The organism is Roseimicrobium gellanilyticum (genome assembly GCF_003315205.1).
Lineage (GTDB): Bacteria > Verrucomicrobiota > Verrucomicrobiia > Verrucomicrobiales > Verrucomicrobiaceae > Roseimicrobium > Roseimicrobium gellanilyticum.
In genome coordinates this window covers 288,358-465,514 of the sequence record NZ_QNRR01000005.1, presented here as the reverse complement: position 1 = coordinate 465,514, position 177,157 = coordinate 288,358, and the positions used below count along the sequence as shown (strand labels likewise).

Here is a 177,157-nt window from a genome sequence, read left to right as displayed (position 1 = left end):
TGCTGGCTCACATTCCCCACCGCATCATGCTGCCACTGGAAGGTGGCAATCAAGGTCTGGTTGGGATTGAACAGATGCCTTGCGGTGAGCTTGCCCACGGCATCATAGTGGTTGTCCTGCTGCTGCCCATTGCCCAGGGTCAAGGCGATGGCACGCCCTGCGAGGTCATAATGCCACGTCGTGGTGCGTCCACCCTCCACCAGCGTGGCGATGCGGTTGAGCGCATCATAGGTCCGTGTCTCGCTTCGGCCTGTGCTGTAGGTGGTGCCAGTCCGATTACCCGCGGCATCATAAGTATAGGTGTGTGTCTTGCCCCGCGAGGTTTCGCTGAGCACCTTGCCAGCGAGGTCATAGGTGTAACTCACATCGGCCGCCGCATGCCCCGTCTCCGTGACGCTCAGCAACTGCCCGGCATCATCATACGCATACGCGCGATCCGGCCCGGTGACGAAGTCCACCGTGAGCAGGCGGTTGAGGTTGTCATACGTGTAGCTGGTGGTGCCTGCGGCATCCGTACGCGTGAGCTTCTGCAACGCGTTGTACGTGTAGGTGGTCTCGTCTCCATTGGCATAGTGCTCCTCCGTCACCCGGTTCTGCAGGTCATAGTCGAACGTGGTCACGTTGCCCTTGCCGTCCTTGACCATGGTGCGGTTGCCGGACAGGTCGTAGTCAAACTCCGTGAGGACGCCTTCGGCATCTGTGGTCAGGGAGAGTCGGCCAAGGCTGTCGTACTCATTGGTGGTCACCTTGCCATTGGCATCGGTGACGGTGAGCACATTCCCGCTCGCATCGTACGTGGTGAGCGTTTCCTGGTGGAGGGCGTTCTTCACCTTCACCACGCGGCTCGCCTGGTCATAGGTGTTGAGGGTCACATGCCCCAGGGGATCCGTCACCGAGAGCGGCTTGCCCGCGGCATCGTACGTGGTGGTGGTGATGGGCCGTTCACTCTGTCCGGTCTCACCATTCACCACCGCTGGCGCCTTCACCTCGATGGGCCGGTTGCGCGAGTCGTAGCTGCTCTCCGTGATATGACCACGGGCGTCCGTGACCTTGATGGCGTTCCCTGCGGCATCGTATTCCGAGTGCACCGTCTGCCCCAGAGGATTGGTCACGGAGATGGCACGGCCTGCGGAGTCATACTCCGTCTCGGTGATGCGCCCCAGTCCGTCCTTCACCCACCAGGGTTTGCCAAGCTGCGTGTACTTCGTCTCCACCTCCGTGCCATCCGGAAGATCCACCCGGATGGCCTGGCCGAGGGCGTCATACGTGGTCGTGGTACTGCGCCCGAGGGCGTCTGTCACTTCGACGGGACGACCCACCGCGTCGTACTCCGTGGTGGTGGTGCCACCATCGCTCACGGTCGTGCTCACGGCACGGTACATGTCGTCATACTGCACCGTGGTCACCACCCCGCGCGGGCCGGTGCTCTTGGTGGGCTTGAACCCGCTGACGTCAAACACCGAGCTGCCGCTGTTGCTCCCGTACTCAAACGTGGTGTGCAGCGGTCCTGTCTGGGTGGACGTGCGCCGGCCCAGCGCATCGTATCCGTGCGTGGTATTGGGCCGATTGGGTGTCGTTTCCACCACGGGCAGATTCATCCCGTTGTAGGAGGTGGTCAGCACGATATCGTCCGCATCCGTCATCTCGACGGTGCTCTTCACCCGCCGGTTCAGCGCGTCGTATTGATGCGTGGTGCGAGCCCCCAGTTCATTGATCTCCTGGGTGAGATTGCCGTGCAGGTCATAGACCAGATGCTTGCGCGAAGCGTCTGGATGGGTCACCCGGCGCAGACGGTACCGCGCGTCATAGGTGAACTCGGTGCAGTTCCCGCGCGGGTCGACCACGAACCGTTTGTTCCCCGCGTAGTCGTGGTAGTACTTTGTGGTGCCTCCGCCGATGACCTTTTCCTCATGCACGCGGCCGACGCTGTCCGGGGTGTATTGGACGGTGTAGCTGGGCATGTTCCCACTGGACTGCACGATCTTGCGCGTCAGGAAGCCCCTGAACTTGGAGTCCTCGTACTTGAACTCCGTACGCCGCACCGTGCCTCCACTGCCAATGATGCGCTCTTCCGTACGCAACCCTGTGCCTGCCTGGATGGTGTATTCCGTGCGGGTGCCGGCTTCATCCGTGACCGAAGCCATGACACGCGTGAGAGGATCGTAGGTGAAGGTCTTCACCCCGTTCATGGCATTGGTCTCACTCGCCGGATCGTCGAACCAATCGTAAGAAAAGTCCGTCGAGTTTCCATTGCGATCCGTGGCCTGCACCAGGGACATGGCATGCTCCACATCGAACTCGTACGTCTCCGTGCCACCTCCACGGCTCACCTCCATCTTCTGGAAGCTCACCGTCAGATGGCGGCTGAAGGGATCATCAATGTTGTCGATGTCTGGCACCAGCGGCACGAACACATCCAGATCGCTGAATGTGTAAGACGTGCTCCCTCCTGGACCATTCACGTTGGTGCTGGCCTCGGCTACCACGCCTTCCAAGGACGGGCTTTCCACATGCAGGGTGCGAATGCCATCCACCTGGGTGTTGCTCCCATCAGGAAGTTGCACATTGGTCACATAACGGGGAAGGCCGATCTGATGGCAGAGTTGTGGTCCATCATCTTGAAATTTTGTGTAGGTGACACCGGTATTGAACTGCAGGTTGAAGGTGTATGAACCCCCGTTTTCATCCGTGATCTTGTTCACGGCGATGTGTCTTACAGGCGTGGGGTCTTCATCAGGAGGCGGTTCATTCGGATCCAGCTCCGTCTCCGCGCTGTAGGCGTATTTCACTGTTGCCCCACCCCGTTTGACCTCCGTAAGTACGGGGGCGCCATCCACCATCTCGTAGTTGTAGCTGGCAGTATCACCGCCAGGGCCACGGACCTGCGTCACCACACCACCCTCCTGTCGGATGGAGATATAGTGCCCCTGACGCTGTGGATCCGCGATGGTGTACGGTATCAACGTCTTTGTGGATGGATAGGTGTACACCAGGGAATTGCCCAGTCGGTCTTCCACCTTCCACAACCGGAAGTATTGGTTGGTGATCAGATCGCCCTCTCCCTTCACACGATTCGCGGGGAAGGTTTGAATGAGAGCGCACTTCCGATAGTGACATGTCGTGCCGAATTTCTTGCGATAGGTGAATCCCACGAGCTTGTTGTCAACCATCACAGAGTGCAGGGTGTTCATCCCTGCTTTCGTATCCACACGCTCCTCCTTGGTGTGTATCCAGCCGCCGTCGTTCGCCGGATCTCGCAAGAAGACTTGAGAGGCACCCTGTTCGTCCGTCACGTAAATTTTGAGGCCGTCCTCCAGGCGAACATGCGAAGTGATGTTCGAAGTCCAGCCTGAGCCAAAGGGACGATCTGCGCGCTCGTCCGCCCTGAGACCTGACTTGGCATTCCAGGTGTCCTCAACCACATCGCGTCTGACCATCAGGGGCAACAACGAGCTCTCCATGGAGGCATACACCTCCGTCACGGAATGGCGCAGCTCGCGTGTCAGCGCGTCGATGTACGTTTCCTCCGGCAGCTCCCCGGACTCATCCTGTACCTGCGGCTTGGAGTCCGGCAGCGGCGCACCATTCAAGCCTATCTTTCGATAGCGCGGGCCAGCACCATCAGATGCCGTCAATGTGAAGGGTGGAGAGGAAGAAGGTGGGTCCGGCTCTTCTTCCACTACTCCGGAATACGTGATGACGTACAACTCGTTCTCACTAGGGTCATATTGTCGGGTCTCCCCTTGCGTCCCCCCTTTTGGGATGTGGACCTCCACCGTGCTGGGATATGCGTTGCCGCCAGTGACGGACCTGATCTCCTGAAACTCGAACCTCATCCCCCGGGTGATGGGATTAGAGAACCTCACCCTCACCTTACCCTTTGAGCGAGAAAAATTATTCGGTGGGGTGTATTCCAGGCACTCACAATCGGAGACCCACTCTGACATCTTCACAAATGTACCATCAGGCAGGGGCTGCGTGTAATCGTCTACCTCGGCCCAGTGACCTCCGCAGATACACTGCGAGCTGAAGGAATTTCCTCCACAGCCGCAGCCGGGTTCAGGCTCCTCGGGAGCAGGGTAATGCCAAAATGATGCTGACTCCGACCGCACCGTGTGTACGGGACTGGCCTGCCCTTCTTCATCGATGGTTTGAATGTCGTATTCAACTATCGGTGGGTTGGGAGGTGGCGCCCCATCCTCAGTGGAGAACCCACCTAGCGACTTGTCCAGGGGTGTGCCAGCGGGTAGCATTTGCGCCATCTTGGCCGCAGATGGGCTGGGGCCCGCTCCTCCGGGATTGGGTGGCAAAACCTCGCCTGGGTCCGGTTGCTCCACTGGGTACGAGTTGGAATCCAGGGGATCCGTGCCAGCCAGGACCTCCTCCCTATCAGTGTATTCATCCGAATCCGAGTCGGCTGCCCGCGGATCGGTGCCGACAAGATACTCTTCCAGATTGGTGAGTTGGTCCTCATCGGCGTCCCAGTCGGTTGGCTCATAGCGTGCGCCGAATATCGAGCTGGGCGTCGGTGGCGTCATCCCGGGCTGCCAATCCGCCGGGGGCTGGGCATTCCAGCGATCCCGCAGGCCCAAGTGGTGCTTGTACTCCCACACATCCGACAGGCCATCACCATCGAAGTCATCTGCGGCCACTCTTGTCGGGATGTTATTGGCAAGGTCCGATGTATCCAAGAGGAAGGCGTCCAGTCCGTCCGGAATACCGTTGCCATGTTCTTGGGACAGTGGGTCGCTTGGATCCGCTGGCGTGCCGCGTTCATCATAACTCGACTTCCAATTTGAAACATTGAGCGTACCCGCAATACGCCAGCCCCCGCGGCGACTGCCAGGGTTTGGCAACAGACCGATCTCATCAACGACGACCGTACGCCAGAAGAGGTAAGCCAGATTGGTATCCGAGATGCCTGGATTCGTGCCGAGTTCGATCTCTTCAAAGTTCATCACCCCGTCGTTGTCGGGATCCTGCACGGCATCGGCGAATACGGCCTTGTTGAGGATGCCGGGATGAATCAGGCTCCAATAGTCCTCGCGAACATCCGTGATGCCGTCTCCGTCAAGATCGTAGGTCACCAGGTTGGCTACCAGACTCCAACCGACGTTGTAAGCCTGGGCATTGGTGATGCCGTCCCCATCCAGGTCGCCTTGGGCGTCTCCGGGAGTGGTCTTGTCCAAGCCATACCCAAGGATGGTGTACCAGTCCTCCACGTTATCAGGCAGGGTATCCCCATCCGTATCGGCACTCGGCACATGATAGAAGTCCGGGTACAACTGATTGGGATCAGTCTTCTCCAACAGCGGATTGGTGGAGTAGACGTAGACCTCCTCATAGTCCGAGAGGTAGTCGTTGTCGGTATCGACGTCGTACGGATCCGTGCCAAAGCCCGAAGCGCTGCCGAAGCCCACCTCTTGCAGATCCGTCAGGCCGTCCGCGTCGGAGTCACTGTTATTCCATGGATCATTGGGATAGGGATCGATGGAATCTGTCATGCCATCCATGTCGGTATCCGGGTCGGACCAGGTGCCGTTGTACGGATCTGTCGGCCAGGCATCATACCAGTTCTGCGTGCCGTCGTTATCAGCATCCCAGAGGGCTTCCGCGTACCATGGCTGGTTGTTGTAATAGCTGTAGTTCGAAGAGTCGTTTGGCGCGGGGTCGCTGGCATCATCGAGACCATCTCCATCAGCATCCGTGCTCGATGGCGGCTCAGGATAGGGAGTGCTGTCCGCCCAATTCAACGTGAAGTCGCCATCAGCATCCCCGTTCACATCTGCGTACCAGCTGACGCCATTCGTGGCACTGTAGTTGGTGCTGTCGTAGGGATAGGGATCGTATGAGTCGGCAAACCCGTCACTGTCTGCATCCGGAGTTCCGAATGGTTCGTTGTCCTGCCAGTTGGGAGTTCCATCACCATCAGCATCGCCCAGCACGTTTTCATACCATGTCGTACCATTGACACTGCTGTAGTTGGTGCTGTCGTTGGGGAAGGGATCCACGCTGTCTACAAATCCGTCACTATCCGCATCCTGCGTTTGGGGACCGTAGGGCTCGGGATCTACGTGGTTGAGAATACCATCACTGTCAGCATCCCCGCTGAAGTCTACATGCCAGGCAATGCCGTTAACACTGCTGTAGTTCGTGCTGTCATTCGGGTAGGGATCCTGGCCATCCTGAATACCGTCCCCATCCGAGTCTCCGGTGGTAGTTGGCATATTGGTGGAATAGGGATCGCTATCCTGCCAGTTGGGAGTTCCATCTCCGTCAGCATCTCCAAAAACATCGCCATACCAGTAGTAACTGTTGACGCTGCTATAGTTGGACGAGTCTGACGGAAATGGATCGGACGAGTTCATGATCCCGTCTCCATCAGAATCGGTGGTGGACGGATTTGAGGGATCCGTGGGATCAGCATCGACGGGATTCTTGATTCCGTCTCCGTCGTAGTCGGAATAGCTTGCGTAGGGAAGTTCAGGAAGCTGACCGCCAGGATAGGTCACCCCGCTGAAGTTGTACCACTCGTCGTAGTCACTGACGAAGTCACTGTCACTGTCCCAATTGGTGAGGGACACCCCCAAGCTCGGCTTTACCAAATGCAGCTCGTCACCGTCGTTGAGACCATCGCGATCCGTGTCGTAGCTATAGGGATCTGAACCTTCGGCAGCTTCCTCGTCATTGGTGGCGCCGTCGCCATCCACATCGGTGTTCTGCGAATTCATATCCGCCAGCGCGGTCATCTGGTTGCTGGTGGGATCCGTCCATGTGTCGTTCTGGCTGTCTGAATCCGTGTCCGACCAACTTGCGCGGGAAGGCAGCGGCCCCAGAAGCATCAGTCCGGCCGTAAATACCTGTAGCCAGCCGATCCAAGGGCGGCGGTAGCGGGCCAGAAGGGGTTGAGAACGAAGGCGGGCGGGAGCTTGCGTCGAGGCCATGATTTTCTCCGGGCAAATACAGAGCAGAGAAAATCAGAAGGTCCTTAGCAGATCGAGGTTTTTCTAAGAAATTCACCCGGTGACGGTAAAGAAATAAGCGACCGCACCAAGCGAGTCTCTTATAGAGACCCGTCCTCCATCTTAAAATACCCAATGCGAAATCCGCCTAACTCGGTCGCGCCGAGGTCGTTGGCGTTTGAGGACTCGTCACCGGTGCCTTGGGTACGGGTGCCACTGGAAGTGGGGCTGCCGCCGGTCCTGCGGGAGAGGGTGTGGGCGGCGAGGCCGATGGACCTGTCGGAGGCACTTGGGCAGGCCCGGGTACTGGGCCGACCGCTGGGTTGACGCCTGGACCAACCGGTTGGGGTCCAGGCGGTTGCAGGCTTGGTGTCCCCCCTGGTGCCATGGTGCCGGGCTGAGCAGGAGTACGAGCTTGTGCACCCGGCAGGCCGGGGACTGGGCGGGTGGGATAAGCGGCATTCGGCGGCCCTTGTGAGGGGCGATTTACCGCGTTGTTAAAGTTCCGGGGAGGCGTGGTGGGAGGCCTCGTCACGGGGGGAGTGGACCTTGTCGCCACATTTGCCCCGGCACTGCCCCCGCCGCCGCAACCGCATCCGGAGCCTTCACCCTTCGCCCCTGCGACACGGCTGTCTCCTCCGCCGCAGCCACACGCCGCACTTGCAAGCTCGCTCTTCCCGTGTGCCGGACCATGGGGGTTCAACTCATGAACCACCCCACCTGTCACCACCGCGCCGAGGAGCAAGCCATGGAACACCAGGACCGAAGGCGCCACCAAGGCTCCCAACGTGGCCGGGACGTCACGAACCCCCAACTCGCGAGCCGAGACCACCGCCACGGCCGCCTTGCCGGAGCCGCTGGATTTTCCGTCACCGCTCTTCTCCAAGAGCCCATCCCAAGCAGCCTGATATTGCCGCTGACGAACCAGGAGGCAGGCATTCCAAATCGCAAGCAGAACCAGAGGCACCAGGGCCAGGAACCACGGAATGCTCGCCACATGGCCAATCAGCATCAGCGAGCCCAGCGCCAGAATCGCACTCCAAAGCATGACGCGGCGGCGATCCTCTGAAACACTCACGAGCTGGTGGCGGAGCAACTCGACCCATTGGGGTGCACCGGGGGAGGAATACGGGGAATTAGCGTCGGGCATAAGAGAGATTGATCAAGTCCGTGTCATGATGCAATCCTATTTTCTCCATGTGCAAGATGTGCCCGTCGTGCCATCATGCTCATGAGCTGACCCCGGCATGCACTTCCCCCGGCATCGCGCATCATCCCCACTGGCAGCAGCACGTGGCTCTGCCCTGTTGATTGTACTTTGGGTGGTGGCGCTGCTTTCCTTCATGGTGGTGACCGCACTGATGGTGGTACGGCAGGATGTGGAGACGGCGTGGTCGCGGGAATCCGTCCAGCGGGCGCGGCAACTCGCGGAGATGGGGATTGCCGTGGCGGCACACCCTGGGGTGAAACCCTCTGACCCCCTGTTGCGGGCACGGGTCTCCGCTCAGGAGAGCTACGAGACTCACATCTCCACGGAGGAGTCACGATTGCACATCAATTCCCTGCTGACGGAGGAACGCCGGGCGCTGCTGGAGCGGGTCTTTGTGGGCTGGGGCCTTCCGGAGTCCGATGCGGAGACGCTGGTGGATCGCATGATGGATTGGGCGGACGAGGATGATTTCCAGCGTTTGAAGGGTGCAGAGGGAAGCCACTACCGGGATATGGGCATCCCGGGCCGCCCCTACAACCGCAAGCTGCGCACGGTGGAGGAGATGGCGCTGGTCTCAGGGATGGAGCAGCTCACGCTCGCTCGACCGGACTGGCAGGATTGGGTGACCTTCCATGGGAGCGGACAGCTTGATCTCAATGAGGCGCCAGCCGAATTGATTGCCGTTTTCACGGGAGCCTCGCTCTCCCGGGCACAAACGCTGGTGGCGCAGCGCTCGGGTTCCGACGGCATCGCCCACACGGTGGATGATTTGCCACTGACCTCCGTGGAGGAGGCGCTCACGATGCTGGGTGTCGGGGCGGAGGCGGAGGCGCTCACTCCTCTCCTCACTGTAAAGGGCAGCACGACGCGCATTGAAAGCACCGGGCGCATAGGTGACTATGCGCGCACTGTCGTGGTGGTGCTGCGCAAGAGCGGGGGCCGTCCGCAAATATTGGAGTGGAAAGAAATGGTGACCGACCAGCCATCTGAATGAGGACTTACGCGTGACGAAGTTGACACTTTTAGTGTAGGCTGCTGTAGAGGAATCCGGTAATATAGGAAGTTTTCTTCCGAAGGCATGGTTTCCCCCAAATCGCAATGCATCCGGTTACCCGGTGAGGAAAATCGCGAGCTCTGGCTCGGCGATTCCGCAGGCGCGTGGAAGCGGGCCGAGACAGATGATGGCCGCGCGGGAGGCCTGTGGGCCATCGAGTGTATTGCCCTGGACAGTGCACCTTTCTGGAGTCTTTCATCGAAATCCGCCGGCGTGAGCCTGGAAGAGACGGCTGCGCTGCACTGGGAAGCGCTCGGTCTGACGGAGGAAGCGTGGGGGCGGACGTGGGCCTGCTGGCAGGTGGATGACGAGCAGCATCAGGCGCTCGCAGGGACAGCAGCGCTGGTGCCCGGAGACGACGGCACACCGTGGAGGGCGTGCATGCCTGAGGCGTTTGACGTGAGCGCGCGTCTTTTCGAATTACCGGCATCTGAGATGGCCGTATGGAAGGAACTGGGCCGGTATGTGGTGGCATTCCAGCGGGGCCAGGGAGTAGTGCATTTCTCCGTGTTGCAGAGCCGCGAGTTGAATGCGGACGCGGCCTGGGAGATTCGGGACCTGGCGTTGTCGCTCGAGGTACGTGGGTTCATTCACCAGCTTCACGGTTGCCGCGTATGGACGCAGGCGGGAGATGCCTTCACCAGCACACTGAAGGAAGCACTCGGAGTGCGTGTGCGCACCGAGGCGAAGCCCGCCCCCCAACTCCCCAAAGTACATGCGGATCTGCTGCCTCCGGAAGCAGGCAGGCTCCGCGAAGAGCGCACGCGTCGCAAACGCATGGCGGGTTGGATTGCTCTGGCATGCCTAGCCTATGTGTTGTTCTTCGGTGGATGGACGGGGCTACTCTTTTTCCGTGAACACCGGCTGCAAAAGGCGGGCGATCTCCAGGCGAAGCTCACCCCCGAAGTGGATGCCGTGAGAGAGGCGCAGAATCGCTGGTACGCATTGGAACCAGCGACGAATCGTGATCGGTACCCGGTGGAAATCTTTTATCAGATTGTATCCATGATTCCGGATGAAGGCATCCGGCTCACAGATTTCACCATGGACGAGGAGAAGGTGGCCATGACCGGACAAGCGCGCTCGGTGGGTCTCGCCATCAAGTTCAAGGATGACCTGCTGGCCAATCCGGCGCTGAAGCACTATGCGTGGAGCTTTCCCCAGCCGAGCGCGGGTGAAGATGGCCGCGCCAACTTCAACACGCAGGGTCTGCTGCAGGGAGGTAGCACGCCATGAAGGCCAGCGAACGCCGTCTCCTGATAGTCTTTCTGGTGCTGGCCGCCATCATGGGCGGGGCAGTTCTGAGCCAGCGCCTCCTGAAGTGGGATCATCAACTCGACCGCATGGCGCGTGATCTGGAACTGGCCAAGATGGAGTCGGATGTCTTGATTGCCCAGGCCCCTTATTGGAAGGCGAGCAATGAGTGGATCCGGCAGGCGCAGCCCGTGGCCGCCAGCGGCTTCGATGCCGACAAGTTTTTATACGACAACATGGAGCACGCGGCCCGTGGCGCGGGCTTTGACATTCAGAAGACCCAGATGGAAGTGGCGGCGCAAACCCCCTACTACCGTCAGCATGGCGTGACGCTCACAGTCAAAGGAGAGTTGAAGCCGATCCTGGAGTGGATCCATGCCACGCTGGTCCCAAAGGAGTTCTACCTGGTGCCTCGCCTCAAGATCACACCGGACAAGGGCGAGTCGCAGGATGTGATTGCGACGGTGACATTCCTGCGGAGGTATTCTCCCGACTTCGCCAGTGCCGCGAATGCCACTTCATCACCCTCGCCGGCATCCGTTCCCCCATCCGTGCCAGCCCCTGAGGTGGGCAATCCATGACCCGGCCTTACCACGCCACACTTACGCTGCTGGGACTCACCGCTCTGATCATTTTCAGCGGCAGTGCTTCCGCCCAGGAGACATTCATTGCCCCGGAGCAGCACACGGCGGATCGCTATGAGGGCGTCTGGAGGAAAAACCCCTTCATCCTGAAAACGGCTCCCGTAGTGGAGGAGAAGAAATCCTTCGCCAGGGATCTGGTGCTTGAGAATGCCTTCCAGGTGCAGGGCGTGACGACGGTGGTCATTGCCAATGCCAAGACGAAGGAAAGCTTCCGCATCAAGACTTCCGAAGCAGCGTCCAATGGCATGAAGATCCGGAGTGTGATGCTCAAGGATGCTAAAAAAGACAGCTATGTGGAGATCGAGCTGCACGGTGAGTCTGCCGTGCTGCGCTACGATGAGAACCACCGGAAGCACTTGATCGCCAGCAAAACCGCACGCGGAAATCGCGGTGTCGGAGAAGCAGGCGGCCCCTTGAACCCCAACGGCCAGCCAGTGCCGAATGCCAATGGCGAACCCATGCTCGATGCTGGTCCGGGGGCCGTATCCAAGCCAGCGCAAAGGGCAGGCGGAGCCGCACCCACCATTCGCCCACCTCTGCCACAGCGTGTGGGTCCAGACGCCGCGCCCGGAAGTTCCGAGCCAGCCAGTATCCGCCCCCCAGGACCGCCCGGACCACGCATGTTGCCCATGCCATCCCGAGGTACTCCGACCAAGACCTCTCGAAGATTCTTCACTGCACCGGTGCCCGCTCCACCACCGGACGCCGCTCCGGCGCCTGCGCCCTAGCCTCCAATCCGGCGCCATCATCCCGACAGCATCCACATCTCGTCTCATGCGTCTTCGTTTTTGCCTTTCCATCCCTGTGCTGTTGCTCGCTCTGGGTGCTGTCCTTCAAGCCCAGCAGCCCGCACCTCCCGCGCCCACACCACGCAATATTGTGAGGCCCCCAGTGCCCGGCCCCGGTCAGGCGGGGTCCGCGGCAGCGACTCCCGCAGCGGGAGCCGAAGACGGCATCCGTCTGCAGATGCCCGCGGCGCAGATGACGGACGTGATCGAGCTCTACCAGCAGCTCACGAAGAAGCGCGTCATCCGTGACCCCAAGCTCGAAGACGTGACGGTCACCATCGAGACCAGCGGTACTCTCACCCGTGAAGAAGCCATCGAGTTCGTGGAGAAGTCCCTGCTGCTCGCCGGCTACTCCTTTGTGCCCAGCGGCGGGAATATGGTGAAGCTCCTTGCTGCTGAGTCCGGCAAGATGCCCTCCTCGGAAGGTGTGCCCATCTTCCTGCGTGCGGACGAGCTCCCCAAGACCGATCAGGTGGTGAGCTTTGTCCTGCAGCTCAAACATCTGGATGCGGAAGAGGCCTCACAGGCGTTTTCACAAATCATCCCGCTGCACCCGTATGGCAGCATCGGTGTCGTGCCGAACAGCCGCAGCCTCGTCATCACGGAGAACTCGAATACCATTCTCGCATACGTCGAACTCGCCAAGCAGGTCGACCTTCCTCCCAGCGAGACGAAACACAAGACCATCCTCCTCGAACGCGCTGATGTGTTTGAAGTCGCAGATCAGCTCATCCTTCTGATGGGATTGGATCAAAGCAACGCCGGAAGCGGCGGTTCCAGATATGGCAAGGGTGGTACAAGCCGGCCACCAACAACCAGACCAGGAACCCCGCCGATCAATCCAGCAGCACCGGGAGGAACGCCGCAGCAGAACGCCGCAAGAAATGCCGCCCAAGCGAGCGTGGTGGCAAACGTGGGTTCCAACGGCGCCGAGAGTGAGGCGTCGCAGCCAAAGATTACCCCCATCGCACGGACAAACAGCCTGCTGGTAATCGCACGCCCCGTAGACATCGAGTACATGGAAAGCCTTATCAAGGAGCTGGATGCCGAATCTCCCACCAGCCGCATGGTGTCCCGTCGGTTGAACTACATCGATCTCACCACCTTCGTGGATATCGCAAGCAAGGCCCTGTTGCGGAATTCCCCCGACGCTGCCGGCGCGTCTTCCCTGGACGGTACCGGTGGCAACTCACGCGCCAACACCAACACAGGCAACAACGGATTTGACTCCTCCAACTCCATGGGCGGCTTCGGATCACGCGGCATGGGCGGCGGGCTGGGGGGCACTGGCGGCGGCCTCTACGGCGGCGGCGGCGGTGGTGGTAGCAGCTTCGGTGGGAGCTTAAGCGGCGGCGGTGGCGGCGGATTTGGCGGCGGCTCCACGCTGCAAGTCACGGAAAAGGCGGAGAGCATCCTGATTGGGCGCACGCTGGTGATTGTGGATCCGGCCAGCTCGAAGTTCTACGCCAGCGGCCCTCCTGATGAACTCCGCACACTCATGGAACTGGCGGACCAACTCGACGTGCGCCCCAAGCAAATCCTGCTGTCAGTCATTATCGGCGAGTTCTCTCTGGGAAATGAATTCAACTTTGGCCTCGACTGGATTCAGACCCTGCAATCCGTGGGGGAAGACAGCCTGGTGGGTGGCGTGCTGAAGACCCAGGGCACCGCCTTCGCTGACCTCGGTGAACTTGGAAACGCCACCGACTTCCTTCCCGCCCTCGATGGCCTCACGGTCTACGGACAAATCGGGAAGCACCTCAATGTCTTCCTCCACACGCTGGAATCGACCAATCGCTTCCACGTGATGCAAAAGCCCACCGTCACCACCTTGAACCACAAGCCGGCGAAAATCTACATCGGGCAGCAGGTCGCCATCCCCGGCCAGACTTATGCCACGGGAGACAATACCGCGGATAACGTAGGCATCTACTCCACCACACAGTACATCCCCGTGCGTCTGGAGCTCGATATCGTGCCGCACATTTTCAACGACAAGGAGATTATGCTCGAATTCAAGCAGACGAACAACGACATTTCCGGCTTCACCACCATCAGTGGCAACCAGGTGCCGAACATTTCCGAGCAGGGCATGATGAACACACTCATCGTCCCGGACCGCACCACCGTCATGCTGGGCGGCCTCATTACGGAACGCGACCGCAATGACAAGAAGGGCCTGCCCTTCCTCATCAAGGTACCGGTGCTGAAGCATCTCTTCGGCAACACCAGCAAAACGAAGGACCGCCGTGAGCTCATGATCTTCGTGCAGCCCCGCATCATGGCGGACGGTCAGAGCCACATCCAGGAACAGGCTGACTGGAACAAGAACAACGAAAGCTGGGACCGCAACAAGCGTTTCGCCGACCCGCAGGATGACACGCCTCTGAACGCCATCCCCCTTCGCGACGCCGACCCCAACAGCCCCCTGCTGCCGATGCCGGAGTGGAAGAACAACGATGTGCCTCCCGCCGAACCGGGACCGAAAGTGATTCTCAAGCAAAAGGGCACCTCATCTTCCAAGGCCACACTGGTCGAGGACAAGCCCACCGCGGCAGCTCCCTCTGCCAAGACCAAGCACGAAAAGAACAAGGCCGCGCTGAAGAGCAAGTAAACAGATATCGGGCAAGTTCGTCATCGTCCGCTTCCCCCACATCCGAATTGCTGCCTATGGCGATTCCTCCGGGATGAGGCCACTCACCGGCGTTATAACTGCCGGAGAGTTGCGCCCCAATCAAAATAACCCCATGAGACCGCACGTGACCATCGCGACCGTCCTGGCATGCAACGTGGCAGCCGTTGTGTTGCTCCTCGGTTCGAGCTCGTCAGGCGCGGAACCCAACAGCAAGAGTCCATACCTTCCCCTCGAAGGCGAAAGGCCGGCACGCCCCCAGTATAAAGATCAAATTGATCGTTTCAGAGGCCAGCTCCGGGAAGACTTCTTTGCCGCGATGACTGCGGAGAACCTCAACATCGCAAAGCTCCGGTGGCAGGTATTCCTGGCAGTCCACAAGCCGGGCGATGACCCTGCCGAAGGCTATGAAGATGCACCACACATTCGTCTGGTGCGTGCAGCGCTGTACGAGGCAGTGAGGATCGACTACCACCTCGGTGACGAAACCGCAGGCGATGCTCTGTTGAGAAACATCAAACGGGAGGATGGATTTTTCGACGCTCTCTACACTGGAGGAGCCGAAAAGGAGGTCAGCCCTCCTGCTCGTGAGTCTACCGAACCTACGACTTCTGACTCCGGACGTGCCCAAAAGGAATACCAGCCCCTTGATGGCCTCGTTCATCTGGCCAGAAACTACAACGGACCCCATGCGGTGGAGTTTGTAGCCGCCACTGAGTCAAAGAATCTGGAACAAGCGCGCGCACGGTGGGAGGCTTTCCTGAAAGCACGACCAAGGTCACAGGCCGCATCAGATCCGTCACAGGCCATCTATGTCAGGCAGGCCCAATATGAACTGGTGCGCACCTACTACCTGCTGAACCTCCTGGAAAAAGGCGATGCCCTGCTCAAGAAGCTCAAGCACGAGGATGAGTTGTTTCATGATCTCTATCCACAAGGCGCACCTGAGTCTGAATGACACCTCATACCACGATGAGTTAAAAGCGGGTCTTTGAGCGCGAACTTACCCAACGCGTTGCGGCAGGCCCAAGGAACGGGAACGAGGCGTTCCCGTCACCGGTCACCATGCTTGGTGATGTTGCGTGCCGAGCAGTCCCTGTATGCCAAAAGATTACTTCGGCAGATACACGTCATGGACCCTTTCACCCACGGGAACGAGGCGTTCCCACTCCTTGAGCCTGTGCCATGTCCACGTTCCAAAGATACTCCTACCGCATGAACCGTTTCAAGTAATCCGACGCCTTCTATCTATGGACGCGGTTTTACCTTTCTTTGGTATGAGAGCTCGGGAGATGAGCCTTACACTCGGCTACTTCCCCTCCCCTTGCCCCGTCGTCATGACCGAAGACGGCTTCGCCTCACCGCCATGCAGCCTCAACAACCGCTGGCACTCGCCCAGAAGGTAGCCGGCCTGTGAGTATGGGTCATGGCTGATATCACTCCATAATACACCGCCATCTCCATCCAGCAGGAAGGTGCCATGCAGTGGCTTCTGCAGAAACTCATCATAGCACTTCCATGCCTTGAAGGCAGCCATCGGTTCGTCTGAGAGAATGAGATAGGGCAGGTCCGGGTTCAGCTCCGGTCCGGGACCGAGACTCTCCTCCAGCTTCGCCACACTATCCGTGCCGATGGCCACGATGGGAATCCCGGCCTGCTCATACGCACCCACCAGCGGTCGGAACTTCTGCAACTGCTCAATGCAATGGGCGCAGCCCTGGCCCAGGAAGAAGATGACCAGCACGGGACGACCTTTGAATTCCTTGAGCGCATGCGTCACACCGCTCTTATCCGGCAGGGAGAACTCTGGCTGCGCGGGCCGGAAGTTCCTGTAGGACCAGACACTTCTGCTGTACACCGTCGCCGGTGCAAGCGCCGGAGAGAATGTCACGAGCGCATCCACGGCAGCCGGGCCACTTCTCAACGACGTAGCGATGCGCGATAGAGGTTGCGACGCTGGATGCTCCTTCAACGCCTCGTCCACCAGGGCCTGTGCAGCGGAGGACGCACCTGCCTTGCTCATCCACGGAGCCAGTATGAATCCGGGCACATGGGCGATATCCTTCATGAACGGTGAGATGCGACCCTGCACGAGACCGTAGAAGGCCTCTGCACCGCGCACGTAACCGGATGCCAGGTTGGAATGGCGGGTGAGGTATGGAGTGCGGGCAATCTCATCTGCCGCCTTGCCGAGTTCCACTTTGGCATGCTGCGCTTCCTTCCCACGACCGAGCGCAGCGTTCGCGAGTACGGCCCAGTAGTACTGATGTACCCGCACCAGCAGGCCATCCTCCTTGCGTGTGCCAGTTATGGCAGCATGTGTTTCATCTGCCAGAGATTCCCATCCGCCCGTGGCCATCCACAGTTGGGCACGCAGTTGAAGCGCGCCCAAGTAGCCACTCTCGGGCTCATCGTCCACGGCCTCCAGTCCCGTGAAGCCCGGCTTGCGGGGCGCGCCGACGAGAGTCAACGCATTATCCATGGCACGCGAGGACTGACCACCATGAAAAAAACACCACGCCAGCGCCTTGGCATACTGTAGCGCGGCATGCTCCCTCTCGGACGATGGGACCGACGATGATGCCTGCGTGGGGTTCTGCACCTTCGCGAGCGCGACCTCCAGGCACGCTGCCGCTTCGTGGTAGTTCCCCAACGCAAGCGCAGGCTCCGCCGCGAGACGCCAGGCGGATGCTGCGCCATCCATTTCCTGAAGGGCCTTCGTGTGCAGCGCTGCCTTGGCCGGGTCAAACTTCAACCACAGCAGTACGGGATAGAACAGCAGAGCTTCCCCACCCTCTTCGTCGGTCCATTTCGCATAGGTCCCGGCAACCTCTGCTGCGTCAGCAAGCTGTATCCTGGCGATATTCGCACGAACGATACGATAACGTAACGCAAAGGTCTCCGCGCAGCGGTTGTCTCCCTGCTTCTGCAGGGCGCCGCTCAAGGTCGCCAGCCGTTCCAGCAGGTCTGCGGAACGCGCCGTCTGGAAGAAGATGTCATAGGCCGCAATCCACCCATCCTCTCGCGACGTGCGAGCTTGTGCGGCCTTTGCCTTGTCCAGGAAATACAGCGCACGCGAAGGCAGCTTCTCATTCGCCATGGCGAGGCCCAGCCATGCGCTCGCACACTGGGGATCCAGCCGGGTCGCGTCACGGAACCAGCACTCCGCCTCTCCATCGGCAAACGCATGAAGGGCACGCACCCCTGCTGCAATCCTAAGCTCCACCTCCGCCTTCTCTACGGATGAAGACACCGTGACAGGCAGGTTCAGCGCAGCAGGCAACGGCTTTGCATCCTCACGTTGTGGATAGGCAAATGGCCCGCGCCGGAAGGCCGCCTCGTCATTCGGCGGCTTTTGAAACTCCTGCTCACGCTGCCACGCCAGCGCGGAGAGACACTGCACCGCCTCCGGCTTTGCCTCCGCCATGACTGCCCCCAAGGAGAGCAGCCATGCCAGCGAGCAAGACGCGAGCACGCGAAAATCCATGCCGCAGTCTACTCGAGTGTAAGGTCGTCCGGGGTAAAAAGTTCACGATCCGGGCCTGCAGAGCGCACTTCCATCTGCTTTGAGCTGATGGCATGAAACCAGTAGGGCGTGCCCCAGTCATCCACGAGCTGGCCATCACGAATAGCGGCGCAGGTCTTGGGCAGCAGGGCGGTGTGCTTTTCATTCACGCCCAAGAGCGCGGTGACAACATCCTCATTCAGCCCCGGTGGATTGCCTCCAAATCCCTGCCGGTAAGTGTACAGCAACTGGCCGACTCCCTGGATGCGCTCCTCCGGAGTGAGACCTGCTTTGGCGACCAGGTCGGAAAGTTCATTCGCTGCCCCGTGCAACTCAATCGGCACCGAGGGGGCCGGGGGCGGCGGCAGCTGGGTACCTTTGCTGTCGGCGGTGGCATCGCCTCGATTTTTACCACCCGCATCCTTCGCGGGATCCGGAAAAAATATCCAGATGGCTCCCAACACTGCCACGAGCGCCACGACAACGATAACAACCTTTGACCTTGAAGAGTTCGCTCCCGCCATAACCACACTTGTATGAAGATAAAGTTATTCCCGACGTGCTGTCACCGCCAAATACGGTGACAGCACATCGGCGCATCCATTCTACTCATCAGGCATTCATGAAGTCCATGTTACCCGAAATGATATTGGGAATCGTAACAAAACGCGGAAGGTTCGGGAAGATGTCATCCAGAGCCGAATCGCTCACGCCAAGCCAGCGGGCCAGGACAGCGGCATACTGGTCCACCGAAGTGCTGGGAATCCAGAGACCGCGGTTGGCCGTGGTGGCATCGATGGTATTCGGGTCGCCGCTGTTGCCCAGCTTCAGTACAGGGAACTTGCCGTAGACACGAGCACCCTTGACGGAACCGCCCATGATCAGGGTGTGGCCACCCCAAGCGTGGTCGGAGCCCGCCGTGGCATCCGTCTTGTTCGCGGTGAAGGTACGCGTGAAGTCGGACGCAGTGAAGGATGTCACATTGTCCCACTGGTTGCCCACTTCCGGTCCCTTGATCGCATCCGCAAATCCCTTCAATGTGCAGTTGAGGTAGTTCATCAATCCGGTGTGACCCGCCGTATTGCTGCCTGCCGGGATCTGGGCGATGTGGGTGTCGTAGCCGCCGTGCTGGACGAAGAAGATCTGGCGGGTATTCCCCAGAGCTGCCCGTCCCGCAATCAACCGCGCCACCAGCTTCATCTGGTTGGTGAAGTCATTGTTCACGTTCAACCCTGTGCCGGTAAAGGCGTTATTGAAGTAGGTGTCGAGGGTCGTGGTGCCGGCGGTGGTGCCCACGGTGCCCTGGAGCGCCGTGCCCACCATGCCTTCTGTCAGGCGGGCATTCATGGCGACGCCGTTGTAGGCATTCTCCATGAGGCTCGCATGGGACATGTTGAGAATGTTCTCGAATGCCTGCAGACGGCGCCCGGCTTCCGCCGTTTTGTAGTTGGCCGCCTGGAACAGGATGTTCGGGTCATTCACCGCGCTGGTGTAGTTCGTCCCGTAACCGGCGAGGCTGACAAGGCCGCCGCTGGTCATCACATAGGGAGCGACCACCCCCGTGGGGCTCACCTGGAAGCTGTTCACCCCGGAGATCGAGATGGACATGGAGGCATTCCCACTGCTGGGATTGTGCAAGGGATCGAGCAGGTCCGCGATGCGACCACCCCATCCACTGGTGAAGGGACGATCAGGAATCGAGCTCTGCCACTGCACCTGCTGGTCTGAGTGCGAATAGAGCTGCGGCGGCTTCGGTGCGGTGGGGTAGTTCGCACGGGTCACGCCGGGATAAGTCAGCGTGCCCACATTTGCCACGAACGCCGCATCACCTTCGTCGAAGATGGTCTTGATGTGGTTGAACTTGGGATGCACCCCGAGCGTGCCCAGATAACCGCCGAGTGGATCACACTCGGCAATATTCGTGGCATTGAGCTGAAGCGCGTTCAGCGAGGCAGTGGCATTGTTTACGGGAATGGTCAACATACCACGTCCGGCTTCATAGTCCGTACGGGCCGTCCCGCTGAAGGGAAGGAGCATGTTGTTGGAGTCATTGCCCCCGTTCAGGAATACGCAGACCAGCGCCCGGTATCCCGAGGGCGGAGCCTGCGCATTGAGCGCACCCTGCATGAGCTTCAGGTGCGCGATGGTATTCACCATGCTGGTGATGCCCATGGCGGCACAGCCGGTCTGTACCATGAACTGGCGGCGGCTGGGCTCGTTCTTGCGACGAAAGATTAGGTTCATACAATGAAGAGGTAAGAGGTGCGGAACGTTACTTATTTAAGGATGAGGGCCTGCGGAGTAATCGTCACGAGGTAGAGGGCGTTCCGGCACCGGGTTCGCGCGTCATTGGTGAAGTTTGTCGCATCCGTTGTGTGACGGTTGTTGGCGGCGATGAGGTTCAACCCATCGATGATGGACTGCCTCGGATTCGCCGTGGCCGAAGCACCGAACTTCGCCTTCAGATATCCCGCGGACATCAGCAGGTCGCACTGATCCACGATGGCCTTCACCGCTTCCGCGTGAGCCGTCTGTTTCTGGGTGGTGCCAGGGGTGGCCGGCACGGGACTCGGCGCGTACTGGGCCGTCAGCACTGTGGTATACGTATTCGTGTACAACGCAATCAGCTCATCCCACTTGGGCACCAGGTTGTCGAGCTGGTTGTTGTGGTTGTTCGGCTGGTCCGTAGCTGGGGCAGGCGAAGCGTCAAACGTCGTGGAATCGAAGTACCCCTTGTCCACACCGTACTGCGGGATCGAGAGCTGTGCTCCCGCACCTGTCTGGTAGTTCGCGAGGTTGAAGTAGTCATCCAATCCGCGACCTGCTTTCACCGTCGGTGGATACGAAGTGAAGATGGTGTTGTAGTGGGCATTGATCACGTTCACGACATTCGACTCCGTCGCCACTTGCAGCTCCGGCGCCTTCAAACCGGCTGTGGCCAGCGGACCCGGCACGACATAGTCTGGCAGGAACCAGTTGAACACGCTCGGTGGACGCTGCGGCGACTGGGTGATGGCACCCTGCGTATCTGCCCAGCGGAAGCGGACGGAGTTGGCGGGGAACTTGTTGTATTCCGTCGTCTCGTAGGCCGTCGTCGTGGGCGCCTGCATGGTGGTGAAGGTGATGGGCATCGTCGTGAGATTCACCAGTGGTGAACCCGTATAGCACTTCAGCGCACGGTGCATGGCAGCGAAGTGAAGGATGGGCTCCTTCGGCTTGCCTGCGGCGACGGTGTTGTCCGCAATGGAGAGACTGCGGGCTTCATAGTCGAGCAGGATGGTCTTGATGACCTCACCCAGATTGCCCTTGGTGGACTGGTACTTCTCAGCCACGCGATAGAGGTACGCGGAGCTGGGGTTCGACGTGGTGAAACGCTGAATCAGCAGGCGCGCGATGAACACCGGCGTATTCGGATGCCCGTTGTACGTGCCCGAGGCGGGATTACCCGCGATGGCGTTCAGCGCATCGATCACATCCGCATTGCCTTCCGATTCAGGAGTGGCGTTGTTCGTGCGGGCCGGGATGCTTGTCTGGCCTGCCTTGCCGTTGAACAGCACCTTCGCATTGAAGTCATGGTAGGTGTCGAACATCTTCATGCGGTTCATCCACTGTCCCTGCCAGAAGCGGACACCATTGCCTTCGAAGAAGTTGGTGTTGTCCTCCAGCGTGGTGCCGATGCGTTGCGTGGATGCCGTGGGATAAGTCGGAGCATTCGCCACGCTTTGATGACGCTTGCCGAAGCTCATGCCGGTGAACACGCGGGCCAGCTCGGTGATGTCACCCTGGTCGTAGGTGGGAACCGGGAGACCATTGTTGCCCAGCTTCAGCGCGCCGTTCAGGTGCCGCTGCACCAGGCCGATGGAGAAGAGCTGCATGATTTCACGCGCATAGTTCTCATCCGGGCTGATGGTGCCGGTGGCCTTCTGATTCTTCAGGTGGCTCAGGTAGATCCCCATGACGGGGCTGTAGGTGACTTCCTCCAGAATCGTGCGGTAGTTGCCGAAGGCATTTGCCGCCAGCATATCCCAGTAGTTGGCCAGACCATAGTGATAGGCCTGCACCGTGCCATCGTTTTCGGACACCACCACGATTTCACTCAGGGCAAGAGCCATGCGCTGGCGGAGCTGGTCCTTGCTCTGCATCACGAGCGTCCACCACTCACGGCGGCGGTTGTTCTGGAACGGGTAGTTGTTCTGGTGGATGGTGCTCGAGGTCCAGGTACGGGAGGTGGTGTTCCATCCGAACGAGGCGCCACCGAACTGCGGGTCATTGCCGGCATTGATGGGCTTGTTGTTGCGGAGAATGAACTCCTCCATGTCCGCGGCCTGCACCAGCTTTTGCAGCGAAGGCGAGGGGGTCTGCGCGAGGTCCATCTGCTTGTTGATCCAGGCGGTGTAGCCAGCGATGGCATTGTTGCCATTGGCCGTGATAAGGGCCTTTACTTCCTGGATGCTCTCTGGAGTGGCTCCGTAGGTGGCCTGCGTGAGGAAGCGCACGATATCACGATCCAAGTCACTTCCTGCAAGTGTAGGCCACTCGGCGCTGCCGTAAGCTGGAGGAGCCGGAGGAGCCGGAGGCGGATTGATGGAACCATCACTCAGGGTGTAGTTGCCGCGAATTTCTCCGCTGCCGTAGTTGGCACTATGCACGTTGATATATACAAAACCTCCAAAGAGAGCGTTGAGGGCAGCCTGATCCGTCGCCCAGGAAGCGATCGTCTCCGCCTGCACGTCATAGAGATGTCCGGTCACCTGCCCGAGGGGAAGGCTTTCCACAATAGGTCCACTGGCTTGAGGGTCCGTCGCAGGAGCGGCATGCAAGTGTGAGGCGCTCTGGGCAGAGGTCAGGTTGCTGAAGGTGGAATTCACTTCGCCCACCGTATTGTCCCCATTCAGGAGCAGCGTAGCCAGGCCGGTTGCCGTGGTGATGGCGCCACCTTCACGTCCGAGATAGGCAACGAAGAGCTTGCGATTCGCATCCACGTTCGTGGCATCACGAATATTCACGCCCTGGGTGGATCCCACAGGGACCGTCACGCTGCCATTGACGCGGCGGAGGGTGAGACGGAGCATTTCCGGCACTTCAGGCACATTGGGCGTTTCCACCACCGGTGCGATCTGCACATCGAAGGTGGTTGCGCCGCTCGGCACCGTGAATGAGCTCGCGGAAAGGGCCGCGCCGGCGCCATCCTTTAGGGTGTAGTCGGTGGATGCGGCGGAGCCCTTCGTGGCCACTGTGTTTCCTGAAGTCGTGAGGCTCAACGTCAGCGGCATGGTGCCAAAGGTGCGTGTAATGCGAATGCGACCATTGGTGTTTTCCTTCTCATAGGCGCTCGAGGTGATCACCGCGGTGGTGAAGGACATCAAGCTGCGAAGGACATCCGCATCGCTGGCTGCACCACCGGAGGCATTGGCCGGAGAATTGGCGAGCGCCGGATTTGTTCCCATCAGGCCTTCTGCCCAATCGGAAACCCCGTCACCATCCGTGTCCTTGTCCGAGACACTGAAGCGATAGTGCTTGGTGCCCGTTCCAGACGCCACCGTCACCGTCTGGACAGCGCCGTTGCCAGTGATGGCCGTGCCCTCATTGGTCCATGTAGGGCCATTGGGCGCCGCGCTGCTCTGCAGTTGGTACGATTTTCCGGTCTGCGTTTTGATCGACACCTGGACGTTCGTGCCCGAGATCACCGTGTTGGTGATTTCCGGACAATCGAGTGAATTGCGCAGGTCTGTACCAGCAACGGATTCCGCCTGGTTGGTGTATCCATCGCCATCATAATCGCTGGCCAGAGGGAAACTTGACACGGTGACGGAATGACGATGCTGCCATACATCATCGTATCCATCGTTGTTGTAATCCGTGCTTGCTTGCACAGAGGAAACGGCCAGTCCGAAGGCCGATGTAACACCCAGTAGAGTGAGGAGTGAGGAGCGAGTCATGACGCTTTTTGTTTTTGCTTTAATGCTTCAACAGGCGGCGGAGCCAATTCCCGCCGAGGCTGCCAATTTCGCAAAAAAAGGTCAATCCTATTTTGCTAAATCCTTATTAAATGATAATCAAATTTTTTAGTCTCGACATAGGTTCGCATAATCCGGTAGTGTTTCCGGCAGCTTATTCTAACCTTATGAATAAACTGCACCTCCTCGCCGCTGCTGCCCTGATCTGCGCAACCACCACCGCTACTGGGCAAGTACCTGCCAACACCAATTCCAAGCTGGCAGGCTTTCATACCGTCACCGCACGCGCATGGTCCACTTCTCTTGTAGGGGTGAATTTTGTACGCCCGATGTTAGCATCAGGGAAGATCGATGCGGAGGCCGTGAGATCATTGACGGATAACAATGTCGATTTTCTCGTGGCCCTCGCCGGACAGAGCAACCTTTGGGTGGAAATCACCAGTGGAACCAACAGAGGCGTGGCAAGTCCCGTCACTGCGGTTGCGCAACGTGTGCTCACCACTGAAGAAGATCTCTCTGCACTCTCTGCAGTAGGAGATACCTACGTGGTGCGTGCTGCGCATACGCCTGCAACACTCTTCGGCACCACCAACCAGGCAGGCCTCCGCCCCAGTCCTACTGAGAGTTGGACCGGCAATGCAGACCTTGTCTACATCCCTGATGGCGCTGGCGGTTACAAGTATGTGTACTACTCCACCAGCGTGGCAGGATGGCGCGAAGTGAACAGCGGCACCACCAGCGCGGCCAGCCTTCCTGTATACCATGTCGATGGCATCTGGATTCAGCGGAATCACTTCACCAATCTGGACGTGAAGTTCTCCGGCAGCATCAGGTCTGCTCCGACCTTCTTCTTCGCAGCGACTGGGGTGAACGCCGATGTGAATACCAATTATGCAGCCGGGTCCACCCTCACCAATAGCGGCCTGCATAGCTATGTGCTGCATGGCTCAGAGACCACGGGCGACATCCTCTGGTTCCCCAACAGCACCGGCGGATGGGATCAATACTACTACACAGATACCGTAGGTTCCTTCACTGCAGGCTGGAAGAAAGTCGGCTCCGGCAACACCGACATGGGAGCTACTGTCTTCCCCACGGCCTTCTCTTTGGAGAGGAAGGGTGCCGCAGGCACATTGAAAATCACTCCTTCAACGATCTACAACGGTCTGTAATCTGATAAGATTTTTCGAGCCCTTCCTCACTCCACCTGTATATCTTGCTCGAAATTGCGGGACATGGATCGATCCATGTCCCGCTTCTTTTATTGTAACTGCCATACTCTGGCAACCCATCTGATGGTTGCGTGTCGATAAGCCATACACCACCAAGCGTGCGCTATGCATGCTTGTCTAATATCGATATCGACAGCATGCATCGATATGATGCCCCATTTATTTCGATGGGAATATTTTTGCACAAAAGGATATTATCGAACCCGATCACCTATCTGGGGATCAAATCCCAGTAGACCATAAGGCGCTTGATTCAGAAGACGCAGCACCAACCATTCGAACGCCAATCTCAAACCCAGTCCACCGCCAAACCACTGGACCCGTCCGCACAGGCGACAAAGAGCCTTCGCAATATCTCCTCCTTTTGAGGAGCGATCCAGTCGTCGGATCCGAATGATGACCTGCCGATCAGAAATCCTGTCATCGTTTGCCGCCAGTGTGTCCTAGATCGCGTGAAACCTCACAGCACTTCCTCTTGCTTATCCGCTTTGCTCCCGTCATCGATTGGCTAAGCTCCTAACTGCGGGTTTTCAGACGCGCCAAAGCCCCCCACGCCTTTCCATCTCCCCCATGAATGCGGAATCCACTTCCCCCGACACAGCCGTCACCTCCACACCGGACACGGTGCCAGTCACAACCTTGCAGCCCCTGACTTACCAGGAGGTGCGCGTGCTCGGCTGCCTGGTGGAAAAGGAGATGACCACTCCTGAGTACTATCCGCTCACGCTGAATGCGCTCGTCGCAGCATGCAACCAGACCACCAATCGCGAGCCCGTGCTGAAGCTCGACGAAGATACGGTGCGGGAGGCGCTGGAGGGTTTGAAGTCACGCGGCTATGCCCTGCAGGTGACGCTGGCTGGAGCCCGTGTGCAGAAGTACAAGCACAACCTGGAGCACAAGCTGCCCCGGCTGGAGAAGCCCACCCTGGCCCTGCTCTGCGTGCTGCTGCTGCGCGGCCCGCAGACCGCAGGCGAGCTGCGCCAGCGCACGGAGCGCATGTTTGCCTTCGCCGACATTCCCGCAGCCGAGTCGGCCATACGCGAACTGATGACCTATCCCGAGACGCCCCTCGTGGAGAGCATCCCTGCTGGCGGCGGGCGCAAGACCATCACCTATGTGCATCTCCTCGGCGGTCCGGTGGAGATGTCCGGCGTCGCCAGCAGCAGCGCCGGCGAGGCTGCCGTGCAGGCGAATACCGACATCGCGTGGCGCGAGCGGCTGGAAAGTGAAATCGCCATGCTGCGGGATGAAGTGGCCGAGCTGAGGCGACGCCTCGGTTCCCTGGAACTGCGCGAGGCCGGTGGTTCGTTCAGCGACATCGGCAGTGGTGGAAGTACTCCGAGAAGCGCGACGCTCGGCGGCGAGGAAGTCACGGGTGGCGGGTTCATTCCGTGAAGGTGAGAATGAAGTGAGAAGCTTGCCTCGCACTCACCACTCGCACGGCATGTGCAGAGCGCTTCGCTCGCAGGGAGTATCTGTGTCAGGTGGGCAAGTGTGGGTGCGGAGCCTCTTCTTCTCCCGCTCTTGCTCGCACACTTGGAAAGCCACGCGAACGCATCCTCGCGTCATCACTTCGATGACCCTGCATGACGGCACCAGGCTAGTGCCGCTCCTTGGTCCATAGCGCCGTTCACACGCGGCACTTTGCGAATTGCCCCCCCTACTCCGCCGCCAGGTCCTCCACCTTCACGGAGAACGTTCCCACTTCCATCGCGTCGTACATCTTCTCCAGTCGACGCGTGATAAGCTCCCGTTTCACCGAGCCCACTTCATTGAAGCCTGACTGGAACTCCAGTTGCACCGTGGGTGGCAGGGAGGCCTTCTGCTGGTAGTTCCCCTGGCATGCCACCAGCACGGTGTACTTCCCGGGGAGAGGGCGGCGAATGGTGAAGACCTCGGGTCCGTAACCACGGGACATCCGGGCGCTCATGCAGCCGCCCGTGTTCGTGCGGGTCACACCAACAAAACACACTTCTCCTGCCGGGTCGATGACCCAGAAGTTCACATCCACATTGTCCGTGTCCCACGAGAGCACCACTCGCAGGGCCACGGGTACAGGAGTGAGCAAGGTCTCATCCACTCCCAACGCCTTGAGGTCAGGCATCTGTTCCTTGGGAATGTGCTGGACCAAATCATTGAGCTCATGCAGTGCGGTGAGCTGGATGCCATAGAAACGCTGATCCCAGGGCCGCGTGACCACCTCCCAGAGAAGACGCACCGCACGCGAGAAATCCGGCTTCTGCAACTGTGCGAGGCACAGCGCCAGATCGCGGCGGCTCTGCGGCTCCTCGCCACGGATGCGCAGCACCTCCTCATACACCAACGCTGCCAGGTCGTGGCGACCATGCTGCTTCAGATGAAAGGCGAGCGTACGCAGCAGGGTGGCATTCTCCAGATCCAGCTCGGCGAGGTTGGAAAGGACGCGCAGGGCCAGTGTCGCGTCCTTCTTCTCCGTGAAGAAATACCCGGCGCAGTCGGTGAAGAAAGCGGGGCTGGTGGCATATTCGTTCCGCAGGGAGAGATACTCCTGCACCGGCTCGTCCGACTTCCGCAGTCTGGTAAGATAGGGTGTATCAGGCTCCCATGGCTTCACCTCCAGTCCTTCCGCCTCGACGTTCTTGTCACGGGCTCCTGTCGCTGCACGCGAGGCCGGTGCTTCAACCGGCATGGACGAATCCATGGCGAGTGAGCCATTCACCGTCATAGTTCCGGTGAACACGCCATTCATGTCGCCGAGGGAACCGGCAAAACCATTGCTCCCACCGATGCCTACTCCACGGCCAAAGCCGCCACCGCCGCCAAATCCAAAGCCGCCACCCGCCGCAGACACGCCACCGGGACCCGCCAGATTCATCCGCTGCTGACGCAGCGCACGCACCGCCCGCAGCACCTTTGCCGCGTCCTGGAGCCAGGCAGCACGAGAGTCATCTTCCTTGCTGGCTTCCTGCCACTGCTCTGCGAGCACGCCCGCACGATGCGCCAGGGCCGCTGCCGCCACAGCATCCTCCGCTTTCAACATCGGTCCGGGAAGTCCCTGCGCACTCCCCGCGGCCAGTGCCTCATACAGCGCAGCCTCGTGCTCGGCAGCCCCTTTGATCACGGACTCCAGCCAGGGATGCCGCTTCTCGTGCCATGTCTTGAACTCCTGCCACTGGTGCACCACATAGCCGGTCGATACCGTCATATCCCTCTCCCGGCCGTAGTAAGGATGGCTCTTCAGAAAGGCAAGGTACTTCGCGCGCAGGTCCGGCTCCACGGGCTCCAAACGATGGCGTGCATAGTCCTCGATACGCTCCAGCACGATGAGCGAGGTACCCGGAGTCACGATGCGATGTTCCTTCCCCAGCGCCGTGATCCCAGACTCGTGACGCTTCGCATCGACAGAGAGCTCCGCGAGCCTGCACTGCGCCCACGCCCGACGCACAAAGGCCCCGCTTGCAGGGTCCAAAGCCTCCTCGGGTTCCAGCGTGAGCCGATGTTTCACCGCAGCGTCGCTGGTCCGCCCCAAGCTGAGCTCCACGACGCTCCTGCCCTGCACCTTTCCCGCAATCACCAGAGCCCCATCCTCCAGCTCCTGTCGGGGAATGGCGACTTCATCCACCTTGCCCGAAATCACCTGCCACTGGAGAAGTCTGACAGGTGGGATACGCATGGATGCCACAGCGGCGTCCACCTCCAGGCGCATGAGGTTCAACACCTGTCCGCCCGTCTTGCGCGCCAGACGTTGGAGATTCGCCGCGTCTGCCTGCTTCGCAGCGTGAATGGCAAAGAGTGGTGGCGCGCTGCCATCGGGTCGCGTCACCACCGGCTCGTCCGCGCTGAAAGTGGAGAAGCCATCGGACATCAACACGACGGCATCCGCCTCCGGCACCACACGAATGTCCACGGCTCCGAGTGATGTGCCTCCATCCAAAGCCGCAGACTCCATCGCTTCGCGCACCGCCGCCGTCTCACCATCCTTGATGTCATAGGCGATTGGCTTCTCCGCCTCATTGCGGAAGATCACCAGATCCACCTTCACCGTACCCAGACGTTTCAGCCAGGCATCCAGCATCTCCAACTCGCGGGCACGCAGGCGCCTTGCGGCACTACCCGAGGCATCATAGAAAATGGCCACACGCTTTGGCGTGAAGACTGGCGGAGGCGCATCGAGCGGGATGGGAGGCTCCACACGCGCGTGGAAATATTGCTGGGAGGGTTTCGCCTTGTCCTCCACCAGGAAGATTTGCGTGCGGTCATCCCGCTTCGGTACATGGAACTCCAGCGGCCGCCACATTTCCACGCCCACCTTCGTGAACTCCGCCACCTGGCTCTGGTTGTTCCGCTGTCTCTTGAACTCCAGCGGCTCGCACGCATTGCCCCTGGTGAAGGGAACACCGGGAGCGCGCACCACCTCCACATGTGTACGATACGTTTTCAGCTTCCCCGGGATGAACATGGGCAGGGCATAGCGAAACGTATCACCGTCGGCCTTGAGTTCCTGCTCAAAGGTCACGGACACCCGCTTGGTCTTCTCTGCAAAGATGGGATACACGCGTGTGCGAAAGACATTCCCACGTGTGAGCTCCGCCAGTCCCGGGTCGATGCCGCGCCGCACAATCTCCTCGAAAATCGCCCGCCCTCGTTGCTTCTCCACAATCACCGCCTGGCGCATCTTGCCCTCCACCTCCAAGGCATAGCCGGACACGGTCTGTCCTTCATCGAGTGGAAAAACAAACTCACCCTCCATCACGCGTGAGTTTGGGTTGTAGAAGGTGAGCTCCACCGTGGTGGTGGCCAGATGGCCGCGCACTTTGATGTCCACCGCGGCAGCCTGCAGCTCCATCGGCTGGTATTGGTTCACCTCGCGATTGATCCAGAGGCCCGGCGCCCGGCTCGCAGCAAAGCTGCCGGGTGCGGGTGTCTGGGCAGTGCCGCTGGCTGCCAGCAGGAGGAGAGAGGTGGTGGCAAAAAGGAGCGCTTTCATCGGTACGAAAGGGGCAGGCGGGTGACAGACCACAGGAATGGACCTTCTCCCGGCAACACGTCCGGCTGGCGAAAACATTGGAAAATCGCCACAAAGCCCCCAGCGCGCTCAGTTCATGAGGCTCAGCCTCTTGCCGGGACTGCGTCGCCACCGCGCAACGGTCGCGGGCTTGACCACACCCCCCGGCTGTGGTTGGCTTGTACCATGAAGACCGTGCTCATGCTCACGCTGGCACTTTCCGCGATGCTGCTCTCCAGCGCACAGGCCGCTCCGGAAGAGGAGACGGGCAAACCTTTCCAGCTCACCACCCTCTCTGGGGACAAGTACAAGAACTGCCGCATCCTGAAAGTCACGCCTGAGGCCATGACCGTGATGCACGACGCGGGCGTCTCGAAAATCAGCTTCGAGAATCTCAGCGACGAATGGCGCACCAGGTTCCGCTATGACGCCTCGAAGGCAGAAGAATTTGCCAAGGCCGAGGAACAACGCGTGAAGGAAGCTGCTGAGAAGCGCGAGCTCGCCCTGAAAAAACAGCAGCTCCGTGAAGAGGAGAAAATGGATATCCTCATGGCGCGTGAGCGTCAGCGCCTCGCTGCGGAGAAGGCTGCGGCAGAACTCGGCCCACCTCTCGCACCAGCACCACTCCCCGGTGATGCCACGCCACAACTCGGCACGGCTTCTTCCGAGCCCATGGAGGAGATTGTGCCGTCTCTGTCTCCCATCACCCAGGTATACACACCCGGCGCCGGGACCTACCGGCAGTATGGGCGTGATCGTTACAGCTACCTGTATTCCGGATTCTACGGTTATGGCTATCCCTACATCCCCATCTATGGTGGCGGAGGTTCGGGATACTGCCCCCCACATCACCACCATCACTCCGGCTCCTCCTATGTGCAGCCGATCATCCGTGGTTCATTCTCGGTGGGTGGGAATACGGTGATTCGGGTGAACCGGTAAAAGCGGAGTGCGGATAGCGAAGTCGGTGAAGTTTTGAGGCGAGACCTCATTGCCTGGAAGTTTTTCCTCATCGAGACGTTCTCACGCAGTATGTCCGCGGAACGTTTCCTCCTCGCGTTTTTCATTTTTGCTGCAGCCTTCGCTCCCGCGTCTGCCGCTCAGGACAAACCCAACTTCGTCATCATCCTCGCGGATGACCTGGGCTATGGCGATGTCGGCTTCCAGGGAGGCAAGGCGAAGACACCGCACCTGGACAAGCTCGCCGCCGAAGGCATCCGCCTCGCTGCGCACTACGTGCATCCCATGTGCAGTCCCACGCGCGCGGCGCTGCTCACGGGACAATATGCCAGCCGCTTCGGCGTGACGGGCGCGCAGAATGAACAGGCCTTCCCCTTCGGCACGCCCACGATGGCGAGTCTGCTTTCCAACGGGGGATACGACACCGCGCTCATCGGCAAGTGGCACCTCGGCTCCGGCCTCGATACACCGCCGGACAAGTTTGGCTTCGGCTACAGTTACGGCCTGCTCGCCGGCGGCGCCACGCCGGACACGCATGAATACAAGATGGGACCGCATCAACGCACGTGGCATCGCAACGGCACTCTGCTGGATGAAGAGGGCCACATCACCGACCTCATCACGAAGGATGCCGTGAAATGGATTGGTGAGCGCGCGGATAAACCTTTCTTCCTCTACGTCCCCTATACCGCCGTGCATGTTCCCATCAATGAACCCGAGCGGTGGCTGAAGATGAATGAGCACATTGAGGGCCCGGCACAGCGTCTCCATGCCGCGGATGTCTCCCACCTAGATGATGGCGTGGCCCAAATCCTCGCGGCGCTGGAGAAGAAGGATCTGCGCAAGAACACCGTCGTGCTCTTCCTCAGCGACAACGGCGCACACGATGATGTGGACAACAAGCAGGACAAGTATCCCGGCATCGACACCCGCCCGCACCTCACCATCCGTGGCAGCAACACTCCCTTCCGCGGGTGGAAAGGCGGCCTCTATGACGGCGGCATCCGCACTCCGGCCATTGCTCACTGGCCGGGACATTGGGAAGCGGGAGTGCAGGACGCACCGGTCAGCGTCACCTGCTGGTTCACCACGCTCTGCTCCCTCGGTGGAGTCGAGCTGCCCCGCGCCGCCACGGGCGATGGCGCGCACCTCAATCCCATGCTGGCGAATCACGCCAAGAACGGCCCTCTTGAACCGATGCCCATCTACTCCGCCAGTCCAGGCTACCGCGCACGCATGGTACGGCTTGGAGATTGGAAGCTGATTGTCACCAAGGGGGGCGGTGCCAAGGACAAGAAAGGCGACAGGAAGGAACTCTACAATCTCAAAGCTGACCCTGGCGAGTCACGCAACGTGATCGCCGAACATCCGGAGCAAACAGCGATGTTGGAAGAGATGCTGGCAAAGTTCGCAGCACACGACATGGTGGTGGAGCGTGACAAGGGTGGGAAGGCGGGAGACTAGAGACAATGCTCGTAGCGCAGAGGACGTTTGGTTATTTCCCCTGACGAAACTTCCAATCCCTAACGATAGCGACAGCATTTTCTCTGTACTTCTGCACACCGCTTGCATAATCATGCCGGGAATATGGAAGACGAGAGCGTCAAACTGACGGAGCGATCAGCGCTGGAGATTGCAGAGCGCTCGCTGGTATTGGTGGCGATAGTGGCCCATACCCAGCAACAGACATGGGTCGCAGACTGGACACGTCGGTTCGGCATTCACGACTCCTTTTCGGATGCCGAGCGAGGTTTCTTCAGCGACTCCACGCCAGACCAGCAAGCCATCGTGAACTTCAGCTGGAGAGCCGAAGCACTGGTGTCGTTGATTTGGTCACTGGGTGGGCTGGAGCAGATGCCACTTCTGTCTGAGCAATGTTGGATTCTCGACACCGACTTCATCGCTGCGGCAATGAAGGATCCGAACGAATTCCGTCTGTGCGCCGAGAAGCGGCCCTCAGAGGAGATTCAGGCGATGGAGGGATTTCTGTACCACCAGCACTGGAGGGTACGAGACAGGCAGCTTGGACTCAATGTTGGGGCCGGCAGGCCACTTGATCCGGGTGAACTTCCGGTCGACGCTTTGAATCCATCGGTCGTCTACGAACGGCGATATGGGCTCAGTTGGGTGGCAGGCTGGGGAGATGATTGGGATGACGTTCCCACTGACACCTGAGTGCACGGCAAGTCGTTAAACATCATCATGCACACACACCATGTTCAACCTGTTCAAGGCCGCGACTTTTGAGGACAACCATCTTGGCTTGCTGACGCGGTCACGCGGCCATTGGAAAGGGAGCGTCACGCTAGATCAGCATGGCAAGATTGAGTTGAGCCTTGCTGGCGGGCGTCAATCACCGGATTCACTGTGCCTGGCCCAGGCCCATGAATTAGCTGCGCAATATGATTCTCTGCTTCCCCAGATTCAGGCGAGTTTGTTTGAGCACTACGAACCCTACCGGGATGCTGATTCGGCGGGAGAACTACCTGAAGATTCTGAACCCTTTCCAAAAATTGATCGTGCTGAGGACGTCTGGCCTCACGTGTTTGCCGAGCGGGTCTGCATTGAGCTGATTCAAGGCTCGCCGCAAGCTGGCCCCTCCATCGAGATAGCCTATCGTGTGACTTGGGATGAGGAGCACACCGTCGGAGCCCGAATTCAAAACGGTAAGCTCTGGGAACTGTGCGGCAGCGTTGTGTAACGCCCGGCTACGATCTGCAACGAACAGCACCAGACCAGCACCCGTCACCCATCCCCCATGAGCAAAGACAATCCATCTGTCCACGACAAAGCCATCGCGATCTTTCGCGAGTTGGTGGGCAATCGAGCCGAACAGTTTTCGGTCCCTATCCCCGATGCCCAGCAAGCAGCGCAGGCAGCTCTTGCTGGCGACTTCAACGACAAGACCGCGCTCGACATCGCATTCCACATGACGGACTGGAACTCCGATGCCGCGTTTGTCACGGCGCTCTTGCTCTATCCAGAACGCTTCACTCCAGAAGAGATTCGCGAAGGCATCGGAGACTTTCTCGTTCATGCTCCCAACCACCTTGCCGCTGCTGCCAGGCAATACGGCTACCCGGTTCAAGACACGTTTGGAGTCGGAGCCCTCGACGGGTGGCGTGAAGACGATGAGTCCGAGGATACTTAACTAGACCACCCCACATCACTGAGCATGCAAGGCCTTCAGATTCACGACACACGAGAGGACTGTCACGTCCTTGCCGTGGACCTTCGTGACCTTCTCGACCTGTTCGGAGAGCGGGCGATCCAGTCCCAGTGGCTTGCGTCCGAGGTTTGGGCGACCGGGGAGGAAGGAATCGGGTTGGAAGGATTGGCGGATGGCCAGACGTTGATCCCTGGCGAACATCTCAGCCATTTGGCGCACCGTCTTGTTCAAGTCATTGACGGCGAGTTTTCGGCTTTCGAACAAAGCGTTGACTCACCTTGGATTATTATCCGAGCCGTCGACAGCTCATTTTATGAGGTGTTCTCGACCGAACCCCAAGTCTTGGCTCGGGTACGTTCATCGTTCCAGAGAGTCTCAGATTGTGACTTCGTGAGCGAGTGAATCAGAGAGGGCGTTCGAATTAGGAATCCGAACCTCCTCCGTGCCTTCGCGTCTCTGCGTCTCCGTGTTGAATCCCTCGACTCACCATCCACCACACGACCCTACTTCGTCAGCGCGCACGCCTTGTAGATTTCCTCCAGCGTGGTCTGGAGATTGTACTTGTATTCCCAGTCGGGGTAGTGGCTCTGGAACTTGGACACGTCGCTCACGTACCAGATGTGGTCGCCGATGCGGTTGTCATCCAGAAGGTTCCAATCGAGCTTTTTGCCGCTGATGTCCTCGCACATCTTGATGGCCTCCAGCATGGAACAGTTCGAGTGGCGGGAGCCGCCCATGTTGTACACCTCGCCGGGACGGGGGTTGTTCATGAACTTCACAAAGGCATCCACAAGGTCATGGCTGTGGATGTTGTCCCGCACCTGCTTGCCCTTGTAGCCGTAGATGTTGTAGGGGCGGCCGGTGACGGTGCACTTCATGAGGTAGGCCAGGAAGCCGTGGAGCTCGGCACCCGCATGCGCCGGTCCTGTGAGGCAGCCGCCGCGGAAGACACCGGTCTTCATGCCGAAGTACTTCCCGTACTCCTGCACCATGATGTCCGCCGCCACCTTGTTCGCGCCGAAGATGGAGTGCTTGCTGCCGTCGATGCTCATCGACTCATCGATGCCCTTCGCAAAATAGGGGTGGGACTCATCCACCTCCCACCGGGTCTCTTTTTCCACCAGTGGCAGGCGGTTCGGCGTGTCGCCGTACACCTTGTTCGTGCTGGTGAAGATGAAGACCGCCTCGGGGCAGTACTTCCGGGTGGCCTCCAGCAGGTACATGGTACCCTGGGCATTCACCGCGAAGTCCGTGAGTGGCTCCTTCGCCGCCCAATCGTGTGAGGGCTGGGCCGCCGTATGGACTACAGCGCCTATGGCGAATCCGAACTTTTTGAAAAGGAACTCCACCGCATCCCAATCGCGAATGTCCGCAGGCTCGTCGTGATACACCTGCAGTTGTTTGCGCAGAAGCTGGCGGGTCCCCTTGGTAGAGGCTTCCTCCCCAAAGAAATAGGCGCGCATGTCATTGTCGACCCCGACGATGGCATAGCCTTCCGCGTGCAGCCGTCTGCACGTTTCCGAGCCGATTAGGCCCCCTGAACCGGTTACCAGGGCAATCTTCATGAGCCGCGAAGCTACGATTTGAGATTGACGCCGCAAAGAAAATTCTACATGGCTGAACTTCTTTTCTGATGCCCGAATCCCTCAACCCAAAGCCGGTGCAACTGCTCAGCGTGGTCATTCCGGCTCGTGATGAGGAGGGAAGTGTGGCCCACACGGTGGAGGAGCTTCACCAGACCCTGTCCGCCCGTCAGATTTCCCACGAAATTGTCGTGGTGAATGACGGCAGTCAGGACGGCACTTGGGGGCTGCTACAGGAACTCAGCCAGCGCATCCCCACCCTCCGGCCGGTGAACAACACCGGCCCCAATGGCTTCGGACGCGCCATCATTTGCGGGCTAAATCACATGCTGGGCGATGCCGTGGTGATCATGATGGCCGACTGCTCGGACAGCCCTGCGGAGGTGGTGCAGTACTGGGACCTGCTAAATCAGGGCCACGAGTGCGTCTTCGGCAGCCGTTTCATCAAGGGCGGCGGCGTCCATGACTACCCCACGCACAAGCTCATCCTGAATCGTATCGCCAATTGGGGCATCAAGGTGCTCTTCCGCATCCCCCTGAACGATACTACCAATGCCTTCAAGGCCTACCGCGCCGAGGTCATCGAGGGTTGCCGTCCCTTCATTGCTCCGCATTTCAATCTCACGGTGGAGATTCCGCTGAAGGCCATCGTCCGCGGCTATACCTGGACCACCATGCCCATCACGTGGCGAAATCGTCGCGCGGGCGTCCCAAAACTGAAAATCAAGGAGATGGGCAGCCGCTATCTCTTCATTATTCTCTATGTCTGGCTGGAGAAGTTCTTCAGCCGGGGAGACTATCGGCGGCAGATTCAGCCCACATCGAAAGAAAAGAGCCCCTAGCCGCCTGCGTTTTTTCCAGCCCTCGTGTCCCCGCGCATGAAATCCGCCCTCCTACGCCTCTCCTTTGCCCTCGTCTTGTTTGGAACGACCGCAACCGCAACCTCGCAAACCACTCCGCCCACCCGCGCCTTTGAGTTCAAGGACGGGGACCGTGTCGTGATCCTCGGCGGCACCATCGTGGAACGCGAGCAGCACTACGGCTTTCTGGAGACGGCCCTGACCCTCGCCGTGGGGCAAAAGCAAATCTCCGTGCGGAACCTGGGCTGGAGCGGGGACACTGTCTTCGGCCACGCCCGCTCCTATTTCGGCCCTCCCACGGAAGGTCTGGAGCGCCTCGGCAAGCATCTGGAAACGCTGAAGCCCACGGTCCTCATCGCCTGCTACGGTGCGGATCTGCCGTTTGAGGGACTCATCAAGATGCCGGAATTCATCTCGGGCTACCGCAACCTGCTGGAACTTGTGCGCTCGAAGAACCCGCATGTGCGCGTCATCGTGGTCGCACCTCCTCCGCTTGAAAATCTGGGCTCTCCCCTCCCCGACCAGACCGAGGCCAACGCCAAGCTGGAAGACGTGCGCAACGCACTGAAGGAATTCGCCGGCAAGCAGGGTGCCTTTTTTGTGGATGGATTCGAGCTGATGGGCGGCGCGAAGAAGGAACGCCCGGAGCACCCCATCACGGAGAACGGCATCCACTACGCCGAGGCTGGCTACCAGCAGTGGGCCGCGAAGATGATCGAGGGTCTCGGCCTGCCGAAGCAGGACCCCGCCGGCCCCGCCGCAACCCAGCTCCGGAGGGACGTGATCAAGAAGGACTCGCTATTCTTCAACCGCTGGCGTCCCGCGAACGAGACCTACCTCTATGGATTCCGCAAGCACGAGCAAGGTCAGAACGCCGCCGAAGTGGAGCAGTTCGACGCGCTCGTGGCAGCGGAGGACAAGAAAATTCAGGAACAGAAGCTCAAGATCCTCCAGGCCCTGCCGCAGCTCCCGTGAGCCTAGCCGTGTAGGAAGGTTCAAAAGCCTCAGCTTCAGCGCACTCCATGGGACTTCCCATATTCACTTCGACTTCGCCCGGATGGCGGCGTCTGGTGCGCCATCCCATCTTCCCCCTCATGGTGCTGGTGCTCATCACCCAGCTCACGCGGGACCAGTTCCCCTTTTCCCACTATCCCATGTACTCCATGCCCACTTCGCGCCCGCTGAAGTGGCAGTACCTGGCAGACGGCGAGGGCCAGCCTCTGGCTCATGTGTACCACACTGGCATCAGCCCCTCCCAGGTGGGGAAGATGTTCGGCGCGTACAAGCATGACTTCGCCACGGAAGAAGAGGCCGGGCTGGAGGTGCTGAAGTACCTCCGCCAGAAGAACGCGCAGCGTCCCAAGCGGCCCCTGCCTGAGCGCATCCGGTTGATTGAAACCAAGATTGGTTTCGGCGATGGCCACTTCATCGAAACGAACACAGTGGTCGCAGAGCATGTGCAACCACCACGGAAGGAAAAGCGCTGAGGCATGGACATCGACGTGACCAAACCCAGCACCCAAGCGCCCACCCGCCTCCAGCGGTGGAAGGCGGGCTTTGTGTCCTGGGCGAAGGCTGGCTTCCTGCCGGAGCCCATCAGCCGCTGGGAATGGTTCATCATGCGTCTGCTCTTCGGGGCCATGCTCGTGTGGATATTCACGGACTGGCACCCCTTCCGCCACGTGGCGCAGGACAAGCCGAAAGGCATCGCCAATTTCGTGGACCTCACCTGGCTGCATCACGGAGTCATGGAACCGGGCGAGGAACTCGGCGCCAAAGGCGCGGGCCCGCTCACGTGGATCCCGCGTGCCGGGCTGTTTGAGGAGTTCTTCGTCATCGCCTGTGTGCTCATCGCCGTGTACATCCTTGGCTACGGCATCCGCTTCGTGCTGCCCGTGCTCGCGATCATGCACATGCTCGTGTGGACGTATCACGATTCACAGGGCTACACCTACCACGGGCACCAGATGATCAGCATCATGCTCTTCGGCCAGGCCGCGGTGGCGTGGTGGAAGAGGAAGCTGCCCGATGCCGGGATGCGCGCCCAGCTCTGGTACTACAGCCGCGGCATCATCCTCGCGGGCTACATCACCTCCGTGGTGACGAAGATCATCAACTCCAAGGGCATGTGGCTGTGGAACTCACAGTACCTCAGCGTGGAGATCATCAAGACCCACCGCCTCTCCTATTACAAGGACCTGGAAGTGGAGTTCGCCGGTGATCCCGCCTCCGCCACGCTCCTGCTGCACCATCCCTATCTGGCGATGCTGCTCTTTGACGTGGGCTTCTTCATTGAACTCTTCGCCTGGGTGGGACTGCGCGATCGGAAGTGGTCCTGCTTCATGGGCATCTCCATCATCATCCTGCACCTCTCCATCGCCTGGCTGATGAGATTGTCTTTTACGAACCATCAGATCCTCTGTTTGATATTCCTGGTGAATGTCCCGTGGCTCATCGCGCTGGCGATGTCACGCGCACGCGGTCCGCGTCTCTCCCTGCAAAAGACGCTGCCCTGATCCCAGCTTCCGTTTCTCCCTTTCCTATGCGACCTGCTCACTCCTTCACAACCCTCTCCGCGGCCCTCACGCTCCTGATGGGTACGGTGACCTCTGCGACCGCTTCCCAGCCGAAGGGCCTGGCAGACCTGCCGGATCCTTCCGTGGATGCTGAACAGAAAGCCTTCGTGGTGCCAGAGGGTTATGAAATCAACTTGTGGGCCGCCGAGCCCCTGCTGCGCAAGCCGGTGCAGATGAACTGGGACTCGAAGGGCCGCCTTTGGGTGGTGTGCAGTACGACCTATCCCCAAATCAAACCGGGTGAGGAAGCCATCGACCAGGTGGTCATCCTTGAAGACACGGACAACGACGGCAAGGCGGACAAGAGCACGCTCTTCGCCGATGACCTGCACATCCCCACCGCCGTGCTTCCTGCAAACGGTGGCTGCTATGTGGCGAACTCGACGGAGATTCTTTTCCTCAGGGACACGGATGGCGATGGCAAGGCAGATCAGCGCCAGGTGGTGCTGAGCGGTTTCGGCACGGAGGATACCCACCACCTCGTACACACCTTGCGCCATGGTCCGGATGGGCAAATTCATTTCAACCAGAGCATTTACATCCACAGCCACATCGAAACGCCATGGGGCGTACGCCGGCTCATGGGTGGCGGCATCTGGGAATACCAGCCCGAGACACAGCGCCTGGAGATCATCGCGAAGGGTCTCATCAACCCTTGGGGCCATGAGTTCGACCGCTGGGGTCAGAGCTTTGCCACGGACGGTGCCGGCAGCGAAGGCATCAACTTCATCTACCCTGGTGCCGTCTTCAAGACTTCGCCCGGTGCGAAGCGTGTGCTGGATGGTCTGAATCCCGGCCAGCCGAAGCAATGCGGCTTGGAAATCGTCGAGGACCCGCACTTCCCGGACGACTGGCAGGACACCCTCATCACTTGCGACTTCCGCGGCAATCGCATCAACCGCTTCAAGCTTTCCGAAAGCGGCAGCAGCTACGTGAGCAAGCAATTGCCCGACGTGCTGGCGAGCACGCATCGTGGCTTCCGCCCCATCGATGCACGCACGGGCTCCGATGGCGCACTCTACATCGCGGACTGGTTCAATCCCATCATCCAGCACGGTGAAGTGGACTTCCGCGACCCCCGTCGCGACCGCGTGAATGGCCGCATCTGGCGTCTCACCGCCAAGGGCCGTCCGCTTACGGAGAAGGTGGACTTTTCGAAGATGACGCTCGAAGAGCTGGTGAAGCAACTCGAAAGCCCGCGCCGCTGGAACCGTCAGTTCGCCACGCTGGAAATGCGTGAGCGCATGCCCCAAGAAGCCATCGCCCTGCTGAACAAAATCAGGGAAGAAGCCCTGCCTGCCGACCTCGCGACGGTGCCTCCGCAGCAAGGCGAGACGCTCCTGCACCTGGCTTGGGCACGGGAAGCACTCAACGTGCACTCGGCGAAGTGGACCCGCCTCCTGCTCACCTCTCCCGACCCTCGTGTCCGTGCCGCAGGCCTGCGCATTCTCTCTCATCACCTCGATAAAGTGCCGGATGCCCTGAAGCTGCTGGAAAATGCTGTGGCGGATGAAAGCGCGCAGGTGCGCCTGTGGGCCGTCGCCTGCCTGCGCCTCATGTCCAAGCCCGAAGCCTTCGCCGTGGCCCTTCGCGCACTCGACAAGCAGACACCGGTGGACAACAACATCGACTTCCTCCTGGAACTCACCGCACGCGAGCAGGCGGATATCTGGTTGCCCGTCTTTCTCGCTGGGAAACTGAAGCTCGACGAAAATCCCAAGCACCTCGTCTATGCGCTGAAGTCCACCGGCAAACCAGAGGCTCTGGAACCGCTGCTCACCGCCTACCTCGCGAACAAGCTTGCTCCGGAAGATGCGGAAACCGTGCTGGCCATGGTGGGTGACTTCGGCTCACCAAAACAGCTCGGGGCCATCCTCACCGTGGCTCTGGAACGTTTGGGCCAGAATGCGCCAGTGTCTCCCCTCCTCGCCTCCCTGCAGCGAGCGGCCCAACGGGGCGGCATTCCCGAGGGAGCCGCGTTTGAGCAGACGAAGAAGCTGCTCGACTCCGCGAATCCCGGCTTCCGCGCGCAAGGCGCCCAGCTCGCCGGCCTGTGGAAGCAGGAACCTGCGCGCGAACTGCTCACGCAATGGGCCCAGAGCGCCGAGGCGGACATGGCTGTCCGCGTGGCTTCCGTACGCGGTCTGGTGTCCCTGGGTGGCGAAGCCTCCCGTACCCTGCTCGACAAGCTTTCCCAGGATCCCTCCGGTGAAGTGCGAGCCCAGCTCGGCATCATCCCACTCTCGGATCTCACGCCCTCCCTCGCAGCCAAGCGTGCCGTGGAGTTCCTCGGTACGGTGAAGTCCCCCGAGGATGCGAAGCCTGTACTGGAAGCCTTCCTCCGGAACAAGAAGCTCCCCGCGGTGCTGGCGAAGGAACTCGAAGGCAAGACCATTCCTGAAGCCGCTGCCATCGAAGGCATCCGCCTCGCAAGCAGCAAGGGCCTGGCCTCACTCATCGAAGACTCCCTGCGCAAAGCGGGCCAGATCAAGCAGATGGACAAACCGCTCACTCCTGAGGAGATGACTGCCATGGTGGCCAAGGTGCAGAAGCTCGGCGATGCCGCGCGTGGTGAGAAAGTGTACCGCCGTCAGCAGCTTCTGTGCATCTCCTGCCACGCCATCGGCGGCAGCGGTGGTGTGATTGGACCTGATATGGTGAGCATCGGCGCCAGCGCGCAGGTGGATTACCTCATCGAATCCATCCTCAACCCCACGGCAAAAATCAAGGAAGGCTACCACATGACCATGGTCACCACCAAAGACGGCCGCGTGGTGGCGGGTGGTGTGGCTCAGGACGGCAGCGATGAACTGGTCATCCGCGACGCCGCAAACCAGATGCACAAAGTCGCCAAGGCGGACATCGCGCAGAAGACCATCAGCCCCGTGTCCATGATGCCCCCCGGTCTCACCGCGAGCCTGCGCGAAGATGAGTTCCTGGATCTCGTGCGCTTCCTCAGTGAGCTGGGCCGGGAAGGTCCCTACAAGACTCCCGCCAACCCCTACATCCGCACCTGGCGCACCATGGGCGTGATGGAGCAGGCGGACGTGGACCACGTGCGTCACGTGGGCCTCTTCGCCCTCAACGACCGCGCCTACAAGTACCCGTGGGAGTTCAAGACCAGCCTCGTGAGCGGCGACCTGCCCCTGGCCGAGATGCCCGTGCCCGTGAAGATGTATCCCTGGTTCCCCCGCATCGCCCAGGCGGATCTGGAAATGCCCGCCGCCGGTCAGGTAAAGCTGAAGCTCACCGCCACCAAGGGCATCGTAGTGACCGTCGGTGAGAAGGTGATTCAAGAAGTGACGGAAGAGCTCCCGCTCGAACTGCCTGCGGGCAAGAGCACCGTGACCTTCATTCTCACTCGAGAGGCCGGCGAACTCCCCGGCTTCAAGGTGGAAATTGTGGATGGCCCGGCGAAGGTGGTGACGACTCCCTGAGCCACCTCACAAGCAATAAAAAAGATCACGCGGGCATCCGCGTGATCTTTGGAGTGGCTGCGCTTGCTGCGCGGACCAACGCATGGTTTACCGCGGAATCGGCGGTGGCGCGGAAGATGGAACTGGTGGCGGCGTCCCGTAGCGCTCATGCGAGGGTGCCTGCAGAACGGCCAGCACCTCGTTGGTCACGTCCTGGCCTCCACTGAGATTGGTCCAAAGGCTGCCAATAGAGTAGATGGGCCCCCATGGGAGGCCCCACCAACCGCAGAACAAGGTCAGAAGAGTGTACCTCGCCCCTTTCCCCATCCTGCCTTCACTTCCCTTGATGAAGTAGATATCGCTGCCCTTGTTGAAGGTCATGACGATGACCGAGAAGGTGTACTTGAACATCACAAACCGGCCTCCCCGGTCCAGCTCGTGCGCCAGCTCCTGGCCCGTCATGTTTTCTATACCGATGATTTGCATGGGTTATTTTCGAAAGCGCTCATTGCAGCGGGATTGATCCCTTATTGCAAGTCCAAAGCGCTCCCTATTTCAGCATCACCTCACGGATCGCTGCCTTCATCGCGTCTTCCGAACCCGTTGGCACCCAAGCCCAATCGCGCAAATTGCCATCCCTCTCCTGCCAGGCGCGTTCGATGGGAATGTATCCCGGTCCGCACTCGCCGTAACCCATGACCATGACGAAGCTGTCCGGACGCAGTTCTTGCGCATAGAGCTGGAACTCCACATACGACTCGGCTGGCAGCAACAGCAATTGTGCCGCTCCGCCGAAGTCCAGCATCGGCAAATCAATCTGATGCCCGGCCTTCACGCGTTCATACCACGCGAGCCCCATCGCCGCCTCCGCACGAGCGAAAGGTCCCGGGTCATTCGAAATGCGGTGCCGCAACGCCTCCTCCGTGAAGCCAATGCTGTTCCGCGCACCAAGGGCGATTTTCGCCGCTTTGAAACCCACTTGCTCAAGGGGTAGTTTCTTTGTCTGCTTCCACGCCTCCTGCATCGCAGCATGGATCTTACCTGCCAGCACATCACGATTTGCTGGCGCACCATCGTTCCATTTCCCCGCGGTGACATTGCCCGAGCAACCTGAGGCATACATCTGGTGCACCGTGGGATGCTCCTGCTGCATGCGCTCCCGCGCGAGGCCCACGAAGTCGATGGAGATCTCGCCCCCCCCATAGTAGCTCATGGGATGCACGGCATAGCTGTGCAAGGCGCACACGGGTGTCTCCCCATCCCAAAAACTCAAGGTGCGCAGCCACGGATCAATCGTGCCTGCGTCCGCATCGCGTGCCACTGGATTCGTATTGCGGCTCATGCGGTTGTAGAGCACCTGCCCTTCCGGCGTGATGTAGCGTCGATTACTCGCCACCTCCTTCACCTCCGCGCGTCCAATGCCGAAGTGGGTGACACGCTTCTTCCCGGCGAGCGCCTCCTTCACCGCGACACGCACCCGCTGGATGCAAATGCGATTGAAGTCCGGCCAGCACACGCTGGCGAGCTGGATACGAGCCTTCGGGTCCGGCGCTGCAAGGTTCTTCCACGCGCCTGTCTTTTGTGCTTCATGCAATAGATGCTCAGCCTCCGGATCCATGACTGGCGCATCATGCACATGCGTGCTGGTGATGAGCACTCGCTCTGGAACTGTGCCGCACTCCTCTGCCAATCCCTTGCGCCAATCTTCGAACGCGGAGCCGCGAATCTCACACCAGTCAAAGCATACCACCACAAAGGGTCTCCCGGCACCGGTAAGCACGAACCCTTTCGCGAGGAGTGGTTGGATGACCTTGCCCGCTGGTGCAATGCCACCACCCATGCAGGGATGTCCCACAGGGATGGTCACATCCACCGTGAAGGTGGCGAGCTCGAAAGGGGCTGCGTGCGTGAACCGCGAAGGCAGCAGCATGAGAAGCAAGAGGGCGAAGGCAAGAAAGCAGCGCGGCAGCATGCCTCCTTATACGGAGTGAGATGGAGGAGTTTGCTCGGAGGCGGCGCACGGATCGGAGGTTGGGCTTTCCAGCCCGACAGTGAGCGTTAGGGCTTCTGCCCTGACAGCTACCGAAACCAACCACACATCACCTCTACAGCCTTGTTCCGCATATCCATCCGTCGGACTAGAAAGTCCAACGTCCGCTGTCGGGCTGGAAAGCCCAACCTCCATTCCCAAAAAGAAACGAGGGCAACCGCCTGCCCTCGTTTTTTGCTTTGCTCGAAGCTGCGCACCCGCTCACACACTACATCTTCGTCTTGCAGTGATGACTGTTGTGGAAGCAGTGCCTGTTGAAGTACCAGGGATCCGAGAAGGTGCTGCTGCTGGTGTTCGAGACATAGCGTCTTCCGGTGCTCGGCTGGTTTGCACAACTGATGAGGGTGGCCGCAGAGGCCAGGAGGATGAGACGTGCAATAGGACGCACGAGATGTGTTTTCATAGCGACGAGTCTGACGCGAACGCACCAGGGACGTTCAAGAGGAGGTGAGTGCTCCACACTTCGCAGACCCAGCAACAACGGCTCTGTGATTCACTCACAAGCACTTCCAAACAATCGACAAAATTTCATCCTCGTGCCGTCACATTCCAGCGCCATTTACAAAGCGAGGATGACATGCAAGCGGAGCCCAACAACCATGCTATGGGCATCGCAATGATATCAGATCAACCCCGTCACACACGGGATGCAACGCAACATGAATCACTGGCCCAACGCATGCCCATAGCGATTGCGCGTTCATGATTTGGACTGCTGGAGCTTGCTCCAGCAATCCAAATCGCATCCGCACCCAGTCCCACATAAATAAAAAAACGGAGGCAACCGCCTGCCTCCGCTCTTTGTGCACACTGTCGCAGGCAACACGCTACGACATCAGATCTTCACCGATGGCTGATGCCTGTGCTTGTGCAGACGCCACGGATCCACGACATCTTGAGCCGCACGACGACTGCCGGGGGTGGGTTGATTCATACAACTCATCAACCCCGCAGTGGAGACGACCAGCAGGAGGAGACGCGCGACCGGGCGGACGAATGTTGTTTTCATAGCACCCGGTCTGACCCGGATGCTTTCTCCATGTTCATGCTGCCACCAGCAGGCAACTTTTCCTGCGCGGTCACTCCAGCCCAGCTTCCGCCAGGCGATCATTCACCTCGGCAGTCTGCAGCTTGCCTACCATCTCATCGAGCCGGCCTTCCACGAACTGGTCCAGATTGTACAAGGTGAACTCAATCCGATGGTCCGTGATGCGGTTCTGCGGGTAGTTGTAAGTGCGGATCTTCTCCTCACGACCGCCGCTGCCAATGAGGGCGCGGCGATGGGCGGAGTATTTCGCGGCCTCCTCCTGCTGCTTCTTCTCCAAGAGACGGGAGCGCAAGATGGTGAGGGCCTTTTCCTTGTTCTTGAGCTGGCTGCGACCGTCCTGGCAGCGCACAATCACCCCCGTGGGGATGTGCAGGACCTGCACGGCGGAGTCGGTGGTATTCACGCCCTGGCCACCGTTGCCGCTCGCACGACAGACTTCGATGCGGACTTCGTCCGGTTTGAGCTGCACATCAACGTCCTCAGCCTCAGGCAGCACTGCGACCGTGGCGGCGGAGGTGTGGATGCGGCCCTGGGCCTCCGTGGCGGGCACGCGCTGCACGCGGTGGACGCCGCTCTCGTACTTCAGCGAGCTGAAGACATCGTCCCCGCTGACCTTGAACACGACTTCCTTGTACCCGCCCACACCGGCGGGGCTGGCTTCGAGGGGCTCGGTCTTCCAGCCGCGCTCTTCCGCGTAGCGGGAGTACATGCGGAAGAGGTCGCCCGCGAAAAGCGCCGCCTCGTCCCCACCGGTACCGGCGCGGATTTCCATGATGACATCGCGACCCTCCAGCGGGTCCGGGGGCAGGATGAAACGCTGCACGGCCGCCTCCAGCTCTAGGATGCGGGCCTGCAGGCCGGGCAGTTCCTCCTCGGCCATGGCGGCCAGCTCGGCATCGCCGGACTTCATGAGGTCGGTGTTGTCCGCTATCTGCTGGAGCACCCGCTGGTACTCGTCCCAAGACTTGGTGAGCGTCTCCAGGCCACGGTGTTCACGGAGGAGTTCGCCCGCCTTGCGATTGTCGTCATAAAAGTCCAACTGGCCCATGAGAGCTTCAATCTCAGCGAGTCGTGCTTTTTTCTTATCGATGATGGAGGAGTAGTCCATGGAGCAGGGAGGACAGGAAAATCAGGCGTGGGAACACTTACAGTATGGCACAAAGAAAGAACGGTGTCGCGCCGGAGGCACGAGCACCGTTCTGCTGGAAATCAAAGATGAAGGAGCTAGGCCGTGACTTCGGCGGGAGCGGCAGCGGCTCCGACCTTGGGCTTGGTACGGCGGGTAGCGCTGGTGGAACCGTAGCGCTGGGCGAACTTGTCCACGCGACCAGCGGTGTCGACGAAGCGCTGTTCACCCGTGAAATAGGGGTGGCAGGCGGCGCAAATACCAATCTTCAGGTTCTTGACCGTGGAAAGGGTGTTGTAGACCTTCCCGCAAGTGCAGGTGATGGTCGTTTCAAACGTAGTGGGATGAGCTTCCTTCTTCATAACGGCAACTGAGGGGTCGAATGTTATTGGGCATTCGGGTGCCCACCCCCGGAGGGAGGCAAGCAAAGGGCAGAGACGGTAAGCGACCCCGCCCGGGGATCAAGGTAAATTTCGAGTGTGGAGGGCCGGTGGATGCAGGGGGGACGGTTCCAATGCAACTTGCACTCACTCTGCTTTGAGGAAAAAAGTGGAACCGTATGCAGCCAAACAGCAAGCTTCTAAGAGCGGCAAGGTGGGTCTTTGGCTTTTCGATCGCGCTTGGCGTTGGATTCCTCGCACGCTCGGCGCCTTTCACTCCCCTGGCGTTGCTGGCACATTTGGTAGTGGCGTGCCTGCTCGTCCCTACTTCGCTGGCCGCGGCGTGTGTCGTTGCCATTTCTCTCTTCCGGCTCTTCAAACCAGGCGCGAAAGGGCCAGTCGTGGCGGCAGTTCTCCTGTGCCTTCCCTTGCCCTCCCTGTGGATCAAAAGCTGGAGAGGTGAGGCAGGGTTGGCGAAGTGGGACCAGTGGTTTTTGCTCGTCTATGAGGTCAGTCCTCTTCTGCTGGACTACCACAAACAGCACCCCGTAAAGTTCAAATATGTCACGGATTCGGGAAGTGAAGAAGTGCTGGTGGAGGGATTTGTCGGATACGCGAAGGCACGCATCCCAACGCTTCCGGTGAAAAACATCAGTGGTGTAGACCGGATCGTGGATTCTTGGGGAAAACCGATCCGCTATGTGATGTCCCGGGGAGACGACGAAATGATAACCGTGGGAGACTACAGTGAACGGATCACGTTTGGGGGCGGAGGAGATGCGTCGATTTGGGAGAATCCACACGGACTTGGCATCGCCCAGCAAGAGCCCCAAGAGCGCATCTATGCAGGTGAAAAGCGCTCCACCATTGTGGTCAGAATGAGCTCCAGGTTCTCGCAGCGATACCAAGAAGACCATCCCAACGAACGTCCCTAGAACTGCGTCATCGTCGGAGAAGATCATCGCGCTGATTGAGGCGACGACGATTGTGCATCAGCGCGCTGAATCGGAACCAATCACTCATGACCAGCCCACCTGAGGGATTCCAAATCATCGAGTACAAGCCCCGGGAGCTCCTTGTGCTGGAATACCGTTCCACGGGAATGGGCTGCATGCTTGTGTTCCTTTCCGTGCTCATTCTGGGCTTGGGTGGCGGCTTCCTGATTGCGTTTGTCGCTGCTCCCGACCAGCTGACGCAAATGTTTACAAGTACGTGGTGGGCCGCGTTGGCCGGAGTCGGCGGCGCGCTCTCCCTCATACACTTTTCCTTCTTCGTCATCTCGCACCTGTTTGGGTCCACCCGCATGACGGCAACCCGAGACGCTCTCGTGATCACCAAATCGCTCTGCTCTATTACCCGGTCCAAGCAGGTGTCCCGACTATCAATGGAATCGCTGGAGCAGGTCAAGGATGGCGGTGAAGGAGAAGATTCGTTCCCCTCCTGGGGCCTTGTATTGAAGACCCGATCCAATCATGTACTTCTGGAGAGGCAGCCCATTGCGCAGAGTGATTGGCTGGGGCTAATTCTTGCAGATTGGTTCGGGATTCCCTACAGGGCGGCCACGATACGGAAATAGGCCCTGCGCGACGGGGTTCTTTTGTGCGATTCATCACAACATTGTCCGTGCGAAGAGTGTCAAATTCATGAACCCATCGAGGCGCGGAAGCCCCGTGCCATGAGATCTTTACACGCACCGGAGGAAGGAACCATGTCACACCCAGGCATCGAAGGCTGGTTCCCGGAGTGCATCATCTGCGGCATGGGAAATCTCCATGGTGTCGTGTGCCTGGATCCCACGTGTCATGAGTTCATCTACGAGTCCGCGCATGATGCGCCGGCGTCTTCCTCGACCCAGGCGCATCATTCCCACGGGCACTTCTGGAAGACCTGTGCTGCCTGCCAGAAGGACATCCGTGCAGACGCCGGATCGTGGGGCACGTATGCCATCTGCACAGAGTGTTTCGCCAGCTATTTCGCTGCACGACGACTACCGCCAGCTTCCCCATCCGAAGTGACCCAGCATCTGAGCCATGGGTGGCTCCGCTTGTCCGAGTCGCACGAGCCGATCGTGAAGGCGTCGGATGACCGGTGAACTTGCTTACGCGCATGGATTCACCGGAAGAAACGAGGGAGTGAATGCAGAACAACGATTGCACTCCCCATGCTTCCAACTCACGCTGAACTCATGCCCGTGAAACCTTTCCCTTTCTCCGTGATAGCTGCGGCCTGCCTCTGCCTCATGCTGGCAGGATGCTCGCGCACCCCATCCGGCTATGACGGTATGGTGAAGCGCCACGGCGGCAGCCATCCAGACACCATCGCGGATCCCCGGGTCGATGCCGAACACGCCGTGAAATGGGTCCAGGACTGGCAGAAGTCCCTCACATTCTTCACCTCCGAGCTCGACTCCACCGACCCTGCGCACGTGAAGACCGGCATCTGGAGTCTTGGGATCCTGGCGGGAGCCGTGGAGCTGTCTGCCAAGGCGGACAAGGCGCAGTTCGAGAAGACATTCCCTCGCGAGAAACTGAAACAGATCCACGCTGCTCATCCCGAATACGACGAGTGGTACACAGGGCTGCGCCACAGCAGGTTTGCCGCGGAGTTTCCTTCCCCGAAGGTCACGCCTGCGCCCTGAGAAACCCCATCCGAAATCATATCCCTGGTTTCTCCGTTGCTCCGCCTGCGTCTCGGTCCGAAGGAGGGACTGAGGTACTGGTGTATCTGCCCACGTTTCCTGCACGAAAGTGATGTGCAGTGGTGGGTTTATCACCGGGGCGCAATACCCTATCATGGCCATGCGTTAAGTCGGCTGGAGTCCGAGTCACCACTGCCGCCGCCATGTCCCGTCTCCTTTCCCTCCGTCTGGCCGCCCTGTCCTCAGGGATGACCTGGGTCGCTGCCGCCAATGCTGCCGCGCCTGTACCGGACTTTGACAAAGATGTGCGTCCCATCCTCGCGGAGAGCTGCCTGGAGTGCCACAGTCTGGACAAGGCGAAGGGGGGACTGTCGCTGGTGTCGCTGCAGGATGCCGTGAAGGTCTTGAAGAGCGGCGTGCCTGCGTTGGTCCCCGGCAAGCCAGAAGAAAGCGAACTCATCAAGCGCGTGGCCTCCACGCATGAGGATGAGATCATGCCGCCCAAAGAAAAGAAACACCTGACGGCGAAGCAGATTGAGACGCTGAGGCAGTGGATTGCGAGTGGCGCGGAGTGGCCGGCGCATTGGGCGTATCGGCCGGTGGCGGGAAGTGAAAAGTCAGAAGTGAAAAGTCAAAAGGGTGGGGAGAGCCCGATTGATGGTTTTGTGTGGGAGAAGCTGGCGGAAGTGAAGATTGCGCCATCGCCTGAGGCTGACAGGACCACGCTGATTCGGCGCGTGTGGTATGATCTACTGGGCCTGCCACCCACGCCCGAGGAGGTGGATGCGTTTGTGAAGGACTCGGCGCCGAATGCTTATGAGAAGATGGTGGATGCGGCGCTGGCATCACAGCATTTCGGTGAGCGGTGGGGCCGTCACTGGCTGGACATGGCGCGGTATGCGGACAGCGATGGCTATGAGAAAGACCGTCCGCGTCCCGATGCGTGGCGCTATCGTGATTGGGTGATTCGCGCGGTGAATGAGGACATGCCGTTTGATGAGTTCACCATTGAGCAACTCGCGGGTGATTTGCTGCCAGATGCAACACAGGAGCAGATGGTGGCCACCGCGTTCCATCGCCAGACGCTGACGAATACGGAAGGCGGCACGGACCAGGAGCAATTCCGCGTGGAGGCCACCTTCGATCGCACCGAGACCACCGGCACCGTATGGATGGGCCTCTCCGTGGGCTGCGCTCGATGCCACACGCACAAGTACGATCAGATCACGCAGAAGGAGTATTTCCAGATCTACGCCTTCTACAACAATGGCGACGAAGTAAGCCGCCAGGTACCCACGTCACCTACGGAATGGGCCGCCTACGTGCAAAAGAATGGCGGCGAGGTGAAGAAGCTCGTGCCGCTGCAGAAGGATTTGGACGAGGCCAAGGCCGCGCTACCGGTGAAGCTTCCCGAATGGGAAAAGGATGTGCAGGCGCGGCTGACGAAAGCGCGCGAGGCCAAGCCCACGCAGAACTTCACCCCGCTCGAAGTCGCCAAGATCTCCAGCAAGTCCGGCAGTACCTTCAAGACGCTTCCGGATGGCTCACAACTCGCGAGTGGCAAGCAGGCGAAGGTAGATGCGTACACGATTGAACTCGCGCCTTCCGCAAAGCCCATCACCGCACTGCAAATTGAAGTGCTGCCCGATGAATCGCTTCCCAAGAATGGTCCGGGACGCGCCACAGGTGGCAACTTCGTACTCAGCGAAGTGAAAGCGACTACCGGACAACTTCCCGTGCTGCTGCACTCCGCGAAGGCGGACGTCGAACAGAAGGGGTTCAAGGCGGTGGATGCCATCGATGACAAACCGGACACGGGCTGGGCCATCTCCGGATTTGTGGGCAAGCGTCATGTGCTCACCCTGCAACTCGCCACGCCGCTTCCCGCTGGCAGCCCGCTCCGTCTGCAGTTCGACCAGAACTATGGCAAGAGTGAGCACAACCTCGGCCGCTTCCGCATTCTCGCAGCAGCGGAAGAGACCGAAGCCTCCATCGCTCCGCCGGAGGTGGTGAAGATTCTCAACGAAGAACCCAAGCGCCGCAATCCCGTCGTCATCAAGGCTCTCTATGAATGGATGGCAAAACTCGATGTGGATGTGATGGTGGCGTCCACCGCACTGGATACGGCGCAATCAAAGCTTCCCAAGGCTCCGCTCATGGACGTGCGTGTGATCGCGCAACGCAATCGCGACGTGCGCACCACGAAGGTCCTGCACCGCGGTGACTTCCTGAGCCCAGCGGAAGAAGTGAAGCCAGCCGCCCTGGCGGTACTGCCGCCCATCAAGACGCGCAGTGCAGAAGCCGACCGCCTCGACTTCGCGCGCTGGCTGGTGAGCAGGGAGAATCCGCTCACCGCACGCGTGACGGTGAATCACGTCTGGGCGCGCCTCTTTGGGGAAGGCATCGTGCGCACGGTGAATGACTTCGGAGTTCGTGGCGAGCAACCCACGCATCCCGCGATGCTGGACTGGCTTGCCGCCACCTTCATGGACGAGGATGGCTGGAGCCGGAAGAAATTCATCAAGCGCATCATGATGTCTGCCACCTACAAGCAAAGCAGCGCGCACCGCACGGACCTGCTTGAGGTCGATCCACAAAACAAACTCCTCGCCCGGCAGAATCGCATGCGGGTGGAAGGTGAAGTCGTGCGTGACCTCTATCTCGCCTCCTCCGGGTTGCTGAGCCGGAAGGTCGGCGGACCGAGTGTCTATCCGCCCATGCCGCCGGACATCGCAGCACTCAGCTACGCGAACAACTTCAAGTGGGCCACCAGCACCGGTGAAGATCGCAACCGGCGTGGCATGTACACCTTCTTCAAACGTACCGCGCCGCATCCGGACCTGATGACCTTCGATTGCCCCGACGCGAACACCACCAATGTGAAGCGAACGGTGAGCAACACGCCCCTGCAAGCGCTCACCACGCTCAACGCCGAATCTTACGCCGAAGCCGCCAAGGCCCTCGGAAAACGTGTACTCGAAGACAAGACTCTCGCCAACGACGACGAACGCCTCACCCGTTCCTTCCGCCTCTGCGTATCACGCGCACCGACGGAGAAGGAAATCAAGTCCCTGCGCGCACTGCTCTATGACTCCCGCACCTGGTACGCCGGTCACGCAGATGAAGCCAAAGCGCTCACCAAAGGCTATGAGAGCAAGGGCATCGCTACCGACGAGCTTGCCGCCTGGACTGCCACCGCGCGCATCGTGCTGAACCTGGATGAGTTTGTAACGAGGGAGTAGCACGCAACCCATTTTGCCCCACCATCATGCACCCCATCTCCGCACTTGAGCAGTTCACGCGTCGTGACTTTCTCACGACCACGGCGAATGGCATTGGCATGATGGCGCTGGGTTCCATCCTGACGCAGGAAGGACTCATGACACCAGCCTCGGCAGCGGCGATGCCGATGGATCCGCTGGCACCGCGGAAGCCGCACTTCCCGGCCAAGGCGAAGAACTGCATCTGCATCTTCATGGAGGGCGCGCCCTCGCAGATGGACCTCTTCGATCCGAAGCCGAAGCTCAATGAACTGAACGGCCAGGCCCTGCCGGAGAGCATGACGAAGAATGTGCGCTTCGCCTTCATCAAGAAGGAAACCGCGCGCATCATGGGCAGCCCGCGCACTTTTACGAAGCACGGACAGTGCGGCATGGACTTCAGCGATCTGCTGCCGCATCTCGCCACCTGCGCGGACGACCTGCTGATGGTGCGGTCCATGCACACGGACCAGTTCAACCACCATCCGGGACAGCTTCTCTTGCATACGGGCCGCGCCACCTTCGGACTGCCGACGATGGGTTCGTGGCTGAACTATGGGCTTGGCAGCGAATCGCGAAACCTTCCGGGCTACGTGGTTCTCAGCGCGGGTCGCGGCACGAGCGGCGGCGCGTCTTTGTGGCAGAGTGGATTCCTGCCCAGCTCGTATGCGGGCGTGCTTTTCCGAAATCAGGGTGAGCCAGTGCTGAATCTGAAAAACCCCGAGGGCCTGCCCACCGCGCTGCAACGTCGTGGACTGGACACGCTCGCTGAGCTCAACCAGCAGCGCTTCGACCAGATGCGCGACCCGGAAATCTCCAGCCGCATCAGTGCCTATGAGCTCGCGTTCCGCATGCAAAGCGCGGCTCCGGAGTTGATCGATCTCAGCACGGAGTCCGACAAGACGCTGGAGATGTATGGTGTGAATCGCGAAGACCTGAAGGTCAAAGCGGATCGCGCCGGCGGTCCGGGGCAATACAAGTCCTATGCGACCAACTGCCTCCTCGCCCGCCGTCTCGTGGAGCGCGGCGTGCGCTTCGTGAGCATCATGCACGCGAGTTGGGATCACCACAGCAACCTGAACAACGAACTCGCCTTCAACGCGGGCATGGCAGATCAACCCATTGCCGCGCTCATCAAGGATCTGAAGGATCGCGGCATGCTGGAGGACACCATGGTCATCTGGTGCAGTGAATTCGGCCGCACGCCATTGGGTGAGAACCGTGGTGGCAATCCGAATGTCACGGGACGTGACCACCATCCCTTTGCATTCACCATCCTCATGGCCGGTGGCGGCATCAAGGGTGGCCAGGTGTACGGTGAGACGGATGAAATTGGCTGGGGCATCACCAAGGACCCGGTGCACATGAATGACTTCCATGCGACCATGCTGCATCTCTTCGGCCTGGACCACTTGAAGCTCACACACCGGTTCCAGGGTCGGGACTTCCGCCTCACGGATGTGGGTGGAAAGGTTATTCCTGCGTGGATCGCGTAGCCGATGCGGCGGTGGGAGGATGCGTGTGTTCGGCTGCGAGGTGCCCGACACAGGGACGTGAATACCACTACGACGCTTTGGTCAGATCCACGCCCACGATCTTGTCCAGCGCCGTGTAGTCAATAGCGCGGAGGCGGCTTTGTTTCACGCCGAGTCTTGGAACACAGTCCAGCAGTGCCTGGGTATAGCGATGCTGCGGATTCCCCAGCACCTCCTCCGTAGGACCACTCTCCACGATCTGGCCGCGGAACATCACGGCGACCTTGTCCGCGATGCCGCGGATGATGGCGAAGTTGTGCGTGATGAGGATGATGCTCATGCCCAAGCTGGCCTTGAGGCTCACCAGCAGGTCGATGATCTGTTTCTGAATGGTGACGTCGAGCGCGGTCGTGGGCTCGTCGGCGATGAGAAGCTTGGGCTGGCAGCAAAGCGCCATGGCAATCATCACACGCTGCTGCATGCCACCGCTGAGTTCGTGCGGATAGGCCCGCAGGCGCTTCTCCGGTTCCACGATGCCCACTTGATAAAGCCACTTCACGATTTCCTCGTCGCGGTTCTTCACCTCAGGACGATGCAACTCCAGAGCTTCCGCCATCTGCGTACGCACGGTGAGCACGGGATTGAGCGAGGTGCTGGGCTCCTGGAAGACATAGGCCACATCCTTGCCGCGCATCTTGCGCAGCTCCTTGCCGCCGAGTTTCAAGACATCACGGCCCGCGACCGAGAACTCCGCCGCCTCAATCTTCGCAGGAGGTTCCGGCAGCAATCGCGCAAAGGAAAGCGCGGTCACGCTCTTACCGCTGCCGCTCTCGCCCACTATGGCCATGCTCTCACCGGGCTGGAGATCGAGGTCGATGCCCTTCACTGCTTCAAATGGCTCCGCGCCATGACGGCGGAAGGAGATCCTCAGATCGCGGATGTGAATCAGGGACTGGGATGCAGCGGTCGGGTTCATCGCGGATCAGCAGGTTGGATGTCCTTCGGAGGCAGATCAGCCCGGAAGGCGCGGCTGAGCAGTTGGAGACTGAGGCACCACAGCGCCACCATGAGGGCGGGCACCATGACACCTCTTGGATCATCGAAAACCTCCTCCGAGGCAAGGCGCATCTGAGCGCCCCACCAGAGATTCGTCCCCTCCCCGGCGCCGGCGACGAACCAGTGGATGATGGACATCCAGAGCAGAAGTGCGGACATCATGCGGAACGCCCAATTCCCCAGCGATGGGAGCAGGAAGCGGAGCAGGTGATGCTTCAATATCCCGGGAATATTCTCCCCGAGCATGCGCGAAGCCTCCACCATGCGGCGTGTGGAGAGTTCGCGAGCCTGTTCACGCAACAGAGCCATGCCTCCCAGGGAGAGCGCCATGCCAGCACCGATGGCAGCCATGGGCACATCCAGCCACGCCAGGGCGCCAAAAAGCAAAGCCGGAAGCAGTACCGCCTCGTTCACGCCTGGCGAAACCAGGCCGAAATTCCACTTCGGCCTGATGCGGTCCCATCCCTGCCAGAGCGGCATGCTGACAAGCACCACTACGACGGCGACCCCCATGACCTGGGCCACAAACAGAATCTCCCGCCACCACACGCGCTGTGCGTTCCCGATCGCCTCCCCCTGCATCCAATAAGGCAGGACAAGAAGCGCGAGCAGCAGCACCGCTCCACCAATGGCGCAAATCAGCGCACGACCTTCCCCTTCCGGATAGGCTGGCAGCACACGCGCAGCCGGAGAGCGACGCTCGACCATGCCGAGGAGCGAGAACCACAGCAGCAACATCCAGCCACCCAGATACAGTGCGGCAGGGAGGGCCTTCGTGTACTCGTGCGTCAGGAGCATTTGGCCGGAGAATCCGCCGAGGCCATCGAAGCCAAAGATGTGCTCCACCGGCACGCTGAAGCCGACCAGGAGCGGCAGAGTGGCGCGACCCTGACGCGCCATATCCAGAATGAGCGAGGGAAGAAAATGGCGGTGCAGGATGGTTCCCATGCCAAGTCCGCGTGCCCGGAGATGACAATATTCTTCACCTGCCATCAGCATTTCCAGCCGATGTGCCAGCGCGGAGAGCATCATGGCGCAGGCTGGCAAAGCGAGCACGACCACCGGGAGCATCCATGCCCACACCTCGCGCCCGACACGGAGCATCGCGGAGTCCATTCCCTCAGGTGGCACATACGGGAAAAGGGTCTCCACCGGAATACCCCAGCGCTGGATGAGCACGACAAGAATTCCCAACGCCCACGCCATGGGAGGTACACTTCCGAGGAAGCGACCGGCCCATACCATCACTTTCAGTCCTCCCTTGCCTGTGAAAGCGGTCAGCAAAGTAAGCGCCAGCGCGGTGCTCCAGCCAAAGAGGACCGCGACGGAGATGCAGCAGAAGGTGGCCGTGGCCCGTCCCAGCAGAATGTGCAGATACCCCGGCCCGCCCGACTCGAGCGGCATGAATCCCAGCAGGAGAGGGAACACATCGCCAAAGGAGCCATTCTGCAGCAGGAGAAGAAACAAGGCCGCGACCGCCGTGAGCAGCCACGCGCGCAGGGGGAGAGAGGGAGGATGGAGCCCGGGACGTCGCATGTGATTATTTCTCCCCCGCGCCTCCCGTAGCCGTCCCTGCACCGTGCACCGCCGGTGTCCCCAGCAGACGACGAAGTCCCGCTGACTTATCACCACCCGTGGCCACACTGCGCCGGATGGCCATGACATTCGCCCCCGAGAAGAGCGGCAGGAAGGGGTGCAGGGCCAGCAAACGATCCTCCACCTGCTTCGCCAGCACGGGCACGCGCTCCAGATCGGTCTCGAGGCGCAGCGCATCCAGCAGATTATCGAGCGGCGCATCGGCAATGCCGGAATAGTTCAGCCCGTGAGGTGCCTGTGAGCTGTGCCAGAAGGGCGACTGGTCCCACGTGACCTCATAGTCCAGGCCGAGCAGCACGGCATCGAACCGGTGCTGCGGAAGTCGATCGCGCAGCATCTCATCCCAGGACACCGCGGTGATCACCACCTCAATGCCGTATTCACCCCACGCCTGCGCCAGGCGACGCGCCAATGCCATACGCTCGGCGTTGCCGGAGACAGTCATCAACTCAATGCGGAAGACCTCGCCACCCTTCACGAGGCGCCCCTGCAAATCCTGCGACCACCCCAATCCCGCCAGTGTCTGGCTGGCGCGGTACGGATCCGCAGGCTTCACCGGACGCTCGGAGGAGAACCAGAGATCAGGGCGGAAGATGCCTTCATGAATGCTGCCTTCACCACGCAGCAGATCCTTCAGGAGCAACTCGCGGTCGACAATTTCTCCCAATGCCTGCCGGACCTCCCATTGATCGAGCGGGGCACGGCGGCAGTTCCACAACACCAGGAGCCGGTTGCGCGGAGGGGTGGTCTGGATGCGCAATTGGGAATCTCCTGCGAGCGTGGCAGCACTGGCCGAGGCGGGCCAGAAGACATCCACGGCATTCATGGCAAAGCCGGTACGGATGTTTCCCGGGGATCGGCCAAAGACGAACTGCAGGCGGCTGCGGGAATCCTCCGGCACGGCTTGCAGGCGGCTGAGCTGAATACTGCCCTTCCCCTGCGCCGCGAGCTTGTACAAACCGGTGCCGGGGGGGGGATCGGTTTCGAACGGATGTCCTGTTTCAAACTCCCGTGCGTACTTCCGTATCCAGCCCCCAGGGAGCACCGGCAGATCCACCAGCGCCACGGGGAACGGGCCATAGGTTTCGCGGAACCCGAGACGCAACGCATCGGGCTGCGTGGAGTCCAGGGTGTGAATACGCTGGAAGACATCGCGACCCGCCACCGGCCAGGGTTGCTCGGCGATCAAGCGCAGGGTACGCGCGACATCGCTCGACGTGACCGGCGTGCCATCATGAAACGTCGCACCCTCGCGCATCTGGAGTTCCAGGACGGGACGGGCCAGATAAGGTTGCTTGCCCACCAGTCGCACTTTGGCTCCGAGCGCCGGGCGGTTCTGGTAATAATTGCTGAGTTCCTCAAACAGCCGCAACGCCTCACCGCTGACCTTCACTTCATATGCGTTGGTTCCATCAAACCACACGTCCTTGACTTGATCGCGCTCGACCGCGCTCTGCATGAAAAAGTTGTGGTGCGACTCCGCAGGCTCCTGCAGTTCCACCCGCACCGTCTCCACCGGCAGCGGGCCAAATCCCGCAACCGCATCCATGACGCGCGCACCGGCACGTGGATCCGGCTCAGCGAAAATCAGGCGCAATTCATTGCCCACGGCATCCACTACTCCCAGACGCAGGCGGGAGCCCTGGGCAGCGTCCGCCTTGCGCAATGCCTCCGCCGCCTGCTGCGCGAACTTTTCCTGGGCGAACCAGAAGGACACGGTCTGGGACCACGACCAGCTCTCGATCAGTCCGCTCGTGATACGCCCCTGTTCATCCATCTTGAGCAGCGGCTCATGCAGCAGCGCATGCATCTCACGCCCCGCCTCACCGGATGGAAGATAGGGATTCAAGGAAGGCTGCTCTGCATCGCTGGAGGCCACGACAATCTCCGCCTTGCCCTTGATGGCACGGGAGGCCCTCGCCTGCACCGCCGACCATACGGTCAGCAGCACGAGCGCCAGCGGGAGGGCATAAATGATCCACCGGTTCCAGGGCATGAGGGGTTCCTTGTTTGTCAGAACCTTAGAGAGCGTGACTGCCTGTGACAAGTCTCTCCACGGAATGATGGCAGTCCGTGATTGATTCGTCGCAAATCCACCGACTACTATGGACTACTTCCACCCTGCCTCCTCCCATGCCCTCCCGCCGCACCGCCCTCCGCTGGTTCGCCGCAAGCTCCGGTCTTGCCGCGCTCTCCACCCCCAAGTCCGCTCCGGCAGAGACCATGGTGAAGAATGGGAAAATCAAGCAAAGCATTGTTCACTGGTGCTTCGCCCGGGGCGCCAAGTGGAAAATTGAAGACACCATCAAGGCAGCGAAGGAACTCGGCTGCGTATCGGTGGAGGGTGTGGGGCCCACGGACTGGGACAAGCTGAAGGCTGCTGACCTCAAGTGTGCCTATGTCGGTGCCCACGGGTTTGTGAAAGGCATGAACAATCCCGCTTTCTGGGACGCGAACTTCAAGGCCATCCAGGAACGCATCGACAAGTGTGCGGAATATGGCAATCCGAACGTGCTGAGTTTCACCGGCTTCGCGGACACCACCAATGAAGGTGGCAGTGTCATCAGCCGCGAGCAGGGGAAGAAGAACTGCATCGAAGCCTACAAGAAGATTATCGGCGAGGCGGAGAAGAAGAACGTAGTCCTGCTGCTGGAGCACCTGAACACGCGCGATTCCGCCGAAATGAAGGGCCACCCCGGCTATCAGGGGGATGATGTGGACTATTGCGCGGAAATCGTGCGCGAAGTCGGCTCACCCAACATGAAACTGCTCTTCGACATCTACCACGTGCAAATCATGCACGGCGACGTAACCCGCCGCCTCGAGCAGTGCAAGGACGTCATCGGCCACATCCATACCGCAGGCAATCCTGGGCGCTGTGAGATTGGCAAGGACCAAGAAATCAACTACCCACCGCTCATGAAGAAGATTCTCGAGATTGGCTACACTGGCTACGTGGGCCACGAATTCATCCCGACGATTGACCCGATGGTGGGTCTGCGCGAGGCCGTGGGGCTGTGTGATGTGGCGTGACTTCATTGCCCTGAAAAGCGCCAAAACTTCCTGATTCCTTTTCCCAACCACCTCCGTAGTTTCTGCTCCATGCACACCGTGAAAGCACCGTTCCTGACCCTGGCCGCCTCACTGGCGTTCCTCACTGCCGCCGCCGCTGAAGCGCCCAAAATCCAGCTCACACCCGCCTTTGAAAAGGTGGCGATGACCGTCGAGCGGCCCATCAGCGTGGTGATCCCTCCGGACGGCTCGAACCGCCTTTTCCTGGTGCAGCAGCGCGGCAAAATCCTTGTGCTTCCCAAGGATGAATCCAGCGGGGATGCGAAGGTGTTCCTCGATTTCACCGACCGCAAGATGGAGGCGAATGAACAGGCGAAGTTCGAAGAGGGCCTCCTCGGCCTCGCTTTCGCTCCTGACTTTGCCAAATCCGGCAAATTCTACGTGTGCTACTCCCAGCAGGACCTCAAGCGCAGCGTGTACAGCGAGTTCACGGTGAGCAAGGACGACCCAAACAAGGCGGACATCAAGTCGGAGCGCATCCTCCTGGAGGTGCCGCAGCCCTTCTGGAATCACAACTCGGGCAATCTGCTCTTCGGCCCAGATGGTTACCTTTACCTCGCTCTCGGAGACGGTGGCAAGCGCGATGACGTGACCCGCACCGCCCAGAATCTTTTCATGCTGAATGGCAAGGTCCTGCGCATTGACCCCAGCAAGCCCAGCGGCAGCCGCGGCTACACCGTGCCACAGGACAATCCTTTCGTGGGCAAGGATGGCATGCGCGACGAAATCTGGGCCTACGGTCTGCGCAACCCGTGGGGCATCGCCTTCGACGAAGACGGCACCTTCTGGCTGGCGGACGTGGGCCAGGACGTCTGGGAAGAAATCGACCTCATCGAAAAAGGTGGCAACTATGGCTGGAGCTTCCGTGAAGGCGCTCGCCCCTTCCCGCTGCGCACGGATGCGCCGCCCACCGGCTTCACCTACATTGAGCCCATTCACGAATATCCGCACTCGGATGGCATCAGCATCACTGGCGGCTTTGTGTATCGTGGCGAGAAAGTGCCTGCACTGAAAGGCGCCTACATCTACGGCGACTGGGGCTTTGGGCGCATCTGGGCACTGAAGTATGACAAGAAGGCCAAGAAGGTCATCAGCAATGATCTCATCTATGAAGCCGCCCGTGACACGAAGGGCAAGGGCCTCATGAAGCCCAATGCCTTCTGCGAAGACCAGAACAAGGAGATTCTGGTGCTCGACTGGGGTGGCAAGATCCTGCGCGTGGAAGCGGCGAAGTAAGTTGATCCACATTCCTGGTGGTCCGCACAGTCCCCTGTGCGGTCAGGAGGCTGCCATGCCTCTGACCATCAAGTCGCCGCAAAACGATCAACAGAGCCATCGAACTCAGGGGCATGCCGTGCAACCGCACAGGGGACTGTGCGGACCACCACGTCAGTCGCCCTCTTCATTCTCCTCCCTCACGGCAGCAGCAGAAGCCGCAGGTGGTGGCACACTCGCCAGCGGACGAATGAGATTCGCAGGCAGTGGTCGCACTCGCTCGTAGATGCCATCTGCGAGTTCCGCGCTGGTTTCGTATCCGCGACGGAACATCTCCATCTTGGCATCGAGATTGTCGATGTAGTGCAACGCGATGGCCTCGGGCGTCTTCGGTAGCACGGGAGAGCCAAACTGCATCTCTCCATGATGCGAGCCAATCAGGTGCAGCAGATGCAGACGCACCAGTTCGCTGGGAGGCTCCAGCAAGGTCCACGAAGCAGCCTCGGGAGAATCCATCACCGTGCGCCACAGCTTGTTCACCACTTCCAGCCCCATGGCGATGTGGCCGATCATCTCACCTGTAAGCGTATGCGGCATGGTGAAACCGTCCTCGGCATAGTTGTTCTCCCAGAGCTTGCCGCAATCATGGAAGAGCACACCGGCAACGAGGAGGTCACGATTCAGCGCAGGATACGCCACACAGATTTGCACGGCGGTGCGCATCATCTGCGCCATGTGCTCCACCAGGCCGCCGCGCCGTGCGTGGTGATAGTCACGCGCTGCCGCCGCGCGCTGAAAGCGCACTCCATGCTGTTGCAAGAAGAGGCCACACAGCATGCGCAGGCGCGGATCCGCGAGCTGTGAGGTGAGATTCGTGATGGTCTCGTAGTCCAGCTTCTGCCGGTCGCGCGTCTCCTCATCCCCCGCAAGCAGTGCCTGGATTTCATCATCCTTGAGCGGGCGCAGCGAAGCATTGCGCGGCTCAAGGCCGAACTTTCCATCCGCCCAGTGCGCGGCGAGCTCGATCCACCCGCCGCGTTTGCAGGTGGCCACTTCAAGGTATGCAGGGCTGCTGTCGAACACCCGCCACACCAGCGACTCGGTACCGTCGTTGAGCTTCAGCTCGTAGTAGGGCTTGCCGTTTGAAGCTTCGCGCACGGACAGATTCTCAATCTGAACACGGATGCACCACGGCTCCGGGGTGGCACTGGCCACGCCCTTGAGCTGACGGAGGGTGAGCCATTCAAAATCGTTGGAGGACGCGGGCATGGAATTGGGAGCACTTACAGAGTGCGGACTTTGCCGGGGATGGCAAGGGCGTGTTGCAGCGTCCGGAGACCGCCTCAATGGCTCTCCAACCACGCTTTCACCTGTGCCAGAGCACGGCCGCGGTGGCTGAGGCCATTCTTCACCTCGGACGGCAGGACTCCAAAGCTCTGATCGTGTCCTTCCGGCACAAACAGCGAATCATAGCCGAAGCCGCCCTCGCCTTCCTCCTCCAGCAGAAGCGTGCCTTCTACGGCGCCGTTGAAGATGCCCAACTCCCTGCCTCCTTGGGCCAGCACCATGCAGCACCGGAATCGTCCTTTGTACGGGGGGCCTTCTCCTTCCACGATTTTGTCGCGAAGGGCGAGCTTCAGCTTGGTGCGGTTGTCTGCATCGGTCGCGCCGACGCCGGCATAGCGGGCGGAAATGACACCCGGCGCGCCACCGAGCGCATCCACTTCCAAGCCAGAGTCGTCAGAGAGCACCAGCAGTTCCGGCTGCGCCTCGCTGAGGTGCAGCGCCTTGATCCGGGCATTGGCTTCAAAAGTATCGCCTGTCTCTTCCGCCGGGACGATTTCGGGATAGGAAGTGAGATCTCTAACGGTCCACCCCTCGCCCAGCATGGCGCGGATTTCTTCAGTCTTGTGACGATTGCCGGTGGAGATGAGGAGCTGCTTCACGCCGCACCTTTAGCAGGCGGCCAAAGGAAAGGAAAGCAGCGCATGCATCCGCTCGCGATGTTCCGAAAGCGGCAGTGATGGGATGCGTGTTTCTCGGGCTTGGCGCGCCATTCACGGTGGCCTGCCTGCCACCCCTGGTCTCCAGTCCGCGTCCATGGGTGTGGGCCTACAGCCGGGTGCTCATCTGCATCGGCTTCACGGGCTGCACCCTGCCGTTCTTCATCCCCCTCTTAATTTTCTGGCTGAAACCCGAGGTAAAGGCGTATTACGGGAAAGAGTAACGATCCCTCTGGACAATCCCACACCCCGCACTTCATTTCACCCATGTCCCACTCCGGCCCCTTTCCCCAACTTCCCCAGATGAACCGCACCCCGAGCAACTTCATCATCCCCACGGTGATCGAGAGCGAAGGCCGCATGGAGCGCGCCTACGACATCTATTCCCGCCTTCTGAAGGACCGCATCATTTTCATCGGCACGCCGATCGATGACCAGGTGGCGAACATTGTCATTGCCCAGCTTCTCTTCCTGCAAATGCAGGACCCGAAGAAGGACATCAACCTGTACATCAATTCCCCTGGCGGCTCTGTGACTGCGGGCCTCGCAATCTATGACACGATGCAGTTCGTCACGTGTGACGTGAATACCTACTGCATGGGCATCGCCGCCAGCATGGGCGCGGTGCTCCTCACCGCCGGCACCAAGGGCAAGCGCTACGCCCTGCCGAACTCCCACGTGATGATTCACCAGGTGAGCGGTGGCGCCCAGGGCACCGCCAGCGATGTGGAACGCACGGTCGAGTTCATGTACCGCCTCAAGAAGCGTCTCAATCAGATCCTCTCCAAGCACACTGGCAAACCGGTGGAGCAGGTGGATCGTGATGCTGACCGCGACAACTACATGACCGGCGAGGAAGCTGCCGCCTACGGCCTCGTGGACAAGGTGCTCGACAACAAGAAGGACTTCACCCCCGCCTCCCTGGAGCTGGTGAAGGAAAATCCGCCCACGGCCTGACGCCCGCAGGAATCCCTTCCGAAAAATCTGAAAAGGCAGGATGTGAATGCATCCTGCCTTTTTCGTGAACGGAGGGTCCGCTTCCAGAATCACACAAACGCGGGCTTGCAGGCCCAGACATTGCCACGGAAAGTACCTGCCCCACCGACCTCACCTTTCACCTCCCACTCATGGCAGACACTTCCAACGATCTCTGGCGCGGTCTCAGCAGCATTGCCCGCACCGCCCTGAAAACGCGCGACTATTCCGACGCCTCACTGGGTGCGCGTCTACAGCAAACCGGACGCGTGGAAGCGAAGGAACTCGTGGGTGGCATTCCTCCGGAAGTGGGCATTCCCGGGGTGGAGGTTTTTCATCGCAGGGTCTTCCATCAACGCTACCGCGGCTACTTCAGCGAGTTCGCCCGTGAGGGGCAGGGCCGTGTGGGCGACATCGAGATGTGGCCGAAACAGTGGGCCACGGCCAAGATGTACGCCGGCACGAGCAAGGGCTTCCATATTCACCCTCCTTACATTCCGGAAGGCACCACACCGGAGGCATGGTTTCAAAGGCTCTTCGTGCAGGACCCGCTGAACTACTCCCTGCGCCCCTATGACAAGGAGCAGTGGGACGTGATGTTCTTCATCCAGGGCATCTGCGAGATGTTCCTCATTGATGAACGCGCCGGCATGCCTCGCAAGAAGATGCGCTTCATCATCGAAGGCGACGACCTGCGCGGTGAGAACAACGTGGGCGTGGTCATCCCCGCCGGCGTGGCGCATGCCATCCGCAGTGCCAGTTCCCAGGATCTCATCATGGTGTATGGCACCAGCACGACCTTCGTCGAGGCGAACGAGGGCCGCATCGAACACGGCATCGAGACCCCAGAAACGCCCCCGGATTGGGAGAAGTTCTGGAACCTCGCCTGACCATCAACCCCTGCAAAAAACGGCAAAGGCGGTTCGGCACGACATATGCTGTTTCCGTCACCGCCATGTCCCATCGCTCCCTTTTTCTCATGACCTCCCAGCTCGAAACCCCTGCGAGCAATGCGTTGGAACGAAGCTACGAGCGCGACGTTGTCGAGCGTGTGTGGCAAGGCGCCCAGATCATCCCCGGCAACGATCCCGCCGTGTGGCGAAAGGACGAGCGTGGCGCCTGGATTCACCGCATGGCCTACCGCAACCGGAACACCGAGTTCGGCTGGGAGATTGCCGACAGCGCCTACACCTTGCGCTCCTTCGGCATGGCCGCCCTGCGCCCCATGCAGTGGCAGAATTACATGGACTTCCTCGTCGCCTCCCGCAGCAGTGTGGTGACAGCGGACGGGCTGAGGAATGCACGGAGGCTGATCTAGCCAGGCTCCCCCACCAAGCACTCATCAACAGATCCAAACGCACGTGCTTGGAGCATGCTCGTGCTTGGTTGAGCAAGCATCGTCCAGAAGTCGATTGTGACACATTGAATAACTTGCCCGGTCGCAAAGGAGCTGAAATAGCCTAACGACAAAAGCATGCGTCGACTGATCGCGATGGCAATTGTAGCCTGGGTTGTTCCACTGGGCATGGTCCTGCTCCCGTGGATACTCGGTCCTGATCTATCCAAGCCCAAGTCTGAGTTTCCCTCTACGTCATTCATTCCTGTCGAGGTGAAGGCCATCGGCAAGAATGGTTCGAAGGGGAGCGACCATTTCGAACTCTGGCTGACAAGTCCGGATCACAACACCTACTTTCTGCGGGATCCCGAGCCCGAACCCATCGCAAAACTCCGGGACTTGGTCCCCGAGGGCAAGGAGCTGAACATTGTCTATTGGAACACGGTCGAGGGAAATGTTCTCATGGAAATTGCCGAGGCCAGTTCTCCAGCACACACTCTTTTGTCCTTTGACGAGAGAGTAGCGGAATATGCCTCCCGACACCGCATGGTCTATCTGACGTCAGGAATCTGGTTCATCGTCGGAACTGCGATATTTGTGTTTCTGTGGAAAACCCGCACGACGCGATTGGATACCGCTTCGTAGTGAAGGCACAGCCTGTTGGGCGAGGAAGCTCCCTATGACCGCGATCGACTGCTGCCCACAGCGAAATACGATTGATCAAGGGGAATGCCACCGTCCGGGGACCACAAGGCGCGGCATTGTCCTGTTGTCGGCTGATGTTAACGTCGGAGCATGAGCACCACCCGTATCAGCCGCCGTGTGCACGCTTCCCGCGAGCGCGTGTATCGCGCCTTTCTCGATCCGCGTGATGTCGCTATCTGGAAAGTCCCCACGGGCATGACTTGCGAGGTCCACACCTCCGAGCCGCAGGAAGGCGGAGCCATCCGCATCTCACTCACCTATGAGGAGTCTGCGACTGCCGGCAAGACGAATGCACACACGGACACGTACCATGGCCGGTTTGTGAAGCTGATCCCAAACGAAGAGATTGTTGAAGTGGTCGAGTTCGAGACGCCGGATCCCACCATGCAAGGAGAGATGACTCTCACCACTACCTTCCGTGAGGTGGATGGAGGAACGGAAGTCATCTCCCTGCACGAGGGCGTACCACCCGGCATCTCCCCGAGTGACAACGAGCTTGGCTGGACCGAGGCGTTCGACAAGCTGGCCGCTTTGGTGGAGGCTGGCCAGGACACCACACCTCCCGGCTGAAGTGGATTCTCTTGTTCGAGGGCGGCAGAGCCATGCATAGTCGTGCATGCAGTCTTTGCCCCTGCCACCGCCGCCCTCCTTCCAAACTCAAGGAACACCCGGAGTCGTAGTGGCATTCAGGGTATTCGTGAGCCTCTACGCCGCGTTCTGCCTTCTCATGGCGGCCTACGGCGTCACGCGGGTCACAGGCTTGGAAGTGAAGTGGGGCCTGACTCCTGCAGACGAAGTCGAACCCATAGGTCCCGGTGACTGGATCGTGCTCGGCATCTTCTGTGTGCTGGCCCTCGCCATGTTCGGGTGCGCTTTCCTCCCTGCCGCTCCATGGAGTTGGGGCGTGGGACTGGCGGCGCTTATCGTGGGCCTGTCCTGTTGCGGTGCGCCATCCATTGTCCTGCTGGTCCTCTGGTGCCAGATGCCAACACGCCTCTATTTTGCCACGCATGGGTGGAGGAACCTTCCTCAACCCATGTCACCACCGCCGGTTCCGCCACCGTATTGAGGCGCTCGACTACTTCAGCACCTTCTCAAAGAAGTCCTTCATCTCCTTCCACGACTTCTCATCGGCATCCGCATTGTAGGCGGATCCTTTCGAGTTGTCGTTTCCAGCGCCCTTCTGGGTGAAGCTGTGGACGGCTCCCGGGTAGGAGACGAACCAGTACTTCACGCTGTGTCCCTTCATCTCCTTTTCAAATGCCTCCACTTCAGCCGGGGGCACCACAGGATCATCCGCCCCGTGCAGCACCAGCACCTGTCCCTTGATGTTCTTCGCGTCATCCGGGGTTGGAGTGTTGAGATTGCCGTGGAAGCTCACCACGCCCTTCAGGCTGGCGCCGCTGCGTGCGGCTTCCAGCGCGCCTGTACCGCCGAAGCAGTAGCCCATCGCAGCCACACGCGTATCATCAGTACGGGGATCCTTGAAAAGTACGTCCAGCGCCGCGCTGATGCGCTCGCGGTAGAGGGCACGATCGCCCTTGTACTTGCCCGCCTCCTTCGCGGCGTCAGGCTTCTGGGGACGCACCCCCTTGCCATAGATGTCAGCCACCAGCACATTGTAGCCGAGCTCCGCCACCATGCGGGCGCGCATCTTTTCGTAGTCACTCACGCCGGTCCACTGGTGGATGATGAGCACAGCGGGGCGCTTGCCCTCCTTCTCCGTGTCATAGGCCTGCCAGCCTTCACACACCACGTCACCGGCCTTGTATTCCACCGGTCCCTCCTTGATTTCCGCTTGGGCTTTCATCATACCAGAAACGGACAGGGCGGCAGTAAGGGCGCACCCGAGGAGGAAGTGGCGAGTTTTCATGGTTCAAAGCTTGCTCAATGGCCTTGTCTTTGACAAGAGACAAGAACGCCCCAGAGGATCGACTCGCACCGCTGCTTTGGACGCATCAAATCTCCGGACATCCCTCCGTCCCTTCATGAAACGCATCCTGGTTCTCTTCGCGCACCCGCGCCTGCGTCGCTCGCGTATCCAGCGGGCGCTGGCGGACTCCGTGCGTGGCGTGGAAGGGGTGACCTTTCACGACCTGTATGAGGCGTATCCGGATTTCCATATCGACGTGGCACATGAGCAGAAGCTGCTCACCGAGCATGACATCATTGTGTGCCAGCATCCCTTCTACTGGTACTCCACGCCCGCCATTCTGAAGCAATGGGAGGACCTGGTGCTGGAACACGGCTGGGCCTATGGGAAAGATGGCACCGCACTGCGCGACAAGTGCTGGATGCACGTGATGAGCACCGGTGGGAGTGCGGAGGCGTACTGCTGCTCGGGGCAAAATCGCTACACCATCCGCCAGCTCCTCGCCCCACTGGAACAAACGGCCATGCTGTGTGGCATGACCTTCCTCCCGCCACTCGTCGTACACAGTTCGTTTCGAGTAGGTGATCTGGAATTGCACAATCATGCGCGACAATATCGGACTCTGCTGGAAAGTCTGCGCGATGGGCGCCTCGATCCCGCGGAGCTGGCCGCGGCAGAATGCCTGAACCTGGAGCTCTAGACCCGCATGCATCTCGAGACCTTCCTCGCCCAGGCATTCATCTACCTGCTTGCCGCCGTGGTTTCTGTGCCCGTGGCCAAACGGCTGGGGATGGGTTCGGTGCTGGGTTACTTGATCGCCGGAGCCTTGATTGGCCCCTTTGTCCTGGGATTCATTGGCAAGGAGGGCCAGGACGTGATGCACTTCGCCGAGTTCGGCGTGGTGATGATGCTCTTCCTCGTGGGGCTGGAGCTTCAGCCCAAGCTGCTGTGGCGTCTGCGTGGTCCGGTGATGGGCATGGGCGGCGCCCAGGTGTTGGGCACGGGCGCGGTCATCGCCCTGGTCGGGTGGCTCATGCAGTATCCCGGAAAACAAGCCATCGCGGCGGGCCTCATCCTGGCGATGTCCTCCACGGCCATCGCGCTGCAGACCCTCGCGGAGAAGGGGCTCATGAAGACCAGCGCCGGCCAAGCGAGCTTCGCCATTCTGCTGTTCCAGGATCTCGCGGTCATTCCGTTGCTCGCGGTACTGCCACTGCTCTCCAGCCATGTGGGCGCAGCGGTTCCGCATGCCGAGCACGGGAGTGGCCACAGCCTCGCGGAGGGGCTCCCAGGCTGGCAGCAGGCGTTGCTCACCTTTGGTGCAGTGGCGTTGATCGTAGGTGGTGGCCGCTACCTCATCCGTCCCATCTTCCGTTACATCGCAAGAACGCAGTTGCGGGAAATGTTCACCGCCACCGCGCTTCTGCTGGTGATGGGTACTGCGCTGCTGATGCAGTCGGTGGGTCTGAGTGCTGCGCTGGGGACGTTCCTCGCGGGTGTGGTGCTGGCAGAGAGTGAATTCCGCCATGAGTTGGAATCGGACCTGGAGCCGTTCAAAGGATTGCTGCTCGGCATCTTCTTCATCGCGGTGGGAGCGAGCATCGACTTTGGACTGGTGGGATCACAGCCGATGGATATCGCGCTTTGGATCGCGGGAATGATTCTGCTGAAGGGAATCGTGCTCTTCGCGGTGGCGCGCTTCAGCGGACTGTGTCTGCCAGAAAGTCTGCTCATGGCGTGCGCGCTCTCGCAAGGTGGCGAGTTCTGCTTTGTGCTCTTTTCCGTGGCACAATCGGGCGGGGCGCTTCCGCCGGAACTCAGCAGCAAGCTCACCGCCGTGGTCGCACTCAGCATGGCAGTCACACCCATCCTGCTTTTGATTTACGAGAAGATGCTGCTCCCTCGCCTGCAAAAGCGCGAGAACGAACGTGAGCCGGATGCCATTCCGGAAAGCGACAATCCGGTGCTCATCGCTGGATATGGCAGGTTCGGCCACATCGTGGGCCGCCTGCTTGCGGTGAATCGCATCAATGCCACCGTGCTCGACCTCGACTCCGAACAGGTGGACTTCCTCCGGCGCATGGGCATGAAACTCTTCTATGGCGATGCCAGCCGCCTGGACCTGCTGCACAGCGCAGGCGCTTCAAGAGCCAAGCTCTTCATCCTCGCCATCGACGACGAAGAAAAGAGTCTCAAGATCATCGAGACCGTGAGACACAACTTCCCGCATCTCACGATCCTGGCACGTGCCTCGGGACGCATCCATGCGTATGAGATGGTGCGGCGAGGGGCACACTACATCTATCGCGAGACCCTGGGCAGCTCGCTGGATCTCGGCAAGGAGGCTCTGCGACTGATGGGAATTCCTGCCCACGAAGCCCATCGTGCCGCAAAGAAGTTCCGTGAGTTCGACGAGCGCTCCATTCGCAATATGGCGGACGTGTGGTTCGAGCATAAGGACGGCGATGCTTATGTGAACGCCGCGCGCGATCAGATTGCGGAAATGGAGAAGCTTTTTGCGGTGGATGCTGAGGTGCGTGAAAGCCCAAGCGATGAGGCTTGGGATACGGAGTCGCTCAGGAATGAAGCGCTGGAGGAGGAAGGCAAGCAGTAGCCACGCACCGGGTGTGAAACGAGCGTCAGCCCGCAGGGAGCGGCACTAGCCTAGTGCCGTCATGTAACGTCATCGACGTGGCGTAAGGGACTGAGCGGTTGTGGACGATTGGAAATCACAGGTCGAAGAAAGAGGCTCCGCACCCAGTTTTTCCCACCACCGGCACTAAGGCTAGTGCCGCTCCCTGCGAATGCCCCGCGCTTCACACCATGTGGCACTTACCTTGTCAAAAACACCCTCAGTTCCTCATTCAGCCGCTCCATCGGCAGGCCTTTCACGTTGGACCATGAGCCCTCCACGCGCTCGATGATCATCGCGCTCTCATCCTGCACTGCGTAGGCGCCAGCCTTGTCGAGCGGCTGGATGCGGGAGTGGTAGTCCCGAATGATCTCCTCCGTGAGCAGCTTGAAGGTTACCTCGCTGATGACGGGGAACGTGCGCTCCTCCGCACCGCCACGGGCCACGATGGCCACACCGGTGCACACCTTGTGCGTGCGACCGCTGAGGCGGCGCAGCATGCCTGCGGCATCCTCCAGATCCGCCGGCTTGCCGATGGGCTTATCATCGAGGTAGACCAACGTGTCCGCGGCGACAATCACGGCATTCGGTCGCTGGCTCGCGACGGCCATGGCCTTGAGCCGGGCGTTCTCGATCGTGAGGGACTCGCAGGTGAGGGATTCATCATGGGCCTCCTCCACCTCAGGCACGAGCACCTCGAAGGTATAGCCCGCTTCCTGCATGAGCTCCGTGCGGCGCGGTGAAGCAGAGGCCAGCACCAGTGGCGCCGTTCCGGGCTTGAGATTGTCGCTGCCGTTTCCTTCGTGCGCCATGCTGCTGTTAGAGCTCATTCATCATGAGAATCTCGTCCGAGCGAATGAGCGCATCCTTGTCATTCAGCGCGCGGAACTTGTAGTAGCCTGTCTTTGAGTTGTACTCCGGCTTGCTCGCCGTCATGAACTCACGCCCATCACGCAGCGTGATCTTGTAGTGGGAGGAACTGCAGCCAGCGCAGGCAAGCATGGCCAGCGCAGTCAGGGCAAGACAAAGGCGGATGATCATAGGGTCATTTCCCGAATCGCTCCCATAAAACTGTTCGCGTGCCCCCGCAACCACGGATAGCGTCACGTCAATGTCATGGGTGTTTTTGAAAGAGTTTGTACGCAATTGGGAGACTACGGGGGCCGTGGCGCCTTCCTCTCTGGCTTTGGCTCGCCGCATCGCGGAAGCAGCCAAAATCCATGAGTCCAAAAGAGTCCTGGAGCTGGGTCCGGGCACCGGAGCCCTGACTGAAGCGGTCGCCGAGGCCCTGCCCAAAGGGAGCGAATACCTGGGTCTCGAGCTCAATGAAATCTTCGTGAAGCAGCTTGGTCAGCGATTCCCCAACCTCCGCTTCGAAGCAGTCCCGGCCCAGGAGTTTGACTTCAATCAATGGCCGGGAGAAGGCGAAACCTTTGATGCCGTGGTGAGTGGACTGCCCTGGACGGCCTTTCCTGAGAGCCTGCAGAAGGCCATTCTCGACCACGTGCTACCCCGCCTGCGCCCGGGTGGCATCTTCGTCACCTTTGCCTACACAGGCTTCCACCTTCTTCCCAAGGGAAGGTGCTTCCGGGATTTGCTCGCCAGCCGCTGCTACAAGCTGACCACCACCACCACCGTGTGGGGGAATCTACCGCCGGCATTCGTATATGTAGCCACCGCAGGTGAAGCGGTGGCTCCAGCGAATTCCAATTCAGGCCGGTGATGAAGGGGCGTCTCCGTCATTGCTCACCAGTTTGGGGAGCACGGAGGCGACTTGGGCCTTCATTTCATTGCCCGGCTTGAAGCGCACCACAGAGCGTGGCGGGATCTGCATCTCTGAACCGGGCTTGTTGGGATTGCGCCCAATTTTAGGCTTGGCCACGCGAACTTCGAACGTGCCGAAGCGACGCAGGGTCACTTCGTTCCCTTTCGAGAGTTCCTCGGTGATGAGATCCAGCACATGCTGAAGCATGTCAAATACCTGATTCTGAGTCAGGCCTGTCCGGTTGCTCAATTCGACAACGAGGTCGCGCTTCGTGATCGTAGCCATGAGATGAGAGGGAGGATGAGGTTGCCGCTAGGGGACTAATTCCCAACCGAAAAATGCACGTTAGTGTAGCAAACAACGCGCCTCGTGTACAAAAAGATCGTCTAAAGTTATCTCTATGTGCTTGAGGATGCGGCAGATACCTCTTGCGCCGTTCTGAAGTGCATTTTTGAGAATTTTGCAAGCCCTTCAACTCCAAGCTTTTGCACAATTTTTACGCCTGTGGCTTTTACGGATGCGGAAACACCCTTGCCGAGAGTAAAGCCGATTTTAGGGCTATTTTGGTCGAGCCATTGCACGAATTTTTCCCGTGCGAAGATGGAAGCAGCCGCCACTGCGGGGTCACTTTCGGCTTTTGTCCGCTGTTCCAAAATAATTCCACGCCCCTTTTCTTGAAGCGCCTGCTGAAGCACGCGGGGATTGGCAAACTGGTCAGACAGAGCACGTGGGCAGTCGGGTACACGTGCCAGCATGTTCTCAATGATCCTGGCATGCCCCCAGGCGAGCAGCTTGTTCAGGTTTCCAAATTTGGCATATAGCTCGTTGTAACGCTCCGGACCGATGACGATCGTCTCGTGAATCACCTGCGCCTGGCGCATGTCCCGCGCGAGTTCGTAGATCTTTGCATCGGAGCCGATGCGCTTGCTATCCACCACGCCCATCTCCCGGAGCGTGCGCGCCATGTCCGCATCTACATAAGCGCCAGCGATGACGAGTGGACCGAAGAAATCACCCTTGCCGCTTTCATCCACCCCGATGTGGGGAGCGAACATGGAGGGATTGTGCACCTCCTCATAGCCCAGTTCCGCCGCGCCCAGCACCTCGGGCTCAAACGTGAATTTAATGAAGTCCTCAATCCCCTTCCCCTGCAGCACGACCTTGGGTCCCTTTTCATACACGGCGACATTCACCTTCGGCCCGGCAGCGGCGTAGAGGGTATAAGGCTTTGCTTCGAACTCCCAGCCTTTCTCCTCCAAGATGGATCGGAGTTTCGCAGCCTGAAGTTCCGTGATGACCTTGGTATAGGTGGTGAGTGCAGGTGCGGGCATGAGGAGGATGGCGCTTGCAAGCTGGAGCCGCTCGTCGGACGTTCACTTGTCCGCTGGAAATCGTCATCTGTCACTTCCCGTCATGCCAAAACAATCGCCGCTACAGCACCCGGAGGCATTCGCCCAAGCCCTGGGTGCATGGTTCGCGGCGAACGCGAAAGACTACCCCTGGCGCCGCACCACGGATCCATACGCCATCCTCGTGTCTGAGATGATGCTGCAACAGACACAGATCCCCACGGTACTGGGCAAGGGCTACTACACCCGGTGGATGGAGCGTTTCCCGGATGTGCGGACGCTGGCCAAGGCGGAGGAGGCAGAGGTACTCCGCACGTGGGAAGGCCTGGGCTACTACCGGCGCGCGCGTTTCCTGCAACAAATGGCGCGGACCGTGATGGAACGGCACGGAGGTGTGTTTCCAAAGACACTGGAGGAGATACATGCTCTGCCGGGCGTGGGCCGCTACACGGCAGGCGCAGTGATGAGTTTCGCCCATGACCAGGCAGCGCCCATTGTGGATGGCAACGTGGCGCGTGTCCTGGCACGCCTTTGCAACGACGCTACACCCGTGGACTCCACCGAGGGCCAAACCAAGCTCTGGGAGCGGGCCGAGTTGCTGGTGAAGGCTTCCCCCAGTGCCCGTACCCACAACAGCGCACTCATGGAACTCGGTCAGACGGTGTGCCGCGTCTCCTCCCCCACCTGCGGGCAGTGCCCGGTGCAGAAGTACTGCCTTGCCGAGGAGCCCACCTCTCTCCCGGTCAAGGGCGCCCGTGCTTCAGCCACGGAAGTGACGGAGCGTGTCTTCTTCCACCGCACGGAAGAGGGGGTGCTGCTGCAGCAGGAGACCGGCGCGAGACGCACCGGCCTGTGGAAGCTGCCCGCCCTGCCGGAGTGCGAGAAGCTGCCCGGGGTACTCCACAAGTCCCGCTACACCATCACCCGCTACCGGGTCACGCTATGGGTGCATGAAGCCCCTGTTGAAAAAAAGCGCCCTGCGTTGGAAGAGAGTGCATCCGTCCGTGTCATTTCGCATGATGATCTGCCGGACCTCCCCATGCCCAGCCCCTACCGCCGTGCCCTGAATGCCCTGCTGGGGGACAACGCATTCCAGCTGGAGGCCTGAACGCCTATCAGGGAACGCAGAAGTCCTTTGAGACAGCGGGCCTTTGTGCTTTGCTATCGCCCCCATGAGCGCCCCCGCCCCTTCCGCCCTGCCAGATGCCCACGGCCACTTTGGCCAGTATGGAGGCATGTTTGTCCCGGAAACCCTCATGGCGGCTCTTACGGAGCTTACCCACGAATACGAGCGCGCCCGGAAGGATCCCGCCTTCCAGGCCGAACTCGACCGCCTTTTGGGCGAGTACGTGGGCCGTCCGACGCCGCTCTACTTTGCCGAGCGTTGGTCCAAGGAACTCGGCGGTGCCAAGATCTACCTGAAGCGCGAAGACCTGCTCCACACGGGCGCGCACAAGATCAACAACGCCCTCGGTCAGGCCCTGCTCGCCATCCGGCTGGGCAAGAAGCGCATCATCGCCGAGACCGGTGCTGGTCAGCACGGCGTGGCCACGGCCACGGTGTGTGCGAAGTTCAATCTCGAGTGCGTCATCTACATGGGCAGTGTGGACATGGAGCGCCAGGCGCTCAATGTCGCCCGCATGCGTTTCCTCGGCGCCAAGGTCGTGCCAGTGACGGCCGGTCAGGCGACGCTCAAGGAAGCGGTGAATGAGGCCATGCGTGACTGGGTGACGAATGTGCGCACCACGCATTACATTCTCGGCAGCGCTCTGGGCTCGCATCCCTTCCCCATGATCGTGCGCGACTTCCACCGTGTCATCGGTGTCGAAGCACGTCGGCAAATCCTGGAGCGTGAACAACGCCTGCCGGATCTGCTCGTGGCCTGCGTCGGTGGTGGCAGCAATAGCATCGGGCTTTTCCATCCGTTCCTGGGTGACAAGGATGTGCGCATGGTCGGCGTGGAAGCCGGTGGCGAAGGCATCAAGCCGGAGAAGCATGCTGCGCGTTTCCAAGGGGGGCGCCTCGGCGTGCTGCAAGGCACAAAGACCTGGCTGCTGGCCAATGAAGATGGCCAGATCCAGCTGACCCACTCTGTGAGTGCCGGCTTGGACTATCCTGCCATCGGACCCGAACATGCCTACCTGCATGACCAGGGCCGCGTGGAATATGCGTATGCCACGGATGACGAGACGCTGGATGCCTTCCAGACTCTTTCCAAGTACGAGGGGATCATCCCTGCGCTCGAAAGCGCGCATGCGATGGCCTACGTGAAGAAGATCGCCCCGACGATGCAAAAGGACGAGATCATCCTCGCCAACCTCAGCGGTCGTGGTGACAAGGACGTGGCCTCCGCTGCGCGCCATGTCTTCGGTGAGAGCATGAACTTCTAGCCTGTTCGTTTCATTCCATGTCTGCCAGCCATCCCATTGCCCAGGACATGCGGAAGCTGAACGCGCTATTGCGCGACAAAGTTTCCCCACATCTAAAAGCGGCGGCGGACAAGGATCTGAGGCTGCTCAACATCGCGTGCGGGCAATGTGATGAGGCAGAGACTCTGGTGAACTTTGCCAGGGCGCAGACCAGTGGCGACGTGAAGTTGATTGGTGCAGACATCCGAATCCGCGAGATCCTGCAGGCACGGGAGAATCACGCCCACCTTCCCGCTGAGTTTCTGCTGGAAGACGCCACCAAGCTCTCCAAGCACAAGGAGCTGGGTGAGAACTTCGACATGGTGCTGCTCCGCCATCAAAACTTCTGGCACGGCCCGGAGCTGTGGAAGCGCATCTTCGAAGAAGGCCTCACCAAGGTGGGCGAGGATGGCCTGCTGGTCATCACGAGCTATTTTGACAAGGAACATCAACTCGCACTGGATGCGCTGCAGAACCTCGGAGCCGAGCTCGTGCTCACGCATCACAATGAAGATTCCCGCAAATTACTGACCCCCGGCAAGTTCGTGGACAAGCACCTTGCGGTGCTGCGTCGACGCCGCTAGGAACAGTCCTTCTCTCTCAATGGCACGCCTTGATGATCTCCTTGCACGATGGCTGCTGCGACGCGCCACCAGCCGGAGCGACGGCGCCAATGGAACTCCCGGACACGCTGCGGCTCCATCCATCGATCTGAAGGCCCTCCAAGCCCATTCGGAACAGCAGATGGAAGTGATGCGGCGCATGAAGGAAACCACAGACAAACGCAACGTCCGGCACAAGGAATTGCGCAAGCGCGTGGTGCAGCTGAAGCGCGAGCTCAAGCAGACGAAGGTACAAGCCCGGCACGACAGGCATGAGGCCTGGAACTGGGAAACGCGCTATCGCCTCATGCGCTCAGACCTCCGCTCGTATGAGGAAGCCGTGCACCGCAGTCTCACCCGCCGTGGATGCATCGTGGCTCCCGTGTTGGAAGACCCCAGCCGCGTGAACCGCTTCCTGAAGCTCAAGGACAGGGTTTGGAAGACAGAGATGCGCCTGGGGGTGCTGCGCCAGCATGACCCCAAGCCTCTGAAGCTGGACTCCATACCGAAGGTCCTGCCTCCCGGACCACCGGAGTCATGGCCCCTCATCAGCATGGTGACGCCCTCTTATCAGCAGGCTGATTTCCTGGAGCGCACCTTGCATAGCATTCTGAGCCAGGATTATCCCCGGCTCGACTACCACGTGTGGGACGGTGGCAGCAAGGACGGCTCCGTGGACATCATCGAGAAGCACGCAGACAAGCTGGCGTCTTGGGGAAGTGAAAAGGACACCGGTCCTGCCAATGCGATCAACAAGGGCTTCACCCGCTCCAAAGGCGAGATCATGGCATGGCTGAACTCGGACGACCTCCTCGCTCCGGGCGCCCTCCACTACGTGGCTCATTATTTTGCCACTCACCCCGAAGTGGACGCCATCTACGGTCATCGTCTCATCATCAATGAACGCGACTGGCAGGTCGGCCGCTGGGTACTGCCGCGCCACAATGGCGAGATGTTACTGTGGGCTGACTACATCCCCCAGGAGACATTGTTCTGGCGCCGCAGCCTCTGGGAGAAGTGCGGTGGCCACCTCGATGAGAGCTTCAAGTTCGCCTTCGACTGGGACTTACTGCTGCGCTTCCAGCGGGCCGGAGCGCGCATCAAGCGTCTCCCCTGGTGCCTGGGGTGCTTCCGCGTTCACGACCTTCAAAAGTCCAGCGCGGAGATTACCACCACCGGCTTTGCCGAGATGGCCAAGCTGCGTATGCGTGAGCTGGGATCGTCGTTCTCCGAGGAGCGCCTGGGCCATCACGTCGTACTCTACCAGGCAAACGCCGCATGGTGCGACCGCCTTCTGCGCTGGGGCATCCGCTGGTAGCGCAGCTTACCGGGGCAGACCCCGCGTCCCTATGCGCGGATGGCCAGTTCATCCAGTGTGACGGATGGGCGCGCGATGACGGTCTCTACCATCGACACGAGTGCCGACACAAACTTACGGACCTCTTCAGGTTCGTACCTGCGCGCATCAAAAACGCAACAGGCCCGGAGGAAGTCCGATCTATCTTCACGGCTGAGGAAGTTGATGGAGAATCCCCACGGTATCGATCCACCAAGGATCGTTGATTGGTGGGTTCGAATGCCTTCGAGACGCAGAATGGGCCACTCCACATGCGTGTGCATGAACAGGGCCTCGATGGGTGGCACAGGCTTCCCACACGCATGCAAGGCGGCACACAAGTGCTCAAACGGCATGTCCTGATGAGCCTGTGCGTCCAGGACCACCTCACGCACGCGCAGGAGAATATTGGAGAATGTAGGATTGTCGGAGAGATTCGTGCGCAGCACCACGAGGTTCGATCTTGGCCCCATGACGCACTCCATCTCGGAATGGCTCTGACTCGCGAAGTACGTCCCCACGAGCATGTCCGTCTGGCGGGTACGGCGGTACAGGAGGACCTTCGCACAGGCCAGAAGGAGCATGAACAACGTGGCTCCATGCTCCTTCGCAAAATGCCTCGCCTGACTCGTAGTGGTACGTTTGAAGAGCATCCAGAGCACGGACTCCTCCGCCGTGGCCTCCCCGGGTGACGTCCTTGGAAAGGGAAGTTCGACCGCAGGCAGTTTCTCGCTGTCGAGGACTTGCGTCCAGTGGTTGAGCAACCTTCTGCGAGCGACGGTGTCCTTGCCCAGCCACTTCTGTTGCCAGACGGCAAAGTCCGCATACTGCAACGTGGGCTCTGGAAGCAATGCCTGCCGGTCTTCCTTATGCGCGGCGTACAGCACCTCCAGCTCGCGAAGCAAAATGCGGCGGACACTGGAGTCGTACGTCAGCGGGTGAAAAATGACGAGGAGAAGGTGCCGTGACTCGCTCCACTGTAGCAGGGTAAAGCGGAGCATCGGTCCCGTGCCATCATCAAGCGTAGCATGGGTGATACCGCTGATGAGCTTCGACAGCTCAGGTGAGCGCCTGGGTGCGCGGCTCAGAGCAAGGACTTCCACCGTCACCGGTTCCGCAGGAGCGATGTTCTGGACCATTCTTCCCTGCTGCCCTTCCAGCCGGGTGCGCAAGATGTCATGCCTCCTCACGACTTCCGTCAGGCTCTGCTCGAGGGCCTTTACATCCAGTGCTCCTTTCAGGCGGAAGCACACCAGCAGATTGGCTGCATCGTCGGGCTTGCGGTGTAGGTAGCCAGACCAGATTCGCTCCTGAAAGGACGACGCCTGAGGAGGCCCTTTTAAGGCAACCTTCGTGATGGGTGTCGTCAGCTCATCAGCACTTCCCAATCCAACCTTCTGCAAGGCGATGCAGAAGTCCTCGAGCACCGGATTCTCAAACAGAACACGCACCTGGAAGGATTTGTGCAGTGCCTTGCGCACTTTCGAAACGGTCGTCATGGCGAGCAGAGAATGACCTCCAAGTTCAAAGAAGTGATCCTGCATACCAACCAGGGGTATCTCCAGCACTTCAGACCAGATGGAGGCCACGATGTCCTCCGTCTCTGTCCTGGGCGCCACCCTTGTCACAGCCTCCTGGGCATCGTCACCAGTCTCCGACTCCTTCGTCATCAGGAGAGCGAGTAACGCTCTGCGATCCACCTTCCCATTTGAATTCAAGGGCAGCGATTCCAATGGCACGAAAACGGATGGAATCATGTAAGCCGGCAGCCTGCTCTCCAGGTACCTTCGGATCTCGCGAATGGACAGTTTCCGGAAGAGCGACAAGAAGGCCGTGAGTCGCTTGTTGCCTGGGCATTCTTCACGCACCAGCACCACGGCATCGCGCACGTCCCCATGACTGCAGAGTGCGGACTCAATCTCTCCGAGTTCGATCCGATGACCACGGATCTTTACCTGATGATCGACGCGGCCAATGAAGTCGATCGTGCCGTCCGGCAACCAGCGCACCACATCTCCCGTCCGATAGAGCCGACCCACACTCCCACTGCCCAACGGGTGCGTGATGAAACGCTCCTCCGTCAATTCTGGCCGGTTCAAATAGCCATGCGCCAGGCCATCTCCGCCCGCATACAACTCGCCAGGCACGCCGGGAGGCACGGGCCGAAGTTGGGAGTCAAGTACGTAGACGGAGGTGTTGGCAATGGGACGTCCGATGGGAATGGAACCCGCGTCCTTGTCCACGGACTCAATGGCAAGACACGTCGTGAACGTGGTGTTTTCCGTGGGGCCGTAGCAATGGATGATGCGGGTACCTGGCAGGCTCTGCAACGCCCGACGCATGGTCTCCACCGGCATGGTCTCCCCACCGGTAAGGAGCTGTCTTACTCCTCCCAGCGCATCACTGTGGAGCTCCGTCAACTGCTGGAACAACGCTGTGGTGACGAACATCGTCGTGACTCGCTGCGCCTGGATGAACCTCGCGAGATCCTCAATGGCGAATCTGCCCGCTGGAAGAATCTCAACGCGTGCACCATTAAGCAGGGCACCCCAAATCTCGAATGTGGAGGCATCGAACGACACCGGAGCCGCCTGCAAGAACACGTCGTCAGCGGAGATGCTTGCGTAGTCGGCATTGATCACCAGGCGCGCAATTCCCCGATGGGGCACCACCACCCCTTTGGGCCGGCCCGTGGATCCTGAGGTGTAGATGACATAAGCAACAGACTCCGCGTCGACAAGACTCTGGAAGCCGTCGCTGCTTTGGAGTTTGATCTCGGGCCAATCCGTGTCCAGCAAGACCACTTTCGCCACAGTGGCAGGTAGACGCGACGCAAGGCGGGAAACCGTCAGCACCAGCGGCGCACCCGTGTCCTCAAGCATGAAGGCAAGTCTCTCTGTGGGATATTCAGGATCCAGAGGCACATAGGCGCCTCCCGCCTTCATCACCCCCAGGAGTGCGGCGAGCAGATCCAGTGAGCGTTCCAGGCAGACAGCCACCATCGTACCCGGTCCCACGCCCAGACGGCGCAGATGACGTCCCAGGCGATTGGCCCGGAGGTTCAGCTTGTAATAGGTGATGGACTCCGCATTGACTGTTGCCGCCACGGCATCCGGCATCCGTTTCGCCTGCAGCTCAAAGAGTTCGTGGACACATTTCTTCGGATAGCGACGCGCGGTCTTGTTCCAGGCCGTGACGACTTGGTGCCTCGTGGCTTTGCTCACCATTTCAATGTCCCCAAGTCGGCCTCCACGAGATGACGCCATGCTGGCAAGCACCTCCTCCAGGCATTTCATCAGTTGGCTGATGGAGTCCGCGCTGAGTGCACGGCGATCATACACCAGATTCAACTCCAGCGAGCCACCACCTCCATAGACATCGAGAGTCAGTGGATAAGACGTCTGGCATCGAAGTCCAAAACGGCGGCGACGCCATGCTCCGCCCCGGCTTCCCAGTACCTTGTCCCAACTGGGTTCCTGGTAGTTGAAAATGCACTCAAGGAGACGCTCGCCACGCGGCACCTCGCTCCATCTCTGCACATGGGAGAGTGGCACATTCTCAAAAGCACCCATCGCCCTCCATTGTCTGCGCAATGACCCAAGCCACGGAATCAGCTCGTTCTCCGGGGAGATGTCCACACGGACCGGGAGGGTATTGACGAAAAGCCCCACCGACGTGGGCGCGGAGGTAACATTGGATTTGCGGCAGGCCCGTACAGCGCCAAACACCACATCGCCCTCCCCATTGCATCTGCCCAGGACCAGCGCCCACGCGCCCTGCAGCACGGTATTGAGCGTCACGTCGGCGCGCGCGGCAAGCCCCGCGAGTCCGCGTGTCACTCGCGCCGGGAGTTCCACGAGGTGGTCGCCCCAGCAATCACCTTCACCACACCCCTGCATGTTCTGAAAAGGAGCCGGGGTCGGTTTGATGAATCCGGAAAGCTGCTGGCGCCACCAGGCTTCCGCCGAAGACCAGTCCTGCTGCCTGTGCCACGCCACATAGTCACCGAAATGTGACGCGGGCGGGAGCACCGGCTCGGTCCCTGCCAGCAGGCTCTCATAGACAGGGTAAAGCTCATCCAGCAGCAGGAGCATGCCGCGCGCGTCGAGAAGCAGGTGATGGATGGTGAGACACCATCTCCACAACTTCCTGCCCATGCGGACCAATGTCATGCGCAGGAGCGGAGCCTCAGTGAGTGACATGCCACTGCGGCGATCCTCCCGGAAGAAAGCTTCGAAACGGGCCGACTGCTCCCTTCCTGAAGAGTCCCTCCAATCCAGCTCGACAAAAGGCATCCGGATGCTCGGCAACACTTCCCGCACTGGCTCATCCACCTCCTCCCAAAGAAACCGGCTTCGCAGGAGATCATGCCTGTTCACCACTACATTCCATGCCTGCTCAAAGATCTTTGGGTCCAGTCGCTCGTGGGCTTCACAGAAAATCTGCAGCAGGTCCAACCCGGGTTCGGCATGCCTCAGATGGTCTGCGAGCATCCCCTTCTGCATGGGGGAGAGCGAGGCGTATGTTGGATCTTCCATTTCGAGCAGCTCACAAAAATGCCGTGGCAGGGCCACAACGTTTTCTCCGCCGCTTCCGCGGCGCCGGGTCTACTGTCATATGTTGACGAATAGACCAACCGCTTCTTAGCGCTTCATTCGCAGGTTTTCGTTTTTTTCCTTGAGCAGCGTGACCTTGTCTTTGAGTTCCGCGATCTTGGCATGTTTCGCACCCAGCTCTGTCTGCAAATTCTCAAGGGCATCGGCCAGTTGACGAATGACAGCCTCCTTTTCGTGAAGCTGCCTCGCCTGGTCCTGAATCATATCTTCTTTCTGGAAGAGTTCCAAGTGCTCCCTGAAACAGAGCTTCACGTGATGTTCCTGTCGACATGCACGAATTTTTTCCACATCAATTCGGGCAGAATGCAGTATCGCTGCGGAGGTGAAGATGAGATTGCCCCACTGCCCATCCACAAAATGCACGGGATCGAGTTCCACAACTTCATGCTCATCGAAGCGGCTCACTGCAATGCAGTGCTCATATCCCATGGCTCTGGCTGCGGCCATCAAGGCATCAGGGAAGGAGCACGACCAATCTGGATACAGTTGTGGAGTCACGTACTCGCACATCAGGACCTCCGCGCGCACCACTCCCATCCCCTGCAGCACTCGCAGGTCATTTCCCTCGGTGTCGATCTTCAAAACTCCAACCTCGGGGGCTATCACGCCCTCCTGTGCCAGACTCTCCAGGGAGCGGCAAATGACCGGCACTCCTTCGTCATGATGGAAGAGTGTCGCCGATGGAGCTGCTTGCAAAGAATGGAAGTAGTCCAGCGGCTGCCCGGCCTCGTCCGTGGCAATGTGCAACCGACCTTCGTGATCCGTGGCATCGATCGCGAAGGGAAATACTTTGGAACGGGTGTGGGACACCAACTCCTCCAGCACGGGCAGGTGGGCTGAAAAGGGCTCAAACAACACGCCGTCAAACCCAAGTTCAAGAAGCTCCCTGGCAAAAGAACCTTTTTCTGCACCCACGTCGATGAAGGTCTTCCGTGTCACCTTTCCAGCGAGGCTCTTCAGCAACATCGCCTCCGTCTCCTGCTGGTACACACCATCGCGCGGAGTATCGACAGCGACCGGACCGGGACTGGCAGTGCCAGCGGCCACAGATACGCTTGAAGGACTGGCGATCTGCTCTTGGTGCACGTGCGCGTTGATTCCATCGCGGTGATAACCCAGTACCTTTTCGCACAACAGCGCCGCCTCCCACACGTCTTTCACGCCGAACTCCGCCGCATCCAGCTGCATGTAGGGACCACCGTACCGTTTCAACTGATGCAGCGGTGCAGGGGGACAGGTCACGAGCGATTTGCCTCCGTACTCCGCGTCAAACCACGCCAGCAGCGCAGCGTCGTCCGCCGTACTCTTCCGCACGACTTCGCGTAACATCTGCCACTCGGTCTCGTCTGCCGAGCGATACTCGCTCATGGCCAATCGCACCAATTGCTGTCGATCCACCTGCATCTCTGTGTCGTTCGGGAACAACGCCGCCTTGGCACAATGGAACGACTCCGCGCTGTACGAACTGAAGATCGGAAGATCAGGTATCCATGCTGGCCAGTCGCGACCCGTTTTTCGGGACTGGTTGAGCGTCGAGAAATCCCGCGCAATGTTGGACTGGTTCTTCAGGTAGAGCACTGCCACTCCGTTGCTGGCGCCTGAAAGCGCACTGATGGATAGGGGCGCATCCACCGTCCAATACTTCCTCACCAGATGAGCCAGGGCAAATCCGCTGTACACATCCGGGCAATCGCTATGAAATACCTTTCCGGTCCGTTTCCGCAAGGCATCAAACAGACTGCGATGCACAACGGACACATACACCGTGGGCAGCTCGGCATAGCTGATCTTGCCATTGACCACGTCCAGCATGACCTGCCGTGAGTCGCGTGAGCGGATGGGATGGTAGTAGCCCACCTGCTTCAAGGGAAGCAGCAAGGTGTTGGGCGCCGCATGCTCCTGCACAGGCAGGTTTGGCCAGTTGTAGCACACGGCATCCCAACGCAGCAGTTTCGTATCCAGCTTTCTCAGGAGTCGATCCAATTCCCTGAGCGAATGCAGCATCAGGCCATCGTCACTGCCCAGCACCAGGATGAACTCCCCCTGCGCCTGCTCCACGGCAAACTCCCAGTTCTCCTGCATGGCCAGCGTTCGATCCGGTCGAACGCGGCGAATCCTCGGAGAATTGATGCCCTCAATCCGTTCCTGCGTGGCAGTGGTGTCGCCGTTGTCCGACACGACAATTTCATAATCTTCAAAGTCCTGTTCAATGCAGGTCTTCAGTGTTGCCTCCAGGGTCACTGCTGCATTGCGAGTGGGAATGACAACACTGAAGCGCGGACGAGTCATGAGTGGTGATATCAATATCGTCTGAGATGTCACTTCTGGTCGATACTTGTGGAGAGCATTCGCACAAACGTGAAGCTGCAAACAGCGGTATCAGCAGCGTGTGCGCAGGCGCTCATTCTTTTCTTTCAGGACTGCGTTCTTGACCTTCAACTCTTCGATCTTGGCTCTGCGTTCATCCAGCCGTCTCTGCTGATCCAGGCAGACTGTCGCCTGATCCTGGATGCGGGCCTCCTTTTCCAGAAGGACCTGGTGATCTCGCAGACAGGCTTTCACATGCTCACGATGCACATAACGCTGGATGTCGTCGATCTCCTTCTGAGCGGAGCGCAGGAGCGCATCGGAAATGAAGATAAGATTACCCCACTGACCGTCCACAAAGTGAACTGGATCGTTTTCCACCACCTCATGCTCGTCGAAGCGGCTCACCGCTATGCAATGTTCATACCCCATCGCTTTGGCTGCATCCATCACTCCCTCAGGAAATGAGCATGACCAGTCGGGATACAATCTGGGGGTCACGTATTCGCACATCAAGACCTCCGCACGCACGGGTCCCATGCCCTGCAATACTCGCAAATCGTTGCCCTCGGTATCGATCTTCAAGATCCCAACGTCTCGCGCAATCGTCCCTTCACGCACCAGGCTCTCCAGAGAACGGCAGGTGACTGGCACTGCCGCGCCGTGAAAAAAGTTCGTCGCGGATGGCGCTGGCTGCAGGGAATGAAAATACTCCAGCGGCTGCCCCGCCTGATCCGTTGCAATATGCAATTGACCTTCGTGATCCGTGGCATCGATCGCCAGAGGCAACACCTTGGAGCGCGTGCCGGACACCAATTTTTCCAGCACGGGCAGGTGCGTTGCAAAGGGCTCAAACAATACGCCGTCAAATCCCAGCTTCAGAAATTCCCTGGCAAAGGAGCCCTTCTCCGCACCTACATCGATGAAGGTTTTTCGTGTCACCTTTCCAGCGAGGATCTTCAGAATCGCAACTTCGGTCTCCTGCTGATACAGACCCTCGCGCGGCGCTCCGGGCACGGCACCATTGTTTGTCTTCGATCTCTCCAGCGCTGTAGCACCGTCTGCCTTCAGGTGTGCATTGATGCCCTCCTGGCGATAGCCCAGCAGTTTTTCGCACAGCAGAGCCGCCTCCCACACGTCCTTCACACCAAACTCCGCGGCATCCAGTTGCATGTACGCACCCCCATAGTGCTTCAGCGGGTACCGATCCGCTGGCGGGCAGGCAGCCAGTGATTTATCCGCGTATTCCGAGTCAAACCACGCCAGCAGCGAGGCGTCATCCACCATGCTCTTTCGCACGGCTCCACGCACCATCTGCCACTCGGTCTCACTCGCTGAGCGATACTCGCGCATGACGCGCTGCGCCAGCTCCCTGCGACACATTGAAAGTTCTGCATCCTCGGGAAACAAGCGCTCCTTGGCACACTGAAACGAGTGCGCGCTGCAGGTGGAAAACAGGGAAAGATCAGGAATCCACTCCTGCCATCCACGTCCGGCCTTTCTCGCATGGTTCAATGCGTTAAAGTCCTCTGCGATCGGAGAGCTGTTCTTCAAGAAGATGGTCGCCACGCCGTTGCTCACACCTGAGAGCCCATTGATGGACAGGGGCGCATCCAGGGAGCAATAACGCTTCACAAGGTGTGCCAGGGCAAATCCGCTGTACACATCCGGGCAGTCACCATGGAAGACCTTGCCGGTCTGCTTTCTCAATTCATCCAGAAGGCTGTGGTGCACGGCTGAGGAGTACACCGTGGGAAGTTCGGCGTAGCTCACCCTTCCATGGGCTGCGTCCAACATCACGGCTCGCGAATCCCTCCAGCGAATGGGATGATAGGAATCCATCTGCTTCAATGGCAGCAGAAGCGCATTCGGTGGGAGCTGCGCCTGGACGGGCACGGTCGGCCAGTGGTAGCATACGGAGTCCCAGCGCAGCAGCTTGGTGTCCAGCATTCTCAAGAGACGGTCCAATTCCCTGAGAGAATGCAGCATGAGACCATCATCGCTGCCCAACACCAGGACGAACTCTCCCTGCGCCTGCTCCACGGCAAACTCCCAGTTCTCCTGCATGGACAGTGTCCTGTCCGGTCGCACGCAGCGAATCCTGGAAGAATTGATACCTGCGAGCAGCTCCTGTGTGGCAGTCGTGGCGCTGTTGTCGGAGACGAGTATCTCGTAGTCCTCGAACTCCTGCTCCAGGCAGGTCCTCAACGTGGCTCCCAGAGTCGCTTCCGCATTGCGCGTGGGAATGACAACACTGAAGCGAGGGCGAGTCATGGGCAGCGTTGCTTTCGTAGAGAACTTGGTAAATCCGAAAGTGCAGGCCCCACTCCTTCGAGGGCATCAGCGGCGAAGCTGACAGGAGCCTACTTGAGGTCGTGTCACCGCCGGTGCCGGCAGACACTTCTGGTAGAACCTTTCCAACAGCGGAATCACCGCATCCCTCGAAAACCGGCTCCGTGCAAACTCACGCCCTCGCACCGCCATGGCTGCGGTTTCGGTGGGCGCGTTCAACAACCGGGCAATGGCATCAGCCATCTGACGAGGCGACATGCCCGGAAGAATCAATGCCGCATCCGCCGCAGCAAGCTCACGGCCGATGTTTGTTTCACCCATCACCAACGGCTTGCCCATGGCGAGGTATTCCGGGACCTTGGCCGGAAGCCGGTGGGCATTGAAATAATCACCATCCCCGGGCTGCACGGCTACGTCTGCCAGGCTCATGATTTCAGGGACCATGCCCCGCTCCACGAACCCCAGTTCATGGCAACGGGAGCCGGGACGGAAATGGAGGCCGTCGTAGTTCGCAGGCAGGACGTGCCCCGTGCGCACGAATGCCAGATCCATGCCCTCCTCAATCAGCAGATCCACCGCCTCATAGAGCTGGCGAATATCCAGAGCGGCAGCAGCGTGATCGTTGCCATTAAAAACGACGACCCGCGTTGTCGGGGCGATGCCGAGCTCCCGGCGAAGGGCGTGACTTTCCCCCCCGTTGGTGAAGAAGCGGAAGTCCATCACGGGAACGATTTCCTGCCTCGGAAGTTCCGAAGGCACAAGCGGCTCCAGGCACCGGTGTACCATGGTAACCCCCTGAGCGGACTTCAAAAAGCCGCGGTAGTGAACCGGGTGGATGAGGCCCTTGGGCCAGGGCTCATCAAGCGTACAGGCCTTTTCCAGCGAGCAGCCCGTGAACCTTTCAAAGATCGCCTCCTCATTGTCCTCCAGATGCACCACCAGCGAGGCATGCCCCCACGCCGCAGCATGCGCGCTGGCAAAGAGCCTCATCGTCTCCCGCGGCGTCCAGACGTGAAGGACATCCGCGGAACGACCATCTGCAAAGGTAAAGCCCGTCTTCAGAGCCGTACGATGGGACGCCATGCGGAAACCACCCACCGACTCAAACTGCCCGTCCGGCACGGACTTTGCCACCGCCACGCAGACGTCGTGACCACGGGCAGCCAGACCACTCGCGAAGCCGACGATGTGATATGCGCTGTTATTGTCAGACTGGCCGTAGTTGGCGAAAAGAATGTTCACAGGAGAGCCTCGGGAGATCCATGGCACGGTCCGGACCAAGTACAAAGCACAAACGTGGATGAGTTGTGAAGAGACGTTCAGAATCGCGCCTGTGGAAGCTGTGGCCGCATATGAATGAAAATTATCTCCGGACCGGGATGGCTTGAATTATGAGCCGAAAATGCTTTGTGTGCGCCGCTCTCTCCTGGGCGCTAATTATGGAACGTGTGGCGGAACCATCGAAATTCTTTACCCGAAAGCTGGCTCTTGATCTGGGCATGGTGCTCCTGCTCCTCGTCTGGTTCGCCCTTCCATTGATCTTCCTACGGCACTCCCCGATTCTGATGGGGTGGCCCTGGATGATTGGCTTCCCCGTGGGAACACTCGCACTGCTGGTTCTTTGGAACCGTATGGCTGGTAAGGAAGAATCGCTCACAGTCGCCGCGCCGGAACCCTGGCACGCCTGGCGCTGGGTTCTCACCATCCTGTTGCTGGCCGGCGTCACCGTAGTCACCTTCTTCATCCCTCTCACGATCCATTTCTGGGGTGGTGGTGATGAGATTCAGATGCTTCGCAGCGAGGTCTGGTCATCCGGGTTTGACAAGGGGTTGAGCCGTCCCCTCAACATGATCTACTACTGGCTCGGACGCCAGCTCACCCCTGACCGGATTGAGGGGCAGCTCATCGTGGCCTCGCTGTTGTGCCTTGCGAACGGTGTCTTCCTGATGGGCGTGGTTCGCGAATTGCTTCCCAAGGACCGCATCCTTCCCGTGGCTGCGGGTGTGATGATGGTTCTGAATCGCGGGGACCTTTCCCGCTTCATGATCATGTGGACCACCAGCCTCTACTGGGGTCCGCTGTGCTTCATCCTGCTGGCCACATGGTTGTTTCTGGTGTCCAGCCGACGCCGCAGCCGAGTGCTGCTCTTTGCCGCATGCTTCTCTCTGGGCGTGGCCCTTCTGGGCACGGAAGGACTCTTCCCACTGGCAGGGGTCCTGTCATTCCTGGTCTACCGTTACTGGCAGGACCGCAGGCATGGATTTCTCTGGTTCTTCGCATGGAATGGCACCGTGGCGCTCTTTGCCAGCCGCTTCGTTCAGTTTCTTCTCTCCAAAGGTGGCGACGTCTACCAGCTGCGTCAGACGAAGGGCAGCCATGGCCACATCGATATCGCCACGGCCATCAAGGTCCACCTGACGGCTTTCCTCGAGTACTTCAACTTGCGGGGTGCCTTGTGGGAGTACTGGCCTGCTGCTGCAGGGGTATCTGTCATGGTCTTGCTGGTCTTGTGGCTGGCGCCCCGGTTGGCGACTGCAGAGCCCACTGGCCCGTCACGGAAGGCACTTTTGTTCGCGGCTTTGGCCGCGGGCGGTGCGATGATTTTCGGTTTCCTCCCGTTTCTGCACATCCCTCATTTGTTCCGCACGCACTTCCTGGCCTCTGCCGGAGAGTCGGTCTGTTTTGCGGCGCTGGTGTGCCTCGCCGGTTCCTTCCTGCCGGTACGCTGGAGAGGTGCCGGAACGAGCCTGCTCATCGCAGGCATCGCAGGCGTCACCAGCATCGCCACCTTCACCTCCCAGCAATACGAGAGGCGCATTTCCAGCATCACCTTCGAAAAGGTGACCTCCGTCTTCGAACAGATCCACTCGCTGTCTCCGCGACTGGAACCCGGCAGTGCCGTGCTGTTCGTCCTTGATGACGGTATCTCCAGCCCTCTGGGCGGCCTCTATCACATGAACCGCGTCAGCGAGCTGGTGCTGGGCGCTCCGTCCTACATTGTGAATGGCAGCTCCACGGAAGTCACTGGCAAGATTGGCCCCAAGGGAATCATTCCCACCCATGAATTCATCGTCTCAGGGGAATATGGATACGAGAACCTCGTGGCCTTCCGCCTTTCCTATGACGGCACCACACGGCTGATCACGGAGCTGCCGCCAGCGCTCATCGCCGAAGCCCCCGATGCCGCGCGTCTGTATCGTCCGCTGAATCTTCTGCATCCCGGTGTCATCAACCCGCTTCCCATCTTCCGCTTACCCAAATGGAGCGACGGCACGCCTGACGTCTTTGATTTCACTCCCGGTGTCTTGCTCGGCGAGAGGTGGGGTGAACGCCGGATCTCCAAAAACGAGAGGCTATCTCGCGAGTTCCAGAACGATGCCACCATCTGGGTGAATCCCGCGGGCCGGACGAGCCTCGACCTCTCGCTCAGTATCAAGCCAGACTCGGACTATGAGAAGCTGGCCATGGACTTCTCCATCCACAATGATCAAGGAGCCGAAGTCGCGAAGATCCGCCTGCCCAAGGAGGGAAGAACACAGGTGAAGCTCCCACTCGATCCCCAACGCCTGCAGAGCTTTCGTTTCCACTTCGCCGCAGTCGAGCCTGGTGCGACTGCCCCCCCGGTGCTCAAGGCCTACCGCGCCGGCACCGTGAAACGGGCCTTCCCCGCACGGAAAAGATCAGACGTTACAGAACCGGGAACAGTGCTGGGTGAAAACTGGCATCCTCTGGAGCGATACGATGGCAAAACCTTCCGGTGGGTGACCAACGATGCGGAAATCAAGCCTGGCATCTGGTCGACATCCGTTGAGACTCTCCGGCTTACCGTGGAGTGTGGACCCGGTGCGGGAGAAGACGGAGCCACCCTGGAGGTGCGCGCCAAGGACGGTGAAGTGCTGGCAAGCACTCACATCCACACCTACGCTGAGCTGCAGCTCAAGCTGTCCCGACCACTGCTGCCGAACGAAGTCTGCCAACTCCATGTGGAAGGCGGTGGACTGCCCTCGCCTCGCGGAGAACCGCGCATCCTCAACTTCCGTGTTTTCACCTGCTCTCTCGAGTGAAGTACTCCAAGCCCCACACACCTTCCGTCCACCTCACAATTCTCAACTGACCATGAACGGTGCTCCAGATTCCAATGACGGACCGGTGCTGACAGTAGTCGTGCCTGTGTATAACGAAGAACAGGCCCTGCCGCTCGCGAGGGAAGAACTGAACAAACTTCTGCAAGGCTTTGGCAGGACGTACGAAGTGCTGGTCACCGACAATGGGAGCACGGATGGAACGGAGAAGATCATGCAGGACATCACCCGGCAGGATCCCCAGTGGAAGTACGTGCGCCTGAGCCGCAACTTTGGCTACCAAAACTCCATCACCGCAGGCATGACGCTGGCCCGTGGCCAGGCGATTGTGGTCATCGACGTGGATCTGCAGGATCCACCCGAGATGATTGCCGACTTCCTGAAGCACTGGGACGAGGGCTACGAGATCGTCTACGGCGTGCGCAGCCGACGCACGGGAGAGCCTGCCTGGCGCATCGCGATCACCATGTGGGCCATGCGCGCCATCCGCTGGCTCTCCGATCATCCCATGCCCGCGCACAGCGGGGACTTTCGGCTCATTTCCCGTCGGGTGCGGGACGCCTTCATCCAGTTGCCTGAATCAAACCGCTACGTACGCGGCATGATCCACTGGCTGGGCTTCAAGCAGCTCGGGATCCCGTATGTGCGGCGTGGCAGGCAGTTCGGCCAGGAAGGCCGGCTTGTCGGTGGCACGGGATTCATCGCCGGCCTCGTGAGCGTAATGGCCAATGCCGTCTTTGGGTTCTCACTCAAGCCGCTGCGCCTCTTCTCCGCCTTTGGCGCGCTCGTGTTGTTGTTCACGCTGGCCCTCGTGCCGGTGCAGATTGTTCTGCTGATGTTCGGCAAACACGCGCCTCCCGGCTTCATGACGCTGCTCTTCCTGCTGCTGCTCAACCTGAGCGTCATCTCGCTGTCGGCCGGCCTGCTGGGAGAGTACCTGGGTCGCACCTACGCGGAAGTGAAACGCCGCCCCTTGTGGCTCGTGGACTACACGCTCAACCTTGCCGAAAACCAGAAGCCCACAGTGACTCCACCCGGCCAGGCTCAGCCCCCTGTTTGAGCATTGAATGTTGTGGCACACCTCTGTTGAACCAACCATGCTTCCATCTGCATGGCTGAAGGTCACGTCACACAGCTCACGCTGATCATCTGCACGCACAATCGCGCCCCGTCCCTCGCAGCGACGCTGGAGGCGATCGCGATGCAGCAGGTCCCGGCGATCGTCCGCTGGGACGTACTGGTGGTCACCAATGCCTGCACGGATGAAACCAACTCCGTCGCTGAACGCTACGCGCAGGATTCGCGCATTCCTTTGCTGCGTGTCGTGGACGAGCCACGGCCCGGAGTCGCCTACGCCCGCTGCACCGGTGTACGCCACAGCAGTGCCACCTGGGTGGCCATGGTGGATGACGACTGTCTCCTGGCTCCGGATTGGGTGCATCAGGCGAGTACTTTCGCGGAATCGCAACCCTATGCCGGCGCCTTTGCAGGGCGGAATGAAATCGTGTGGCCTCCTGATACACCGCTCTGGTGCATGGACCATGCGGACAGCCTGGCACATCAAAACTTCGGCGAGGAGCCCCGCCGCCTCCCCGACCGGGGACGGCCGGCTCCCTGTGGCGCGGGTCTTATCCTGAACCGCTCAGCACTCATGGGCAGCGGCTTCCTCGACCGGGGCCGCCTGGTCGGTCGTGGTCCTCGTGATGTGCACGCGGGAGAGGACTCGGAAATGGTATTCTTCATCCGCAATGCCGGATGGGAGGTCTGGTATACTCCGGATCTCCACCTGCGTCACGTGATCACCAGATCGCGGACCACACTGCACTACCAGTGCAGTCTCCACCACGGCTTCGGCCTGGTGGAGGGATATCTCCGCCTGCTATCCCATCATGAACCGCTCACACCGCGAAACCGGAATCGCAGCCTGTGGTGGGCGGTTGAAGAGATGGTCCGCGTGCTTCTGCTCATGCCCCGGCAGTATTTCTTCGGCAAAGGAACCAGTCCCGCGTGGTTGATCCGCTACCACCACGCGCTCGGATTCATGGAAGGAGCGTTGCGTCTGGCGAAAGGCACAAAGTCGGAACGTAGTTCTGACAATGTCAGTCTTCCCACAAAGGGCTGACTTGGGCATCCGTCATCTGGGGCGACGTGGAAGGCGGGCGCACCGTCGGAACTCCACCTTCGAACACATAAGCAAAGAGCCGCTTCACCCGAGGCTCCAGCATCTCCCAGAGCTCCCGATCAAGATTGTGCTCGGGGTTGCCATAGTCATGTGTGAAGCCCTCGCGGAAGTAGGAAATGGTCAGCATGCTCCTGGGTTGCTCACTCTCATTGACGGTGCCGCGATGCATCAAGCCCGGATCCCGGATGAGCAGGTCCCCGGGAAACAGCTCCACTTTTCGGGAAGGGAAGAGCGTGGCGAACCACTCGAACTCCGGATTCCGTCCGTCCTGCACATCATCATTCACCTCCAGACGGCGCAGCAGCTCATTTCGCCAGAGGTGGCTTCCACCGGGCCACACTTCGAGAGGGCCATTGTGCAACCCGCAAACACCCAGCGGCACATTGACGATAAAAGACTGGGCTTCCCAAGTGTTCCCGCCACCCATTTCCCGATGGGGCGACTGGAGCGTGGTCCCCTTCATGCAAGTGTCACTGGAGACAAACTTGCAGTAGATTCCTTCTCCGAGGAGCTGCTCCAAAATCTGCAGGGCGAAGGGGTTCGCGAGGATCCACTCATTGGCGAAAGCCCCTGTCAGCTTGGGAAAAATGCGCCAGCGGTGATTCCTTTCCCAAAAGACTGCCTTCGTCTGGTGCCCCACCTGCCACCAGCCATCCCCTTCACGGCTGGCCATGCAATCAGCGTGGATCTGGCGAAACCGCTCCGCAGCCTCCTCCGCGATCTGCACCGGCATGCCACCACGCAGAATCACATACCCCCGGGTATGGAGCAGCAGTGTCGCCAGGCGCAGGGTCTCAGGAAAAAGAACGTGCTGGTCACGCTCCGCATCCGTGACGGAAATCTCAAAGAGCTGTCCAGGGGTCTCTGCGTCCATGGAACGTTGATCGGTGGTGACGCGAACATGGTCAAGATGGCAATGTGGCTGCGAATTGCTTGAGAGTTGTCATCACGGCGATCCATGCTGTGTTCCGTCACCCCCATGTCTGCGTCCATGCCAGAGCCCCTCGTCTCCGTCGTGTTCACCACGAGTTTTCCGCGCGGACGGATCCTGGAGTGCATCAAGAGCTGGGGCGAGGGGCAAACGCTGCCGCGGGAACAAATCGAAATCATCATCACGGGAAACGGCAAGGACGCGTTGTTGGAACACCGCGTGAAACAAGAGCTCGGTCCTGCAGACCGGTTCCTGCATCTGGACACAACCAACGAGGCCGCGATGTATGCACACTCGGCAAAACACGCACGCGGCGCCTGGCTGTTCTTCACAGAAGCTCATGTCATCGCCGCTCCGGACACCCTGGAGAGGCTGCTGGCCGATGTGAACGCCCGAAATCTGGACGGCTCCTGCGTGCGCACCCTCCCCTGCGAGGAAACGCAATGGGCCCAGCGCATCGAGGCACGCATGTATGAGGACGACTTCAAGATTCTGAGTGACGAGAACGATTGGCGCAAATTCACCAAACGTGGGTTCCTGTTGCGTCGTTCCGCCTATGAAGCCGTGGGAGGGTTGGATGCCCGATACCACCGCTACTCGGTCATTCCCGTGGGTGCCCGGCTTCGAGATCAAGGTTCACGGCTGGGCCACACACCGCATGCGGTCGTAACGCATTACAATGCCGAAGATCTCGACGAGACTTTCGACTACGCGCGGGAGTATCGCCGTTATGAACAACTTCATCTCAGAGACCATCCCGCTGTGAATGTTGGAGGTGCACTGGTCACCCCTCATTCAGACGCCTCCCTTCGCAAGGCAAGCAGGCGCGCCGCGTGGAAGAGCTTGCGCGATCGGCGTGCAGGGAACCGGACACAAGCCCTGGCCCTGATGCAGAGCATGCTGCCCTCGCCTTCTCCCTTGTGGCGTGCGCGGCTGCGCTACTGGAAGTCCCGGGTGGTTCTCGCGCTTGCAGGAAGCGATGCAGAGGCCCAGTACGCTGCCTTCCAGAGATGCTGGCAGTACTGTGGCGACCTGTCTCTGGAAGAGATGCTTCACGAGGAAACCAACGGCACCGCAAGTCCCACCAGCATATCCGTACCATCGGACGGTGTGTTACGCCTTGGCGATGTGCCGCGCAACACACTCGAAGGTTTCTACGATGTGGAAGAGTGGCGGGGGCAGCGCTTCCGATGGTGCACCGTCGCCGCCTCCGTGCGGCTGGACATTCCCCGTGCAGAGTTCGCAATCTCGCTGCACCTCGGGCAGCTGACACATCCCCAGAAAGACGACGTGCGGCTCTATTGGAATGGCCGTCCCCTCAAACGTCTGCCCAGTAGTACCGGTCACGGGCGTCTGGCATACCGCCTCAAGAAAGGATACTTCAGGGATAACGGCGGCCAGATTCTCTCCATCACCTGCACCCCTGCGCAAAAGCAATCCGACAGCAAGGACTCGCGTGTCCTCGGACTTCCCATCTTTCAAATTGGGTTCACCAAGGTGCCGGAACCGTAATGGCGCAGACCACCATCACCTCCAACACGCTCACGCCGAAAGCGGACGTCCAGCGGGCACACTCTCCAGCACGAGAGGCGGCACCACAGCAATCTTCTTGCGGTTGAAGCCATACTTCTCGAACAACTCGTCCGAGCCAATCAGTCTGCGCACGCCGCGATCCACGAGGTAGATCTTGTCCCCGCCCTCCGCGGACACCAGCACCGCACCATCGCTGAGCGGTGGACCGTTGGGGATGCTGTCCAGCTCGGACTGAAGGTCGATGGTCTTCCAATCAGCGAAGAGCCGATTGAAGATCTGCGGAGTGCCAATGAGACGCTTGAAACCCGTGTCTATCAAGAACACCGCTCCCTGTTCGGGATGTTTCACCCTGCGTCCGTTGAGGTCGTTACGCGGCGCTGCGGCGGTTGAAGTGCTTTCCGGTGGCATCAAACAAGAACGTTGGCGTTGCGACTACTTCAGGGCTGCCAGAATTTTCTGGACGGCAGCCTCGGCAGTGAGCCCGTGCTTCTTACGCAGAGCAGGAACGTTGCCATGCTCGATAAACTCATCCGGCCAGCCAATACGCACCACTGGTGTCTTCAATCCGGCGTCGTTCAGATGCTCAATGACTCCGCAGCCGAAGCCGTTGCGCAGCACGTGATCTTCAAAGGTGCAGATGACTTTGCACTGCTTCGCGAAGCGTTCGAGGACCGCACCATCAAGCGGCTTGATCCAGCGCGGATTGATCAGCGCTGCGGTGATGCCCTGTTTGGCAAGAAGGTCTCGCGTCTCCTCGGCCATCTCAAACATGGAGCCGAGTCCGACGAGGGCCACTTCACCATTCGGTTCCACCACCTCGGCCTTGCCGATCTCCATGAGCACAGGCTTGTCCTTCAACTTGGCACCGGTGCCGGAGCCGCGCGGGTAGCGAATTGCGATGGGGCCCTTGTCGTAGTTCGCCATGGTCCACAGCATGTCCACGAACTCGTCTTCGTCCTTGGGCTGCATGTGCACCAGATTGGGCACGGGACGCAGGTAACCGATGTCAAACAGGCCATGGTGCGTGGGGCCGTCATCACCACTCAGGCCACCACGATCCATGCACAGGCGCACGGGGAGATTCTGGATCGCCATGTCATGGATAATCATGTCATAGGCGCGCTGCATGAAGGTGGAGTAGATCGTAAGGAAGGGCTTCAAGCCCTGCGCCGCCAGACCGCACGCAAAGAGTGCCGCATGCTCCTCGGCGATGCCCACGTCGTAGTAGCGCTCGGGGATCTCCCTCTTGAACACGCTCAATCCCGTGCCGCCTGGCATGGCTCCAGTGATCGCCACGATCTTTTCATCCACCTTCGCAAAGTCCGTGACGTTGCGTGCATAAATCGCGGAGTACGTGGGCGTGCCGGTGGAAGGTGTTTCACCGGTTTCAATGTGGTACTTGCCCAACCCGTGGAACTTGCCGGGGTCTTCCAGCGCAGGTTTGTAGCCACGCCCCTTCTCCGTGATGATGTGGAGAATGACAGGCTCGTTCTGCGTCTTCAGAAACTCAAAAGTCTTGATGAGCAGCGGGATGTCATGGCCATCAATGGGGCCGTAGTAACGGAAGCCGAACTCTTCGAAGATCACCGAGGTCGTCGGGCTGGGCTGGGAGGAGGTGGTGAGGAACAGGCCCTTGGCACTCTCCTCCACCTTGCCAGCCAGGCGGCGGATGGTCTTCCCTCCAATCTTCTCCAGCAGGCCGGCAGCGGTCTGATGAAGTGAAGCGTACGCCGGATGGGTGGCAATGTGATTGAAGTATTTCGCAATGGCACCGACGTTGCGGTCGATGCTCCACTCGTTGTCATTGAGCACCAGGATGAACTTCTTGGTCTGGGCTGCCACGTTGTTGAGTGCCTCGAAGGTCACCCCGCAGGTGAAGGCGGCATCGCCCGCCACGCACACCACATGCTCGTCACTGCCCTTGAGGTCACGCCCCACGGCAAATCCCAGTGCAGCAGACACCGCTGTGCCTGCATGACCGGCACCATAGCAGTCGTGCTCGCTCTCCGAGCGGAGGGCAAAACCGTTGAGGCCTTCATACTGGCGGATGGTGTGAATGCGGTCCCAGCGACCAGTCAGCATCTTGTGCACATAGGCCTGGTGCGCCACGTCCCAGACGAACTTGTCCTCCGGCGTGTTGAACACATGATGCAAGGCGATGCTCAACTCCACCACGCCGAGATTCGGGCCCAAGTGGCCGCCTGTCTCCGCCAGTGTCTTGATGAGGGTCTCGCGAATCTTCTCCGCAAGCTCGGGAAGCTGCTCCTGGGGCAGATTTTTGAGATCAGCGGCGGACTTGATGGCGGGAAGGTCGGGCATTGGAAAGCGTGAGGCGTGCGCTGGGAAAGTGCGTTCTGTCGATGACGGGACTAGAAGAGACGAATGTCTTCGTCCGGGCTGCCATTTCCGGCCGGGGGCTCCGGTGCAGCAGGCTTTTTCCGGACGGAGCGCTTCGCAGAGGATTCTTCTGCGGGAGAGGCTGCTTCAGGCACTTCGAGCGCACTGAAGTCGCTCAAGGTGGCCTTGCCTCGACCCTCAAGATCCGCGGTGATGATTTCCACCCGCTGGCGGGCCGTCTCGATGCGGCTGCGGCAGACGCGGAGAAGCTTCACGCCCCGCTCATAGCTCTGCAGCATCTCCTCCAGTGGGAGGCGTTCGCCCTCAAGGGAGGACACGATGGATTCAAGCGATTCCATCGCATCTTCAAAACTGAGTTCATCTGGCTGGCGTTCTTCGTCGGACATCGGATTGGACCGGGGGAGCCGTCTACCATGCCGCGCACGTCCCCGCCCGCAAGCGGAATGAGGGCGGTCCAGGCATGCCATTTTTCCCAGAGCCCTACAAACCCCAGTCCTCCACCTCCCGGAGGCGGGTCTTCAACCGGTCCGCCGTGGGGGTGGCGCGAAGCTTTGCCTCATCGAGCTCCAGCCGGAAGACATACTGACCGCGCTCCAGCCGGGGCCGGGAGCCAAGGGAACGTACCCAGTCCAGCATCGCGTAGTTGTCCGGCAGGACGTGTCCGAAAAACTCCGTGATGCCCGCTCGTTTTGCCCGGGTCCAGAGGACGGCCATGAGCACGGTGCCTACGCCGGTGTGGTGCGCCTCATCCGCCACGGTCAGGGAAATTTCCGCCCGCCAGGGTTCATCCTCATTCCGCCAGAAAGAGGCGCCTCCGTAGCCGGGCTCATCCGGGGCCTCAGGATGCTGCGCCGCCCAAGTCTCGTGCAAGCCCGGCTTGGGATTCAGGAACCGGTTGAGGACCGAATCTGGAATCTCCTGCTGCGTGTCCCAGAAGCGGTGGTACCGCGACTCCGGTGAGAGCCTGCGAAATGCCTCCCGCACCGCATCCCGATCCGCCGGCGTGAACATCCGCAGCAATACGGACTGGCCATTGGCGAGCTGAGCGAGGGGTTGCATGAGGAGAGTATCCAGTAAGTAGTAAGTGGTAGTTAGTCCTGACAGAAGCCCACCAGACAGTGTCGAGCACGACTCGACCTATCGGAGCATTTCTACTTACCACTTACTGATCACTACTTACGCTCGCTCCACCCCCAGAGAGCCAACGACCGGGTCACAGCTTGATCCCAAACTCGTCCTTGTCCTCCACGCTCTCCACAAAGGCCACGAGAGTCTGGATGACCTGCTCCACGTCCTTGAGGTTCGCCATTTCCACCACGGAGTGCATGTAGCGCAGGGGGAGCGAAATGAGACCACTGGGCACGCCATGCTGCACGCGGAAGATTTCATCCGTGTCCGTGCCGCTGTAGCGGGAAGAGGATTCGTGCTGGATCTTCACCTTCACCTTGTCCGCGGCCTTGAGCAGGCGCTCGACGACCATGGGGTGATTGCAGGTGCCATGCGTGACGCTGGGGCCTTCGCCGAGCTTCACTTCGCCATGTTGGGCACGGTCGATGCTCGGCGTGTCCGTGGCGTGGGTGACGTCCAGGCAGATGGCCACATCGGGCATGAGACGGTGGGTGACCATCTTGGCGCCATGGCCTCCAACTTCCTCCTGCACGGCATTGACGGCAAGCACGGTGCTGCTGACGCGCTTCTTCCGGTCCTTCAGGCGCCGCATCACCTGGGCGATGATGAAGCCGCCGAGGCGGTTGTCGAGCGCACGGCCCACGATGTATTTGTCGCCGATGAACTCAGGCTGGTCGGCATACACGGCCACATGGCCAACACGGAGGCCCAGCGCCGCCACTTCCTTGGGATTCTTGGCACCGACGTCCACGTACAATTCGTGCACCTTCGGCACTTTCTCGTTTTCACGATCACGAATGTGGATGGCCGTGTTTCCGATGATGCCACGCACCACGCCCTTGTCCCCGAGGATGTCCAAGCGGCGACCGCGAGCGGTGGCCACGTCAGAGCCGCCCACCCGGTCGAGACGCAGGAAGCCCTCGCCGTTGATCTGTTTGATCATGAAACCAATCTCATCCGCGTGGGACTCCAGCATGATGCGGCGCGGATTCTTCCCGGAACCTTCCAGGGTGGCCCAAGCATTACCGTAGGCATCGTTTTCCACCTTGTCCGCGAACTGCCGGGTGTAGTCGGCCCACTTCTTCTGGCCGCGCCATTCAAATCCGGTCGGGCTCGGAGTGCTGAGGAGATCGATGAGGAAATTTTTGGCGTTGGGATCAAGCATGGCTGGTAACAGGTGAGATCAAAGGGACTACGCCCCGGAGGGCGGGATTCGTGTGAAATATCATCTCCGTGGCATGACGGCCAGAAAGTTCCTCACGGTGGCGAATTCGCGGCTGTAGCTTTCCTTTCCATCCGCCTGGCGAAACCACAGCCCGGTGGAGCTGCCTCCATCAAAGTTGAGCGCGCGCTCCACCTCCATCTCGGGGAAGAGCGCTGGTGTGGCGAGGATGTCCGAAAGCTCCCGCAGGCTGGCGCGATCACAGATGCCAATGGCCCACTTCCCGGCGCAATCTGTCATGATGAAGGTGCGGGCACGGCGCTTGGTGGCCTCCAGACCGGCCACCGGCTTGCCTCCATTCACGAGGCGCGGCCCGGCCTGTACCAGTTCCGTGATGCCTTTCTGCTCTGTGTACTCATCCCGCCAGAGCAGGGTGGGCCGACCCTTGCGAACTTGGATCACTCCGCCCAGCAGGGACGACTTCTGAAAGCTGCCGACGCGCGTTCCCTTGGAAACGACGAGGCCAAGTGGTCCAAACTCTGGATTGAAGTAACCTGCATTGCATCCGGCGATGAAGTTGTCCGAGCGCATGACGTCACCGAGGGAGCCCGCGCTGGAGCGCTGCGGCTGGTCGATGATGCGAAGGTCACACTTCGTTGCGTCAAAGAACACGAGCTTCAACTCCACGTTCGCAGGGCCACTCACACCACGTCGTACATGCGTGGCGCCACTCGCGAGCACCACGGCCTCCGACTGGCCGGCAAGGCGCCATTGAGCGTGGAGGCTGGGGGTTCCCGTGAGGAGCGCGAGCCAAAGAAAGACGAACAAGGTTCTCATGCGATGGAGCCGGTGGCTCACAATCTGACCCATCGCGTGCCGAGTGCCACACTCCACTGATATTTCCGCGCGTGTTCGCGAATCAGGAAGGGCAGGTCCACCTGCTCGGCGAGTTCGAAGCTGCCCGAGAGGCTTTCCTTCAGCCATTCGAACGTACTTCCTTGAGGCCAGTTTTGTGAAGGTGTGAACTCCTCCAACCAGGTACACGGCGTGGTGAGCAGAAGCTGCCCGCCGGGCTTCACGAGGTCGGGCAGGCGCTGGATGAGTTTCTGCGGCTCAGGAAGGCGACAGAGGAGATTAGCAGCGTGTACCACATCAAAGTTTCCGATGTCCGCGCGAATGTTCATGGCATCTCCCTGCTCGAAAGAGATGCGAGAGGCATCGCCACATTCGGGACGCTTCGCAATGAGTTCGCGGATTTCGCGACCTTCGATGTGCTGCTGGTAGGGGAGTTCGCCTGAGACACGCACTTTCTCGGCCGCATTCACAAAGGACTGGGAGTAGTCGATGCCGATCACGCGCTCACAACCATGAGCGAGCTCGTAACATGAACGGCCCACGGCACAGCCAAGATCAAGCGCAGCAGCACCTTGAGCGGCGATGAGCATGCGATCCTGCAGGAGATTCACACTGCGTTCTGCGAAGCCCAGCGCTTCCACCGGGCCGAAGTCCCACGGCAAAATCTCTGTGGGGCTGCCATAGTGGAAAAGCAGGTATTCGTTCAGCAAGCGCTCGCTCTCGTAAATGTTGCTCATCGAAGGGAGCTTAGGATGGGGTTTGCAGGCACTCAATGTAGAAGGCTTCTCCAGAAGCCTTTCATTGGGGCCCTTCACGAAGAGGACGCCATGGGAAACGCAGACACAAAAGGCTTCTGGAGAAGCCTTCTACATTCTGCGCTCCGCGCAGCATCTCAGCTCTCCAACGCCTTGCGCAGATACTCCGCCGGCTGGAAGTGCTCAATCAGCACGGTGGTCTTGCCATCACGGTGCATGCGCGCCTGCTTGATGTCAAAGTTCGGCGTCTTGTGCGGGGCGAAGAGGATGTCGTCATGCGTCGCATTCTGGCGGCGCTTGAATTGATCGGGCGTGATGTGTCCACCCAGATGGTCATCGCGACCGGTGGCGAGATGGCAGGTGCCAAGCACCTTTTCATCCTGAATGTCAGCGCCGGAGACAGGCAACACCTGCGTGCCAAAGCCCAACTCACCGAGCACACCGGTCATGGGATCATCCTGCAGCTTCCGGTTGTGCTCATCAATGGTCTCCTGCTTTCCTTCAATCAGCTCAGCCTTGATGATTCGGCCGCCGGTGACCGTCAGACGGCCGAGCGTTCCGTCTTCATACTTCAGGGGAAACTGTCCTTCCGCACCCGTGGGCACGAAGTACACTTCACCCGCGGGAAGGTTCGCCACATCTGGAGCATCACCCTGACAGAGGCCGTGGCTCTTCTGCGCTTCCTGACGATTCAGTTCGAGGCGCACAGTCATTTCTTCGTGGCCCTCCACCGTGAAATCGATTTCCACCCAATCCGCCTTCGTCATGGACGCGCGGAGCTTTTCCGCATCGCGGCTCACATCATTGTAGTCCACTGCGAGACCGGTGCTGAGAATCACATCATTCAGACCGTGCAGGGTGGCGCCGCGGAATCCGTACTGCTTCGCAAAAGCCGTGAGAGGAGCGGTGGCGCTAAAGGTAGAAATGCACAGAACGAGGTCATACTTGGAATACACATCCTTCTCAAGGCTCAGTTCATTGCCCTCCATGTCCACACATCGGTCGGGCAGATCCAGATTGCTGCCGCCGGTCTTTTCGTAGGCAAAAATCTCACCGCCCTTGAGCGCGAGTTCCTCCATCACCCCGCCATGAAGACCTTGGTAGAAAGCTTCATGGGCCTTGCGCTGCACCTTGCGCTCCGGGTTGTTCAGAAAGGCCATGCCCTTCGCTTCGGCGAGGTCAGGAAGATCAATCAAGATGCACACACGGCGACCGAAAGTGGGCTCAAAGACCGTCCCCAGGAGACGGGCGAGATCAAACTTCGGAAACTTGCGTCCGGTGGCGGCGGTCTGCACGGTGGTCATGGAGGACATGGTGTGAGCAAATAGGTTTGGTGTAAATGGTTTTACGCCAGACCACACGCACTGGATTTAGAAACTTCCGTTGCGAAATCCCGTCCGCACAATGATTTCTGGCTGTGGTGGTAAGGCCAATCAACCCGTGCTACGCGATTACTTTATTTCCCTCTTTGCTGCTCCACTGCTTTGCGTTTAGTCCTGCCGCTTGTGAGCACCTCCAAATACGTCGTCATCACCGGTTGCACGCGCGGTCTGGGCCGCGCCATGGTCGCAGAGTTTGCCAGGGCAGGTTGGACCGTGGCAGGATGTGGGCGCAGCACGGAAGCCATCAGCGCCCTGCGTTCGGAATTCCCCGCACCACACTTTTTTCAAAGCTCCAATGTCGCGGATGAAGAGGATGTGATGAACTTCTGCGCGGAAGTGCTGCAACGTCACGGGGCACCGGATCTCCTGCTGAACAACGCCGCCCTCATCAATCACAGCAACCCGATCTGGGAAGTATCTGCGAAGGAATTCAGTGAGGTGATCGATGTGAATATCAAGGGCACCGCCTCGATGATGCGTCACCTCATCCAGCCCATGATGAAACGCGGCTCGGGCGTCATTGTAAATTTCTCCTCCGGCTGGGGCCGCAGCACATCTCCTGAAGTCGCACCCTACTGCGCCACGAAGTATGCCGTGGAAGGTCTCAGCCAGGCGGTCGCCCAAGAGACTGGCGGTGACATCGCCGTGGTGGCGCTGAACCCAGGCATCATCGATACCGAGATGCTGCGGAGTTGCTTCGGCGGAGACGCCTCAAGCTACCCCAAGGCCAGTGAGTGGGCCAAAAGAGCCGTGCCTTACCTCATGAAATTGGGAAAACAGGACAACGGGAAGTCGCTCTCAGTGCCCTGAACCTGAAGGCATGGCGACCACCAACCCAGCCGGGCCCGGCTGGCAGTCATTTGGGCCTGTCCGGCGAGTACTGCGTTTTCCTTGACGCCCCCTGCCCCCTGCCCCAAACTGCCCGCCCTTCTAACCCAAACCCACGACCCTCTCATGGCAGCCACTATTTATACGGAAAACGACGCCAGCCTCGAACCCTTGCGCGGTAAGACCTGCGCGGTCATCGGCTTCGGCTCCCAGGGCCACGCCCACGCCCTCAACCTCAAAGAGAGCGGTGTAAATGTCGTGATTGGCCTCTACCCCGCCTCCAAGTCCCGCAAGGTGGCTGAAGAGCGCGGCTTCAAGGTGCTCGACACCGCTGACGCCGTGAAGGAAGCAGACGTGATCATGGTCGCCGTGCCGGACACCGTGATCCCCAAGGTGTACAACGCCGACATCGCCCCCAACCTGACCGAAGGCAAGACCCTCCTGTTCAGCCACGGCTTCGCGGTTCATTTCAAGACCATCACTCCTCCGGACAACGTGAACGTGATCATGGTCGCCCCCAAGGGACCTGGCCACCTCGTGCGCCGTCAGTACACCGAAGGCAAGGGCGTTCCCACGCTCATCGCCATCTATCAGGACAAGAGCGGCAACGCCAAGGACATCGCTCTGGCCTGGGCCAAGGGCATCGGCGGCACCCGTGGTGGTGTGTTCGAGACCTCCTTCAAGGAAGAAACCGAAACCGACCTCTTCGGTGAGCAGGTTGTGCTTTGCGGCGGTACCACCGCCCTGGTAAAGGCTGGCTTCGAAACGCTGGTGGAAGCCGGCTATCAGCCCGAGATGGCCTACTTCGAGTGCTTGCACGAACTGAAGCTCATCGTGGACCTCATGTTCGAAGCCGGCATCGCTGGCATGCGCTTCTCCATCTCCGAGACCGCCGAGTACGGTGACGTCACGGTGGGTCCGAAGATCATCGACGACCACGTGAAGGCCAACATGAAGGCCCAGCTTGAGCGCATCCAGAAGGGTGAGTTCGCCAAGGAGTGGATGGACGAGTTCAACGCCGGCCAGCCCAACTTCGACCGCCTCCGCAAGGAAGGCAAAGAGCATCCGATTGAAGAAGTGGGCGGCCGTCTCCGCAGCCTCATGAGCTGGGTGAAGAAGCGCGAAATCGGCGGCTCCCAGGCGAGCTACGAGTGAGAAGTGTAGCAGGCTTCTCCAGAAGCCTTGCTCTTCATCACAAGACAATCATCAACGCGGACCGGGAAACTGGTCCGCGTTTTTTGTGCCTGGCAGGCAGAATGAAAGGCCTCTGGAGAGGCCTTCTACATTGTTTTGCTTGGCAAAACCAGCACCCGCACAAACACTGGCGGCATGAAGACCCAGCCGCTCATGTCTCTGCTTACTCGTCGTGATTCCCTGCGCTCCATGGCGTTTGCTCTGGGAGGTGCGGCCTTTGGATCGCAAGTGTCTGCTGAGGAAAAGAAACAGCCAGACCCTACTGCCGCGCCCGCCCAGCCGATAAAAGCAGAAAGCCTCGGCGAGAAGCTCGCCATGATCTCCGGTGCGGGCGGAAACATCCTCGCCTTCGGTGGTGAGGATGGCGTGGTAGTGGTCGACAGCGGTCTGGAGAATGCCGCGCTGGGCGTGGCAGCAGAGATTCTCCGTGCCGCAGGCGGCCCCGCCAACATCCTGGTGAATACCCACTGGCACTTCGATCACGTGGGCGGCAATGCGAATCTCTCTAAAGGCGGAGCGCGCATTTTCTCTTCGCTGAACTGCCTCGCACGCGTGTCCAAGGACCAGCGCAATGAGTTTTTCAACAAGGACATGCCGGCGCTGCCGCCGAAAGCGCGTCCCATCGTCGCGATCCAGGATGAAACCCAGATTCACTTCAATGGTGAAGTCATCCGCCTCGTCCCCGTGGCTCCCGCACACACGGATGGCGATGTGCTCGTGCATCTGGAGAAGGCGAACGTGCTGCACCTCGGTGACGTGTTCTTCCACGGTTCCTACCCCTTCATCGACTTCTCCAGCAAGGGATGGCTGGGCGGCGTGGCCGCAGCGGTTCGCACCGCCCTGGAGTACACGGATGAAAAAACCCGCGTCATTCCCGGTCATGGTCCTCTCGCCACGCAGCAAAACTTGAAAGAGTATCTCGCGTTCCTCGAAGCCATGTATGAACGGATGCACAACCTGCAGTCCGATGGACACACGCTGGAGGAGGCCGTCTCCACGCTCCCCAGCAAGGCGTACGATGAAAAGCTGGGCAAGGGCTTCATGACACCAGACATGTTCGCACGCTGTACGTATGAAGGCATCCTGCGACACGAGAAGGCAAGCAAGGAATAGCGCCGTCTTGCACAAGGTGGGTTATTCGATATAAGCGCGTCATGTTATGTCACGCTTATGTTAGCGTGCAAAATGCTGTTTTATCTTCGAATAACTAATAATGAGAGGTGATCGGTTTTAGTCTGGTCATTCAGGGGATGGATTCTGTATATTCCATGTAAATCCCCCAACGAACATGCGCGCCCCTTCCCCCCACGGTTCGCGCCCGGTGCCTGCTAGAGACGAACCAGGTGTTGCCTGTCTCTTGCCATCGGTGGCACGAAATGCTGCCCACACCAGATCCGCTCCACGCCACTCAGGCACGGACCTGGAAGCCCCCGGTCACGACTTGCAGCATATGTCGCTCAGCGTCCGCGCTGAGTCTTTCCCCTAGAGTAGGAGTCCTCCGGCTGGGCGAGCGGCAATAGAGGCCGCACAGGCAGGCGTGATCAGGTGACGCCTGCAATCGAGGAAGCATCCAGCCGATCCCCCATCCGAGTCTGAGAGGCGCGCCGCTGCAGCGGTTGCCGCCATTTGTGCCATGTCTTCCGATACATATCATTGTGTGTTTGCATCATGAAATCTTATTTTATGATACACTTTCACCTAAGAACACGCCTGCATACGCAATCAGGAGTCGCCCTCGTCCTCGTCCTGGGGACCATCGTAGTGGTGTCCATGCTGGTGCTCTCCCTGCTGGCGCTTTCCCGTACCGAGCAGCGGTCTTCCGCCGCATTCTCTGACATGACGGATGCCCGGATCCTTTCTGAGCTTCCGGTGAATCTTGCCATCGCCCAAATCCGCAGGGCCACTGAGCAAAATGGCGTGGAGCGCTCCTGGTCATCCCAACCGGGGATGCTGCGTGTGTTTGGCACGGAGGCAGACGCAACCGTGGGTAACACGGACTATTCCCGCTCCAAAACCATCGCCTTGTACAAGCTGTATTCTGACGAGCAGATGGTAGTGACCAACAAGGGCGCGACTGCCACGAAAGAGGGCATGACCGCCGCCCAGGTGAAGACGGCTCTGGATGCGGATGTGAGCGCCCTCAAGGACTGGCAGAAGGTGCCGGGCATGTATGTGGATGTGAATGAGCCAGCCCCGGTGGTCGTAGCGGGCTCTGACAAGGTGGAAACCGCATTCCCCATCTCTGACCCGCGCGCCACATTCGCCCGCAACGGTGGGAAGGCGGTGGATGGATTCGCCATTGATGAATCGGCCGTGCCGGGGACCAAGATTCCCTCGGATGAGACCGATCGCGAAGCGCGCCTGCCCATGCCGGTGAAATGGCTCTACGTGCTGGCGGATGGCAAGTTGGTCGCGCCAGTCGGCGGAAACGCCGAACAAGGCCTCGAATTCCTGCCTGCAGACAAACCCACCGCGCAGAATCCCATCACCGGCAGGCTGGCGTTTTGGACCGATGACGAGTCCTGCAAGATCAACATCAACACGGCCTCCGAGAGCCGCCCGTGGGACGTGCCGCGATCCTACACCGCCACTGAAAACAACTACGCGGTGAAGCAGCCGGTGCAGAATGAGTTTGCCCGCTATGCAGGACATCCGGCACAGACGTGTCTGAGCCCGGTATTTCAAGCCTTTGGCTCCTCATGGCTGGTCGATCCAGGCGCGAGTGATACTGCCTTGGCCGAGGCACTGGAACCCTACTTCAAAATCAGCCCACGCATCGCATGGGGTGGGAGCAAAGGCGGTACGGAGGCCGCGACCACGGCCATTTCCCTCACAGGAAAGGACGCCCGCCTTTATGCGAATCTGGATGAGCTGGTATTTGATCGGGACCGGAAGCTGCAAGACCCACCGCTGACGCATGCAGATATCGCACTGGGAAGATTCTTCCTCACGGCGCACAGTCGCGCGCCGGAGCTCACGATGTTCAACAAGCCGCGCGTGATGCTCTGGCCCATGTCGCTGAATACCTCCCAGCGGAATGCCATGGACAAGCTGCTCGCATTCCTCGGGACTGCGGGTGGACGACCGTGGTACTTCCATCGCCAGTCCAATTTCAAATCGACGACCGAGCCCGGCTCTTCACAGAACGTGAAAGGCGAACTCGGCGACGGATGCCCGGGCCGCAATACGGACATGTACACCGGCATGCTGCAGCCCTACACGGGCGCGAAGTCGGCCAACCGCACCTATCCCGTTCCCGGATTTGGCAGCACCTTTGAAATCAAGTGGGGCGCAGATCGACGCAACCAGGTGCTCACCGAGATGGTCGACCTTCTGCGCTGGTCCGTGAACAGCTACAGCACGGCCATGGAGCCGAAGTACTACTTCCTCCCCCAGCGCACGGGCAAGTATCTGGGAGAATCCTCCGCTGTACCAGCGGTCTCGACGAATGGTTCCCGGGGATTTGGCCGCTTCCCTACCGTCACTGAAGTCGCCATCGTCTTCGCGGCGTCGGCGACACAAAACAAACCCGACGGCACCAAGGCCACCTCCGAGATGCAGGCCTTTGTCATCGTGGAGCCCTTCTCACCGACCTCCGGACCACCGAGCTGGTCGCCCGATGTGCGGTACAGGATCACCGGACTGCAGGGCTTTCAGGCTGGCTCGGACAATCTCGGCTTTCCCAGCGATGCCACGCTCCATGCCAATGTGGCCGTGGGCTGGGTCGGAGGTGGACACTCCACTCCGTTCAATGGCCTGACACAGCAGTTCAAGCAGGCGAACATCGACAGCGCCACAGGCAACGGAAAATCCGGTGGCCGAACCCTGGTACAAGGTGACCCGGAAAAGGGATTCCCCTTCTACAGCAAGAAGATCAATGTCACCGGGAAGACGGACTTTCAGTTCTCCGGAGGTACCATCACCGTCGAGGTGCAGAATGGACTGGGCGCGGCACAAACGGTGCAAAAGCTGACCCTGACCTTTCCTCCAGTGAAGCTCAAGGTTCCACGATTGACCGATGACAGCTTGAACAAGGGGTTCAATGACATCGCTGGCCGCTTCAATGTGGCACCGGGTGATTTCATGACCTCCATCATCCGCGACGGGGATATCACCCGCAGCGTGGAGATCGGCGTGGACAATGTCATCAAAGGTGACCTGCGCATGGTGTCACTCATGAAGGAAGTGCCGGAGACCTGGTTCACCACCCATCCGCAATATGCGAGTCTCGACGTGGAGCGCCTGCATTTCCTCCGGATGGGGAATCACACCTACGGAGGACAATTTGGTCCACCGGGTTCTGATGCCACCATTGGAAAGAACTACAACAACTCGAGAGCAGACACGCACAAAACCGCCGGCACGCTGGTGAAAGGCGTCACCTATTATCGCGATTGTCCACCCGCAGTGCCTCGTGGTCTCGACGGCGCGATGAATGCGGATGGCAGGCCAGGTGACTTCGACAATGGCACCGGAAAGATCGAAGATGGTCCCTATATCAACAAGGCGGACGAGGGAAACCTGGCCACTGGCGCCAACAGCTACTTCAGCAGGGGCAGCTTCAATGTTGAAACAGGCGCGAGCTACAGTCCGAACCGTCAGATCGCGTCAGCCGTGGCTTTTGGCTCGCTGCCCACGGGCATGTATAAGGCATCTGACACAGCAACGGCGGTCCGACCCTGGCAGACGCTGCTCTTCTGCCCCAATCCGGCCTCGCGCTCCACATCCTCCACCTCAGAACCCAACAAGCTCGATCACGAGGGATTCAAGTCACCCCGGGATCACCTGATCCTCGACCTGTTCTGGATGCCGGTGGTCGAGCCTTATGCGATCAGCGAGGCTTTCTCCACGGCGGGCAAGATCAACATCAACTATGAGATGATGCCCTTCCGCCACATCGAGCGCAGCACGGGACTCTATGGTGCGATGAAGTCCACGATCTTCGCGGCCATCACGCCCAACTCCGCAGGAGGCAAGACCTCCGCCGGATACAACAACGGAAGCGGCAAGAACTACAAGGAAGGCACCATCCATAACAAGGAGCTGCGTTATCTGGTGAACGTGAAGGAAACGCTGAAGGGATTCAAGCGCCGCTTCGGCCAGGGGGATGTATTCCGCTCCGCTTCGGAGATCTGCGAGATCTTCCTGGTGCCCCAACGCATTCCGGGAAAGACGTACAATGATGATGCCAAAGTACCCGGCACCTATGAGGACATCGTGCAGTGGTGGAATGGCAATCTGAACCAGGCTGATGCCTTCGAGATCACCGGGGACAACAGTCGCGAGGCGCCCTATGGCCAGCTCTATCCACGACTGACCACGAAGTCGAACACGTACACCGTGCACTATCGCGTGCAGATGCTGCGCAAGGCGCGCTCCACCGATGCCTCGCGCTGGATCGAGGGCAAGGATAGCGTGCAGTCCGAGTACCGCGGCTCCACCACGCTGGAGCGCTACATGGATCCCAATGACAAGGAACTGGTGAACGTGGGTCAGGGTTACGGCGACTTCCCCAAGACCTGGGACCAGCACTACCGCTTCCGCGTGGTGGAGCGCAAACAATTCGCCCCGTGATCCCCATGAAAAGCATCACCGCTGCATTTCGATCCTCGCGAAGGAACTTCGCCTCAGCATTCACCCTTCCGGAAGTGGCCCTCTCCGTGGGGATTGCCACCATCTGCCTCCTGACGCTCATGGGCATGGTCCCCTTTGGGCTGGACTCGATTCGTCACTCGGCAAACAAGCAGGCCGAGGCGCGCATGGTGCAGACCATCACGTCCTTCTACCAGACCACTCCCTGGGTCACGCAGGACAAGGGCTCAGGGACAACCAAGATCGAACTGAAGGACAAGATGTTCTTCTTCGACCAGACAGGCGCGGAAGTGCCGGGCGCTGATGACACGGACCGCATGTACACTGTCGAAGCGAAAGTAGAGCAAGTGCCTCCTACCATCCAGGGCGACAACTGGGGGAATCCCTACCTGCGCAAACTCCGTCTGCGCTTCACCGACAGACCCAACTATGCCGAAGCGCTGAAGGACAACTCGAAGCAGTTCAGCCAGCGCTCCGTGTGGGTGGCCAACCTCGAGCAGACCGGACCCATGGCGAAACTCTGATCCTCCCACGGTCTCCCTCCCCAGCCCTTCACCACCGCCATCATCATGGACTCTTCCTCCAAACAACGACGGAACAGGTATGGATTCACCATCGTGGAGCTGCTGGTAGCGATCAGCATTCTGGCCTTGATGGTCACGCTGCTGGCAGACGTGCTGGTTCGCACTCAGGATACTGTCAGCAAGGCCAACACCCAGGTCACGGAATTCCAGGAGGCCCGCGCCGCACTGGACTCCATGAGCTACTCGCTGTCCCAGGCTTCGCTCGATGCCTATTGGGCTTTCAAGCGGGATGCGAATGGCAATGCCACCTCCTACGAGCGGTCCTCGGACCACCACTTCATTCTTGCAGCCTCCAAGGATCTCGTGGGCACCAAGGGTGAAGAGCATGGTCAGGCCGTGTTTTTCCAGGCGCCCCTGGGTCATGCAGGCTCGCTGGGCGGAGCTGCCGGAAACGGAGGCGCCACCTCCCAGTATGAGCGCCTTCATGACCTCATGAACTGCTGGGGTTACTACGTGAAGTACGACAGCGACCTGGCCGAGCGGCCGAACTTCATGCAGCAGAATACGAACGTGAATCCCGAACGGAAACGCTTCCGTCTCATGCAGTATGCCCAACCCGCGGAGAAGAGCATCCTCTACAGCACCACGCTGAAGATAAACACCCAGAAGGCCCGGGCAGATGCCATCAAGTGGTTTCAAGACGATCTGACCGAGCATTCACGACCGGTTGCGGAAAACGTGCTCGCCGTGGTGCTGGTGCCATTCTCTGCGAATGTCACCGTGACGAACGCAGGCTCCGGCTACTCCGATACCAAGATCGAGCCGGACTCCAAGTATGGATATGACAGCCGTGACTTGCAGTGGAATGGCGTCAATACCATCAGCCGCTCACGGCAGCATCAACTGCCACCGATGGTGGGAATCACGCTGATCGTGGCCGATGAAAAGGAATACGACCGCTTCGTAAACTTGAACGGGGGCGACGCGGATGCGGCGGCTGAAAAAGTGCGCGGAGTGCTGAAAGGAAAGTTCACCGACTTTGCCAAGAACGCAGACGATCTGAAGGCTGTGGAAGCAGGTCTTGGCGGGCTCAAGCTCCACTACAAGCTGCTCACCACCACGGTTTCCCTGCGTGCCTCCAAGTGGATCACGGAACTCCAATAACCCGAGCCCCACATGCATACCCATCACGTCACGTTTTCTCCTGCCAGCCACCGGCGCAAAGCACATGGATTCACCTTGGTGGAAGTCCTCGTGGTGGTCTCCATCATGGCACTGATGCTCGCCATGGTGGGGCTCACGGTTCCAGGATCCATCGCCTCACAGAAGCTCAGCGGCATGGCAAGACAGGTGGCGAGCGACCTCGACCACGCCACCATGATCGCCCAACGGGACAACAAGCCTGTGGAAGTGCGATTCTACCGATGCTCGGAGGCAGGCATCGGAGGACTCGATGAAGGCAAGGAGTTCCGCGCCTACCAGATCGCCACCATCACGGGGTGGGATGCAGAAGGGAAACCGAAGATAGCCTTCACCCAGGAAGTCCAGCGCCTGCCTGCCGGCATTGTATTCACTCCGAATCCCAATCACACCACCCTGCTGGCGAAGACACCCGTGCAGGCTGGCCCCAACGACGCTGACATCGGGGAATCGTATGAATACATCAGCTACATCATCCGGCCAGATGGCGGGACCACCCTGCCGCGCCCCCAGAAGACCGTGCTCACCTTGGTGCAACAGAAGCATCTGGGCGGCCAGGGAGACCTGCCGCCGGACTTTCGCTCGATCGTGGTGAATCCCTACAACGGTCAAGTTACGCTCTACTGACTTTTGTCTCGGCGCCTCTGGATGCCTCTGTGTGAAACTTTTTGAGCGCCATAGCTTTTGACTCATCGCACGAATGCCGCACCCTGTGACGGCATGCCCAGCTTCGCGTTTTTTGATCTCGACCACACCCTGCTGCCGTTCGACACGCAGACCCTGTTTGCGAATTTCGTGCTGCGCCGCGAACGCTGGCGCACGGGCCTGCTGGCGGGAATCGTTCCCGTGGCCGTGATGCGAGCCGTGGGACTGGCAAAAACAGTGACCACCAAGCGCGCCTTCATGAGCCTCTACGCCGGCATGAAGCGTGAGACACTCCACGCCTACGCGAAGGAGTTCGCCGAGACCGATGTGAAACGGTGGGTCTACCCGGAGCTGCTGGAGATCATGGCGGAGCACCGCCGGGCAGGACGTACTCTCATTCTGAACACGGCCAGCCCGGACTACTATGCGCCTTTGATTGGCCAGGCCCTCGGCTTCGACCACAGCATCGCCACGAAGGTCATCATCCCAGAGAAGGTGAACGTGATGCCCCAAGTGGTGGGCCTGAACAACAAGCGCGAGGCCAAGCTGGTGCACATGAAACAGGCCGTGCCCGCCGTGGCCGCCGCCACCAAGGAGGAACTGGAGGACTCCTGGTCCTACTCAGACAGCTCCGCGGACCTGCCCCTGCTCAAGTTCGCAGGAAACGCCATGCTCATCCATCCCAGTCCTGCGCTGGAGGCCATCGGGAGGGAGCATCGCTGGCAGGTGCTCCGTCCGGCACGGCCCTATGCTGGCCGCTGGGGAAACTGGGGCAGCTCCCTCCGGCAGGCCGTGGGCGTCTACCCAGTGGGTCGACCTCAGCCCGATCACAGTGTGGACGCATAAGCCCAGTCTCAGATCATCATGAATTATTTTCGCCATCCGCCCCTTGCCACGGGCGCTGCTTGGCCTATGGCGTCCCCCGCCCATGCGTGAATCCCCCCCACTCATGCCCCGCTGCTTCTTCGCAGCACTGTCCGGTGTGTTTTATGCACTGGCCTTCCCACCTGTGAAGGGGAGTTGGTTGATTCTCCCGGGCATCATGGGCCTGCTGCTGGCCGTGCGTGGCCTGCGTGGGCGGCAGGCCTTTGTCGTGGGTTTCCTGCATGGCATGGTGGCCTTTGGCCTGGGACTCACCTGGCTGTGGCACATCTTCGGTGCGGGGGCGATCCTCCTGTGGGCGATTCTGGCCCTCTTTCCGGGAGCATTTGCCGTAGCTCAGGGCCGGGCCGTGGGCTTGGGACTGCGTGGGTGGCAGCTGGCGGTCTTCACCATGGTGAACTGGGCCGCGTGGGAATTCATCCGCGCGGAATTGTTCCCGCTACGCTTTCCGTGGATGACGGCCGGGCTCGCCCTCGGCCCCAATGCCCTGCTGCCCCGGGTGGGTGTGTATGGTGCCGGTGCGTGCCTGGTCCTGGGCGCTGCGTTCCTCCTCGGCCGACGCTGGTTCCCAGGACTCACCACGCTGGGAGCGCTGGCAACGCTCACGTTTGTGCAGCGTCCCGTCCCCGTGCCGGACAAGAATGGCCCCCAATCCATCCGGGTCGCTGCCATTCAGGGAGAGGACATTTCGCTTTCCGACTTGATTCAGGCGACACGTGAACTGCCCAAGGAAATCCAGCATGTGGTGTGGCCGGAGCATGCCCTGTCTTACGACGTGCGCGCCCATGCGGCCGAGTGGAAGCTGCTCACCACCTTCTGCAAGGAGGAGGACATCACCCTCACACTGGGCACGCATACCCAGCTCAACAAAGAGGAGGGCTGGTACAACACCGCCCTCACCTTGGACGGCCTGGGCGTGCGCGGGGAACATCACAAGGTGCACCCGGTACACCTCTTCGATGATGGCGTGCCCGGCAAAACCTCCCTGCCGGTGCCGACCCGGAAGGGAAACGTGGGCACGCCCGTCTGCTTTGACTGCGACTTCGCCGATGTGGCCCGTCGCATGACCGCCGCCAGTGCGGAGACCATCATGGTGCCCTCCATGGATGCTGCCCGCTGGGGCACCTGGCAGCACCTGCAGCATGCCGAGCTCTTCCGCATCCGCGCGGCGGAGAACGCACGCTGGATGCTCGTGGCAGCCAGCTCAGGGGTATCCCAGATTATCGACCCGAATGGCCATGTGCATGCCAGCCTGGCCCCCATGCAGCAAGGGGTGCTTACCGGGGTGCTGCAGCGCAGCACCAAGCAGACCTTCTACACCCGCTTTGGCTGGCTGGCGCCGTGGTTCATGCTGGGCGCGGCCGCCGTGTGGTGGATCGCCTTGCTCCTGCCGGGCGCTGCTGCTAAGAAGAGCGGTACATGAGCCAGGAGTTGTTTTCATTGAAGGGCCAGACCGCTGTGGTCATTGGCGGTACCGGAGAATTGTGCGGCGCCATTGCGGAAGGCTACGCCGCCGCTGGCGCGGAAGTGGTGCTGGTAGGCCGGGACGCGACCAAGGCGCAGACCAGGCTGGACCGCATCAAGGACGCCGGTGGCAACGGCTACTTCGTGGCCTGTGATGTGGGCCAGAAGGCTGGACTTGAATCCCTGCTGAACGAAGTCATCGAGCGCAGCGGCAAGGTCGATATCCTGGTAAACGGCGCCGGTGTGAACTCCCCCACCCCCTTCCTCGACATTACGGAGGAGGAGTACGACCGCATCATGAACATCAACACGAAGGCCACCTTCCTGGCCTGCCAGGTGTTTGGCCGTTACTTCGTGGATAACAAGATTGCCGCGAGCATCGTGAATCTCGGTTCCATGTCGGGCCTCATCCCGCTGAGCCGCGTCTTCACCTACTCCATGAGCAAGGGTGCGGTGCACAACCTGAGCCGCAACCTCGCACGCGAGTGGGCTCCTCTGGGCATCCGCGTGAATACCCTCGTGCCCGGCTTCTTCCCCGCCGAGCAGAACAAGAAGGTGCTCGTGCCCGAGCGCGTGGCCAAGATCATGGCCCACACTCCGATGGCCCGCTTCGGCGAAGCCAAGGAACTCGTCGGCGCCGCCCTTCTGCTTGCCGCGAATGGTGCGGGCTCCTTCATCACCGGCCATGAACTGGTCGTGGATGGCGGGTACTCGGCGATGACGATCTAAGACCTCTCGTGCGCGGCCGCACGCCATGATCAAGGAGTTCCAGTTGCTCAATCGTGAAAGGTTTGACGCGTTCTGGAAAGCTGTGCAGAAGGGACGCATCGAAGCCCGGGCTTGGAAGCTCTACCTCACTGCCACCTTGATCCTGGCGGCCGCCCTCTTTGGGTTGTACTGGCTGAAGACATGGTGGCCACTCGATGAACTGGTCATCGCGAGTTACTTTGCGTATGTCATCTGGGTTCGGAACAAGACATTGAGCCGTGAAGAGAAACGCTTTCTGACATGCCCGAACTGCGACCGCGAATTCAAATCATCAGACATCGAAGCCATCGTGACCACCTCCAGATGCCGCAAATGCGGCGCGGACATTCTTGCCTAGAAGACGATGCTCACCTCCGACTTCGACTACCACCTCCCTGAAGAGCTCATTGCGAGCGAACCGCTCGCAGATCGCGCAGCTTCGCGCATGATGGTGGTGCATCGGGAGGAAGGACGCATTGAGCACCGCAGCTTCCGTGATTTGCCGGAGTATCTGCACGAAGGGGACCTCGTGGTGCTCAATGATACACGCGTGGTGCCGGCAAGGTACTTCTCCAATGATGGGTCGAAGGAATTGCTGCGCCTGCAGGCGTTCTCACCGACCAAGTGGCGCTGCATGGTGAAGCCGGGGCGCAAGCTGCGCCTTGGCAATGCGATCACCATCGGCGAGGCCACGGGCACGGTGCTGGAGATTTATGAGAACGGTGACCGCTTGATCGAGTTCGACCGCGTGGTGGATGAGAAGTCCCACGGACATCTCGCGCTACCGCCATACATGCACCGGCAGGATCGCGAGGATGACAAGGAGCGCTACCAGACGGTGTTTGCCCGTGAGGAAGGTTCCATCGCCGCGCCCACGGCGGGGCTGCATTTCACGCCTGACGTACTATCGAAGCTGCCACATGCGTTCGTGACGCTGCATGTGGGCGTCGGCACCTTTCAGCCGGTGAAGGTGGACCGAGTGCAGGACCACGTGATGCACTCGGAGCGGTATTCCCTCAGCGAAGAGACGGTGGCGAAGATTGCGGACGCAAAGCGCGTGCTTGCCGTGGGCACCACGGCCACACGGGTGCTGGAAAGCACCGCTGCGAAGCATGGCAAGGTCGTCGCCGAGAGTGGCGAGACGAACATCTTCATTCACCCGCCGTACCAGTTCCGTGTGGTGGGTGCCTTGCTCACGAATTTCCATCTGCCCAAGTCCACGCTGATGATGCTCGTAAGTGCGTTCGCCGGGCGCGAGCTGATGCTGCGCGCGTATGAAGAGGCGATTCGCGAGCAGTACCGCTTCTACAGCTACGGGGACTGCATGCTGATAGTGTGAAGAACATCGACGGGACCGCTAACAGGCGCTAAGGAACGCTGATAGCCTCGCTTCCATGCTCTTCCCGGCTGCTGGGTTCTCCTATTAGCGTTTGTAAACGTCCACTAGCGGTCCAAAAATTTCCCTTTCCATCATGCCCAACTCCACCCCTGAATCCCGCGACTGGTACGACACGCCTTTGTACTACGACATCATCTTCGACGCGGACACGGAGAAGGAGGCGGACTTTCTGGAGATGATGATGGTGCGTCATGGACAGGTGAAAAAGGCGCGCAGCGGTCCGCTCAGAGTTCTTGAGCCCGCCTGTGGCTCCGGACGATTGGTAGCGGCGCTGGCGAAGCGTGGGCATCAAGTGCACGGCTTCGACTTGAACGAGAACATGCTCGATTACTCGCGAGAGCGTCTTCAGGACACCGACTTTGAGGTGTCGTTGTGGCAGGATCGCCTGGAAGACTTCCGTGTCCCGGGACGCAAGCGCTTCGATCTTGCCCACTGCCTCGTGAGCACCTTCAAATATGTATTGGAAGGCGCAGGCGCCGAGTCCCACCTGCAAAAGGTGGCAGACAGCTTGTACCAAGGTGGGCTCTACGTCCTCGGCGTGCACCTCACCGACTACAACGATGCGAGCCCGCAGCACGAGCAGTGGGAAGGCAAGCGCGACGGCATCAAGGTCACCTGCAACACGCACACCGACCCGCCCAATCGCCGGGCGCGCACGGAGGATCTTCGCACGCAGTTACGCATCACCCGCGAGCGACGCACCTGGACGCAGGAGACGCGCTGGCAGTTCCGCACGTACAACGCAGCGCAGATGAAGAACCTTCTCAAGACCGCGCCCCAGTTCGAACTGGTCGCGTGTCATGACTTCCTCTATGAAGTCGATGAGGAGCGCAAACTGGATGACAGCTACAGCGACATCGTGCTGGTGCTAAGGAAGAAGTAGACGCCGGCAGGAGGGTCCTGGGTGTAGCGGGCTGCATTGGATTCAACACAGAGACGCAGAGGCACAGAGGAAGCTTCGGAGAAAGACAAATGCACCAGCAGCGGAAATACCGGTCCGAGGGCTGGCCACAGTTCAGTTTCTGATGGGCTGCAAATCGATGACTACTCACTCGGAACAATCCCAGTCTCCGAAGTTCCTCTGCGTCTCTGTGTCTCTGCGTTGAACACTCTGCACTCAAACTCACCCACGATCAGCCGGCTCACCACCGTGGCGACGCTCCCCTTGCCGGGCACCCAACAAAAATCACCGCGCACCGGGAGGTTTCCCTCTCCAACGCGCGGTGATGACCAACCGACACTAACTACTGCTTCTGAACGAAACCGGGGTTAGAAACGCATTTCCGCACCGAAAACGAAGTTTACTCCAGGCTCGTTCTGGCCGGAGCCGTGGATGCGGTAGTCTTCATCAAAGACATTCTCCACCGCCATGGTGAGCGTGAGGTTGTCCGTGGCACGCCAGCCGCCACGCACCGTGGCAAGGGTGTAGCTGGGGGTGCCGCCAAGAGGAATGCGTTGTGTGTCGGCCTTGTCGCCCGCGCTGAGGCGATCGGCGCGATCCGTGATCTGCACATTGGCCTCCGCCCACCAGCGGCGGGACGGATTGTCATAGCGCACACCCACCAGCCCGGTGAAGGGAAGAAGGCGGCTGACCGGCTCTTCCACGGACTTCGGTGAAGACGTGGGGAAGCCATCCACCTTGCCATCCTGCCAGGCAACGGTGCCATAGAGGCTCCAGTCTTCGGTGACCCGCCAGTTCAAGGCAAACTCGATGCCCTGCACATAGCCATCACCCGCGTTCTTCTTCTCCACCTCGGCACTACCGTCGATGATGCGCCCCGTGGGAGCACGCACAATCATGTCTGTGATGTCCGTGTAGAAGTAGGCAAGGCTTGCGGACAGCGTCTCCGAATCCCAGCGCACACCGGCTTCGGTGAGGATGTACTCTTCCGGATCGAGGCCGGGCGAGGGCACTTCGAGTTCACCAGAGCGGGCAATGTCAAAGCGAGAGAGGTCGCTCAGGTTCGGTGCACGGAATCCTTGGGAGATGCCAGCGAAGAGTTTCAGCTTCTTTTCATCATCCACGCTGTAGAGGAAGCGGGCGCTACCGCTCACATTGTGCCAGTGGTCGTTGATGGAGATGACGTCTCCTGTGTCTGGATCCTGAGCACGGCCGATGTCAGCATCCGCATAGGTGTAGCGCACGCCGAGGATCATCTTGAAGCGATCCGTGAGATCGACCTCGTCCTGCAGGTACACACCGGCGAGATGGTAGTCGGCATCATCACCCACGGGGCCTTGAATGCCCACGCTATCAAGATCCCCACCTTGATAGGAGCGGCGGTAGGAGTCCACCTGGTCGAGGTAATAGCTTGCGCCATAGCTCAAGAGACCGATGGAAGTTTCACTCTGCAGATTGAGTGCGAAGCCCCACGTGTTCACATCGAAGCCTTCTTCATCATACCGGGAGCCGGTGCGAAGACGGTAGCGGTCTTCACCCTGGAAGTGGTGGGAGAAGGTGAAATCATAACGATCCACAAAGCCGCCAGCGGGATTTCCTTCGAGGCGGATGTAGCTCAGGTAGCGGTCCTGGTCGAAGTAGTGCTGCAGGTCCGTGCCCACGCTGCTGCCTGCGAAAGGCACGGCGTAGATGGTGCGGTGCGTGCGCACCACATCATACTGGTGCATCTGGTTGTGCGCGATGATCAGCTTCGTGTCTGGATCGAGGAAGATCTCCACCTTCGCGTCGATGCCCAGATCATCATAACCAGTGAAGGGCAGCTCGCCAAGGTCAGCGGCCTCGATGTTGCCGAAGCTGCGTCCCGTCACGCCCACGAAGACACCGTACTTCTCCCATTCGCTCACGCTGCCTTCGAGACGACCCGTCCAGGAATCTTCCCCAGTAGCATAGCGCACATAGCCCATGCCAGTCACATAGGGGCCGAGGCCCACGGGCTGGGAAACAGGCTGCACGGTCTTCGCGCCCTTGCCCTGTTTGCCGGACACGGTGACCGGTGCCGTCGGCTGACGATAGGCCGGGCCCTTGGTCAGGGCATTCACGGTACCACCGATGGAATCACTTCCATACAGGACCGAGCCCTGGCCCTTCACGAGTTCCACGCCCGAAAGGCTGAGCGAGTCAATCGTGCTCCAGTACTGGTTGGGACCTTCACGGAAGACCGAATTGTTCAGGCGGACACCATCGATGAGTGCGAGGTTGCGGAAGCCGGTGAAGCCGCGGATGAAGGGCGAACCTTGTCCATTCGCCGTCTGTTGAAACAGGACCCCAGGCGTCTCCTTGAACACTTCAGGGAAGCTGGCGACGTTGAGTTCCTGAATGCGCTTCTCGTCGATCACCGTGACGGAATACGGCACATTGTCCGCGGCTTCTTCCGAAAGCGTGGCCGTGACGATCACGGGCTCCAGAGTTTGCGTGGGCGTGGGAGGTGGGGCTTGGGAGTACAATGACTGCGAGGCGAGCAGGGCCCCGAGCAATGTTGGGAGTGAGGTGGTGAGTTTCATGGGATGAGTGAGCAGTCCATGCATCCCATTGCAGGGTGCATGAGACCGGCAGCCATCTTGCGGAACTCACTTCCGAAGGCCAAAAGTGGAAATGGCGAACGAAAAAAATGAATGATCCCGCGTTGCTGGAAAAGCGCTGCTCGGGGCCCCTTTTAGCCACAGAAAAAGGCCCGCGGAACATTTCTTGTCCACGAGCCTTTGCGGACTCCATGTCCCTCTTAAAGGGTGGGAGAGATATTTCTCCCTTTCTGCGGAGCTTCCGGACAACACACTGCATGCCCGGAAGCTCCTTCTCCGGCCCTCTACGACCGGATCAGAAATGGATGAATTGGTGTATCAGTTGATGATGCCTTACAGACGCGTGCCGCTGGTGGGCTTGTAGTGGCTCTCCTTGGAAGGACCGCCGAAGTCCCAGCCGAAGACCACGTAGGATTCGGTTTCAGGAGATTCGTCCGTGCAGCCGAAGAGGCAGACGAGGTCGAGGTGAGCCTTGTTGGAGAGGCGCCACTGGACTGAAGGTCCGATGTTGAACTTGTTCTCACCGGAGCCGCGGTTGGAGGCTTCGTCCTCGTACACATAGCGCATTTCAAGGCCCGCGGAGAGGATGCGGTCGATGATGGTGTAGCTGATACCTTGGGCGACCACGAACTCGTTGGTGAGTGCCCCGCCGATTTCGCGCTCGTACACAAAGTTCAATCCGTAGTGGAGCCGCGGAGTGATTTCGGTGCCGAGGAGGAGCTTGAGTTCAATGACGTCATCACCGTGGTCGGGGTCGACGAACTTGTATTCACCGTAGAGCGTGGGGTTGAGAGGAATCACGCCCCAGTCAGCAAGGGCCCAGCGAAGTTCCACGGCGAAGTCCTTGAAGTCGGTCTCACCTTCTTCATGCACCCACTCATAGTACAGGTCGAGTTGCATGCGATGGGGCAGGCCGATTTCGAGCTCTTCAATGAAGAGGTGCTTGGACGGGCCGTCATCATAGGTGCGGGCGCGCCACCACTGCTCAAAGGCGACCTCGCCAGGAGCACGCTGGATGTACACGCGTGTCGTGGGGAAACGGCGGGCGGTGGTCCACTCGGGTGCCTTGTAGGGTCCCACGAGGTCATTTTCCGAAACGACAGCAGAGTCGTTTGCATTCACGTAGATAGGCGGGAGATCCTTCTTCGCGGCAGGCTCGGCGTTTTCAGCAAATGCAGTCGGGAGGGTGGAAGCTGCGAGCAGAGCTGCTGGCAGCCAGGTGAGGAGTCGGTTTGTCATTGGTTGGTTGAGGTGAGGCCGCCATCTAACGAAACGGGGCATGCGAACGGAAGCGTGAAGATCCGCAATTGCGGAGAAATTTTCACACGCACACACATATCTTAACCAACTGTTTTTAAACATATTACGCATACACACCGAACAATATCAGGGCAATTATGGATAGATTCCGCCCTTGGCTTTGGCCCGATGAACAAAAAGCATCCATGACTTTCGGCCCACTAACCTGGGGTTGCCCATCTCCCACATCCTTCTGAAACAAAAATCCTCGCATGCAGAGGAGCGCGCTCCACACTTCGCCCTGTGTCACATGCCCGTCTTCCATGGCGCATCGCCCTGCCATTCGCCGCCTTTGTGCTGGTGGGGTCGATTCTCCTTGTGGCACTCACGTGGTGGAGTGTGCGGGAGGATGAGAGCCGGGATTTTGCCGCGCTGGCACGCACGAATGCCGAATTCCTCCGCCGGATGACGCTGCCACCGAGTGAGCGCATGGCGTCCCAACTTGGTGAAGTGCTGAATGTCTCCGTGTACTTCCGGCATCGGGACACTGGCATCCTGACTCCAGCGCCGACGCAGGAGATTCTTCAGCGGGGCTTGTCTCTCGTCCGACTTCCTGCGGATGGTTGGACACACGCCTTTGAAGGATTGGAGGCCGTGGCCATCCCCATCGGTGACCTCCGCGACCTGGTATTCGTCCGGCCTGAGGTACGCCTGCCCGCGATCCTGCAGCATCCCAGGACTCTTGCCATGCTGGGAGTTTTCTGGTTTCTGGCGCTGGCCTTTGGCTGGGCACTGGCTCGTGGACTGGTGTTGCCGCTGCGCCATCTCGCAAAGCAACTCCCGGCCATCGAGACACCCGGCCCCATTTCCCTGCCGGAAGCCTCACGGCAGGACGAAATCGGCGACGTAGCCCGCGCATTCCTCCGCACGCGCGAGGCCCTGCAGAGTGAGCGTGTGCAGCGCGCCCAGGCAGAGAAGCTCGCCGTGCTGGGCCGCATGACCGCAGCGCTCGCGCATGAAATCCAGAACCCCGTGTCTGCCATCAAGATGCATGCGCAACTCTGGCCGGGCGGCGAGGAGGAGGGACGCATCACCGCAAAAACCATCGAGCACGAGGCTGCGCGAATCGAGAGCCTCGTCAGCCAGTGGATGTATCTCAGCAAACCCCAACCACCCACCATGCGCCGCGTGGATCTCGCCACCGTGCTGAGACAGGTCCTCCAGGTACACCAACCGCAACTCGAGCACGCACAGATCCACACCTCGCTGGAAGTCCCGGCGGAGTTCACTGTGCGTGGTGATTCACGCCGTCTCGCCCAGGTATTCAGCAATCTCCTTGTCAATGCCATCCAGGCCATGCCCATGGGTGGAACCCTGAGGGTGGAAGGCATCTCCGATGAGAAGGGCACGACCATTGCCTTCATGGATAGCGGAAAGGGTTTCTCCAAAGAAGCGCTGTCACGATTCTCCGAGTTCTTCTTCACCGAGAAGGAAGGGGGCATGGGCATCGGACTCAGTGTCGCGGCGGAGATTGTGAAGGCGCATCAAGGTGAACTGCGCGTCGAGAACCGCGAGCAAGGCGGAGCCAGTGTGCTGGTGTTGCTGCCTCCGGCGAAACAATGATCTTGCCATTGCCGGTCGTATGCAGGTTTGGTGGGAGTCCGTCATTTCTGTTGTTCCTCCGCCACCATGCATCGCATTCTGATCATCGAAGATGAAGCTTCCGTCGCCTCCGCGCTGGCGATGCTGACGAAGCGTTTGGGTTATGAGCCGGTGACCTGCGCCTCGGGCGCCATGGGCCTGCAAAAGCTGAAGCCCACCTCACCGTCGCTGGTCATTCTGGATATCGGTCTGCCCGACATGAGCGGACTGGACGTGCTGGCGCGCCTGAGGGAGCACAGCAGCACCCTGCCCGTGCTCATCATCACCGCGCATGGCCATTTGCAGAATGCGCTCGATGCCAAAAAGCGCGGCGCCTCCGGCTATCTGGTGAAGCCTCTGGATCTGCGGGAGCTGGAGCAGGTGCTGCGCTCGCTGCTGCGCCCCACCGGTGAGCCGGTCGTAGGAAGTCCTCCGGACGTGACGGACGCCCCCTTCCTCATTGGCAGTGCGCCTGCCATGCAGCCCGCCTTCACCGCCATCGCGCATGCCTGCGCCTCGGATGCACCCGTGCTCATCACGGGACCCACCGGCATTGGCAAATCCCTTGCTGCCAGAGTCATCCACCGGCACAGCTCCCGGCACGCGGCACCCTTTGTGTCGCTTTCCTGCGCCAGTCTGCCAGACACCGTGCTGGAGAGCGAAATCTTCGGGCATGAAGAAGGTGCCTTTCCTGGAGCAGGTGTCCCACGGTCGGGTCATCTGGAGAGGGCGGCGGGGGGCACTCTGTTTCTGGGTGAAATCGTCGAGATGCCGCTGCCCATGCAGGTGAAGCTCTTGCGATTTCTGGAAGAGAAAACCTTCACCCGGATGGGCGGGCATGAGGACATCAAGGTGGATCTGCGCATCATCGCCGCGACCAATCAAGACCTGTCTCTCGCCGTGGCGGAGAAGCGTTTCCGCGAGGACCTGTACTACCGTCTCCGGGTGCTGGAGGTGAAGCTGCCCGCGCTCTGGGAACGCATGAGTGACCTGCCCGCGCTCTGCGGCTGCGTGCTGGCCACCATCGCTCCCGGACGCAAGATCACCCTCGCCGCGGAGGCATTGCAAGTGCTGCAGGGGTATGGCTGGCCGGGCAATATGCGCGAACTCCGCAATGCTCTGGAGCATGCCGTGGCGGTGTGTCCCGGAGACGCCATCCTGCCCAACCATCTCCCCCGTGAAATACGCGATGCCTCCTCTGGCGAGGCCTTTCCGCCCTCTGTCACGCTGGACGCCGCCCTGCACGAATGGCTGGATGCCCGCCTCCGCGAGCCGGGGGTGAACTATGACACCCTCCATGACGAGCTGGAGAGCCGCCTGCTGGCCGCCCTCCTACCCCGCTACCAGCACAAGCCGACAATTCTGGCCCGGGAGCTGCAAATGAACCGCGCGACCCTGCGCAAGAAGCTGCGGGGTACCCACGACCACCTCGAGGACGAGCCAGGTGAAATCGCCCCGGCAGGCAAATTTTTGTGAATCCGGATGACGTTTTGAGACCTAACATGTCCGAGACACATTCGTTTTTGAAATGATGCCCCGCGATCCATCCACCCTGCATGTGCGCTGTGATGACATCCGGTCTGGCGTCGATCCGGAAATTGAAAAAAAGAAATCCGGCCTCCCGGGGAGCGAAATAAAACACAGGCTGCCCCCGTCTTAACAGTTCTACCGGACCCCGGCGGAAAGCCTTCGGGGCCCGGTACGTGCCATAACCATAGACAACACAAACCATACGACATCATGAAGAAACTCATCGCATTCCTTGCTGCTGCTTTCATCGCGATCCCTGCCATGGCTGACAGCGAGTATCCCGATATCAGCATCAATGAGCTGAAGAAGGCCATCGAAGAGAAGAAGGTCGCCGTCATCGATGTGAATGGCAGCTCCTCCTATGCGAAGGGCCACGTGCCGACCGCCATCGACTTCGCCGCTGCGAAGAGCGACCTCGCTTCGAAGCTCCCCTCCGACAAGGGCACCCTCGTGGTCGCCTATTGCGGTGGACCTACCTGCAGCGCTTACAAGAAGGCCGCCAATGCCGCCAAGGAACTGGGCTACACGAATGTGAAGCACCTCTCCGCCGGCATCTCCGGATGGCTCCAGGCCGGTGAGAAGACCGAGAAATAAGCTTCTCTGATTGATTCATGCGAACCGGGCGGCGGGATAAGAACCGCCGCCTGGCTCCTCCGCCAAAGACAAGTTTCCCATTCCCACCTGCCCTCCCCCATGTTCTTCCGCCTCGTTGTCACCGCCCTTTCCGCGCTCTCTCTGGCCGCCTCCCTGCATGCGGCAGATACCGAGAAGGCCTCCTACACAGCCACCGTCTCCGGCGTGACGTGCAGCGCCTGCAAAGCCCACGTCGAAGTCGCGCTGAAAAAGCTGCCGGGCGTGGATGGCGTGACCTTTGAAAAAGGTGACAAGGAAGAAACGGTGAAGGCCAACTTCAAGTCCTCCTCAAGTACCCTCGCCAAGGACGATGTCGTCACGGCTTTGGGCAAGGACGCCGAGACTTACACGGTCGTCGCGCTCGACAAGTCGAAGTAAGCCGCGTCCATCCCCTATTCCATTTTATTCCCTACTGTCATGAAATCGCTCAGCAAATTCCTCGCCGTAGCCACGCTCGCGCTGGCTTCATTCTCACTTGCCTCCGACTTCCCGGAAGGCAGCCCTGCCTTCGTGTCCACCCTGACCGAAGCCAAGACCAAAGCCAAGGCTGAGGGCAAGCCGGTGATTGCCGTGTATTCCGCCGTGTGGTGCCCGCCCTGCCAGGCCATGAAGAAGAAAGTCTACCCCAGCGCCGAGGTGAAGAAGTACCACGACAAATTTGTGTGGGCCTACATCGACACCGATGTGAAGGAGAACGGACCCGATGCCCAAGCGGCTGGCGTGACCGGTATCCCCCACATCCAGTTCCTGGACAAGGACGGCAAGGAAATCGACAAGCAGGTCGGCGGCACTTCCCCGGATGACTTTGCTGACAAGCTCGCAAAAGTGCTCAAGAAGGCAAAATGAGCTCCGGTATCAAAATTGCCGACTCCTGATTTCTTCACAATCACCGCGACCCCGTGAAGGTGTCGCGGTTTTGTTCGTTTTAGACTCATCGTGCGGAACTTCTGCTCCAGATTCCTTCTCGTCGCCGCCACCATGGCATGCCTGTGGCTGGCGGGGGTCGCGTCGGCCGCGACTCCTGTGGGGCCGTTTGGCGATGAGCCGCACAACTACTGGACCCAGCCGAAGGATGACCCTTTTACCAAGTTCACGCAGCGCGTGGAGAAGGGCGAGGTGAAGCTGGATGCCACCGGAAGTGAGAAGGACTTTGTCACGAAACTGCTGGGTCAGTTGGGCATTCCCACCAGTTCACAGCTCTGGATTTTTTCCGCCACCAGCCTGCAGAGCGGCCGCATCTCCACGCGCAATCCGCGGGCGCTGTACTTCAATGAGGATGTGTATCTCGGTTATGTGCCGGGAGGGCAGCTTGAGGTGGCCTCGCTGGACTCCGAGCTGGGCACCATCTTCTACATCTTCGACATGCCCACAGGCAATGCCCCGGTGCGCTTCCAGCGCTCTGAGCGGTGCATGAACTGCCACGCGGGTGATGCGCAGTACCGGGTGCCCGGACTCGCAGTGGAGTCCGTGATTTCCGGACCGAACGCGGGAAGCCTTGATGCCTTCCGTCGCGGCAAGAGTGGGCACGACATTCCTCTCGAGGAGCGCTGGGGCGGCTGGCACGTCACGGGTGCGCCCACGAGCCTGAAGCATCATGGCAACGTGACGGGCCAATCACGGGCTGGGAAAATCGACCTCTCTGAGGTGGTGCCGGGAAGGGCCTTTGATATGGAACGCTACCCGGTGAGCACCAGTGACGTGCTACCGCATTTGATTTTCGAACACCAGGTGGGCTTTACCAACCGCGTAACCGAAGCGCGCTATCTCACCCGTGCGGCACTGGCTGCTGGAAAGGGTCGCATCAGCAACGAAGACGGAAAGATGCTGGATACCAAAGCAGCGGAGTTCGTCCGCTACATCCTCTTCGCCGATGAAGCGCCATTTCCAAAGGAGGGCATCGCTGGTGATGCGAAGTTCAAGGAAGAATTCCTCCGCACCCGCAAGGCCGCACCGGATGGGGCATCGCTGAAGGACTTCGATCTGCGCACCCGCATCTTCAAGTACCGCTGCAGCTACATGATCTACTCCAGGGCCTTCACCACATTGCCGAAGGAGTTCAAGGATCGTGTGTATGCCAAACTGAGTGTGGCGCTGAATGACACCGCGCCGTCTCGTGAGTTTGCGTATCTTCCCGCCGCGGAGAAGCGTGCGATTCGGGGAATAGTGTCGGCGACGCTGGGGAAGTGAGAGGACCGCGTGAAACCCTAATGGTGCATGCGGTGAGGAATGTCGAGTCAGACTCGTATCAGGGACCTTGATGACTCCTCACTGGTCTATCACTTCGCCCGCCAAATAACTGGTAGGGGGCCGCTGCGCCGGCCTCCTAATCAAGTGGGCGGAGGCGGCGTGGAAGTCGAGCAGTTTAAGTTACAGGGTGGCCATACTTGCAACCTCAACCGCGACCAGCGGTCGCAGCCACAGACTGAGTCATCCGCCACACAGCAGTAGCAGCCTTGGCTCTCCTGTGGCTGCGACCGCTGGTCGCGATGCGGCGAGTCAGCTCTGATCCATGGCCACGACTTTGTTTAAAACGCTCCAGAGCGTTGCAGGTCATCAGCACCCGCATGCTCCGCACCACCTCCGTCCGCACAAGTTAGGAAGCCAGCGCAGAGGTTCCCCACCGAAGGCAGGACGCCATACATGACCTTGGCCAGCACCCTTCCATAGCTCTGCTCTACTTCACCGGTGGATAAATCGTGTTCTCCTCGGGTTTGTCGTCATTCACCAGCACCCAGATGGGCTGGCCGGGTTGGCGTTGTTGGGCGGTGTGGTCAAAGGTTCTCGCGAAGCCTTCGTGGGTCTGCCCGTCGGCGGTCTTGAAGTTGTAGTTGATGCGCCAGGGATAGCGACCGTTCACCTGCATGGAACCATCGTGATAGACTTCGGTGATGGTGCCTTTCACGGCGCGGCCGTTTCGGAACGCGTTGAGCATGCGCTGGGCATGCTTGCGCCCGATGCGCATGAAGAGCCACCCCAGGCCTACAAAGAGCAACGGGAATGGTGCGGCGATGGGCAGCACGAAGATGAACACGGTGAAAATAAGCAGACCCACCAACAGGAAGATGCCGCCGACCATGGCAGGCACATTGCCCACCCACTTCTGCTTCGTCTCAAAGCCCTTTGGCAATTCGCGCGGGGCGGGAGGCGGTTCCTCGGACAGGGTCATGCCGGGCAGGGGTGGCATGGGGCCACCACAGGAGATGCACTTGCTCTGCCACTCCTTGAAGTGGGTATTGCACCAGCCGCAGGTGTACTGGGTGACAGGTGCGCTTTCACGGGAGAGAGATTGCTTCAGCATATCGGGTATCGCTTGAAGAAACTACCACATCCTCACTTTACCGGCGGGTAGAGGGTATTGCGTTCCGGGTCCCCGTCCACCACCAGCACCCAGACAGGCGGCCAGCCCTGATAACGATTTGCCGTAGCCGTCTCATAAGTCTGCATCTTGCCCTCGTACTGATGCCCGCCGGATTCAAAGGTGTAGACGATGTCCCACGGATGACGGCCATTCACCGTGGTGTTGGGGTCTTCACGCACACTGGCCACCTTGCCCCGCACAGGACGCCCATTCTTGAAGGCATCGAGAATACGATTGGCGGATCCGAGGCCCGCCTTCACCATCAACAGGCCGCCGAGCAGCATGCTTCCGCCAATGAGCGCGGCCCAGTTTTTCGCCCCAATCATGGCGAGTGTCATCAAGCACGCCACTCCGGAGAAGATGAGGCCGATGATGGTGGTGATGTTCCCCGTGACCCGCATGCGCATGGCGAATCCCGAGGGGAGTTTGCGCGGGGCGGCAGGTGGTTCGGGGCCGATGTCCATGCCGGGCGGTGGCGGCATGGGACCGCCACACGATTCGCACTGGCTGACCCAGTTTCTGTAATGCTTGTTACACCATCCGCACGTGAACATGATGGCGTGCAAGATGCAGGGCAAGTCGTGGGGTGCAAGGAGATGGAATGCGGGAAGGAATGGCCGCAACAGAACGCAAAGGGCACAAGAGGGTTTGGGTCAGGGGTGCGCGAGGTCTGAGGGCGACTAGCGGACATCTTGCTACCAGGCCGATTGAGAACTTGCTGTCGGGCCGGAAGGCCCAACGCCCACTGTCAGGCCAGAAGGCCTAACCTCCTGCCTGACGGCGATCCCTTCGCGCTCTTTGCCTCCTCTGGTTCGAGGTGGACCATCCTCCATGAAGACAGAAAGGTGAACCCTCCAATCCTCTGCGCCCTTTGCCTCTTTGCGTCTCTGCGGTTAACCGGAAGCTGCTGCTGACGCACATCTCTCCAGCATATGTTCCGCTGAAGTGCCAAGCAGGCATGGATTGCTGGTCAGGCCGGAGGCCTAATCCCGCAAAGCGGGACTGTCAGACGGCACGCCTAACCTCCTACTGAATTCTTTGCTGCTTCGCTGCTTTGCGTTTCCCCTCTTACTTCACGCCGCCGAAGCGGCGGTCTCGGCGGGTGTATTCGCGGATGGCCTCGTGGAACTGTTCCTTGCGGAAGTCCGGCCACAGGGTCTGCGTGATGTAGAACTCGGTGTAGCTGAGCTGCCAGAGGAGGAAGTTCGAAAGGCGCATCTCGCCGCTGGTGCGGATGAGCAGGTCCGGGTCCGGATAGTAGCGGGTGTAGAGATGCTTGCTGAAGACATCCGCATCGATCATCGCCTTGTCGAGGTGGCCTTTCTCCACGCTGTCCAGCAGGCTGCGGATGCCATCGAGGATTTCCTCCCGAGCGCCGTAGCTGAGCGCGAGGATGAGGGTGAGGCCGGTGTTCTGTGACGTTTGAGCGATGCTCTTGTGGAGCTGATTCTGCACCGCCTCGGGGAGATCGTGGAGTCGGCCGATGGCCTGCAGACGCACGTTCTGCTTCTGCATTTCCTCTGTCTTTGTCTTGAGGAAACGCTCCAGCATCTTCATGAGCGCGGCGACTTCCGTCTTGGGGCGCTTCCAGTTCTCCGTGGAGAAAGCGTAGAGCGTAAGGAACTCGATGCCCATCTCCCCGCACGTCTCCACAATGGTCTGCACAGAGTCGGCACCGCGGCGGTGACCTTCCGTGCGCGGAAGGCCGCGCTCGGCGGCCCAGCGGCCATTGCCATCCATGATGATGGCGACGTGACGGGGAATTTTTAGAGTATCAGGGCGGGCAGTCATCTAGCTGACCACCAGCGTCTGCTCGCGGGCGGGTCCTACACCCAACAGCGAGACCGGCGCTCCTGCAAGCTCCGCCAAACGCGAAAGATACGCTTTCGCAAGCGGAGGCAGGTCGTCATACTTCTTGGCACCACTGATGTCCTGCTTCCAACCGGGATGCTCCTCATACACCGGCACGCAGCGCTCAATCTCCGCGATGGTGGCCGGGGGAGCCGTGATGGTTTTTCCATCCAAGGTATAGGCAGTACAAATCTTGATGGTGTCCAGACCATCGAGGCCGTCGAGGTTGGTGATGGCGAGGGAATCGCAACCATTCACCATGACGGAGTAGTTCAGCAGTACCGCATCCAGCCAGCCGCAGCGGCGGGCACGACCGGTGGTGGCACCGAACTCGCGGCCCATGTCATGCAGCATGTCAGAGATGCCTTCATCTTCGGTGACGAAGGGACCGCCACCCACGCGGGTGGTGTAGGCCTTGGCCACACCCACGACCTGGTCGATGCGACGTGGGGAAACGCCGCTGCCGGTGCAAGCGCCGCCGGCGGTGGTGTTCGACGAAGTGACGAACGGATAGGTGCCGTGGTCGATGTCCAGATAGCTGCCCTGCGCACCTTCAAAGAGGACGCGCTTGCCTTCGGCGAGGGCCTTGTTGAGGTACACCACCGTGTTCACGATGTGCGGGCGGAGCTGCTCGGCGGCCTCGGAGATTTCCTTCACCACGGCATCCACATCCACCTTGGGGAAGCCGGCGGCTTCGAGCTCAAGGTTGTGGAGCTCGGCGCGCCACTTGATTTCGTAGGCGAGCTTGGCGGGGTCACGCAGGTCCGTCACACGCAGGCCCTGGCGCTCGATCTTGTCCGCATAGGTGGGACCGATGCCGCGACCGGTGGTACCGATGGCGTTCTCACCGCGCTGCTTCTCGCGGGCCTTGTCGAGCGCTCTGTGATACGAGAGCGTGAGGTGGGCGTGCTCGCTGATGAAGAGATTCTCCGGGGTGATGGACACGCCCTGACCACGAAGCTTGGCAATTTCCGCCAGAAGGCCAAGGGGGTCGATGACGACGCCGTTGCCGATGACATTCTTCTTTTCCGGCCAGAGGATACCGCTGGGAATGAGGTGCAGCACATACTTCGTGCCGCCACTGATAACCGTGTGTCCTGCGTTGCTGCCGCCCTGCGCGCGAGCTACGACGTCGCTGCGTTCCGTGAGATAGTCGACGATCTTGCCTTTGCCTTCGTCCCCCCACTGGAGGCCGACGATGATGGTATTGCTCATGATAAAACGTTAAAGGTCACTGAAAAAGGAATCAGGCGGGTGCAGCCGTTTCCGTGCCCAGCGCACGGCATGCTGCCGACGGCGCTGGGGTGAGGCGTCCAAGCCCGCTGAGAGGAGGGGTCTAGGCGTTCATCGAGAAGATCATGAAGGCCGCGCCGCCGCAGGCCAGCATGCCAAGCACGGCAAGAACCATGAGCATGCCGCCACCGGAATCTTTCTCCTTCGTCTTGGGACCGAAGCCGCGACGAAGCTGGGATGGGCAGGGAGTGGAGCCCAAGCCAGTGATGACCGCAGCGCTGGAGGGAGCGCTGCTGTATCCGCCGCCGGAGTAGCCTCTGCGGGCAGCGGGAGCGGCGGCTTCTTCTTCGACCGGTTCTTCGTAAGCAGCTTCCGGCTCGTAGCTTTCGGCTGCAATCTCTTCGCCACCATCACCGATGAGCACCACGTCGCAGCTTCCAAGCTTGAAGCGGCCACCCCAGGGGATATCCGCCGACTCCACGCGCTGGCCGTTCACATGCGTACCATTGGTGGATCCACGGTCGGTCAACTGCACGCCGCTATCCGTGAGCTCATACTCACCGTGATAGCTGGAGACGGAACCGTCGGGAATGACGACATCGTTATCCGCTGCGCGGCCGAAACGGGCGCGGCTGGCCGTAAGCTCAAACTCATGCGTGGCTCCGTCTGGCGTGGTGACTTGGAATTTTGGCATAACGGGGAAGTTCTAGCAGGGGGTGAGGGTGCAGGCAAGATGAATGGCGGAAGATGCGTGCGCGGAGGCATTTTCGAACGGAAAATTTGGCGCGGGTGCCTTCGCTTGAACCGTGAAATCGGATTCAACTATTGAGGCATCGCCAGCATTTTTAAGCGCATCCAACCCCCGGCGCTGTCTCATATCCTGTTTTACTGGCGTCCCCCAACGGCAGTTTCAAATCCAACCAAAACAGAACCGATGAAAACGAAACTCACGCTTCTCCTCACAATCCTGGCCGCTCCCTTCGCCATTGCGGGCCCGGACATGCACACGCTGAACCAGCGCAAGGACATCGCCGACAGAGCCCAGGCGGAAGCACGCCGGGTGGAAGTGACCACCTACGTGACTGAGAACAACAGTAAGGCGAACCCGCGCCCAGTCGCCAGCAATGCGGAAGGCACCACGAACATCGCGGTGTACAAGAGCAAGAAGACCACGACTGGCAGGTAAGACTGCCCGATTGCCTCTGTCAGCTCGTCCGTTCTGACCTGAAGGGCAGCCGGGCGGGTGACAAGGTGGATGCGATCGAAAGGGATACAGTGCTCAGGATGAGCGTTTTTCGAGAATGAGCTGGCGGTTTACGGCGTCAATGGTGACGCGGTAGTTGCGAAGGATGCCCACACCGAGCATCCCGGCCTCTTTGGGGAAGATTTCCCCGGCGTGCAGCGCAGTCTTCACACCACGAAGCTGTTCATCGCCCAGCCGCACCGAGGTGGAGACGTAGCTCTCGTCACGCCCGGCGACCCAATGCAGGCCATCGTCGCAGCCGGTGTCGAGGCGGGTCCACTTGGGCTCGGAGCCGTTCACCGAGACGGGCACGAGCATGGCACCCTGGCCGACCTTCATGCGGAGCACGGTGGTGGCGTCCGTGGGGGCGGTTTCCTCGAGGATGCGCAGGCGGCTGGCCTGGAAGTCGATTTGAATGATGCGACCCTGGAAGAAATCGTGACCCAGCAGGCCATCCACGGGGCGGCTGCACAGCTCGCTCACGTCGGTGAGGTCAAGGGCCAAGGGGGTCTCGCTGACCGGGATGCCGCCGATGCTGGCTTGGAAGTCGCGGACGCGGCGGGCGGTGGTGGTGGTTTCCACGCGGCGAACCTTTTCCGTCCGGCCATACTTCATGCCGAGCTTCTCCGCAACGTTCGCACTGAGCACACTGCAACCTGCGCCAGAGTCGAGGAGAAAATTGAGAGGGCGGGTCTGGCCGGCGACCTGCGCCTGGACCTTCACCCAGATGAGGCCATCGCGGATTTCGATAGGGATGCCGGAGTGGGAACTCGCGTTGGCATTCGCCAGCGCTGTCGTCGCGCTGATGCCTAGAAGGAGGGCGGCGGCGAGAGTGGTCAGGCGGGGAACAAGCGAATGGAGGGAAGGCAGGCGAAGCACGTTCGGGGTGTATGCACCTGCCGTGCCATGAGGCTGGGGAAATCATTCCCCTCTGGTCTATCATTCTGCCTACCGAACGACTGGTAGGGGGCCGCTGCGCCAGCCTCCTAATCAGGTGGGCGGAGGCGGTGTGGAACTGGTGCGTGGCATGCCGGCTTTCACCCGCATGCTCCGGCCTACCTCCGCCCGCTCTAGCCAGGAAGCCGGCGCAGCGGCCCCCCCACCGGGATTTTTCCAAGCATCGACTGCAATGGATGGTCCGCGCCAACGGCTGACTTCGGGCATGTTGGCTCCGCCAGACTCTGTGATGCTCTCAAAACCACCCAACTTTCTGGTAGCCGGATGGCGCAACCCGTACTTATATACTGTTCATTATATCACTGTCCATTCATCCACCGCTCATGAGCTATCCGGTCCTGGCCCAGCAGTATGTGCTCTTTCGAGACAGCATGTCTGAAGGTGTAGCGGAGCTGCCGCTGCGCGCGGAAAGCCCGCTGACGGAGCTGGAACTACAGAGCCTGTGGTTTGCCGGGGAGTTCGGCAGTGAGTTCACCACGACCTGTGGCAAGCGGGTGGCGGTGCGGGACTTCGGTGTGTGGAACCATGCGGCGGGGCCGGACTTCACGGGTTGCGCGGTGCAGACGGAAGCTGGCGTGCTGAAGGGGGACATCGAGCTGGACCCGGATGTGCGGGACTGGGAACGGCACGGGCATGCCACGAACCCGGCGTATGAGAAAGTGGCGTTGCACTTGTATCTGGAGGGGCCGGAAGCGCGGGCCTTCAGCCGCACGGCAGGCAATCGCGAGGTGATGCAGGTGCGCCTCACCCGGGATATGCTGCGGGACGGGGCAAGGCCGCAGTTGCTGGCCGAGGCGCGACTGGGGCGATGCGCCACGCCCTTGCGTGAGATGGAACCGGCACGCGTACACTCGCTGCTGGAGGCAGCGGCGCAGTACCGGTTGCAGCGGAAATCCGCGAAGCTCCAGGCGCTGGTGAAGCTGCATGGGCGGGAGCAGGCAGTGTATCAGGCTCTCTCTGCCGCGATGGGATATCGGAACAACCAGCGGCCGTTTACCATTCTGGCGCAGCGACTGCCCGTGAAGAAGCTGGGCAAGCTCGGCGCGCTGGAGCGGGAGGCGCTGCTGTTTGGGGTGTCAGGCTTTCTGGAATCGGTACGGTATGAGGATACCCAACCGGACACGCGGGCCTATTTGCGCGAGCTGTGGTCCGAGTGGTGGAAGCAGCGGGAGCAGTACACAAACTGGCTCACCGAGGTGCAGCAGCCGGTGTGGAAGATTGGCGGCGCGAGGCCAGGGAATCACCCGCAGCGTCGGCTCGGCGCGCTCTGTGCGATGCTGGGAAAGTGGAAAAGCGTGTATGCCTTCCTGAAGGACACGAAGACCTGGAGTCGCGAGGGCTTTTCTGAAGCGCTACTGGAACTAGAGCACGACTACTGGAACGGGCACTACACCTTGCTCGCGAATCCCGCGACGAAGCCGCTCGCTCTGGTAGGAGGGACACGGGTGCAGGAGATTTTGGCGAATGTCTGCTACCCGCTTCTGGTGCCGGAGAGCGGGAAACTGTGGGCGGACTACCTGGAACTGCCCGCGATGCTGGATAACCAGAAGGTGCGGCGCGCGGCGCTGCGGCTCTTCGGCGAGCACCCGGAGGCGGGGAGCTACCAGAAGCGGCTGTTTCACCAGCAGGGGCTGCTGCAGATCTATGAGGACTACTGCCTGGAGGACGACTCGGCGTGCAATGAGTGTCCGTTTCCGGAGAAGCTGAAGGGGTGGCAGTTCGGTGCGACGGTAGGACGGTGAGTGGTGTGGCGGTGGCGAGGGTGGTGCGTCTGGGATTTCAACACAGAGACGCAGAGTCACGGAAACACGGAGTTTGTTGAAGATAGAGAATGCTCACGAGCACTGGGAGCCGGGCCGAAGGCCTTGGACTGCGTGCAGCCTGCTGCCGCTTTCTCATAGTGCAGCCTGCTGCACGTCCCACTGCGGCGAAGCCGCCAATGAATCTCCTACAGGGGGGCCAAGCCTCAAGAGTTAGCCACCATCGCTACAGCAGGCTGTAGACTCTTCAAAGCGGCAGCAGGCTGCCGCAGTCCAAGGCCTTCGGCTCGCTCCGCGCTTGCGTTTCCGCCACGCGTCCCCACAATCCCCCAACATGGTCACCCCCAGCCCGCTCGCGAAACCCACCCCTTGGTGGCGCGGATACACGGAGGCGTTTCTGGACCTGGTCTACACGCGGAAATGCGAGGGCTGTGAGGTCTTCCTCCCCGCCCAGCGTCAGGACGAGGCGCGCTGGCTGTGTGATGTCTGCCTGAAGGAGGTGCAGCGCATCCACCCGCCGTTTTGTGAGGTCTGTGGGGAGTCATACGACGGGGCCATCTCCGGGACGTTCCGCTGCGGGAACTGCACGGGGCTGAAGCTGCACTTCGACTTCGCAATCGCGGCCTGCCAGGCGGAGGGGGTGGTGCGGGAGCTGATTCACAAGTTCAAATACAACCGCCGTCTGCACCTGCGCGGGGTGCTGGGCCACCTGCTGGGGCGGACCATGGAAGACTCCCGACTCTCCACGTTGCCGCCTGCGGAGTGGGCACTGGTCCCGGTGCCGCTGCACCATGCCCGGCAGCGGGAGAGGGACTACAACCAGTCCATGGAGCTCTGCCGCGAGCTGTCCCGCACGTTCGGTATCCCGGTGGTAGATGCCTTGCGCCGCGTGCGCTCCACCACGGCCCAGGCGTCCCTCTCCCGGCACCAGCGTTTTGAGAACCTGCGGGGCGCCTTCCAGGCCAGCCCGTCCCTGGTGCGTCAGAGCACGCTCAAGAACCGGTCGGTCCTTCTGGTGGATGACGTGCTGACCACGGGGTCCACCACCAGCGAGTGCGCCCGGGTCCTGAGGCGGGAGGCGGGGGTCCAAAAGGTAGTTGTGATCACGGTCGCCCGCGGTTAGCATTCCGGTTCAACCGATTGCCATAGTCCCAACCCGCCCGCGCCCGCCGCTGGATCTGAACTGAGTTCATCCCCCGGTACACGCGGCAGCCCACCGCCCGACTTTCACAACTTTCCCCTACGACCACCTCCATGGGAATCTTTTCCAAGCGCAACGTCTCCAACCTCGGCGAGAAGAAAAAGGACATGCCCGAGGGACTCTGGATCAAGTGTCCCTCCTGCGGCGAAAGCCTCTACGAAGTGGCCCTCGCCAAGAACATGAAGGTCTGCACGCACTGCGGACACCATTTCACCCTGACCTCGGCGGAGCGCATCGCCAGCCTCGTGGATGAAGGCACCTTCCAGGAAATGGATGCGAATCTGGACTCCGTAAACGCTCTCGGCTTCAAGGACTACCTCGGCAAGGTGAAGGCTTACCAGACCAAGACCGGCCTGACGGAAGCGGTGGTCACGGGTCGAGCAAAGATGGAGGGCATCCCCGTGGTGCTGGCGATCATGGACTTCCGCTTCCTGGGCGCGAGCATGGGCAGTGTGGTGGGTGAGAAAATCACCCGCGCCATCGAAGCCGCCACGGCGGATGGTTGTGCCGTCATCATCTTCAGTGCCTCCGGTGGCGCACGCATGCACGAGGGCATTTTGAGCCTCATGCAAATGGCCAAGACCTGCGGCGCCCTGGCGCGTCACGGCGAGGCGAAACTGCCCTACATCTCCGTGCTGACCCACCCGACCACGGGCGGCGTCACCGCGAGCTTCGCCACGGTGGGTGACATCATCCTGGCCGAACCGAAGTGCATGATTGGCTTCGCCGGTCCGCGCGTGGTGAAGGAAACGACCCATAGCGACCTGCCCCCCGGCTTCCAAACGGCTGAGTTCATGCTGGAGCACGGTCTCGTGGACATGATTGTGCCGCGCGAAAAGATGCGTGAGCAGATTGTGCAGCTCCTGAGCTATGTGAGCGTGGGGAACAAGGTGGACGCGACGGCAAGGGCGGCGTGAAGCTGCGAGTGCGACGGTGCGACCATCATGTAGGGAGGCATCTCTGTGCCCTCACGCTCGGCCACACCACATGCTCATGACATCGCCATCTCGCCTATAGGGTAACTTGTGTGGCGAAGCCACCTTGGACTGCGTGCAGCCTGCTGCCGCTTTCCAGAGTCCACAGCCTGCTGTGGCGATGGCGACACTCGCTCGTAGTGTGAAGTCTCCAGACAAGCTTGGCGACTTCGTCGCAGTGAAGCGTGCAGAAGGCTGCACTTGAGGAAAGCGGCAGCAGGGCTGCGCGCAGTCCAAGGACGCTTCGCGTCACAGCATCCAAATCAGTCGCGTGTATCACCTCGCTTTCTTAACCTGAAGCCCATGCATCCTGGTGGGTTGCCCCACACGCCAGCGTTCTCAAAATCACCTGCTCTTCCCGCGACCTGAGGCATATTCCCGGCCCTCAATCTCCCACACCCGTTCGTCTCCCCGTCTCCCCGTCTCCCCGTCTCCCCGTCTCCCCGTCTCCCACGCCCGTGTCCCCCACCCTCAACATCCGCTATCCTGCAGACCTGCCCATCACGGCGCGGCGGGAGGAGATTGTGGCGGCGATACGGCAACACCAGGTCGTGATTCTCGCAGGCGAAACGGGCTCGGGGAAAACGACGCAACTTCCGAAGATGTGCCTGGAGGCGCTGCCGGAGGCACGGGGGAAAATCGGCTGCACGCAGCCGCGACGCGTGGCGGCCATGAGTGTCTCCAAGCGCGTGGCGGAGGAGCTCAATGTGCCGTGGGGCGGACTGGTGGGGTGCAAGATGCGCTTCGCAGATGACACGAGTCGCGACACGCGGGTGAAGTTCATGACGGACGGCATCCTGCTCGCGGAAATCCAAAGCGACCCGATGCTACGCGGCTACTCGGTGCTCATCCTGGATGAAGCGCATGAGCGTTCGCTGAACATCGACTTCCTCCTGGGCTACCTCGTGGGCCTGCTGAAGAAGCGCCCGGACCTGAAGCTGCTCGTCACGTCGGCGACCATCGATACGGAGGCGTTCTCCAAGGCCTTCGGCAATGCGCCCATCATCGAGGTGTCCGGGCGATTGTATCCCGTCGAGATTCGCTACAAGCCTTTCGAGGAAGAGGACGAGGACATGGGCGTCATCGATGCCGCCGTGGCTGCGGTGGAGGATGCACTCATCGAAAGCAATGACGGCGACATCCTCGTCTTCATGCCCACGGAGCGGGACATCCGCGATGCGCGTGATCTCATTGAGGGACGCATCGGCAATGGCTATGAGGTGCTGCCGCTCTTTGGCCGCATGGCCTCGGCAGAGCAGCAGCGCATCTTTGCACCGGGACGGAAACGCCGCGTGGTCATCGCGACGAACGTGGCGGAAACGTCCATCACCATCCCGCGCATCCGTTATGTCATCGACAGTGGTCTCGCGCGTGTGAGCCGGTACAACGCCCGCACGCGCACGAAGCGCCTGCCGGTGGAGGCCGTGTCGCAGAGCAGCGCGAACCAGCGTGCCGGTCGCGCGGGGCGTGTGCAGGATGGCGTGTGCATCCGCCTCTTTTCGCAGGAGGACTACCTGAAGCGCGAACGCTTCACCATGCCGGAAATCCAGCGGGCGAATCTCGCGGAGGTCATCCTGCGCATGAAGGCCTTCAAGCTCGGTGATATCGAAAGCTTCCCGTTCATCAATCCGCCCACGCAGGCGGCGGTGCGTGGCGGCTATGAATTGCTGCGCGAGCTCGGTTCGCTGAGTGACACGCATGAACTCACCTCACTGGGCCATGAACTCGCGAAGCTGCCGCTCGACCCCACGCTGGGGCGCATGCTGCTGCAGGCGCGTGAGGAGCGCGTGCTGCCGGAGATGCTCGTCATCGCCGCGGGTCTGAGCATTCCCGACCCGCGTGAACGACCGGAGGAGAAGAAGGAGCAGGCCAATGCCGCGCACAAGGCCTTCGCCGCGCCGGACTCGGATTTCATGACGCTGTGGAAAATCTGGAGTGCGTCTCCGGAGCCCGGCCAGCGCTCGCGCAATGCGCTGGGCAAGTTCTGCAAGTCGGGCTTCCTCTCCTTCACCCGCATGACGGAGTGGCGGGATATCTGGAAGCAACTCACAGAGACCTTCGACCGCGACCTGCGTGAATCAGCCGCAGCAGGTGAGCTGAAGACAAACCTCAGCGTGGAGGACCGCATCCACCGCTGCATCCTCGCGGGACAGCTCAGCCACATCGCACTGAAGGAAGGGAAGAATATCTACAAGGCGGGAGGCAATCGCGAGGTGATGCTCTTCCCCGGCTCGAACCTCTATGAGCGGCGCGAGAAGAATGCGCCGCATGCCAAGCCGGGCCAGCAGGAGAAGAGCAAGCAGCCCGCGTGGATTGTGGCAGGGGAGATTGTGCATACCTCGCAGCTCTTCGCCCGCACCGTGGCGAAGATACAGCCCGACTGGATTGCCGAGCTGGGCGCGCACCTGGTGCAGTACAAGTACAGCGAGCCGCAGTGGCATGCGAAGGCGGGTCGCGTGCTCGTCACGCAGCGCACCCTGCTCCACGGGCTGGAGGTGAAGCGGCAGAGCATCGACTTCGGCAAGGTGGATGCCGTGGCGGCGACGGATTTGTTTATCCGTGGCGCGCTTATCGATAACCGCGATACACCCATCACGCTGCGCTTCTACAAGCACAACCACACCGTGCGCGAGAAGATAGAGACCATGCTCACGCGCGTGCGGGACAACCGCGTGTATGCCATCGATGAGCGGCTCTTCACCTTCTACCAGCGGCATCTCTCTGGCGCGAATATTTCCTCCATCCATGACCTGAACAAGTTTGTGAATGAGCGCGCGGCGGAGCAGCCTTCCTTCCTCTGCGTGACGGAGGAGGAACTGACGCGCGGCGAGGACTTCGCGTGTGACCCGAAGCTTTTCCCGGACCAGGTGTCCGTGGGGAACAGCGTGCTGCCGGTGACCTATCAATACCGTCCCGGTGAGGAGGATGATGGCGTGACCGTGCGTGTGCCGATGCAAATCGCCGCGCATCTCACCAGCGCCCAAGTGCAGTGGATGGTGCCCGGCCTGCGCGAGGAGATTGCCACCGTGCTCATGCGTGCGCTGCCACGTGCCTTGCGCCGCAGCTTCATGCCCATCGAGGCGAAGGCGCGTGAAGTGGCGCACGAGTTCGACCCGGGCACGGGGGATTTCTTCGCCACCTTCGCGAGTCATCTCACGCGGCGTTATGGCATCGACGTGAAGCCGGAGGACTGGCCGCCGAACAGTCTGCCAGGCCACCTGCATCCGCGCGTGGAGGTGCTGGACCAGAAGAAGAACACCCTCATGGTGGGCCGCGACCTCAGCGAGATCCAGAAGACGGTGAAGAAGCGGGACGTGAAGTCCGATGCGTGGGAGAAGACCGTGGCCCGCGTGGAGCGGCACGCGCTGAAGGCGTGGTCCTTTGGCGACCTGCCGGAGAGCCTCGTGGTGGAGCACGTCGCCGGCGTCGAGGTGCGCGGATGGTTCGGCCTCGCCGCGCGCGAGCACGAGGTGGATGTGCGCCTCTACCGCACGCGTGAGGAAGCTGCGCGCGTCTCCGTGGGTGGCGTGCGCAAGCTGGCGGAGATCGCGTTGGGCAAGGACCTCGTATGGCTCATGAAGGAGCTGCGCATGCTCAATATCCCCGGCAGCGGCAGCGCGAACCTGACGAAGCAACTCCCCGTGAGCTTCCACGCCGCGCTCTCTCAGATGCATGTGGGCGGCAGCTCTTCTGCGGGGGCGACATCAGCACCCGTCGCGAAGAACTCCTCGCCTGCGGACCAGATGCAGCGCAGCGCCTATGAGCACATCCTCGCGCATGCGCTGCGGCTTGACCCGGTGTTCCCCCTCACGGAAAAACGTTTCCTCGCGCTGTGCGACACCGTGCGCCGCGAACTGCCCGCGCTCACGCATCGCGTGAAGTCCCTCGTCACCCAGGTGCAGGAGCAGAAGGGCAAGCTGCTCACGCTCTCCAAGCGCTATCCCGGCCTGGAAAAAGACGTGCAGCGCCTCGTGCCCCCCGATGTGCTCGCCGTGACCCCGCACGCGCAGCTCACCCACCTCGCCCGTTATCTCAAGGCCATCCAGGTCCGCAACGACCGGTGGATCGCCAACGCCGCCAAGGACGACGCCAAAGCCGACCTCATCGCCGACTTCGCCTTCGACGCCTGGCCCACCCACGTGCCCAAGTCCCAACACGAAACCTACCGCTGGATGCTGGAAGAATTCCGCGTGCAGGTGTTCGCGCCCGAGCTCGGCACCGCGCAGCCCGTGAGTGAAAAGCGGCTGGAGGCGATGCTGGGGTGAGGGGGTTAGGTGAGTTCAATTACCTGCTTTTCGCGAAAGCATCGCCCACACACCGGCCCAATCCTGTCCAAGAAGTCATCGATTTCGTCTTCCGATTGGAGTTTCATCCACTCAGTGCGGCAGTCAGCACAGAGTTCTATCTTCGGTACCAGGAACTCATTAGTGGTCACGTGGTAACACGCGAACGAATCTCCCGCGAAAAAATCACGGAGCACGTGAGGGCAGAGCATGTAAACGCCGGAACCTCCGTGCTTGGGGCAGATGACATATGCCATGGAGTTTCTGGAGGAGTGGAGAATTCCTGCAAAGTCAGCACCCGCGATTTAATCTGGAAATGGCGACAGTTCAAGGAGCGGCACTAGCCTTAGTGCCGGTGGTCGGCAATTCTGGGCGCGGATCCACTTCTTCCTTCGCTTCCCATCACCCTCTTCACTTCATCACTCTCCCACAGCGTGTACTCCCCTTCCCGCAGCTTCGCTTTCACGGGATTCCTCCGGATGTACCGCACCACGTTGTCAAAGTGCTGCCCATCACGGATGATTCGATCGAAGTAGTCATGCTGCCACTGCTGCCCTTCCGTGCCGCAAAGCTCATTGATACGTCCCGAGGTCCGTCGCTTCCACGTGAAGAGCACCTTCTCCAGCGTCCAATCCGGATGCAGCATCACCAGCAAGTGCACGTGATTGGGCATGATGACCCACGAGAAGCTTTGATACCTCACGCCTTCAAAGTATCGGAAGCTCTCCTCTACCTCCGCTCGCACCTCGGGACGACGCAACACACATGAACCATGGCCCGCATCCAGCCACCGTTCCATCTGTGAAGAGAAGCGACGGTGGTATTCATCTTCCACCTCAGGCGTCCAGGGCTCGGGATGAAAGGAAAGCCAAATGGCCCGCTCTTGTTTCCACTGGTTGAGGAGCACGGCGGGCATCGCATCCGCCAGGTGATACGTGAGGAAATAGGATACCCCCGGCTGCTGCCAATGCGTCAAGTTCTGGCGGGTGACGCGGACGTATTCAAAGGGGTTGAAATACTTGAACTCCACGCCATGGACGAAACGATAGAATACATTTTCGTCGAGCAAATTGTTTGCGCGTCTCTCCACCCTCCCACATGAAAAGCCGACCGCTCCAAGGAGCGGCACTAGCCTAGTGCCGTCATCTTCCGCGACAACTCACCCTCGCATGAGGAAGCGGCTCCGCACCCAGATTGCCGACCACCGGCACTAAGGCTAGTGCCGCTCCCTGCGAACTCCGCTCTACTTTGCCAGTTCTTCAAAGCCATCCGAGCCGCATCATCCTTGTTAATTATCTAGAGGGTCGGCAACGCCCCTGCTGTCATTGGGTTCGTCTGGCAACCCCATCCTGAAGGCTTCAAGTTCCGGGAACTCGGAGACAAACACCCTGGCAGACATCGCCCGGTCAACACCAGCTTCGCCCAGCACCATGAGTACCTTGGACCTGTGTAGGTAAATCAGAGTGAACTCGAATCCTTTGTCATTGCGAATCCGGCAAGCAACGCTGGGTTCCGGTGCGAAGTGGCTTTCTTCCTCTTCAAAGACCACACGGTCACTGAGCAGGCGCTTCAGATTGTCATCGAAGTGATATTCCAATATCTGCTCCTCATCGACGGGACGAGAATAGTCTGTCGTAGTCGCAATCACAGCGAGGCAGGCGTGGTTGAGGCTCGACCAAACAAAGTCATCTGCGCCTCGCAGGCCACGGAGGTATTTCCGATGCGCAATTTCTCTTTCATGGCACTGTTCCAGGCTTCACCGTTGGTTTTCTTCTAGCGTTTTAGAATTCACCTTCAACCCTCCTCTTCTTCCTCTTGCTCCCAAAAATTGTCCGTCAGGTTGTCTTGGATTTCTTGCCCGTCGTATAGCACCACAATCTTCTCTCGCATTGTCGCGAGGTTTGAAGATCCGTCCAAGACTGCGAGTGTCTTGGATATCGCATTGCACAGCACCTGACGAATCACGGTCCGGGCAGACGTCGTGCCCAGAGGCCCGCTTTCCTGCACCCATCCGATAAATGCTCTCCATCCGTCGTCATTGATGGATGCAGGGTCCGTATCGCAAACCATCGTCAGATACTGCTCCAGCATATCACCCAGGATTGCTGTGCGCAGTTCCGCAACAAAAGCTTCATCAGTTGTCATGGTAGTCAGTCACATCCTCCAGGTTCACCGGAGGTGGCAATCCCTGAGTCCGACTCAAGGCAGTATCTTTGGCTCCAATCACCCAAACAAACTCATCTGCGCCTCGGAGGCCACGGAGGTCTTTTCGATGCGCAGTTTCTTTTTCACGCGGCTCGTGCTTGTGCCGTTGCCATCCGCGCCTTCGCCTTCGTCGCTGGCGTCGTCACCGTCACCCTCTTCAAGCTCGCTCTCTTCGGCCACGGAAGCTCCGGCAACGGCACCAGCGTTCGCAGCATCCGCATTCGCATTAGCACCTGCACCACCTGCGCTCGCATTCGCACCACCCCCCGCCTTCCCCTTCCGCCGCGTCGGCTTCTTCGGCGCGGGCGTTTCGATTTCCTCCAGAATCGGCAGCGGTTTCACGGCGACTTCGTTCGGCGGATGTCCTGCTTCCAATCTCTCCAAGATTTGCCGCGCTCTCTGCAGCACGCTCTCGGGGAGTCCCGCGAGTCTCGCGACCTGGATGCCGTAGCTTTTCTCGGCGCTGCCGGCGATGATTTTGCGGAGGAAGATGATTTGCTGGTTCCACTCCTTCACGGCCACGTTGTAGTTCTTCACGGCGCGGCACGTGGCGGTGAGGGCGGTGAGCTCGTGGTAGTGGGTGGCGAAGAGGGTGCGGGAGCCGAGGTCGTTGTGCAGGTGCTCGGCCACGCTCCAGGCGATGCTGAGGCCATCGAACGTGCTGGTGCCGCGGCCTATCTCATCCAGGATGACGAGGCTGCGGTCCGTGGCGTTGTTCAGAATCATGGAGGTCTCATTCATCTCCACCATGAAGGTGCTCTGCCCGCGCGAGAGGTCATCGCTCGCGCCGATGCGGGTGAAGATGCGGTCCACGAGGCCGAGCTCCATGGTGGCGGCGGGCACGTAGCTGCCAATTTGCGCCATGAGGGTGAGCAGGGCCACCTGGCGGATGTAGGTGCTCTTCCCGGCCATGTTCGGCCCGGTGATGATGAGCACGCGGTTCTCCACCTCCTCCAGATAGGTGTCATTCGGCACGAAGCGGTCCCCGGCGAGGTTCTGGTCCAGCACGGGGTGGCGTCCATCGCGAATCACCAGGGTGCGGGACTCATCCAGCAGGGGGCGGGTGTAGTTGAAGAGGCGCGCGGTCTCCGCGAGGGAGCACAGCGCATCCAGCGTGGCGAGGGCCTCTGCCGTCTCCTGGATTTCCGCGAGGCGCTCCATGGCGCGGCTGCGCAGCTTCACAAACTCCTCGTACTCCAGCGCCTTGCCCTTCTCATCCGCACCGAGGATTTTGTCCTCCATGCGCTTGAGCTCATCGGTGATGAAGCGCTCGCCATTCGCCGTCGTCTGCTTCCGTGTGTAGTCCTTCGGCACGGAGTCGAGATTCGACTTCGTGATCTCGATGAAGTACCCGAACACCGCGTTGTACTTTATCTTGAGTGACTTGATGCCGGTGCGGTCGATCTCGTCATTCTGCAGCTTCGCAATCCAGTCGCGTCCCTGCGTGGAGGCGCTGCGGAATTCATCCAGGAAAGGCAGGTAGCCATCGCGGAAGATGCCGCCTTCCTTGATGGGGGCGGGTGGTTCCTCGACAATGGCCTGCTCTATCTCCGCAGCCATGGCGGTGAGGTCGTGGAGCTGGGCATGCAACGCACGCAGCAGCGGCACGCTGGGCGCGGAGACGGGCTCCATGCCCGCATCGATGTCCGGCAGGTTATCCATGCCATCGGCGCCGTTGCGACCGCAGCCGCACTCGGCCATGAGGAGCTTCAGCGCGGGCACGGCGCTGAGGGCCTGCGCGAGCACGAGGAGGTCACGTGCATTTCCACTGCCCTGGCTGAGACGTCCGGCGGTGCGCTCGAGGTCGCGGATGTCCTTGAGCATGTCCCGCAACTGCCCGAGCAGCATGGGGTCCTGCAAGAGCACGCTGACGACTTCCTGTCGCGACACGAGTTGCGCGAGATCACGCAGCGGGTGCAGCACCCAGCGGCGCAGCTTGCGCGCCCCCATGGGCGTGGCGGTGCGGTTCAGCGCATGCAGGAGGGTGTGCTCCGCGCCGCTGCGGCTGTTCACCAGTTCCAGGTGGGACTGGCTGGCGGCATCGATCCACACGCCGTCGAAGAGCGAGGCCACACGCAGGCGCTTGATGTGGGAGACGTCCTTGCGCAGTTGGAACTGCAGGTACTGCATGATGGCGCCCGCCGCGCCGAGGGCCGCGGTGAGGTGGCCGCAGCCATAGCCATCGAGTGATTGCACCTTGAAGTGCTGGGTCAGGGCATGCAGCGCCTGGTCCTGCAGGAAGAGGTAGCTCTCACAAATCTGCGCGCTCTTCGGCATGCCGAGCGACTCCATGAGCTCGCGCTGGTCATCCGCGTACAGCAGCTCACTGGGAGCGATGCGGGTGAGCTCGTCATTCAGTCCATCCAGCGAATCAAACTCGGCCAGCTCGAACTCGCCCGTGCTGTGGTCCACATAGGCGAGGCCGTGCTTCTTGCCATCGCGGAAGATGGCGGCGAGGTAGTGGGACTTGTTCGCATCCAGGAAGCGCCCGTCGGTGACGGTGCCGGCGCTGATGACCTCCGAGAGTTCACGCGCCACCAGCTTGCCCGGCACGGGCTCGCCCACCTGCTCGCCGATGGCCACGCGCTTCCCGGCGCGGATGAGGCGGGCGATGTAGCTCTGCGCGGCATGGTGCGGCACGCCACACATGGGGATGCCGTTGCGCTTCGTCAGGGAGACATTGAGGATGCCCGCGGCGACCTTGGCGTCCTCGAAGAACATCTCGTAAAAATCCCCCAGGCGGAAGAGCAGGATCACATCCCCCGGCAGGTCCCGCCGAATGGCGAGGTACTGCTTCATCATGGGGGTGGTGGCGACCGCTTCGGACATGGGGGGTAAAAAACGGCATCATGGGCAGGTTTGTGGGGGGTGGCAAGTGTTGGGTGGTGGGAGTCGGTGCGACGGTGAGCGGTGCGGCGGTAGGACGGTGGAATGAGGGGCGGTGGAATGAGGGGCGGTGGAATGAGGGGCGGTGGAATGAGGGGCGGTGGGAGGTGGGGAGTGGTGGGTGATCTCGGGTTAACCGCAAAGGGGCAGAGGGGCGAAGGACGCAGAGGAGGGGGAGGGTGGGTGCAGGGGACGTTTGGGGCTGTTGGGAGGTGGTGTGTCAGCCGAAGCAGAGGAGGCAGAGGCGCGCAGGGAACGTGGGGAGGTGGGTTTCAGGTGGCCTTGGAGGGTCGCAGAGCAGCGGAGCAGCAAAGGGGAAAATGGGGATTTGAACACAGTGATCATGGGTTCAGCGGAACAGGTGGGGAAAGGAAAACCGTGCTCCTCTGGTCCATGATGCAGCCGACCTGTTGACCGGTAGGGGGCTGCTGCGTCGGCCTCCAAATTTCCGTGGGCGGAGGTGGGGCGGAGCATCCGGGTGAAATCGGCTTTTCACGCACCAGTTCCACACCACCTCCGCCCACCTGATTAGGAGGCCGACGCAGCAGCCCCCTACCAGTCGTTTGGCGGGCGGAGAAATAGACCGGAGGCGTGTGTCAGGTACGGTAGCACGACTGGTACATCCTCCGCGTCCCCTTCCACTCCTCTTTGCTGCTCCGCTGCTTCGCGACCCTCCAAGACTGCCCCAAACCCACCTTCCAACGCTTCCTGCGCATCTCTGCCTCCTCTGCATCGGCTGACACACCACCTCCTCTCACTCAAAAACGTCCCCTGCACCCACCCTCCCCCCTCCGCGTCCTTTGCCCCTCTGCGTCTTTGCGGTTAACCGGACGTGCTCCTGACGGGGATCGTCCATGCACGCCCCCCGATGAGAGTTTGAGCAGCCGTCAGGCCAGAGGCCCAACGCCCAATGTCAGGCGAGACGCCTAACCTCCTGCTCATCTTTTGCTGCTCCGCTGCTTTGCGTTCTTCCCCTCCCACCACGCGCCACCTCACTCCACGTGACATGACGCGCCTTCCACCGTCCTACCGTCGCACCGCTTACTGCTCACCGTCCGGCCGCGCTGACTCCTCCTTGTTCATGTTGAGGAACCGCTGGTACAAGAACGATGCCGCGAGTGCAATCAACGCCACGGCGATGAGCGCGCCGATGCGATAGATGCTTTCAATGCGGGCGAGGTCGTGGAAGAAGAGCTTCAGCAACGTGATGCCCAATAACCCAATGCCCGCATAACGCGTGGGTGCATTGTGCATGATGAACCCCGCGATGAGCAATCCGAGCGCGAACAGGCCCCACGCGATGCTGTAGGTCATGTCACGGGCGAAGTTGCCGCTGAACTCCCACACGATGTACGGCGCACCCGGTGAGGTGAAGGCATCGGCGATTTCGATGTTTACCAGCAGGAAGAGCAGGATGGTACCCAGCGTGCCAAACAGCGCACGCAGGTGGATGCCCATCATGAGATGCCGGGGAGGATTGAGCCACCACGCGGCGAGGAAGAAGGCAGCGGCAGCAAGGCTGTACGCATACAGCTGCCAGTTCAGCAGCATGGTGTCGCCACGCACCTGGTACTCCAGCACCCAGGGGTTGAGCGCCAGACGGATGAAAGCGATGACCAGCAACGCCGTGCCCGTGCCACGCAGGCCGGGATGCGGCACGCGACGGTAGAGCCAGCACAGGGCCGCACCTTCAAATGCCCAGCCCAGGGTTATCCACTGCTTCTCAAACTGGATGGGGAAGATGAGCGTGATGAAGAGCAGCGTGAGTCCACCGAACCACGCAAGCTGTGAGAGACGCGCCGAATTCTCCGTACGATGCAGCTTCAGCACGGCATACAGGCTCGCACCCGCTGGCAAAGCAAAGGCGGCAGGCAACAGGCCCATCACTTCATTGGGCCACACGCGCTTCACCACATCATACACCAGCAGGAAGGTGCCCGCCCACGCCACCGCACCAGCGATCCACGGAGCCACATGCTCCTGCAGCTTCCGGCGGAATTCATGGGGATACACCATGAAGAGCGCACCAAAGCCCAGATACCACAGCAGCGGCACCACCGGGCTCTCCACACTGAACGCGCGTCCATGCCACGCAAACTCCAGCAGCAGCACGCCAATCGCCGCCGCGAGAGGGAGCACGGTGACGCGCATATACAAGCCGAACCCAAGCATGAATACGCAAAGCAACAGCGCCATGCCAAAGACCAGCGAGGGATTCGGCACGTGCAGATGCAGCACCGCCATCACCAGCAGCAGGAAGGGCATGCCCGCCGCGCCGATGGGCAGGAACTTCGCCAAAGTGCGGTCCGTTTCATCCGCATCCTGCGTACGCAGAATCAAGTTTGTCATCACACATCCCGCGGCCGAGAAGACCAGAGCAAACCCACCCAGCACCGTGAGGAAGAGCGGCATGTTGGTCAGGTCACCCGAAGGCATCTTCATCAACAGAATGCCCACGGTGACCATGGTGAGCATCAGGGAGATGACGACGGTGAGCGGCTTCCGCGAGTACACCGCCAGACCGAGGATGCCCAGATTCACCATCAAAAGCACCGGCCACAGCGCGAGATGCACTTCCGCCAGATTGATGACCGGAGTCATGATGAGCACCAGCAAGGGCACCGGCACCCAGCCAATCGGCACGCCGAGCGGCGCTGTCTTGTGCTTCTGCCACACAGCGACGAACGCGGTGTACAGTGCACCGAAGGCCAGGAACACCACGAGACCTGAAGGCAGCAGCTCATTCGTAAGCCGCGTGCTGGTCCAGAAGGTGAGATGGAGGAAGGACGCGAACGCCGCAAGGATAGGCGCCACACGCGCCCGCACATCCAGCCAGGACACGCCCATCACCAGCACACCCGTAAGCAGGACGAAGGCATACAGCGTGAAGGGACGCGAGGTGATGCTGCCAAACGCGAGGAAAACGAACGCCGCCACCAGCGCACTCGCACAGAAGAGCAGCGCGGTCGCCGTGGGCACATAGCCGAACTCGTCCTCGCCCTTGCCGGGCTTCTGCGTCCGCATCTTCCACCAGAGATAACCCGTGGCCGCGACTGCGAAGCCGAGGAAAATGGCCATCGCGCCCCACGTCTTTGCGCCTTCGGCATAGCCCATCGGAATGAAGAAATGCGTGCCCCACACGAGTTGCAGGCACACCGTGGCGCCAGCTGCAGGCAGCATGGCCACCCGCACACAGGGCTCCTTCCACGCCACCGCAGCCACGAGTGCATTCACCACGAGAGCGAAGCCGAAGAGCATGGCTGGTCTGTCCGGCGAGTCACCATGCATGGCAAAAGCGAGAGCCGCGAGCATGGCACTCACGCACAAGATGATCGCCGACACCGGAGCAAAGATGCTGCGCTCCTTGCGCGAAGCCTGCCACCACGAGACCGCGGTGAAGAGCGCGGCAAATCCCAGGAAGATACTCACCGGTATCCACACCTTGCTGCCGTGTGCATAGTCACCTTTGGTGAAGAAGACCATGGTCCACGCCATCTGCATGAGCGCCGTACCGCCTGCCGCGAGCGGCGCGAGATGCAGCCAGCCCATGCGCATCGCCACGGCGAGCACACCGATATCGAGCAACGCGATATAACTGAAGAGGCCAAACGGATTGTCCTGTCCCGTGGAGCAGAGGATGGGCGTGAGAAAGCCACCGAGCATCCCGAGGATGGCCACCACCTGCGCCTCCATGCGCACCGCCAGCAGAAAGGCCCCGATGGTGATGGCAGACATCACACCAAAGGACACCATCGGCGTGAAGGCCGGGAAGTGGTAGTACCCATGTGCGGCAAAGGTCACGCCATACAGGGCGACGACGCCCGTGGCGCAGAGCGTTTGTCCCAGCACAGTGTAGAGCTTGCGTGCATTGATCCACCACCCGCTGCCCACCAGCGCCAGACCTGTGGCATACCCGATGGCGATGCGTGCCGTCTCCGAGATCCAGCCTTTCTCCAACGACAGCTTGATGAAGAACACGATGCCCAGGAACAGAGCCAGTCCACCCACCCACGCGAAGAGCTTCACGCCCATGAACTGCTCCAGTGTGCCGGCAGAAGGCTTTGCCGTGGCCGGTGTGGAAGGCCGGGAAGGTGCAGCCGATACCTTCCCAACAAGAGGCGGAGGCGTGATGGGAACAGGAGGCATCGCCGGGAGAGGCGGCGCCATCTTCGCAGGCTCGGCCACCTTCGCAGCTGCCAGTATGGACGGGGGCGGCAGGGGTGGCGGTTGCGCGAGGGGGCCCGCCGATGCGGGAGCAGGCGTGGACACCTCTTGGGCTTCCGCTTCCTCCTCGTGCAGGGTGGGCACTTCGCCTGGGGACACTGCCGGCATCGCAGGAGGAGCCGCCTTCATGACCTCGGCAATCGACTCCACTCTTGGCTCAACAGTCACCGGGGCAGCCTCAGAAGCCGTCTCCACACTGGCTGTCGCTTGAGCAACGGCACTTTCATACTCCGCAATCCGCTCCTCCAGCAGTGCGACACTCCTCATCACTTCACCGTGGCGGTCGTTGATGAGTTTTTTCAAGGCTTCCAGCCGCCGCTCCGTGGCCTCGGCCTGGTCCCGGGCTCCCCGGGCGGTGATGATGGCGGCGATGGGGACTACTACGACCAGGATAAAGATCAGCAGCAGGACAAAGAGACCTAGAACTTCCATGGGTGATGCGGGAAAAGATTGCCCCGCTGGCGCGGAGATTCGCCTCCCCTGGAAGGAATGAAAAATTGAAATTTCAGGGACCAGTATTGAGAAACCCGATGGAGGGAGGTTGATGGTCTATGGTTGATAGTTGATAGCCTGAACTCTCTTCCCACGAGGGAAGTGCCGCGTACGAGAACCCGTTTGCACCCTCCTCAACAATGAAAAGTCGGCCGCCCTGCCACGCCGGGCAGCCGCTCCTTGAAGGCAAGGCCCGCCCATCCGGCGATGCAATCCCTGCCCGACATCCCCAAAAGGTTCATTGACTCAGGCTATCAACTATCAACCATAGACCATCAACCCTCCCTCCCGCAGCGCCCCACTCCCATGATGAACGTCCACCACCTCGAGCTCTTCTATTATGTAGCCCGGCATGGAGGCGTGAGTGCGGCGGCGCGGCAGATTCCCTATGGCATCCAGCAGCCGGCCATCAGCGCGCAGATTCTGCAGCTCGAAGATGACCTCGGCGTCACCCTCTTCCGCCGGCGTCCCTTCCAGCTCACGAAGGAGGGCCGTACCCTCTATGACTTCATCCTGCCCTTCTTCTCGAAAATGGACGAGGTGGGCCGTCAACTCCGCGGCGGTGGAGAGGACCGTCTCCGCATCGCCGCGCCGGAGATTGTGCAGCGCGAGTACCTGCCGGAGCTCTGCTCCCGCATGCGGAAGCGCGTGCCCGGCTTCCATTTCACCCTTACCCACGGCAGGCAGGAGGAGTGTGAGACCCTTCTGCAGGCGCAGGAGGTGGATCTCGGCATCGCCCTCCTGACCAAAAAAGCAGAGGCAGGCCTGGAGACGCGCGACTTCGCCCGCATGACCCTGGCCCTCCTCGTAAAGGAAGACAGTGGCATCACCAGTGCGGAGGAACTGCTGTCCAGAGACCGCATCGACCTCCCGCTCATCACCCTCGGCCCTGCGGAGGGCGTGAGCCGGGCTTTCCAAGCGGGACTGCGCGAGCGGGGGGTGGACTGGGTGCCCAGCCTGGAGCTCGGTGGGCTCGATTTGGTCGCCCGCTATGTCAGCGAGGGCTTCGGAGTCGGGGTGAGCCTGCGTCTGCCGGGGTGCGAGCAGCCCGAAGGTGTCCGGGAGCTGCCGCTGGTGGGCTTCCCCCAGTTCACCGTGGGAGCCATCTGGGCGGGTCGGCTCTCACCCCTCGCGGAGACGTTCGTGGAAGTGGCGGAAGGACTGGCTCGCGAGCTTTTTGGCACGTAGCGTGCAGGAAACAACTCCGCGCTTGCCGCACGGAGCGTTTTGAATTTAAACTGAAAATCCGTCATGCGTCTTTTTGCCCGAATACTCTGGATCGCCGCGTTCCTGCTGGCCACCTACTCCTGGATGGTGGCCTTCGAGCATGGCTTCGGATGGAAGGGGTTCAGCGAGGGGTTCCAGACGGAGTGGAAGAATCTGGGTTCCGTGCTGAGCGGCAAGGGATTGGCAGAGGCCCAGCAGAATGCCGCCCCGTCTCCCACACCGACGCCCAATGGCAAACCCTGACGAACGAGACTCTTTTCGTCGACCGACCTTTTTGTTACACTTTTTCCGAAACCCTATTCATCGTTCCAGACATCCATGATCGAAGCCGAACTCCCCCAGCAGCAGAAAAACCTCTGGCTCAAAGGCCAAAGCGCCGTGCAGCTCAAGAATTTCGACTATGCCATCAATCTCCTGCTGCCAGTCATTAAGGAGTGCCCAACGTTTCTGGACGGACGCCGGCTGCTCCGCCGTGCAGAAGCCGAGCTCGTGAGGGGGCAGAAAAAGGGCCTTTTTGGCGGTGGCCTGAGCCTTGGCGGCCTGAAACTGACCGGCTCATCCAAGAAGGAACCCTGGGAAGCTATCTGGGAACTTGAAGACGGCGTCTTCAAGAAGGACCCCTACAATCCCAGCGCCAACCAGCAGCTCTACGATCAAGCCATGCGCCTGGCCCAAAACGACCTGGCTGCATTCGCCCTGGAAACAATCCGCGAAGGACATCCGGGAAACACCCGGAACATGCATGCTCTGGCCCAGCACTACATGGCGTTTGAGCACCCGGAAAAGGCCAGCGACGTCTACCGCCACATCCTCAAGGTGGACGCCACGGACATGGACGCCATCAAGGGCGAGAAGGATGCCGCCGCCAAGTCCTCGATGAAGAATCAGTGGGCTGGCGGATTTGAAGGCGCCAAGAAGGACAAAGCCCAGGCCAATCGTGAAGAACTGCTCAACAAGCAGGGCATGAGCCGCGAGCAGATGGAGCAGGTGCTGGCCCAGTACTTCGTCGACTACGAGCAGGATCAGAACAATGTGAACACGGTCAAGCGCATCGCGGACATCTATGACCGCATGGACGATCAGGAGAGCGCCCTCCCGTACTACGACTGGGCCCTCCAACTGACCCCTGGAGACGTGGCCCTGCAGGCTCGCGTGGAGCAGGTGCGCAGCAAATTCGCCGAAAAGCAAATCCACGCGATGGAAGCGGAAATCGAGGCGAATCCCGATTCCCCCGACATCGAGGAGAAACGGGAGCAGATCCGCCACATCAAACGCGAACGCGCAGCCACCCTGCTGGCCGAGGCGAAGTCCAAGGTGGAACGCAACCCCACGGACAAGAACTACCGCTTCGACCTCGCGACGGTACTCTTCAGCGTGGAGCAGTATCGCGACGCCATTCCCGAACTTCAGCAGGCGAAGAGCAACCCGCACATCCGCAACAAGGCACTCCTCATGCTGGGCCGCTGCTTTGCAGCCCTGAACATGAATGACCTTGCCATCAATGCGATGCAGGAAGCGGTGAAGGAAATCGTCGCGTTCAACAACGAGAAGAAGGAGCTCCTGTATGAGCTGGGCCTCGTCTTCGAAAAGGTGAACAAGCACGACGACTACCTCAACTGCATGAAGGAAATCTACAACAACGACTACGGCTATCGCGACGTGGCGAAGCGCGTCGAGTCGTCCTACCAGTAGGTCTCCCTCAGCACATAGCATTCCCTGTTTCTTGGAATGAGTTCCGCGCACTCCTACAGTCTCGTGGAGCTATTGCAGATGGCTGTGACGGGCCTGGTGGGCAACATTCCCATGCTGCTCGCCTACGCCGCGGCCCTCATCTTCGTCATCGTGCGCTGGCGGCAGTCTCCACGCGCCTCCACGCTGGCGCTGTGCGGCGTCCTTTTTGGTCTCCTCCTGCTGCTGCTCGTTCCCGTGGCATACGCATGGCTCTCTCGCAGTGTGATGACCGGTGGCAAGTCCAGCCTGGAAATGCAGACGGCATATACGGTCGCCGGGCTGGCCGTGTCCTCCCTGCATGCGATTTCCTTTGGCTTTCTGTTCCTCGCCATCTACGCGGACCGCAGGCACTACAATTCGCCGCCTCCGCCAGAGGGTTAGTTGGAGGCAGGTGGAGCTTTTCGTGCTCAGGTGCGCTGTTCAAAGCCATCTCAGTCTCCGAAGTTTCCTCCCCGTCTCTCTGTTAAACGCCCTGCAACCAAACGTCACGCACTCTCAGGTGACGGCAAATTGGCCCGACATTCTCAAAATGTCGCTGCCGCCTCCGTTCTGTAGCCCAGCCATGACACGCTCTCTACGCACCTGCCTCTTTGGCCTCATCTTCTCCACCGCCAGCCTTTTGCCTGCGGCCAATCCCCTGCCCCGCAGCACTCCGGAAGCCCAAGGCGTATCCTCATCCGCCCTGCTCGCCTTCATCGAGGCCGCGGACAAGCAGGTGGACACCATGCATTCCTTCATGCTCGTGCGTCATGGACACGTAGTGGCAGAAGGCTGGTGGAAACCGGAAGCGGCGGACAAGCTTCACGTGATGCACTCGCTCAGCAAGAGCTTCACCTCCACTGCGGTGGGCCTGGCTGTTGCCGAGGGAAAGCTGAGCATCGATGACCCAGTGCTGAAATTCTTCCCCGATGACGCGCCTGCAGAGCCCTCGGCGTTCTTGAAGGCCATGCGCGTGCGTGACCTGCTCACCATGTCCACGGGACACGAAAAGAATGCGAACTTCGTTCCAAGCGAACCCTGGGTGAAAACTTTCCTCAACCAGCCCGTCCCTTTCAAGCCAGGCACCCACTTCCTCTACAACTCACCTGCCACCCACATGCTCTCCGCCATCGTGGGAAAGGTCACTGGGCAAACCCTCGCAGACTATTTGAAGCCGCGCCTCTTCGAACCCCTCGGCATCGAGAAATTTGCGTGGGGCAGCAGTCCGCAGGGCAACACCGAGGGAGGATGGGGCCTGGAAGTTACCACGGAGGACATCGCCAAGTTTGGCCAGCTCTACCTGCAAAAGGGCCAGTGGAACGGAAAGCAACTCGTGCCTGCCGCATGGATCGAGCAAGCGACATCAAAGCAGGTCTCCAATGGCAGCGACCCTGAAAAAGATTGGGACCAGGGTTATGGTTTCCAGTTCTGGCGCTGCCGCCACGACGCCTATCGTGGAGACGGTGCGCATGGTCAGTTCTGCGTCGTACTGCCGGAGCAGGATGCCGTCATCGCCATCACCGCCAACACTCGCGACATGCAGGCCGAACTGAACATCGTGTGGGACAAGCTCCTGCCCGCCTTCCAGAAAGAATCCCTGCCCGACGACGCCGCAAGCCAGGCGAAGCTGAAAGAGAAGCTCGCCAATCTCTCCGTGCCCGAGAATCACGTGCCCGTGACCATCAAGCTGCCGGGACGGAAGTAATCACAAGCGATTGCCGCGCACGTTCAGCGTCGCTCTGTCATTTGTAGATCACAAATCCGGCAGCAGGGACGCTGAGCCTTACAGCTTTCCCATTCCGCGCCTCCACAGACACCTGGTTGCCAATCTCGGCAGGGTTTGTGGAGTACAGACATGTGAGCAAATCACCGGCACGGTGCAGATCATTATCAAGAGTGACCCAGGATGCCGAGGGATTGTTGTAGTCGGTATTGATGGCGACCAGAACCTCAACATCGTTGAAGAGTCGCGACCACGGCACGATCGAGCGGATGGTATCCCCCATCATGACCGGGGGTCCAAAGTCGACGCCATTCCCGGAAATCTCGCGCAAATACTGGCGTCCCCGGCGCAGAGGAAGCTCCTGCTTTCGAATGCGGGTGATCTTGGCGATCTCTTGAAATACGAAGGCGCTTTCATTGAAGAAATGACGTCCGACGCTTTGCAATGACCCAAAGGTCCCTCCAAACATGCACTCGCGAAGGAACATATCGTTGCCGTCCCTTTCCACGAGCCCCTTGCCGTTGAAGCACTGTTCGGTGCCATAATAGATGCAGGGAATGCCCACGGTAGTGAGGTTCATCGCCAGCGCATTGAGCACCACCAGCCAGCCGCGGTCATTGGCGCAGAACCTCGCCTTGTTCTTGCCTTTGCGCACTTGATCGTGGTCGTCGAACATGGTCACCACTTTGTCGCGGAACCAGATGTGGGAGTCTTTCTGCACCAGGAGTGAGTTCCGGAACAGATTGAAATACTCCGCCGGATTCCGGTAGCCTTTCACCAGGTATTCGAGCTTGTCCGGGATGTCATCAATCCCCAGCGCCGCATCCATGCCTGTGATCTCCAGTGTCTTGAAGGCTCGCTCGCGTCCACCTGTAATCTCGCCAATAAGGTAGAATTGCTCCTTGCCCAGGCTCATGGCAAACTCATGGATCGCCGACGTGAAGAAGCGGGTTGCTCCCGGGTCCATGTGCTTCACGGTATCCACGCGGAACCCATCGAGATCCGCGAAGGCAATCCAGTACTTGTAGCAGTCGGTGATGACCTTGAGTGCTTCGGATGGTTTGTAGTGGTCTGTCTCGCCTGAGCCGTGACTCACATCTTTCAGGCTCATGAAATCACCTTCACGAAACTCAGGATCATAGTCCCAGTTTGTGATGGTGCCCTTCTGGGTGAAAACTCCGCCCGCCTGCAGTTCCTCTGGCCACACAGCTCCGTCTGGCCAAGCGTTGGCATTGACCTGCCCAAAGGGGAAAATGGGAGCCCCCGTGGCGTCATTGAATCCCGAAACCCGGTGTGGTCTTCCATCCCACCTGGGGTCCATGTAGGTGGTCCCATCCGGTCTCCGGTGCTCGTAGCGGTCCGGATTATACGAAAACACATCACCCGTGTGGTTGAGGATCACATCGAGGATGACACGAATGCCGTGCTCGTGCGCCGTCTGCACAAGCTCCTTCAGATCCTGCGCCGTGCCAAAATGGCGATCCACATCCAGAAAATTCTGGGTGCCATACCCATGGTAGCTGTCCTGAAATGCCACCTGCTTCAGCACCGGACTGATCCAGATGGCCGTCACGCCCAACCGTTTGAGATATCCAATCTTGCCTTCCAGTCCCTTCAGTGTTCCCCCCTTCCACCCGTGACCACCCGCCTCCCATTGGACGCGGCTGACATTCTCCGCATCTCCTGTGGCGAAGAGCGGTGTGCTGCCCGTGGAAATTAGGGTCCCGTTGTTGTCGAGATAGTTGTCTTCACGACCGTCTGAAAAACGATCCAGCATCAGGAAATAGAGGACCTGGTCCTCCCATGCGGGCGGCGATGGAAAGTATGTCCTGCCGGCAAAACCCGCGAAGTCGATATCACGAACGGATTGCAGTTCCATGGTCGTATGGAGTAGATTGGAGCCCTATGGCAGCGATTACCGTGCCGGAAGCTGCTCGGATTATCTTTGAATATTCAATCTGCCATGGGGTAGTGAACACACGCTGTGGCCTCACCCTCTGCTGGATGCTTTGCACGGCACCTGACAAGACGGTTCGAACACGGCTTGCCGTCTCCTCACGGAAGCTGCCCCGCCACGGGATCCAGCGCTTCCTCGATGCGCTTCCGCAGCTCGCCATTCCAATCCGAGCCCGCGCGATCACGGCGATTGGCGATAGCCGTGTAGTTGATGCCATCCAGGCGTTGGGAGCAGATGGCCGTGACTCCCGGAAGGCTTCCATCGAAGGCATAGCGATAGCCACCTTCTTTTCGAGGCTTCCCGCTGACCCAGTACTTTTCGAGGAACCGGCTGTAGTCCGCCGCGGTGCAGGCCAGACCACCCGCGCCATCATACGCCTCCGTTTGGAAGGACAGGGGAATCTGCTCCTGCGTATACTCGGGGTGGTAGGAATACCAGACCTCACCCACCTGCCTTCTGCGCGCATCCGAAGCGCTCATGCTGAATGAAGGCGCGGCAGACTCCTTGCACACGGTCTGCTGCAGGCAGTCTACGAACTTTTGCCCGCTGACCTTCTCGATCACACGCGCCAGGAGGACGTAGCCGAAGTTGCAATAGGACTCCTTCGTTCCGGGATCGAAGTCGAGCGGCAGGGTGAGTCCGTAGCGCACCACGTAGATGGGCTCCAGCTCATCCGGCTTCAGTCGGAACATCCGCTCCATCTCGGAGCTATGCGTTGTGAGATCGCCTGCCTTCTGATCGCGGTCCCACCCGCCCTTGTGCTCCAGCAACTGATCGATCGTGACTGCCTTCCAGCGCGCATCACACGCCTTCGCCTCTTTGTACTGGTCGAGCTGCAGCACGGTATATACCTGGTCCTCGAGCTTGAGTTTGCCGGCATCGATCAAGGTGAGGATGGCGGACTTCACTACAGGCTTGGTCAATGATGCCACCCGCATCTTCACGCCGGGCTGGAGAGGCGTTTTCAACGAGGAATCCGCCCAGCCAAAAGCGCGATCGTGCAGGACCTTTCCATTCTTGCTGAGTGCGAATGTGAGAGCGCCGATGCCCTTCTCCGCCATGAAACCCTGGATGGCTACATCCGCCTTCGCGAGCGCGGGATGCGCCTCGCCATTCACGGGAATCTCCGATGCCGTGAGCTTCTTGATGTCCTCGAACCGGTCCTTCACCTTGGGACCGCCGCGTGGTGTTTCTCCCGGTGGCGTCTTCTTGTTGCGCAACTGCTCTTGGACAAACGCCTGATCCTCGGGGGCGAGGCGACTCAAGGGCAGTGTGTATTTTTGTCCGGAGCGCATCAGGATGGTCACGGACCCGGCATCGGAAGAGACAAACTCCGCATCAATCTTCCGTCCGCTTGCGGCCTCTGTCCAGGTGCGCGCCTGGAGAAACCCGGGGAGGACGCAGGTGCACCAAAGGGCCAGCGCCAGAGGCAGATGCTTGCTCATGCCGCGAGACTAACCACCTGTGGAACGAATGCAATAACATCAAGTTGCGGCAGCGCTTCCCCCAATCAACTCAAGGCAAGCGCCGCCGCTCTCACTCCATTGCTTCCATCCAATCACGCACGTGCTTCCAGCACCACATTGAACGGGGTGTCCGTGGCGCGGCGCACCTTGGAGAAGCCACCGGTATTCATCACCTCAGTGAGTCTCTTGTCGCCCGCCTGTGCCCCCAGGGCCATGCCGCCCCGCTGGCTGATGGCGCCCGGGGTGCAAATCATGGTGGAGGCAGCGTAGTAGACGCGTCCCACGGGATTAATGTTCTCCGTGAGGGTATCTCCCGCACGAGGCTCCACCACCATGAGCGTGCCGTCTGCTGCCAGCGCCTTGCGGATGTGCTTGCAGGCGCCAACGGGGTCACCCATGTCATGGAGCGCATCGAAGATGGCCACGAGGTCGAAGCCGACGCCCGGGAAATCCTGGGCTGTAGCGATCTCGAAACGCAGATTCTTCAGGCCGTGCTCGGCAGCGTGCTTGTTGGAGGCTTCAATGGACTCCGGATGCAAGTCAAAACCGACGAACTCGGAGTTCGGAAACGCCTTGGCCATGATGAAGGTGGAGATGCCGTGGCCGCAGCCCACATCTGCCACGCGGGCACCGTTCTTCAGTTTGTCCACCACACCCTCCAGGGCGGGCAGCCAGTTTGAGACGAGGTTCGCCTCATAGCCCGGACGGAAGAAGCGCTCCGTGCCACAGAAGAGGCAGGCGTGGTGATCCCCCCACGGCACACCCTTTCCGGTGCGGAAGCTTTCAGCGATCTTAGGTTCGTCCAAGTAAGCAGAGCCAATGGTATAAAAGCCACCGACCATGGCCGCAGGGCTGTTCGGGTCTGCGAAGACGGCCGCCTGCTCCGGGGTGAGCGCGAAGGTTTCGTTCCCGGCATCGTACTCGATGTACTGCGCGGCCGCCTGGGCGCAAAGCCACTCGCGGAGATGGCGCTCATGCAGGCCGGTCGCAGAGGCGAACTCCACGCTGGTGCACGGACCGTGTTTCCACAAGGCCTCGTAAAGACCCAGGCGGTCGCCCAGGATCACGAGGGAGCCAGTGGCGGCTGCGCCAAGGTCATTCAGCATGCGGCCCATGAAGGCGTGCAGCTTGTCCATATTGATCTGGGGGGCCTTTGCAGGGGAGCCGTTGCCATTGGAGGTGGCGGGCTTGGAGGCAGAGGTGGCTACTGACATGGTGATGATGTTCTAACTGGGTTGGTCCGGTCCAGGTTCGGGGGGAGCGACCCCATACCGACCGGTTGGTATGGGGTCAAAGCACGAAAAAATCAGGCGGCCTTTGCTGCTGCTTTGGAAATTTGAGATTCCAGGGTCTTGCGGAAACTGCGAATGCCGCGGGTAATGCGCGACGGATCGCGATAGGCCTTCGCAAGCGTGATGGAGCCTTCCAGAATCACAAGGAGCTCTTCCGCGAGTTCATTCGCGGTGCAGGTGATTTCAGGACAGGCTGCCAGTGCCTTAAGCCGGGCAGCGATCTCCTTGATGACGGCTGTGAACAGCGTGGCCACCGCCTCCTGCAGCCGCGGATTGGTATCACCCAGTTCATTCGCGAAAGTGCCCAGCAGGCAGCCGTCGCTCCAAAGTGTCAGCGCCGAGTTCTCGAGATGACGCAGGTACACGAGGGACTGCTCGACGGGGTCGGCGACCTTCTTGTGCGCGCCGAGCACTTCTCCACCCCGCTCCAAAGACCACTGCAGCACCCCGATGCCAAGGTCCTCCTTTGATTTGAAGGAATGGTAGAAGCTGCCTTTGCTCACGCCGGCTTTCTCGCAGATCGTATCCACCGAGGTGCCTGCATAGCCACGCGCGAGGAACAGCGACTTCGCGGCGCTGAGCAGGCTGACTTTGCTGGGGGCTTCGGACATGACCTCAAACCGCTAGACCGACCAGTCGGTCTAGTCAAAAAGATTTTTATGGCCCACCGGGTTGCGCCTAGAACCTCAGGCAGTTCTGCGGTGAGATTTTACCTTGGGATGATGGGAAGCACGATGCGGGAGGGGTGGACCTTGCTGTGCAGGACCGTGTTCTCTGCAGTAACCGTGCGTCGATGCTCGTTCAGCGGCTCCCCCGTGTTGGGGTTCACATCGAACCTCGGGAAATTACTGCTGCTCACTTCGACACGGATGCGGTGACCCTTCTTGAAGACGTTGCTCGTGGGATAGAGTCTGATGGTGAACTCATATGGCGTTCCCGGCTTCATGAGCTTCTCTGCTTTCAAGCTATCGCGAAAACGCGCACGGATGATGCCCTCGGTGATCTTCAGGTCGAAGCCACCGGGCCAGTCTTTGCTTCCGGGATACACGTCCACCAGCTTCGCCGTAAAGTCGGTATCCACTGCACTTGAGGACGCCCACAGTTTTACTTCGATTTCCCCCGTAACTTCTGTGTTCTGGGCAAGTGGTTCAGTTTCGAAGATGACCACATCATTGCGCGCGGAGAGCGGAATGGGATTCGGCCAGTTCCACACGTGAGGACCGCCGCGCTGATCCCACGCACCCTGCAGCAGGATGTCATTCCCACTGGAGATGTTTCCTCCGATGGTCGGCACAGGATTCTTGGGATCGAAGGTGAAGGTGGTGGAGCCTTGATCCTGCGTGGGCTCTTCACAAGCAAGCACCCCACCCTCTCCAAAGTAGAATGCCGTGCTCTGCTGTCTTGCGAGTGGCCACTCCTTCTCATTCCGCCACTCGCCTCCATGGAGGAGCATGCCCTTCTCGGTCTTGCTGCCGTCGCCAGTGCCCATCACGAAGATGCGCACCTTGCTCGCGAAGGGCGCAGCTTTGCCCACGCTGTTGTCCTTCCCCTTCAGCCAGTGGTCGTACCATTCCCGACGCCAGGCGAGTTCATCAGGAATCGCTGCGTCCCTTCCATAATCCACCTGCCCGTGGGAAAAAGCCGCCTGCGCACCGTGGATCCACGGTCCCATGATGAGGTACACGTCACTCTTCAGTGCCTTGCTCAGGACACCGAAGTTCGCCGTGGTGTTGCCTGCCCATGAGTCGTACCAACCACCCACGAGGTAAACGGGCATGTCTTTGTAGGAAGATGCCTTCTCCAGGATGTTGTTCTGCTTCCAGTAGTCGTCATTGGCCCCGTGACTCATGGCGCCGATGAGCCAGTCCTCATACTCGGGGGCGAACTTCAGTGGCGTGGTTCCTTTGCGCAGTGGCAGGTTCGCGAGGTAATGAAAACGATTGTCCGCCATCTCCTTCAGCATGGCGGCGGTGGCTTCATCCTGCACCGCGCGGCTTCCCTTGCCGGCATTCAGCATGATCCAGTTCCAGAAGCGCAGTTCAAACGCACCGGCATTGCGCATGGACTGGACGCCACAGTTTGAGACGGCATCCACGGGTATCACGGTGACCAGTTCCTTCGCACCCGCGAGTGCCATGGCATGCTGCGTACCACCCACATAGGAAGTGCCAAACATGCCAATCTTTCCATCGCTCCATGGCTGCTTCCCAATCCATGCCGCAGCATCCACGCCGTCGCCGCCATCATCCGTCATCCAGTGCCAGACACCCTCGCTCGCATAGCGTCCGCGGCAGTCTTGCGCAATGAAGACATAGCCGTGTCTGGTGAAGTAGTCCGCCTGTTTCTTCGCTCCGGTCTTGTTGTACGGTGTGCGGGTCAGAATGACTGGAAGCTTCTCCTGCACGGGTGCGCCATCGTGCTGGATGGGACGATAGATGTCCGTCGCGAGCTTCACGCCATCACGCATGGAGACCATGACATTGCCCTCCAGAACATAAGGCGGTGGCGGGGCCGGCTTCTTTTCCTCCGCCCGCACTGCTTGCTGGCACACCCCAACGTTCATCAACGCGAGCAACATCCATCCCTTGAACCAGACGTGTTTCCCAATCATGGCTCAGAGCTACGCGCACCACGCTGCCGTTTAGCAAGAAAGCCTCAATGTCACCATCCTTGCACCAAAAGTGTCACCGGGCCACGCAGGGATACGCGACCCGGTGACAGCACGCCTTGGAGCATGGTGTAGATGGCCGCACTCAGCTCAGGCGCACACCGCCATCGACGATCACTTCCGAACCGATGACAAAACTGGACTCGTCCGAAAGTAGAAAGCGCACGGCCGTGGCCACCTCCTCCGGTTGGCCCAAGCGCTTCACGAGCGACTTGGAGACCGTTGTCTCCTCGAATCCCTTTTGCGCTTCATCCGGCAGGTTCAGCTTCTTCATGATGGGTGTCTCAATGGGACCTGGGCTCACCACGTTCACGCGGATGCCTCGCGGAGCCAGCTCCACCGCGAGCGTTTTCCCAAAGGAGATGACGGCTGCCTTTGTGCCTGAATAGAGCGCGGTGGTGGGGAATCCAATGGAACCTGCAATCGACGATGTGAAGACAACAGAGCTGGGATTGGCGAGCAATGGCAGGAGCGACTGAAGCTGGAAGAACGGGCCACGCACATTGATGTTGTACATGTCATCGTATTGCTTCGGCGTCGCTGCTTCGAGTGGGCCGAACTGCGCCACGCCGGCATTGAGGAAGGCGCCGTCGAGTTTGGAGGCATGCTTCTTCACTTCGTCGCCGAGCGCCTGAGCATCGGCCAATGAGCCAGCATCGGACTTGAGAATGGCGGTGCCCTTGGGCAGCAAATCTTTCGCGGCGGCGAGCGTCTCCGGGTTACGCCCCGTGACGATGACCTTTGCACCCTCTTTGGCGAGGAGTTGTGCGGTGGCAAGGCCAATGCCCGTGGTACCGCCGGTGATAAGAATGGTTTTGCCTTTCATGGATGGTTCTATGGATGATTTCACTTCAGGATGTCGGCCACCGCATTTCTGGAACAATCGTTCCAGAAAATACATGAGCATTCGGACGAGCATGCGCGTTCAGGCAGGGTCTCATTCGGGTGCTCATCGTAACGATGGTTTCCGAGCAATACGCGGCCGCATGCGTTTCCGGAACAAACATTCCAAAATAATCACCAAGAACTCAGTCGAGCACTTTCAGGGCCAGACGCGCAGTCTGCCTTAGCGCATCCTTCTGATCGTGAGCACGGGCTGCCACCGCCATGCCCAGCAGGGTGTGGTGGAAGAACCGTGCCAGTTCCACCGGATCCTTCTCACGCTCAATTTCTCCAGCACGCTGGGCCACGCACAGCCGGGAAATGAAAAGCCCCTCCACTGTCCTGGCGTGTTCCGCAGCCAGCGCCCGTGCCCGAGAGTCCGGAGCGATCTCCACCAGCGTATTCACCAGCAGGCACCCATGGGAACCCTTGCCGCAGTGCTGGGAGATGAGTTGATCGAAGATCCCCATCAGCACCTCGCGCACGGGTCCCGGATCGGCGAGACGCTGCTTCATGCACTCCGCGCCTGCTGTCATGTACCGCTTCAGTGCCGCGAGGAAGAGCTCTTCCTTATCGCCGTATGTGTCGTAGAGACTCTGCCGGCTCACACCGAGCTCTGTGGTGAGATCCGCGAAGGAAGTCGCCTTGAAACCACGAGCACGAAACAACTCGAGCGCGCGATCCAGCACTTCAGCTTCGTCGAATTCCTTGGTCCTTGGCATGGGGGGCTTAAAAGAATATACGTTCCAAAACTCCCAATCGGCCACGCCACTGGGTCTGGGTGCCTATGTCACCTCAAAGCGATGCATTTGCACGGCATTCTTCCCCGTTTTGGGAATCGGGCGTGGCTCCGGTTGGGCAAAACCATTTAGGTCCACAGCACGCGCGCGAAACTCGTAGGTGCCGGGCTTCAGATCCCGCAACGTCGCGGACCAATTGACCATACTGTAACGCATGGGCCACGTGGTGGGCTGGCCTGTGATGGGATCAAATCCGAGAACACTCCTGGAAGAGGTGCCTGCTGGAAGGACTGAACTCCAGTCAGCAGGTGGAGCTTCCAACGCACACTCCGTCCACTGGGCCGCACGGTAGACTTCATCATCCTGCACCACCGGCTTGGAACCTGCCTCCACCCGATGCAGCCAGTGCTCGACCCGCTTCAATCCGGAGAGCCCAACGATGGCAAGACCGCCGAAATGGACGGGCAGCCCTCCTTCGAATGTCGTCGGTGCCTCATCAATGTAAGCCGCAGTCTTCAGGTGTGACTCAGGATCGTTGTTCTGGTTGGCGTAGGTGTCATTCGCCTTGAAGTCATTCGTCACGACAATGCGCTGGAGCCACTTGATGGATTTGAACCCATGTGCCCAGGGGATGACCATGCGCACCGGACCACCACGCTCGAGAGGGATGGGTTCACCATTGAGCCGGTAGGCAAGGAAGGCGGGAAGTTCACCGGGCGGTGTTTCCATCGCCTGCGTGTAGCTGAGGGAGGACTGGAAGATCTGTTTCGGGTTGTTGTTGTGGAATCCCCAGTAGTAGATGCGTCGCACATTCTTCATGCTGCCACAGAGCCGCAGTACCTCCCGCAGCGGCACTCCTTCCCACAGTCCCTGGCCAAGTGGCGAAGCGATGTTCAGACACTGCATGGCTTTGAGGAAGCGCACACTGTGCTTTTTTCCGAGTTCCATCAACGTGGGTAGATCCAGCGCGTTGCCCGCCTCGAGCGTGTATTGCTTCCCCAGGCTCGCAGGTTCCTTCACCAACTCACTCGTGTAGGGATCGACCACGATCTCCATCCGCCAAGTGTCCGCAGTGAGCCGGGCCTGTACCAGCGCATCGCCAGTGAGCGTATGCGGTTTCGGATTGCCTCGGGAGACATCCTCAAACTGAGCTGCCGGGGTCAGCAACGGGTGGCGGTGAGCCGCTGCCGTGGCGGCAGGCTGGGAACCTGGAGCCGGCGGAACACCAGCAACCTGGGCCTTGATGGTTGCCCCGGTTCCTGCCATGACGGAAACCGCCAAGCCCGAGGCTCGGACAAACTCACGGCGTGAGAGGCGGCCCGAAAGGGACGTGCGTTTCATGGGAGACGAGTTCTTCTCTAGCGACCGTATTACGGAGGCAAATCCACGTTGCTAACACCTTTGCTACCGGGGTGCAGGATGTTGTTGCTGAAGTGCAGGCCCTGTGGCGGGTTCTTCCCATCCGTCTCAATGCGCACCGCATAGCTGTAGCGCGGGCCTTCCTTTTTTGGCACGCCATCAACAAGAGGTGAGTCCTTGCCGGAATCGTAGATCACATTCCCCTGGATGAGCACGTCCGTGAGCGGTGGATTCTGCGGTGTCTGGCCCTTGTCAAAACGCAGCGGATTGCAGGAGCCCGATTCCATCCACATCCATGAGGCGCTGCCATGGCCGAAATCCGAGATGATGTTGTTCGCGATGATGGATCCGCCATCCACGTTGGGAGCGAGCGCCGGACGGTCGGTGGTGGCTGGCTCTGCATGATGTGAGGCAGCTCCGGGCATCAAGCCGATGCTCCACAGGTCATTTTTGATGAACTGGTTTCCGATGATGAGCACATGGCGCGCACCGTGCATGGCCTTCATGCCGATGAAGGCATTGTTCACGATGTTGTTGGAAACAACGACCTGGTCGCAATGCAGATCGATGCCCTGCGCAGCATTCTCTATTTGGTTTCCGATGAGCTGGGTGCGCGCACTGATTTCTGGTCCAGTCACGATGATGCCGGAACCCTGATGCCAGTTGTTCACGTATTCCGCATTCCACACTTCAGGGTTCATCAGCTTGCCGCGCTCGGCATTCTTCTTGGTGAACTTCCCCAAGCCGTGCTTCTCCTTGAGCGCCTGCGTGGGCACGAACACATGCTCCACCACGCGGCAGTTCTGGATGAGGTTGCCCTCGCTGTTCACTACGGCAATGCCGGTGCCATCAATGCAGCGAAAGGCATAGCCGTAGTTCTCCGACTGTGTGCGGTCATCGATGCTGATGCGCATGTAGTTCTCCACCGCGCAGCCACGAATCTGAGTGGCCTTGCCATCCCTCACGCTGATGGAAGCCGCGGGGGATCTGTTGGCCATCACACGGACATTCTCCAGCAGCACGTCTTCGCATTGGTTGAGATAGACGCCCTCTGCGCGGCTCTCCTGCTTCCCCTCCGCACGCGTGAGAGTGATATCACGCAAGATGATGCGCTTTCGGCCATCTGCGCGAATCACGGGTTGCTCTGCATTCTCCTGGACGATGCGTCCATAACCATACAAGCCGCTGCCATCATGCTTGAGGGTGATGCGCTCGGACACCACGTGGTCTCCCTGGGGCAGGTAGACCATCTTGCCGGGATTCGCGTCGAGCGCTTCCTGGATCGATTTGTACTCCGCCACACTGGGGCTCTGCGCATGGAGCTCCAAACCACCGGACACCAGAAGCGCCCCAACGATCAGGCATCTGAAAGTGGAAAACAAAGAACCCGGGGACAAGTGAAGGGCAGGGAGTGAACTCATGGGGGCAGGCAGGCTGGCAGGCATTCACTAACGACGCACCCGTTCCCGGTCGTACAGTGTTCTCACTATTTCAGGTCGTCCGGCTGCTCAGGCTTCTGCCAGGGCACGGATCCACTCTTCTGGATCTGCTTCCGCAGCCCTGCATTCAAATCCCGCACGATGTCCTTTCGCTTCTCTGCCAGGTTTGTGGTCTCATACGGATCCTCTTTCAGATTGTAAAGTTCCAGCGCGCCAAATGGACTGTCCTGCAGGAGCTTCCAATAACCGCGCTGGAAAGCTTCGATGGTTTTACCACCATACATGGGGCCGCCTTCACGGCGCACGAAATACAGGTCGCGCGGTGTCTCCGGCTGTGACTCACCCACCATCGTGGGCAGGAAGCTGGCACCATCAATATCCTTCGGCACCGCAGCACCCGCAGCCTCCAGCACTGTGGGAAAGAGGTCCATCGTCAGCGCCGTCCGCGGAGTCTCGCTACCAGCCTTGATGCGTGCGGGCCAACGTGCACCAAAGGGCACGCGCAAGCCGCCTTCGTACATGTGCGTCTTGCCGCTGCGCCAGGGGCCGTTCTTCGCACCCACGGGTAAGCTGCCACCATTGTCCGAGCTGAGCGTGACCAGGGTGTTCTGCGACACGCCGGCTTTCTCAAGCGTGTCCAGTACGCGGCCAATGCCGGCATCCAGGTGCTCAATGAGCGCCACCAGTTTCATGCGCTTCTCATCCATGCCGGGCTCACGCGCTCTCACCTTCTCGAGCCACTCCGGCGGTGGCTGGATGGGATCATGTGGCGCATTGTACGCGAGATACAGAAAGAAGGGCTGCCCACTCTTGGCGCGCTCCGCAATGTAGTCGCAGGCCCAGTCCGTGAAGAGGTCCGTGGCATGCCCCTCGGGCGTGATGACCTCGCGGTTCTTCCGCAGCATGTTCACGTCATGGCGGAGGTGCTTCCAGTAGTCATCCATCATGTCTCCGAGGAAACCCTGGTAGAAGTCAAAGCCGCGGTCATTGGGAATGTTCGGCGAAGAGAGGCCCAGGTTCCATTTCCCAACCATGCCGGTGTGATAGCCCGCTGGCTTCAGCAGCTTGGGCAAGAGCACTGCGGAATGAGCCAGATAGCCCCAGTTGTTCCCGGGTTCCTCCTCACGCACGAGTCCCGGCACGCCAACCCGGTCGGGATAACAACCTGTAAGTAGCGATGCACGCGTGGGTGAACACACCGGGCTATTGGCCTTGAAGTTCTGGAACGTCATCCCCTCGTGGAAGATGCGATCCATGTTCGGTGTGCGGAGGTCCCTGGTTCCATACGCACTGTAGTCCGCGAGGCCCTGATCATCCGTGAGGATGATGACGAAGTTCGGCTTCGCGGTCAGTCCCGCCGCGAAGGTCGAGGCGGTTGAGCTGATGAACAGAAAGGCACAAAGCGACTTGGCCAGGGAGCGGATGCGTGAGGAAAAGCGGATCATGGCTCGTGCGTGCGAGGGTGGGCGTAGGAAAAACTATTCCGTCGGCTGTTGTTTCACGAATTTCCTCGCGAAGTCGCGCACCGAGCGCGTGAAGGTCCAGTCGGCTGAATCCGGCACCATCTTCGAAGGTGCGCCCACCCAGCTCTCAATGACGTAGTGGTCCGGCCTGCCATCCACGCTCACATAGTCATAGCCCTGCTGCATGATGGAAGTGTACCACGTACTGTCATCCGCGAGCCCACGATGCTGCATCGCGGGATAGCCGGAGGACCAGTAAATCAGAGCGAAGGGCAGCTTTCGTCCGCGGCAGTAGTGCTCCAGCCGCTTCAGGTCCCGCCAAGAGCCCTTCTGCTGTACGTTGAACCGGATCCAGTCCACATCCAGGCGGTAGAAGTCGAGGCCGCGCACCTTGCGTGCCGCCAGCTTCTTTTCCAGTCCCTCAATCCACTTCTGATGATCCTCCACGGAGATGGACGGATACGCCTCGATGTCGCCGATGAGGATGTTTGGGAAATGTTGTCGCACGAGGGCGATGTAGTTCGCAGTCTCTTCCAACGCGTATTCGTCTGACTCGTGGATCTTCTCCCGCGCACACACGAGCGGCTCATCCATGGCGATGGCATAGATGTTCCCACCCAAACGTTGCAACCGCTCCCAGATGGGCTTCTCCGCGTTAAAAGTCTTTTCGCCCGTGCGTCCCCATTCCTTCAACGCGCCGACTTCGAGAGCGAGCTTGATGTTCCATTGCTTGAGCATGCCGAACCACGTCTGCAATTCCTCGTCCTTGAAGTGACGCTGGAAGTTCAAATCCGTCTGGAAGAAGACGTCCACCACCTCCCGCGTGTCCTTCCATTCATCCGGACGCTCGAAGAGCTCACGAATCCATTTGCCTTTTTCACCTGCAGGCGGCGCCATCCATACCGTGGCACTTTGCTTTTCGGGTGGTGGAGCCTGCCCTTGAAGGACCGGCACGACAAAGAGAGCGATGGCCAACGAGGCCATGAGATGTCGGAAGCGAAACATGATTTGAGAAGCTGAACAAAGAACGTGTGAGAGGGGACTGAACCGTGGATATCAGCCCGCACCCCAAGGCGGAAGTTGCACGGGAGCGCTCCACGCAGGGACACCTGCCATCTTCATCGTGCGCGCCCACAGCTTGCCACCGGCGATCACGTAAAGTGTCTTGAAGTCCTTCCCACCGAACGCCACCGCACTCGCCTCACCACGATTTGGCAGCGGCAGGATGGCCCGCACACGACCGTTGCGGTCGAACACTTCCACGCCCATGCGCGTGGCCACGTACATCTGGCCCGCAGCATCCATCACCGCCTGCTTCGCACCACTGTCCGCCGCCCAATCCGGAATGTGGTACCAGTAGTAGCGCTGCTTCTCCTGCACCGATCCATCTTCCTGGATGCGACAGCTCACGCCCCACGGTGTCGAGGCCTCCGCCACCGCGAGCCACAGACCATCGGGCGAAAGCGTGACCGCAGATGGTTGGCGCAGACCGTGGTCGAGTTCCACCTTGGCACCGTCTGACTTGATGAGCGTGAGCGTCCCTGCCTTCGCGTCGGTCGCATAGATTCTTCCATCATGCGTGACCACGAAGTTGGTCGCAGCTACCCCTTCCGCCAGCACGGCTTCCTTTCCGTCCGCCTCCCGAACCATAAGCTTCTTGGCATTCGCATCGGCGAAGCGCAGTCGGCCATCCGCACCGAAGGCAAAACAACTCGTCTCCGCCTTCGTGCTGCCGAGTTCGCGCACGCCGCCTTCAGCGATCACCTGCATCAGCTTACTTTCTTTGGTGTTCACAAAGGCCACATTCCCCTGTGCATCTGTGGCAAGCGGTCCACCCGGTGACGCCACCTCCGCCACCGGCTTCCATTCCTCACCTTGCGCCAGGATGCTCTGCAGCACCTTATTGTCCGAAGTACCGCTGGTCACCGGCTGTGGCCAGCCTTTCCACAACCAACGCATCGCATCTGGGAATTCCATCGCAGCCTGTTTGCCGCTGTGTCGACCCGTGCCCCACACGTGCTCCACCTGATAGCCGGAGAACTTCAGCGCGCGCTCCATGGTCTGGTTGCTCATCCACCAGTCCCCTACCTCGGGGCCACCCATCCATTGATCGTGCTCGCCATCCTGTATGAAGATGCGAATCGGCTTCGGCTCTGTCTTGCGCACCAGCACGGGATAACCATCACCACCACGCATGCCCACATAGGTACCAATGGATGAAAACACCCGACGGAACGCATCGGGCCGCTCCCATGCCAGTGTGAAGGCGCCGATACCTCCTGTGCTACCACCCCCGGTGCAGCGATCATTGGGATCCTTTGAGAGGCGAATGGGCAGGCCATCTGGCGTCTGACGCTTCTCGATGTCTGGCAGCAGTTCTTCGAGGATGAACCGTGCAAAGTTGTCGTTCATGCCATCAAACTCATAGCTGCGATTGAACCGTGGATTCTGCCCCGCCTTCGTCGAGGCCACACTGCCGGGTGCCACTCCGATGGCAATCGTCACCGGCATCTCTCCGCTATGAATGAGATTGTCGAACACCTCCGGCACGCCAAAACCCAAGCCATCCAGCCCCACATACACACACGCCGGTTTATCTGCCTTATACTGCGCCGGCACATAGACCGTGATACCGCGCGAAGTGCCGGGGAAGATCTTTGAGGAATCAAAGGTGAACTGAAAACGCTTCCCCACAGGCACCTCCGGTTGCCTCCGCGAATCAGGGCCCGTCACATAGTCATCCCCATTGAAGGTCCACTCACGCACGAGCTTCTCACCCTTGTCACGCAAACGCAGGAACTCAACGCGCGTCTCGCCAGCTCCGGTGCCCGCATCCAGACGCAAGGAATACAGGGGCTGAGCCGCGGGGATGGCAATCGCGTAGTTGTGCCAGGCATCATCGTGCTCCAACGGGAATGAGGCCGATCGCTCCCGAGCGTACGGTTCCTTCTTGCTGGTGTTCCAGAAGATGCGCCCTTCACCTTTGCCATGGGCACGGATGCGCACGCCAAGCGTGAAAGGCCCCTGTCCGGACGGTAACTCCGTCGTGCTGAAGCTTGGGTTTCCTTCCGCCGTGATTACCAGTACGCCATTCCGCTTCGCGAGCGTGGCACCCTTCACGGGAATGAGATCTGGCAATTCCGGGTTGTAGTACGGATTCTTCCCCGGCACGAGCGCGTTGGTCTCGCGCAAATGCTTGCTCAACAAAACATCGAGCTCCTGCACTTTGGCATAAAGATCTACGGAGAGATCTCGCGCCTCACCCGGATCATCCTTGAGATTGTAAAGCTCGTAGCGATCATTCTGATCCGGCGCGGCGTTGAAGAGGCGAATGAGCTTCCAGTCGCCCTGCCGTACCCACGCACCGGGCACCGTCTTCACCACGTGGCCCGGAGGCGAGTAGTGCGGGAAGTAGCAGAAGGTGGTGTCTCTCGGTCCCTTCTTCCCCAGTAACGCGGGCACCTGGCTCACGCCATCGAGCCTCACTTCTGATTTCACCGGAATACCTGCCATCTCCAACAGCGTGGGATAGAAGTCCACGCTACTCAGCAAGGCGTCACTCTTGGCGCCTGCTTGCGTCTTGCCGGGCCACACCACCACGCACGGCTCGCGCGTACCGCCTTCATACAGCGTGCCCTTGCCGCCACGCAGAGGCGCATTGCTCGTGGGCGCGTAGTCCATGCCCGAGTTCTTCTTCATGTTCGGCTCGAACCAGTTCACTCCGCCATTATCTGAGAAGAAGACGATGATGGTCCGGTCCGCGATCTTCAGCTCATCGAGCGTATTCAGCAGTCGGCCCACGGCATCGTCGAGACTTTCCACCATCGCGGCATAGACAGGCTCACGCTGCAGGGCTTTCGCGTCAGACTTGCGGCGATACTTTTCCACCAAGTCCGGCTTCGCCTGCCAAGGGGAATGTACAGAGAAGGCCCAGTAGTTCAGATAGAAGGGCTCATCCTTGTGCTCGCGCATGAACTTGATGGCCTCTTGCGACATCAGGTCCTCCACGTGCTCACCTTCCTTCGCGGGCAGGCTGAAGTTCTTTCCTTTCCACGGAGCAAGGTATCCAGAAGGACCGGGACCAGACCAGTTCGGCACGTCCACATCGAAACCTTGACGCTTTGGATCATACGGTTCCAATCCCAGATGCCACTTGCCGAAGTGACCCGTCTTATAGCCATTTTCCTTCAACGCTTCTGCGAGTGTGAAATACTCCTGCTTCAGTCGCGTCGCCGTCTGCGTACTCAGAGAGGGTTGGTCCGGCGCGGAACGCTGATTCAGCGTGGCCTCCAGTCGCACGTCAGGCTCATGGCACGATGGCGTAGTGATGCCAATGCGCCCCGGATACATCCCGGTAAGAATGCTCGCACGCGTGGGTGAGCATGTCGGGTTCGCCGCATACGCCTGGCGAAAGGTCATGCCACGATCCGCCAACTTCTGGATGTTTGGCGTTTCGAAAAAGGTGGTCGTGCCATTGATAGCAGTGTCACTCCAGCCAAGGTCATCCGCGAGGATGAAAATGATGTTGGGTTTCTTCCCGGTAGCAGCAGGTTGTTGCGTCCATGAATGGCTGCTGAGCAAGCACCAACTCGTGCAGACGTAGAGGATCAGTGTCCGTGAGAGTGAGACTTTCATGAAATACTGGGATCACTTGTTCTTTCCAATCACTCCCGTGGCCGCCTTGAGGAAGCTCTGATGCATGCGTTTGTGCGCATCAGGGTCCATGTCAAAATTCTGGACCATCACGACCATTGCCAGGCCATTCTTCGGATCGACCCACATCACCGTCTTGCGCGCACCTTGATGGGTGTAGCTGCCCATGCCGGGAGGTTCTGCTCCCGCAAACTTCGCATACCATCCAATGCCGTAGCCGGTGTCCGGAGTCACTTTCACATCACCTGACTGCACACTGCTCATGGCCTTCACCGCATTCTCGGTGAGATAGCGCTTCCCATCAAAGGTGCCGCCATTCAGCAACATCTGGCAGAAACGTCCCATGTCCGTCGCAGTGGAGAAAAGCCCGCCCGCAGGCTCGCCATATTTGTTGGCATACTCGGAGAATTTACCGACGCCGAAGTTGTCGAACACACGCCTGGGCACCGTCGCCGTTTTGCTAAGCTTCGCGAACGTCTCGGCCGGGAGGTTCGCATCGAGCTTCACATCCTCCAGCGCCGTTTTATCTTTGTTGAGGCGGACAGAGCTAGCGAGGCGTGATGCCTGTTCCTCCGTGGGCCAGAAGGTGGTGTCCTTCATGCCGAGCGGTGTGAAGAGGCGCTGCTGTAGAAACTCGGGATACG

At 60.1% G+C, this 177,157-nt stretch carries 138 protein-coding genes (1 of these 138 cut by a window edge); 74 read left to right on the top strand and 64 right to left on the bottom strand.

All coding sequences use genetic code 11. The annotated features are described in order from the left end of the window. Together DES53_RS16715 and DES53_RS32525 are read right to left on the bottom strand one after the other, a co-directional pair. The coding region (locus tag DES53_RS16715; RefSeq protein WP_147263448.1) for a hypothetical protein at positions 1-6,944 on the bottom strand (6,944 nt) is incomplete at its 3' end. Positions 6,945-7,110: 166 nt separating this feature from the next. Further along, positions 7,111-8,112, bottom strand: coding sequence for a hypothetical protein (locus tag DES53_RS32525; RefSeq protein ID WP_147263447.1), 1,002 nt, complete (start codon positions 8,110-8,112; stop codon positions 7,111-7,113). A gap of 97 nt (positions 8,113-8,209) precedes the next feature. Between DES53_RS32525 and DES53_RS16705 the strand changes: the two genes are divergently transcribed. The 6 genes from DES53_RS16705 to DES53_RS16680 all read left to right on the top strand — a co-directional run bounded on the left by DES53_RS16705 (position 8,210) and on the right by DES53_RS16680 (position 15,502). After that, positions 8,210-9,166, top strand: a complete 957-nt coding sequence (locus DES53_RS16705; RefSeq protein ID WP_113959415.1) for a type II secretion system minor pseudopilin — start codon at positions 8,210-8,212, stop codon at positions 9,164-9,166. Between the two features lie 84 nt (positions 9,167-9,250). Then, positions 9,251-10,462: a PilN domain-containing protein gene (locus DES53_RS16700; protein ID WP_113959414.1), complete on the top strand. Its 1,212-nt coding sequence runs from the start codon at positions 9,251-9,253 to the stop codon at positions 10,460-10,462. Then, positions 10,459-11,061: a hypothetical protein gene (locus tag DES53_RS16695; protein WP_113959413.1), complete on the top strand. Its 603-nt coding sequence runs from the start codon at positions 10,459-10,461 to the stop codon at positions 11,059-11,061. Before DES53_RS16700 ends, DES53_RS16695 begins: the two co-directional genes overlap by 4 nt. Next, on the top strand, positions 11,058-11,852 hold the full coding sequence (locus DES53_RS16690; protein WP_113959412.1) for a hypothetical protein: 795 nt from the start codon (positions 11,058-11,060) through the stop codon (positions 11,850-11,852). The genes DES53_RS16695 and DES53_RS16690 overlap by 4 nt, the downstream gene beginning before the upstream one ends. A gap of 46 nt (positions 11,853-11,898) precedes the next feature. Continuing rightward, the gene (locus tag DES53_RS33525) at positions 11,899-14,526 is read left to right on the top strand and encodes a secretin N-terminal domain-containing protein (RefSeq protein ID WP_113959411.1); all 2,628 of its coding nucleotides are present in this window, start codon (positions 11,899-11,901) and stop codon (positions 14,524-14,526) included. 133 nt (positions 14,527-14,659) lie between these two features. After that, on the top strand, positions 14,660-15,502 hold the full coding sequence (locus DES53_RS16680) for a hypothetical protein (RefSeq protein ID WP_113959410.1): 843 nt from the start codon (positions 14,660-14,662) through the stop codon (positions 15,500-15,502). Positions 15,503-15,853: 351 nt separating this feature from the next. Here DES53_RS16680 and DES53_RS16675 read toward each other — a convergent pair whose 3' ends face one another. The 4 genes from DES53_RS16675 to DES53_RS16660 all read right to left on the bottom strand — a co-directional run bounded on the left by DES53_RS16675 (position 15,854) and on the right by DES53_RS16660 (position 23,988). Further along, positions 15,854-18,031 carry a peroxiredoxin family protein gene (locus tag DES53_RS16675; protein ID WP_113959409.1) on the bottom strand — a complete coding sequence of 726 codons (2,178 nt, stop codon included), beginning with the start codon at positions 18,029-18,031 and terminating at the stop codon, positions 15,854-15,856. An 8-nt stretch (positions 18,032-18,039) separates the two neighbouring features. Continuing rightward, a complete protein-coding gene (locus DES53_RS16670; protein ID WP_245958191.1) occupies positions 18,040-18,528 on the bottom strand; it encodes a hypothetical protein in 489 nt (162 codons plus the stop codon). Between the two features lie 133 nt (positions 18,529-18,661). Next, a complete protein-coding gene (locus tag DES53_RS16665) occupies positions 18,662-20,293 on the bottom strand; it encodes a DUF1501 domain-containing protein (RefSeq protein ID WP_113959408.1) in 1,632 nt (543 codons plus the stop codon). A gap of 32 nt (positions 20,294-20,325) precedes the next feature. Beyond that, on the bottom strand, positions 20,326-23,988 hold the full coding sequence (locus DES53_RS16660; protein ID WP_113959407.1) for a DUF1800 family protein: 3,663 nt from the start codon (positions 23,986-23,988) through the stop codon (positions 20,326-20,328). Between DES53_RS16660 and DES53_RS33870 the strand changes: the two genes are divergently transcribed. The 3 genes from DES53_RS33870 (at position 23,987) to DES53_RS16650 (ending at position 26,633) form a co-directional block, all read left to right on the top strand. Next, positions 23,987-24,118 (top strand): hypothetical protein, encoded by a 132-nt coding sequence (locus tag DES53_RS33870; protein ID WP_281270170.1) that lies wholly within the window; start codon positions 23,987-23,989, stop codon positions 24,116-24,118. The two genes, DES53_RS16660 and DES53_RS33870, sit on opposite strands and share 2 nt — an antisense overlap. Positions 24,119-24,173: 55 nt before the next feature. After that, the gene (locus DES53_RS16655) at positions 24,174-25,178 is read left to right on the top strand and encodes a hypothetical protein (RefSeq protein ID WP_211325576.1); all 1,005 of its coding nucleotides are present in this window, start codon (positions 24,174-24,176) and stop codon (positions 25,176-25,178) included. Between the two features lie 630 nt (positions 25,179-25,808). Continuing rightward, positions 25,809-26,633: a YceH family protein gene (locus tag DES53_RS16650; RefSeq protein WP_113959406.1), complete on the top strand. Its 825-nt coding sequence runs from the start codon at positions 25,809-25,811 to the stop codon at positions 26,631-26,633. A 265-nt stretch (positions 26,634-26,898) separates the two neighbouring features. On the opposite strand, the gene DES53_RS16645 is transcribed toward DES53_RS16650, so the two are convergent. Beyond that, positions 26,899-30,204 carry a VIT domain-containing protein gene (locus tag DES53_RS16645; RefSeq protein WP_170157178.1) on the bottom strand — a complete coding sequence of 1,102 codons (3,306 nt, stop codon included), beginning with the start codon at positions 30,202-30,204 and terminating at the stop codon, positions 26,899-26,901. Positions 30,205-30,408: 204 nt separating this feature from the next. On the opposite strand from DES53_RS16645, the gene DES53_RS16640 reads away from it, so the two are divergent. From DES53_RS16640 to DES53_RS16620, 5 genes are all read left to right on the top strand, one after another. Next, positions 30,409-31,164, top strand: coding sequence for a sulfur globule family protein (locus tag DES53_RS16640; RefSeq protein ID WP_113959404.1), 756 nt, complete (start codon positions 30,409-30,411; stop codon positions 31,162-31,164). Between the two features lie 90 nt (positions 31,165-31,254). Next, complete coding sequence (locus DES53_RS16635) at positions 31,255-32,646, top strand: sulfatase-like hydrolase/transferase (RefSeq protein ID WP_113959403.1); 1,392 nt, start codon at positions 31,255-31,257, stop codon at positions 32,644-32,646. A 123-nt stretch (positions 32,647-32,769) separates the two neighbouring features. Continuing rightward, positions 32,770-33,357, top strand: coding sequence for a DUF4272 domain-containing protein (locus DES53_RS16630; RefSeq protein ID WP_113959402.1), 588 nt, complete (start codon positions 32,770-32,772; stop codon positions 33,355-33,357). Positions 33,358-33,397: 40 nt separating this feature from the next. Beyond that, positions 33,398-33,883: a DUF6985 domain-containing protein gene (locus DES53_RS16625; protein WP_113959401.1), complete on the top strand. Its 486-nt coding sequence runs from the start codon at positions 33,398-33,400 to the stop codon at positions 33,881-33,883. Positions 33,884-33,940: 57 nt separating this feature from the next. After that, positions 33,941-34,333 (top strand): hypothetical protein, encoded by a 393-nt coding sequence (locus tag DES53_RS16620; protein WP_113959400.1) that lies wholly within the window; start codon positions 33,941-33,943, stop codon positions 34,331-34,333. 15 nt (positions 34,334-34,348) lie between these two features. Here DES53_RS16620 and DES53_RS16615 read toward each other — a convergent pair whose 3' ends face one another. Continuing rightward, positions 34,349-34,615, bottom strand: a complete 267-nt coding sequence (locus tag DES53_RS16615) for a hypothetical protein (RefSeq protein ID WP_113959399.1) — start codon at positions 34,613-34,615, stop codon at positions 34,349-34,351. A gap of 239 nt (positions 34,616-34,854) precedes the next feature. After that, positions 34,855-35,916 carry an NAD-dependent epimerase/dehydratase family protein gene (locus DES53_RS16610; protein ID WP_113959398.1) on the bottom strand — a complete coding sequence of 354 codons (1,062 nt, stop codon included), beginning with the start codon at positions 35,914-35,916 and terminating at the stop codon, positions 34,855-34,857. 68 nt (positions 35,917-35,984) lie between these two features. Between DES53_RS16610 and DES53_RS16605 the strand changes: the two genes are divergently transcribed. The 5 genes from DES53_RS16605 to DES53_RS16585 are packed head-to-tail and all read left to right on the top strand — an operon-like array spanning position 35,985 to position 42,807. Beyond that, on the top strand, positions 35,985-36,776 hold the full coding sequence (locus tag DES53_RS16605; RefSeq protein ID WP_113959397.1) for a glycosyltransferase family 2 protein: 792 nt from the start codon (positions 35,985-35,987) through the stop codon (positions 36,774-36,776). 36 nt (positions 36,777-36,812) lie between these two features. After that, positions 36,813-37,769 (top strand): SGNH/GDSL hydrolase family protein, encoded by a 957-nt coding sequence (locus DES53_RS16600; RefSeq protein ID WP_113959396.1) that lies wholly within the window; start codon positions 36,813-36,815, stop codon positions 37,767-37,769. 47 nt (positions 37,770-37,816) lie between these two features. Further along, positions 37,817-38,281, top strand: a complete 465-nt coding sequence (locus DES53_RS16595) for a hypothetical protein (RefSeq protein WP_113959395.1) — start codon at positions 37,817-37,819, stop codon at positions 38,279-38,281. 3 nt (positions 38,282-38,284) lie between these two features. After that, on the top strand, positions 38,285-39,310 hold the full coding sequence (locus tag DES53_RS16590; protein ID WP_113959394.1) for a hypothetical protein: 1,026 nt from the start codon (positions 38,285-38,287) through the stop codon (positions 39,308-39,310). 26 nt (positions 39,311-39,336) lie between these two features. Next, complete coding sequence (locus DES53_RS16585; protein ID WP_113959393.1) at positions 39,337-42,807, top strand: PVC-type heme-binding CxxCH protein; 3,471 nt, start codon at positions 39,337-39,339, stop codon at positions 42,805-42,807. Between the two features lie 87 nt (positions 42,808-42,894). Here DES53_RS16585 and DES53_RS16580 read toward each other — a convergent pair whose 3' ends face one another. The 6 genes from DES53_RS16580 to rpmE form a co-directional block, all read right to left on the bottom strand. After that, entirely contained in the window at positions 42,895-43,272 is a 378-nt protein-coding gene (locus DES53_RS16580) for a hypothetical protein (protein ID WP_211325575.1), read from the bottom strand. Positions 43,273-43,336: 64 nt separating this feature from the next. Then, positions 43,337-44,716 (bottom strand): hypothetical protein, encoded by a 1,380-nt coding sequence (locus DES53_RS16575; RefSeq protein WP_113959443.1) that lies wholly within the window; start codon positions 44,714-44,716, stop codon positions 43,337-43,339. Positions 44,717-45,044: 328 nt separating this feature from the next. Further along, positions 45,045-45,239: a hypothetical protein gene (locus DES53_RS16565; protein WP_113959392.1), complete on the bottom strand. Its 195-nt coding sequence runs from the start codon at positions 45,237-45,239 to the stop codon at positions 45,045-45,047. Positions 45,240-45,671: 432 nt separating this feature from the next. Beyond that, entirely contained in the window at positions 45,672-45,845 is a 174-nt protein-coding gene (locus DES53_RS33050) for a hypothetical protein (protein ID WP_170157177.1), read from the bottom strand. Positions 45,846-45,915: 70 nt separating this feature from the next. After that, positions 45,916-46,992, bottom strand: coding sequence for a peptide chain release factor 1 (prfA, locus tag DES53_RS16560; protein ID WP_113959391.1), 1,077 nt, complete (start codon positions 46,990-46,992; stop codon positions 45,916-45,918). Between the two features lie 116 nt (positions 46,993-47,108). Next, the gene (rpmE, locus tag DES53_RS16555) at positions 47,109-47,372 is read right to left on the bottom strand and encodes a 50S ribosomal protein L31 (RefSeq protein WP_113959390.1); all 264 of its coding nucleotides are present in this window, start codon (positions 47,370-47,372) and stop codon (positions 47,109-47,111) included. A gap of 446 nt (positions 47,373-47,818) precedes the next feature. Between rpmE and DES53_RS16550 the strand changes: the two genes are divergently transcribed. The 6 genes from DES53_RS16550 (at position 47,819) to DES53_RS16525 (ending at position 54,784) form a co-directional block, all read left to right on the top strand. Then, a complete protein-coding gene (locus tag DES53_RS16550) occupies positions 47,819-48,325 on the top strand; it encodes a hypothetical protein (RefSeq protein WP_147263444.1) in 507 nt (168 codons plus the stop codon). 86 nt (positions 48,326-48,411) lie between these two features. After that, the gene (locus tag DES53_RS16545) at positions 48,412-48,966 is read left to right on the top strand and encodes a hypothetical protein (RefSeq protein ID WP_113959388.1); all 555 of its coding nucleotides are present in this window, start codon (positions 48,412-48,414) and stop codon (positions 48,964-48,966) included. Between the two features lie 99 nt (positions 48,967-49,065). Then, positions 49,066-49,482: a hypothetical protein gene (locus DES53_RS16540; protein ID WP_211325574.1), complete on the top strand. Its 417-nt coding sequence runs from the start codon at positions 49,066-49,068 to the stop codon at positions 49,480-49,482. Between the two features lie 69 nt (positions 49,483-49,551). Then, positions 49,552-50,028, top strand: coding sequence for a hypothetical protein (locus DES53_RS16535; protein WP_211325573.1), 477 nt, complete (start codon positions 49,552-49,554; stop codon positions 50,026-50,028). Positions 50,029-50,231: 203 nt separating this feature from the next. Beyond that, positions 50,232-53,270 carry a PSD1 and planctomycete cytochrome C domain-containing protein gene (locus tag DES53_RS16530; protein WP_113959385.1) on the top strand — a complete coding sequence of 1,013 codons (3,039 nt, stop codon included), beginning with the start codon at positions 50,232-50,234 and terminating at the stop codon, positions 53,268-53,270. Positions 53,271-53,296: 26 nt separating this feature from the next. Beyond that, positions 53,297-54,784 carry a DUF1501 domain-containing protein gene (locus DES53_RS16525; RefSeq protein ID WP_113959384.1) on the top strand — a complete coding sequence of 496 codons (1,488 nt, stop codon included), beginning with the start codon at positions 53,297-53,299 and terminating at the stop codon, positions 54,782-54,784. Positions 54,785-54,851: 67 nt separating this feature from the next. Here DES53_RS16525 and DES53_RS16520 read toward each other — a convergent pair whose 3' ends face one another. The 3 genes from DES53_RS16520 to DES53_RS16510 are packed head-to-tail and all read right to left on the bottom strand — an operon-like array spanning position 54,852 to position 59,411. Further along, entirely contained in the window at positions 54,852-55,739 is an 888-nt protein-coding gene (locus DES53_RS16520; protein ID WP_113959383.1) for an ABC transporter ATP-binding protein, read from the bottom strand. Further along, on the bottom strand, positions 55,736-57,355 hold the full coding sequence (locus DES53_RS16515) for an ABC transporter permease family protein (RefSeq protein ID WP_113959382.1): 1,620 nt from the start codon (positions 57,353-57,355) through the stop codon (positions 55,736-55,738). The genes DES53_RS16520 and DES53_RS16515 overlap by 4 nt, the downstream gene beginning before the upstream one ends. 4 nt (positions 57,356-57,359) lie before the next feature. Continuing rightward, on the bottom strand, positions 57,360-59,411 hold the full coding sequence (locus DES53_RS16510) for an ABC transporter substrate-binding protein (protein WP_113959381.1): 2,052 nt from the start codon (positions 59,409-59,411) through the stop codon (positions 57,360-57,362). Positions 59,412-59,548: 137 nt separating this feature from the next. On the opposite strand from DES53_RS16510, the gene DES53_RS16505 reads away from it, so the two are divergent. Together DES53_RS16505 and DES53_RS16500 are read left to right on the top strand one after the other, a co-directional pair. Next, positions 59,549-60,448, top strand: a complete 900-nt coding sequence (locus DES53_RS16505) for a TIM barrel protein (RefSeq protein WP_113959380.1) — start codon at positions 59,549-59,551, stop codon at positions 60,446-60,448. A 69-nt stretch (positions 60,449-60,517) separates the two neighbouring features. After that, positions 60,518-61,723 carry a PQQ-dependent sugar dehydrogenase gene (locus DES53_RS16500; RefSeq protein ID WP_170157174.1) on the top strand — a complete coding sequence of 402 codons (1,206 nt, stop codon included), beginning with the start codon at positions 60,518-60,520 and terminating at the stop codon, positions 61,721-61,723. A 153-nt stretch (positions 61,724-61,876) separates the two neighbouring features. Here the strand turns inward: DES53_RS16500 and DES53_RS16495 are convergent, their stop codons facing one another. Both DES53_RS16495 and DES53_RS16490 read right to left on the bottom strand, forming a co-directional pair. Next, a complete protein-coding gene (locus tag DES53_RS16495) occupies positions 61,877-62,971 on the bottom strand; it encodes an HD domain-containing protein (protein ID WP_113959379.1) in 1,095 nt (364 codons plus the stop codon). A gap of 74 nt (positions 62,972-63,045) precedes the next feature. Further along, complete coding sequence (locus DES53_RS16490; RefSeq protein ID WP_113959378.1) at positions 63,046-63,648, bottom strand: non-canonical purine NTP pyrophosphatase; 603 nt, start codon at positions 63,646-63,648, stop codon at positions 63,046-63,048. A gap of 86 nt (positions 63,649-63,734) precedes the next feature. Between DES53_RS16490 and DES53_RS16485 the strand changes: the two genes are divergently transcribed. The 7 genes from DES53_RS16485 to DES53_RS16450 all read left to right on the top strand — a co-directional run bounded on the left by DES53_RS16485 (position 63,735) and on the right by DES53_RS16450 (position 67,790). After that, positions 63,735-63,929 (top strand): hypothetical protein, encoded by a 195-nt coding sequence (locus DES53_RS16485; protein WP_211325572.1) that lies wholly within the window; start codon positions 63,735-63,737, stop codon positions 63,927-63,929. Between the two features lie 43 nt (positions 63,930-63,972). Then, positions 63,973-64,662 carry an ATP-dependent Clp protease proteolytic subunit gene (locus DES53_RS16480; protein ID WP_342782366.1) on the top strand — a complete coding sequence of 230 codons (690 nt, stop codon included), beginning with the start codon at positions 63,973-63,975 and terminating at the stop codon, positions 64,660-64,662. Between the two features lie 170 nt (positions 64,663-64,832). Further along, positions 64,833-65,570 carry a hypothetical protein gene (locus DES53_RS16475; protein ID WP_113959375.1) on the top strand — a complete coding sequence of 246 codons (738 nt, stop codon included), beginning with the start codon at positions 64,833-64,835 and terminating at the stop codon, positions 65,568-65,570. Between the two features lie 65 nt (positions 65,571-65,635). Further along, on the top strand, positions 65,636-65,998 hold the full coding sequence (locus DES53_RS16470) for a hypothetical protein (RefSeq protein ID WP_113959374.1): 363 nt from the start codon (positions 65,636-65,638) through the stop codon (positions 65,996-65,998). A gap of 156 nt (positions 65,999-66,154) precedes the next feature. Then, a complete protein-coding gene (locus DES53_RS16460; RefSeq protein ID WP_147263443.1) occupies positions 66,155-66,661 on the top strand; it encodes a hypothetical protein in 507 nt (168 codons plus the stop codon). 150 nt (positions 66,662-66,811) lie between these two features. Then, a complete protein-coding gene (locus DES53_RS16455) occupies positions 66,812-67,291 on the top strand; it encodes an SRPBCC domain-containing protein (protein WP_113959371.1) in 480 nt (159 codons plus the stop codon). A 127-nt stretch (positions 67,292-67,418) separates the two neighbouring features. Further along, on the top strand, positions 67,419-67,790 hold the full coding sequence (locus DES53_RS16450) for a hypothetical protein (RefSeq protein ID WP_147263442.1): 372 nt from the start codon (positions 67,419-67,421) through the stop codon (positions 67,788-67,790). A gap of 9 nt (positions 67,791-67,799) precedes the next feature. On the opposite strand, the gene DES53_RS16445 is transcribed toward DES53_RS16450, so the two are convergent. Then, positions 67,800-68,594, bottom strand: a complete 795-nt coding sequence (locus tag DES53_RS16445) for a dienelactone hydrolase family protein (protein ID WP_113959369.1) — start codon at positions 68,592-68,594, stop codon at positions 67,800-67,802. 115 nt (positions 68,595-68,709) lie between these two features. On the opposite strand from DES53_RS16445, the gene kefF reads away from it, so the two are divergent. Both kefF and DES53_RS16435 read left to right on the top strand, forming a co-directional pair. Beyond that, the gene (gene kefF, locus DES53_RS16440) at positions 68,710-69,294 is read left to right on the top strand and encodes a glutathione-regulated potassium-efflux system oxidoreductase KefF (RefSeq protein ID WP_113959368.1); all 585 of its coding nucleotides are present in this window, start codon (positions 68,710-68,712) and stop codon (positions 69,292-69,294) included. Between the two features lie 6 nt (positions 69,295-69,300). Then, positions 69,301-71,208: a monovalent cation:proton antiporter-2 (CPA2) family protein gene (locus DES53_RS16435; protein ID WP_113959367.1), complete on the top strand. Its 1,908-nt coding sequence runs from the start codon at positions 69,301-69,303 to the stop codon at positions 71,206-71,208. A 218-nt stretch (positions 71,209-71,426) separates the two neighbouring features. Here DES53_RS16435 and DES53_RS16430 read toward each other — a convergent pair whose 3' ends face one another. Together DES53_RS16430 and DES53_RS33045 are read right to left on the bottom strand one after the other, a co-directional pair. Then, positions 71,427-72,038 carry a Maf family protein gene (locus tag DES53_RS16430; RefSeq protein ID WP_170157172.1) on the bottom strand — a complete coding sequence of 204 codons (612 nt, stop codon included), beginning with the start codon at positions 72,036-72,038 and terminating at the stop codon, positions 71,427-71,429. Positions 72,039-72,045: 7 nt separating this feature from the next. Continuing rightward, positions 72,046-72,267, bottom strand: a complete 222-nt coding sequence (locus DES53_RS33045) for a YgdI/YgdR family lipoprotein (RefSeq protein WP_170157171.1) — start codon at positions 72,265-72,267, stop codon at positions 72,046-72,048. A gap of 124 nt (positions 72,268-72,391) precedes the next feature. Between DES53_RS33045 and DES53_RS16420 the strand changes: the two genes are divergently transcribed. Further along, the gene (locus DES53_RS16420; protein WP_170157170.1) at positions 72,392-72,949 is read left to right on the top strand and encodes a class I SAM-dependent methyltransferase; all 558 of its coding nucleotides are present in this window, start codon (positions 72,392-72,394) and stop codon (positions 72,947-72,949) included. Here DES53_RS16420 and DES53_RS16415 read toward each other — a convergent pair. Together DES53_RS16415 and rnhC are read right to left on the bottom strand one after the other, a co-directional pair. Beyond that, on the bottom strand, positions 72,938-73,276 hold the full coding sequence (locus tag DES53_RS16415; protein ID WP_113959364.1) for an HU family DNA-binding protein: 339 nt from the start codon (positions 73,274-73,276) through the stop codon (positions 72,938-72,940). The genes DES53_RS16420 and DES53_RS16415 overlap by 12 nt on opposite strands. A gap of 113 nt (positions 73,277-73,389) precedes the next feature. Further along, positions 73,390-74,322 (bottom strand): ribonuclease HIII, encoded by a 933-nt coding sequence (rnhC, locus tag DES53_RS16410; protein ID WP_113959363.1) that lies wholly within the window; start codon positions 74,320-74,322, stop codon positions 73,390-73,392. An 82-nt stretch (positions 74,323-74,404) separates the two neighbouring features. Between rnhC and DES53_RS16405 the strand changes: the two genes are divergently transcribed. From DES53_RS16405 to DES53_RS16390, 4 genes are all read left to right on the top strand, one after another. Continuing rightward, on the top strand, positions 74,405-75,448 hold the full coding sequence (locus tag DES53_RS16405; RefSeq protein ID WP_170157169.1) for an A/G-specific adenine glycosylase: 1,044 nt from the start codon (positions 74,405-74,407) through the stop codon (positions 75,446-75,448). A gap of 64 nt (positions 75,449-75,512) precedes the next feature. Then, entirely contained in the window at positions 75,513-76,730 is a 1,218-nt protein-coding gene (gene trpB / locus DES53_RS16400) for a tryptophan synthase subunit beta (RefSeq protein ID WP_113959361.1), read from the top strand. Positions 76,731-76,747: 17 nt separating this feature from the next. Beyond that, the gene (locus DES53_RS16395) at positions 76,748-77,332 is read left to right on the top strand and encodes a class I SAM-dependent methyltransferase (protein ID WP_113959360.1); all 585 of its coding nucleotides are present in this window, start codon (positions 76,748-76,750) and stop codon (positions 77,330-77,332) included. Between the two features lie 19 nt (positions 77,333-77,351). Further along, positions 77,352-78,668: a glycosyltransferase family 2 protein gene (locus DES53_RS16390; RefSeq protein WP_113959359.1), complete on the top strand. Its 1,317-nt coding sequence runs from the start codon at positions 77,352-77,354 to the stop codon at positions 78,666-78,668. A gap of 29 nt (positions 78,669-78,697) precedes the next feature. On the opposite strand, the gene DES53_RS16385 is transcribed toward DES53_RS16390, so the two are convergent. The 4 genes from DES53_RS16385 to DES53_RS16370 all read right to left on the bottom strand — a co-directional run bounded on the left by DES53_RS16385 (position 78,698) and on the right by DES53_RS16370 (position 89,143). After that, positions 78,698-83,224, bottom strand: coding sequence for a non-ribosomal peptide synthetase (locus tag DES53_RS16385; RefSeq protein ID WP_113959358.1), 4,527 nt, complete (start codon positions 83,222-83,224; stop codon positions 78,698-78,700). Positions 83,225-83,329: 105 nt separating this feature from the next. Further along, complete coding sequence (locus DES53_RS16380) at positions 83,330-85,591, bottom strand: FkbM family methyltransferase (protein ID WP_113959357.1); 2,262 nt, start codon at positions 85,589-85,591, stop codon at positions 83,330-83,332. 90 nt (positions 85,592-85,681) lie between these two features. Then, entirely contained in the window at positions 85,682-87,883 is a 2,202-nt protein-coding gene (locus tag DES53_RS16375; RefSeq protein ID WP_113959356.1) for an FkbM family methyltransferase, read from the bottom strand. Positions 87,884-87,949: 66 nt separating this feature from the next. After that, positions 87,950-89,143, bottom strand: a complete 1,194-nt coding sequence (locus tag DES53_RS16370) for a glycosyltransferase (protein WP_113959355.1) — start codon at positions 89,141-89,143, stop codon at positions 87,950-87,952. Positions 89,144-89,400: 257 nt separating this feature from the next. Here DES53_RS16370 and DES53_RS33040 point away from each other — a divergent pair, with 257 nt between their 5' ends. The 3 genes from DES53_RS33040 to DES53_RS16360 are packed head-to-tail and all read left to right on the top strand — an operon-like array spanning position 89,401 to position 94,105. Beyond that, positions 89,401-91,965 carry a hypothetical protein gene (locus DES53_RS33040; protein ID WP_170157168.1) on the top strand — a complete coding sequence of 855 codons (2,565 nt, stop codon included), beginning with the start codon at positions 89,401-89,403 and terminating at the stop codon, positions 91,963-91,965. Positions 91,966-92,017: 52 nt separating this feature from the next. Continuing rightward, positions 92,018-93,043: a glycosyltransferase family 2 protein gene (locus tag DES53_RS16365; protein WP_170157167.1), complete on the top strand. Its 1,026-nt coding sequence runs from the start codon at positions 92,018-92,020 to the stop codon at positions 93,041-93,043. A 51-nt stretch (positions 93,044-93,094) separates the two neighbouring features. Then, positions 93,095-94,105 carry a glycosyltransferase gene (locus tag DES53_RS16360; protein ID WP_113959353.1) on the top strand — a complete coding sequence of 337 codons (1,011 nt, stop codon included), beginning with the start codon at positions 93,095-93,097 and terminating at the stop codon, positions 94,103-94,105. Here DES53_RS16360 and DES53_RS16355 read toward each other — a convergent pair. After that, positions 94,083-95,039, bottom strand: coding sequence for a phytanoyl-CoA dioxygenase family protein (locus DES53_RS16355; protein WP_113959352.1), 957 nt, complete (start codon positions 95,037-95,039; stop codon positions 94,083-94,085). The two genes, DES53_RS16360 and DES53_RS16355, sit on opposite strands and share 23 nt — an antisense overlap. A 105-nt stretch (positions 95,040-95,144) precedes the next feature. Here DES53_RS16355 and DES53_RS16350 point away from each other — a divergent pair, with 105 nt between their 5' ends. Then, entirely contained in the window at positions 95,145-96,608 is a 1,464-nt protein-coding gene (locus DES53_RS16350; RefSeq protein ID WP_170157166.1) for a glycosyltransferase family 2 protein, read from the top strand. A gap of 30 nt (positions 96,609-96,638) precedes the next feature. Here DES53_RS16350 and DES53_RS16345 read toward each other — a convergent pair whose 3' ends face one another. The 8 genes from DES53_RS16345 to DES53_RS16310 form a co-directional block, all read right to left on the bottom strand. After that, positions 96,639-96,977, bottom strand: coding sequence for a hypothetical protein (locus DES53_RS16345; RefSeq protein WP_147263441.1), 339 nt, complete (start codon positions 96,975-96,977; stop codon positions 96,639-96,641). A gap of 84 nt (positions 96,978-97,061) precedes the next feature. Next, entirely contained in the window at positions 97,062-98,948 is a 1,887-nt protein-coding gene (dxs, locus tag DES53_RS16340; RefSeq protein WP_113959349.1) for a 1-deoxy-D-xylulose-5-phosphate synthase, read from the bottom strand. 50 nt (positions 98,949-98,998) lie between these two features. Further along, entirely contained in the window at positions 98,999-99,373 is a 375-nt protein-coding gene (xseB, locus tag DES53_RS16335; RefSeq protein ID WP_113959348.1) for an exodeoxyribonuclease VII small subunit, read from the bottom strand. Positions 99,374-99,467: 94 nt separating this feature from the next. Continuing rightward, complete coding sequence (locus tag DES53_RS16330) at positions 99,468-100,046, bottom strand: GNAT family N-acetyltransferase (RefSeq protein WP_113959347.1); 579 nt, start codon at positions 100,044-100,046, stop codon at positions 99,468-99,470. 154 nt (positions 100,047-100,200) lie between these two features. Beyond that, positions 100,201-101,280, bottom strand: coding sequence for a M20/M25/M40 family metallo-hydrolase (locus DES53_RS16325; RefSeq protein WP_113959346.1), 1,080 nt, complete (start codon positions 101,278-101,280; stop codon positions 100,201-100,203). A gap of 60 nt (positions 101,281-101,340) precedes the next feature. Then, positions 101,341-102,114, bottom strand: a complete 774-nt coding sequence (locus DES53_RS16320) for a phosphodiester glycosidase family protein (RefSeq protein ID WP_170157164.1) — start codon at positions 102,112-102,114, stop codon at positions 101,341-101,343. 17 nt (positions 102,115-102,131) lie between these two features. Next, positions 102,132-102,869, bottom strand: coding sequence for a methyltransferase domain-containing protein (locus tag DES53_RS16315; protein WP_113959344.1), 738 nt, complete (start codon positions 102,867-102,869; stop codon positions 102,132-102,134). 155 nt (positions 102,870-103,024) lie between these two features. Then, on the bottom strand, positions 103,025-104,200 hold the full coding sequence (locus tag DES53_RS16310; protein ID WP_211325571.1) for a M29 family metallopeptidase: 1,176 nt from the start codon (positions 104,198-104,200) through the stop codon (positions 103,025-103,027). 192 nt (positions 104,201-104,392) lie between these two features. Here DES53_RS16310 and DES53_RS16305 point away from each other — a divergent pair, with 192 nt between their 5' ends. The 13 genes from DES53_RS16305 (at position 104,393) to DES53_RS16245 (ending at position 119,627) form a co-directional block, all read left to right on the top strand. Continuing rightward, positions 104,393-105,079: an SDR family oxidoreductase gene (locus DES53_RS16305; RefSeq protein WP_113959343.1), complete on the top strand. Its 687-nt coding sequence runs from the start codon at positions 104,393-104,395 to the stop codon at positions 105,077-105,079. A 144-nt stretch (positions 105,080-105,223) separates the two neighbouring features. Further along, positions 105,224-106,252 (top strand): ketol-acid reductoisomerase, encoded by a 1,029-nt coding sequence (ilvC, locus tag DES53_RS16300; RefSeq protein WP_113959342.1) that lies wholly within the window; start codon positions 105,224-105,226, stop codon positions 106,250-106,252. Positions 106,253-106,444: 192 nt separating this feature from the next. Beyond that, positions 106,445-107,404 carry an MBL fold metallo-hydrolase gene (locus DES53_RS16295; RefSeq protein ID WP_170157163.1) on the top strand — a complete coding sequence of 320 codons (960 nt, stop codon included), beginning with the start codon at positions 106,445-106,447 and terminating at the stop codon, positions 107,402-107,404. 555 nt (positions 107,405-107,959) lie between these two features. After that, positions 107,960-111,865 carry a Verru_Chthon cassette protein A gene (gene vccA, locus DES53_RS16290; protein WP_245958190.1) on the top strand — a complete coding sequence of 1,302 codons (3,906 nt, stop codon included), beginning with the start codon at positions 107,960-107,962 and terminating at the stop codon, positions 111,863-111,865. A 5-nt stretch (positions 111,866-111,870) separates the two neighbouring features. Next, positions 111,871-112,407 (top strand): Verru_Chthon cassette protein B, encoded by a 537-nt coding sequence (vccB, locus tag DES53_RS16285; protein ID WP_147263440.1) that lies wholly within the window; start codon positions 111,871-111,873, stop codon positions 112,405-112,407. A 45-nt stretch (positions 112,408-112,452) separates the two neighbouring features. Then, positions 112,453-113,571 carry a Verru_Chthon cassette protein C gene (gene vccC / locus DES53_RS16280; protein WP_113959338.1) on the top strand — a complete coding sequence of 373 codons (1,119 nt, stop codon included), beginning with the start codon at positions 112,453-112,455 and terminating at the stop codon, positions 113,569-113,571. A 12-nt stretch (positions 113,572-113,583) separates the two neighbouring features. After that, entirely contained in the window at positions 113,584-114,234 is a 651-nt protein-coding gene (gene vccD / locus DES53_RS16275) for a Verru_Chthon cassette protein D (RefSeq protein WP_113959337.1), read from the top strand. Between the two features lie 93 nt (positions 114,235-114,327). After that, on the top strand, positions 114,328-115,098 hold the full coding sequence (locus tag DES53_RS16270) for an HAD family hydrolase (RefSeq protein WP_113959336.1): 771 nt from the start codon (positions 114,328-114,330) through the stop codon (positions 115,096-115,098). A 103-nt stretch (positions 115,099-115,201) separates the two neighbouring features. Further along, on the top strand, positions 115,202-116,557 hold the full coding sequence (locus DES53_RS16265; RefSeq protein ID WP_170157162.1) for an apolipoprotein N-acyltransferase: 1,356 nt from the start codon (positions 115,202-115,204) through the stop codon (positions 116,555-116,557). Further along, positions 116,554-117,327 (top strand): SDR family oxidoreductase, encoded by a 774-nt coding sequence (locus tag DES53_RS16260; RefSeq protein WP_113959334.1) that lies wholly within the window; start codon positions 116,554-116,556, stop codon positions 117,325-117,327. Before DES53_RS16265 ends, DES53_RS16260 begins: the two co-directional genes overlap by 4 nt. Before the next feature lie 25 nt (positions 117,328-117,352). Further along, positions 117,353-117,703, top strand: a complete 351-nt coding sequence (locus DES53_RS16255; RefSeq protein ID WP_113959333.1) for a hypothetical protein — start codon at positions 117,353-117,355, stop codon at positions 117,701-117,703. A 6-nt stretch (positions 117,704-117,709) separates the two neighbouring features. Next, on the top strand, positions 117,710-118,684 hold the full coding sequence (gene queA, locus DES53_RS16250) for a tRNA preQ1(34) S-adenosylmethionine ribosyltransferase-isomerase QueA (RefSeq protein ID WP_113959332.1): 975 nt from the start codon (positions 117,710-117,712) through the stop codon (positions 118,682-118,684). 133 nt (positions 118,685-118,817) lie between these two features. After that, positions 118,818-119,627, top strand: a complete 810-nt coding sequence (locus DES53_RS16245; RefSeq protein ID WP_113959331.1) for a class I SAM-dependent methyltransferase — start codon at positions 118,818-118,820, stop codon at positions 119,625-119,627. A 386-nt stretch (positions 119,628-120,013) separates the two neighbouring features. Here DES53_RS16245 and DES53_RS16240 read toward each other — a convergent pair whose 3' ends face one another. Further along, positions 120,014-122,206, bottom strand: coding sequence for a TonB-dependent receptor (locus tag DES53_RS16240; protein ID WP_170157161.1), 2,193 nt, complete (start codon positions 122,204-122,206; stop codon positions 120,014-120,016). Positions 122,207-122,557: 351 nt separating this feature from the next. Beyond that, positions 122,558-123,463, bottom strand: coding sequence for a hypothetical protein (locus DES53_RS16235; RefSeq protein WP_113959329.1), 906 nt, complete (start codon positions 123,461-123,463; stop codon positions 122,558-122,560). A gap of 303 nt (positions 123,464-123,766) precedes the next feature. Between DES53_RS16235 and DES53_RS16230 the strand changes: the two genes are divergently transcribed. The 6 genes from DES53_RS16230 (at position 123,767) to DES53_RS16205 (ending at position 129,454) form a co-directional block, all read left to right on the top strand. Then, positions 123,767-125,086, top strand: coding sequence for a sensor histidine kinase (locus DES53_RS16230; RefSeq protein WP_113959328.1), 1,320 nt, complete (start codon positions 123,767-123,769; stop codon positions 125,084-125,086). Between the two features lie 66 nt (positions 125,087-125,152). Continuing rightward, positions 125,153-126,580 carry a sigma-54-dependent transcriptional regulator gene (locus DES53_RS16225; protein WP_113959327.1) on the top strand — a complete coding sequence of 476 codons (1,428 nt, stop codon included), beginning with the start codon at positions 125,153-125,155 and terminating at the stop codon, positions 126,578-126,580. 264 nt (positions 126,581-126,844) lie between these two features. Next, the gene (locus DES53_RS16220) at positions 126,845-127,228 is read left to right on the top strand and encodes a rhodanese-like domain-containing protein (RefSeq protein ID WP_113959326.1); all 384 of its coding nucleotides are present in this window, start codon (positions 126,845-126,847) and stop codon (positions 127,226-127,228) included. A 99-nt stretch (positions 127,229-127,327) separates the two neighbouring features. Further along, positions 127,328-127,645, top strand: a complete 318-nt coding sequence (locus DES53_RS16215; RefSeq protein WP_113959325.1) for a heavy-metal-associated domain-containing protein — start codon at positions 127,328-127,330, stop codon at positions 127,643-127,645. Positions 127,646-127,684: 39 nt separating this feature from the next. After that, a complete protein-coding gene (locus tag DES53_RS16210; protein WP_113959324.1) occupies positions 127,685-128,113 on the top strand; it encodes a thioredoxin family protein in 429 nt (142 codons plus the stop codon). 132 nt (positions 128,114-128,245) lie between these two features. Further along, the gene (locus DES53_RS16205; RefSeq protein ID WP_113959323.1) at positions 128,246-129,454 is read left to right on the top strand and encodes a hypothetical protein; all 1,209 of its coding nucleotides are present in this window, start codon (positions 128,246-128,248) and stop codon (positions 129,452-129,454) included. 487 nt (positions 129,455-129,941) lie between these two features. On the opposite strand, the gene DES53_RS16200 is transcribed toward DES53_RS16205, so the two are convergent. The 5 genes from DES53_RS16200 to DES53_RS16180 all read right to left on the bottom strand — a co-directional run bounded on the left by DES53_RS16200 (position 129,942) and on the right by DES53_RS16180 (position 134,403). Beyond that, entirely contained in the window at positions 129,942-130,565 is a 624-nt protein-coding gene (locus DES53_RS16200; protein WP_113959322.1) for a DUF3592 domain-containing protein, read from the bottom strand. A 32-nt stretch (positions 130,566-130,597) separates the two neighbouring features. Then, positions 130,598-131,107: a hypothetical protein gene (locus tag DES53_RS16195; protein WP_147263439.1), complete on the bottom strand. Its 510-nt coding sequence runs from the start codon at positions 131,105-131,107 to the stop codon at positions 130,598-130,600. A 586-nt stretch (positions 131,108-131,693) separates the two neighbouring features. Further along, positions 131,694-132,416: an undecaprenyl pyrophosphate synthase gene (locus tag DES53_RS16190; RefSeq protein WP_113959320.1), complete on the bottom strand. Its 723-nt coding sequence runs from the start codon at positions 132,414-132,416 to the stop codon at positions 131,694-131,696. Continuing rightward, positions 132,417-133,691 (bottom strand): adenylosuccinate synthase, encoded by a 1,275-nt coding sequence (locus DES53_RS16185; protein ID WP_113959319.1) that lies wholly within the window; start codon positions 133,689-133,691, stop codon positions 132,417-132,419. It abuts the gene before it with no gap. A 121-nt stretch (positions 133,692-133,812) separates the two neighbouring features. Next, positions 133,813-134,403 (bottom strand): FHA domain-containing protein, encoded by a 591-nt coding sequence (locus DES53_RS16180; protein WP_113959318.1) that lies wholly within the window; start codon positions 134,401-134,403, stop codon positions 133,813-133,815. A 240-nt stretch (positions 134,404-134,643) separates the two neighbouring features. On the opposite strand from DES53_RS16180, the gene DES53_RS16175 reads away from it, so the two are divergent. After that, complete coding sequence (locus DES53_RS16175; RefSeq protein ID WP_113959317.1) at positions 134,644-134,895, top strand: hypothetical protein; 252 nt, start codon at positions 134,644-134,646, stop codon at positions 134,893-134,895. Positions 134,896-134,988: 93 nt separating this feature from the next. Here DES53_RS16175 and DES53_RS16170 read toward each other — a convergent pair whose 3' ends face one another. After that, positions 134,989-135,831: a retropepsin-like aspartic protease gene (locus DES53_RS16170; protein WP_113959316.1), complete on the bottom strand. Its 843-nt coding sequence runs from the start codon at positions 135,829-135,831 to the stop codon at positions 134,989-134,991. A 401-nt stretch (positions 135,832-136,232) separates the two neighbouring features. Between DES53_RS16170 and DES53_RS16165 the strand changes: the two genes are divergently transcribed. From DES53_RS16165 to hrpA, 4 genes are all read left to right on the top strand, one after another. After that, positions 136,233-137,651 (top strand): DUF2851 family protein, encoded by a 1,419-nt coding sequence (locus tag DES53_RS16165; protein WP_113959315.1) that lies wholly within the window; start codon positions 136,233-136,235, stop codon positions 137,649-137,651. A 352-nt stretch (positions 137,652-138,003) separates the two neighbouring features. After that, positions 138,004-138,792, top strand: a complete 789-nt coding sequence (locus DES53_RS16160) for a ComFC family protein (protein ID WP_113959314.1) — start codon at positions 138,004-138,006, stop codon at positions 138,790-138,792. Positions 138,793-138,923: 131 nt separating this feature from the next. Next, positions 138,924-139,787 carry an acetyl-CoA carboxylase, carboxyltransferase subunit beta gene (accD, locus tag DES53_RS16155; protein WP_113959313.1) on the top strand — a complete coding sequence of 288 codons (864 nt, stop codon included), beginning with the start codon at positions 138,924-138,926 and terminating at the stop codon, positions 139,785-139,787. A gap of 515 nt (positions 139,788-140,302) precedes the next feature. Next, positions 140,303-144,109: an ATP-dependent RNA helicase HrpA gene (gene hrpA / locus DES53_RS16150; RefSeq protein WP_245958189.1), complete on the top strand. Its 3,807-nt coding sequence runs from the start codon at positions 140,303-140,305 to the stop codon at positions 144,107-144,109. 364 nt (positions 144,110-144,473) lie between these two features. Here hrpA and DES53_RS16140 read toward each other — a convergent pair whose 3' ends face one another. From DES53_RS16140 to DES53_RS16115, 5 genes are all read right to left on the bottom strand, one after another. Further along, on the bottom strand, positions 144,474-145,196 hold the full coding sequence (locus DES53_RS16140) for a transposase (protein ID WP_113959311.1): 723 nt from the start codon (positions 145,194-145,196) through the stop codon (positions 144,474-144,476). Positions 145,197-145,415: 219 nt separating this feature from the next. Further along, entirely contained in the window at positions 145,416-145,775 is a 360-nt protein-coding gene (locus DES53_RS16135; RefSeq protein WP_113959310.1) for a hypothetical protein, read from the bottom strand. Between the two features lie 146 nt (positions 145,776-145,921). Next, a complete protein-coding gene (locus DES53_RS16130) occupies positions 145,922-146,272 on the bottom strand; it encodes a hypothetical protein (protein ID WP_113959309.1) in 351 nt (116 codons plus the stop codon). A gap of 78 nt (positions 146,273-146,350) precedes the next feature. After that, positions 146,351-149,161 carry a DNA mismatch repair protein MutS gene (gene mutS, locus DES53_RS16125; RefSeq protein ID WP_245958188.1) on the bottom strand — a complete coding sequence of 937 codons (2,811 nt, stop codon included), beginning with the start codon at positions 149,159-149,161 and terminating at the stop codon, positions 146,351-146,353. A gap of 1,098 nt (positions 149,162-150,259) precedes the next feature. Beyond that, a complete protein-coding gene (locus tag DES53_RS16115) occupies positions 150,260-153,874 on the bottom strand; it encodes a DUF2339 domain-containing protein (RefSeq protein ID WP_113959308.1) in 3,615 nt (1,204 codons plus the stop codon). Positions 153,875-154,240: 366 nt separating this feature from the next. Here DES53_RS16115 and DES53_RS16110 point away from each other — a divergent pair, with 366 nt between their 5' ends. The 5 genes from DES53_RS16110 (at position 154,241) to DES53_RS16090 (ending at position 158,576) form a co-directional block, all read left to right on the top strand. Next, positions 154,241-155,122, top strand: coding sequence for a LysR family transcriptional regulator (locus tag DES53_RS16110; protein ID WP_170157160.1), 882 nt, complete (start codon positions 154,241-154,243; stop codon positions 155,120-155,122). Between the two features lie 63 nt (positions 155,123-155,185). Beyond that, complete coding sequence (locus tag DES53_RS16105) at positions 155,186-155,404, top strand: hypothetical protein (protein ID WP_113959306.1); 219 nt, start codon at positions 155,186-155,188, stop codon at positions 155,402-155,404. A 75-nt stretch (positions 155,405-155,479) separates the two neighbouring features. Next, positions 155,480-156,853 (top strand): tetratricopeptide repeat protein, encoded by a 1,374-nt coding sequence (locus tag DES53_RS16100; protein ID WP_113959305.1) that lies wholly within the window; start codon positions 155,480-155,482, stop codon positions 156,851-156,853. Positions 156,854-156,889: 36 nt separating this feature from the next. Then, positions 156,890-157,273 carry a hypothetical protein gene (locus DES53_RS16095; protein WP_113959304.1) on the top strand — a complete coding sequence of 128 codons (384 nt, stop codon included), beginning with the start codon at positions 156,890-156,892 and terminating at the stop codon, positions 157,271-157,273. A gap of 181 nt (positions 157,274-157,454) precedes the next feature. Then, positions 157,455-158,576: a serine hydrolase domain-containing protein gene (locus DES53_RS16090; RefSeq protein WP_113959303.1), complete on the top strand. Its 1,122-nt coding sequence runs from the start codon at positions 157,455-157,457 to the stop codon at positions 158,574-158,576. Between the two features lie 37 nt (positions 158,577-158,613). Here the strand turns inward: DES53_RS16090 and DES53_RS16085 are convergent, their stop codons facing one another. The 13 genes from DES53_RS16085 to DES53_RS16025 form a co-directional block, all read right to left on the bottom strand. After that, positions 158,614-160,473, bottom strand: a complete 1,860-nt coding sequence (locus DES53_RS16085; RefSeq protein ID WP_113959302.1) for an alpha-amylase family glycosyl hydrolase — start codon at positions 160,471-160,473, stop codon at positions 158,614-158,616. Between the two features lie 176 nt (positions 160,474-160,649). After that, positions 160,650-161,996 carry a serine hydrolase domain-containing protein gene (locus DES53_RS16080; protein ID WP_113959301.1) on the bottom strand — a complete coding sequence of 449 codons (1,347 nt, stop codon included), beginning with the start codon at positions 161,994-161,996 and terminating at the stop codon, positions 160,650-160,652. Positions 161,997-162,109: 113 nt separating this feature from the next. Further along, positions 162,110-163,153 carry a class I SAM-dependent methyltransferase gene (locus DES53_RS16075; RefSeq protein ID WP_342782369.1) on the bottom strand — a complete coding sequence of 348 codons (1,044 nt, stop codon included), beginning with the start codon at positions 163,151-163,153 and terminating at the stop codon, positions 162,110-162,112. Positions 163,154-163,323: 170 nt separating this feature from the next. Then, entirely contained in the window at positions 163,324-163,920 is a 597-nt protein-coding gene (locus DES53_RS16070) for a TetR/AcrR family transcriptional regulator (protein ID WP_113959299.1), read from the bottom strand. Between the two features lie 98 nt (positions 163,921-164,018). After that, positions 164,019-165,920 (bottom strand): CocE/NonD family hydrolase, encoded by a 1,902-nt coding sequence (locus tag DES53_RS16065; protein WP_211325570.1) that lies wholly within the window; start codon positions 165,918-165,920, stop codon positions 164,019-164,021. 142 nt (positions 165,921-166,062) lie between these two features. Next, positions 166,063-166,803, bottom strand: coding sequence for an SDR family oxidoreductase (locus DES53_RS16060; RefSeq protein ID WP_113959437.1), 741 nt, complete (start codon positions 166,801-166,803; stop codon positions 166,063-166,065). Positions 166,804-167,005: 202 nt separating this feature from the next. Beyond that, complete coding sequence (locus DES53_RS16055; RefSeq protein WP_113959298.1) at positions 167,006-167,581, bottom strand: TetR/AcrR family transcriptional regulator; 576 nt, start codon at positions 167,579-167,581, stop codon at positions 167,006-167,008. Positions 167,582-167,644: 63 nt separating this feature from the next. Then, a complete protein-coding gene (locus DES53_RS16050; protein ID WP_113959297.1) occupies positions 167,645-168,940 on the bottom strand; it encodes a molybdopterin-dependent oxidoreductase in 1,296 nt (431 codons plus the stop codon). 29 nt (positions 168,941-168,969) lie between these two features. Beyond that, a complete protein-coding gene (locus tag DES53_RS16045; RefSeq protein WP_113959296.1) occupies positions 168,970-170,379 on the bottom strand; it encodes a right-handed parallel beta-helix repeat-containing protein in 1,410 nt (469 codons plus the stop codon). A gap of 65 nt (positions 170,380-170,444) precedes the next feature. Continuing rightward, entirely contained in the window at positions 170,445-171,842 is a 1,398-nt protein-coding gene (locus DES53_RS16040; protein ID WP_113959295.1) for a sulfatase family protein, read from the bottom strand. A 33-nt stretch (positions 171,843-171,875) separates the two neighbouring features. Next, the gene (locus DES53_RS16035) at positions 171,876-172,865 is read right to left on the bottom strand and encodes a hypothetical protein (RefSeq protein ID WP_113959294.1); all 990 of its coding nucleotides are present in this window, start codon (positions 172,863-172,865) and stop codon (positions 171,876-171,878) included. A gap of 51 nt (positions 172,866-172,916) precedes the next feature. After that, positions 172,917-176,495: a sulfatase-like hydrolase/transferase gene (locus DES53_RS16030; protein ID WP_113959293.1), complete on the bottom strand. Its 3,579-nt coding sequence runs from the start codon at positions 176,493-176,495 to the stop codon at positions 172,917-172,919. A gap of 12 nt (positions 176,496-176,507) precedes the next feature. After that, positions 176,508-177,157: the 3' portion of a serine hydrolase domain-containing protein gene (locus tag DES53_RS16025; protein ID WP_113959292.1), read on the bottom strand. Its footprint extends 598 nt past the window's final position; 650 of the gene's 1,248 nt are visible here — the last part of the coding sequence; its start codon lies beyond the right edge, outside the window — the gene reads right to left on this strand; it ends in the stop codon at positions 176,508-176,510.

Bases quoted from the DNA above. Each gene is read 5' to 3' on its own strand.
- DES53_RS16190 (WP_113959320.1), bottom strand. From the start codon at position 132,416: ATGACTGCCCGCCCTGATACTCTAAAAATTCCCCGTCACGTCGCCATC.
- DES53_RS16095 (WP_113959304.1), top strand. From the start codon at position 156,890: ATGAGTTCCGCGCACTCCTACAGTCTCGTGGAGCTATTGCAGATGGCT.
- DES53_RS16635 (WP_113959403.1), top strand. From the start codon at position 31,255: ATGTCCGCGGAACGTTTCCTCCTCGCGTTTTTCATTTTTGCTGCAGCC.
- DES53_RS16495 (WP_113959379.1), bottom strand. From the start codon at position 62,971: ATGCCCGCGTCCTCCAACGATTTTGAATGGCTCACCCTCCGTCAGCTC.
- DES53_RS16220 (WP_113959326.1), top strand. From the start codon at position 126,845: ATGAAGAAACTCATCGCATTCCTTGCTGCTGCTTTCATCGCGATCCCT.
- DES53_RS16040 (WP_113959295.1), bottom strand. From the start codon at position 171,842: ATGATCCGCTTTTCCTCACGCATCCGCTCCCTGGCCAAGTCGCTTTGT.
- DES53_RS16460 (WP_147263443.1), top strand. From the start codon at position 66,155: ATGCGTCGACTGATCGCGATGGCAATTGTAGCCTGGGTTGTTCCACTG.
- DES53_RS16185 (WP_113959319.1), bottom strand. From the start codon at position 133,691: ATGAGCAATACCATCATCGTCGGCCTCCAGTGGGGGGACGAAGGCAAA.
- DES53_RS16360 (WP_113959353.1), top strand. From the start codon at position 93,095: ATGGCTGAAGGTCACGTCACACAGCTCACGCTGATCATCTGCACGCAC.
- DES53_RS16520 (WP_113959383.1), bottom strand. From the start codon at position 55,739: ATGAACCCGACCGCTGCATCCCAGTCCCTGATTCACATCCGCGATCTG.
- DES53_RS16480 (WP_342782366.1), top strand. From the start codon at position 63,973: ATGTCCCACTCCGGCCCCTTTCCCCAACTTCCCCAGATGAACCGCACC.
- queA (WP_113959332.1), top strand. From the start codon at position 117,710: ATGCTCACCTCCGACTTCGACTACCACCTCCCTGAAGAGCTCATTGCG.
- vccB (WP_147263440.1), top strand. From the start codon at position 111,871: ATGAAAAGCATCACCGCTGCATTTCGATCCTCGCGAAGGAACTTCGCC.
- DES53_RS16435 (WP_113959367.1), top strand. From the start codon at position 69,301: ATGCATCTCGAGACCTTCCTCGCCCAGGCATTCATCTACCTGCTTGCC.
- DES53_RS16065 (WP_211325570.1), bottom strand. From the start codon at position 165,920: ATGATTGGGAAACACGTCTGGTTCAAGGGATGGATGTTGCTCGCGTTG.
- DES53_RS16080 (WP_113959301.1), bottom strand. From the start codon at position 161,996: ATGAGCAAGCATCTGCCTCTGGCGCTGGCCCTTTGGTGCACCTGCGTC.
- DES53_RS16215 (WP_113959325.1), top strand. From the start codon at position 127,328: ATGTTCTTCCGCCTCGTTGTCACCGCCCTTTCCGCGCTCTCTCTGGCC.
- kefF (WP_113959368.1), top strand. From the start codon at position 68,710: ATGAAACGCATCCTGGTTCTCTTCGCGCACCCGCGCCTGCGTCGCTCG.
- DES53_RS16590 (WP_113959394.1), top strand. From the start codon at position 38,285: ATGGACATCGACGTGACCAAACCCAGCACCCAAGCGCCCACCCGCCTC.
- DES53_RS16515 (WP_113959382.1), bottom strand. From the start codon at position 57,355: ATGCGACGTCCCGGGCTCCATCCTCCCTCTCTCCCCCTGCGCGCGTGG.
- DES53_RS16585 (WP_113959393.1), top strand. From the start codon at position 39,337: ATGCGACCTGCTCACTCCTTCACAACCCTCTCCGCGGCCCTCACGCTC.
- DES53_RS16415 (WP_113959364.1), bottom strand. From the start codon at position 73,276: ATGGCTACGATCACGAAGCGCGACCTCGTTGTCGAATTGAGCAACCGG.
- DES53_RS16385 (WP_113959358.1), bottom strand. From the start codon at position 83,224: ATGGAAGATCCAACATACGCCTCGCTCTCCCCCATGCAGAAGGGGATG.
- DES53_RS33040 (WP_170157168.1), top strand. From the start codon at position 89,401: ATGGTGCTCCTGCTCCTCGTCTGGTTCGCCCTTCCATTGATCTTCCTA.
- DES53_RS16690 (WP_113959412.1), top strand. From the start codon at position 11,058: ATGACCCGGCCTTACCACGCCACACTTACGCTGCTGGGACTCACCGCT.
- vccC (WP_113959338.1), top strand. From the start codon at position 112,453: ATGGACTCTTCCTCCAAACAACGACGGAACAGGTATGGATTCACCATC.
- xseB (WP_113959348.1), bottom strand. From the start codon at position 99,373: ATGTCCGACGAAGAACGCCAGCCAGATGAACTCAGTTTTGAAGATGCG.
- DES53_RS16505 (WP_113959380.1), top strand. From the start codon at position 59,549: ATGCCCTCCCGCCGCACCGCCCTCCGCTGGTTCGCCGCAAGCTCCGGT.
- trpB (WP_113959361.1), top strand. From the start codon at position 75,513: ATGAGCGCCCCCGCCCCTTCCGCCCTGCCAGATGCCCACGGCCACTTT.
- DES53_RS16580 (WP_211325575.1), bottom strand. From the start codon at position 43,272: ATGCAAATCATCGGTATAGAAAACATGACGGGCCAGGAGCTGGCGCAC.
- DES53_RS16705 (WP_113959415.1), top strand. From the start codon at position 8,210: ATGCACTTCCCCCGGCATCGCGCATCATCCCCACTGGCAGCAGCACGT.
- DES53_RS16605 (WP_113959397.1), top strand. From the start codon at position 35,985: ATGCCCGAATCCCTCAACCCAAAGCCGGTGCAACTGCTCAGCGTGGTC.
- DES53_RS16320 (WP_170157164.1), bottom strand. From the start codon at position 102,114: ATGAGAACCTTGTTCGTCTTTCTTTGGCTCGCGCTCCTCACGGGAACC.
- DES53_RS16470 (WP_113959374.1), top strand. From the start codon at position 65,636: ATGTCCCATCGCTCCCTTTTTCTCATGACCTCCCAGCTCGAAACCCCT.
- vccA (WP_245958190.1), top strand. From the start codon at position 107,960: ATGAAATCTTATTTTATGATACACTTTCACCTAAGAACACGCCTGCAT.
- DES53_RS16530 (WP_113959385.1), top strand. From the start codon at position 50,232: ATGTCCCGTCTCCTTTCCCTCCGTCTGGCCGCCCTGTCCTCAGGGATG.
- DES53_RS16675 (WP_113959409.1), bottom strand. From the start codon at position 18,031: ATGGATTTTCGCGTGCTCGCGTCTTGCTCGCTGGCATGGCTGCTCTCC.
- DES53_RS16350 (WP_170157166.1), top strand. From the start codon at position 95,145: ATGTCTGCGTCCATGCCAGAGCCCCTCGTCTCCGTCGTGTTCACCACG.
- DES53_RS16030 (WP_113959293.1), bottom strand. From the start codon at position 176,495: ATGAAAGTCTCACTCTCACGGACACTGATCCTCTACGTCTGCACGAGT.
- rnhC (WP_113959363.1), bottom strand. From the start codon at position 74,322: ATGCCCGCACCTGCACTCACCACCTATACCAAGGTCATCACGGAACTT.
- DES53_RS16475 (WP_113959375.1), top strand. From the start codon at position 64,833: ATGGCAGACACTTCCAACGATCTCTGGCGCGGTCTCAGCAGCATTGCC.
- DES53_RS16510 (WP_113959381.1), bottom strand. From the start codon at position 59,411: ATGCCCTGGAACCGGTGGATCATTTATGCCCTCCCGCTGGCGCTCGTG.
- DES53_RS16195 (WP_147263439.1), bottom strand. From the start codon at position 131,107: ATGCCGCCACCGCCCGGCATGGACATCGGCCCCGAACCACCTGCCGCC.
- DES53_RS16325 (WP_113959346.1), bottom strand. From the start codon at position 101,280: ATGCTTGATCCCAACGCCAAAAATTTCCTCATCGATCTCCTCAGCACT.
- DES53_RS16050 (WP_113959297.1), bottom strand. From the start codon at position 168,940: ATGAAACGCACGTCCCTTTCGGGCCGCCTCTCACGCCGTGAGTTTGTC.
- DES53_RS16395 (WP_113959360.1), top strand. From the start codon at position 76,748: ATGTCTGCCAGCCATCCCATTGCCCAGGACATGCGGAAGCTGAACGCG.
- DES53_RS16165 (WP_113959315.1), top strand. From the start codon at position 136,233: ATGAGCTATCCGGTCCTGGCCCAGCAGTATGTGCTCTTTCGAGACAGC.
- prfA (WP_113959391.1), bottom strand. From the start codon at position 46,992: ATGGACTACTCCTCCATCATCGATAAGAAAAAAGCACGACTCGCTGAG.
- DES53_RS16375 (WP_113959356.1), bottom strand. From the start codon at position 87,883: ATGACTCGCCCTCGCTTCAGTGTTGTCATTCCCACGCGCAATGCGGAA.
- DES53_RS16265 (WP_170157162.1), top strand. From the start codon at position 115,202: ATGCCCCGCTGCTTCTTCGCAGCACTGTCCGGTGTGTTTTATGCACTG.
- DES53_RS16525 (WP_113959384.1), top strand. From the start codon at position 53,297: ATGCACCCCATCTCCGCACTTGAGCAGTTCACGCGTCGTGACTTTCTC.
- DES53_RS16240 (WP_170157161.1), bottom strand. From the start codon at position 122,206: ATGAAACTCACCACCTCACTCCCAACATTGCTCGGGGCCCTGCTCGCC.
- DES53_RS16650 (WP_113959406.1), top strand. From the start codon at position 25,809: ATGAATGCGGAATCCACTTCCCCCGACACAGCCGTCACCTCCACACCG.
- DES53_RS16630 (WP_113959402.1), top strand. From the start codon at position 32,770: ATGGAAGACGAGAGCGTCAAACTGACGGAGCGATCAGCGCTGGAGATT.
- DES53_RS16260 (WP_113959334.1), top strand. From the start codon at position 116,554: ATGAGCCAGGAGTTGTTTTCATTGAAGGGCCAGACCGCTGTGGTCATT.
- DES53_RS16235 (WP_113959329.1), bottom strand. From the start codon at position 123,463: ATGACAAACCGACTCCTCACCTGGCTGCCAGCAGCTCTGCTCGCAGCT.
- DES53_RS16130 (WP_113959309.1), bottom strand. From the start codon at position 146,272: ATGACAACTGATGAAGCTTTTGTTGCGGAACTGCGCACAGCAATCCTG.
- DES53_RS16680 (WP_113959410.1), top strand. From the start codon at position 14,660: ATGAGACCGCACGTGACCATCGCGACCGTCCTGGCATGCAACGTGGCA.
- DES53_RS16200 (WP_113959322.1), bottom strand. From the start codon at position 130,565: ATGCTGAAGCAATCTCTCTCCCGTGAAAGCGCACCTGTCACCCAGTAC.
- DES53_RS16575 (WP_113959443.1), bottom strand. From the start codon at position 44,716: ATGCTGCTGCCTTCGCGGTTCACGCACGCAGCCCCTTTCGAGCTCGCC.
- vccD (WP_113959337.1), top strand. From the start codon at position 113,584: ATGCATACCCATCACGTCACGTTTTCTCCTGCCAGCCACCGGCGCAAA.
- DES53_RS16540 (WP_211325574.1), top strand. From the start codon at position 49,066: ATGAGATCTTTACACGCACCGGAGGAAGGAACCATGTCACACCCAGGC.
- DES53_RS16310 (WP_211325571.1), bottom strand. From the start codon at position 104,200: ATGTCCTCCATGACCACCGTGCAGACCGCCGCCACCGGACGCAAGTTT.
- DES53_RS16060 (WP_113959437.1), bottom strand. From the start codon at position 166,803: ATGAAAGGCAAAACCATTCTTATCACCGGCGGTACCACGGGCATTGGC.
- dxs (WP_113959349.1), bottom strand. From the start codon at position 98,948: ATGCCCGACCTTCCCGCCATCAAGTCCGCCGCTGATCTCAAAAATCTG.
- DES53_RS16365 (WP_170157167.1), top strand. From the start codon at position 92,018: ATGAACGGTGCTCCAGATTCCAATGACGGACCGGTGCTGACAGTAGTC.
- DES53_RS16445 (WP_113959369.1), bottom strand. From the start codon at position 68,594: ATGAAAACTCGCCACTTCCTCCTCGGGTGCGCCCTTACTGCCGCCCTG.
- DES53_RS16665 (WP_113959408.1), bottom strand. From the start codon at position 20,293: ATGAACCTAATCTTTCGTCGCAAGAACGAGCCCAGCCGCCGCCAGTTC.
- DES53_RS16225 (WP_113959327.1), top strand. From the start codon at position 125,153: ATGCATCGCATTCTGATCATCGAAGATGAAGCTTCCGTCGCCTCCGCG.
- DES53_RS16105 (WP_113959306.1), top strand. From the start codon at position 155,186: ATGCGTCTTTTTGCCCGAATACTCTGGATCGCCGCGTTCCTGCTGGCC.
- DES53_RS16660 (WP_113959407.1), bottom strand. From the start codon at position 23,988: ATGACTCGCTCCTCACTCCTCACTCTACTGGGTGTTACATCGGCCTTC.
- DES53_RS16610 (WP_113959398.1), bottom strand. From the start codon at position 35,916: ATGAAGATTGCCCTGGTAACCGGTTCAGGGGGCCTAATCGGCTCGGAA.
- DES53_RS16245 (WP_113959331.1), top strand. From the start codon at position 118,818: ATGCCCAACTCCACCCCTGAATCCCGCGACTGGTACGACACGCCTTTG.
- DES53_RS16545 (WP_113959388.1), top strand. From the start codon at position 48,412: ATGACCAGCCCACCTGAGGGATTCCAAATCATCGAGTACAAGCCCCGG.
- DES53_RS16115 (WP_113959308.1), bottom strand. From the start codon at position 153,874: ATGGAAGTTCTAGGTCTCTTTGTCCTGCTGCTGATCTTTATCCTGGTC.
- DES53_RS16600 (WP_113959396.1), top strand. From the start codon at position 36,813: ATGAAATCCGCCCTCCTACGCCTCTCCTTTGCCCTCGTCTTGTTTGGA.
- DES53_RS16620 (WP_113959400.1), top strand. From the start codon at position 33,941: ATGAGCAAAGACAATCCATCTGTCCACGACAAAGCCATCGCGATCTTT.
- mutS (WP_245958188.1), bottom strand. From the start codon at position 149,161: ATGTCCGAAGCGGTCGCCACCACCCCCATGATGAAGCAGTACCTCGCC.
- DES53_RS16295 (WP_170157163.1), top strand. From the start codon at position 106,445: ATGTCTCTGCTTACTCGTCGTGATTCCCTGCGCTCCATGGCGTTTGCT.
- DES53_RS16205 (WP_113959323.1), top strand. From the start codon at position 128,246: ATGGCATGCCTGTGGCTGGCGGGGGTCGCGTCGGCCGCGACTCCTGTG.
- DES53_RS16075 (WP_342782369.1), bottom strand. From the start codon at position 163,153: ATGGACAAGCTGCACGCCTTCATGGGCCGCATGCTGAATGACCTTGGC.
- DES53_RS16270 (WP_113959336.1), top strand. From the start codon at position 114,328: ATGCCCAGCTTCGCGTTTTTTGATCTCGACCACACCCTGCTGCCGTTC.
- DES53_RS16535 (WP_211325573.1), top strand. From the start codon at position 49,552: ATGCTTCCAACTCACGCTGAACTCATGCCCGTGAAACCTTTCCCTTTC.
- DES53_RS16210 (WP_113959324.1), top strand. From the start codon at position 127,685: ATGAAATCGCTCAGCAAATTCCTCGCCGTAGCCACGCTCGCGCTGGCT.
- DES53_RS33870 (WP_281270170.1), top strand. From the start codon at position 23,987: ATGACGCTTTTTGTTTTTGCTTTAATGCTTCAACAGGCGGCGGAGCCA.
- DES53_RS33045 (WP_170157171.1), bottom strand. From the start codon at position 72,267: ATGATCATCCGCCTTTGTCTTGCCCTGACTGCGCTGGCCATGCTTGCC.
- DES53_RS16255 (WP_113959333.1), top strand. From the start codon at position 117,353: ATGATCAAGGAGTTCCAGTTGCTCAATCGTGAAAGGTTTGACGCGTTC.
- DES53_RS32525 (WP_147263447.1), bottom strand. From the start codon at position 8,112: ATGCCCGACGCTAATTCCCCGTATTCCTCCCCCGGTGCACCCCAATGG.
- DES53_RS16455 (WP_113959371.1), top strand. From the start codon at position 66,812: ATGAGCACCACCCGTATCAGCCGCCGTGTGCACGCTTCCCGCGAGCGC.
- DES53_RS16390 (WP_113959359.1), top strand. From the start codon at position 77,352: ATGGCACGCCTTGATGATCTCCTTGCACGATGGCTGCTGCGACGCGCC.
- DES53_RS16645 (WP_170157178.1), bottom strand. From the start codon at position 30,204: ATGAAAGCGCTCCTTTTTGCCACCACCTCTCTCCTCCTGCTGGCAGCC.
- rpmE (WP_113959390.1), bottom strand. From the start codon at position 47,372: ATGAAGAAGGAAGCTCATCCCACTACGTTTGAAACGACCATCACCTGC.
- DES53_RS16355 (WP_113959352.1), bottom strand. From the start codon at position 95,039: ATGGACGCAGAGACCCCTGGACAGCTCTTTGAGATTTCCGTCACGGAT.
- DES53_RS16565 (WP_113959392.1), bottom strand. From the start codon at position 45,239: ATGAAAACACATCTCGTGCGTCCTATTGCACGTCTCATCCTCCTGGCC.
- DES53_RS16045 (WP_113959296.1), bottom strand. From the start codon at position 170,379: ATGAGTTCACTCCCTGCCCTTCACTTGTCCCCGGGTTCTTTGTTTTCC.
- DES53_RS16035 (WP_113959294.1), bottom strand. From the start codon at position 172,865: ATGTTTCGCTTCCGACATCTCATGGCCTCGTTGGCCATCGCTCTCTTT.
- DES53_RS16700 (WP_113959414.1), top strand. From the start codon at position 9,251: ATGGTTTCCCCCAAATCGCAATGCATCCGGTTACCCGGTGAGGAAAAT.
- DES53_RS16160 (WP_113959314.1), top strand. From the start codon at position 138,004: ATGGTCACCCCCAGCCCGCTCGCGAAACCCACCCCTTGGTGGCGCGGA.
- DES53_RS16405 (WP_170157169.1), top strand. From the start codon at position 74,405: ATGCCAAAACAATCGCCGCTACAGCACCCGGAGGCATTCGCCCAAGCC.
- DES53_RS16055 (WP_113959298.1), bottom strand. From the start codon at position 167,581: ATGCCAAGGACCAAGGAATTCGACGAAGCTGAAGTGCTGGATCGCGCG.
- DES53_RS16500 (WP_170157174.1), top strand. From the start codon at position 60,518: ATGCACACCGTGAAAGCACCGTTCCTGACCCTGGCCGCCTCACTGGCG.
- DES53_RS16595 (WP_113959395.1), top strand. From the start codon at position 37,817: ATGGGACTTCCCATATTCACTTCGACTTCGCCCGGATGGCGGCGTCTG.
- DES53_RS16315 (WP_113959344.1), bottom strand. From the start codon at position 102,869: ATGAGCAACATTTACGAGAGCGAGCGCTTGCTGAACGAATACCTGCTT.
- DES53_RS16110 (WP_170157160.1), top strand. From the start codon at position 154,241: ATGATGAACGTCCACCACCTCGAGCTCTTCTATTATGTAGCCCGGCAT.
- DES53_RS16695 (WP_113959413.1), top strand. From the start codon at position 10,459: ATGAAGGCCAGCGAACGCCGTCTCCTGATAGTCTTTCTGGTGCTGGCC.
- DES53_RS16330 (WP_113959347.1), bottom strand. From the start codon at position 100,046: ATGCAACCCCTCGCTCAGCTCGCCAATGGCCAGTCCGTATTGCTGCGG.
- DES53_RS16655 (WP_211325576.1), top strand. From the start codon at position 24,174: ATGAATAAACTGCACCTCCTCGCCGCTGCTGCCCTGATCTGCGCAACC.
- DES53_RS16180 (WP_113959318.1), bottom strand. From the start codon at position 134,403: ATGCCAAAATTCCAAGTCACCACGCCAGACGGAGCCACGCATGAGTTT.
- DES53_RS16085 (WP_113959302.1), bottom strand. From the start codon at position 160,473: ATGGAACTGCAATCCGTTCGTGATATCGACTTCGCGGGTTTTGCCGGC.
- DES53_RS16070 (WP_113959299.1), bottom strand. From the start codon at position 163,920: ATGTCCGAAGCCCCCAGCAAAGTCAGCCTGCTCAGCGCCGCGAAGTCG.
- DES53_RS33525 (WP_113959411.1), top strand. From the start codon at position 11,899: ATGCGTCTTCGTTTTTGCCTTTCCATCCCTGTGCTGTTGCTCGCTCTG.
- DES53_RS16090 (WP_113959303.1), top strand. From the start codon at position 157,455: ATGACACGCTCTCTACGCACCTGCCTCTTTGGCCTCATCTTCTCCACC.
- accD (WP_113959313.1), top strand. From the start codon at position 138,924: ATGGGAATCTTTTCCAAGCGCAACGTCTCCAACCTCGGCGAGAAGAAA.
- ilvC (WP_113959342.1), top strand. From the start codon at position 105,224: ATGGCAGCCACTATTTATACGGAAAACGACGCCAGCCTCGAACCCTTG.
- DES53_RS16430 (WP_170157172.1), bottom strand. From the start codon at position 72,038: ATGGCGCACGAAGGAAACGGCAGCGACAATCTCAAGCCCGGAACGGCG.
- DES53_RS16625 (WP_113959401.1), top strand. From the start codon at position 33,398: ATGTTCAACCTGTTCAAGGCCGCGACTTTTGAGGACAACCATCTTGGC.
- DES53_RS16640 (WP_113959404.1), top strand. From the start codon at position 30,409: ATGAAGACCGTGCTCATGCTCACGCTGGCACTTTCCGCGATGCTGCTC.
- DES53_RS16100 (WP_113959305.1), top strand. From the start codon at position 155,480: ATGATCGAAGCCGAACTCCCCCAGCAGCAGAAAAACCTCTGGCTCAAA.
- DES53_RS33050 (WP_170157177.1), bottom strand. From the start codon at position 45,845: ATGAAAACAACATTCGTCCGCCCGGTCGCGCGTCTCCTCCTGCTGGTC.
- DES53_RS16380 (WP_113959357.1), bottom strand. From the start codon at position 85,591: ATGACTCGTCCGCGCTTCAGTGTTGTCATTCCCACTCGCAATGCAGCA.
- DES53_RS16175 (WP_113959317.1), top strand. From the start codon at position 134,644: ATGAAAACGAAACTCACGCTTCTCCTCACAATCCTGGCCGCTCCCTTC.